The organism is Marivivens donghaensis, from assembly GCF_011806565.1.
In the GTDB taxonomy this organism is placed as follows: domain Bacteria; phylum Pseudomonadota; class Alphaproteobacteria; order Rhodobacterales; family Rhodobacteraceae; genus Marivivens; species Marivivens donghaensis_A.
Window position 1 is genome coordinate 276,117 of sequence record NZ_JAATOP010000001.1, and the last position, 224,821, is coordinate 500,937.

Below are 224,821 nucleotides of genomic sequence, written 5' to 3' on the forward strand. Positions count from 1 at the left end.
AGGATGCGCATGGGTACCGGACTTTGAGTTGCCCGACGATATGCCGCTGCGGCGCCAAGAAACAAGAGCGAAGCCGCAAATGGAAAGGGCGACCCGAAGGCCGCCCTCTAACAATTCAGTGTGCCGGACGAATGAACGTCCCGTTCCGCAATTCCTTGATCGCGCTACGGATCTCGTCCTGCGTGTTCATCACGATCGGGCCGTGCCAAGCGACGGGTTCCTCAATGGGCGCGCCCGAAATCAGCAGAAAACGAACGCCTTCCTCACCGGCTTGGACCACGATCTCGTCGCCTGTGCCGAAGCGAACCAGAGTGCGGTTGCCCGACATGTCGCGGATGTTGACCTCTTCGCCCATGACTTCCTTTTCGAGAAGGACGCCCTCAGGCGCCGACGCATCGACGAACGCACCCGAGCCAGCGAAGACATAGGCAAACGCGCGGCGGTATGTGTCGATCTTGAAGCGTTTTTTCACGCCTGCGGGGATCGAGATATCGAGGTACTGCGGATCGGCGGCGATACCATCGACGGGACCTTTTTTGCCCCAGAACTCGCCCACGATGACTTTCACCTTGGTACCGTCATCGTCGATGATGACAGGGATATCGTTCGACTTTACGTCCTGATAGCGCGGCGCGGTCATTTTCAGGCTCGACGGCAGGTTTGCCCAAAGCTGGAAACCGTGCATCTGGCCCGCGATGTTACCTTTCGGCATCTCTTGGTGCAGAATGCCCGAACCGGCGGTCATCCATTGCACGTCACCTGCGCCAAGCGTGCCTTCGTTGCCGAGACTGTCGCCGTGGTCGACGGTGCCGTTCAGCACGTAGGTGATAGTCTCGATGCCGCGGTGGGGGTGCCACGGAAAACCGCGGCTGTAGTCATTGGGGTGGTCGCCGCGAAAGTCATCGAACAGCAGGAACGGGTCCAGCTCGCTCGGATCGTGGAAACCGAATGCGCGATGCAGTTTGACGCCTGCGCCCTCCATCGTGGGAACAGCGCGCCGTGCTTCGACAGTAGGGCGAATTGACATGGTTTGATCTCCTTTGCGACCGAGATAGGCAGCATCAGCGCACATCGCAACTTGCCGTCAGCGCACAGAACCTCTGCAAAGCCGCGCCCCCTTCCGCTTGAAGGCAGGGCAGGGTATTGCAACCGCCATCGACCGGAGGATCACAATGACCGACATCCCACTCGCTACCCTCAGCGCATCTGCGCCGCGCCGCGCTTTCGGGGTCGCCGTACTCTTTGCGCTGGGCCTTATTCTCATTCTGATCCCGCTGCGTCAGCCGCCGGGTGCGATCTGGTACGGGCTCATGGTTCTTTTCGGGATCGGAGCGATCGTTCTGGGCGAGGCCTTGCGCCGTGCAACTGCCGCCACGCTGATCCTGACGCCGACCGACCTGCGCGAAGACACCGGCCGCGTGCTGGCTGTTCTGGAGGATGTCAGCAAGGTCAACCGCGGCAGCTTTGCCATGAAGCCGTCGAACGGTTTCACACTCGAAATGAAGTCGCACCAGCAACGTATCTGGGCGCCCGGCCTCTGGTGGAGCATCGGGCGCCGTGTTGGTGTGGGCGGTGTTGTGCCGTCCCCGCAGGCGCGGATCATGGCCGAAAAGATCGAGGAACTGATCTCGGCTCAGCAGGTCTGAGTAGAGGTGTCTCCGTTCTCTTGCGAGTTCCAGCAGACCTGCGATGAATTGAAACGCGGACGCACGGCAGCCATCTCGGAGAAAGTCTGCGACGGCAGCCAGTTTCCGTAGGGCGCTTCGTAATACATCATGTTCTCGACCACGATGACGACTTCGTTGCGCGGAATAAGCGGCAGTTGCGCTTTGATGGTCTCAAGGCTCGTTGCGGTCAGCTTTGTATAATCACCGCGGCGGCGCGACCAGCGCACGCGGTAATCGTTGTTGTCGTAGTCATAGTCGACGACTGAGACACGCAGCGATGTCTCATACGGCGACGCGGTCAGCAGTTCATTTAGCGAATAGAGCGAATCCAGGTAATTCGGCGTGATGTAGCCGGTCTCGCGGCCCAGCTGGTCAGCGATAGTGTAAGCCGCCTTGCTCAGCTGTGAAGATGACCGGAAGCCGTCGAAATACACGTAGGTGCCGAAGTACGCGAACAGGAGCGCGGGAAGCACGAACAGCGACTCGATGACCATGCTGCCACCTTCGTCATCGCGGAAACGGCGGAAGAAATTGGTGATCTTACTCATTACAGCGGTTCCATAACAAAGGAAGACACAGCAACCAGGCCGTAGGTGTCATCGCTTTGTGTTGCGAGAGCACGGCTGAGGCTCAGGTGCGGGAAGGTCGGGTCGAAGATGGAGCAGACGCGAACAAGCATCAGCTGGTTGGCGGCGCCTTGCTGGAAGCTGTTGAGCGGCTTGCCACGGTCTTCGCGGTCCACGCATTCGGTGGTGACGGGCGGATCGGACCATGCGAGCAAATCGAGGCGGCGCATCTCGATCCGCATGTCTTCGAGGCAGTTGGGCAGCGCAACGGCGCGTTCGCAAATCGCTTCCTTCAGCTTGTCATGCGTGACCGGAGAGATGTGCGACATGCGCACTTCGCGCACGGCGAGGTCCACGGCGCGGTCCAGAAGAACCTGACGGACCATGAGGATGCCGAGCTCGAAGGACGAGATCATGATAATCACGATAAGCGGGAACATCATCGCAAACTCGATTGTCGAGCTGCCTTTTTCTTCCTTTGCGAAACGCCGGAAGAAGCGCGGGAATCGGAGGAGGCGTTTCATTAGCGTGTCAGTTTCAGGTTGTTGATCTGGGTCGCGATGGCGTGGAAAGCGTCGGAAATCGAAACACCGTCTACGTCGAAGAAGTGGTTGGGCGTGGATGCGCAGTCCGACATCACCTGGTTGCCGTTATAGGTGTCGACTTCGAAGCCGATGGTCCACACAACGATGCCTGCATCCTTGGCGGCGTCGCACATGTCGCTCAACAAGCGGTTGCCGTCGGACTGGGTGTACTTTTCGTAGTAGTAGTACTGCCAGTATCGCTGATCGACATAGCGGCGCAGGTAGTAGTTGAAGTTGTAGTCGTTCCAGTGGGCGTATTCGCTTTCCCCGTCATAGGCCCAGCTCTGGATACGCTGCGTGTTCGAGTTTTCACCGTCCGTCATCAACACGACGAACTTCAGCGTTTCTTCGTCGTCGTAGTTGTTAGGGCGGTTGCGGAATGCGCTGTCAACGAGGCCATGATCGATGAATACGTTCTCCAACCAGCGCAGCGACGGGTCAAGCAGGGCGGTGCCCCACTTCATGCCGAGGTAGATCGCGGTACCGGCGCGGGGTTGCAGCCTGTTGATCTGGTTGATCAGGTCGCTGCGATTGTTGCTCCAAGGTTGGACCCATTCGTAATCGTAGCGCGGGCAGACGGTGTTTGTACGGTCGTTGTTGCGGCCGTCGAAGTTCCACTGGAAGTGCTGCATCTGCTGGTACTGGTAGTCCGAGCGGATGTAGGTTTCGCGGAACTGCGAATCCGGAAATTCCCAGCAGTAAGAGAAGTCATGCACCTGATTGCGGTTCAGACCGTATGACAGGTACGGGCCGATGTTCACCTGCTCCGAATAGGGGACCAGCGAGACTGAAACGAGGTCGCCATTTCCGTCTTCCAGAACGGTGTTCACGAAGTCCGTCGCCGCTGACTTCAGACGCGGTAGACGGTTGTTCAGAGCCATCGAGCCGGAGATGTCGAGTACGAGCGAGATTTCGACCTGCGCGACACGTTCCTGAGCGCGGGCAAGGCTTGGCACCTGCATCAACTCGCGGTCGTCATCATCTACGGCGAACATGTTCGCGACGGTCGAGAAGTAGAGCGGGACGTTCGTCTTCAGGCGCGCTTCGACGGTGCGGTAGTTCAGGCCCTCATCAATGACCGGATCACCGTCGAGTTCATCGAGCATACCCTTTTTCGAAAGGTAATCGCGCACCACGGTTGCCGCAGGCTGCGTCTGGTCAAGGTCAGCGGCTGCCAGCACGGCGGTGTCGAGCACGCCTTGCGCTTCGGCGCGGCGTCCTTCGATCCGGATGAAGTCGATTGCCAGACCGGACAACAGCAACATCGCCGCCAAAGCGACGAGGCCGAAAATCAGCAAGGAGCCGTCCTCATCCCGTCTGAAACGGTTAAAGAACTGCTTTGTTGTGGTCAGGGGCATTGAGCGACTCCGAATCCAAACGGATAAATACCTAAAAAGACTAGGTGATTTATACTTTGGAGAACGGCGGTTTTGCGGCGCGAACTAGGCCCAAAATGCGGCAATGTTGCGGCAACTGTGACAGCCCCAATCTCTCGCGAAAATTGTATCCGAATTGGGAGAAATCGTGTCCGAAAGGTCAGATCGCTAAGATAGAGCAGCATTTGGCCGAGAAGGATTCAAGTGCTGAATCCCGTCCCGATGGAAAATAGCGGTTTTCGGCACCTCATGAGGCAAGGGGAGGAACTGCCATGGGGACTACAAATTCATCTGCGGAACCGTCATTTCGCGAGTCAGTCGACATCATGTTCAACCGCGCTGTCGCGCTGATGGACCTGCCTGCGGGCCTCGAGGAAAAGATCAGGGTCTGTAACTCTACCTACACCGTCCGCTTCGGTGTGCGCCTGCGCGGCTCGATGCACACGTTTGTCGGTTATCGCTCGGTCCACTCCGAACACATGGAGCCGGTGAAGGGCGGTATCCGCTATGCCACTTCGGTCAACCAGGACGAAGTCGAGGCGCTTGCCGCGCTGATGACCTACAAGTGTTCGCTGGTCGAAGCGCCGTTTGGCGGCTCCAAGGGCGGTCTGTGTATCGACCCGCGTGAGTGGGACGAGCACGAGCTGGAACAGATCACCCGCCGCTTTGCTTACGAGCTGATCAAGCGCGACCTTATCAACCCGTCGCAGAACGTGCCTGCGCCCGATATGGGCACCGGTGAGCGCGAGATGGCCTGGATCGCTGACCAGTACAAGCGGATGAATACCACCGACATCAACAGCGCAGCCTGCGTGACGGGTAAGCCGCGCAATGCGGGCGGTATCGCTGGCCGCGTCGAAGCAACGGGGCGCGGCGTCCAGTACGCTTTGCGCGAATTCTTCCGCCACCCCGAAGACATGAAGATCGCCAAGCTGTCAGGCACGCTCGAAGGGAAAAGGGTCATCGTGCAGGGGCTCGGCAACGTGGGCTATCACGCTGCAAAGTTCCTGAGCGAAGAGGACGGCTGCAAGATCACGGGCATCATCGAACGCGACGGTGCGCTCTACTCCGAAGACGGGCTCGACGTGGAAAAGGTTCGCGACTGGCTGGGCAAGCACGGCGGGATCAAGGGTTACCCCGACGGACTCCATCACGCGGACGGCGCATCGGTGCTCGAAGAGGAATGCGACATCCTCATTCCGGCAGCGATGGAAGGGGTCATCAACCTCTCCAACGCGCACAACATCAAAGCCAACCTGATCATCGAAGCTGCGAACGGCCCTGTGACTGCGGGCGCTGACGAGATCCTGCGCGATAAGGGCGTGATCATCATTCCCGACATGTATGCCAACGCAGGCGGTGTGACGGTGTCCTACTTCGAGTGGGTGAAGAACCTCTCGCACATCCGCTTCGGCCGCCTTGGTCGCCGTCAGGAAGAGGCGCGTCACCAGATGCTGATTGACGAACTTGATCGACTGGATCGCTTTCTGGGTGACAAGTGGTCGATGACGCCGAACTTCAAGGAATCGTATCTGCGCGGGGCAGGGGAGCTGGAACTGGTGCGCTCCGGCCTCGATGACACCATGCGTGCGGCCTACGCTTCCATGCGCGAAGTTTGGCATTCCCGCGATGACGTGCCCGATCTGCGAACCGCAGCCTACCTCGTTTCGATTGCCAAGGTCGTGGACAGCTACCGCGCCAAGGGCCTCTGATCAGGATGGGGCCGCCACGCGCGGCCCCGACCCGACGAAAACTGAAAAGTTGATTTGGTGGGTTCTGGACACCGCCTGCCGCAGGGCCAATATTGTCCCCTATGAGTCTGCCCCCCGGATTTCTCGACGAATTGCGCACCCGTTTGTCGCTCGCCCAAGTGGTCGGGCGCAAAGTCATGTGGGATCAGCGCAAGTCCAATCAGGGCAAGGGTGACTGGTGGGCACCGTGCCCCTTCCATCAGGAAAAAAGCGCGTCTTTCCATGTGGATGACCGCAAAGGCTATTACTACTGCTTTGGCTGTCAGGCCAAAGGTGACGCCATTTCCTTCGTTCAGGAAAGCGAGAACGTAGGCTTCATGGAGGCGATCAAGATCCTCGCTGCCGAGGCCGGAATGCCGATGCCCGAGCGTGATCCGCAAGCGCAGGCCAAGACCGACCATCGCACCAAACTGGCCGAGGTGATGGAGGAAGCGGTCAAGTTCTTCCGCCTCCAGCTGAAGACTCAAGCCGCAGGGGAGGCGCGTGCCTATCTCGCGCGCCGGGGCCTCCAACCGCAGGCCCTCGATCGCTGGGAAATCGGATTCGCGCCGCAGGGGTGGCAGAACCTTTACGAGGCGATGACGGCCAAGGGCATTCCCGACGATCTGCTGCTGGCCGCTGGCCTGTGCAAGAAGTCGGACAAGAACGACCGCCGCTATGACATCTTCCGCGACCGCATTATGTTCCCCATCCGCGACGGACGGGGCAGGGCCATTGCGTTCGGCGGGCGAGCGATGGACCCGAACGACAACGCCAAGTACCTGAACAGCCCTGAAACGGACCTCTTCGATAAAGGCCGCAACCTGTTCAACGTCCGCAACGCGCGGGAGGCGGCAGGCAAAGGCCAGCCGCTCATCGTCGCCGAAGGCTACATGGACGTCATCGCGCTGTCCGAGGCTGGATTTGGCGCGGCGGTTGCACCTCTCGGGACCGCTGTGACCGACAACCAGCTTCAGATGATGTGGCGCATCTCGCCCGAGCCTGTGATCGCGCTCGACGGTGATAAGGCCGGTCTGCGCGCTGCGATGCGGGTCATCGACCTTGCGCTGCCAATGCTCGAAGCAGGCAAGTCGCTACGGTTTGCCCTGTTCCCTGACGGCATGGACCCTGACGACCTGATCCGCGCAAAAGGGGCGAGCGCCGTGCAAGAGGTGCTCGACGCCGCGATGCCGACCGTGCGACTGATGTGGCAACGCGAGACCGAAGGCAAAGTCTTCGACAGTCCCGAACGCCGCGCTGCGCTGGACAAGATCCTGCGCGAGAAGATCAAACTGATCCGCGATCCGTCACTGCGCCGTCACTACGGCGATGCGATTGCCGAACTTCGCGCCGACCTGTTCCAGACCCGCCGCAACGACACGCCCCGTTTCGACACAGGCGGCGGTGGTGGCCAACGCCGTCAGTGGCAGCCGCGCGGAAAGTTCGCGCCCAGCATGGCGACGGCGGGCACCAAAGCCTCCGAGCTTGCGACCGGAACGGCCGACGAAAACCTCATGCGCGAAACCGTGATCCTCGCGATTTTTGTCGCGAACCTTGATCAGGTAGAGGCGTTCGAGGAGCGTCTGGAGCGGATGGAGTGCTACAATCCGGAAAACGGACGGCTTCGCGATGCACTACTCAGAACCATTGGAGAGCACGAGCCGAAATCGGTGCTCGAAGAACAAATTGGTGTCCATGCCCTTGAAAACCTTATGGGCCAACGCCACATCGCCATCACTCCTGCCATAAGACGTAACGGCGACCGGGATCTGGTCCGCAATTCCTTGATCGAGGAAATGGACAAACTGTTCGCACGCCGTGGTCACGAAATAGAAATGGCTGAGGCTGTAGAAGAGTTCGCGGCCATCGAAGAGGGTGATGAAGGGGTGACGTGGCGCATCGGCAAAGCCGCACTAGCTGTAGATCCTACGACCCGCCGCGAAGTCGAAGATACGACGGAAGTGGTGATCGCGGACAACGGATTGGCATTAAGCAAGGACGAAAGAGACATGTTCCGGAAGCTGATCGAGACACTCGGCACCGGTTCTGAGGGCAAAAAATCCTCTAACTGACACTTATTCACAGTGATTCTCGCCTCAAGAGGTTGCGAATCGCTCGTTCCCAAAGTTGATTCGACCAGATCGAATCATCGAATCACATGGACCCGTTCCAAGGAGCTTTGAATGGCCGCCAAAGATAACGACGACACCAAGGATACCGATCAGGACGCCGATATCACCATGGATGTCAGTCAAGCTGCCGTCAAAAAGATGATCTCGGAAGCGCGCGAGCGTGGCTATATCACTTATGACCAGCTGAACGCAGTCCTCCCGCCGGATCAGGTGTCTTCGGACCAGATCGAGGACGTCATGTCGATGCTCTCCGAAATGGGCATTCAGGTGACCGAAGAGGAAGAGTCCGAAGAAGTCGAAGAGAACCAGGGTTCGACCCAGCTCGTGACCACCAACAGCGGTGGCCGCGATGTTGCGCTGTCCAGCGGCGATACCGAAAAGCTCGACCGCACGGACGACCCCGTTCGCATGTACCTGCGCGAGATGGGCAGCGTAGAGCTGCTGTCGCGTGAAGGCGAAATTGCGATTGCGAAGCGCATCGAAGCCGGCCGCAACACGATGATCCTCGGTCTCTGCGAGAGCCCGCTGACCTTCCAGGCGATCACCATCTGGCGCGACGAACTTCTGTCCGAAGACATTCTGCTGCGCGACGTGATCGACCTCGAAGCGACGTTCGGCAACAGTCTGGACGGCGAAGACGATGATGCCGAACCTGTCGTCGATCCGTCCGCCGCTTCAGCTCCGTCCGCACAGAAGAAAGAAAACGAGCCCGAACTCGACGCCGATGGTAACCCCATCCAGAGCGACGATGACGATGACGATGACGAGCAGGGCAACATGTCCCTTGCCGCGATGGAAGCCGCGCTGAAGCCGCGCGTCCTCGAAACGCTCGAACTCATCGCCCGCGACTTCTACACGCTGTCCGAAATGCAGGACGCCCGTATGTCGGCGACCCTGAACGAGGACAACACGTTCTCGTCCGACGACGAAGCGACCTACCAGAAGCTGCGTTCGGAAATCGTTGAGATGGTGAACTCGCTTCATCTGCACAACAACCGTATCGAAGCGCTGATCGACCAGCTCTACGGCATCAACCGCCGCATCATGTCGATCGACTCGAGCATGGTGAAGCTGGCCGACCAGGCCCGCATCAACCGCCGCGAGTTCATCGAAGCGTACCGCGGTGCCGAACTCGATCCGACCTGGATGGACCGCATGGCCGAAAAGCCGGGCCGTGGTTGGCAGATGTTCTCGGAGAAATTCGAGGACAAGGTCAGCGAACTTCGTTCCGAGATGGCTCAGGTCGGTCAGTACGTCGGCGTCGACATCAGCGAATTCCGCCGCATCGTGCAGCAGGTCCAGAAGGGCGAAAAAGAAGCCCGTCAGGCCAAGAAAGAGATGGTCGAAGCCAACCTGCGCCTCGTTATCTCGATCGCGAAGAAATACACCAACCGTGGCCTACAGTTCCTCGACCTCATTCAGGAAGGTAACATCGGCCTGATGAAGGCGGTCGATAAGTTCGAATACCGCCGCGGTTACAAGTTCTCGACCTACGCGACGTGGTGGATCCGTCAGGCGATCACCCGTTCGATCGCCGACCAGGCCCGCACGATCCGTATTCCGGTCCACATGATCGAAACGATCAACAAGCTGGTCCGTACCGGACGTCAGATGCTGCACGAAATCGGCCGCGAACCGACTCCGGAAGAACTGGCCGAGAAGCTGCAAATGCCGCTCGATAAGGTTCGCAAGGTCATGAAGATCGCGAAAGAGCCGATCTCGCTCGAAACCCCGATCGGGGACGAGGAAGATTCGCAGCTTGGCGATTTCATCGAGGACAAAAACGCGATCCTGCCGCTGGATTCGGCCATTCAGGAAAACCTGAAAGAGACCACGACCCGCGTTCTCGCATCGCTCACCCCGCGCGAAGAGCGCGTTCTGCGTATGCGTTTCGGCATCGGCATGAACACCGACCACACGCTCGAAGAGGTCGGCCAGCAGTTCTCGGTGACACGCGAACGTATCCGCCAGATCGAAGCCAAGGCATTGCGGAAACTCAAGCATCCGAGCCGCTCGCGCAAACTGCGCAGCTTCCTCGACCAATAACGAAAACGCCCCCGATTTCGGGGGCGTTTCTTTTTGCGCTTACAGCATTTCTGCCAGCTTCGTGGTCGGGCGGCCAATCAGCGACGAAAGCGTCTTGCTGTCATCGAACAGCCAGCCGTCGGCGGCTTTCGCGTCACTATCTGCAAGCATCGCGGCAAGGCCCTCGGGCAGTCCTGCGCCAAGCAGCGCGCCTCTGAAGTCCTCTTCGGGCATATCAATATAGGTGACTTCGGTGCCTTTGGCTTCGGTCACCGCAGCTGCGTAGTCGGCAAGGGTGAAGCCTTCGTCGCCGGCCAGTTCATAGACATGACCCTCGTGACCGGTTCCCGTCAGCACAGCAACCGCAGCCTCGGCAAAGTCCTGACGGCTGGCAGCGGCAAACTTGCCCTCACCGGCTGCGCCGAAGTGTTTACCCATCGACACGTCCTGATCGACGGTCATCACGATGTTTTCGAGATACCAGCCATTGCGGAGCAGGGCGTAAGGAATGCCGCTTTCTTCGAGGTTTTTCTCGGTCGCGAGGTGTTCGACGGCCAGACCCATCGGCGATTTGTCCGCCTGAAGGATGGAGGTGTAGGCGATGAATTTCACACCCGCCTGCTTGGCAGCGTTGATCACGTGAAGGTGCTGTTCGCTCCGCTTGCCGACTTCGGAGCCCGAGATCAGAAGCAGGCGGTCTACGCCTTCGAATGCCTCGAACATGGTTTCCGGCTTGTCGTAGTCGCCGTAACGGGCGTCGAAGCCTTGCTCTTTGAACTCGTTCAGCGCGGCCTCGGAACGGACCATCACGGCGATATCGGCGGCGGGAACTGATTTGGCGAGTTCGGCAACAACCTTGCGGCCGAGTTGGCCCGATGCGCCAGTCACAAGATACTTGGTCATATTAAACTCCGGTTTAGAATCGTGTATAGGTCTCATTTAGAGACCGTTGCTGGCTTCCGTAAGGAGGCAGTATTTCCGCACAAGGTTACACAGAGGTACCCTGCCATGCCCGATACCGCGATTGATCCCGATTTTGGCTTCACGTCCGATGAGCTTGATCCGGAGAAATGTCCGGTGCGTCAGGTGCTCGCTCAGGTCGGAGGCAAGTGGACGGTGCTGATCCTCGAGTTGCTTCAGCATGGACCGCGCAGGTTCAACGCGCTGGGCCGCGCGATCCCTGATATCTCCAAGCGGATGCTGACGCAGACGCTCCGCGATCTCGAACGGGACGGGCTGGTGTCGCGGGAGGTGTTCCCGACCAAGCCCCCATCCGTACAGTACGCGCTGACCCCATTGGGGGTTGATTTGATGAAGGCAATGGGTGGACTGTTGGACTGGGCGTGGACCAACTTCGACAAGGTCAAAACGGCCCGCGATGTTTATGACGCAACCCCGTAGGTGACCCATGCGCATTCTGTTAGCCGCCGTTCTGCTTTTCCCGATGGCCGCAAAGGCGGACACTGCCGAAAGCATGTTCACCTGCACCTTCAGGGGCGGCGACAAGGTCGTACAGGTTTACACCGTCGGCGAACTTGCGGGCTATGCCTACGGCCCGCAGCATGGCAATCCCGAGATGTCGCTTGTCCAACATGCGCTCGACGTCAATTTGCAGCCGTGGACCGGCATCGGGCGGTATGAGAGCGAGAGCGTGACCTTCCTTAATGTGGACACCAGCTACACAGTATGGTGGTCGATCGACAAAATGGACATGTCCGGCGTGGCAGAGGGCGGCATTACGGTCGCGCAGGGCGACAATGTGTTGGCCGACCTGACCTGTGATAAGGGCTCGGTCCTGACCAACACTTTCTATCCATTGATGAATTTGCGCGAAGACCTCGGCCTCCTCTGGTGTATAACGAGCCAGACTTGGGCTGCGAACTGCAAGGGCTGATGCACACAACTTTCCGGATTTCGACGCGGGGCGCGGGCCTCTATGAATTCACGCGCGACGTGACCCGTTGGGCCAGCGGCACCGGAGCAGACGAAGGTCTGCTGACGCTGTTCGTGCAGCACACGTCTTGTTCGCTGCTCATTCAGGAAAACGCCGACCCCGAAGTGCAAGTGGATATGCGCGAATATTTCCACCGCCTCGTGCCGCCGACCACCGATCCGTCGATGTCCTACCTGACCCACACCTACGAGGGGCCGGACGACATGCCTGCGCATATCAAGGCCGCGATGCTCCCCATTTCGCTGAGCATTCCGTTGATCGACGGGCAGCTTGCGCTCGGCACGTGGCAGGGCATCTACCTGTTCGAACATCGGTCGCGTCCGCACAATCGCAACGTCGTCGCGCAGTTGATGGTGAGTCCGTAGAGTCACAACATCATGTGACTTTCAGAATGGCCTATCCAAATCTAGCGAGACGCCATATGGTGCCTGTGGATATCCGGTGCATAACTCCGGACCGTACGGTGAGAGGGACCTAGCCGATGCGTTGCCCGTTCTGCGGAAATGTCGATACGCAAGTCAAAGACTCCAGACCAGCCGAGGACCACGTCGCGATCCGTCGCCGTCGTTTCTGTCCTGCGTGCGGTGGACGTTTCACGACCTACGAGCGTGTTCAGCTCCGCGATCTCGTGGTGATCAAGACCAACGGTCGCCGCGAGGATTTCGACCGCGACAAGCTTGAACGCTCGATCCGCATCGCCGTGCAGAAGCGTCCGATCGAACCCGAACGTCTGGACCAGATGATCTCCGGCATCGTGCGCCGTCTGGAAAGCACAGGCGACACCGACATTCCGTCGCGCAGCATCGGCGAGATCGTGATGGAGAGCCTCGCGCGTATCGACACAGTCGCCTATGTCCGTTTCGCCAGCGTTTATAAGAACTTCCAAGCTGCCGATGACTTCGACAAGTTCATCGACGAGCTGCGACCGTCGAGCAAGACCGACCAGTGAGCCTGACCTCCGACGACCGCTTCATGGCGCTCGCGCTGTCTTTGGGGCGGCGCGGGATGGGGCGTGTCTGGCCGAACCCGGCGGTTGGCTGCGTGATCGTCAAGGATGGCATCATTGTGGGACGCGCACGCACTGCGGACGGCGGGCGCCCTCATGCGGAGCCTCAGGCGCTCGAACAAGCGGGCGAGCGGGCGCGCGGCGCGACGGCCTATGTCAGTCTGGAACCTTGCGCGCACTACGGACAGACGCCGCCCTGTGCGAAGACGTTGGTCGAGGCAGGTGTCGCGCGCGTTGTGATCGCTTGCACCGACCCTGATCCGCGTGTCGCAGGGCAGGGGATAAAAATCCTCCAAGATGCGGGTATCGAAGTTCTCGTCGGTGTCCGCGAAGCCGAGGCGCAGCGTGATCATGCAGGGTTTTTCTCGCGCATTGGGGTCAAGCGTCCTTGGGTGACGCTGAAGCTTGCCTGCACGCTTGATGGCCGTATCGCGACGGCGACCGGCGAGAGCAAATGGATCACCGGACCCGAGGCGCGCCGCCTCGTTCACGCGCAGCGCGCCAAACATGACGCTGTGATGGTGGGCGCCGGAACGGTCCGCGCGGACGATCCGTCATTGACCGTCCGCGATATGGGCGTGACCCGCCAGCCCGTCCGCGTCGTCGTGTCCCGCCGTTTGGACCTGCCTGCGGATTGCATTCTGACACGCACTGCGAACGAAGTTCCTGTCTGGCTATGCCACGGCGAGGACGCGGGCAATCGCCTGAACCCGTGGGCCGAGGCAGGCGTCGTTGGCATCTCCTGCAAGGTCGAGCAGGGCCAGATTTCGGTGGTCTCCGCGCTTGAAGGGTTGGCCGAAAAGGGTCTGACCCGTGTGTTCTGCGAAGGCGGCGGCACGCTCGCCGCGTCGCTGCTGCTGAACGATGTGGTGGACGAGTTGATCGTCTTCTCGGCGGGCATGGGTATCGGCGCGGAAGGCATGCCCGCGCTGGCCGCGATGGGCATCGACGCGCTGAGCGAAGCGCCGCGTTTCAACCTGACCGAAGTCACGCAGGTTGGCCGCGATATCTGTAGCCGCTGGAGCCGCCGCTAACGCCAGAGATAGGCGAAGCTGGCAAAGACGCCCTGCAATTTCGCTAGCGCCTTCAGCGAGCTTTTCTGAGGGCCAAGTTCGCCACTCGTGAGCCGCTCGACGATCACCTCGACAGGGCATGGCTGGCCGGTGACCGGATCGAAATAGCGCGGATAGGCGATCAGGCAGCAATGCGCGAGCGTCTCGATATCCGGCTTTGCGGTGCGGCGAGGATGGGGCGCAGCATCGTTTGTCAGCCCCCAGCCCGCATAGAACGGCTGCCCGAGGCAGGTGACCTTTTTGCCACGTAGCAAAGCCTCGAACCCGATGGTGGAGGTAATGGTCCAGACCTCGTCAACCGCATTTAGCGCCGCGTCAGCACTCACACCCGAAAGCACCGCGTCCGCCCACTGCATCGGGTTCTCGACAGCGCCGATACGCAGGCCCGCTTCGACGTCGGGGTGGGGTTTGTAGAGGATCACCGCATCCGGATTGGCCGCCCGCGTTACCGCCAATAGATCGGCATTTGTGCGAATGTCAGCCGCACCAAGCTGGATCGAGGCATCGTCCTCGACTTGTCCGGGGACAAGAATGCGCCGACCTTCGGGAAGGTCCGGCAGTCCCGCGCCATCGAGGTTATATTTGCTCAGACCACCAGTCGTCAGGCTGCGTATCAGGTCCTCCACGCGGCGGTGCTCGGTCTGCGTGAGGCTCGCGGTATTGATGAGGTGTTCAAGGTCGGACAGGCGCGATGGATCGTAATAAATCCCGCGTGTATCCAGCGCGAGGCTCATCGGCGGCACCAAGTCAGCGCCAAGCCCGCGAGATCGCAGGAAGCCGTCCTCGACCCGTACCGCACCTTCGGGCCCGTCCTTCAGGCCCCACACCATATGGCGGCGATCAGGCGCAGCCTTTCCGAACACCAGCGGTTTGTAGCGGCCAAATGCCTTCTGCATCGAACCGCGTTTCCACAGGCGCATACCATGGGCACTCCACCCGCGATGGTCTTCGCGCCACGCACGGACTTCGGCTTCAAGGATCGAGACGGCGCGCTCGAAGCTGCACAGCTTGTCCTGAAACGGATCGTACCAGACGGGCGCGAGGATCATGGCAGCGGCAAAGAGCTGCGCGCGGGTCAGTTTGCGCTGCCTTCGATCAATCGGCATACGGTCGTCGGTGAGGCCCCAACCCGCATAGAACGGCTGGCCGAAAACCACGGGGCGGTGACCTGCGAGGATCGCGTCAAAGCCCATTTGGGACGACACGGTATAGACCGCCGTCGCGCCTTCCAGAAGATGCCACGGGGACACAGGATCGCTCAGGAATTCGAAATGCCCGTCACCGTCTTGATAGTGCCCTTCGCGGTGGCCTGCGGCAGTTTCGGGGTGGGTTTTGACGATGATGCGTGCGTGGGGGTGCTCCTCTCGCGCGAAAAACAGCATCTCCAGAAAACGGTTACGGTCGGCGCGGCTCGCTTTCACCGATGCATCGCCGGCGGTCTGGTCGATCACCAGCACATAGCCGGGTTCAGGCACTGCGGTGTCTGGGTCGAAGGCGCTGTACTTGGACAGATGCGCGGCCCTGAGGCGCTTGATCCCGTCTTTTGCGCGGGTGAGCAGGGCGGTGTCATCAAGCGGATGTTCGATCAACAGCTCTTCGAGCCGCGACTTCTTCGACGCGTCGAAATGGACGCCGCGGTCGTCGATCAGCAGGCCCAACGGCGGTTCGCCATCGCGGCCGGGCTTTACGGAGCGTAGGAATGCGTCCTCGACGCGGACCACTTCGCTGTTGGTGTAGTTCGCAACGGCCTCGCCGCGCGGCGACGTCGGCGACTGGCCCCAAACACCGACTAGATCACCTTCGGACGGCTTGCCGAGGCTGATGTCATATCCCGACAGTTCCAAGATGCGCCGGATGCGGCGCTGGGTCAGGAAACCGCCGTTGTAAACGTAAAGCCGCCGCGGGGCTGTCCCTGCGGCGGCCGGAATCCACTCTGGTAGATCCATTAGTTGCCAGCGATATCGGTCGCTGCGGTGGCCGCGTTGAGCGAGCCGGTCGCGGCTGCGACAACTTTGTTGAACTGGACGAATGGCGCTTCGGTCACGTAGATTGTGTCGCCGTCACGTACCGCAAAATCACGCGCCATGAACATGCCGTTCGGGCGGGTGAGGTCAAGGATGTAGACGACACGCTGCGTTCCAATGAGGTCGGTGCGGTCCAGAAGCTGGTTCGCGATCTCTGCCGGTTCGTTGCGGAACACAAAGACGCCGGTGGGGTCGGCGACAGCGGACAGAAGGCCGCCAACGGTCGCGAGCGCCTCTATGGCCGAAATCGACTTGGTCTCGAACGGAATGCGGTTCTGGGCACCGGTCGCGCCGAGCGCGGTGAACGTACGGCTGTCCTCTTTGACCATGATGCGGTCGCCCGCGCGGAGGGCGATGTCGCCCTGCGGATTGTCGTAGAGGTCCTCGTACCAGATCGTGCCGGTGGTGTTGCCGCGCACGACGGTCACCTGCGCGATTTCGGGCGGGATCACGACGCCGCCTGCCTGCGCGAGCATCGACGACAGGGTGCGGGTCGGGCGTTCGATTGGGTAGACGCCTTGCGCGCCGACACCGCCCGAGACGCTGACGGTCGAGCCGTCACCTGCGAGGCGGCGCACCTGAACCTGCGGGGCAGGGGTTTGGTCTTCGAGCTTGCTGGTGATGATCTGGCGGAGGCCCTCGGGCGTGTTGCCCGCCGCACGGATGCGGCCTGCGTAAGGCACGAAGATGAAGCCGGAACCGTCGACCTGCACTTCGTTCAGGACGGTCGCGGGCTGGCCGGTCGGGACCAGCAAACCGTCGTCGACGTTTTCCCAAACCGTGAGGCCAAGAATGTCGCCCGGCTGGATGGTGTCAGAGCCGAGGACGCCAGCGTTGTTGAAGGTTGCCGAGAAGCCGAGAGCGGGCGAAACACTTGCGATGCGGTTTACGCGGTCATCGACGATCAGCACGAAAGCGTCGCCTTCGCGCAGAACGGAACCTGCGAAAATCTCGTTCTTGTTCGGACCCGAACGGGGCAGACCACAGGATGCCAACAATGCAACTGCGGCCAGCATTGCCGCGCCTCTGGCCAGGCGCAAACTTAGAGTGGTCACTGCTCGGTCTCCTCGACCTGTTATTATTTGCCTCACATTTTAGTGTGACGGTAACGAAATTCACCTAAAAAATAAAGGACTACCATTCGGTCGCGGCATGAGTGTGCGATTGCGCCGAAAACCTGATCGTTCTCTCGTGTCAGCTGACGATGCGCAGGGCCTGACGGGGCGCGATCTTTCCCGACTTGAGTGCGTCATAGGGATCTTCATCGTCAAGCATCATGTCGACCACCTGCCGAAGAAGCTGACGGCGGCCGCGCGACGAATAGAAACCGCCGGGGATCTGGCTGGTTTCAAGCAGGAAGCGGCGGTAATCGCGGTAGGCGCGGTTATCGGGGCGGCCGGGTTGTTCGAAGAACTTGGGCAGCGGCAGGGTCGAAACGAACTCCGGCTTGTCATAGACCGCGCTGCCGAAAACCTTGAGCGGGATAGAGCGCCACAGGACTTGCTGCGCGGCGGTGGAGTTCACGGTGACAGCCGTCCGCGCATGGTCCAGAAGGCGCGCAAGTTTGCCGCCGCGGATGTAATGAACGCGGCTCGAAACGCCGTGCTCTTTCGCGATGCGGGCAATGTTCGCGCGGGTCGGGGAGCGATCGTTTTCAAGCGGGTGGGCTTTGAAAACGAGGTGATGGTGGGACGCGGCGCCCTTCGCAAAGCCGGAAATGACAAGCTCCAGAAACTCCTCCATCCGCTCGAAAGGCGAATGTTTGAGGAAGCTGGAATCGTGTTCGAGCTGGAGCAGCACGAGGTGATACGGGAAGCCGCCCATCCGCACGCGCATGGTCGCCAGCATACGGTCGAGCGCGATGTAAGGCATCAGCAGCAGACGCTTGGTATAAAGCGTGGCCTCTTTCGCGACCGGCAATTCGCGGTGTGGCTGGAAGTTCTTGAACTGGCGGTTCCGGAACATGACGAACCAGTGGTAAACCGCGCCGTAGAACACGTGCTGACGCATGTCGCCCCAGCGTGCAGGCGGCTCCGGCACGTCGAGGTCGGACAGAGCAAGCGCGGCCCGCATGTCGTCGATACTCATGTCCATAAGGCGGGAGTGCCCGTTGGTGCCGCCGCGCTCATAGGTGACCCAATAGGGGCGCATATAGCCTTCTTCGAAGACGTGTACGGTCAGCCCCTTGGCGCGCGCGATCTCGACCGCGCTGGCGTGGATCGGGCGGGTGTCGCCATAAAGGACGATATCCGTAATGCCCTTTTCCGCGACCAGATCTTCGAAGGTTTCGGGCCATTCTTCGGGCGAGCGGGTGAAGGGGATGAAGCCGCTGTCACGGAACGAAAACGCACGGTCGCCAGCGTTGAAGCCGACGCGCGACACCTTCGCCCCCGCGTTGCGGAGCATCTGCCCCAAGCGGTGGAAGAAAGGCCCGTGCGGCCCTTGCAGAAAAAGGAAGTGGCGTTCGGATTTACTCGGCACGTTTTCGTATAAACTCATTGCAGTTGCCGAAACTTTAACCTGCGAAACGATCGGAAATAAGATCAAAATTGGGCTTTGCCTTGCCCATGTTGCGTAAGGTGGCTACCTGTTTGGACAAATCAGCAGGAGTTTCGCGATGTTCACCGGCATCATCACCGACGTAGGCAAAATTCTCGAAGTCGAGCAGCGCGGTGATCTGCGCGCCCGTATCGGCACGGAATACGATGTGGACGGCATCGATATCGGTGCCTCGATCGCGTGTGACGGCTGCTGCCTGACGGTCATCGCGCTGGGCACAGAGCCGCAGAACTGGTTCGACGTCGAGATCAGTGCCGAGAGCATCTCAAAGACCAATATCGGTCAGAATATGTGGCACGTCGGCAAGCGCCTGAACCTCGAGCGCGCGCTGAAGGTCGGTGACGAGCTTGGCGGTCACATCGTCTCGGGTCACGTCGACGGCGTTGCAGAGCTGATCGAGCTGAGAGACGAGGGCGACAGCACCCGCATGACGTTCCGCGCGCCGGACGAGCTGGCGAAATTCATCGCGCCGAAAGGCTCGGTCGCGCTGAACGGCACCTCGCTGACCGTGAACGAAGTCAACGGCGCGACCTTTGGTATCAATGTCATCCCGCACACCAAAACCGTGACGACTTGGGGCGATGTAAAGGTCGGCGATCCGATCAACCTCGAAATCGACACGATGGCCCGCTACGTGGCCCGCCTGCGTGAGTGGGGCTAATGGCCAGCATCGGGCATAACGGCGGACCTGCCATCGGCTCGACCGGATGGCAGAGGTTCGCATGGCAGAAAGCCCGCACCGACCTGCTGCCGACGCTGCCCATCGAAGTGGTGCGCCTGCGCGTGAACCGCGCGAAGGAGCTGGGCCTGCCGTACAAAACCTACGCCAGCGTCCGCGCTGCGACGGGGCATGACCTAATCGGTTTCCTGTTCTCCAGCAACGCGCTGCGTTTGTTCAAAGAGGCCAAACTGGCCGAAGAGCAGGCGCAGAAGCTCGCGGCGATCAAAGCCGACCGCAATGCGATCGTCCATCGTCCGCTCTCGCCCGAGGTTGTGGCGCAACTGGACGGGATCGACTCGGCCCATGCGGCGCCGCTGTTTACTTCGAAGTGGACCGACATGCGCGACGATCTTCGTGCTATGGTGCAATCGCGCAAGGGTTCTGCCGATCGCTTCATGCTGATCGGTGAGGGCACAATCGAGCGCGAGTGGGTTGCCGCGGGTCAACTGGCCGGTTTCATGAGTGGCGAGGCTTACTTCGCACAGGCTCAGGGCTGAAACTTCGGCGCGACACATAGCCCGAACGTCGCGTCCGTACTTTTATTGCGAGGATGCCTGCCTTATCTGCAAGGCATCTGACTGCGGGGAATACAATGACTGCCGAATTCGAGAACGCCGGACCTGTCGAACGCGAACTGCGTGATGCCATCAGCCCGATCGAGGAGATCATCTCGGAGGCCCGCAACGGCCGCATGTTCATCCTCGTTGACCATGAAGACCGCGAGAACGAAGGCGATTTCGTCATTCCCGCGCAGATGTGTACGCCCGATGCGATCAACTTCATGGCCACCCACGGGCGCGGCTTGATCTGCCTGACCATGAGCGGCCAGCGTATCGACCAGCTTGGCCTGCCGCTGATGGCCTCGACCAACTCCTCCCGCCACGAGACCGCTTTCACCGTGTCCATTGAGGCTCGCGAAGGTGTTTCGACCGGTATCTCCGCTGCCGACCGTGCTCACACCGTTGCTGTAGCTATCGACGGCAACAAGGGTGCGCAGGACATCGCGACGCCCGGTCATATCTTCCCGCTGCGCGCCCGCGATGGCGGCGTTCTGGTTCGCGCCGGCCATACCGAAGCCGCGACCGACATCGCCCGTCTGGCGGGCCTTATCCCCGCAGGTGTGATCTGCGAGATCATGAAGGAAGACGGCGACATGGCCCGTCTGCCGGACCTCGTTGCGATTGCCAAGCAGCATAACCTCAAGATCGGTACCATCAGCGACCTGATCGCCTACCGGCGCCGTCACGATAACCTCGTGCGGATCAAGGAAGAGACCACCATCACCTCCGAATATGGCGGCGAATGGCAGATGCGGATCTATTCCGACGAAACCCACGGCGCAGAGCACATCGCGCTGATCAAGGGCGACGTGACCACCGACAAACCCGCGTTGGTGCGGATGCACTCGTTCGATCCGCTGCTCGACATGGTCGGGACGGGAGAAACGGGGCGCGCCTTTGAATTCTCGCGCTCGATGAAGTTGATCGCGCAAGAGGGCAGCGGTGTGGTAGTCCTGCTTCGCGATACCGACATGCAGATCGCGACCGGAGACAACGTGTCGCCCAAAACGCTCCGCCAATACGGCGTTGGCGCACAAATCCTGTCCTCGCTCGGACTGTCTGAAATCACCCTGCTGACCAACTCGCCCGCGCCGAAAGTGATCGGTCTGGACGCCTACGGGCTCGAGATCGTCGGCACTCGTCCCATTACGGAGTAAACCATGGCCGGTGCATCCCACTACACACTCGAACGTCCGACTTTCGATAAGCCGGTCAAAATCCTGATCGTCGTTGCGCCTTACTACAAGGACATCACCGACGGCATGGTCGCCGGCGCAAAGGCAGAGATCGAGGCCGTTGGCGGCACTTGGGAGCTGGTCGAAGTACCTGGCGCCCTCGAAGTGCCGACCGCTGTCGGCATCGCTGCCCGCATGAAGGATTTCGACGGATATGTCGCGCTGGGCTGTGTCATCCGCGGTGAAACCACCCATTACGATACCGTCTGCAACGATTCGTCCCGCGCGCTGACGCTGCTCGGCCTTCAGGGGCATTGCATCGGCAACGGTATCCTCACGGTCGAAAACTATGAGCAGGCTGCCGTGCGTTCCGATCCCGAAGGCCAGAACAAAGGTGGCGGCGCGGCCGCTGCGGCCTTGCACCTGATCGACTTGGGGCGTAAGTGGGGCCGCGCTGGCTCGATCGGCTTTACCAACGACATCCTTATGGCCCGAGAGGGCTGAGGAAGGACCCGCCCCCATGACTGTTTCGAACAACCAACTTCGCAAGATGAAATCGGCTTCGCGCCTTTTCGCTGTTCAGGCCCTCTTCCAGATGGAAGCGGCGGGTCAGACCGTGGAATCCGTGGTCGAGGAGTTCGAGACGTTCCGCTTCGGAGAGATCTTCGAAGACTGGGAAATGCAGGAGGGCGAGCCCGATGTGTTCCGCAACCTGATCGACGGTGCGGTCGAAAATCAGGCGAAGATCGACCAGATGACCGACCGCGCGCTCGTTGCGAAGTGGCCGCTGGGCCGCATCGACCCGACCCTGCGCGCGCTTTTCCGCGCCGCTGGTTCGGAGTTCATTGCCGCCGAAACCCCGCCCAAGGTGGTCATTGTCGAGTTTGTGCAGGTTGCCGAAGCCTTCTTCCCCGAAGGCAAAGAACCGAAGTTCGTAAACGCCGTTCTCGACCACATGGCACGCGAGGCACGCCCCGACGCCTTCTGATCAGGCATCGGTAGGCGAAAGGTCGCATCGTAACAAATAAACTACATTAATTGCTTGTAGCTGCCGTTATACGACATACATTGTTGTTAACGGAGGTTGCTGACATGCCAGAACTTATCAAGGTCTACATCAAGCAGGTCCTGATTGGCTTCGGTCTCTCGGCAGTATTCGTCGCATCGCTTCTTTATGGAAACGTCGCGAACCTCCGGCATCTTGTTACCCATACCGACGTCGGCACTCTCGCAGTGTTCCTGCTGTGGCTGTTCAACGGCATCGTGCTGGCCGGCGTTCAGTTCGCTGTTCACATCATGACGATGAACGATGATGACGACGATGATGGTCCCGGTGGTGGTCTGCGTGAGCGCTTTGTTCAGCGCGAACTGATTCCCGTGCGCGTCGAAGCGACGAGCCGCCCCACCAACAACACCCGTTACACCCGCCCACGAGGCTGAGATGTCAGTCGGGGGATTCCCTAACGTACGGCGCGATCCGAAGCGCGCGTTTCTCCAGAAGCTCAAGCGCCGCCTCAATGTGATTGGGGTGGCGATGTTGATTCTGGGAGTGCTTGCTCTTGTATTTCCGTTCTACTTTACAGCGCTCGCCAAGGTCGTCGTCGGCTGGTTCTTCCTGCTCATTGGCGCAGTCACGCTCTATAACGCGATCTGGGCCCGCAAGCTGGCGGACGGATTGCTGAGTGGTGCGGTTGCCGCGCTATACCTCGCCGTTGGCGTCTACCTATCCTTCGTCGCGAGCGGCGGATTGGTCGGACTGACCGCGATCGTCGCAGTCGCTTTCTTGATCGACGGGGCGATCGAATACGCTCTCGCCATGCGCCGCAAGCCGCGGGCAGGGTGGAACTGGATCGCGCTCAGCGGGCTGTCGTCAGCCATGCTTGGCGGTGTGCTGCTTGCACTTTTGCCGACCGATGCCGCTTGGGCGCTAGGCGCAGTTTTGGGGCTGAACTCCGTTACGACAGGACTGTCGGTCCTTGCGATGGCGCGCGCTGTGCGCCGTCCGGCGGAGTGAGTGGTGGCGAGAACCACAGCAACCGTACACGCTTAATTCCCGAGGACCTGTTATTACAGGTGGGCGCCAGATAACTAAACCAGAGCTCAGACAGAGCCAGCTCCCTCGGATTTGCTTAAGGCCACTGGAATGTTAGCGCATTCGTACGTGAAGAGCAGAAGCTCGCCGTGGACTGAGGTAGTACTGCGGCTTCTCGCTTTCAAGTCCCAATCGACTTGACGAATGTTCTCTAAATGTTCATTTTTAACCCATGAGCGATCAAGCTGCCCTCGACACACCCGATATAACCGACCTGATGAGACCCGGTCAGTTGCTGGCCCGCGGGGTTTCGCGGTTTCTGCTGAGCCATGACTTCGTCACGGTTGAGGAACTGGTCCCGACGGGCGGTTTGCGCGTCGACGTGATGGCGCTTGGCCCGAAGGGCGAGATCTGGATCGTCGAGTGCAAATCCAGCCGCGCCGACTATCAATCGGACAAAAAGTGGCAGGGTTATCTGGAATGGTGTGACCGTTTTTTCTGGGCGGTCGATGCCGACTTTCCGGTCGAGCTGCTTCCTAACGACTCAGGTCTGATCATCGCCGACAGCTACGGCGGAGAAATCATGCGGATGCCGGATGAGACAAAACTGGCCGCCGCGCGCCGCAAAGTGATGATCCAGAAGTTCGCGCGGCATGCGGCGATCCGCCAACATGCCGCCCGCGACCCTGGAATGAAGCTTAGCGCTTCTTCTTGGACATAGCGCGCGCACCCTGTGCAGCAGCGCGGATTTCTTCTGCAATTTCCTCGGCTTCTTCGGGATCGAAGTCCATCGGGATCTCGATTCCGCCTTCTGCTTCGATAAACAGGCGGACCATGCCGGTGTTGGTCGGTCCGATTTGCAGATTCGCTTCGATTTCGCGTTCGTTGTTAATACCCATGTCATGCTCCTGACTGATTTGGTTTGCAGTATCGCGCCTGAACGGGACGACGCAAGACTGCGGAATTTTTGACTTCGGGCTATTGCATTACCCGATAACCGAATGTAAATCCCCGCGCAGTGCCGCCTTAGCTCAGTTGGTTAGAGCGCCTGATTGTGGATCAGGAGGTCCCCCGTTCGAGCCGGGGAGGTGGTACCATCCCCCATCACTGCTGATAGTTGATCTGAACCCGCTGGGTCATCACGCCCGTTGTCGCGTTGAAAACGAGGATTTCGTCGCCCGCGACCACAGCGTACCATCCGTTGCCGACCGTGTACGACGTCGCCTCGACGCCATCGGGCAGGGTGATGCTGTTAGGCATCGACAGCGACGGGCCGTTCAAGCGGGTGACAAGCGTTACAATTAGCACTACGAAGCCTGCGATCATCACGACCGCCATCGCCAGAACCAGTCTTTTCAGGAAAACGGCAACTGGCGGCAGTTCATCCATTTCATCGGGAGCCTTCGTCATGGCCACGTCCCTTGTCAGCTTTGTGATTGCGGAAGATCCGCCCGCCCGACTTGATAAGGCGCTTTCGCGTGATGTGCCAGCAGAGGCTGACCTGTCCCGCTCGCGACTGGCCAAGCTGATCGAAGAGGGCGCCGTGAAGGTCGCAGGGGAGGTCGTGACCAACCCGCGCTTCAAGGTTGCTGGCGGCGAAGAGATTGAAATCACCGTCGAGGCAGCGGTCGAGACCGACATCGTGGCCGAGGATATTCCGCTGAGCGTAGTCTACGAGGACGATGACCTCATCGTCATCGACAAACCCGCCGGCATGGTCGTCCACCCTGCGCCCGGTACGCCGAACGGAACCGTGGTCAACGCGCTGATGTTCCACTGCGGCGAGAGCCTTTCGGGAATCGGCGGCGAAAAGCGTCCCGGTATCGTGCACCGCATCGACAAGGACACCACGGGCCTGCTGGTCGCGGCGAAGAACGACAAGGCCCACCACGGGCTGGCTGCACAGTTCGAAAAGCACTCGGTCGAGCGTCGCTATCTCGCGGTCTGCTACGGCGCACCCGACCAGAACGACCCGCGCATCCACGGTATTCGCGGCACCAATTTCGAGGCCGGCAATATCCTCAAAATCCAGACGTTCCTTGGCCGCCACAAGACCGACCGCCAGCGTCAGGCTGTCAGCTTCGAGCAGGGCCGTCACGCCGTGACCCGCGCCCGTATCATCGAATCGCTGGGCGAGCCTGCCTCTGCCGCGCTGATCGAATGCTGGCTGGAAACGGGCCGCACGCACCAGATCCGCGTGCACATGTCCCATGTGGGTCACAGCCTCATCGGTGATCCGGTTTACGGTGGTAAGCGTAAACTTAATGCAAAGGCCGTTGGAGAAGCCGGTGTCGAGGCCGCAGGTCGCTTTGACAGGCAAGCCCTCCATGCCGCGACGCTGGGGTTCGATCATCCTGTGACTGGAGAATGGATGGAGTTCGAATCCGAGCTGCCGGACGACATGGCGGAACTTGTCTCTGCTCTTGGCGGTTCTCTTTGAAACAGTGATCCCGTCTGCGTGAAACGCGTGAAAATCGCTCGCGCACCGACGGATCGCAGCTAAAGTTGCGTTCATACCTGTGCACGCCGCCTTGAACGGTTCGTTAGGCGCGCCCATATGGATGTAAAAGATTTAAACATTCCCCAAGGGGGGACGAAAATGAGCACTTATGCAAATCTTCCGGCTCCGTCGCCGGAACAGGGTCTAAACCGGTATCTACAGGAAATCCGTAAGTTTCCGATGCTGGAGCCCGAAGAAGAATACATGCTGGCGAAGCGCTGGGTTGATCACCAGGACTCCGCGTCGGCGCACCGTATGGTCACAAGCCACCTCCGCCTCGCCGCGAAAATCGCGATGGGTTATCGTGGTTATGGCCTGCCGCAGGCCGAGGTAATCTCTGAAGCGAACGTCGGCCTGATGCAGGCGGTGAAGCGTTTCGACCCCGAAAAAGGCTTCCGCCTTGCGACCTACGCGATGTGGTGGATTCGTGCGTCGATTCAGGAATACATCCTGCGTTCGTGGTCGCTCGTGAAGCTCGGTACGACTTCGGCTCAGAAGAAGCTGTTCTTTAACCTCCGCAAAGCGAAGGCCCGTATTGGTGCATTTGAAGACGGCGATCTGCGCCCCGAAAATGTGCAGCGCATCGCGAACGACCTTGGTGTGACCGAAGATGAGGTGGTGCAAATGAACCGCCGGATGAGCGGCGGCGACGCGTCGCTCAACGCGACCATCGGCACCGAGGACGACAGTTCGACCCAATGGCAGGACTGGCTCGAAGACGAGGACGCCGATCAGGCCACCGCGTACGAAGAGCAGGACGAGATGGACAGCCGCCGCGCCATGCTGGCCGAAGCCATGGATGTTCTGAACGACCGAGAGAAAGACATTCTGGTTCAGCGCCGTCTGTCGGACGAAACGGTCACGCTCGAAGACCTGTCGTCGCGCTACGAGGTCAGCCGCGAGCGTATCCGCCAGATCGAGGTCCGTGCATTCGAGAAAATCCAGAAAAGGATGCAGGAACTTGCCAAGGAAAAAGGCATGCTCGAAACCGCATGACCGACAAGGCCCGCCAAGTGCGGGCCTTTTCTTTGTCCGCCTTTACCTCCCGCGCCGCGCGGTCTAGCGTCCTCTCAACGTAATCAGGGAGGAAGTCATGAAGCCGGTTAAATGGGGTGTTTTGGGGGCGGCTAATTTCGCCAAGGAATTCATGGCTCGCGCAATCCACGCTGCCGAAGGCGCAGAATTCGCCGCCATCGCAACGTCGGATGCCAAAAAGGCCGAGCCGTTTCAGGCATTTGCGCCGAACCTCAAGGTCTACACCGACTACGACGCGCTGCTGGCCGATCCCGAAATCGAAGCCGTATACATCCCTCTGCCCAATCACCTGCATGTCGATTGGACGGTGAAGGCGCTCGAAGCGGGCAAGCACGTCCTGTGTGAAAAGCCGATCGCGATGGAAGAGGGCGAGTTCGACCGCCTCATCGCTGCGCGGGATGCCTCGGGCAAGCTCGCTGCCGAAGCCTACATGATCGTTCACCACCCGCAGTTCATTCGTGCCAAGCAATTGGTACAGAGCGGCGTTATCGGTGATCTGACGCTTGTGGATACGGTATTCAGCTACAACAACGCAGCCGACGTCGAGAACATCCGCAATCGTCCTGAAACCGGCGGTGGCGCGTTGCCGGACATTGGCGTTTACATCTTCGGCTCGGCTCGTTTCGTGACGGGGGAAGAGCCAACCGCCATCGCGCATTCGCAGATCACCCGCGAGAACGGCGTCGATGTGTTCACCCAGATGACCGCCGAGTTCCCGTCGTTCGCTTATCGCGGCGTGATCTCCATGCGTATGGCGCCGCGCCAGTACATCACATTCCACGGTACCAAGGGCCACCTGACGCTCACCGCGCCGTTCAATGCAGGCGTCTACGATGTGGCTGAGCTGACACTCGAAACCACTGCTGGCCGACAGATGGAGCGCTGGCCGAGCGCGAACCACTACGTGCTTCAGGTACAGAATTTCTGCCGTTCGGTCCGCGAAGGCACGGCCTATCCGTGTCCGCTCGAATTCAGCCGTGGTACGCAGCGCATGATCGACATGACAATTTCGGCGGCTGATGGCGCCTGAGATCAAGATCCACCTGCCTCGGGCGATGCTGGAAACCGTGTCGCATAATCCGAAGCAGTTCTATCGCCGTCTCGAGCGGGGATTGCAGGAAAAAGGTTACAGGGCGCGGCTGAAAGAACGCCGCGCTCTGAACCTTCCGCCCGATCCGGACGATGGGCATTTCTATTTCATCCACCAAGCGACGCATCAGCAGGCTAATGTCCTGAACACCGGCTTGGCCTATGTTTTTCCGTTCTGGTACGCCGACCCGAAAGGGATTTACGGCGAGAGCTCGGTAATTGATGCTAAGTTTGATCCTTCGGATGTTGAGGACGAAGCGACTATGTTTGCCGCGCGCCTACGCGACCGGCTCGCTGGCGGTCGAATGTCCCGCTACGACCAGCCTAAGGAAGTGACCAGCTTTGACAGCAAGCATGTTGCGGTATTTCTGCAAGGCGATAGCGATATCCTAGCCCGTTCTGCCTACCTTCACGGTCGCCAGATCATGCGCGAGGCTGTCGATTGGGCCGATGGGCGGCCGGTCGTAATCAAGCCGCATCCCAAGGGCATTTCCCGCCCTGACAAGCGCGTGTTGGATGCGCTGGTTGCACGGCACCCGAACGTCACTGTGTCAGACGCCAACGTGCACGACATCTTGGCCTCCGCGATGGTGACGCTATCGATCAGCTCTGCCGTTGCGCTTGAAGGCATGATCCATGGCGTGCCCGCAGTCCTATGCGGTAGGTCGGACCTGCATCATTGCGCGGTTACGGCACAAACGCGCGAAGAAGTCGGACCGGCCATCAACCAAGCGCTCGCCCGCGATTGGCCGTTCGATGCGTTTCTGTACTGGTTCCTGCAAGTGCAGATGATCAACGCAGGCACCGAAGGCATGATCGACCGCGTCCTTGAGCGCATGGTGGCCCAAGGGGCAAACCTCGACCCTTTCCGTTAGTTCAGGCGCGCCCGCAGAACGCGAAGCATGTTCTCGCCCATGACCTTGCGCACCTGATCTTCGGATAGTCCCGCGTCCAGCAGAGCCGAAGTCAGCGCGGGCAGTTCGGACGTATCGAACGCGGTTTCGACCGAACCGTCGAAGTCCGAACCGAGCGATACGTGGTCTTCCCCGACAGTCTCGATCGCCGCGACGATCATGCGCGTGATGCCTGTGGGCGTGATGTCACCGCATGCGACCTCGGCCCAGTAACCCATGCCGATCACGCCGCCCGTTGCAGCGATATCCTTAATCAGGTCGTCCTCGAAATTCCGCTTCACCGCGCAGTGCCCGTGGATGCCGCTGTGACTGACGATAAGTGGCACATCGGTCATCTCCAAAACCTCGCGCGCGGCCTGAGGGCTGACGTGGGCGAGGTCGATGATCCAGCCGTCCGCCTCGGCCTTGGCGACAACCTCGCGCCCGAAATCGGTGAGGCCGTGGTTGGCCTGACCATGCAGCGAACCGGCGACCTCGTTGTCGAAAAAGTGCGTCAGGCCCATGAGGCGATAGCCCGCGTCCCAGAGGCGGTCCATCTTGGCAATGTCGCCTTCCAGCGGATGCGCGCCCTCCATGCCAAGGATGCCTGCGACGAGCGGCGCGCCATTGGCGCGTGCTGCCAGAACCTCATCGAGTTCGGCTTCTGTGGTGACGATCCGCAAATGGTCGGGGTCTTCCAGTTCGAACTTATGGAGCTTTTCGGCCTGATACATCGCACGCTCGTAGATGCTGCCCCACGTCCGCACGGGCCACAGCTGACCGATGGACAACAGCGTGATGTTGTCGAGCGCATCGGCGTCATTCTCGTCGTAGTTCAGACCCATCGGGGATTTGGTGACGGCGGTGAACACCTGCACGGCCACGTTGCCTTCGCCAAGGCGCGGCAGGTCGACCTGCCCATAAGAACCGCGCTTGGTCAGATCCCTGTTCCACAGGAGGCTATCGGCGTGCCAGTCGCCAACCGTTAGCGTAGCGTGCAGCGCGGCGGCCTCGTCTGAGACCTTGTAGGGATCGTGGCCGATGACGTTGTTGCGCATCTTTTCCACGATGCCGGGTGCGAAGGCGAAGAAGCAAATGACGACCAGCAGCGCGAAGCCAAGTACGGTCAGTAGAATACGTTTAATCATGACACGCCTCCCGTTTGGGCAAAGCGTAGCGGGTGTGTCGGCGAATGGGCAAACTATTCCTCGCGTCATGTATGTGTCACGCAATGCGATTGTAACTCGCAGCCGAGCGGGTAAACGTGCCGCTGGGTAACGAGGGCATTATGGCGCGTCAGGCAGTTCGGGACGGTATCGTTGGCGCGTTGGTGCTGACCGAAGTGGTGGTCGTCGGGCTGGGCGCTTTCGCGCGGCTTGTGCCGTCGGAGGTCCACACGAACTCCGTCCTGCGGGTGATGGACAGCCTGTCTTTCCACCTGTTGATTGTCGGGCTGGTGTTGGCAGGCGTGATCGCGGCGCTTGGGGCCATTCGGGTGGCTTTAGCGGCGGGTCTGGTGACGCTGACGGCGCTGGGTTTTCTGGTGGCAGATCAGCGCCAGCATTCGCTGCCGTTCGTCGATGCGGAAAGCTCGGTCCGCGTACTCTGGTTCAACGTTCTCTACGACAACGTCGAGAATTCTGCGGCCATCGTGGACGCTATCATCGAGGCGAACCCCGATCTGGTGGTGCTCGGCGAAGCGGGCGCTCTGGTGGCGGATATGGACCGGCTGGCCGCCAACTACGACTGGATCACGGATTGCCCCGATGACCACTGCGAGGTTGTCATGTTGGGACGCGGAGCAGCTGCCGAAGGGCAACCGTTCGGCATCCTCCGGCCCGGACGGTATTTCACAGCCGAGCTGCCAGTGGGCGGACAGGCGCTGAATGTTGTCGGCGCGCATTTCGTGAAGCCGTGGTTCGATGGCCTCGCGGGGACCGAACAATGGCAACTGCGCAATCGCGTGAGGAAGATCGAAGGGCCGGTTCTGGTCGTCGGTGACTTCAACGCGGCACCGTGGAGCAATCCTGTCCGTTGGATGATGGAGGGCGCGGACCTCTATTCCGCACGGGTGCCGGTGGCAACGTGGCCCGTCGGGGCAGGGGCGCTGGGGGTGCCGATCGACCAAGTACTGGTCGGGCACGGGGCGCGGCTGGTTTCGGTAGAGGCGTTCGGGGATGACCTCGGCTCCAACCATCGCGGGCTGCTTGCCGAGGTCACGATCCCATAAAGAAAGCGCCCCGGATATTGGTCCGGGGCGCTTTGCTTAGTCTTCCATCGCTTCAAGCTCTTCGATGAACTCTTCGATCATCGAAAGACCCTTGTCCCAGAAGGCAGGGTCCGAAGCGTCCAGCCCGAACGGCGCGAGCAGTTCTTTGTGGTGCTTCGAGCCGCCTGCGGAGAGGAGGTCGAAGTACTTGTCCTTGAACTCTTCGCCCTGCTGTTCGTAGGACGCATAGAGCGCGTTCACGAGGCTGTCGCCGAAGGCGTAGGCGTAGACGTAGAACGGCGAGTGGACGAAGTGCGGGATATAGGCCCAGAAGGTCTCGTATCCCGGCATGAATTCGAACACGTCGCCGAGGCTCTCGCCCTGAACCGACATCCATAGCGCGTTGATATCGTCCGGCGTCAGTTCGCCCTGTTTGCGGGCGTCGTGCAGCTTGCACTCGAAGTCGTAGAAGGCGATCTGACGGACAACCGTGTTGATCATGTCCTCGACCTTACCGGCGAGCAGAACCTTGCGCTCGGTGTCGCTCTTCGCGCCAGAGAGCAGTTTGCGGAAGGTCAGCATCTCGCCGAAGACCGAAGCGGTTTCGGCCAGCGTCAGCGGGGTGTCCGATAGGAACTCGCCCTGCTTGGCCGCCAGAACTTGGTGCACGCCGTGGCCCAGTTCGTGCGCCAGCGTCATCACGTCACGCGGTTTGCCGAGGTAGTTCAGCATCACGTAGGGGTGGACGGTCGTGACGGTAGGGTGCGCGAAGGCGCCCGGTGCCTTGCCCGGCTTCACGGCAGCGTCGATCCAGCCCTTGTTGAAGAACGGCTCTGCCAGTTGGGACATGCGCGGATCGAAGGCGCCGTAGGCGTCCATGACGATCTTTTCGGCTTCGTCCCATTTGACGGTGCGGTCGGCTTCCATGGGGAGCGGCGCATTGCGGTCCCAGACTTGCAGCGTGTCGAGGCCAAGCCACTTTGCCTTCAGGCGGTAATAGCGGTGCGACAGGCGCGGGTAGGCGTTGACGACGGCGGTGCGCAGCGCCTCGACCACTTCCGGCTCGACATGGTTGGCAAGGTGGCGGGACATCTGCGGGCTTTCCATGCCGCGCCAGCGATCCTCAATCTCTTTTTCCTTGGCGAGCGTGTTGTGGACGCGGGCGAAGGTCTTGATGTTCGCACCAAAGACGCGGGCCAGTTCGCGCGCACCTTTTTCACGTTCGGCGCGGTCCTGTTCGGACAGCAGATCGAGCGTCGCTTCGATGTTTTTCTCTTCGCCATCTATGTTGAACGTCAGACCGGCGATGGTCTCGTCAAACAGCTTGTTCCATGCGGTCGCGCCAACGACGGAGGTATCGTGCAGGAATTTCTCCAGCTCGTCCGACAGCTGGTAGGGCTTCATCGCGCGCATACGGTCGAGCACGGGCTTGTAGCGCGACAGCTCGATGTTTTCGGACATCAGCTTGTTGTAGTGCTCGTCCTCGATGCGGTTAAATTCAAGGCTCCAGAACACGAGCGGGGTGGTGTAGCCGGTGATCTTGTCCTGACAGTCCGAAATGAACTTCGCACGGCCGGCATCGGTGGTGATCTGGTAGTAGCGCAGACCTGCGAAGGACATGATGCGTCCTGCGATCTCGCTGATCTTTTCGTTGCGCTGGACGGCGGTCAGCAGCTCGGCGGCGGTGAGGGTAGCCAGCTTGCCTTCGTAGTCGGCGGCGAACGAGGCGCATTCCTGCTCCAGCCAGTCCATGTCGCGCTTGAGTTCGGCGCTGTCCTCAGAGGGGTAAAGGTCGGTCAGATCCCATTCCGGCAGATCGCCGAGATCCTTGCCGCCGGTTGCATTCGCATCGAATACGGGGCTCGGGAGCTTCATGCTATGTCCTTCTCAATTCGTTTGTTCAAAGAGATAGTCCTCGAACGGCACGGATGAAAGGCTCAGGCAATCTCGCTCTGCGAACAATCGAACGAATTTTCGGCGTAATGGTCGAAATGCGCGCAAATCCGGTCGATGACCATCATGCGGGTTTCGGGTTTTTCCATCAAGATTTCATGGCGTCCGCCCTGAATGACGGTCAGATCGCCACCCTGCCAGCGCTCCATATAGCGATGGATGCGTGTCGGGCAGACGATCTGTTCGTCGGTGCCGACAAAGGTGACCGTCGGGTAATGCGGCGGGGGGAGGCGGTGCAGGTTCTTCATCTCGACCAGCGCTTCGTTCAGCCATTGCAGCGATGGACCGCCGAGCGACAAATCTGGATGCTCCATCACCTGACGGCGCATGTAGTCGAAGCTGTCACGGTCGGAAGTCAGCGTATTCAGCTCGAACTCAGCACGGGCGAGGTAGGTTTCGATCTGCTGGCCGGGGGCGAGCAGGTGGCTGAGGCCGATGCCGCGAGACAGCGACGATATGCTCCACGCCACAGGGCGCAGCGCAGCCGCCATCTGGATGCCCCACATCGGCGCGGAGAACGCCGCAGCTTTGACGTCCAGCCCTTCATGGAGTGAACGCAAACCAATGCAGCCACCCATTGAGTGACCAAGCAGGAAATACGGGCGGGGGAGGCCGGCTTCCTCGGCGTAGCGGACGGTGGCCGCGACATCGTGTTGATAGTCGCGGAAGCTTTCGACATGACCCAGCGCGGCGTTCGGGATCAGGCGATCCGCGATCCCCTGACCGCGCCAGTCAATCGCAACGGTCGCATAGCCCTTATCCAGAAATACCGCTGCATCGCGGCCGTATTTCTCGATGTATTCGGTGCGACCGGGGAAGATGAGAATCGTGCCCTTCACATCCGCGCCGGTCCAATGTCCGATGCGGATGCGGCAACCATCCGACGTGACGACCCAAGCGGCCTGACCACCGTCAGGCCCTTCGGCGACGTCACTATAGAATGGTGCGGCAGTCATCATTTTAGCCCAGTACGCCTGCGAGCTTCATCGCGGTGCCCATGTCACCGTCGACCGAGAGCTTGCCCGACATGAATGCAGTGGTGGGGTTCAGTTCGCCTTCGAGGATTTCCTGAAAGGTTTCTGCCGAAGCGGTCAGGGTCACATCGGTGTCCTCGTCGCCTTCATGGACGCCAGCGCCGTCGATCACGATATTGCCTTCGTCTTCGATCACGAACTTGGCCGAACCATCGAAGCCTTCGTTACCCAGTTTTTCTCTCAGTGCCACAACAGCAGTATTTACAACGTCGCTCATTCCAAAGTCCTTTCGCCAAAGTGAATATGCCGCCTCTGGTTATCGGCAAACAATAGTCTACACTGACGTTATGGGCGCGATGAAACCTTCAATCAAATGTACCGTTACGGCACTCCTGTTGTCAGTGGGGATTTCCCTACCGGTTTCAGCGCAGACCGTTGTTCTTGATGATCTTTTTTCGCAGCTGCAATCCGCTGATCCGGCGCAGGCCATGCGCCTTGTGGGCCGCATTCAGGAAGAGTGGGGCAAGAGCGGATCGCCGTCCATCGACCTTCTTTTAAAGCGTGGGCAGGATGCGCTGCTGCTCGGGTCGTTTGAATCCGCGATCGATCACTTCACCGCTGCCATCGACCACGACCCCGAATTTGCCGAAGCCTACAACGGACGTGCCACCGCCTATTACATGGCCGACGAAATCGGGCCGTCGATTGCCGATATTCGCAAGACGCTCGAATTAAACCCGCGTCACTTCGGTGCAATGATCGGATTCGCGGCTATCTTGGAAGAAATCGAACGTCCCGAAGCTGCGCTCGAAGTCTACCGCGAGGTTTCCGCACTGGTGCCAGCGGACGGAAACGTGCAAGAGGCTATCGACCGTCTTGAACAGGAACTCGAAGGCCAGTCCCTCTGATTGGCCTTTGTAGGGAAGAAAAATGAATACGTCCGCGCGCATCACGGCCGTTCTGGGCCCGACCAACACAGGTAAGACCCACTACGCTATCGAACGGATGCTGGCCTACCGGACGGGTATCATCGGCCTTCCGCTCCGGCTACTGGCCCGAGAAGTCTACGACCGCATCGTCGCGCTGCGTGGCCCTTCGGTCGTGGCGCTGGTGACCGGCGAAGAGCGTATCGTGCCCGACCGCGTTCAGTACTGGGTCTGCACCGTCGAGGCGATGCCGCCGGGAATGGGTTGCGACTTCCTAGCCATCGACGAAATTCAGCTCTGCGCGGATCCCGAGCGCGGCCACGTTTTTACCGACCGTCTTCTGAACGCGCGCGGCACTAAGGAGACCGTTTTCCTCGGCTCCGAGACGATGCGTCCCGCGATCGCGGCGATGGTGCCCAAAGCGCAGTTCATGAAAAAGGAGCGTTTTTCGACGCTCACCTATTCAGGTTCGAAAAAGATAAGCCGCATGCGCCCGCGCTCGGCAATTGTCAGCTTTTCGGTTGAAAATGTGTATGCCATCGCCGAGCTGCTGCGCCGCACCAAAGGTGGCGCAGCGGTGGTGATGGGTGCTCTTAGCCCGCGTACGCGCAATGCTCAGGTCGAGATGTACCAGAACGGCGACGTGGATTACCTTGTCGCGACCGATGCGATCGGTATGGGCCTGAACCTCGACATCGATCACGTCTCATTCTCTGCGCTCACCAAATTCGACGGCCAGCGTGTCCGGTATTTGGAGCCCGACGAGCTGGCGCAGATCGCCGGACGGGCAGGGCGCCACATGACCCACGGCACCTTCGGCGTGACCGGCGAGGCGCATGAACTTGACGAAGATGTCGTCGAAGCCATCGAGAACCACACCTTCCGGCCCGTAAAAAAGTTGCAATGGCGCAACAGCCGTCTGCAATTCGGCAGTATCGAAAGATTGCTCCAGACGCTGCAAGAGCGCACCGATGACCCGTGGTTGACCCGCGTTCGCGAGTCCGATGACCTCGCCGCGCTTCGGAATCTGTCTCAGGATGCGGAGGTTGTCGCACGTGCAAGCGACGGAAAATCCGTGCAACTTCTGTGGGATGTGTGCCGAATACCGGACTTTCGTGGCATTTCGCGCAATGAACACGCCAATTTGCTGCGGGATATGTATAATTTCCTGCATCAGCACGGCCACGTTCCCGAGGACTGGTTTGCCCGTCAGGTCAAACGCATCGACAGGACCGACGGTAATATCGATACTCTGTCGCGTCGCCTCGCTTTTGTGCGGACGTGGACCTATGTGGCCCAAAGACGCGGGTGGCTGAAAGACGAAACCCATTGGCGTGAAGCGACTCGCGCTGTAGAAGACCGACTGTCAGACGCTCTTCACGATGCGTTGACCCAGAGATTTGTGGACCGGCGGACCAGCGTTCTGCTTCGCCGGCTCAAGCAGAAGGAGGGCCTTGTGGCCGAAGTAAACGAACAAGGTGAAGTAACTGTCGGCGGCGAATTCGTCGGCAAGTTGGAAGGCTTCCGTTTTCGTATGGATAAGACCGCAAGCGCGGACGAGGCAAAAACACTGCGTCAGGCGTCCGTTCAGGCGCTGGCTCCGCAGTTCCATCTGCGTGCAGACCGCTTCTACAACGCGCCGGACACCGAGATCGATTTCACCGATCAAGGCGGCCTGATGTGGGGTGAGCACGCTGTCGGCAAGCTCGTCGCCAGCCAGGATGCTCTGAAGCCGGAAGTCGTCGCATTTGTCGACGATGAGGCAGGCGAGGATGTCGCCCAGAAGGTCCAGCGCCGTCTGCAACACTTCATCGACCGCAAGATCGCCGCTCTGTTCGAGCCGCTGCTCGCTATGTCGCGTGACGAGGCGATGGCAGGTCTGGCACGCGGCTTCGCGTTCCGTCTGCTCGAAAACTTCGGCATCATCCCGCGTGGTGAAGTCGCTGACGAAGTGAAGCAGCTCGATCAGGATAGCCGCGGCGCACTGCGCAAGCACGGCGTCCGTTTCGGTCAGTTCACCATTTTCATGCCGCTTCTGCTCAAGCCCGCGCCGACCCGTCTGCGTCTGGTGCTGTGGTCGCTGCATAAGAACCTCGACGATTTCCCTGACGCTCCGCCGCCGGGTCTCGTGACCATTCCGGCTGCTCGTGGTGTACCGCAGGGCTTCTATGCTATGGCCGGCTACCGCGCTGCTGGCGAACGTGCGATCCGTATCGACATGCTCGAGCGCCTCGCGGACATGCTGCGCGACAAGGATAGCAGGAACGGCTTCGAAGCGAATGCCGATATGCTGTCGATCACCGGCATGACCCTCGAGCAGTTCGCTGACCTGATGCAGGGCCTCGGCTACAAGGCCGACAAAGGCGAACGTGCGAAGGTCAAAGCGGCCGCTCCGGAAGTTCAGCCGGCTGAGACGCCGACCGAAGAGCCGGTAGAGCAGCCCTCCGAGCAGCCTGCACCCGAAGGCCCGAATGAGACGCCCGCCGAAACTCCGGCAGAGCAGCCCGCGCCCGAAAGCCCCGAAGAGATGGAGACGTTCTTCACCTTCACTTGGGGTGGCCGTGCACAGCGCGCCGCTGGCGGCAACCGTCCGCAGCAGGGTCAGCGTCGTGGTGGCGGTGATCGCGAAGGCGGCAAGGGTGGTGAACAGCGCGGCAAAGGCCGTGGACCCAAGGGCAAGGGCGGCAAAGGCCCGCGTCAGGATAAGGGTGCCAAGACCTTTGAAGCCAAACCCAAGAAAGAGAAGCAGATCGATCCGGATAACCCGTTCGCTGCGGCTCTGGCAGGTTTCAAGGCCAAGTGACGGACGCGCCGCGCCCGACCATCCGTGTCGACAAATGGCTCTGGCATGCGCGTTTCTTCAAGACGCGCACGCTTGCAGCTTCGGTCGTTTCGGCAGGGAAGGTGCGGGTGGACGGACAGCCCATCAGTAAACCGGCCCGCGCTGTCGGGCCGGACAACGTTCTGACCTTCCCCCAAGGTAAAGAGATTCGCGTCGTCCGCATTATTGCATGCGGTGAAAGACGTGGACCCGCGCCCGAAGCGCAAAGTTTGTACGAAGATAAAACCGTGTGGTCGGAAAAATCTCCCTCTAACCCGAGTTTTGACGGGAAAGGTCGCCCTGGAAAGCGCGAGAGGCGGAACATGGCGTCGCACGGACAATTGGACGACCCATTCTCGCTTGAATGACGGTCGAAGGCGGTCTAGCTAGACCCCCGAACATGAATAGGACCAACCAATGACCTATGTCGTTACGGAAAACTGCATTGCCTGCAAGTACACCGACTGCGTTGAAGTCTGTCCGGTAGACTGCTTCTACGAAGGTGAAAACACGCTCGTCATCCACCCCGACGAGTGCATCGACTGCGGCGTTTGCGAACCCGAATGCCCCGCCGACGCGATCCGTCCGGACACCGAGCCGGATATGGAAAAGTGGGTCGAGTTCAACCGCAAGTACTCGGAAATGTGGCCGGTCATCACCGCCAAGAAAGATCCGCTTCCGACCGCCGAGGAGATGGACGGTAAGCCGGGCAAGATGGACATCTTCTCGGAAAAGCCGGGCGAAGGCGACTAAGCGAATCATCTGTGGGTGCAAGAAAAAGCTTTGCGCCCGCAAATCCTTTGATACATTGAGATTAAAGGTTTCATGACGCAGTGCGGCATGGCCCTTTTTTTGGCGCTATTTTTGTGATATATAAGTTACAAATGCTGCCGGAAACCTGACCCGACCCAGTTCTGAACCTAATCCGACGGAGGCTTGTTTTAGTCCGCCGCCGGATTTTGCGTCGTCAGACGGGCGAGGTCGTCTAGGAAGGACGATCATGACCAAAGCAAAGAAGCCTGAATTCAGCCCCGAAGAATACGTTGTCTACCCCGCTCACGGTGTGGGGCAGATCGTATCGATCGAGAAGCAGGAAGTCGCAGGCTTTGAACTCGAACTGTTCGTAGTCTCGTTCGAGAAAGACAAGATGACCCTTCGCGTTCCGACCCACAAGGCGACCGAAGTGGGCATGCGCTCGCTGTCCTCGCCGGACGTCGTCGCTCACGCGATGAAGACTCTTAAAGGCAAAGCCAAGGTCAAGAAGGCCATGTGGTCGCGCCGCGCTCAGGAATACGAGCAGAAGATCAACTCGGGCGACCTGATCGCGATTGCCGAAGTGGTCCGCGACCTGCACCGCGCCGACGACCAGCGCGAACAGTCGTACTCGGAGCGTCAGCTGTATGAAGCTGCTCTCGAGCGTCTGACCCGCGAGATCGCAGCTGTCGGCGGCAACGACGAGCAATCGGCTGCCAAAGAGATTGACGACGTTCTGATGGGTCGCGCTGCTTAATCAGACGCGAACGTTCGGAAATTGAAAAAGCCGCCCTTCGGGGCGGCTTTTGCTTTTCTAGGGGAAGGGGGCCTAGCCTGACCGATAGTTGTCGACCCGATGGCCGTGCCGCTCGGCATCAATAGCGCGAAAAGGGCGCGGCATGTGCCGCGCCTTTTCTATCGTTTAATCATGTCTAGGATTATCGCCTGTGTCGCGACAGTACGGCCGCCGTAGGCGATACGAGGCTTCACTTGCGGCCCGATTTACTCTCTTCGATCCGCTGCTGAATTTCGTCTCCTACGATTTTCGGGCAGTCGGGATGCGCGGCGATCTTTTTAGCGTTGGCGAGCGTTGCGTACTTGCTGAAGAGGCGGAAGAATTCGACCATTTCGGGCTTATCCGCAAGCTCGTCCAGCACGCTCTCCAGGCTGTCGAAGAGAGCCTTATTCGCATCGACATAGGTTTGATGCTGATCTAGCGCGATTTGCGCTGTGAACCTTTTCCGCATTCTCTTTCAAACGCTGCTGCTTGTCGGTCAAGCGAGTGTAGTCGAGGACCGGGTGCCTTTTCTTTCTGGGCATCGTTGGGACTCCTGCTCTCAGAGTAATCACAGTCTCCACCCCGCGCTCATCGCAGGGTTTCTCTGTGCCTGCTGAAGACATGTTGCCAGCGCGGAGGACGCGGAAATCGCGTGGGCGATTTTTTTCAACTTTTTTCGTCGGGTCCCCGATCGCGCTTTCGAGACTGTGCCATGGACCGGAGCGCGTTCAGCGGTCCGATCAGAGATCTGCGAGCTTGAGCGAGGTGTTGGCGTGCCTGTTGTGGCAGCGTTTTGGCAATTTCCAGCAATGCGGCATCTGCAGCCTCAATCTGCGAAAGCTCTTTTTCCAGCTCAGCACGCGCCTCTCTGCGTGCGCGCTGCCGAAGGAGCGTGTCAATCGGCACCGAATATTGTCCCCTTATCGGCGCCCAAAAGTGACCCCCCTTGGCGGGACGCGGTGTAGCCTCCACACCGCGCAGCCGCGTCGGGCCGGCGTGGTCCTGGCTACTCCCGGGTTTTGAAGCGTCAGCTCTCGTTGCCGGTTTCGACGATGTCGCAATGATGGGTCAGTCGGTCGAGGAGCGCGGTCGTCATCTTGGGGTCTCCGAAGGCCGAGGGCCACTCTCCGAAATCGAGGTTTGTCGTCACGATGATCGCGGTGCGCTCGTAGAGGCGGCTGATCAGGTGAAACAGGAGTTGGCCGCCGGTTTGTGCGAACGGCAGGTAGCCAAGCTCGTCGAGGATCAGGAAGTCGAGGCGGCAGAGCAGATCGGCCGTGCGTCCCTGACGATTGGCGCGGGCCTTGGCGTCAAGCTTGTTCACGAGATCGAGGACATTGAAGAACCGGCCGCGCTTACCCCGCCTAATGCAGGACCGCGCGATGCTGACGGCGAGATGTGACTTGCCGGTTCCGGTCCCGCCAATCAGGACGACATTGCGCTGCTGGTCCAGGAAGTCACCTGTGGCGAGGTCGCGCACGAGGGTCTCGTTCACGGGCGTGTCTTCGAAGCTAAACTCGTCGACTTCCTTGGCCAGTGGCAGCCGTGCGACTGTCATCTGGTATTTGATCGAGCGCGCCTGCTTCTCGCTGATCTCGGCGCTGAGGAGATCTCCGACGATCTGCTGAGGCTCATGCTGCCCATCGTAAGCGGCCTTAATGCCGTAGAGCTTCAGCCGGCTCATTGCGTCCAGCACTTGCGATCTTTCCATTGTCGGGCCTACTCAGGCTGTCGTAGCGTCTGCAGTCAGCGACCGGTTCACAGGTCAGTCGCAACGCGTCGGGCGTGGTGATCGTCAGCGGTGGTGCCGGTTCGCGACGGCGGGCCAGGATGTTCAGGACGACAGCCGCCGCCGGTGCTCCTTCGCCCAGGCCACACAGCGATCCTCGAGCCAGGCATTGAGCTCGGCATAGCTCTTGAACTTGGGGCGCAGCACGAAGAACCGTCGCCGCACGACACCGACCTGGTTCTCGACCTGGCCCTTCTCCCAGCCGGACGCCGGAATACAGGCCAACGGGTCGACCAGATAATGACCGCACATCTGCTGGAAGCGCCGGTTATAGGCACGGTCGCGGCTCACGAAGATCGTGTCGACCGCTGTCTTCGCGTCCATTGTCCTCGGACCAATGGCGGACAATTCCCGCTGTCGTAGATCCCGCGCGTGCAGGTGCCCCCCGAAGAAGGCGAAGGCCTTGTCATGGGCGGCGAAGACCATCTCCTGCGTCTCACGCGGATAGGCCCGAACGAACAGCATCCGACTATGGCACAGGCGAACCTGCGCGACCTTCACGGTCGTGGTCGCGCCGTCGATCACCACGATCTCGTGGCTCCAGTCGAACTGGTAGGCCTCGCCCGGAGCGAAGGTTAGCGGGACATAGGCGGCCGCAGATGCCACCGCTTCCTCTCTGTTCCACGACGCGGCATATCGCCGAACTGCATCATAACCGCCGTCGTATCCGCGAGCCCGCAGTTCCTCAAAGACCCGGATGAGGGTTAGCCTCTCACGCTTCGCTTTCCGGGCATTTGCCGCAAGCATGTCATCGAGCTCACCCGTCCAGGGACCGATCTTCGGCAGCGGCTGGATCGTGCGCTCGTAGGTCAGTTCGATCGCCCCGGACCGGATCACCTTGCGCACCGTGTTCCGCGAGACCCGAAGTTCGCGGCAGATCTGCTTGATCGACTTCTTGTCCTGAAAATACGCTCGCCGGATCTTCGCAATCGTCTCCACAACCAACATCCCACACTGTGCTCCCCGATGATCTCGGGGCATGATCCACATCAGTGTAAGGGGGGTCATTTTTGGATGCTGATCACCCCGCTACAGGGTCAAAATTGTATGCCTGTTCACAGTTTCCGGAAAAACGGCAGCGCATACGTGCTGCAGGCGTTAGACGAGCCACCTTCCGGATCGGTCACTGCGACCTTTTCCAACTGGCCGCAAAGGATTGCGAGGGAGAAAGACGCCGACCCACAGAAGACCGTTCAGGACGATCCTGCGTCCTGCGACTACTAATCTTAGCAAATGGCAGGCGCCTATGCCCCTGCCTCAAATTGACAACGCCATTTCTACAGCCGCCTCGCAATGCAGTTTCGCGGTGTTGAACATGGGGAAATCCGGCATGTCCGGTTGGTCGATAAGAAGGAAAATCTCGGTGCAGCCGAGGATCAGTCCTTCGGCACCCTCGTCCCGGCGCATCCGAGCGGCGATCTCGAGATACCTCTGTCGGGAAGTCTCCTGAAACACGCCCTTCACAAGCTCATCGAAGATGATGCGGTCGATGTCGACCTGCTCCTCTTCGGTGGGACTCACGACAGTGATGCCGAAGTCGGCCAACCAGCGGTCCCTCATGTAGTCCATCTCCATCACCGGTTACGTGCCAAAAAGGGCGGCCCGCTTGATGCCCGCCTGTTGCATCGCCTCCCCCGTCGGCGTCGCGATATGCAAGAGCGGGATCGACTTCCCGGTCATAATCGGCTCCAGTGGCTTGTGCAGCGTGTTCGATACGCCGAGGATCATGTCGGCGCCGCCTGCGATCAAGGCCTCGACCTTGCCCGTCATGTATCGTGTCAGGCCATCCCAGTCGCCCTCGCGGACCATGGCTTCGATATTGCCAAAGTTCATCCCGACGATTAGCGTTTCGGCAATCTCCCAGCCTCCAAGTCGGGCATTCACGCCATCGTTGAGAAAGCGGTAGTACTCCATCGTGGCGACATTGGAGCTTCCGCCCAAAATGCCGATGGTCTTTAGGGAAATTGGGCGATGCGTCATCTCGGTGTCCTCTGGAAAGATCGGTTTGAGACCGGGATAGAGGCGCATGTCAGCGGCGTCTTGAACGGGTTTGATCTCGCTCTGAGCGGCTCGCGGCAAACATGCCGGGCGTGATCCCGTAGCTGCGTTTGAACCAGCGCGTCATGTGGCTCTGATCGGCGAAACCTGCAGCCAGCGCGGCCTCGGCCAGCCCGCTACCACCCGCGATCCTTTCGCGTGCCGCACGGACGCGCAGGCTTGTCAGGTACTGAAAGGGCGAAAGACCGGTTTCGGCGCGGAACCGCCGCGAAAGGTGTTCAGGGGAAATGTCCGCAAGCCGGGCAAGATCGACGAGGGTGACTGGCATGGTGGGATCATCGTTGAGGCGTTCGCGAACCCTTCCAATGGCTGGGGACGGCTCGCGCTCCTGTCGTGTTTCATCGTGTGTTTGATGGGCGCACAGGTTCGCCAAGAACTCTCCTAGGGCAAGCGGATCTCCTATCGCGATAGGCAAGTCGGACACCGAAGAGGGGCGGCGATGCACGCGGTGCCCTGCCAGGCATCTCTCGATTTCGGCGGCCTCCAATCCGGTGGCCTCCGCGATCTGATCGATGCTCAGGTAGATCGAGAGATATCGCCAGCCTGGCCCATCAACCGTCGAACCGCTGTGCAAGGTCTCGGGACCAATGACCAGCAGGTCCCCACACTGAACTTCGAAGGTGTGGCGGTCGCAACACGCGCGCTTGAACCCGCCTTCATAGGCGGCGATGACCACCTCGGCGTGGCGATGAGGCGTGTACTCGAACCGATGAACACGGCTTTCGAGAACGTCGAAGCCACCAAAAAGGGTGGCGCGGCTAAGTTTCATTCCGGCAAGGCCTGTATATTGATGCCGCCGCACGGAGGCGGCGCGACGTCGTTGACCTGCAGCATAAGGGAGCAAGTGGATTTTGAAGAGATAGCGGATTGGCGATCGATTGATCGCTCCAAGCATGCTGTACAATACCGCAAAGCACCGTTTGACGGATGCTGAGCCGCAGCGGCAACCAAGTGCATTAAGGGCAAGTCTGGGCTGGAATGAGATGAATGCTCGCGCAGCGAAGTTTCAGCACGATCTCTGGCAGTTTGGGCTCGAACCGGACCTCCGGTGCGATGCAGCATCATGTGCTATGACGTCATGTCAACGTCGGGTTGTCGATGTGGGTGGGCGTGGTGGGTGGAGGACCCATCATGGAAACACGAAACTTACCCGCCATCCGCGCGCTACGTCCTGCCGGAACAAAGGCAGCATCGTCGGCCAGAAACGGCCGCTCAAGCTCAAACACGTCTGGGCCATCAGGGTGCGGCTAGAGCTGGCTGAAAACCATCGTGATCTGGCGCTGTTCAATCTTGCCATCGATAGCAAGCTGCGCGGCTGCGATTTAGTGAAAATGAAGGTGGTCGATGTCATGGCATCAGGCCAAATCAAGGAACGCGCGTCGGTTCTGCAGAGCAAGACGCAGACGCCTGTCCGTTTCGAAATCTCCGAAGGCACTCGTGCATCGCTGGCAAGGTGGATGCGGGAGCCGTTGATGGCCGGGTCAGAATACCTCTGGCCTGGACGTTTTCATGAACGGCTTCACATTTCGACCCGCCAATATGCACGCATTGTGCGTGACTAGTTGATGTCCATCGGTCTGGATTCCAATGCCTAGGGCAAGCATTCGATGAGGCGAACGAAGGTGACGCCGATCTACAAGAAAACGGGCAACCTTCGGGTAGTCCAGCTGCTGTTGGGCCACACCAAGATGGACAGCACCGTCAGATATCTTGGCGTTGAACTAGAAGATGCATTGGTGATCTCTGAATCTATCGAGATCTAAAGGCATGGGCCGTCTTCACGGACGGCCCAATCCAAGCCGTCCCATCCCCATCCGATCGCCGCGGCGTAGCTTCTACTGACCAGTCTTTCATGCACTGCCCGGCCTTTTTATGCGGTCAAGATCTGCTTGGAATAGACGGCGGCCTCCTCAATCTCACCGACGGCCACGTAGATCTGTGCGAGGATGCCCTGGAGCAAACAGCGGGCGTTCCTGCGAAACCCTTGCCGCGAGAGACCCTCGGATGTGATCGGAACGGCCGTGTCAAAGGTCACATGGGGCCACATACCGACGACGATGCCGGTTAGAAGCGGCGCCCCAAGGATGGCTTCTCGAATTGCGCTGTGCAAGGCCATCTCTTTGGTCTCATTCGATGTAGGTCTGCCATCGCCGAACGCAAGCCGGTACGTGCGGCCTCCGCATCAGACAGGGATGCGGAGGCTCAGTTTCAAAGCAGGCTCAGGACAGGGCGGCCTTGAGGCGCGGCACGTTCGAGAGTATCAGCAGGTCGACGGCGATCACCGCCAGCAGCGCGAGACCCGCCATCGGGAAGGCCATTGCAAGTACCAACGCCACAAGTACAGCGCTTTTCCACATGGGCATGTCTGTGGGCGCTGGCGGCGCGGCAAGGCGCAGCGCGCCGGATGGGCGGCGCTTCCACCACATGATGATGCCGGTCACATTGATCATCAAAATCAGCGCCAGCAGCACGAGGTTCAGCACCCAATTCCACAGACCGGCAAGGCCCTTGTGCAGAGCGATGCCCTGCGCCATCGCCTTCGCCATCAGCGAATAGTCGTCATAGCCGATATCGGCCAGCAGGTTGCCAGTGTAACGATCGAAATGCAGCGTGCGGTCATCGCTAGGCGCGATGGTATCCTCGGACTGTGAAGCCCGCATCAGCGACCAGACGCCCTTTTCCCCCGCAGGCAGGGATACGCGGTACTGGCCGGAGAAGCCATTCGCCTCGGCCCAAAGCACGACACTGTCCAGCGTGGCGGGCTGGGGCAAGGCCTGTGTCCCGGCGGCGGTGCCGGATTCAGGCATCGGCGTCAGTTCCAGCCCCCATGGCACCTCGTCGAGCGGGCCGTGATTCAAAGACGCATGTGTGAGGTCTGACGACCAGAAGCCCGCATCTTTTTCAGCCGGGAAAGACGACCATGGCTGTACCAGCTTGCCGCCCCAGACCCCGGCCCATGCCAGACCGGACAGCAAGAAAAGCACAAGGAAGCCGGATACCCAGACGCCGCCCACGACGTGAAGCTCCTTGAAGAAGCTCCGCCGCTTCTTCGACAGATCGGGCAGCAGGGCGCGGCCGAGGCTGCGGTCGCGCGGCCACCACATGTAGATACCCGTCGCGATCAACAGCAGCGTAAGCGAGGCCGCAGCCTCGATCAGCCGGTCGCCAGTGTCGCCGATCAACAGCGTCCCGTGAATGTCATTGGCCCATGCATAGAGCGTCCCGGTCTTGGAATTCACCTGCGTGACCTCGCCGGTATAGGGATCGACGGCGACGGATTTGGCGGGAACGTCCCAAGGCTCCATCCCCGGCAGGGCATCGGCAGGGTTGCGGATGACGAAGTAAGCCGGGCGGTCGGCGGCTTCGGGTGAGGTGTACTGGATCAGTTGGCCGGGCACGGCCTCCAGCGCGGCCTTGGCCTGAGTCGACGGTGGCAGAGGCGTGCCGGTGGCAGTGACGCGAGGTGCGCCGCCGAGCTGGTTCGATAGCCCGTTGTCGAGCAGCATGATGAAGCCGGTAATAGTCAGCATCAGCAGAAAGGGGATCACGAAGATCCCGGCGTAGAAGTGCCAGCGCCAGGCGGCAAAGTAGAAGGCCCGATCGCGTTTCTTCGTATCGGCCATGGGGGTGGTGGTCATAAGAAAGTGTCCTTGTCTGAGAATGTATTGCGAAGCGGTCAGACAGGAACAGGGGGCGCTCGCGGCGTGGCTGCGCGATGCGGCGGGGTGCGGGCACTGACTTGGTGGCGTTGGGGCCAAGGGCGGACCATGTGGGCCGCGCCTTCAGTTCGTGTCAAAGCCATCGTAGGCACTAAGATCGGGACGACGCCGGACAGCACACAAGCGGCGGCGGCGTCTTCGGAACCTGTATCAGGGACTTGATTTCCCGAGGGATCAAGCACGATCTCCTGCGGGCCCTCTGCTGTGCAGAGGACGAGGACCATGCCGTCGGGGCCGGACGCGCGCATAAAGCCGTTCGGAACGCTCATCGTTCCGAGCAGCGACAGAAGCAGCAACGCGCGTAGTATCAGCCCCCAGATAGTCATAGGTCAACTCACGGGGTCAGTGACCGGAATGGTCCATGCTGCCGTGGTCGATCGTCGATTGATCGACGCCCCCAGCAGGATCGACCATAAACTCGATCGATACTTCACCCGCGTTGCGGAAAATTAGCGTGGCCGGGATCATGTCGCCTTCCTTCGCCTCTCCGGTCAGGCCCATAAACATGAAGTGCATTCCATTTGGTTCGAGGTTCACCGTATCTCCCGGTGCTATCAATAGTTCGACCAGCGGGCGCATCTTGGCGATGCCGTCCTCGTGGAGCGTGGTGTGAAGGGTCGAGGATTGTGCGAAGGGCGTGCGCACGCCGATCAGCGCCTCTGGCGTCTCGCCCTCGTTCGAGATGGTGATGTAGCCCGCCGCCGAAGTTGCCGTCATTGGCGGCTGCGGGATCGAGGGGTGAATGATATGCAGGTCGCCCGACATCTTGTCATGGGCGAAGGCAGGCGATGCCAGCAGCAAGGCAACAAGGACACGTTTCATGACAAATCCTTTCAGGGGTCAGGACATAGCCCGCGTGATGCGGGCGGGATGGTCTTCGGGCCACGGGTCAGCGTGGTCCGAGTTTGTGACAAAGCTCTCGTCGGTGAGGCCTTCGAGGAAGGCGATGATGTCGGCAATCTCTTGATCCGAGGCGGTGAAGCCCACGATCATCCCGTCCTGATTGGCGTGGCCTTCGCGCCCGCCCTTGGCGTAATGCGCCAGCACGCCGTGGAGGTCGGGGATGGACCCGTCGTGCATGTAGGGCCCTGTCACGGCCACATTGCGCAGCGACGGCGTGCGGAACAGCCCCGCATCACTCGGCGCGCCGGTGATCTCGATCCGCCCCGGAGCGCTATCAGGGTAGTCGGCATACAGCCCGGTGTTATGAAAGCCGGTCTCCTTCCAAGGGCTGTCAGCGCGCTGGAAATTGTCGGTGAACAGCACGCCCTGATGACAGTGGTAACATTCGAACCGATGGTCGAAGAACAGCTGCTCGCCACGCTGCGCAGCGTCGGACAACGCCGTCAGATCGCCGCCGTACTTGAACCGGTCATAGGGGCTGTCAAAGGACATCAGGCTGCGCTGAAAGGCCGCCAGCGCCCGCGTGACGGTGAACAGGTCAGGCGCTGGCCGGTCTGGGAACACCTCTGCGAAGGCATTCGCGTAATACGGATCGGACGCCAGATCGATAAAGATCCGCGCCTCCTGTCCGGTCGCGCCCATCTCGTCCGGGGCTTCGCCGAACAGCGGCACCAGCGCCTGAAATGCGAGCGAGGTCATATGCGGGTTCGCCCAGGCATTCACCGGAAGGTAGGCGACATTCGCCAATGAGGGCGCGCTCAGATTACCTGTCGTGCCATGAATGCCCACCGCCGTCTCGCGCCCGTCGGTGAAGGCGTGCACCGGGTCGTGGCAGGAGGCACATGCCACGCTGCCATCCCCAGACAGGCGGGCATCGTAAAACAGGTGCCGGCCAAGATCGACCTTGGCGGCGCTCATAGGATTGTCCTGCGGCACGGGCGGGCGTGGCATCCAGTCGGGCAGCGGCCAGTCATAGCCGCCTTCGGAGATGTCGAAAGCAAAAGCTGCCCCCGACACCAGAACTGCCAGCACCGCCGCGCCAAGCGCGACGAGCCGCATCAGCGCACCGCGATCAGCTGTTGTTCGCCGGCGGCGACCTCGTTGAAGGGCAGACCCAGCTTCGGCAGCACGGTGTTGCAGTCGGAATCGTTCGGGAAGGACATGCAGCCGGGCGACGTCTCAGGCGTGTTGGTGCGCAGGTCGACCTCTGCCACCACCGGCGCCGGGTCGATCACCAGAACCTGCGTGGCCGGGTCGAACCCGTCGAAGGTGACCTCCATCAGGTTGGGGTTCTTGCAAGGCGCAGCAGGTGCATCCGTCTTGCCATCCGAGGCGCACATGGTAGAGCCGAGATGCAGAAACCAGCCCTTCGGGCCATCGGCACTGCGGTCGGTGGGCACCATGTCGATGCGCACGAACTTGTAGCCGCCGCGCCAGTTCCAGAACATCGACGTCAGGTTGAGCGGCGTGGGCGCCACGGTGGGATCGCCGTGATTCACTTCGAAGGGCACGCCGATCTTGAAGGAGACGCCGGTGTAGTCGCCCTCCGGCACGGTGCCGGTCAGCACGGTGTTCACAGGGGCGGTGCCATTGGCGCGGGCCGCGCTACCGTCTTCGAAATCGAGAAGCGCGGTGCCGTCATGCTGGAACGCGCTTTCCGTCAGGGTCACCGGCACGCGGCTCCCGTCAGTGGCGATCATCGCCACGTCGCTGGCATAGAGCCGGAAGTCAGTGCCGTTCACCTCGGCGTTAGACATGCCTAAGCCGTTGAATGTCGCGTCAGAGGCGAAGGGCTGGCCACCAATTTCGGCGGCGAAGTTGATAGTGACAGGCTGGTCGGCCAGCACTGCGGTCACGGGAAGCAGGGCGGCAAGCGCCGCAGAACAAGCGAGTTTCATAGAGGTCTCCAATGTCTGACAAATCGGCCAGAGGCCGAGGTTCACTAAGGTGAAGGGTGTCAGACGGTCGGAGGGGCACGGGCCGTGTGTGTGGTTTGGCTCCGCAGGCCATGCAGAACAGGCGGTGTAATGGTCCAGTCTGCCGTATCGAGCGACAGTTCCGCCAGAATGACCGCCACGGCAGGTTGCGGCAGGTCCATGGATGCCTGCAGGCGGCAAGCTTCACAGCCGGTCTGAGTGCCATCCTCGCCCACGTCGCCACAAATCTCAGACAGATCCAGCCCGTAGGTGGCGGCAAAGATGCGCACGGCCTGATCCTCGGGCGTGGCGAAGCGATGCGCAAAGCCCGACGTGGCCAAGGCCACGACCAGCAGCACGATCAACGTGCGCAAGTGGGTTATCCGCATCAGTACTCGCATCCTGTCTGGATAGCAGGCTGCCGCTAATGCGCAAGTTACCAGAGGGTCGCAGCCGCACGCTTTTCGCCGCGAAGCTGTGCGCCGTCAGATCAGCGGCTCCTTGGCAAACCCCTTGCCGAGGATCGGACCGGTGGGCAGATTGGTCGGCGATCCGCCTTCCGGTTCCGACGTGATCTCGTACAGCTGTTGCGCATTGGGCGAGGGCAGACCGTCGATGGTCAGTGTGCGCGACCGCCCGGTGTCAAGCAGTCCCAGCGACACGGGCGGGCCGTCGTCCTCTGGCTTGGTCCAGACCTGCATAACCTTATCCTGCGGCACGTTCTGCGTTTCCAGAAGCGTCACGCGCGTTGTGTTGTCGGGCATCCCTTCGACCAATGCGATGGCCTCGCCCCGGTCGTTCAGCAGCACCGCCACCACCGCCTGTTCCTGCGGTAGCATAAAGGACCACGCGAGCACCATTGTCATGACCAGCGCCGCCGCGATGCCCCCCAGCGCCGAGACGCGCCAACGCGCCGCCTGCGTGCGCACCGCATTGAGATCGACTACCTCGGCCCGGTCAGCAGTGGCGACGGGGGCATCCATATCGCTTTGCCCATCAAGTCGCGCGTCGATCCGAACCCAGAAGTCGTCTGGCAGGGGCATGTCGTCCGCCGTCGCATCCAGCGGTGCGAATTTCTGCCGCGCAATATCCAGCCGCGCCGCAATCATCGGATCACTGGCGGCCATCGCCTCCAGACGCGCAATATCGTCATCCCCGGCAAGGCCGAGCACGCATTCATCGATCAGGATGTCGAGCGGCCGATCGGTCACGACAGGCACTCCCTCAGTTTGCTCAATCCCCGCCGCACCCAGGATTTCACTGAGCCAAGCGGAGCTTTCATGCGGCCTGCGATCTCGCCGTGGCTGTGGCCCAGCACGTAGGACGACAGGATCGCGCGGCGTGTGCCATCGTCCAACCCTTCGAGACAGCGCTTCAGGTCCGACGCCGTATCCAGCCGGTCCCACGCCGTGTCGAGCACACCACTTTCCAGTGTCTCGTCGATCATTTCGGGCGCGGTTGGCGTTTCGCGGGCCTCGTTGCGCAGCATGGTCAGGCAGCGATTGCGCAGGATGGTATAGACCCAGCCGCTGGCGCTGCCCCGGTCGGGATCATACTGGGCAGCCCGCCGCCAGACCAGAACCATGGCGTCCTGCACGGCATCTTCGGCAAGGTCACTGCGACGCAGCATCCGCGTCGCCACGCCGAGCATCCGCCCGCCTTCGGCGTCCATCAGCCGCTTCAGCGCGGCGCGGTCACCTGCGGCACAAGCCTTTATCAATCGCGCGTGGTCCGTCACCGCCTGCCTCACCCCTTATGCACGATCCTTTCCGCCTGCGCGGCGGGATCGCCTTCCCTGTTGCATGGCTATGGTCACGGCTGGCGACTGTCAATTCACGGTTGAGGCTGAACACGGCATCCATCCCCCCCCGCCAAAGGGCAGGAACACCCGGCGCGACGCAAGACGCCGCGCCGGATATGTCCTGTCGGCCAGAGATTACTCGGCGGTCATGAAGGTGATGTCGCGCAGGGTCGCGCCATCCGCGCCGGAGATGTCCCAGCTCTCGGTGATCGAGCCGTCTTTGAGCGACACGGTGTGCAGCTTGTCCATCGCCACCAGCCACGCGGTGTTGGTGCCCTCGGCGTCGGTCGCAATGTCAAAAGCGTAGCTGTCCGAGCCTTCGATGCCCAGCTTGCCGATCGCGCCCAGCGTGCCGTCGTTCGGCGAGGTCTGCTGGATCAGCGCCACGATGGTGCTGTCAATGTCATACATCGCGGTGCTGTCGGGCTGACCGTAGGAATTGATATAGGCGGCGGCCACGATGGCCGGGGCTTCGCCTGCGTGCATGTCCTGCTCTTCGAACGCGAGCGAGCCATCGACCGTCACGGCACCGGTTTCGATGTCTACACGGTGGTTGGTGGTGCCCGACATGAAGCGCAGCTTGTTTGCCATCGGGTTGAAGTCAACGATCACCGGCGCATCGCCTTCGATCGGCAGTTCGGTGTCCATGGTGGAAATGACGGTGGCCGCGCCGGTCATCGGGTCGATCTCGACGATCTCAAAGGCATCGGTAACGCCGATCAGCTGGCCGGTGGCAGGGCGCAGGTCGATGCCGAGCAGCTTGTCCACGCCGGTGACCTCCATCGATGCGGTGACGGTGGCGGTGCTAGCGTCGATCTGGTGCAGCATCTTGTCGCCGGACAGGCCGATGGCCATCATGCCCGCCATCTTGTCGGAATGCGCTTCGGCGTAAGCGCCGGTTGCGGTCACGAGGGTGGCGAGGGTCAGAGCGGTCATCGTCTTCATAACAGTGTCCTTTCGGGACGCTTGGCTGCGGTTCCTCCGCAGCCTTCTACTCTCATGACTCGCGGGGTTGCCTGTTTGGATGCAGGCCACCCAAAATTTTTTAGTTCTTTCCCAAAGAGTGTTTGGCATAGGTGGCTGCCGGGACAAGACAACAATAAACGTCAGCAGTTGATGGTCCGCTCCTTGCGCATTGCTGACTTTAGTCGCTGGTGTGGATTTGCGGGGCTTTGAACTTCTGTTCAAATGGCTGCTTTCGCCTCTTTGACTGCGTGCCTTCGCAAGCACAGCGAACTCCCGCTTCCCGCCCTTTTTTGCTCGTTCCACGTGACACGGAGTGTGCGTGGAATGTCTTGACTGGTTCGACCTTCCTGACGGGTACCAGCCGCGACCACCCCCTATATGAACTGCTATTTTTCTTCCCCCCGAGCAAATTTTGCGAGGGGGATTGCTCACTAATCAGTAGGCTCAAAGCATTTGAAGCGAAGCTTGAACAGTATCGTCAGAAGGAGGCGGTTCTGCCGAAGCTGCCGACAGATAGTGCAGAGCTCTTCGCAAAGGCTGTGGAGAGGTTGGAGAGCCTACTCGGCGACCCTGACCTGGTTCATCAAGCGAACGAGTATATGACCGAGTTCATACAGCACATCGAGTTGAGACCCGACACTAAATCACTGAACGGCCTTGCTGCCGAGATCTACATCGATCTCGGCAGTTTGCTTATGGCAGGAGGTGTTGAACCGGCCATCGCCGACCTCTTCAACGACAAAGCGCAACTATCGGTCAGGCAGGGGGCGCTGCCCCCTCGGCCTTGCGGCCTCACCCCCGAGGTATTTTCGTCAGCGTGAAATCAGAGGGCGCGCCAGCCGATATCACGGCGGCAGAAGCCTTCAGGCCAATCGATCTGGTCGATCATCGCATAGGCTCTGTCTGCGGCTTCCTTGAGGGTTGCGCCGCGTGCGGTGACGTTCAGGACGCGGCCGCCGGTGGCGACGATGTTGCCGTCCTTTTCAGCAGTGCCAGCGTGGAAGGTATATTCGCTGCTGGTTTCAGGCAGAGCGCCGAGGCCGTTGATCACGGTGCCCTTTTCGTAGCTACCCGGATAACCGTTCGCTGCCATGACGACGGTCATCGCATGGTCGTCGGCCCAATTGGCCGAGACATCCGAGAGGCGGCCTTCTGCGCAGGCCAGCAAGAGGTCGAGGGCCTGACCGCCGAGGCGCATCATCAGGACCTGACATTCAGGATCGCCGAAGCGGCAATTGTATTCGACAAGCCGCGGCTGGCCGTCTTTGATCATCAGGCCGGCATAGAGGACGCCCTGATACGGCATGCCCTGCTTGGCCATTTCCTTCATCGTCGGGATGACGATTTCGTTCAGCGCTTTCTGCGCGATGTCGTCCGACAGGACCGGAGCGGGCGAGTAGGCGCCCATGCCGCCGGTGTTCGGGCCGGTGTCGCCTTCGCCGACGCGCTTGTGGTCTTGTGCGGTGCCGATGGGCAGGACGCTCTCGCCGTCGACGAGGATGAAGTAAGAGGCTTCTTCGCCTTCCATGAATTCCTCGATCACGACCTCGGCGCCTGCGCTGCCGAATTCGCCGCCGAACATGTCGTCAATAGCGTCGAGCGCGTCCTGTTCGTTCATCGCGACGATGACGCCTTTACCAGCGGCGAGGCCGTCTGCCTTGACGACGATGGGCGCGCCTTGCTGGCGAATGTAATCCTTGGCCGGAGCGGCCTCGGTGAAGCGGGCATAGGCTGCGGTCGGCGCGTTGGCCGAGTCGCAGATGGCTTTGGTGAAGGCTTTGGATGCTTCGAGCTGGGCGGCAGCCTGCGAGGGGCCGAAGACCTTCAGGCCCGCATCGCGGCAACGATCGGCAACGCCGGCGGCCAGGGGCGCTTCGGGGCCGATGATCAGGAAGTCGATCGCGTTCTCTTCGGCGAAAGTCACAACCGCGTCGGCGTCGAGGATATCGAGCGAAGCGCATTCGGCCACGGTTGCGATGCCCGCATTGCCGGGAGCGACGATCAGGCGGTCACATTTCGGGTTCTGTTTGACGGCCCACGCCAGCGCGTGTTCACGCCCGCCGCTACCGAGGATGAGGATGTTCATGGCGACCTCCGCTTGGCCTTTGGTTTGAGGCGTTCTAGAGTCAGGTCCGAAATATAACAAGGGCGGGCAGATGGACCTTTTCGAAGAGCCGAACGACAACGCACATGAATTTTCGGTTTCCGAGATCTCGGGGGCGGTGAAGAAAGCCATCGAGGGCGAATTCGGGCATGTGCGTGTGCGGGGCGAAGTGGGTCGCGTAGTGCTCGCGCGGACCGGCCATCTGTACTTCGACCTCAAGGATGACCGGAACGTTCTGGCCTCTGTCAGCTGGAAAGGGCAGGTGGCGCGCCTCGCGCATCGGCCCGAGGAAGGGATGGAGGTCATCGCGACCGGCCGCCTGACCACGTTCGGGCCGCAGTCGAAATATCAACTCAACGTCGAGGATGTGCGCCCTGCCGGTGCTGGCGCGCTCATGGCTATGCTGGAAAAGCGCAAAGCAGCGCTGGCCGCCGAGGGTCTGTTTGCGGCAGAGCGCAAGCAGCAAATCCCGTATCTGCCGGAGATCATCGGCGTCGTAACCTCGCCCACTGGCGCGGTCATCCGCGATATCCTGCACCGCCTGCGGGACCGTTTCCCGCGCAAGGTGCTGGTCTGGCCGGTTGCTGTGCAGGGGCAGGGCTGTGCGCAGCAGGTCGCGAATGCGATTGAAGGCTTCAACAACCTGACCCCAGGCGGTGCGCTACCGCGTCCCGATCTGATCATCGTTGCGCGTGGTGGCGGCTCGATCGAGGACCTCTGGGGTTTCAACGAAGAGATCGTGGTTCGTGCCGCTGCCGCCTCCCAGATCCCGCTGATTTCGGCGGTCGGGCACGAGACCGACACCACGTTGATCGACTTTGCCTCTGACATTCGGGCGCCAACGCCGACGGCTGCGGCTGAGCTTGCAGTGCCTGTCCGGCTGGAACTGCTGAACTGGCTCGACAATCAGAACGCCCGCCTTTCGCGGTCGCTGGTCCAGACCATTGATCTGCGCCGCCAGCGGCTTCGGGATATGGCGCGTGCGCTGCCGCAGAAGGACCACCTGCTGGATGGACCTCGTCAGCGGCTGGACGTGCTGTCCGATAAACTGGAGGCAGGTCTGAAAAACGCCGCAGCGCGCAAGCGCCTCGCGTTGACCGAGGCATCAGGACACCTGCGCCCCTCGGTTCTCAAGCGACTGATGACGGATTCGCAGCGTAGCCTGAATGCGTGGGATGTGCGCCTTGCCCCTGCTTTGGGACGTGTTGCCGAACGCCGCCGCGAAGCGCTTGATGCTCGCGTTGCTCGTCTGCGGCCGCAGGCTTTGGCGCAGCAACTTGCCCGCACGGAAGAGAAATACGACGGGCTAACCGTGAGGCTGTCTGACGTTGCCACTCGCGCCCAGCAGGCGCGCATGGACCGCCTGCAATCGCTCGACCGCCTGCGTGAGACGCTGTCCTACCGCGCGACGCTTGAACGCGGTTACGCGGTCGTTCGCAGCGATGGCGATGTAATCACCACGGCGAAAGAGGCCGGCAAGGCGGGCGCTCTCGAAATCGAATTTGCTGATGGCTGCTTCGAAGTCGGTCAGGCGGCGAGCAAGCCAGCGCCCAAGAAAAAGGATACGCCGCCGACGCAAGGCTCGCTGTTCTGATCAGAAACCGAAGTTGTTGCAGACCAGATCGCGCTTTACGGGTTCGAGTTCGTAAATCTCGCCTCCGACGATCCCGTCGAGGCCAACGAAACTCGCCAGCAGGCGGCCACCGTCGAGGTGATAGTACCAGCATTGCGGGTCGGGATTGTTCTCGTAGGCAAAGCAGATTTGCTCGCCGTTCGTGTACCATTCACCGATCTCGCAAACGCCGTCGCCCCAGCTCCAGTAAACTTGGCGGTCCGGCATGTATTTTTCGAGCCCGTAGGGTTCAATGCCGACATAGCCGAAATCGAAGGTGCGACCCAAGACATAGGCTTCGAACTGACTGGCGGTCAGGCTGTCCTGCTGTGCCGTCGCAGGAAGCGCCAAAGCGCAGAGTGCTAAGCAAAGTTTTCGCATAGTTGCAGCCTGCGTCCTTCTTAACGCTTTGAAAAGCTACTCTTTCGCCATTTTTTCAGGCGCGGATGCATCACCTTGCGCCACAACGGAGGGAGCAGCGCGATGCAGGCCATCACAGGAATGGACCGCGGCAGGGTCGGCGCGTGCGGTAACTCCAACGCGGGGTAAGGACGCATGGGGTGGGCGTGGTGGTCGGAATGGCGCGGCGCATTGAGCATCAACGCCGACGAATACCAATGCGGGCTGTTCCAGCTATGACGAGGGGAGATCGGCTCCGGCTTGCCATCGGCGAACTTCCGCTCCAGCCCGTAATGCTGGACGTAATCGGACATGAGTAACTGCACCTGCGCGAAGATCGCAAGCGCGATGTACCACAGCAGGCCGTTCGTTCCACCGATCAGCCTTGCGATCAGCAGCATAAGCGCCGCGCCCAGCAGATAGATGATATACGGATTACGCCAGCGCGAACGCTTGCGCCGAGCCAGGCGGTCTTTTTCGGCTTCCAGACCCTTGCGGAACTCCCCGCGCCACGCACGGCCCGCGAACCTGTAGAAACTCTCGCTATAACGCGCCGAGTTTGGGTCACTGCGCGTGGCGACCAGCGGATGATGGACCAGCACATGCGCCGAGGCGTGTTGGCCATATAGCACGGAGATATAGGCCCATACACCAAGCTTCCTCAGCAGACGGGACTGGCGGTGGATCAGTTCATGCGCGTTGGAGTTGGCGACCTGCCCGAGGTAAAGCCCCGCCGCGACGAAGACGCCGAACGCCTCCGCCCACGACAGCGCGCCGATCCCGTAGATCACAGCGCCGAGCATCGCGAACTGCCCGATGACAACGACGATTGACAAGCGGTCGGGAGTAGGAAACTCGCTCTCGGGCGTCGGCGGGGTGATCACGCGCACCACTTCGTCCAGCACCGCCACCATCACCGTCATCGCCAGCGGCGCGAGCACTGCCCAGATGCCGCCATAGAGCGCCGCCGCGATGATCAGCGGCAGCGGCAACAGCGTGGCGACAGTGAAAAGACGCATTGCAGACATACGAACTTCCATAGCACATTGCCTGAATTGAGCCAGTCACATTGCCCGCGGGCCTTTCCAATCCTAGCTATTGCCTTTAGTTGGAAAGAAACTGCGCATCGGATTTCACATGTCCTTTTTCAAAAAGCTCCGCGACCGCCTGACGAAGTCGTCTTCCCAGCTCGATGAAGGGCTCGAAGCCATCGTCGACGAAGGCGCTGACGACGTCGCAGATGAAGGTCCCGTCGAGCCCGCCGCGCCCGTGGTTGCGCCTGCCGAAGCGCCGGTCATCCAGCCGACCATCGATCACGAGCAGCCCAAGAAAGCAGGCATTGTCGACCGCCTGATGGGCCGCGCCGACAACTCGCCGCGCCGCACGCTCGATGACGAGATGCTCGAACAGCTCGAAGAACTGCTTATCGCATCGGACATGGGTGTCGATACCGCGCTGCGCGTCACGGCCAACATCGCCGAAGGCCGCATGGGTCGCAAAGTCTCTGTTAACGAGATCAAGACGCTGCTTGCCGAAGAAGTCACCCGCATCATGGAGCCGGTCGCGCGCCCGCTGCCGCTTTATACGAAGAAGCCGCAAGTCGTGCTGGTTGTTGGCGTGAACGGCTCGGGAAAAACCACGACCATCGGTAAACTCGCCAGCCAATTCCGCGCTGCCGGCAAAAAGGTCGTTATCGCTGCGGGTGACACTTTCCGCGCTGCCGCCGTCGAGCAGCTTCAGGTCTGGGGCGACCGCGCAGGCGTGCCCGTCATGACCGCGCCCGAAGGCTCGGACCCCGCTAGCCTCGCGTTCGATGCGATGACCAAGGCGCAGGAAGACGGCGCCGACCTTCTGATGATCGATACAGCTGGCCGCCTCCAGAACCGCCAGGATCTGATGGAGGAATTGGCCAAGATCGTCCGCGTCATCCGCAAGAAAGACCCCGACGCGCCGCACAACACCCTGCTGGTGCTCGACGCGACGACCGGTCAGAACGCTCTCGTGCAGACCGAAGCCTTCCAGAAACTCGCCGACGTGTCCGGCCTTGTGATGACCAAACTCGACGGCACGGCCAAAGGCGGTGTCCTGGTCGCGCTAGCTGACAAATTCGCGCTGCCGATTCATGCCATCGGCGTGGGCGAGCAGATCGACGATCTCGCGCCTTTCGATCCCGAAGACTTCGCCAAGGCGCTGGTCGGCGCGCACGAATGACCCTTCATTCACTCTGGCACAAATACCTCGGGGGGCTAGGGGGCAGAGCCCCCTTCGACGTTTCATATGGGTGATTGGCTCGTCTCGATAGCGGGCACGCCGCAGGGCGCTCAGCTCGCAACCCTGCTCGCTCTGATGTCGGCCATTGCGCACGCATCCTTCGGCGCTCTGCAAAAAGGCAACGTCGATCCGTGGACGTCGCGCGGCGTCATCGACGGTTGGCTGGCGATCATCTCGGCACCTGTCGCGTTGTTTCTCGTACCCTGGCCCGATGGCCGTATGTGGATCATCCTGCTCGGCGCGGTCATCATCCACCTCGGCTATAAACTCGCGATGGCGCTGGCTTACGAGCGCGCGGCTTACACGGTTGTCTACCCTATCGTCAGAGGCAGCGGGCCAGTTGTCACCGTGGCCGCAGCGACCGTTATTTTCCACGAGCACTTCGCCCTGATCCAGTGGCTCGGCGTGGTCTGCCTGTCGGGCGGTATCCTGCTCGTTGCGGTACGCAACATGCTCGACGAAAAGCTGGACCCCAAGGGCCTGCGCATCGGTCTGATCTGGGCCGCGATTGGCGGGGCGACGGTCGCGCTCTACACCGTTTATGACGCTTGGGGCATCCGCCAGTCGGCCGACCCGTTCACATTCCTTGCGTGGTGGTTCTTCCTCGCGGCCTTCGACATGCCCGTCATCGCTGCGATCCGCTGGCGCAACCTGCCCGTCAAACCCGCCGTGGGGCCGCTCATGGTGCGCGGCATCTGCGGTGCGTTCATTGGTTGGATCAGTTTCGGCGGCGTGATGCTCGCCACGCGCATCGACAAGGTTGGCGAGGCTGCTGTCCTCCGCGAAACCTCGCCCGTTTTTGCCGCGCTGATCGGCTGGCTGTTCCTCGGTGAAAAGGTCGGCTGGCAGCGGTCCATGTTTATCGCGCTGATCGCCGTCGGCGCAGTCATCGTCGAATTTGGAGCCTAAGGAGCTGTCATGTCCGCAAAGCCCATCAATCCAATCCTGAAACAGGTGCTCGAGCTTGGCCCGACCGTGGTCTTTTTCCTGATCTACCTGCGGATAAAGGACGAGAACTACATCATCGGCGGCACCGAATATTCGGGCTTCATCGTCTCCGCGATCGTCTTCATTCCGATCCTGCTGGTCTCGATGGGCATCCTGTGGGCGCTCACCCGCAAGCTCAGCCGGATGCAGGTTTTCACCGCGTTCATGGTGATCTTCTTCGGCGGGCTGACAGCCTATTTTAACAACAAAGCGTTCTTCATGATGAAGACGACGATTGTTTACGGACTGTTCTTTGTACTGCTTGGCATCGGCCTGCTGCGCCGAGAAAGCTGGCTGCAATACGTGCTCGGGGAGTTCCTGCCGATGGAGCGCGAAGGCTGGATGATCTTCACCAAGCGCCTCGCGGTCTTCTTCCTCGTCCTTGCGCTGGCAAACGAAGTGATCTGGCGCACCCAGAGCGAGGAGCTCTGGGTCACGCTCGAGACATTCGCGTTTCCGGCTGTCACCTTCATATTCCTGTGGGTGAACATCGTCGCCCTCCAGAAATATCTGATCGAAGACCCTAAGAAATAAAGTCTGCCGCTGTGCGCGTGTCGCGCAGCGGACGCACCAGCTCGATGGACTTGGTGTAGAGCGGATGCGCCTTGTAGGCGGCGAGCTGCGCTTCATCCTCGAATTCCCCGTAGACGACGAAATCAGGCCCCTCGGGGCTGATCGGATCGCTGTTCAGGTTCGGTCTGATTTCCAGACGGATCGAGTCGGGGATGGTTTCGAGGAGCTTCAACCCCTCGAAAACGGCGTCACGGTTTTCGGGCCGCTTGACCGTGAAAAATACGATGTGCCGGATCATTTCTGTTTGAAAAGCCGTTCCATTTGTTCCTTGGAGTAGCCTTTCTGGCGCACTTCAGCGGCGAGTTCCATGCCCTTTTTAACCGCAGGGCGGGCGGCCATGCGGTCCATCCAGGCTTTCATATTCGGCTTGTCATCGAGCGTCTGCTGCTGGCCTTCCCAGCTTGCCGCCCACGGGTAGATCGCCATGTCGGCGATGGAGTAGTCGCCGCAGATGTAATCCTTGCCGTCCAGCTGCGTGTCGAGCACGCGGTAAAGGCGGGATACTTCGTTGCGATAGCGTTCCTGCGCGTAGGGCAGAACCTGCGGCGGGTCCATGTCGGGGGCGTAGCGCAGGAAGTGGTGCGCTTGGCCAGCCATCGGGCCAACGCCGCCCATTTGCCACATCAGCCATTGATCGACGTTGATGCGGTCCCGCTCGGTCGCGCCGCAGAACGTGCCGGTCTTGCGAGCGAGGTATTGCAGGATCGCGCCCGACTCGAAGAGCGAAATCGGCTCGCCATCGGGGCCTTCGGGGTCGACGATGGCGGGCATACGGTTGTTGGGGGCGATCTTCAGAAACTCCGGATCGAACTGGTCGCCAGCGCCGATGTCGACCAGATGCAGGTCGTATGGCAGGCCCATCTCCTCCAGTGCGATCGAGATTTTCTTGCCGTTCGGTGTCGGCCAATAATGCAATGCAATGGGGGCGGTCATCGGGAACTCCTAAAATTATAGGGGTACAATGCGCCTTTGCGCAGAGGCTGCAAGGTGTTTTCCTTGACCGCGTGGAACGTGAGGCGTATCCCGCCCACGTGGCGATTTGAACCGGATTGCGGGCCACGTTAAACAAACCGCTAAAAAGGAACAGGCCAGCCCCTGCTACCTTTCCGGTGTCAGGGGTTTTGTTTTAAGGCCAAAAGGAAAGCACATGGACAAATTTTCCAAGCGCACACGCGCGGTTCATAGCGGTGTCCGCCGCAGCAAATACAACGAACTGAGCGAAGCCATCTTCCTCACTCAAGGCTTCGTTTACGACACTGCCGAGCAGGCCGAGCAGCGCTTCGTCCAACTGGGCGACGACGAGTTCATTTACGCGCGCTACGGCAATCCGACCGTTGCAATGCTCGAAGACCGCATGGCCGACCTTGAAGGCGTTGAAGCTGGTTTCGCGACCGCCTCGGGTATGGCTGCCGTCAACGGCGCGCTGATGTCGCTGCTCAAAGCAGGCGACCACGTTGTATCGAGCCGCGCGCTGTTTGGTTCGTGCCTCTACATCCTCGAAGAAGTGCTGGCCCGCTTCGGCGTCGAGGTCACCCTCGTTGATGGCCGCGATATGGACGCATGGAAAGCCGCGATCCGTCCGGACACCAAGGTCGTGTTCTTCGAGTCGATCTCGAACCCGACCCTCGAAGTCATCGACATGAAGGCCGTCATCGACCTCGCTCACGCCAATGACGCGCTAGTCGTTGTCGACAACGCCATGGCGACGCCGGTCTACTCGATCGCGGGCGAGCTGGGCGCTGATCTTATCGTTTACTCGACCACCAAGCACGTGGACGGTCAGGGTCGCTGCCTCGGCGGTATTGTTCTGGGCAAAAAAGAGCTCGTGCGTGGTCCGGTTGAAGCCTACCTCAAGCACACCGGCGGCGCGATGAGCCCGTTCAACGCTTGGGTCATGCTCAAGTCGCTCGATACGCTGATGCTGCGTGTGAACCATCAGGCGGAAACCGCGATGAAGCTTGCGGAGGCGCTGGACGGTCATGCAAAGCTGAACTCGGTCAGCTTCCCGCTGCACCCGAGCCATCCGCAGTACGAGATGACCAAGGCGCAATACGACGGCGTGGGCACCGTGCTTGCGATCGATGTGAAGGGCGGCAAGGACGAATGCTTCCGCTTCCTCAACGCGCTCAACATCTTCACCATCACCAACAACTTTGCTGACAGCAAATCGCTGGTGACGCACCCCGCGACGACGACGCACCAGCGTCTGCCGCAGGAGCTGAAAGACACGCTCGGCATCACGCCCGGTCTCGTCCGTGTGTCGTGCGGCCTTGAAGATACGGACGATCTGATCGCTGACGTTCTTCAGGCGCTGGACGCAATCTGATGAGTGATCCGCGCGACGGTTCCAAGCGTATTCCCTTCGCATCTGGTAGCAAACTGTCGCGCGCTTCCCATATAAAAGAGCGTGCTGCCACTTCGGGAGACCCCGACATGAATATCCATAGTCACGACATGGAACGTGAACCTTCGCGTGATGAAGCCGAAGCTGCGCTTGCGCTCCTGCGCAAGTGGGCGAATGGCGTCACGCCCGAAGAGGTCGCAACTCTTGACCCGTTGGTTTCGCGGCTCATTCCGGGCAGCGAAGTCAGCAATTATCCCGCTTTGGCCCGCGCCTACCCCGAAGATTTTGTGGTCGACGAGGACTACAAGGCGTCGATGCCCGACCTCCAGAATGGTCCGTCCAGCCTGATCCGCGGCGCGAAGCAGACGATCCAGCACGTCGGGATTTCGAACTTCCGCCTGCCGATCCGCTTCTACGCCCGCGAGGGCGGCGAGGTGACGCTGGAAACCTCTGTGACCGGCACCGTTTCGCTTGAGGCCGAGAAGAAGGGCATCAACATGTCCCGCATCATGCGGACATTCTACAAACATGCCGAAAAGACCTTCTCGTTCGATGTGATCTCGGATGCTCTGGACGCCTACAAGGAAGACCTCGAGAGCTTCGACGCGCGCATCCAGATGCGGTTCCGTTACCCGATGAAGGTAAAATCACTTCGTTCGGGCCTCGACGGCTACCAGTACTACGACATCGCTCTCGAACTGATCGAGAAGGCGGGCGTTCGTAAAAAGATCATCCACCTCGACTACGTTTATTCGTCGACTTGTCCGTGCTCGCTCGAACTGTCCGAACATGCGCGCCAATTCCGCGGCCAGCTCGCAACCCCGCACTCGCAGCGTTCGGTGGCTCGCATTTCGGCAGTGCTCGACGAGAATTCGAAGACGCTGTGGTTCGAAGACCTGATCGAGATGGCTCGCGCTGCCGTGCCGACCGAAACGCAAGTGATGGTAAAGCGCGAAGACGAGCAGGCGTTTGCAGAACTGAACGCCGCCAACCCGATCTTTGTCGAGGACGCGGCCCGTCTGTTCTGTGAACAGCTTCAAAAGGATCCGCGTATCGGTGATTTCCAGATCGTCGCGAGCCATCAGGAAAGCCTGCACAGCCACGATGCGGTTTCGGTGCTGACCGAAGGCAAGACCTTCAACACCGACAGCCTTGATCCGAAGCTGTTCAGCACGCTCTATCACGTTGGATAATTCTGCATTGCAGCGAAATTATGCCGCATCGCAGAAGTAAGAATGGGCGCCGCTGGTCGGCGCCCTATTTCGTTGGTTTCACAAGCACGCCATCTACGGAGGTTTCCGCCATGGCAAATGCAATGATTGACGTACGTTTCCTGAAATCTGGCCTTCACCAACAAGTCGATGACTACTTCGCCGCGCTGGGGCAGGGGACCAATGCCTATCTCGAACGCCGTATGCGGATGGCAGAAATCCTCCGCCTCAACGCGAAATCGGATGCAGAGCTTGTACGGATGGGGCTTGAGCGCGAAGAAATCCCGTCATACGTTTTTCGTGACCTGTTCGGTGCTTAGCTGACCGAACCCACAGCGACTTGACTCCGGCTGGGGGGACAGCCAAGCCACTGCTCATGACTGATCTTCGCCCTGTCGGATATGTAATCGGACTGCTGACCGCAGTTCTCGGCCTCGCAATGGTCGCCCCGCTGCTGTTCGATCTGTTCGACGGCAACGGTGAATGGAAGACGTTCCTCCAGGCCGGAGTGATCACTGTCATCTTCGGCGGCACAATGGCTGTGGCCTGCACGAACCGCGAAACGCGCGGCCTGACGATCCGCCAGAGCTTTATCCTCACCACTGGTGTCTGGGTGACTCTTCCGCTGTTCGGCGCGATCCCGTTTCTAATGGGAGAGCCGAACCTGCGCCTTGTCGATGCGGTGTTCGAAGCGATGTCCGGCATGACGACCACGGGCGCCACGGTGATCGAAGGGCTGGAGTTCCACTCCTACGGCATGTTGCTCTGGCGCGGTATTCTGCAATGGCTCGGCGGGCTCGGTATCGTCATCGTTGCGATGATCTTCCTGCCGGTGATGCGCGTCGGTGGTATGCAGTTCTTCCAGTCCGAAGGCTTCGATACCTTGGGCAAGGCCCTGCCGCGCGCGCTGGACATCGCGAAGGGCTTGCTGAACATCTACGTCGGCCTGACGATCCTGTGCGGCTTTGCCTACATGATCACTGGCATGGACGGCCGCAACGCGCTGGTCCATGCGTTTACCACGATGGCGACGGGCGGCTTTTCGACCTCGGACGCGTCCTTCGCGGCCTTTGCTGGACCGCCGCAGTACGTGGCGGTGGTCTTCATGATCCTCGCATCGATCCCGTTCATTCGGATGCTCCAGTTTTTCCAGGGCGACCCCGAGCCGATCTGGAAGGACCAGCAGGTCCGCGGCTACCTCCTCTGGATCTCGATCGCCACGGCACTGGTGGTCGTCTACCGCATGATCCGCCTTGACCATTACGGCGAGTATGCGTTCCGCGAGACACTGTTCAACATCGTCTCGATCTTCTCGGGCACGGGCTTCGGGGACGGCGATATCCTTGCCTACGGCCCGTTCGCATTCGCAGTATTTTTCTGCGTTGGTGCGATCGGTGGGTGTTCGGGGTCGACGGGTTGTTCGATCAAGATCTTCCGCTATCAGATCATGCTGCGCGCCATTTCGGCCCAGATCCGCAGGTTGCTGAGCCCTCACCGCGTGGTGCCTGTCCGTTACGAAGGACGTCCGGTCAGCGAGGGCGTCATGAACTCGATCATGCTGCTGTTCACCTGCTTTATCCTGACCTTCGGCCTGATGATCGTGGCGCTGAGCCTGACGGGCCTAAGCTTCTTTGCCTCTGTGACCGGCGCGTGGACGGCGGTGTTCAATATCGGCCCGGCCTTTGGTCCAGAGGTTGCGGCATCCGGTGCGCTGTCGAATTTTCCTGATGCAGCCAAGTGGCTCATGTCGCTGGGCATGTTGCTGGGACGACTGGAAATCGTGTCCTGCCTCGTCCTTCTCGTCCCGCGTTTCTGGGCTGACTGACGAAAAAGGGCCGGAGCAATGCTCCGGCCCTTTTCAATTCTAGCGTCGCTCTTACCAGCAGCTCACCAATGCGGTGACATCCGCCGCGAGGCCGGTCAGTGTTTCCGGCGGCATGTAGCCGACCATATCGGTGGTTTTGGCCGTGATGCCCGCAGCGCCCAGAGCGTTCGTCAGCGCGGCAGCATTGCCCGCGAAATTCACGCTCTCAGGCAGGACCGTGTTGGTCTCCGCTTTCGGCATCAGCATGCCGATGACAGCACCACCCTGATCGAACACGGGACCGCCGACGTCGCCGTCGTGCGCTTCGATTTCGAGGCGCAGCACATCGGCTTCGCCATTCAGGCCAGTGAGGTCATTGAGGCCACCGAAGGTCACGGCGGGCAGACGCAGAACGCCGCCGTAGGGGTAGCCAGCCACGGCCACTGTGTCAGCGGGGCGGGGCTGCGACAGCTGGAATTCGGCCTGACCGATGGGCGCGAGCGCGGTGTCCGGCTGGAGGACGGCAAAACGGTCGTCCGACCACACGACGCTGGCGCGATGGCTATCGTCGAGCGTGACGTATTCGCAGCTACCGACGTTGGCAGCGGCAGTCAGAACAGCGCCTTGGGCGTTGACGAACATGCCCGCGCCGTTGCTCTGTGGTTTGCGGATCGCCAGTCCGGCGAGCAGGTCGGTCGACGGCAGTGCCTCATCCGGCACCATCGCAGCGTCCAGCACACCATCGATACGTTTGAAGCTTTCCTGCATCTTGGCAAGGACGCGGGTTCGGCGCTCTTCATCGCCAGCGGGCCAGACCAGACCGAAGCCCTTGATCACGCCGCGGTCGTTGGTCGATGCGGAAATGTAGGTGTGAATGTTGTCGTTCGATCCGTTGATTTCGAAGCGGTCGCCGTTTTTGCCGCGCTGACCTTCGGTCGGCACGATCTGAAGCGTCTGCAAAATCTCGTAAAGACCGTAGAGGCGCTGGCGGTCGCCCTGACCGGAAATCAGCAGAACCTGAACGCCGGAGCCGTCTTTCGCCTCATAGCGGACGAACGGGGCCTCATAGGTCGGCTCGCCGACCATTGCGGTCGGGATCATGATCGACACGCCCGCGCGCTCGTTGCGGACACGCTCAAGGCCGGTGCCTTCGAGGACAGCGTTATAGTCGCCCAGAAGTTCGGCGCGTTGGCGGGTCGTCAGGACGCCCGTGCCTTCGTAGCCCTTGCTCACCTGCCAGTCGGCCATCGAACTACGGGTGCCACGGCCGAATGCGCCGTCGATGCCGCTGTTGTAGAAACCGGCCCATGCCAGCGCGATCTGGAGTTCCTTGCGCTCGTCGCCCGACAGCTGGCTTTCGCTGGCGCGTGCTTCGGCAGGGGTTTCGTCGATGACGACGGGCTCGGGTTCCGGTTCGATCACCGGATCAATGACGATTGTCGGTTCTTCTTCGACCACCGGTTCTTCAGCCACAGGCTCTTCCAGCGGTTCGAGGTCGAGCGACGAGATGTCGACTTCGACATCATCGACGCCTTGAACATTGCTGCGGTCGGTCGCCGAGGGCAGCGGCAGCGGGCTGGTCGGTGCGCCGACGCCGATTGGCCAGTACTGCTGGCCGAAGCGGCTGCCGTCGCTGACGAAAGCATCGCGCGGAATGGTGCCGGCGCGGCGAAGCTCGCGGCGATAGGCGTCCGCATCGTCGGCCGCATAAGGGCCAAGCGCGACGACGTACCAGCCGTTACCAAGGTAGAAACCGTTCACATCCGGCAGTTCGGCAGCAAAGCGGCGCGCGCTTTCCTGACCACCGGACAGAGTGGGGCGTGCTTCGAGTTGAATCCATGACAGCTCTTGGGCTGCGGCTTGAAGTGCGGATCCGATCAAAAGCACGAATGCGAGGATATGCCTGATCATACCTGTCCCGTTTTATTCGTGTTGTTGTTAGGTACTTATGTCATCTAGAACGCTTTGCGTAAAAGCCATCTGCAAATAATTTTATCAGTGTACTTCTTATGCCTCAAAAGCCCTGCGATTGACCCCGCGCGGCGAGCGGCCTATTGAAGCGGCGAACCGAAAAGAGGGCGACAATGGCCGACAAACCCCGTTCCTTCCAAGAAATCATCCTGCGCCTCCAGAACTACTGGGCGGGCAAGGGCTGTGCTGTGCTCCAGCCTTACGACATGGAAGTCGGTGCAGGTACATTCCACCCTGCGACAACGCTGCGCAGCCTCGGCTCCAAGTCGTGGGCCGCTGCCTATGTGCAGCCGTCGCGTCGTCCGACCGATGGCCGCTATGGTGAGAACCCGAACCGCCTTCAGCACTACTACCAGTATCAGGTGATCATCAAACCGTCGCCGCCGGACCTTCAGGACCTGTACCTCGGTTCGCTGCAAGCGATTGGTATCGACGTGCATCTGCATGACATCCGTTTTGTCGAGGATGACTGGGAATCCCCGACCCTCGGCGCTTGGGGCCTTGGTTGGGAAGTCTGGTGTGACGGCATGGAAGTGTCGCAGTTCACCTATTTCCAACAGGTTGGCGGTCACGACTGCAAACCGGTTTCGGGCGAGCTTACCTACGGCCTCGAACGTCTGGCGATGTATGTGCTTGGCGTGGATCACGTCATGGACATGCCGTTCAATGATCCCGACGCACCGATTGCGCTGAAATACGGCGACATCTTCCGTCAGACCGAAGAAGAATACTCGCGCCACAACTTCGATCTCGCGGACACCGACAAGCTATTCCGCAACTTCGAAGAGGCGGAGAAAGAATGCCAGCGCCTGCTGGACTTCGATCACGACGACGAAAAGACCGGCAAACGCATCCTCATGGCGCACCCCGCCTATGACCAGTGCATCAAAGCGTCCCACGTCTTTAACCTGCTGGACGCGCGCGGCGTGATTTCGGTCACCGAACGCCAAGCCTACATCGGCCGCGTTCGTGCGTTGGCCAAGCTTTGCGCCGATGCGTTCGTCCAGACCGAAGCCGGCGGCCACGTCGTTTAAGGAAGTATCATGCGCTCTGCACGCCTTGCCGTTCTGGCGATTGTACTGACTGCTCTCGTTGCGGGCGCGGGTCTCTATTATTCGCTGGTCTACGCTTATTACGACGTTCTGGCCGGTGACGACCTGCCCGAGATTTCGCTGATCTCTGCCACTACGGGCGAGGCCGAAGGCATCGCGGTTTCGGAAGTTCAGGCGATCGACAGCGACAGCTCGCCGATCCGGCTGCGCGCTTGTTTCGAGACACCGACCCCGCTGGACGAACTCGCTGCGACCTACGAGGTTTACGAGAACGCCGTGCCGCTCAACGCACCTGGCTGGTTCTCGTGCTTCGACGCCAAACAGCTTGGTGCCGAGCTTGAGGACGGCGACGCCGTCGCGTTCCTTGGCACGCCGAATATCAACTACGGGATCGACCGGATCGTCGCCATCACCCCTGCGGGCAATGGCTATGTCTGGAACCAGATCAACGCCTGTGGCGACGCCAAATTCAACGGCGATCCGCTGCCCGAAGGCTGCCCGACACCCCCCGAAGGGATGAACTGATGCCCAATCTTCTGATCGAACTTTTCTCCGAAGAAATTCCGGCCCGTATGCAGGCCAAAGCTGCCGATGATCTGAAAAAGTTGATCACCGACGGTCTGGTTGATGCAGGTCTGACCTACGCCCACGCCGCTGCCTTCTGGACACCGCGCCGCCTGACCCTGTCGATCGAGGATCTGACGGGCGAGAGCAAAGCCGTCAAAGAAGAGCGCAAGGGTCCGTCCACGTCCGCTCCGGAAAAGGCTATCGAAGGCTTCCTGCGCTCGACCGGTCTGACCATGGACCAGCTCGAAGTACGCGACGACAAGAAGGGTCAGGTCTACTTCGCCGTCTTTGAAAAGCCGGGCCGCCTGGCTGGCGAGATCATTGCCGAAGTGCTCGACAAGACCATCCGCAACTTCCCGTGGCCCAAATCCATGCGCTGGGGCGCTGGCCCGATGCGTTGGGTGCGTCCGCTGCACTCGATCATCTGTCTGCTGTCTGACGCGGACGGTAATGAGGTCGTCCCGTTCGAAATCGAAGGTATCAAGTCCGGGAACACCACCAAGGGTCACCGCTTCATGGCGCCCGACGTGATCACTGTGTCGGACTTCGAGGACTACGAGGCCAAGCTCAAGCGCGCCAAGGTCGTCCTGCGCGCCGACGAGCGTGCCGAAACCATCGAGCACGAGGCCAGCAACATGGCCTTTGCTGCCGGTATGGAAATCGTTGAAGACAAGGGCCTTCTGGCCGAAGTCGGTAACCTCGTCGAATTCCCTGTGCCGCTGATGGGCCCGATCGCTGACGAATTCCTTGGCCTCCCGCCGGAGGTTCTCCAGACCTCGATGAAAGAGCACCAGAAGTTCTTCTCGGTCCGCAACCCCAAGACCGGCCGCATCGAAAAATTCGTCACCGTCGCCAACATCGAGACCGCCGACCACGGCGCTACGATCCTTGCGGGTAACCTCAAGGTTCTGTCGGCACGTCTGTCGGACGCGAAGTTCTTCTACGAAAACGACCTGCGCGTTGCGAAGGCGGGCATGGGCGACTGGCTCGATGGCCTCGCCAACGTGACTTTCCACAACAAACTGGGCAGCCAGAAAGACCGGATCGAACGCATCGCCGCTTTGGCACGCACGCTGGCACCGTCCGTTGATGCTGACGCCGAAAAGGCAGGCGAGGCGGCTCTGATCGCCAAGGCCGACCTGCGTTCGGATATGGTTGGTGAGTTCCCCGAACTTCAGGGCCTGATGGGCCGCTACTACGCACTTGCCGCGGGCCGCACCGATGATGTCGCCGACGCTTGCCGCGATCACTATTCGCCGCTCGGCCCGTCGGACGTTGTCCCGACCGCACCTGTTTCGGTCGCCGTCGCGCTGGCCGACAAGATCGACACGCTCACCGGTTTCTGGGCCATCGACGAAAAGCCGACCGGCTCCAAAGACCCGTTCGCACTGCGCCGCGCTGCGCTGGGCGTGATCCGTCTGGTGCTGGAGAACAACCTGACGCTCAAGCTCAAGGACGTCTTTGCATCGGCCAATGAAGGTGCGGATGCCGACGAACTTCTGTCGTTCTTCCACGACCGTCTGAAGGTATTCCTGCGCGATCAGGGCATCCGCCACGACGTGATTGACGCTGTTCTGGCTATGCCGGGTAACGACGATCTGACACTGCTGGTCAAGCGCGCCCGGGCGCTTCAGGACTTCCTGTCGACCGACGATGGCGGCAACTTGATCCAAGGTTACAAGCGTGCGTCCAACATCCTTGCTCAGGCAGAGGAAAAGGATGGCGTCGAGTACTCCTTCGGTGCCGATCCCAAGTTCGCCGAAGCCGATGCGGAGCGTGACCTCTTCACCGCGCTCGACAAGGCCGATGCAGAGATCAAGCCCGCGATGGAAAACGAAGATTTCGCCGCCGCTATGTCCGCGATGGCGGGCCTGCGTGCGCCGATCGACGCGTTCTTCGAGGCTGTGCAGATCAACAGCGATAACCAGATCGTCCGTCGCAACCGCCTGAACCTGCTGTCGCGCATCCGGACCAGCTGTCTTTCGGTTGCCGATCTTTCGCGCATCGAAGGCTAAGAAAACGGCACGTTACCCTTGCTGCAAACTGCACTTTGCATAAAGTGCAATGCAGCAAGGAGACGCCGCAGTGCAGCACAACATCGAGTTCGAGCCGTTCACCCTGATCACCCCCAACGCGCGTATGTCGCCGTCGGTCCATGGTGGTCGGGCCAAGTGTTTGCAGCGTCTGATCCGCCTCGACATGCCTGTGCCGACCACCGTCGCGCTGTCGTTCGACACGGTGCGCGAGATTGCGCGCGGGCAGATGCCGGAGATGTCGTCGCTGCTCGAACCGTTTGGTGACGCGCCGCTGTTGTCCGTGCGACCGTCCAGTGCCGACTCCGATTGGGGCGGGCCGGGTGCGATCCTGAACATCGGCTTCAACAACGCCCGCCACCGCGAACTGACTGAAAAGATTGGACTTGAGGCGGCGACAGCGCTCTATCTGCGCTTCGTTCAGTCCTATTCGGTCGTCGTTGCCCGTCTTGACCCCGAACAGTTCCACCTTCCCGATGCGCCTACCGAAGCGGCTCTGCGGTCGATGCTGGAAGCCTACGAATACGAAACTGACGAGTTGTTCCCGCAAGACCCCGCCCAACAGCTTGCCGAGGTGTTGCGGTCGATGGCTCGCGCATGGGACGGCACGACGGCGCGTCTGCTCCGTCAGGCCAAGGGCGCGCCCGCTGACGCCGGTCTCGGCCTTGTCGTGCAGGCAATGGCGATGGGCGTCGGACGCGGTAAGTCGGGCTCTGGCGTCATCCAGTTCGTGGATGACAAAACGGGTGAGCAGCGGATCACTGGTCGCTACCTCAGCCAAAGCCAAGGTCGCGAGGCGCTGACGAAGACCAAAGAGGCGCTGTTCATCACCAAGGATGATCGCGGCCTTTCGGTGGAGGAGGAGCTTCCGGAGGTATTTGCGCAGCTCGCCGGCTACCGCGATCTGTGCCGGATCCGTCTGCGTGAAGAAATGCAGATAGAATTCACGGTCGAGGACGGCGAGTTGCATGTCCTCGACGCGATCCGCGTACAGCGCTCGAACCGCGCGTCGGTGAAAATTGCCGTCGATCTAGCGCTGGATGGCATCATTCCCACTGACGAAGCGGTAATGCGCGTCGATCCCGCGATCCTGTCTGAATTGCTCCACCGTCAGGTCGATCCGTCGGCCACGCCCGACGTAATCGTTGCGGGTATCGCGGCCAGCCCCGGTGCGGCTTGCGGGCGGATCGTTTTCACCGCGAACGAGGCGCAGGCCAGCGCCGCCCGTTCGGAAGCCTGCATCCTCGTGCGGCGCGAAACCACGCCCGAGGATATCCGCGGAATGCACGCCGCAAGCGCCGTCATCACCGTGCGCGGCGGCATCACGAGCCACGCCGCAGTGATCGGTCGCGGCCTCGGTCTGCCCTGCGTAGTAGGTGCCTCAGACCTCGTGATCGACCGCAAACGCAAGGTCATGATCGCCCCCGACGGCCGCGAATTCCGTGAAGGTGACGTCATTACGGTGAACGGAACGTCAGGCCGCGTGCTTGCTGGGATGGTGCCATTGATGGAGCCCGCGCTGGATGGCGCATTCCGTCAACTCCTTGATTGGGCAGATGAATTTCGTGACATCGGCATTCGCGCAAACGCCGATACGCCCGCCGATGCGCAGATAGCCCGCAACTTTGCTGCCCAAGGGATCGGCCTCTGCCGGACCGAACACATGTTCTTTGAAGGCGACCGTCTTGGCGTGATGCGCGAGATGATCTTTGCCCATACCGCAGAGGATCGCCGCGCCGTTTTGGACCGTCTTCTGCCGATGCAGCGGGGCGATTTCATCGCGCTGTTCCAGATCATGCACGGCACGCCTGTGTGCATTCGTCTGTTCGATCCGCCGCTCCACGAATTCCTGCCTGCGGACAAATCCGGTCACCGCGAACTTGCCGAACAACTGTCGCTGCCGCTGTCCGAAGTCACCTCCCGCGTCGAAGCGTTGACAGAATATAACCCGATGCTCGGGATGCGCGGCGTGCGCCTTGGTCTGTCGTATCCGGAAATTTACGACATGCAGGCCCGTGCGATTTTCGAGGCTACGGTCGAGGCAAGCCGCTCGGGCGACCCTGTGGTGCCCGAAATCATGATCCCGCTCGTCAGCGCCATGCGCGAGGTCGAGCTGGTCAAAAGCCGCATTGATGCCGTCGCTGCCGCTGTTCGCGCCGAAACAGGCGTCGACTTCCGCTTCCGCTATGGCGTGATGGTCGAAACCCCGCGTGCAGCTCTTCGTGCCGAGGAAATCGCGATGCACGCGCAATTCCTATCATTTGGTACGAACGACCTGACGCAGATGACCTATGGCCTTAGTCGGGACGACGCTGGCCGCTTCATGTCCGCCTATGTGCAGGCCGGCGTCTACGCCGAGGACCCGTTCCACACGCTCGATGTCGAAGGCGTGGGCGAGCTGCTTTCGATGGGGGCAGAGCGGGGCAGGAAGGGCCGCGAGGACGTCGTTCTGTCCATATGCGGCGAACACGGCGGTAGTCGGAGTGCCATTTCTTTTTGCAGATCGCAGAAGTTTGACTACGTTTCATGCTCCCCCTTCCGGGTGCCCGCAGCGCGTTTGTCAGCAGCGCAATTAGCTATTTCAGACCGCAAAATTTCTGCTAGTGTCTAAGGTGTAAGGGACACTTACGCACATGGCGAATACGGAACTATGAGTCCGTTCAAAGGTTTACCCAAATAGTCGGGTGGACCTTTCCGGTGTTTTTTTGTACGCAGCTCGGGCCGGCGTGGGGCAAACCACGTTGAACCGAGGAAGTCCGATGCGTTTTGCTGTGTCGAAAATTCTGAATCTACTGGCCGTCACAATTGCAATTTCGGCTATGGGCAACAGCGTTTTCGCCCAAGATGTATTGGCTGTAAGGCTCGGAGCCTTGCTCGGTCAGGAGCGTGAAGCGATCGCGGAGATCCCGTCTTCTCAGCTTTCCGCTCTTGCGAATCCCCCCGCACCTGATTCCCGGAACATCGAGACCGTTCCGGTCGTCGAACGCTTCGACGATGCCACTTTGGCCGCTCTTCCCGAGGCTGATGGTGGTGAGCAGTGGCATTGTCTTGCCGAAGCGCTCTATTTCGAAGCGCGCGGCGAGAGCGTCGAGGGGCTGTTCGCGGTTGGCGAAGTCATTCTGAACCGCGTCGATAGCGCCGATTACCCGACCACCGTTTGCGGCGTGGTCAATCAGGGCACCGGCGGTCGCTATCGCTGCCAGTTCACCTACACTTGTGATGGTCTGGCCGAGACGATTTCCGAACCTGCCGCTTGGGAAAAGGTCGGCAAGGTCGCCCGCCTGCTCATCGACGGCACCCCGCGTGTTCTGACCGCTGGCGCGACGCACTATCACACCCGCGCGGTGAGCCCGTCGTGGGCCAAGCGTTTCCCCAAAACCGCGATGATCGGCAGCCATATCTTCTACCGTCAACCGACACGCACCGCGATGAACTAAGTCGCGTTTGGCAGGCGATCTGGCGTTGCAGGTCGCTTGCTCCAACGGCGATGGGCTAGTATGCCCAGACCAACGTCGTCGATGGAAAGATGCTATGAACAACGACATCCGCATGGCCTTCGCCCACCCGTCCGAGCGTGCCGAGGCCAGCGCTACCCAACCCTGCGACCGTATTTCGCTGCGTGATTACACCGTCGAGGTGGAGATCGGCGCATTCCAGCAGGAGCGGGGCCATCTCCAGCGCGTTCGTTTCAATGTCGTTGTCGAGGTCAAACCCCAGACCGGCGAAATTGACGACGATGTTGATCGCATTCTATCCTACGACCGCATCACCGAAGCCATTGACGGCGAGCTTGGCGCCGAGCGGATCAACCTGCTCGAAACATTGGCTGCACGTGTGGCCGAACGTATCCTGCGCGAACCGCAGGCGCTTCGCGTGTTTGTGCGGATCGAGAAGCTGGACCGCGGCCCGTTCTCGCTTGGCGTCGAAATCGTGCGCGGCAAGGGCGAGGTTGCCCGTTCGGGGCAGGACCACGTTGCCGTCCCGCATCCCCGCGTCCTGTTCCTGACGAACGAGGCGATCATGTCGAACCGTCTCGGTGTCTGGCTTGATGAGCTCGCGGCTGATGAAGCGCCGTTGATTATTGCCGTCGGTGCTGCGGATGTTTCCGCGCCTCAGTCGTCGGCGGCCCTTGCGCAGCGGCGTATCGACCTCTTGGCCATCGAACAGAACGCTTGGGTTCTGGCTGGCCGTGATAAGCGCTGCGTTGTCGTCGGCACGCGTACCGAGCTCGACTGGGCCATGAAGCATAACCAGATTTGCGTCTGGGCACCGTCGAAGATCGTCCTTGATGCCGTCGAAAGCCCGAGCGCCGATCCGCGCGACGCTCTCCAGTTGGTGTCTTGGTTCGCGGAGCACTACGAAGCCGCTGAGCTGCTGGTCGTCGGTGCGGACGCTCCGACCTCTGCCGTTAAGGTGCGTGCGGTGCCTGTGGACGCGGGCCAACTGCTTTGATGCGCTATTACCGACCGATCCCGATGATGGACGCCGCGCGCCCCGAAGGAGCGCGGCAACTCGCAGGCGGTTGGTGCTGGTTCGACCGCGTCGAAGTGCTGGAACGTGGGCAGGCTCCGCGCGTGGTGCCGCTGTCCGAGGTTCCAGATGACCAGATCACAGCGATGGTCGCGCCTCGCCCTGATATCGCTGCCCTGACGATGAGCACGCCTCAGATTATGGGCATCCTCAACGTCACTCCCGACAGTTTCAGCGACGGCGGCAAGTTCGACACTGCCTCTGCGGCGCTCGCGCAGGGGCGGGCAATGATGGCGGACGGTGCGACGATCATCGACATCGGCGGCGAAAGCACGCGCCCCGGCGCTGCCGAAGTCGAAATGAATGAGGAAGCCGCACGTATCGCGCCCTCCGTAGAGGCTCTGGCGCCGCATGCGGTTGTCTCCATCGACACCCGCAAGACGCTGGTCGCGCAGAAGGCTGCCGACCTTGGTGCTGCGATCCTGAACGACGTCTCCGCGATGGAGTTTGATCCGGACATGGTGAACGTCGCTGCCAAAACGGGGCTGCCGATCTGCCTGATGCACTCGCAAGGTACGCCCGAAACCATGCAGAAGGACCCCAGCTACACGGACGTCCTCCTCGATATCTACGACTATCTGGAGGCCCGCATTCAGGTCGCCGAGGCCGCAGGCATCCCGCGCAGCCGTATTATCACAGACCCAGGTATCGGTTTCGGAAAGACGCAGGCGCATAACCTCGCTCTCTTACGGCGGATTTCACTGTTCCACACGCTCGGTTGCCCTATCTTGCTCGGTGCGAGCCGCAAACGTTTCATCGGTGAAATATCAGGTGCGCAGGATGCTGCCCAAAGGGTGGCCGGATCGGTCTCTGTGGCGCTTGATGGCATTCGTCACGGGGTGCAGATCGTCCGCGTGCATGATACTTTGCCCACGAAACAGGCTCTTAGCCTGATGATGGCAATCAACGAGGAATAGAATGAGCCGTAAACTGTTCGGAACCGACGGTGTCCGTGGCAAAGCCAACCAGTACCCGATGACCGCCGACATGGCGCTGAAAATCGGAGCTGCCGCAGGACGCTATTTCCGCAACGACGGCTCGAACGGCCACCGCGTCGTCATCGGCAAGGACACCCGACTGTCGGGTTACATGTTCGAAAACGCGCTGACGGCGGGTCTGACTTCGACCGGCATGAACGTGCTGCTTTTCGGCCCGATCCCGACGCCTGCCGTGGGGATGCTCACGACCTCCATGCGTGCCGACGTCGGCATCATGATTTCGGCCAGTCACAACCCGCACCACGACAACGGTATCAAATTCTTTGGCCCCGACGGTTTTAAACTGTCCGACGTGGCCGAGGCCGAGATCGAAGAGCTGGTGTTCAACGAAATTACCCCTGCGAAGGCTGAAAACATCGGCCGCGCCAAGCGTATCGACGATGGCCGTTTCCGTTATGCGGAGCGTATCAAATCCACGCTGCCCGCAGGTCGTCACCTGACCGGCCTCAAGGTCGTGGTCGATTGCGCGAACGGTGCCGCGTACCGCGTTGCGCCCGAAGTGCTTTGGGAGCTCGGCGCCGAGGTCATCCAGATCGGCACCACGCCGAACGGTAAGAACATTAACGACAACTGCGGCTCGACCTCGACCCGCACCGCGTCCGAGGCGATCGTCGCGCATGGCGCTGATGTGGGCATCTGCCTCGACGGTGATGCCGACCGCATCATGATCATTGATGAGAACGGCAACGTAGCTGACGGCGATCAACTCATGGCGCTGATGGCGACCCAGTGGGCTGCCGAAGACCGCCTACGCGGCGGTGCACTAGTTGCAACCGTGATGTCGAACCTCGGACTTGAGCGCTATCTGGAGGGGCAGGGCCTGCGCCTCGAACGCACTGCTGTCGGTGACCGCTATGTGGTCGAGCGGATGCGTCAGGGGGGCTTTAACCTTGGCGGCGAACAGTCCGGCCACATCGTGATGACCGACTATGCGACCACTGGCGACGGCTTGCTGGCCGGTCTCCAGTTCCTGTCGGCTATGGTACAGACGGGCAAGCGTGCGAGCGAGTTGGCAAAGACGTTCGAGACAGTGCCGCAGATGCTGAAAAATGTTCGCTATGCGGCCGGCTCTGATCCGCTGAACGCTGCGACCGTGAAGGCCGCGATTTCAGATGCCGAAGGCCGCCTCGAAGGCAAAGGCCGTCTGCTCATCCGCAAATCGGGCACCGAGCCGCTGGTGCGTGTCATGGCCGAATGCGAAGATCCACACCTGCTAGAACAGGTCGTGGATGCGATCGTTGCCGAGGTTCAGGCGGCCGCCTGACCAAAGCCGAACAGGCGGCGCAGGCTACGCCACTGGCTGACGCACAGTCCGGTCAGGATGAGAGCCAGCGCCGCGAAAAAGCGGAGCGGGAGTTCTTCGTTGAGAAGGAACGCTCCGCACAGGACCGACCACACGGGTACCTGATAGTTCACCAGCGTCATGAAGACCGCCCCTGCGCTGCGGATCACGAGCGTCCGCAGCAGCGCGGCGAGCGCGGTCGGGAAAAACCCGAGGAAGATGATGGCGAGGCCCGCGCGGTCCGGTTGCCATGTGGGTACGCCCTCGACGGCAAGCATGGCGGGGATCAGCAGTGCCGATCCGACAACGAGTGTCAGCGCAGTCATCATGATCGGATCAATGGGCGGACAGCGGCGCGTCATGACCGATGAACCCGCATAGGATACCGTTGCCGCGAGGCAGGCGATCTGGCCCAGCGGCTCCATCCCTGATCCGATGCGCAGCGCCGACGGACCGATGAGGACCAAAGCGCCCGCAAATCCGATGATGACGCCGAGTGTGCGGCGCAAGTCCATCCGCTCATCAGAGAAGAAATGCGCAAGCGGCAGGACAAAGAGCGGCAGCGCCGCCATCGAAATGCCTGCGAAGGCCGACGGCACGTACTGCTGGCCCCAAGACAACAGAACGAATGGCAGCGCGGTGTTCGTCGCGCCGATGATCGCCAGATGGGGGAAGGTGTTCCGCTTGGGCAGGGGGGCTTTCAACGCCAGCGCCAGTGACAACATCGCAATCGCGCCGAGCGTCGTGCGGGCGCAAGCCACAGTGATTGGCCCGTAGCCTTCGAGGGCGATGGACACCACCATAAAGGTGCCGCCCCAGATCAGACCGAGGGCGAAAATCGAGAACCAGTTGGCGGGTGTGGGCTGCGAAGTCATGCGGTTCTTTGACCACTTCGCAGAGGGACTGTCTACTCGGCGCTATGCGCATTTGTGAATGTTGAAATCTATCAATTTGCGCTCGCCAGCTATCCTGTTGGGATAAGGCAGCGATTTCGCGGCGCGACTATCTTCGGGATACAGGCAAAGGAGTTCGTAATGATTCGTATCCTCAAATCTCTGATCAGCATCTCGGACTCAAGCACCGATCGCTATTCTCCCAGCGCTCTAAAAGTGCCCATGTCGGCGCGCCGTCGCCGCTGATCCGCTCCGGTAGCTGAAATTTCCAAAGCGTCCTTCGGGGCGCTTTTTTGTTGCCTATCCATCAGCCCAAGCAAAAAAGGCCCCGCAAATGCGAGGCCCTTTCCGTAATCTGGAAGCGATTAGTTCTTCGCTTTGTCGACCATTTTGCCCTTGGAGATCCACGGCATCATTTCGCGCAGCTTGGCGCCGGTCGCTTCGATCAGGTGCTCGTCGTTTGCACGGCGCGACGCTTTGATGGTCGGCTGGCCAACAGCGTTTTCGAGCATGAAGTCGCGAACGAACTTGCCCTGCTGGATGTCGGTGAGGACGTCCTTCATGGCTTTCTTGGTCTGCTCGTACGGCAGGATGCGCGGGCCGGTGACGTACTGGCCGTATTCTGCGGTGTTCGAGATCGAGTAGTCCATGTTGGCGATGCCGCCTTCATAGATCAGGTCAACGATCAGCTTCACTTCGTGCAGACATTCGAAATAGGCCATTTCCGGTGCGTAACCGGCTTCAACCAGAGTTTCGAAGCCGCAACGGATCAGCTCGACGAGGCCGCCGCAGAGAACTGCCTGTTCGCCGAAGAGATCGGTTTCGCACTCTTCACGGAAGTTGGTTTCGATGATGCCCGAACGGCCGCCACCGATAGCCGAGCAGTACGACAGACCGATGTCCAGCGCCTTGCCGGTTGCGTCTTGGTGAACTGCTACGAGGCAGGGAACGCCACCGCCTTTGACGTATTCGCCGCGAACGGTGTGGCCCGGACCCTTCGGCGCCATCATGATGACGTCAACGCCTTCCGGCGCTTCGATCAGGCCGAAGTGAACATTCAGGCCGTGAGCGAAAGCGATAGCAGCGCCCGGCTTGAGGTTGTCTTTGACATACTTCTTGTAGGTTTCAGCCTGAAGTTCGTCGGGCATGGTGAACATGATGACGTCGCACCATGCAGCAGCTTCGGCGATACCCATGACCTGAAGGCCCTCACCTTCGGCTTTCTTGGCCGACGGCGAACCTTCACGCAGAGCGATGACGAGGTTCTTGGCGCCCGAGTCGCGGAGGTTCAGCGCGTGGGCGTGGCCCTGCGAACCGTAGCCGAGGATGGCGACTTTTTTGTCCTTGATCAGGTTAACATCGCAATCGCGATCGTAATAAACGCGCATTGGGGCGCTCCTTGTCATGTCGTTTCGATTGAGGGGCACCCTACGCCCCGTGATTGATGAACGCGAGACTGTTGCGAGTGAAAAATGTGGTCAAAAGCGATGTTGTTATTCGCCGGTTGGCTGATTATTGATAAATCTATGCTTGATGATGTCGATCGCCGTATTCTGCGCCTGATGCAGTCCGACCCGTCCCTGACCGTCCCGGAACTGGCCGAGTCGTGCGGCCTCACCGCGAACCGTGCCACCCGCCGAATCGAGAAGATGCGCGAAGCCGGTATTCTCATCGGGCAGGAGGCGGTCATTGACTGGAAGGCACTCGGCTTCGATGTGGCGGTGTCACTTCGCATCACGCTCGATAAGGCTGCCCCGCGCGCGTTCGACGATTTTCTTGATGCCGCGCGTCTGGTGCCCGAGGTGATCGAGATCCAGACCTTCCTTGGCCGTGTGGACGTGCGCCTTCACATTTTAGCTCGCGATCTCGCGCACTGGCAGGCGATCTACCGCGATCAGGTTCTGAACCTGCCGCATATCGCAGAGATCGAAGCGCTAATGACCGTGGCGTCCGTCAAGCGCGAAGACGTACTGCCGCTATGATCGACCTCGACGACCTCGACCGCAAAATCCTCCGCAGTCTTCAGCAGGATGCGACGCAGTCCGCTAGTGTTCTGGGGCGTAGGCTTGGCCTGTCGCAGCCCGCGACGTGGCGCAGGATTAAACGGCTGGAGCAGGCGGGCGCGATTGCGGGGCGTCGGCTGGTATTGAACCGCGAACAACTCGGGTTCGGCGTGACCGTTTTCCTAGGCGTCAAACTGGTCGCGAAGGGGCGTGTCAGCCTTGAGGACTTCGAACGCGCAGTGTCCGCCATCCGCGAAGTGCAGACGGTGGAGCATGTGCTCGGCCTTTATGACTACCGTTTGCGGGTGGTGGCGACCGACCTTGCAGACTTCGAACGTATTCTGCGGCGGCGGATCATGACGCTTCCGGGCGTCGGGACAGTCGAAGCGAACGTGCTACTGTCCGAAGAAAGGCGCCCCGGTCCGCTGTAGGGCAGGGCGCCTTTGATTTTACAGGTCGCGCAGGAACCGGCGCAGGACCTTTTCCAGCTTTGCGGCGCCGAGCGGAGCCATCGCTTTGGTGTGCTCGTGGCTGATCGCTTCGTCGCTCATGCCAGCAGCCATGTTGGTGATCGTGGAGATCGCCGCAGCGCGTAGGCCCATGAAACGGGCGAGGATGACCTCGGGAACCGTCGACATACCAACCGCATCAGCGCCCAGCGTCTTGATCGCGCGGATTTCGGCGGGCGTCTCGAACGACGGGCCGGAGTACCAAGCGTAGATACCCTTGTGCATCTCGACCTCTTCGGCCTCGGCAGCGGCGAGCAGCTTGTTACGCAGCTCGGGCTCGTAGGCGTCCATCATCGGCACGAAGCGTTTGTCGGTCGGCTCGCCGATCAGCGGGTTCAGGCCGCTGAAATTGATGTGGTCGGTCAGCGCCATGATTGAACCCGTCGGCATGTCCGCCTGAAGCGAACCCGCAGCGTTGGTCGCGATCACGGTATCCGCGCCCAGTTCGCACAGAACCTCGAGCGGAACGCGCATCTCGTCCGGCTTGCCGCGTTCATAGTAGTGCGCGCGGCCACCGAAGACGGCCACGCGGACGCCTTCGAGTGTCCCGATGACGAGGTTCGGGTTGTGACCCGACACGCCAGCATGCGGAAAGCCCGGCAGTTCCGAGTAGGGGATCGCGACGCCTTCGACAGCACCGGCAAGGTGGCCGAGGCCCGATCCGAGGATCAGGCCCAGTTTGACCGGTGCGTCGCCCGCGTGTTCGCGGATGGTCTCGATGAGTTTAGCGTTCTTTGACATAGGCCTCTCCACCCGCACGCGGCGGGATCGCTTTACCGACGAAACCGGCAAGCACAATAACAGTCAGCACGTAGGGCAGGGCGTCCAGAACCTGTGTCTGGACCTTGATGCCGATAGCGCGCTCAAGGATGTCGGGGCGGATCGCCAGTGCTTGGAGGTAGCCAAACAGCAGCGTCGCACCCAGCGCGTACCACGGACGCCATTTCGCAAAGATCAGCGCGGCGAGGGCGATATAGCCACGGCCCGCAGTCATTTCGCGCACAAAGCCCGCTTGGATGCCGGTCGACAGATATGCACCTGCGATACCGGTCAGCACGCCGCAAATGATGACGGCCGAATAGCGCATCCGCTGGACCGAAATCCCTGCGGTGTCGACAGCACCGGGATTTTCACCGACAGCACGCAGACGCAGTCCGAAGCGGGTGCGGTAGAGAACCCACCATACCAGCGGCACGATGAAAATCGCGGCGTAGGCGATGATGGTGTGACCGGACAGAAGCTCCGAATAGACCTTCATGCCCCAGTCGGCTTTCATGATCTCGCGGATCTTGGTCAGCGCACCGGGAAAAACGATGGGGTCGAAACGTGCATCGCCCGAGAGCGAAGGCGTACGGCCACCCTGACCGAACCACGCCTGCGCGGCGATGACCGTGATGCCCGAGGCGAAAAAGTTGATCGCAACGCCAGAGATCAGCTGGTTGCCGCGGAAGGTGATCGACGCAAGGCCGTGCAGCAGCGACAGCACGACCGATGACGCGATACCCGCAAACAGGCCGATCCAGACGTTGCCGGTTTCGAACGAAACCGCAGCGGCAAAGAAGGCCGAGATCAGCATCTTGCCTTCAAGTCCGATGTCGAACACGCCCGCACGTTCCGAGAACAGACCCGCGAGACAGGCAAGGAGCAGCGGCACAGCGAGGCGGACAGTGCCGTCAAGAACCGCAATGTCGAATAGAGCCAAGAGATCCATCAGTTGGCCTCCTTATTGTTGCGGATCATCAAGAAGATCTTCTCGATCGGCATCCGCACCATGTTGTCCAGAGCGCCGGTGAACAGGATGACAAGCGCCTGAATGACGGTGACCATTTCGCGGGGGATGCGCATCTCTGCCGACAGTTCCGCGCCGCCCTGATAGAGCGCACCGAAGAGGAGCGCGGCGAGCAGGATGCCGAACGGGTGGTTGCGGCCCATAAGCGCCACGGCGATACCGATGAAGCCAGCGCCTTCGACAGCATTGAGAACGAGGCGTTCGGCTTCCCCCATGACGTTGTTGATCGCCATCATGCCAGCAAGGCCGCCGGATATCAGCATGGCGACCATGATGATCTTGGTCGGGTTGATGCCTGCGTATTTCGCCGCCGGTTCGCTTTCACCGTAGGCGCGCGTCTCGTAGCCGAGCTTGGTGCGCCAGATCAGCGCCCAGACGCCCACACAAGCGATCAGCGCCACGATCAGCGCCACGTTGGCGGGGCCGGTGCGGGCGAACTCGATACCGAAAAAGCCGAGGACTTCGGACAGGTTCGGCAGGTGCGTGTTGGAGGCGAAAGAGGGCGTCGCGGCTTCCATGCCTTCGGCCTTGATCGGGCCGTTCAGCAGGTAGTTCAGCAGCGGATAGGAGATGTAGTTGAACATGATCGTGGTAATCACGATGTGGCTGCCGCGCTTGGCTTGCAGGTAGGCGGGGATCGCTGCCCACGCTGCGCCGAAAATGGCAGCGGTCGCGCCAGCGCCAATCAGTGCGATGGTCCAGTGCGGCCACGGCACATAAAGACATGCAAGCGCCGCGCCCAGTCCGCCGATATAAGCCTGACCTTCTGCGCCGATGTTGAACAGGCGCGCATGATAGGCGACCGCAACGGCGAGGCCGGTGAAGATGAAGTTGGTCGTGTAGTACAGCGTGTACGACAGGTTCGTGGACGTGCCGAGCGCGCCAGTGATCAGGATGCCGAGCGCCTCGATTGGGTTCTGGCCGATAATCAGCAGAACGATGGCCGAGATGATCGCCGCTAGCAATAGCGAGATTAGCGGGACGAGGACCACATCGGCCCAGTTTGGGATCTTTTGCATCAGGCAGTTTCCCTCTGCATACCGGCCATCAGAAGGCCGAGTTCGTTGACGTCTGTTTCATGCGGAAGGCGTTCGCCCATGATCTTGCCGTCGAACATCACGGCGATCCTGTCCGAAAGGGACATGATCTCGTCGAGTTCGACCGACACGAGCAGGATGGCTTTGCCCTGATCGCGCAGCGCGACGATCTGCTTGTGAATGAATTCGATCGCGCCGATGTCGACACCGCGTGTCGGCTGGCCGATCAGCAGGATGTCCGGATTGCGCTCGATTTCGCGGGCCACGACGATCTTCTGCTGGTTGCCGCCCGAGAAGTTCTTGGCGGCGAGCATCGGGTTGGGCGGGCGAACGTCGAACCGTTCCATCTTTTCGGCGGTGTCGCGGATGATGGCCGCGTTATCCATGATGAGGCCGTTTTTCTGGTAGCGCTCGTCCATGTGGTAGCCGAAGGCGGTGTTTTCCCAAGCCGAGAAGTTCAGGATCAGACCTTCGCGGTGGCGGTCTTCGGGGACGTGCGAAATGCCTGCGCGGCGGCGGTCCTGTCCGTCGGCCTTGGAGGACAGGTCAATCTCCTGACCGTTCACCAGAACCTTGCCGTCCGCCTTGCGATAGCCGCCGAGGACTTCGAGCAGTTCCGATTGACCGTTACCTGCAACGCCCGCGATGCCTAGGATCTCGCCCGCGCGGATGTTGAAGGACACGTCCTTGACGCGGTGGACACCCTGATTGTCGGTCACATCCAGATGCTGCACGTCGAGCACGACGTCACCCGGTTTGGCGGGGATCTTGTCGACTTGCAGGAGTACCTTACGACCGACCATCAGCTCCGCCAGTTCCTGCGGATTGGTCTCGGCTGTCTTGACAGTCGCGGTCATCTCGCCGCGGCGCATGACCGACACCGTGTCGGTGATGTCCATGATTTCACGCAGTTTATGCGTGATCAGGATGATCGTCTTACCCTCTTCGCGCAGACGGTCGAGGATGCGGAACAGCTGGTCCGCCTCCGCAGGCGTCAGAACGCCCGTCGGCTCGTCGAGGATGAGGATGTTGGCGCGGCGGTACAGCGCCTTCAGGATTTCTACACGCTGCTGCATGCCGACGCCGATCTCTTCGATGACGGCATCGGGATCGACGTTGAGCCCGTATTCGTCAGCGAGAGATTTCAGCTCGCGGCGCGCTTTGCTCAGCGAGGGGCGGAGGAGGAAGCCATCCTCGACGCCGAGAATGATGTTTTCGAGAACTGTGAAATTCTCGACCAGTTTGAAATGCTGGAAGACCATCCCGATACCGGCTGCAATTGCCGCTTCACTGTCGGGGATTTCGGTCTGTTTGCCGTTAACCCAGATTTCTCCGGAGTCGGCTTTGTAGAACCCGTAGAGGATCGACATGAGCGTTGATTTGCCCGCGCCGTTCTCACCGATAATGCCGTGGATGGTACCGGGCCTAACCCGGATGGAAATGTCCTTGTTCGCCTGAACGGGGCCGAAAGCTTTGGAAATGCCCTTAAGTTCAATGGCGGGAGCGATGTCGTTCATGCTTGTCCCTCGGGTCGGAAAGCGAAAGCCGCGCCGAACAATGCGGCGCGGCCCCGTGATGTGCTAGCGCTGGAATTAGAAGTCCAGAGCCGGGCAGGTTTCGTCCGACATATAGTCGTGAACCATCAGCTCGCCCGAAGCGATCTGTGCGGTTGCTTCTTCGACAGCTGCCTTCATTTCGTCAGTGATCAGCTCTTCGTTGTACTCGTCGAGAGCGTAGCCAACACCGTCGTTGTCGAGTCCCATGACCTGCAGGCCGACTTCAACGTCGGTACCAGCCGAGAAGGCATCGTAGACTGCGTTGTCGACGCGCTTGAGCATCGAGGTCAGAACCGAACCCGGCTGCATGTAGTTCTGGTTCGAGTCGACGCCGATCGAGTAAACGCCCTGGTCGGCTGCAGTCTGGAGAACACCAACGCCGGTGCCGCCGGCAGCTGCGTAGATCACGTCAGCGCCCTGGCTGATCTGACCGAGGGTCAGTTCCGAACCTTTAACCGGATCGTTCCAAGCTGCCGGAGTGGTGCCGGTCATGTTGGCGATGACGGTCGCATCGGGGTTCACAGCCAGAACGCCCTGTGCGTAGCCACAAGCGAACTTGCGGATGAGCGGGATGTCCATGCCGCCGATGAAGCCGACAGTGCCGTCTTCCGAAGCCATAGCAGCCAGCATACCTACGAGGTACGAACCTTCGTGCTCGTTGAAGACGACCGAACGGACGTTCGGAGCATCGGTGACCGAGTCGATGATGGTGAACTTGATATCCGGATAGTCAGCAGCAACGGTTGCCAGCGGGGTGCCCCACGAGAAGCCGGCCATGACGATCGGGTTGTAGCCGTCTTCGGCGAAGCGGCGGATCGCCTGCTCGCGCTGCGCGTCCGAGGTGATCTCGGTTTCGGCGAAGCTGCCGCCGGTTTCTTCGGCCCAACGCTGCGCGCCGGTGAAGGCAGCTTCGTTGAACGATTTGTCGAACTTACCACCGAGGTCGAAGATCACGGCGGGGTCGGCCATCGCGGCGCCTGCGGTCAGGGCCAGCGCGGTCGATGCGCCGAGGAATTTGGTGAAGAGGCTCATGAGTATTCTCCCAACTGGATTGTGGGACCGTCCTAACTGGTCGGTCCTCGACATCTTCGTGTCTGCCTTAATTAGAGGCGCGGGTAAGCGACAGGGTCAACCTGAATCTCGCGTCATTTGATAGAGATTTGATCGCGTGATCAAAGTTTACGCCGCCTTTAGCGTAACCTGCATGAGTAATGCATCATGTGACGTTCCGTCACCCACTGCGTAGTAGCCACGGCGCAATCCCGAATCGGAGAATCCGAAAGTGCGGTAAAGCGCGATCGCGGCAGAGTTGTTGACGTTCACTTCCAGAAAAACCCGCGTCACGCCACGGGCTTGCACCGCCGCGAGGAGGTCCGTCATTAGTTGGCGACCCTCGCCAGAACGGCGGGCATCGGGATCGACGGCGACTGTCAGAACCTCTGCTTCGTCCAGTATGACCTGTCCCATCGCGAACCCGTTTTCGGATGTGATCGTGATGACCTTCGGGTCCATTCTGAAACTGTCCAACTCCGTGGCCGACCACGAGCGCGGCACAGTGAAGCTCCGCGCGTGGATGTCCGCCATCCGGTCCGTATTCATGTCAGGATTTTCGGTGCCGCATCGCGCGGCGGGGCGGCATCTGCGGCACGCACATAGAGCGGAGCAGGGCGCGGTTGGTCGGTCGTCGCACGCTCGACGGCGATAAGGGCGACATTCTCGATCAACTGATGCGCGGTCGGCTCAGGCACGACGGGGTAGGGCGAAGGGTCTTCGGCGCTGCGCATTTCGGGCGCACCATTGTCATCGCGGGCATAAACCTGACCGCGCGGCGCGGCGATCACTGTGGTGACGGGGGCGCTGTGGCCAAAGGCGCGTGCGTCAAACCCGTCGACGCCGATAGCCGGAATGCCGAGGCCGAGCGCGATACCGCGAGCTGCGGACACCGAAATCCGAATGCCTGTGAAGTTGCCCGGCCCGATGCCAACGCCAATCGCGCCGAGGTCGGACATTTTCAGCCCGTGTTCCGCCAGCAGTTCTTCGACCAAGGGCATCAGGCGCTCGGCCTGTCCCTTGGACATCTCTTCGACCCGCGTGTGCACGGTGCCGTCGGTCAATAACAAAGCGGCGGCGCAATGCGCCGCCGATGTATCAAACGCCAGTACTGGTCGATCAAACCGCAACGGGGCGGACCTCGAGCACTTCAGGAACGTAGTGGCGCAGCAGGTTTTCGATGCCCATCTTCAGCGTCAGGGTCGACGAGGGGCAACCGGCGCAAGCGCCCTGCATGTGCAGATAGACAACGCCGCGATCAAAACCGTGGAACGTGATATCGCCGCCATCCTGCGCAACGGCCGGACGCACGCGGGTATCGAGGAGCTCTTTGATCTGTTCGACCACAGCCACGTCTTCTTCCGCAACGTGTTCGGAGTTGTGGCCGCCGCTCGCGTCGGTGCCTTCGATGGCCGAGGCGCCGGACTGGAAGTGCTCCATAATCGCGCCGAGGATTGCCGGCTTGATATGGTCCCACTCGACCGAGTCTTCTTTGGTGACGGTTACGAAATCGTTGCCGAAGAACACACCGGCAATGCCGCCGGTCGCGAAAATGCGGCTGGCGAGCGGGGACTTCTCAGCGGCGGTCGCGTTCGGGAAATCGGCGGTGCCTGCTTCGAGTACGGTCTGGCCCGGAAGGAATTTCAGCGTCGCCGGGTTCGGCGTGGATTCGGTCTGGATAAACATGATGGCCAACCCTTTCTGTCAGGGTTGTAAAATGGTGAGAGCCATCGGGAATGTCAATGTTTAGAACAATTCTAAAAAGAAAAAGGGCCGCCAATGGCGACCCTCTTCCGGAGTAATCCGAAAAACGAATTACATGTCGGTGGTGTACATGGTCTTCGAAGCAACAACTTCGCCGTCCACGGTCAGGGTGACGAGGATCTGGTCAGTGGTTGCATAGTCGTCGATGTCGACAACAACGTTCGAAGTCAGGCCACCGTCGATCAGGTCGGTACCCAGCAGAGCGCCTTGCTCGTTACCCGAGTAGTCGTAGATCGAGATGACGCCATCAGCCGGAGCCATTACGGTTTCCAGAGTGATTTCCGAACCGAGAACAACGTTGTCGGTTTCGTCGAAGTAAGCGTCAGCGCTGCTCAGTGCAAAAGCGCTCGAAGCGATCATGGTAGCAGCGGCGGCGGCGGCAAGAGTGAACTTTTTCATAATATATCTCCAGTTATCTTAAGGGCGACGCGGTGTGTTGCGCCGTTTGTGCTATTCGATATGTGCCTGATTTTCGGAGTGTGAAGGGCCGGAAAGCTGAAAAGATTTTTGCGATTTTGGCCATAAAAAATTGAACTTTTAGGGGTGTCCGGAGTTGTGAAGGGGTTCCCGATATTATTAGTCACCGCAGTGTGCATCAGCGCGCAGAAGTGGATGGAACCAGCAAAAAAGCGCGCAAAATATTGCGCGCTTGACCCGGAAAAAAAACGGAATTTTTTCGAAGTTTTTTGCCCTCAGGTAATCATCTCGAGCTTTTCTTTGCTCAGATCGCCCGGAACGATAGTAATCGGGATGGGCAAACTACCCGATTGCCGCGTCAATTGGCTGACGAGAGGGCCAGGACCCTTCTTATCGTCGCCCGCGCCAAGCACTAACACACCGATGTCGGGATCCGTACTCACAACATCGAGAATCTGCGGCACCGGCTCGCCTTCGCGTATCACCAGTTCGGGGTCGATGTTCTGGCGGTCGCGCATCCACTTTGCGAAAACCTCGTAATGGGCCACGATCCGTTCGCGCGCTTCTTCGCGCATGATCTCGCCCACACCGATCCAGTGATTGAACTCGTCGGGAGTGATGACCGACAGGATGGTGACACCGCCGCCGGTGTTGTGCGCGCGCATCGCGGCAAAGCGCATCGCGTTCAGACATTCGCGGCTATCGTCGAGCACGACTAGGAATTTACGCATGAAGGTCCCCTTTGTTCGGGGATATTGTCGGAACCGCCCCTCACTTGCAATGATCGTTGTCGGCGGCGCTTTCACCTCTGGGATGAGCCCGAAAACAAAAGCGCGCCCACGCTGGGGCAAGCGTGGACGCGGAGTATTCTGCCAGCGGGGACACGCTAGACTTGGACCGGCGACGGACAGGAACACCGGTAATGACAGCGTTCCTTGATTCCGTTTCAGTTGTGTGACGCTTCGATGTCAGCCGCGAAGAAGGCCGACGATATCGTATGTTTGCTTCAGGATCGGCTGCGCGATCTCGCGGGCGCGTTCGGCGCCGCGGGTCAGCAGGCGATCGATTTCAGCCGGATCGTCCATCAGGCGCTTCATCTCGGTGGAGATCGGCGCGAGCTTTTCGACAGCGAGATCCGCCAGAGCCGGTTTGAACTTGCCCCAACCCGCGCCCGCGTACTCGGTGATGACCTGTTCGTTGGTCATATCGTTGAGCGCGGCGTAGATGTTGACGAGGTTACGCGCCTCGGGACGGTCAGTCAGACCTTCCAGTGTTTCCGGCAGCGGCTCGGCGTCCGACTTGGCTTTCTTAAACTTCTTGGCGATCTGGTCGGCATCATCGGTCATGTTGATGCGTTCCATGTCGCTCTCGCCCGACTTCGACATCTTCTTGGAGCCGTCACGCAGGTTCATCACGCGCATGGCAGGGCCCTCGATGACCGGAGTGGTCTCGGGGAAGAAGTCGACTTTGAAGTCGTGGTTGAACTTCTTGGCGATGTCGCGGGTCAGTTCGACGTGCTGCTTCTGGTCCTCGCCCACCGGAACGTGGGTTGCGTGGTACAGAAGAATGTCGGCGGCCATCAGCGACGGATAGGCATAAAGACCGAGCGAGGCCTTCTCGGCGTCCTTCCCCGAACCGGCCTTGTCTTTGAACTGCGTCATGCGGTTCATCCAGCCCACGCGGGCGACGCAGTTGAAAATCCAGCCCAGTTCGGCGTGTTCCGCGACCTGTGCCTGATTGAACAGGATCGACTTCTCGGGATCGATACCCGAGGCAAGGTATCCGGCCGCAACCTCGCGGGTCGCGTTCGCCAGTTCCTTGGGATCCTGCCAGACGGTGATCGCGTGAAGGTCCACCACGCAATAGATCGTCTCGAACTGGCCGCCCTGCATATCCACGAAGCGTTTGATCGCGCCGAGATAGTTGCCAAGGGTCAGCCCGCCCGAGGGTTTGATGCCAGAGAACACGCGGGGCGTGAAATTGTTATCGGTCATCTGAAACCTTCCGGGTCTGGATTTACAGTGCGCGAAGGCTTACCGAGGGGGAAAAGTCGCGTCAATGCGATGTGTCCACGGAGGCGAGACAATGGAGCAGGAACGAGTCATTAATCCCATTCCGCCCGCAGTTCTGGTGCTGGCGCTGTTGATGGTCGGGATCGAACTGGTCATGCAACTGGCCACGGCCGGTCTGGCTGGCGGTGCGCAGGGCGTCGGCTGGCGTGCGGATACGATCAACGATTTTGCGTTTTTCCCCGCCATCCAGCACGAGATGTTTGCGCGGGGGGCGTTCCCGTTCGACTATCTCTACCGCTATGTCACGTACCCGTTCGTCCACAGCAGCCTGATGCACGCCGGCTTTGCTGCCGTCATCACTCTGGCGGTTGGCAAATTTGTCGGAGACCGCTGGCACTGGGCCTCGGTCGTGACGGTGTTCTTTTCCTCGGCCATCGTCGCGGCGGTGATCTTCGGACTGATCGCGCCTGAAAACTGGCCGTACTACGGCGGCTACCCAGCGGTTTACGGTCTGATCGGCGCGTTTTCCCACATCATGTGGGTGCGCCTCGGCCAGCAGGGCGCGAACCGTTGGAAGGCGTTCAGTATGATCGGCATCCTTCTCGTGATCCAGATCATCTGGGGCCTGTTCGTAAAGTTGATCTACCTGATGGGATACGGCGGTGATGCGACCCCGATGATGCTCTATCTGGGCATATCGGAGTTCGCAGGCTTTGGCGTCGGTCTGATCCTCTCGCCGCTCGTCGGACCCGGCGGATGGCAAGGCTTCCTCGCACGGATCCGTCAGCGCTGATCAGCGGCTGCGGCGGAACGCTCCGGCAAATTCCCGAATGCGGAAAGCGCCGATAAGCTGGCCGATGAGGAAGTAGCTGACCATCCCGATCATCACGAGGATGAAGAGCGCCAGATAGCGGATGTGCGGCAGGCCAAAGAAGAACGCCGCGCTGCCGTAGCTGAACCAGAGCACCGCACCCATCGCCAACGATGCAAGGACGATCCGCCAGATGCGGCGCTTGAAACGGTTGTCGAACTGCGCGGCCTCGCCCATCGGGCGCGACATGATCCAGAGGATCAACACAGCCACCCAAGCCGAAAGCGTGGTCGCAATCGCAGAGGCAATGAAGCCTATGAACGGTGCAAGCCCGATGGCCATCGTTGCGGTAATCGCCAGCGAGGCGAGTGCGATATAGAACGGGCGGCGGGTATCTTCGCGGGCGAAGAACAGCGGTTGCAGCGTTTTCTGCATCACGAACGCAGGCAGACCGAGGCCATAGACAGCAACCGCAATCGCGGTGTTCATGGTGTCGTCACTGCCGAACGCGCCGCGCTCAAACAGCACCTGCACCAGCGGCACCGGAATGACCATCAGCGCAACGGCAGCGGGAATGGTCAGCGCGAGCGACATCTCGCAAGCGCGGTTGAACGCATCGCGGCTGCCGTCGATATCACCGCCACGCAAACGGCGGGACAGGTCTGGGAGCAGAACTACGCCAATCGCGATGCCAACAACGCCGAGCGGCAGTTGATAAAGGCGGTCGGCATAGGACAGCCACGCGACCGCTCCGTCAAAGAAACTGGCGATCTGGCGACCAATCAGCAGGTTGACCTGAACAACACCGCCCGAAAGGGCAGCGGGAGCTGCGATAATCGCGAGGCGCTTGAGCTCCGGCGTGAATTTCGGACGGGTAAAGCGCAGCGTGAAGCCCGCCTTGTGCGCCGCGTACCAGACCAGCGCCATTTGCGCGAAGCCGGCGAGCGGCACGGTCCAGACCAGGGTGTCACCGACTGGCCAACCGAGCGCGTGCCCCAGAACCATGCCCGCAATAAACAGGACGTTCAGCAGGACAGGCGCAGCAGCGGCAGCGGTGAAGCGACCGATGGAATTCAGCACGCCCGACAGCAATGCGGCGAGAGAGATGAACAGAATATAGGGGAAAGCGATGCGGCCGTAATCGACGGCGAGGTCAAACCGCTCGTCGCCGGCAAAGCCCGAGGCCATCGCCAGCACGAGCCAAGGCATTGCGGCCATCGCAATGACGGTGAAGGCAATCAGGACCGTCGCAAGGCCGGTGAAAGCGTCGTTCGCGAACTTTTCCGCATCCTCTCCCGCCTCGAATTTCTTCGAAAACATCGGCACGAACGCCATGTTGAACGCGCCCTCGGCAAAGAAGCGGCGGAACATGTTGGGCAGGGAGAAGGCGATCAGGAACGCTTCGGCGACAGGGCCGGTACCGAGGTAGGCGGCGATCATGATGTCGCGCACAAAACCCATCAAGCGGGACACAAGCGTCCACAGACCGACAGTGAGAAAGCCGGAGACAAGTCGAATGGGTTTCATAGGTTTTGAAGGTCCTGCGTTGAATAATGTGGCCTGTCTACTGGCAGGGCCATGTAATGACTATGGAGAATTCGTGCAGCTTATATAGGGCGTTTCATGACCAAGACAGACGTCCATGCCCCAGGCCCTGACGGATTGAGGCGCATAAGAAAAATCCCCCAGCGATCCGGCTGCCCATAGGTGCCCGCCACCCAGACGCGCGATAGATCGACGGTTTCCAACCGGCCATCGGGGTCATCCTGCATCTCGGGGAAATGCGCGGCGACCCACGCGGTGGCTTTTTCCAGTAGCCGAGCTTGCTCGTCGGCCTCGAAATACGGCTCGGCCTCGGTGACCTCGCATCCTCTGTCCGAGAGCGAGACCATCAATCGGTCCTGCGCCGAGACATACGATACAGTTTCATCCTGCTGTTGGCGCACCTCAAAGCCAGCGAGGTTCGGGTCCTCATGGTTGGCGAACGGCAGACAGACTTGGCTTAACAGGTCGACATACGCATCTACGCGGTCGAACCGTCCGAAATGCAAGCGGGCGGCCAAACCTATGGCCACCCCGAGAACGACGATGATGACGAAAGCCAGAGCTTTCTTCATCAGACCGTTGCCCGTTCCACACCCATGCGGATTGCTTCGCGCAGTTTCTTCTCCAGCGCGGCGCGGCGGTTTTCCTGATGGAATTTCAGGCCAAACATGTCTTTGACATAGAAGGTGTCGACGACCTGCTCACCGAACGTCGCGATCATTGCCGACGCGATATAGACGTTGTCGGCCGCCAGAACGCGGGTCAGGTCATGCAAAAGTCCCGGCCGGTCGCGCGTGTCAACTTCGATGATGGTGTAGATATCCGAACCCTCGTTGTCGAAGAGGATGTTGGTCTTCACCTTGAACGCCTGCTCGCGTTTCTTGAGCTTGTCGCGATCCTTCAGTGCCTCGCGGGTAATCACCTCACCGCGCAGCGTGCGGTAGATCATCTGCTGCAAGCGGGGCAGGCGGCTCGCCTCGTAGGGATGGCCGTCGGCGTCCTGTACCCAGAAGATCGCGGTCGCATAGCCATCCTTCGACGTGTCCGTCCGGGCATCGACCACGTTCGCACCGACAAGCGCCAGCGCGCCGGTGAGGCGGTTGAACAGACCAGGGTGGTCGGCCATGGCAAAGCACGCACGGGTTGCATCGCGGTCAGGGTCCAGCTTGAGGTCGATCTTGATCTCGGCGTCGGTGATGTTGCGCAGTAGCTCCGCAAATACCATGTGGACCGAATTGGGCAGGCCCTGCCAATAGGGACCATAATGGCGGCCCATCTCGGTGCGAAGGTCCTTCGCGTCCCAATCGCTCAGAGCCGCGCGAAGAGCCTTCTTCGCCTCGTTCTCGCGGGTTTCGCGGTTGATCTCTTCCAGACCGTTTTCAAGCGCCAGCCGGGTTTCATTATAGAGACCGCGTAGCAGCATGGCTTTCCAGTTGTTCCACGTGCCGGGGCCAACGCCATTGATATCGCAGACCGTCAGAACCGTGAGCAGATCAAGCCGCTCGACCGACTTCACCGCTTTGGCAAAATCGCGAACTGTACGCGGGTCGCTGATGTCCCGTTTCTGCGCCATGTCCGACATCAGCAGGTGATAGCGGACCAGCCATTCGACGGTCTCGACCTCTTTCTTATTGAGGCCAAGACGCGGTGCAACCTTGCGGGCAATCTGGGCGCCGACGACGCTATGGTCTTCGGGGCGGCCCTTACCGATGTCGTGCAACAGGATCGCGATATAGAGGATCTTGCGGTTCACCCCGCCGCCCAGAATGCTGGAGGCTACGGGAAGTTCCTCGACCAGCTCGCCGCGTTCGATCCGTGCCAGGTGGCTGATGCATTGGATGGTGTGCTCGTCCACGGTGAAGTGGTGATACATGTTGAACTGCATCATCGCGACGATGGGGGCGAATTCGGGCATGAATGCCGATAGCACGCCAAGCTCGTTCATGCGGCGCAGCGCACGTTCGGGGTTGCCGTGCTTCAGGAGCAGATCAAGGAAGATGCGGTTCGCTTCCTTGCTGGTGCGCACGTTGTCGTCGATCAGATCAAGGTGCGAAGCCAGCAGACGCATGGCGTCCGAGTGTAGCAGCGTGCCTGTGCGGAGCGCTTCTTCGAAAATCCGCAGCATGTTGACGTGGTCCGAGAAGAACGCGGTCTCGTCGGCAATCGTCAGGCGGTTCTGCTTGATCGCGTAGGGCGGGCGGGCACGGCGGCGGCGCGACAGAAGGCGCGTGAGCATGGGCTCGGCCTTGGTGTGCGTTGCTTCGAGCGAGGTGAGGAAAATGCGGGTCAACTCGCCCACGCGGGTCGCGTGGCGGAAATAGTCCTGCATAAAGTGCTCGACCGCGCGGCGACCGCTGTTGTCGTTGTAGCCCATGCGCTCGGCGACCTCGACCTGAAGGTCGAACGTCAGCTGATCCATGGCGCGTCCGGTAATCAGGTGTAGGTGACAACGCACGGCCCAGAGGAATTCCTGCGCCTGTTCGAACGTCGCGAATTCCTCGGCGGTGAAAACGCCGCGATCAACCAGCTCGGACGGGTCTTCGACCTGATTGACGTACTTCGCGATCCAGTAAAGCGACTGGAGGTCACGCAGACCGCCTTTGCCTTCTTTCACGTTGGGCTCGACGACGTAGCGCTGGCCACCTTGCTTGCGGTGACGTTCGGAACGCTCGGTTAGCTTGGCTTCGATGAAGTCGGCAGCGGAGTTGCTGAACAGATCGCTCCAGAGTTTTTCCTGAAGCGACTTCGCGAGCTTCTTGTCGCCGTCGAGGAAACGTAGCTCAACAAGGCTCGTGCGGATCGTGTAATCTTCGCGCGCGAGTTTCAGGCAGTCTTTGATCGTGCGGCTGGCGTGGCCGACCTTCAGGCGCAAATCCCAAAGGATATAGAGCATCGACTCGATCAGGCTCTCGGCCCACGGCGTGATCTTGTATGGGGTCAGGAACAACAGATCGACGTCGGAATGCGCGGCCATCTCGCCGCGGCCGTAGCCACCGATCGCCACAAGCGCGAGGCGTTCGCCGTCGGTCGGATTGTGCAGAGGATGCAGCTTTGTACGGGCGACGTAAAGGGTCGCGCGGACCAGACCGTCGGTCAGGAAGGTATAGCTGCGGGTCACAGGGCTGGCATCGAAGGGACGCGCGGCAAAGGAGGCGGCGATGGCGGCGAGACCGCGTTTGCGAGCCGCCATCAGAATCTTGACCGTCTCTTTGCGGATGTCCATCGCATCCGTCAGATCCGCGATTGCGGTATCGATTTCAGCAATGACAGCATCTTTGTCAAAGATATCGGCGGCCGTGCAAATCAGGCCTTCGGCCGCCGTTTCGTTCGGGGCTTGCGTGAGGAGTGTCGGCTCAGAAGCCGAATCCCGCAAAGCTTCTTGGGGCAGGTTCAAGGATTACCACCTGATTGTTCTGGATCTGTGCGATAGCGAGTGCTCGCTCGTTTGTACCATTAGGAAGCAGACGGAACACCCCTTGCGTGCCCTCAAAGCCCTGAGTTTTCGTCAGGCTGTTGCGGGTGAGGGCACTAGCGTCACCACCGGCAGCCAGAGCGCCGATTGCAGCGATGCCGTCAAACGCCAGACCTGCAAGCGGATGCGGAGCGGAGCCGTAGGCTTGCGTGTAACGGCTTTCGAAGAGGTTCATCATGTTGGTGTCCGGCACGGCGAAGATACCGTTCTGAAGACCCGGCAGCGAAATCGCTTGGCCAGCGGCGTCCCAACGGGTCAGACCAACGAAGCTCGACGAGTCGACACCCTGCTCCGACAGGCCGGTCGCGATGATCGGAAGGTCGGCGTTGATACCGCCTGTCAGGACAACTGCGTCAGCGCCGCTCGATTTGATGGCGTTGGCAATCGGTCCTGCTGCGCTGATGATCGCCTGCTGCGACATGCCGTAGCTTTGCACGGTCGACAGCGCGACACCTGCGTTGCGCGCGGCATTTGCAGTTGCGTCACGGCCAACGGCACCCTGAAGATCTTCACCGTAGACAACAGCTACGTTGCGGCGACCCTGACGGGCGGCATAGCTGACAAGGCGGTTTGCAGTGTTCTGGAAGGTTGCGCCCAGAATGAACACGTTGTTGCCCGCAATGCTCGCATTGTTCGAGAACGCCAGCACGTTCACATTACGGCCTGCAACGGCAACGCCGGCAGCGTTTGCCGCTTCGGCATAAAGCGGTCCGAGGATGACTTTAGCACCATCGTTGACCGCTTGGGTCGCGACGGCAGCAGCCTGCGCAGGGCTACCTGCGGTGTTGTAGACACGCAGATCGACGGTCACACCGCTCAGATCGGCCATGGCCAGACGCGCAGCGTTTTCGAGGTTCTGGGCGAGAATGTTGTCGGATTCTTTCGCCGAGCCGCCCGGAACGAGAAGGGCCACCTGAACAGGCTGGCTCGGATCAATGCGTGCGCCGGTGTTTCCGCCGGTGCTGCTGACCGGCACGTCACATGCCGCGACCCATATCAGCGATAGTAAAGCAAAAATTCGTGCGGCCCACGACCGGACGGTGCTGGAAAAATTCATCATGAAATATACGCTCCCTACTTGCATGGCCGTTGCCTTCGCGGCATCCCCCAGCAAACGTTAGTTTAACGGGATAATAGACTTGGCAGACGAGGGGTCCAGAAATGAATCATGAAATACGTCCTCTTGCGCCTGGTCTTTACATGGTCGCAACGCCGATCGGGTCTGCGCGGGACATGACCCTGCGGGGCCTCGATATTCTCGCCTCAGCCGATATCATCGCTGCCGAGGATACCCGTACCGCCCGAAAACTCATGGATATTCACGGTGTTCCGCTCAACCACCGCAAGATGGTCGCGTTCCACGACCACTCCGGTCAGGGCGAGGTCAACGGACTGGTCAAAGAGATCGCAGCGGGCAAATCCATCGCCTACGTTTCCGAAGCAGGTACGCCGCTAATCGCCGATCCGGGGTATGAACTGGGGCGCGCCGTGGCCGCCGCCGGTCTGTTCGTCACCGCCGCGCCGGGGGCATCTGCCGCGCTTGCTGCGATGACCGTTTCGGGGCTGCCTTCCGACCGTTTCATGTTCATTGGCTTCCTTCCCGCGGGCAAAGTCCAGCGCGAGACCGAGATCGCAAGCCTCCGCGATACGCCCGCCACGATGATTTTCTATGAAAGCCCGAAGCGCATTCAGGAAATGTTAGTGAGTTTGCGCGATATTCTTGGTGACGAGCGCGAAGTGGCCGTGTGCCGCGAATTGACCAAGAAATTTGAGGAAGTCACCCGTGGCACCCTCGCCGAAGTCACCGAGGCTTACGCCGATCGCTCTGTCAAAGGTGAACTGGTTGTCGTCGTTGGCCGTGCTGGCGCGACAGAGGTGGAGGATGTCGACGTGGAAAGCGCACTGCGCGAGGCAATGAAGACCATGCGGGTCAAAGATGCCGCAACGGCTGTCGCTGGCGCGCTGGGTTTGCCGAAACGGCAGGTCTATCAGATAGCTTTGTCACTCGATAAGGGCGAATGACCGCAAAGGCGCTGCGAGGGTCGCTCGCTTACCACTCCGGTATTGCTGCCGAAGGGATTGTCGAACGCGCTTACGAGGAACGCGGAGCGGAGATTATCGAACGCCGCTGGCGCGGACGCGCGGGTGAAATTGACCTGATCGCGCAGCTCTCCGATGTGACCGTCTTTATCGAGGTCAAAGCCTCGTCGCGGCATGACACCGCAGCCACGCACCTCAGGCGGCGCCAGCTCGAGCGGATCTGCATCAGCGCAAGCGACTACATGGCCAAGCATGCGAAGGGCAAAGCCATGCGTATCGACCTCGCAACCGTCGATGGCGCAGGGCAGGTGCGCATCTACGAAAACATCAGTTTCGATCTGTGAGGGTTGCACCGGTGGGTATGCTGCGCCATCTATTCGGCAACAGCAAAGGAAAGACCCATGTCCCTCAAGGTCGCAATCCAGATGGACCCGATCGGTCCGATCAACATCGACGCCGACAGCACGTTCCGCATCGCCGAAGAAGCGCAGAAGCGCGGACACTCTCTGTTTTATTACACGCCCGACCGCCTCGCATTTCAGGAAGGCCGGATCACCGCACGCGGCTGGCCGCTCGAGGTGCGCCGCGAGAAGGGTAATCACTACACACTCGGCGAAGAGCAGGAAGTCGATCTTGCAGACTACGATGTCGTCTGGCTTCGTCAGGACCCGCCGTTCGACATGGGCTACATCACGACCACTCACCTTCTGGACATGATCCATCCCGAAACACTGGTCGTGAACGATCCGTTCTGGGTCCGCAATTACCCTGAAAAGCTGCTAGTCCTCCAGTTCCCCGACCTGACCCCACCGACAGCGATTGCACGTGATCTGCAAACACTGCGCAATTTCCGTGAAAAGCACGGTGATATCATCCTCAAGCCGCTCTACGGCAATGGCGGTGCAGGCGTGTTCAAGCTGACATCGGGCGACGGCAACCTTGCTTCGCTGTGGGAAATGTTCAGCGGTATCAATAACGAGCCGCTGATCGTGCAGAAATTCCTGCCGGACGTGTCGGCTGGCGATAAACGCGTGATCCTTGTTGATGGCGAGCCCGTCGGTGCGATCAACCGCGTGCCTGCTCAGGGCGAAACCCGCTCGAACATGCACGTCGGTGGCCGCCCCGAAAAGGTCGAACTGACCGCCCGCGACCGCGAGATTTGCGCCGCGATCGGCCCGCTCCTGAAGGAAAAAGGCCAAGTGTTCGTCGGCATCGATGTCATTGGCAACTACCTGACCGAGATCAACGTGACCTCTCCGACCGGCATTCAGGAACTCGAACGTTTCGACGGCATCAACGTCGCCGAGAAAATCTGGAAAGCCATCGAGGCCCGCAAAGCATGATGCGGTCGCTGCGCCTCAGGCTCTACGCTCTGGGTGCGCGGCTGACCATTCGTCCGCTTTTCAGCCTGACTGACGATGCAAAGCGGGATGGTGACCGGCTCGACCGGCTCGCCTCCCGCTTTACCCATTTCATGCCCTACACGTTACGTTTGCCGCGTGAATTGGGCGGACGTCCCGCGCTTTGGCTGGCGGGGAAGGGCGCCGATCCGTCCAAAGTGATCCTCTACTTCCATGGCGGTGCGTATTTTGCGGGTTCACCCGACACCCATGCTGCGATGCTGGCGCGGCTATCGCGCTACGCCGGCTATCCTGTCTTTGCTCAGGCTTACCGCCTCGCGCCAAAATATCCATTTCCGGCCGCTTTCGACGACGCGCTTGCCGCTTGGGACGACCTGATTTCGCGGGGTTATCACCCCGAAGACATCATCATTGGCGGCGACAGCGCGGGCGGTGGGTTGGCGTTGGCGCTTTTGGCAACGCTGTGCGCCCGCCGCGAATGTCCCGCCGCGCTGTTTGCGATGTCGCCGTGGACCGACCTGACAATGTCGGGCCGCTCGGTTGAAGAGGTCGGAAAAAGTGACGACGTTATCCCCTCTGACCGCATGACAGAAGCCGCGCGGGCCTATGTGGGCCAGGCTGATCCCTCCGATCCGCGGGTGTCACCGCTATTCGCAGAGTTCGATCACCCGCCGCCGGTTTATTTGCAGATCGGTAGCCCCGAAGTGCTGGAAGACGATACCTATCGTATGGCTGAAAGGTTGCGCAAAAGCGGCGGCAAGGTACTGGTCCAGACGTGGGACGGCGCGCCGCATGTCTGGCACTTGGGCGAGCTCTGGGTGCCGGAAGCGCGCGATGCTCTCAGGCAAATTGCGCATTTCGTTCAGACTTCTTTTGACAAAGTCAGCCGGTAGCTCACCGCTTCGGCCAAGTGCGGGTAGCGGATATCTGGCGATCCATCGAGGTCTGCAATCGTCCGCGCCACGCGTAAAATGCGGTGATATCCGCGCGCGGTAAGGCCGAATTTCTCGGCCACACGAAGGATCAGATTGCGGCCTTCGGCATCGGGCTCGGCAATCTGCTCCAACACGGCACCTTCGGCTTCTGAGTTTGTGCGGATGTTTTCCAGATCGGCAAAGCGCTTAGTTTGAACGGCACGCGCGGTACTGACCCGCTGGGCAATCTGGTGCGAATGCTCACCGTTCGCGGGCAGGTCTAGATCGTTGAAGGACACGGGCGGCACCTCGATTCTTAGATCGAAGCGGTCCATGAGCGGGCCGGAAATGCGCCCGAGGTAATCTGTACCGCAATTGGGGGCGCGACTGCACGCGCGAGCGGAATCGGCCAAGTGACCGCAGCGGCAAGGGTTTGCGGCGGCAACCAGCATGAACCGGCACGGATAACGGATGTGGGCGTTGGCGCGGGCGACGTGTACTTCGCCGCTCTCGATGGGTTGGCGCAGCGTGTCGAGGACGGTGCGCGGAAATTCTGGGAATTCGTCGAGGAACAGAACGCCGTTGTGGGCCAGGCTGACTTCACCCGGTTTAGCACCTTGCCCGCCTCCGATCAGCGCGGCGCGGGACGCGGTGTGGTGCGGACTGCGGAAGGGACGCGTCAGGCAAATGCCGCCGTCATCCAACGCTCCGGCGACAGAGTGAATCATCGAGGTTTCGAGCGCTTCGGTCGGCGAAAGCTCGGGCATGATGCCCGTGATGCGGCTGGCGAGCATGGATTTGCCTGACCCAGGCGGGCCGAGCAGGAATAGATGGTGCCGACCTGCGGCCGCGATTTCCAAAGCACGTTTCGCGCGTTCCTGACCTTTGACATCTCTCAGGTCGTCGAACTTCGGGCCTGACCGGTTCGCCTTTGGCGCGGCCGGAGGTAGGGGCGATTTTCCATTCAGGTGCTGCACGACCTCGTACAAGGTCGCCGCGCCGAACACCGCCGTGCTGCCGACCCACGCGGCTTCGGTCGCGGCGACGGGTGGGCAAATGAGCATTCGATCTTCTTCGGAGGCGGCGAGCGCGGCCGGGAGGGCGCCTGTCACATGCACCAGTTTGCCGTCGAGCGACATCTCTCCCATAGCGACCGTTTCGGAGGATTTGTCGCGCGGGATCACATCCAATTCTGCCAGCAGCGCGATGGCGATGGGCAGGTCAAAATGCGAACCTTCCTTGGGCAGGTCGGCGGGCGAGAGGTTGATCGTGATGCGCTGGCTGGGGAGCGCGATGGCCATGGCTTCGAGCGCCGCCCTGATCCTGTCGCGCGCTTCGGACACGGCCTTGTCAGGCAGGCCGACGATGGAGAATGACGGTAAGCCAGCGGTAGCCGCACATTGCACTTCCACAAGGCGCGCCTCGACACCTTCAAACGCCACGGAATACGCCGTCGAAACCATTCTGCCTCTCATGACTATTGCGGCATGGTTAACCGAGGCGTGGTTTCAGAAGTCTTAACGGTATTACGGAAGGTGGCTAATTTCTCGCGCCGTGAAGCCGCCAGCCGTTTCGATGACCGTCACCGACAAATTGCTGATCCGATGCCCGAAAGTGTCGTAGGCGGGTATTCCGAGCGCCCGCTGCACCTGCGTCAGGATCTGGCCGAAATGGCCGACGACGATCAGGTCTGGGTGCTGCTGGGCAATCAGGCGGTCAATCGAGCGATCCACACGGGCTTTGACGGTGTTCCAGCTTTCGCCGTTGGGCGGCGCGATATCACCTGGGGTTTCCCAGTAAGCGCGCATGAGAGGATCGTCCTTGAATTCGGACATCTCCCAATCGCCGAAGTTAATTTCGCGTAGATCGGGATCGTGGGGCAGGCGCAAGCGGACGCCTTGGATTGCATCGGCGGTCGCAACAGCGCGGCTGAGGTCAGAGGACACGACGGGCGCGTCGGGCAGATAGGAAGAAAGCCGCGCAATCGCGGCCGTATCGCTCAGATCAGCGGGCAGGTCGGTCCAGCCGACCATAGCCTTCGCGTGGGTCGGGCCGTGGCGCACGAGCCAGAGGCGGGTCATGGTAATTCGCCCTTCAGAACGAGCGGAAGGCCAGCGGCGACGAAGAACACGTTATCGGCTGCCTCGGCGATCATGGCATTGAGCCGCCCCTGTGCCTCGCGGAATTGTCGCGAAATGGCGTGTTCAGGGACGATCCCCATGCCGACTTCGTTCGAAACCACGACCACTTCCGCCTCGCACGAGCGGAGTTCTGCCACCAATTTTGCGCTCTCCTGAGCGATTTCCCGCTCGGCCATCAGCACGTTTGTGAGCCATAATGTAGCGCAGTCGAGCAAAATTATTTGATCGGGAACCGCAGCTTCCAGCGTCGGACCCAGATCGAGCGGCTCCTCGATCGTCTCCCAACCGTCGCCGCGCTGAACGAGATGTCGGTCAACCTTCGCCTGCATCTCGGCGTCGAAAATCTGTGATGTAGCAAGGTACTTACGGGATTTTCCGGTCCCGATGACGAGCTTTTCCGCGAACTCGGATTTTCCCGATGCGGCGCCTCCTAGTACGAGCGTCAGCTTTTTCACGTTATTCGATGCAACCATTTGTGAGCCTGCGCGTTTGTTCATCGAAGCACTGGTAACGACACCGGTTGATCCAGACAACGCACAAGGAGGCACAAGCATGGCGCTTGATGACACCAAACAGTTCGATCTCTCCCGCCGTGCCATGAAGGCAGAACTGCTTGATGCGGAGACCGAAGCCAACCTTGCTCGTGCATGGCGCGATCATCACGATGAACGCGCACTCCACCGCCTTATCAACGCATATATGCGCCTCGCTATTTCGATGGCCAGCAAATTCCGCCGCTACGGCGCTCCGATGAGCGATCTGGTGCAGGAAGCTAGCCTCGGACTGATGAAGGCCGCAGACAAGTTCGACCCCGACCGCGGCGTCCGTTTCTCGACCTACGCAGTCTGGTGGATCAAGGCCAGCATCCAGGATTATGTGATGCGCAACTGGTCGATGGTTCGCACCGGTTCGACCAGCAGTCAGAAAGCTCTCTTCTTCAACATGCGCCGCATACAGGCCCGTATCGAACGCGAAGCAGATGCCGCAGGTATCGTTCTTGAGCGTCACGAACTGCACCGCATGATCTCTGAAGAGCTCGGTGTGCCGGTCCACGATGTACAGATGATGGAAGGCCGCCTGTCGGGTTCCGATTTCTCGCTCGACGCTACCCAGTCGACCGAAGATGAAGGCCGCACATGGGTCGAAAGCCTTGCTGACGAAGGCGAGCAAGCCGAAGAGAGCGTCTCTGTCGCCCATGACGCCGAATTGATCCGCAGCTGGCTCCTGACCGCGATGATGGAACTGAATGACCGTGAGCGTTTCATTGTCCGCGAACGCAAACTCCGCGATGATCCGCGCACTCTCGAAAGCCTCGGCGGCGAGCTGGGCCTTTCCAAAGAGCGCGTTCGCCAGCTCGAAGTCGCAGCGTTCAGCAAAATGCGCCGCACCCTTTCCTCGCGTTCCCCGGAGGTGCTAAACTTCATCGTATGAAGTGGCTCGCATCCCTGATTTTTCTTTGCGCTGCCCCTGTGGCGGCGCAAAACGTTTTTGTGCTTGGCGAAACGCACGATAATCCGTTGCACCACGCCGAGCAGGCGAATTTGATCGCTGAAATTGCCCCGACAGCATTGATTTTCGAAATGCTCTCGCCTGAACAGGCGAAGGTGCTGAATGCATCCGAGCGTGACGCCGCGCTAGGCGACCTCATTGGTTGGCAAGAGTCTGGCTGGCCTGATTTTGCGATGTACCTGCCGGTTTTCACGGCGAGCGACGCTCCGGTCTATGGCGCAAGTGTCCCGCGCGATGATCTGATGGCTGCCATCGGCACTGACGCAGCTTCGGTTTTCGGGGACGATGCGGAGCAGTTCGGCCTGCTGGAACCCGCGCCGAAAGACATGCGCCAAGAGCAAGCCGACGCCCATTGCGGAGCGCTGCCCGACGAAATGTTGGACGGCATGGTCGAAGCGCAGCGCCTTCGTGATGCTTCATTTGCGCGAACGACCCTTCAGGCGCTGGACGAAACCGGCGGCCCTGTCGTGCTCATCTCAGGTTCTGGCCACGCGCGCATCGATCGTGGTGTTCCGGCATACATCGCCAACGCGCGCCCCGATGTGGAGGTCTATAGCATCGGCATCGTCGAGCTCGAGACAGTTCTGCCGTTCGATGAGATCATCACCACCGAAGCCGCCGAACGCGAGGACCCTTGTAACGCTTTCAGGTGATTGTCCTTTCTCTCTGCGCCTCATAGACTTTGCCGCAAAACGGGGAGGGCAGACATGCTCGCAGGCAAGCGGATTCTCTTAATCATCGGCGGCGGCATCGCGGCTTACAAATCGCTGGACCTGATCCGCCGCCTCAAGGAACGCGGCGCGGCTGTTGTGCCTGTGCTGACCAAGGGCGGATCGGAGTTCGTCACCCCGCTTTCGGTGTCCGCCTTGGCTGGCCACAAGGTCTATCAAGACCTCTTTGACCTCACCGAAGAGGCAGAGATGGGTCATATCCAGCTTTCCCGTTCCGCAGCCCTCGTCGTCGTCGCGCCTGCCACGGCGGACCTTATGGCGAAGATGGCGAACGGGCACGCAGACGACCTCGCTTCGACGCTCCTTATGGCCACGGACAAACGCGTTCTGGTTGCGCCTGCCATGAACGTCCGGATGTGGGATCACCCTGCAACCCAGCGCAATATTGCGACCCTCGCAGGCGACGGTGTTCTGTTTTCCGGCCCGAACGAAGGCGACATGGCCTGCGGAGAATACGGTCCGGGCCGCATGTCCGAACCGCTAGAGATCGTCGCGGCTGTCGAACGCGCGTTCGGGAACGGGCCGCTGAAAGGCAAGCGGATCATCGTGACCTCCGGCCCGACGCACGAGCCGATTGATCCCGTGCGATACATCGCAAATCGCTCCTCCGGTGCTCAAGGAACTGCCATCGCCGCCGCCCTCGCCAATTTGGGCGCGGATGTTGAATTTGTGACAGGACCAGCGGATATTCCACCGCCGAGCGGCGTGAATGTTGTAAAAGTGCAATCGGCTGCTGAGATGCATCAGGCGGTGATGAATGCTCTGCCCGCGGATGCAGGTGTCTTTGCTGCCGCCGTCGCCGACTGGCGAGTGGTCTCCGCATCGTCGTCGAAAATCAAGAAAGACAACGGCAAGCTTCCCACGCTCACGTTTGCCGAAAACGCCGACATATTGGCCGAAGTTAGCCAGCTGACGGACAATCGCCCCCCGCTGGTAGTGGGCTTCGCGGCTGAAACCGAAGATGTTATCGCCCATGCAACGGCAAAGCGCGAGCGCAAGGGCTGCGACTGGATTGTGGCCAATGATGTTTCGCCCGAAACCGGTATCATGGGAGGCAAGGAAAACGCTGTGACGTTGATCTCCGCCGATGGCGCGGAGGAGTGGCCGCGCATGTCCAAGACCGAGGTTGCCCGCCGCCTTGCCGAACGAATTGCTGCGGCGCTTGCTCCCGAGAAAGGATAAACTGTGATCGGAATTACTATCGAGTGGCTCGAAGGTGCCGACCAATCCGTGCCGCTGCCTGCCTACGCCACCGCGGGCGCTGCCGGTGCTGATGTGCGCGCCAATTTCGGGCCCGACAAGCGTGACGGTGTAACGCTCGAACCTGGCGCACGGACACTTGTGCCGTGTGGTTTCAAAATGGAAATTCCCGAGAATTACGAGGTGCAGGTCCGTCCCCGTTCCGGTCTGGCGCTGAAGCACGGTATCACGCTACCCAACACGCCTGGCACCATCGACGCCGATTATCGCGGTCCAGTTGGCGTCATCGTCATGAACGCGGGGCAGGAGCCGTTCCACATCGCGCACGGTGAACGCATCGCGCAATTCGTCGTCGCGCCGGTCGTCCAAGGGCGCTTTATCGTGGGCGAAAGCCTTAGCGAAACGGCCCGCGGCGAAGGCGGGTTTGGATCGACGGGGCGCGAATGATCCTTGTTCTCGTCATGGCTGCCGCCCTTTGGGGCATCGGATGGGCGATGAAAGCGCCCGTTCGCGCTCGCGCGGTCATGATCGGCATTCTTATGATTGCCGTGCTGCTGATCCAGTTCACGCTGCCTTTCGGCCATCCGCTCCGCCAAGCGACGGGCGGCGATCCGCGGTTGTGGCTGCTGTTTCTCGGTTTCGGCTTTGTGGTGGCGGGCTACACGTTCGGACTGCGTAAGGTCCGCACGCTCGCCAAGGCGAAATCCGAGCCCCCAAAGCAGGCCGGCACGTTCAACGACAGCGAGCTCGACCGTTACGCGCGCCACATGATGCTCCGCGAAATCGGCGGGCCGGGTCAGAAAAAGCTGAAGAACGCCAGAGTGTTGGTCATTGGGGCAGGGGGGCTTGGTTCGCCTGCGCTGCTTTATCTCGCTGCTGCTGGTGTCGGCCAGATCGGTATCATCGACGAAGATACGGTCGATAACTCGAACCTTCAACGGCAGGTGATCCACACCGACGCGGCCATCGGCCAGCCCAAGGCGCTTTCGGCGGCCTCTGCTATGACCGCGCTCAATCCGTGGATCACGGTGAAGCCCTACACCCGCAAACTGACGGAAGAAAACGCGGCAGCGCTGATCGGCGAATACGACCTTGTGCTCGACGGGACGGACAATTTCAACACACGCTATCTGGTGAACCGTGTCGCCGTTCAGGCTCGTAAGCCCCTGATTTCAGCGGCAATGACCCAATGGGAGGGGCAAATATCGCTCTATGATCCCGCAAATGGTGGCCCATGCTATCAGTGCGTTTTCCCCGAAGCGCCCGCCGCTGGCCTTGTTCCATCCTGTGCAGAGGCAGGGGTTCTCGGACCGTTGCCGGGCATCATTGGTTCCATGATGGCCGCCGAGGCTGTTAAGTACATCACCGGTGCCGGAGAAAACCTGCGCGGACGGCTCATGATGTACGACGCGCTTTATGCCGACACACGGATCATGAAAACCAAGCGCCGTGATGACTGTCCCGTCTGCGGCGGTATGCATTCCTGACTTGGTTTCTGCTTCGCTAAACCTATGTCGTGCAATGGCCATCCGGCGCTAGGAACAGGAGACATCGCTTCGTGAGTTTTGACGACCGCGCCCAGATTTTTCGACGCATTATCCGTGACAGGCTGGCCGAGCAGGAGAACGGTTTCGTCCAGTTTTTCCGCCTCCTCGCCGCGACTCCGGTGCCGGAGGGAACCGCACGTATTGTCATCGCGATCTACGAAGACGACCTGACCGAAAAATTTCCTGCGCTGCTGGCCTATGTGTCCGGCAACAACCAAAGCGTCGAGAATGACGAGGCCGCGCGGCGGCTCCATGCGCGGCTGTCGTCTTTCCAGCCGGTGATCGACATCCAGCAACTGGCGGAACTGTCGGACTGGGAAATGCATGGTGATGAGCAGGTTCCGGCCCTTCGCCAGCCCTATGATCACGTGGACCATGTGGGCGAATTGGTGATCCCCGCGCTCTGCGATGCCGCGACCAAGGCGGATATGTCGGCGCTGCCCGTGCCCGTCCACCTTGGTTCGGCACAGCGGTACGAGGACGTCAAAGTCATCTACGAACCCTCGGCGCCGCCCGAGCCGGGGTTCTGGAGCCGCGTCTTACGCAAGGGCTAGTGATTTCGGGCTGGCAGGTCACCCTTGAGCGTCCTACCTTGCGTTCAAACAGGAGTATTTCCATGACCAACCCGCTTCTTGCAAACTGGGACACGCCGTTCGGGCTGCCGCCTTTCGAAAACATCAGTGACGACGATTTCGCGCCTGCCGTTGATGCCGCGCTGGTTGATGCGCAGGCAAATATCGACGCGATTACTCAGCAGGAAGAGGTCACCTTCGCCGGCACGATCGAGGCAATGGAGCGTGCTACCGAAAAACTGGATCGTGTGCTCGGCGCGTTCTATGCGGTCGCCGGCGCGGACTCGAACCCAGCCCGTGAGGCGCTGATGCGGGACTTCTCGCCTAAGCTGTCGGCTTTCTGGTCGGACATCACGGCGAACGCAGCTCTGTTCGAGCGGATCGACCAACTTTGGCAGCAAAAGGACGAGTTGGACCTGAATGATGAGCAGCAGCGCTTGCTCTATCTCACCCACCGCTCGTTCGTCCGTTCGGGCGCGCAGCTGAAAGGTCCGGACGCTGATCGCCTGAAGGAAGTTAAAGGCCGCCTGTCGGTTCTCGGTACCGAATTTACCCAGAACCTGCTCGCAGACGAACGGGACTGGTACCACGAGGTTGACGAAAATCTGCTCACCGACCTGCCCGAGTTTGTTGCCGACGCTCTGAGGGCCGCAGGTCAGGAAAAGGAAAAAGAGGGGCCCGTAGTGACCCTCTCGCGGTCCGTAATTGTTCCATTTCTGCAATTCTGTCCTGACCGTTCTTTGCGCAAAATCGCATATGAAGCATGGACCTCCCGCGGTGCGAACGGCGGTAAAACGGACAACCGCGCGATTGCCGCGGAAATCCTCGCGCTGCGTTACGAGCGGGCCAACCTGCTCGGTTATGATGACTTTGCGCACTACAAGCTGGAAACCGAAATGGCGGGCACGCCCGAGGCTGTCCGCGATTTGCTGATGAACGTCTGGCAACCTGCGCGCGCCAAGGCGGTCTCGGCTGCGGCGACGCTGGAAGAGATGCTGAAAGCTGATGGGCACGCCGCGCCGCTCGAGGCGTGGGACTGGCATTACTATTCGGAAAAGCGCCGTCAGGCCGAGCATGATCTCGATGAGGGTCAGGTAAAGCCATATTTCCAACTGGACAACATGATCGAGGCGGCCTTCGACTGCGCAAACCGTCTGTTCGGCCTTGAGTTCAAGCCGGTCGACGGCCCGAAGTACCACCCCGACGTCCGTCTGTTCGAAGTGTCGCGGAACGGCGAGCATATCGCTCTATTCGTCGGCGACTATTTCGCGCGCGGTTCGAAACGGTCGGGCGCGTGGTGTTCGGCCATGCGCAGCCAGCAAAAGCTCGCGGGCGACATCCGCCCGATCGTGGTGAACGTTTGCAACTTCGCCAAGCCTGTCGCCGGAAAGCCTGCGCTGCTGTCCTATGACGACGCGCGCACGCTATTCCACGAATTCGGCCATGCGCTGCACCAGATGCTGTCCGACGTGACCTACGAGTCGATGTCCGGCACCTCCGTTGCGCGCGATTTCGTCGAACTTCCGAGCCAGTTGTTCGAACACTGGCTGGAAGTGCCCGAAGTCCTTTCCAAGTTCGCCATCAATCCGGCGGGTGAGGCTATGCCGCAGGAATTGCTGAACAAAGTGCTCGGCGCGGCGACCTATGACATGGGCTATCAGACTGTGGAATACGTGGCCTCGGCCATCGTGGACCTTGAATTCCCCCTCGGCACGCCGCCCGCCGATCCGATGCAGAAGCAGGCCGAAGTCCTCGAAGATATCGGGATGCCCCACGCGATCCGTATGCGCCACGCGACGCCGCACTTTGCGCACGTCTTTGCAGGCGATGGCTACTCGTGCGGCTACTACAGCTACATGTGGTCCGAAGTCATGGACGCCGACGCTTTCGAAGCCTTCGAGGAAGCCGGCGGCGCGTTCGATCCCGAAACGGCGAAATCGCTCGAAGACAACATTCTGTCCATGGGCGGCACGGTTGAAGCGGCAGAGCTCTACACCCGCTTCCGTGGCCGCTTGCCCGGTGTGGAGGCGTTGCTTAAAGGCCGCGACCTGCTGGACGTTGCATAATTCGGGGCGCCCATCGGGCGCTCCTTTCATTTGATTGGTGAAGTCACTCCGATGCGCAGCATTCTGGTTTTCATTGCACTTCTGTTCGTCACCGCCTGTTCGCAACGACCGGGTGACAACGTGCTGGTGCCGTATGTCGACATCGGTGACGACGCCGAGATCATCCGCCTTTTCGTGGTCTCGTCGCGGACCCCGACCGAGTATGGCTACAACGCGTCGTTCGATTTCGCGACCGGCTTCCGCTACTACGATATTTCTGTTCCGCCGGAGCGGACCGAAGGCAGCATTAAGTGGCCGAACCTCGACCCCGATCCTGTGACGGACTTCCTCGTGGTCGATACCGGCACGCTGACCCGCGAAGAATTCATCCGCCAAGTCCATCGCGATAACCTTGGCGATGGAGAGGTCGGTGTGTTCGTTCATGGCTTCAATCAGCGCTTCCAAGAGGCGCTGTTCCGTGTGGCGCAGCTGAATGCGGACTCGGATTCCGACACCGTCGCGTCCGTGCTGTTTTCGTGGCCGTCAGAGGGCAATCCCCTCGGCTACGAGACTGACGCGCAAGGCGTTCTGTTCTCCCGCGACCCTTTGGCCGATCTGCTGACGGACCTGCACGACACTGGGCTGAGGACCGTCGTTTTTGCGCACAGCATGGGCGGCTGGCTGACGGTCGAGGCGCTGCGGATACTCAAGCTCGCAGGCCGTCAGGATGTGCTTGACGGGTTGGAGGTGATCCTTGCCGCACCGGATGTGGACACGTTTGTGTTTGGGCGGGCGATGGACTTGATCGGGCCGATGAAGACACCCATCGCGGTGCTGGTGTCACGCAAAGACCGTGCGCTCGACCTCGCCGCGCGATTGGCGGGAGGCAGGCCGAAGCTGGGATCGGTCGATGTGACAGACCCAGCGGTCGCGGAGGCGGCGCAGTTGGCGCATGTCCAGCTGATCGACATCTCGTCCGTGGACTTCGACCCGCTCGGCCATAGCGGCTACATCGGCGTCGCGCAGCACTATTCGGAACTGCAACAGGCGGACTCGGGCAGGGGCGACTTCGCGTCGACAGGCGCGTTCGTGTTCAACGCATTTGAGAACGCGGTCATCCAGCCTGTGAGCGGCGCGTTCTACCGTTAAGCGTTGCGCGGATCGTCGGGGTGACGTTCCACGCCGATCGGGTCTTTGTGGATCAGAACGTCTGCCTCGGGACGGGCGGCAACGATTGCACGGCGAAGGGCGGCACCAATCGAATGGGCTTCGTCGAGGGTCTGGCTGCCGTCGAGTTCGATGTGGATGTTCAGGAACACACGGCTCCCAGCCCGGCGGGTTTTCAGATCGTGGAAGCCGTGCACGCCGGGAAACTCGCCAACAATCTTTTCGACGTCAGCAATAAAATCGTTGCTGGCCGCGCGGTCCATCAGCGCATCAAACGCTTGCTTGCCGATGCGGATCGCACCCACGGCCATGAGCAGGGCGGCGAGAAGCGCTACGATGCTGTCGACTGAGCCCAGCCCGAACTGCGCGTTTAGCCAAAGCGCAATCAGCGCACCCATGTTGGGGATCAGGTCTCCGACGTAGTGAAGCGAGTCTGCCTCGACCACCTTGTTGCCAGTGCGTTTGCTGACGTACCGCTGCCACGCGACGAGGATCAGCGTCACCACAATCGAAAACACCATGACCACCATGCCCGCCCCTTCGCGGGCGACCGGCGACACGGCATCAGACGTCAGGCGCAGGTAAGCCGCGATGGCGATGGCGCAGGCCGACACCATAATGAAAACGGATTGGGCCAAAGCTGCGAGGTCTTCTGCCGACGTGTGACCGAAGGCGTGGTCATCGTCTGCGGGTTTCGACGCATAGATAATCGCGGCCAGACCGCCAAGCGACATGAGCAGATCAAGCGCGCTATCGGCGAGGGTCGCAGCGATGGATAGAGAGTTCGTGGCGGCAAGTGCCCAGAGTTTCGCGCCAACGAGCAACAGCGCGACCGTTACGGAGAGGACACCGGCGGAGATTGAGAGTTTTGTTCTTTCTCTGTCCGGCATGGTCAGGTCTCCTGAGTCTGGGAGGGACTATCTAGTCTATGAGTTCGGTCTCGCCCACCCCCCAAAGGTTGGTTTTCGGACTCCAACCCGTGAAACCGCCAGCGGAGAGCTTGCACCAGTCGACGTTGCATTCGCGGATGCGGGCAACCACGCCGCTTTCAAGCTGCGCTTCTTGCGTGGCGTCCTCGTCGGGCATGGAAAACAGGGGGGTCATCTCGTCGATGATCACGGTGCGGCTGCCCGAGAGCATGATGTAATGCACCCAGCCGCCCATGCCGTCGCGGTCAATCACGCGGCGCCAGTGGCCATGCTCTGCGGTAACTTGGAGCGGCATGTCGCGGCGCGTGAAGACCCAGTCGATCCGGTAGTCGGTCGAGGGGCCACGGCGCACGTTTGCCTCTTGCGCTTTGAGCGAGACAAAACGGGGAAGGGGGAGGTTCGTCACTTCGCCCAGTTCTTGGGTATCAGGCACGCTTGAAGGCGCGTCTTCGGCGTGAACCGAAACGGCGAGCATCAACGCAATCAGAGTTGCGATCGGACGCATCATGGGGCGCATCGTGTCACCTGTAAGCCTGTTGCCGCGCGGGGCATATGCTGCTCTTGTATCATGCGCGAGGTGCAGGCAATCTGCATTGTAAGAAAGCAAATGAAAAGTTGCGTAGAGGGTAGCATGCCGGGAAAACAATTGAGTGTTGTTGTAACGCGACGGTTGCCCGACCAGATCGAAACGCGGATGAAAGAGCTTTTCGATGTGCGTCTACGTGACGATGACACCGTCATGAGCAAGGCGGAGCTGACTGCAGCACTTCAGGATGCGGATGTTCTGGTGCCCTCGATCACAGACCGTATCGACGCCGAGGTGATCAAGTCCGCCGGTGAGCGATTGAAACTGATAGCGAACTTCGGTGCAGGGACGGACCACATTGACGTGGATGCCGCGCGTGATGCGGGTATCGAGGTGTCGAATACGCCGGGCGTGATGACCGAAGACACCGCCGACATGACGATGGCGCTGATCCTCGCCGTGGTGCGCCGTATTCCCGAGGGTCTTGCAATGATGCAGGCCGGTGACTGGGAAGGCTGGTCGCCGACAGGGATGTTGGGTGGCCGTATTGCAGGGCGCCGTCTGGGTATCCTCGGCATGGGCCGCATCGGTCAGGCTGTCGCCCGCCGTGCTGCCGCATTCGGGATGTCGGTCCATTACCATAACCGTCGTCGCCTGCGGCCCGAGACGGAGCAGGAGCTGGGCGCGACCTATTGGGACAGCCTCGATCAGATGGTTGCGCGGATGGATATCATCTCCATCAATTGTCCGCACACGCCTGCGACGTTCCACCTGATGAACGCGCGGCGACTGAAGCTGATGAAACCTGATGCGGTGATCGTTAACACCAGCCGCGGAGAGGTGATCGACGAGAACGCTTTGACCCGAATGCTGCGTGCGGGAGAGGTCGCGGGTGCGGGCCTCGACGTGTTCGAACAGGGCGCGCAGTTCAATCCGCGTCTGCGAGAGTTGAGTAACGTTGTGTTGTTGCCGCATATGGGCTCGGCGACGCGGGAGGGGCGCGTCGAGATGGGTGAACGGGTGATCCTGAATATCCACACCTTTGCGGACGGTCACAAGCCACCTGATCTGGTAGTGCCCGAGTTCCTTTGATCCGGCTTCGCTGCGCGAAACCGGCGCCTCCGGCGGAGGTATTTGGGTCAGAATGAAGGGGAGGGGAAATGTTTACAGACGAAGTGCGCCGTGCCATCGACCAATCGGTTTTGTGCTGGCTGGCGACTGTTGACGGCGAGGGGCAGCCGAACGTCAGCCCGAAAGAGATGTTCTACGCGGTTGGTGATCGCGAGATCCACATTGCCGAAATCGCCAGCCCTGTGTCGCGCCGCAATATCCAAGGCAATCACAAGGTCTGCGTGAGCTTCGTCGATGTGTTCCGGCAGAAGGGCTACAAGATCCACGGCGATGCGCGGATGGTTTGCGAGGATGCAGGCGACTTCGACGCGCTTGCCGCGCCTTTGCAGAAGTTGGCCGGACCAGGGTTCAAGGTGCGCGGCGTTGTTGTCGTCGAGGCAATCAGGGCGACGCCGATTGTTGCGCCGAGTTACCGGCTGTATCCCGACCGCACGGAGGCGGAGCAGATCCGGAATGCTTTCCGGACCTACGGTGTCCGCGCGGTCGAGTAGCGTTTAGAGCGTCAGGATCGTGCAGCCTGTGGTCTTGCGCGCTTCGAGCGTGCGGTGAGCCTCGGCAATGTCTTCGAGTGGGAAGCTCTGGTCGATGCGGATTTTGACGTCGCCAGAGGTGACCTTTTCGAAAAGCTCGGCTGCCATCTGCTGGCAGGTAGCGTGATCGGCGATGTGGGTAAACAGCGTCGGGCGCGTAATCTGGAGCGAACCTTTGGCCGCCAGCGTTTGTAGGCTGAACGGCGGTACGGCGCCCGAGGCGTTCCCGAACGAGATCATCATGCCGAGCGGGCGCAGACAGTTCAGCGAGCCTTCGAAGGTCGACGCGCCGACCGAGTCCATCACCACATCGACGCCCTTGCCGCCGGTGATTTCCTTCACGCGTTCGGCGAAGTCTTCGGTGTTGTAATTGATCGTGTGGGTCGCGCCATGTTCCGCAGCGAGCGCGCATTTTTTATCGGAACCCGCCGTTCCGATGAGGGTGATGCCTTCGCTCTTGGCCCATTGGCAGGCGATGAGGCCGACACCGCCAGCAGCAGCGTGGAATAGCACGGTGTCGCCCGATTTGATCGGCACTGTGCGGCGGAAAAGGTAGTGCGTTGTCAGGCCCTTCAGCATCATAGCTGCGCCTTCTTCGAAGCTGATCGCATCGGGAAGCGGGCAGACTTGAGCGGCGGGCATGACGCGGGCTTCGCAGTAGGACCCCGGCGGGTTAGCGGCATAGGCGGCGCGGTCGCCGACCTTGAGGTGCGTGACGCCTTCGCCGACGGCTTCGATCACACCGGCGGCTTCCATTCCCAGAGCGGCAGGCAGTTGCATCGGGTAAAGGCCCGAGCGCTGGTAGCAGTCGATGAAGTTCAGACCGACGGCGTGATGGCGGATGCGAACCTGACCTGCTGCGGGTTCGCCGACATCGCGGGTCGCGATCTTCAGGGCCTCGGGGCCGCCGTGTTCTTCGATGATGACAGTTTTGGACTGCATGGTTTTCTCCCTATCTTGGGAGAATTGCTAGGCGAGGCCGGAAGTCATGTCCAGCTTCGCCTAGCGCACAGTCAGTTGGTGATTTGGCGCAGCAGGCGCTCGCCAGGCAGGTCGGCACCGATGATCTGTTCACGGGCCGAGCGGGCGAATTTGTCGAGCAGGGTGCGGTAGTAGCCATCGCCCGACTGGACGGCGGAGCTGATCAGCGCGCCGGTTGTGGTGGTCGACGCATCACCAGCGGTGACTTGCAATGTGTAGGTACCGATGGTCGCACCATTGCGGACGATACGGGCGGAGCCTTGGAGCGTGGACAGGTCACGGCCGAATGCGGTCGTCGTTGCACCCGCAACGTTCAGACGCGAGACATCGACGATCATCTGGACGCCGGTGCCGGTGGTCATGCGGTCGCGGAATTCACGCTCGAGCTGGCCTTTGAGTTCGGGCGCCAGCGAGCTGGTGTAATCACGCGCACGGGTGCTGTCGAAAGCCGTACCAGCGGTGTTCACCTCAATCGAAGCAATCCGCAGCGTCGCGCGCATGTCGCGGCTGATCGGGTTGGTTTCATAGAGGATGGGGGTACAGGCAGTCAGAGCTGCGCCTGCGAAAAGTGCGAAAAGGGCGCGACGGTGCATACGGTATCTCGAATCCGGAATAGGTCAGAATATGCGAGATACATAGCGTGACGGGCGGTGCCGTCACGCTGTTTTTTGCTTCAGGGCTTAGCGGTAGACCTGATCTTCACCCGGAAACGCGCGGGTTTTGACCTCGTCCGCGTAATCGGAGACAGCCTGTTCGATCATCGCGCCGAGCTTGCCGTATTCTTTGACGAACTTCGGGGTCCACGGGTTGAGGCCGAGCATGTCTTCGAGCACGAGGATCTGGCCGTCACACTGGGCGGATGCGCCGATGCCGATGGTCGGGACGGCGACCTGCTTGGTGATCTTCGCCGCGAGGGGTTCGACCATGCCTTCAAGCACGATGGCAAACGCGCCTGCTTCGGTGACGACTTTGGCGTCCTCCTCGTGGAGCTGCCAGCTGTCTTCGTCGCGGCCTTGGGTCTTGAAGCCGCCCATGACGTGGCTCGACTGTGGAGTGAGGCCAATGTGCGCCATGACGGGAATGCCGCGTTCGGTCAGGAAGCGGATGGTCTCTGCCATGCGCTTGCCGCCTTCCAGCTTGACCGCGCCGCAGCCGGTTTCCTTCATGATCTTGGCCGCGTTGCGGAACGCGATGTTCGGGCTTTCCTCGTAGGTGCCAAATGGCATGTCGACGACGATGAGCGCCTGCTGGGTGCCGCGGACCACGGCCTTGCCGTGCATGATCATCAGATCGAGCGGCACGCCCACGGTCGATTCCATGCCATGCATCACCATGCCGAGGCTGTCACCCACGAGGATGAAGTCGGCGTATTTGTCGACGATGGCAGCGGTGTGCGCGTGGTACGAGGTCAGCGAAACAATCGGCTCGCCGCCTTTGCGGGCTGCGATCTGGGGGACGGTCGTCCGGCGGATTGTCTTCGTTTGGGTGCTCATAGGGTAATCTCCCTCTGGTCAATGAGGAGGACGGTGTTGTCCTCGGGGCCGAATTCGGCCGAAATCATAATGCCGATGGTGCCGCTGGGGCGGCCTGTCACCGGCTGGAGTGTGAATGCCTGCACAATGTCGACGCCAGTCAGGCGTGCGCGCGGCTCTGCGTTGATGGTATCACGGATCGCGGCGTCGATCTGCTCGATGGTGCCGCCGCCTGCCGCGACCTCTTCGGCGCGCGTGAGCGAGGCGTTCAGAACGATCGATGCAGCGCGGTCTTCGGGCGAAAGGCGCACGTTGCGGGAGGACATGGCCAGCCCGTCAGCTTCCCTCACGGTCGGCACACCGTGGACAGCGGTCGGCACATTCAGATCGAGCGCCATACGGCGGATGACCTGAAGCTGCTGGTAGTCCTTTTCACCGAAGTAGGCGTTGTCGGCCATGACGATGTTGAAGAGCTTGGTCACGATTGTGCAGACGCCGCGATAGTGACCTGGACGGACGAGGCCGTGCAGCATGTTGGCAAGCTGTGTTGTCTCGACAATCGTCTCCGCGCCTTCGGGGTACATCTCGTGGACGGGCGGCATGAAAACCGCAGCGACGCCCGCGGCTTCCAGCTTGGCGAGGTCTTCTTGTTCGGTGCGGGGGTATTTCAGCAGATCGTCAGGATTGCCGAACTGTGTCGGGTTCACGAAAATCGTGGCGACAACAGCGTCTTTCGCGGCCTTGGCGGCTGCAACCAGCGACAGGTGGCCGTCATGCAGAGCGCCCATCGTCGGCACCAGTCCGACGGTTTGACCAGCGGCGCGGAAGTCCCGCACAGCGGACCGGATTTCAGCGATTGAACGGCAGACCAGCATAGCCCCTCCACTTTTGCGCAAGGTGTAGCGGTCAGGGGCGGGGGCGGCAAGCAAACACGGGCGCGGGGTGGCGCTAACAATGTGTGCGGAAACGAAAAACGCCGCGTCCTTGGCGGGACGCGGCGACTCGGTGATGGTTAGTCAGATCAGTTCGTCAGGACGAAGCGACGGTTTACCGGCTGGAGCGAGCGCGCGTTCATCGCATAGCGCTTGGTAAATGCCGCAACGGATTCGTCCGAAACGGCGACCGGCTGCTGCATGACGGTCCAGAGCACTGTTTCCGAGCACGGCGGCGTGGTGAGCGAGCCTTGGTAGCGATAGACGCTGGTGTTCTCTGGCAGCAGGTCAGTGAGGTCGTAGTGGCCGACGAGCTCAAAGCCGCTCGATGCCTCGACGCTGGCACCGGTCATGATGGTGTTGAACAGCGCGTTGGTGCCGCCGCCGATCATCAGCACACCAATCACGGCGAGCTGGCCGTCGGCTGCTTTGTGAACGTAGTGGACTTCCATCGGTGCGCGGGTGCCGTTGATGGCGTGCTCGGACGGAGCGTGGAAGTGGAATTGCAGTAGTTCGAAGTACTTACCGCCGATCGTCATGCCGCCGCCGTTCGCGACGTTGACCTGAATGGTGTGACCATTGTCGACGACCGTCAGGTCAGCCGAGGTGTCCCACGACAGCTGCGGCTGGGGCAGGTCGGCGTTGATGCCGCCGGTCAGGTCGATCGGGGACTGCTCCGCACCGTTGTCGCAGACTGCGAATGTGTCGGACAGGATGCCCCAGTTTTCGTTTCCGCTGTTGGGATAGGACCAGTGCAGAGTGGACAGTCGCGAATGGCTCGCCGAAGAGGAGCTATTGCTGGAATGATCTTGGGCAACGGCAGCCGAAGCGAGGGCGGCCGAGGCAAGAAGGGAACAGATTGCATGCAGCTTCATGGATATACTCCAGTTTTGTCTAGAGCGTCCAACGGCAGGGCAAATGGAACTGTTACTGTTCGTTCGCACAGCCGGAATGAAATGCTGTCGGTTTTCGACACTTTCTGGTCGGCTGTTTCCATTGCCGTTTTGCGCAATCAGGCAAAAGTGCCTGCAAGTCCAAACGGGAGTCGCCCTAATGAAATCGCACGTTCGCGCCCTTGTTGTCGGTGGTGGCGCCATCGGCACCTCCATTGCCTACCACCTTGCCCGCGCCGGCTGGGAAGACGTCATGCTCCTTGAGCGTGACGAGCTGACCTCCGGCTCGACATGGCACGCAGCCGGTCTTCTGCCGCTGTTCAACATGTCGTACGCGACGACCCACATCCACAAGTACTCGGTCGACTTCTACAAGACGCTCGAGGAAGAGACCGGCCTGAACGCCGGCTTCTCGATCTGCGGTAACCTGCGTATGGCGCAGACCGACGAGCGTATGGATGAATACAAACTGTATTCGTCGGTTGCAGAAACCGCCGACGTCTACCACGAATTCCTGACCCCCGCGCAGATCAAGGAACGCTGGCCGCTGGTCCGCACCGACGACCTCAAGGGCGCGCTGTTCCACCCGCAGGACGGCTACATCAACCCCGCCGACGTCACCATGGCGATGGCCAAGGGTGCACGACAGCGCGGCGTGATCATCGAGCGCAAGTGGCAGGTCGATGGCTACAAGTGGACCGGCGATCACTGGGAAGTCACCGTCACTAAGATGGGCGAAAAGGGCGGCAACCTCGTTCCGACCGACGAACAGACCGTGATCCACGCAGAACACGTCGTCACCGCCACCGGTAACCACGCGCAGCGCACCGCAAAGATGCTCGGCATCAAGATCCCCGCGATCCCGGTCGAACACCAGTTCATCGTCACCGAGCCCGATCCGGCGCTTGTCGCCTACCGCGAGGCAGGCAACCCCGAGCACCCCGTTCTGCGCGACGCAGATTCCCTCTGGTACGTCCGCGAAGAGCGTGGCGGCTGGATCCTCGGCCCGTACGAGCGCGGCGCTCCGGCACGTTTCGAATACGGTGTACCCGATAGCTTCCGTGCCGACCTCTTCCCGCTCGACCTCGACCGTATCGAGGAAGAGTATGTCTCCATGATCCACCGTCTTCCGTCGTCGGAAGTCGCTGGCCTCAAGGACGATTTCAACGGCCCGATCTGCTACACCCCCGACGGCAACCCGCTCGTCGGTCCGGCGCCGGGTCTGCGCAACATGTGGCTGGCCGAAGGCTTCTCGTTCGGTATCACCGCTGCTGGCGGCACCGGCTACTACCTCGCCCAGATGATGACGCAAGGCGAAGCCGAGATCGACATGGCCTCGCTCGACCCCAAGCGTTACGGCTCGTGGATGACCACCGAATACGGTGCCCGCAAGAACGAGGAGTGCTACGAGCACGTCTTCATCTTGCACCACCCCGACGAAGAGCGCGAAGCCTGCCGTCCGCTGCGGACCGCTCCGGCATACGACCGCCAGAAAGCCCGCGGTGCTCAGTTCGGTCAGGTCAACGGTTGGGAACGTCCGAACTACTACGGTCCGCTCGACGCTGCCGACAACTTCGACCACGACAGCCGCAGCTTCCGCCGCGGCGGTTGGTGGGAATACGCGATGGAAGAGGCGAAGGCCGTCCGCGAGACCGCCGGTCTCATCGACGCGACCGCCTTCACCAAACACATCGTCAAAGGACCGGGCGCGACCCAGTTCCTCGATTGGTTCACCTGTAACAAGCTGCCCAAGGTCGGTCGCATCAACCTGACCTACGCGCTGACCGAAGCAGGCACCACCCGCACCGAATACACCATCGTCCGTCTGGGCGAGGACGAGTACTACCTCGTTTCGGCAGGTGCATGGACCGACTACGACGGTGACTTCCTGCGCAAAGCCGCCGAGGACAAGGCGCCCGAGTTCGGCTACATCGAGATCCAGAACGTCACCACCCAGTGGGGCGTCTTCGCACTGGCCGGTCCGCGTTCGCGCGACATCCTGAAAGAAGTCTTGAAGGATGCCGACGTCGAAACCGCGCTGTCCAATAAGCGCTTCCCGTGGCTGTCGGCCCGTCAGATCGAACTGGGCATGTGCCCCGTCAACGCAATCCGCGTGGCTTACACCGGTGAGCTTGGCTGGGAACTCCACCACCCGATCGAAATGCAGAACTACCTCTGGGATCTGCTCGTTCCGGCACTGGAAAAGCACGGCGGCAAGCTCGTCGGTGCCCGCGCACAGAACTGGCTGCGTCAGGAGAAGTCCTACCGCGCATTCGGCAACGAACTGGGCCGCGACGCGACCCCGCTCGAAGCGGATCTGCCGCGCTTCGTCGACCTGTCCAAAGATTTCCAGGGCAAAGAGAAGATGGAAGCCATCGGCGTGCGTTCGAAGTGCGTCACCATCCTCATCGACGGTCCGGCAGATGCCGATCCGTGGGGCAAGGAAGCGCTGCGCGATCTGGACGGAAACTATGCGGGTCGTCTGACCTCGGGTGGCTATTCGGTCCACTTCGGCAAGCAGATCGGCATGGGCTATGTCAAACCGGCGCTGGCCGAGGTCGGCACCAAGCTCAAGGTCAAGATCATGGGCGAGCTGTATGACGCGGAGATCGTCGAGGACAGCCCCTACGATCCGACCAACGCGAACATCCGTGTGGATGGCTAAGTACAAAAGGGCGCCTTCGGGCGCCTTTTTCGTTTCGGGGCTCTGCCCCTCTTGGCCTGCGGCCAATTCACCCCGGGATATTGGGGGCACAAAGGCAATCAGCGGTAGCGATCCGGCAGGACAGCGGCTGCGTGTTCTGCGTCGATGGGGAGTTCGTTGCCTGCTATGATGGCGCGGAGGAAGTCTTTGACGGCTGGTGCCGTAGTGAAGCCGTAACCGCCTTGGCCCGCGCACCAGATAAACGAGGGATCGAGCGGATCGGGGCCGAGCACGAGCGTTTTGTCGGGCGAAAAGGTTCTGAGGCCCGCCCAGTTCGCGATCATGCGGTCGACCTCTACCGTGGTGTGGTCCTCGAAGCTGGCGATGCCTTCGGCGAGGTCCATATCATCGGCCCATGCATCCATCGGTTCCGACGGGGTTGCGTCGGCGGGGGAGACGATGAGCGCGCCTGCGTCGGGCTTCATGTACCAGCTTTCCCCTACACCGAAGACCATCGGCCAAGCGGCGGGATTCATACCGTCGGGGGCGGGGACACGCGCCATGGAGCGGCGTTTGGGCTGGAAGCCGATCTCTGCAATGCCTGCGAGTGCGGCGACCTTGTCGACCCAAGAGCCTGCGGCGTTGGCGATGTTCTTTGCTTCGAAAGTGCGATTGGCTGTTGTGACGGTCCAGATCTCGTCTGTTTTCGACATGGATTGGACGCGCTGGGCGGTGAGGACTTCGCCGCCGCCTGCACGGATTTCCTTGGCGTAGGTCTGCATCAAGAGTTCTGTGTCGATGTCATAGGATGCCTCGTTATAGGCGGCAAAGGCGACCTGTTCCGGATCGAGTATGGGGCAGAGGTCTAAGGCTTCGGTCATGTCGATTTCGGTCATGCCCATGCCTATGGTGTCTGCGTCGAACTCAGCGCGCTGATCGGCTTTGGCGACAAGCATCACGCCGCGCGGGGACAGGACGCCAGCCGCTTGATGCCCAGCGAGGGACGCATGGCCCAGCGCCTCGACCGCTTTGCTGCCGTAGCTCGGTTCATAAAGCGCCGCGGAGCGGCCGGAGGTGTGGTAGCCCAGCGTGTCTTCGGCTTCGAGCACGGTGACTTTTCCCAAGGGTGAGAGGCCAGCGCCCGCTGCAAGTCCGGCAATGCCGCCGCCGATAACCAGAAAGTCGATCATGATAGGTATCCGTTGTCAGTTGGCCTGACCCTGACACAGGCGCGCGCCATGAAAAAGGGGCGCCAAAGCGCCCCTTTGAAACATAGCCGAAAGAGACCGATCAGGACGGGATGTCGCCATCGATGCCTTCGACGTAGAAGCTCAGACCGGCGAGGGTGCCGTCATCCGCGACTTCGCCCTCGGCTAGCCAGACCGAGCCGTCCTGCTTATTGATCGGGCCGGTGAACGGGTGGTATTCGCCAGCTGCAATCTGGTCGCGCAGGGCTTCTGCTTCGGCTTTGACGTCGTCCGGAACAGCCGACGAGATCTCGCCGATGCCGACCATGCCAGCGCCGATGCCGTCCCAGGTGTTCGTCGACGACCAGGTGCCGTCCATGACAGCCTGTACGCGGTCGATGTAGTAGGGGGCCCATTCGTCGATGATCGACGAGATGCGCGGCTTCGGACCGAATTCGGCCATGTCCGCAGCCTGACCGAAGGTGTAGACGTCGCCTTCGGCATCCTTCGCAGCCTGCTGCGGCGCGGTCGAGTCGGTGTGCTGGAGGATGACGTCGCAGCCTTGTTCGATCAGAGCCTTGGCAGCGTCGGCTTCCTTCGCGGGGTTCAGCCATTCGAAGATCCAGATGATCTTGAATTCGACATCGGGGTTCACCTTCTTGGCGTGGAGGTAAGCCGAGTTGATGCCGCGCACGACTTCCGGAATCGGAACCGATGCGATGTAGCCGATCTTGTTGCTCTGGGTCATGCGGCCCGCGAGGGTGCCCTGAACGGCGCGGCCTTCGTAGAAGCGTGCCGAGTAAACCGAGACGTTGTCAGCCATCTTGTAGCCGGTTGCGTGCTCGAATTTCACATCGGGGAACTTGGCAGCGACGTTGATGGTCGGGTCCATGTAGCCGAACGACGTGGTGAAGATGATGTCGGCACCGCCGAGTGCCATCTGGGTGATCGCGCGTTCGGCGTCGGGGCCTTCCGGAACCGATTCCTGATAGACGAAATCTACCGCGTCGCCGAAGTGCTCTACCATTTCCATGGCGGAGTGGTGGTGGTGCTGGGTCCAACCGCCATCGTTGATCGGACCGACGTAGATGAAGCCGACCTTGGTCTTGTCCTGCGCGCGGGCGGGGACGCCCAGTGCGGCTGCAATCGCGGCGCTGGCACCGGTGGCAAGTAGCGTTCTGCGTTTCATTTTTTGTTCTCCCAATTGGACCAGAGCAGATCTGGCTGTTTGCAGCGCCTCAGGTCGAGGCGTGAAAGGTTTTGCCCAGCGATGCGGGCGCATTGGAGGCGCGCAGCCCGACCAGAACGGCAATCGTCGCGAGGTAGGGTAGCATCGAAAGGTATTCGATCGGAATGGTCTGCATGCCCGCGAGCCGCAGCAGTCCGTAAACCACTGACAGAACGAGGATGATGACCGAGAGCAGGTTGTCCATCGGTGCGGCTGCCTTCTTCGTGATCGAGCGGGTAAGCCATACCACAGCGGCAGCGACCGCAAGAAGCCCAATTGCGATATCGAGAAGCGCAAGCGTGCCGTCGGCTTGCAGGTTTAGCTGCAACACGGTGACGCCGCCGAAAAGATAGGCACCGATCAGAAGGCGGAAGGGTTTCCAGCTCGCAAAGACGACGATGGCGAGCGCGATCCAGCCCGCACCGGCGGTGATGCCGTCGGTCCATTGGGGTACGCGCACGAGGCTGATGTAGGCACCTGCGAGACCCGCGCAGCCGCCGCCGAAGAAGATCGCTAGCATCCGCACGAGGCGGACAGGATAGCCGAGCGCGTGGGCTGCGTCGTGGTTTTCACCCGTCGCGCGCAGGATCAGGCCCGCGCGGGTGCGGAACATGATGAACCAGACGAGCACTATCAGAAGGATCGACAGGTAGACGACCGCATCGTGGTTAAACAGGATCGGCCCGAGCGACGGAATGTCCGACAGCAGCGGGATCGGCAGGCGCGGTACGGTGACGGGATAGGTGGCCGTCGCGCCTTGGCCGACGAGCGACGACAGGCCCAGCCCGAAGAGCGTCAGGCCAAGCCCCGTGGCGGTCTGGTTAGTCAACAGGAACTGCGTGAGGAAGCCGAAAATCAGGCTCAGACAAGCACCCGCAAGCGCCGCCGCGGCAAAGCCTCCGATGGCACTGCCGCTGCCGTGACCGATGATGTAGCCGAACACGGCTCCGGTGATCATCATGCCCTCGACACCGAGGTTCAGAACGCCGGAGCGCTCGACGACCAGCTCTCCGATCGCGGCGAGCAGGACAGGCGTGGATGCGACCATAACAGCCGCAAGAAGGAGGATCGGGTTGATATCCATCAGCGCACCTCGTTCTTTCCAAAGCGGAGACGATAATTGGTCAGCACATCGACCCCGAGGATCGAGAACAGCAGCATCCCTTGGAACACCATGATTGCCGCAGCGGGCAGCTGCTGGCGGTCCTGTGCAACCTCGCCGCCGATATACGTCAGCGCCATCAATGCGCCCGCCATCAGAATGCCGACCGGATGGAGCCGGCCCAGATATGCGACGATGATAGCCGTGAAACCGTAAAATTTCGGGAAAGATCCGAGGATTTGTCCCGCAGGGCCCGTGACCTCGAAAACGCCCGCCAGACCGGCGAGGCCGCCCGAGAGCAGCAGCGATAGGATCACCAGCTTGTTCGGGTTCACGCCCGAGAAGGACGCGGCCTTCGGGCTCTGTCCTGCAAGGCGCACGTCAAAACCGAACTGGTGGCGGGTCAGGATTACATATGCAACCGCGACCGCGATCAATGCCGCGATGACGCCCCAGTGGATGCCGGTACCGGCGAAAAGCTCGCTGTTCGCGGCGGCGGGGTACTGGCTCAGGTTCCGGCTACCAGGGAAGCCATGGCCATCGGGGTTGCGCATCAGGCCGGATGAGAACGCGGTGATCAGCACCTGCGCGACATAGACCAGCATGAGCGACACAAGGATTTCATTCGTCTTGAATTTTACCTTGAGCAGCGCGGGGATCAGGCCCCAGACAGCGCCGCCGATGGTGCCCGCGATGATGGCGAGCGGGAAGACAAGCCAGCGGGACTCGCTTGGATAGAACGCCAGCGCGACGCCCGCGCCGCAGATGGCGCCCATGATATACTGGCCCTCGGCGCCAATATTCCACACGCCTGCGCGAAACCCGAATGCAAGGCCGGTCGCGATCAGGATGAGCGGAGCGGCTTTCTTGATGACCTCGGGGCGGTAGTAGAACGAGAACTCACCGAACAGCGGCTCGTAGAAAATTGCGCGGATCGCGCCCACGGGGTCTTTGCCGAGGCTCGCGAAGAGCGCCATGCCCAGCAGGATTGTCACGACCACTGCGACGAGAGGCGCGGCGTAGGTCCAGAATGTCGACGGCTGGGGTCGTTTCTCAAGCCTGAGCATGCGCGGCCTCCATATCGTGGGCGCCGCCCAGCATCAGACCGATTTCCTCGATACTCAGCCCCTTCGTCGAGACGGGCTTAGACAGCCGCCCTTCGTTCAGGGCCGCGAAACGGTCTGCAATTTCCAGAATTTCATCAAGGTCCTGGCTGATCACCACAACGGCCGATCCGCCTGCGGCCAGGTCAAGCAGCGCCTGACGGATCGAAGCCGCCGCAGCAGCGTCCACGCCCCATGTGGGCTGGTTCACGACCAGAACCTTGGGCTTTTGCAGGATCTCGCGGCCGATGACAAACTTCTGCAAGTTGCCGCCCGACAGTGCGCGGGCCGTTGTCTCGGTCCCCGGAGTGCGGACGTCGAAGGCGTTGATGATACTGTCGGCAAAGTCGCGCGCTTTCGCCCAATCGAGCATACCGTTCTTCGACAGGACCATCCGCGTGTTGCCGGTTAGCAGCGCGTTTTCTGTCAGCGTCATGTCGGGCGCGGCGGCGTGACCGTTCCGTTCTTCGGGGGCTGCACAAACGCCGATTTTTCGGCGCGCATTCGGTGTCAGTCCGCCAATTGAGGCTCCATCGACGACAACCATGCCTTCGCCGGTTCGCATCTCGCCCGAGAGGGCCGCGACCAGTTCGTCCTGACCGTTGCCTGCAACGCCGCCGATGCCGACGACTTCGCCAGCGCGGACGGTGAGTTCGATGTTCTTCAGGGCGGTCCCGAACTGATGCGGGGCAGGGGCGGAGAGGTTTTTGAGGCAGAGAATTTCGGCGCCCGCTTCCGCATAGTCGCGCTGCGGCGCTTGCAGAACGGTGCCGACCATCATCTCGGCCATCTCGCGGCTCGTCGTGGCGCGCGGATCGCATTCGCCGACGACCTTGCCGAGCCTCAGGATCGTGGCCCTGTGGCAAAGCGCGCGAATTTCGTCGAGCTTGTGGGAAATATAGAGGATCGAGGTACCTTGCTCGGACAGCAGGCGGAGCGTCTCGAACAGGATATTGACCTCTTGCGGGGTCAGAACGGACGTCGGCTCGTCCATGATGAGCAGGCGCGGCGACTGGAGCAGGCAGCGGATAATCTCGACGCGCTGGCGCTCACCTGCGGACAGATCGCCGACGATCATATCGGGATCGAGCGGCAGGCCGTATTTCTCTGACACCTCACGAATACGGCCCGCGATCTGCTTACGCGGCGGCGGGTTGTCCATACCGAGGGCAATATTTTCGGCCACGGTCAGCGCGTCAAACAGCGAGAAATGCTGGAACACCATCGCAATACCAGACCCACGCGCGGCGCGCGGATCGCTCGGGCTAAAAGGCTGCCCTGCGAGCGTCATGTCCCCCGCATCGGGCCGCACCAGACCATAGATCGTCTTGACCAAGGTCGATTTGCCCGCGCCGTTTTCACCCAGCAGCGCGTGGATTTCTCCCTCGCCGATGGAGAAGCTGACATCGCTGTTGGCAACCACGCCCGGATAGGCTTTGGTCAACCCTCTCAGATCAAGCAGTGTCACTGTTGCCCTGTCCCGTTCCCTGTCCGATGTGCGCCCGTTGTAGCACATCTGTTGCGACCCCCAAGGCTATTGCCTGAGGATGTTTGCCGAGCGACGGATCCCCGATTGGACAGACGATACGCGCGATCTGTTCCTGCCGATGTCCCAGATCGGCAAGCCGCTTGAAAAAGCGGGCGCGTTTGGTCTGCGAGCCGATGAGGCCGAGGCCGGAAAATCCATGTGCCAGAAGAGCATGGCAGAGCGCAAGGTCGAGTTCATGACTATGCGTCAAGATGACATGCTCGGCAGTTTTTGGTGCGTGTTTGACCATCTGCACGGGGTCCACGGCGACCAGATCGGTGACGCCGAAAGGGATGTCCGACGGGAAACGGTCCTGCGCGATGTCGACCCATTTGATGTCCGCCAATGGGGCGAGAACCGCGACCAGCGCGCGGCCGACGTGACCGGAGCCCCAGACCCAGATCTCGCGGCCCCTAGGCGGCGCGGTCTCGATCAGCCAGCCGTGGACGATGACCGGAGCGGGGAGCTTGCCGATGTGCGCCAGCTTGCGCTCGACGCTCGTCGGCATCGGATTGGGTTTCAGCGGACGCGCATAGGGGAGGGTCGGCAGTGTTTCGGCGGTGAAAACCTCGGTCACCAAAGTTACCGACCCGCCGCAGCACTGACCAAGGCCCGGCCCGAGCGGATAGGTGCGTTCGGACAGCGCGTCGGTTTGCGTGCGAGCGGCGACAACCGCCTCCCATTCGAGCCGTCCGCCACCAATCGTGCCGTCCTGACCATCTTCCCAGACATACATCACCGTTCCCGCCTCACGCGGAACAGAACCTGCGGTGCGGGTCACGACGATCCGTGCCACAGGTCCGCGCGCGGTCAGGGCCGCGAGGTGTTCGAGGTCGAAGCTCACCCGCGCACCCTCTTGATGGCTTCCAGTAGGCGTTCGGGCGTCACGGGCGCGTCGAGCGCAGGGTAGGCCGTGCCGCAAGCAGCGACCGCGTCCGACAACGCGAGGAACGCAGAGATGCCCAGCATGAACGGCGGCTCGCCTACGGCTTTGGAGCGATAGATCGTGGCCTCTGGGTTCTCTGCGTCGACGAGTTCGACGTTGAAGACAGGCGGACGATCCGAACACGCAGGGATCTTGTAGGTCGACGGCGCGTGGGTGCGCAGACGGCCCTGATCGTCCCAGACAAGTTCTTCGGTCGTCAGCCATCCGGCACCTTGAACATAGCCGCCTTCGACCTGACCCTTGTCGATCGCGGGGTTTAGCGACTTGCCCGCGTCGTGCAGAATGTCTGTACGCAGGATGCGGTTCTCGCCCGTGAGCGTGTCGATCACGACCTCGGTTACGGCAGCGCCGTGGGCAAAATAGAAAAACGGTCGGCCTTGGCCCTTCTGGCGGTCCCACGACAGGTCGGGCGTCTTGTAGAAACCCGTGGCCGACAGGCTCACGCGGGCCTCGTAGCACTTTAGCGCAGCTTCGGCGAAGGTCAGCTCCTGATCCGCCCAGCGCACCATGCCGCCGGCGAATTCGACAGGCTGACCACCGCCGAGGTTCGCTGCCATGCGCTCCTTGATCGCATCACAGGCGGCCAGCACGGCCATACCATTAAGGTCCGACCCCGAAGATGCAGCGGTCGCCGATGTGTTCGGCACCTTCGCAGTATCGGTCGCGGTGATGCGCACTTTGTCGACGCCGACACCAAAGCGGGCAGAGGCGACCTGAGCGACCTTCTGGAACAGACCCTGACCCATCTCCGTCCCGCCGTGGTTCATCATGATCGAACCGTCGGCGTAGACGTGGACCAGCGCGCCTGCTTGATTGAGGTGGGTGAGGGTGAATGAAATGCCGAACTTCACCGGGGAGAACGCGATGCCGCGCTTCAGGATCGGAGAGTTTGCGTTCCAATCGGCGATGGCTTTGCGGCGCGCCTCGTACTCACAGCTTTGCAGCAGCTTTTCCGTCATCCCATGGAGCAGGAAGTCCTTCACCTCCATCCCGTAGGGCGTGGTGTTCGGCTCCGGCTTGTGGCTGGGGGGCGAGTACTTGCCGCCGAAGGGGGTGCCGCCGCCTTTGACGCGCGAGAATGTGCCGTCCGGCGCGGTCTGCGAGGCTTCGTCGATCTTGGCTTCGGCGTAGTAGTTCACTTTGCGCACTTGGACCGGATCAAGACCCAGATCATGCGCGATATGATCCATGACACGTTCGATGCCGACCACACCCTGCGGGCCGCCGAAACCGCGATAGGCGGTGGCGGACTGCATGTTGGTCTTGAGGCGGTAGGACGTGATCTTGGCCGTCGGCAGCAGGTACGCATTGTCCGCGTGGAGCATGGCGCGGTCCGCGACCGCTCCGGTTAGATCCTGCGCCCAGCCGGCGCGGGTGATCTGCTCGAACACGACACCCTGAACCCGCCCGCGGTCGTCGAAACCGACCTCGTAGTCGATGCGGAAATCGTGGCGCTTGCCTGTGATGACCATGTCGTCATCGCGGTCGTAGCGCATCTTGCAGCTTTTGCCGGTGAGTCGCGCGGCGACAGCACAGGACACGGCGAGCGCGTTGCCTTGGGATTCCTTACCGCCGAAGCCGCCACCCATGCGGCGACATTCGACGCGAATGGCATGCATCGGAGTGCCGATCGCCTCGGCCACCTTGTGCTGGATTTCGGTCGGGTGCTGGGTGGAGCTGTGCACCACCATATCCCCGTTTTCCTGCGGCGCGGCCATCGCGGCCTGACCTTCGAGGTAAAAGTGCTCTTGGCCTCCCATCTCGATCCGGCCCGACAAGCGATACGGGGCCTTTGCGACGGCCTCATCGGCGTCACCCTTCTGCCAGACGCGCGGGCCGCCTTCGAACCAGCTTTCGGCAGCGAGGGCGGCGTCATAGGTGAGCAGCGGCTCCTCTTCGTCGATGACCATTTTGCCGAGGCGCGCGGCCTTGCGGGCGTTCAGGTGTGTATCCGCGACGACAAGAAACACGGGCTGACCGACGTGGTGCACGCGGTCCGTGGCGAGCAGCGGCTCGTCATGGATCGAGGCGCTGACGTCGTTCGCAAAGGGCAGATCGTCGGCGGTGAGAACCGCGACGACACCTTCGGCGGCGCGGACGGCTGAGACATCCAGTTCGCGCAGCGTCCCGCGCGCTTTCGGAGACAGACCGAACGCGAGGTGCAGCGTGCCTTTGGGCGTCGGGATATCATCGACGTAGCGGGCTTTGCCGGTGACGTGAAGCGCGGCGCTATCGTGCGGATTTGAGGTGCCGACGGTCATGCGCGGACCTCCATCAGGTCGATGGAGATGCCTTGGCTCTCCGCGAAGTAGCGGCGAAGCATCCCTTGCGCGGCCTCGGTGCGGTAGGCGGCAGAGGCGCGCATGTCGGACATCGGGTTGAAGTCGTTGCCTAGCGCGGCGCAGGCGCTGTCGATGGTCGTGTCGTTCCACGGCTGGCCGATAAGAGCCTCCATCGCGCCCTTGGCCAGTTGCGGTGTCCCCGCCATGCCGCCGAACGCGATGCGGGCATCGCTGACGGTGCCGTCGGCAATGGTCATATTGAAGCAGCCGCAAACGGCAGAGATGTCCTGATCGAAGCGTTTGGACAGCTTGTAGCAGCGCAAACCCTCGGCCGATTTGGGGATGGTCACGGCCTCGACGAACTCGCCCGCTTGGCGGTCCTGTTTGCCGTATTCGATAAAGAAATCCTCGATCGGCAATGAACGACGTTCGTCCCCGCGGCGCAGGTGCAGCGTGGCGCCCAGCGCGATGAGGGCGGGCGGGTTGTCCCCGATGGGGGAGCCGTTGGCGATATTCCCGCCGATCGTCGCCGAATTACGCACCTGCTCGGAGCCGTAACGGCGCACCATTGCGGCGTAGCTCGGGTGGTGTCTGGTCAGCACGGGCAGCAGTTCGGCCATCGTCACCGCTGCACCGATACGGAGTGTATCGCCCTCGTCATCAATGCCGCGCATGTCTTCGCAACCACTGACAAATGCCACTTCGGGCAGATCGCGCAGTTGCTTTGTCACCCATAGGCCGACATCGGTCGCACCGGCAACCAGCGTGCCTTCGGGATGCTCCAGATACCACGCGGCCAGTTCGTCCGAGGATATCGGCTGGGCGGGCGAGGCGCTCGCCTCAACCGCCTTGTCCTTCACCCACTCCGGAGCCGCCTGATGCGCGGCCTTTTCGGCGGCGCGTACAATCGGCGCGTATCCGGTGCAGCGGCACAGGTTGCCAGCCAGAACGCGGTCGGTATCGGTCTCTCCGGTCAACTGGGCGGTGGCCATCGACACCACGAAACCCGGAGTGCAAAAACCGCACTGGCTTCCGTGTTCTTCGACCATCGCGTGCTGGACGGGGTGCATTTCACCGTTCGGACCCGAAAGACCTTCGACCGTGCGGAGCGCTTTGCCGTTGATCTGCGGCATGAGCATGATGCAGGCGTTGTGGGCACGCGGGCCGCGTTCGTCGGTGATCATGACGGTGCACGCACCGCAGTCCCCTTCGTTGCAGCCTTCTTTCGTGCCGGTAAGTCCTTGCTCTTCGCGTAGCCAGTCGAGCACCGTCCGCGTCAGCGGAACGTCTACCGAAACAGTCTCTCCGTTCAGAAGAAACGTGATCTCCATGTGAAAACCCGCCGCGTTACTCTTCCTTGGGGAATGGCGCATCGTCGATGCGGCGTAGACCCGCGCCCCCTTTTACCGATCATTCAAATCTATGAAGGCCCTTCTGCGCAAGGTGTATTGCCGAATGATTTGCACGCTAAGCAAGCGACGCTAGGGCATTTGCCTTAAATTTATGCAATCGGGTTCGGCCGGAATGTGATCGCGATGATGTTCCACTTATCAAAGGCTTGGGGTAGCTTGGGCGCATGACCGACTCTCCCCGTTTTATCCATCTGCGCGTCCACACCGAATATTCGCTGCTCGAAGGGGCAATGCGGGTCAAAAAGCTGTCAGGCATCGCCTCGGGCATGGGAATGCCTGCTGTCGCGGTGACGGACACGAACAGCATGTTCTGCGCGCTGGAGTTTTCCGAATATGCGAGCGGGGCGGGGCTCCAGCCGATTATCGGCTGTCAGGTGAGTTTCGGCTACGTCAAACCCGAACCTGGAAAGAGGCCCGAACCGCCTGCGCCGTTGGTGTTCCTTGCTCAGACCGAAGAGGGCTACGAGAACCTCATGCGGATGTCGAGCATCCTGTATGTGGACAATAACGAGGGTCAGTTGCCGCAAATCCAGATGTCCGACCTGCGCGAGCACAACACGGGTCTGATCTGTCTGACGGGCGGCCCTGACGGTCCGATGGGGCGTCTTTTGCGCTCGGGTCAGGCGGCCAAGGCGCAAGCGATGATGCAGGAACTGAAGGACATCTTCGGCGACCGCCTCTACGTCGAATTGCAGCGCCACCCCGAAGAGGGCGGTCTTCCGGAGGCCGAGAAGCTTAGCGAGCGCGGCTTTGTCGAGATGGCATACGCGATGGACATTCCGCTGGTCGCGACGAACGACGTCTACTTCCCGAATGCCGAGATGTACGAAGCCCACGACGCGATGATCTGTATCGCGGAGGGCGCTTACGTCGACCAGCAGCAGGACCGCCGCCGCCTCACGCGTCAGCACTATTTCAAGTCGCAGGAAGAGATGATCACGCTCTTCGCCGACCTGCCCGAAGCTATCGAAAACACTGTCGAGATCGCCAAGCGTTGTGCGTTCAAAGCCTACAAACGCGCGCCGATCCTTCCGAAGTTCGCCGATGACGAGATCGAGGAACTGCGCCGTCAGGCGTGGAAAGGTCTCGAAGACCGCCTTGCTGTCATTCCGCACGCCGCGCCGGTCGAGGAATACAACAAGCGCCTCCAGTTCGAGCTCGACATCATCGAAGGTATGGGCTTCCCCGGTTACTTCCTGATCGTTGCCGACTTCATCAAGTGGGCCAAGGATCAGGGCATTCCCGTCGGGCCGGGCCGTGGTTCGGGTGCGGGCTCGCTGGTGGCTTACGTTCTGACGATTACCGACCTTGATCCGCTGCGTTATTCGCTGCTGTTCGAACGCTTCCTGAATCCCGAACGTGTGTCGATGCCCGACTTCGACATCGACTTCTGCATGGATCGCCGTGAAGAGGTCATCAAATACGTTCAGGAAAAATACGGCCGCGATAAGGTTGCGCAGATCATCACCTTCGGTGCGCTTTTGTCCAAGGCGGCAGTGCGCGACGTGGGCCGTGTGCTACAGCTGCCGTTCGGTCAGGTGGACCGTCTGTCGAAGCTGATCCCCGTCGAGGGTGTGAAACCTGTGTCCATCGAACAGGCGCTCAAGCAGGAAGACCGCCTGCGCCAGATGGCCAGTGAAGAAGAGGTGATCGACCGCCTTCTGAAATACGGAATGCAGGTCGAGGGGCTGCTGCGGAACGCATCCACCCACGCTGCGGGTGTCGTGATCGCGGACCGCCCGACGGATCGGCTCGTGCCGCTTTATCAAGATCCGCGTTCGGACATGCCTGCGACCCAATTCAACATGAAATGGGTGGAACAGGCGGGTCTGGTGAAGTTCGACTTCCTCGGTCTGAAGACGCTGACCGTGATCCAATCGGCGATGAACCTGATCTTCAAATCGGGTCGCTCTCTGCACGTCGCCGCCGATGGCACGCAGCTCTACGAGCCTGCCGCCGGCGCGGAAAACCACATCAACGCGATCCCGCTAGACGACAAAAAAACCTACGACCTTTATTCCGATGCGAAAACGGTCGCCGTGTTCCAGGTGGAAAGCTCGGGCATGATGTCCGCGCTTCGCCAGATGAAGCCGACCTGTATCGAGGACATCGTTGCGCTCGTGGCGCTCTACCGTCCGGGTCCGATGGAGAACATTCCGACCTATTGTGACGTAAAGCATGGCCGCAAGGAGTTGGAATCCGTCCACCCAACCATCGACCACATCCTCGCCGAAACGCAGGGCATCATCGTTTATCAGGAACAGGTGATGCAGATCGCGCAGGTCATGGCGGGTTACTCGCTCGGCGGCGCTGACCTTCTGCGCCGCGCGATGGGTAAGAAGATCAAAGAGGCGATGGACGCCGAACGTCCGAAATTCGAGGCGGGCGCCGCAGAGAATGGCGTCGACAAAAAGAAAGCGTCAGAAGTCTTCGACCTTCTGGAAAAATTCGCGAACTACGGCTTCAACAAATCCCACGCTGCGGCCTACGCCGTCGTGTCTTACCAGACGGGCTGGCTCAAGGCGAACCATCCGGTGGAGTTCATGGCAGGCGTCATGAACTGCGATATCCACCTGACGGAAAAGCTGGCGATCTACGCCGAAGAAGTCCGCCGCGGCATGAACATCGAAATCGTGCCGCCATGCGTGAACCGCTCGCTGGCGACCTTCGATGTGGTCGATCAGAAACTGGTCTACGCGCTGGGCGCGCTGAAGAACGTCGGCTCCGAAGCGATGAACCTGATCGTCCGTGCCCGCGAGGAAACGGGCCGCCCGTTCGCGACGCTCTACGACTTCGCCCGCCGCGTCGATCTCAAGAAAGTCGGTAAGCGCCCGCTGGAAATGCTGGCGCGGGCAGGGGCGTTCGATCAGCTCGACAGCAACCGCCGCCGCGTCTTGGAAAGCCTCGACCCGCTGGTCGCCTATTCCGCCGCGATCCACGAACAGAGCGCGTCCGCGCAGGTATCGCTCTTCGGTGACGCGGGCGAGGATCTGCCCGAGCCGCGTCTGGCTGCCGTCACCGATTGGGCACCGTCCGACCGCCTCATGGAAGAGCAGAAAGCCATCGGCTTCTTCCTCTCGGGCCACCCGCTCGACGATTATGCGAGCGCGTTGAAGCGCAAGAAGATCTTCACGATCGCCGACGCGCAGAAAAAGGCAGAGGCCGAGGGCGCCGTTGCCGTTCGCGTGGGCGTCATGGTTTCGGGTTTCCGCGAGATGAAGTCGTCCAAGGGCACCCGCTATTTCAGGATGAACATCTCGGATTCGTCGGGCCAGCTTTCAGGCATCGCGATGTTCATGCGCAAGGATGACGAGCTGTTCGCCGCGCGCACCGTGTTCGAGGAAACCGACAAGGTGGTCGTCACGCTCGAAGGGCGATTCAACGACGGCCAGTTCGATCCCACAATCCGCGCGGTCTCTCCGATGGAATCGGTTGTGGCGGACGCAGGCGGGGCAGGGCTTCAGGTCTACATTCAGGATGAAGAGGCCGTGGTCTCCATAGCGTCCGTTCTGGAAACCGCGCGCCGCGACAGGGTGAAGGGCAGTATCGGCCCGATCCGCCTCACGGTCATGACCAATGCCGATCCGGCAGAGGTCGATATCGATCTTGCGGACAACTTCCCCGTTTCGCCGCAGATCCGTGGGGCGCTGCGGTCAATCGAAGGCGTCGTGGACGTGATCGAGATGTAATTACCAGTGCGGCGGGCGCTGGTCGGCGAGCGGGATGTCGTTGCTGCTCGCATATTCGCGCTCTGCCTCACGCTCCATCAGCATGGCGAGGCGGCGCTTGGCCAATAGCAGATCGGTCTCCTGCCGCGCGACAATGTCGGACAGTTCCTCGACGGTGCGGGTGAGGTGAGCGATGCGCTCTTCAAGTGCGGTGGTGTCTGTCATGTGCAACATCTTATGCCGTGGCGGAGGAAAGGCCAAGATCGCGTTGCTCTTGTGCGGTCCTGTCTATAAAGGATGCGGCGAAAACCGACCGAGGACGGACCATGGCAAAGCAAAAGAAGCAGCCCCGCCCCAAGGCAGTCACGCCGAAGGGGTTCCGCGATTATTTCGGCACCGAAGTGACCGAACGCACCCATATGCTGTCGCAGATTGCCGAGGTCTACCATCGTTACGGCTTCGAAGCACTCGAGACATCCGGTGTCGAAACCGTCGAAGCTTTGGGTAAATTCCTCCCCGATGTCGACCGCCCTAACGAGGGTGTGTTCGCATGGCAGGAAGATGAAAAAGACTGGGTCGCCCTGCGCTACGACTTGACCGCGCCGCTGGCGCGTGTGGCTGCGCAATACCGCAATGACCTGCCGTCGCCCTACCGCCGTTACGCGATGGGTCCGGTATGGCGCAACGAAAAGCCCGGACCGGGCCGTTTCCGCCAGTTCTATCAGTGCGATGCGGATACCGTTGGTGCGCCGACCGTTGCCGCCGATGCAGAGATTTGCGCGATGCTGTCCGACACGCTGGAAACTGTCGGCATCCCGCGCGGCGATTACATCGTGCGCGTCAACAACCGCAAAGTCCTGAACGGCGTGATGGAAGTCGCAGGCGTGCTCGACCCGAACGATCCCGAGGCAATGGCCGAAGAGCGCGGCACCGTGCTCCGCGCCATCGACAAGTTCGACAAGTTCGGCGAGGAGGGCGTCCGCCTTCTGATTGGCAAGGGCCGCATGGACGAGTCCGGCGACTTCACCAAAGGCGCTGGGCTGTCGGACGAACAAGCCGACATCGTCATGGGCTTCATGTCCGCCCGACGCGATACCGGCGCTGCGACCGCCGCGCGTCTTCGCGAACTGGTCGGCGGTTCGGTCGTCGGCAATGACGGCGTCAACGAGCTGGAATACATCGCCGAGCTTCTGGACGCTCAAGGCTACGGCCCCGACCGCATCCTGATCGACCCGTCGGTCGTGCGCGGCCTCGGCTATTACACAGGCCCTGTGTTCGAAGCAGAACTGACCTTCGAAATCCTCGATGAAAAAGGCCGTCCGCGCCAGTTCGGCTCGGTATCGGGCGGTGGTCGCTATGATGACCTCGTGAAGCGTTTCACCGGTCAGGAAGTCCCCGCGACGGGCGTGTCCATCGGTGTCGACCGTCTGCTCGCCGCTCTCCGCGCCAAGGGTCGCATGGGCGGAACCCCGACCGGTCCGGTCGTCGTGACCGTCATGGATAAGGATCGCATGGCCGACTATCAGGCCATGGTTTCCGAGCTGCGCAACGCGGGCATCCGCGCCGAGGTCTACCTCGGCAACCCCAAGAACTTCGGCAACCAGCTGAAGTACGCGGATAAGCGCAACAGCCCGATTGCCGTCATCGAAGGTGGCAGCGAAAAGGAAAATGGCGTCGTACAGATCAAGGACCTGATCCTCGGTGCCCAGATCGCGCAGAACGCCACGCTCGATGAATGGAAAGAACGCCCGTCGCAGTACGAAGTACCGCGTTCGGAACTGGTCGCCAAAGTCCGCGAAATCCTTGAAAGCCAGAAGCAATGACGGGACTTCGCCAGACGAACGAAGAAGCGCGCCGCATCCGCGCTCTCTTCGAAGCGCAGGGCGCGCAGCTTGTCGAAACGGACATCCTGCAACCCGCCGAAACGCTTCTCGACCTCTATGGCGAGGACATCCGCGGCCGCGCCTATGTCACGACCGATGGCGTCCGCGGCGAGATGATGCTCCGTCCGGACTTCACCGTTCCGGTCGTACAGTGGCACATGGAATCCAACGCCGATCCGGCCCGCTACACCTACTCGGGCAAGGTCTTCCGTATGCAGGAAGAGGACCTCAGCCGCCCGAACGAATACGTGCAAGTCGGCTACGAAGTGTTCGACGGCAAAGCACCGGTTCAGGCCGACGCAGAGGTCTTCGCGATCATCGCCAAGGCTCTGGACGGTCTGCCTGTCCGTGCTGCGACCGGCGACTACGGTATCCTGACCGCCGCTGTTCGCGGGCTCGACACATCCGATGCGCGCAAGGCAGCTCTGCTCCGCCACATCTGGCGTCCCCGCCGTTTTCGCGCACTTCTGGAACGTTTCGGCGGCAAGTCCGACGTACCCGCTACGCGCGCGGCGCTTCTGGCCAAAGCCGACCCGATGGCTGACGCGCAGGTCGTCGGCCTCCGCTCTGCGAAAGAGGTCGAAGAGCGCATCGCCGCCCTCCGCGAGGACGCGCAAACGGCGCCGATCGACAGCGAACAGATCGCGATGCTCGAAGAGCTGGTAAGCTTGCGCGAAACCTGCCCGAACGTCCTCGGCAACCTGCGTGACATCGCAGTCGACATGCCGTCGATTTCCAAAGCCGTCACCCGCTTCTCCCAGCGTCTCGACGCGCTGTCTGAAGCCGGTATCGACGTCGATGCGCTCGAATTCGAAGGTAACTTCGGCCGCACATCGCTTGAATATTATGACGGCTTCGTCTTCGGCTTCTATTCGGAAACCCGCGCGGGGATGCCCGCCGTGGCAACGGGCGGCCGTTATGACGCGCTGACCCGTGTTCTGGGCCGCGGCCGCGAAGTGCCCGCCGTGGGCGCCGTCATCCGTCCGGAACTCGTCGTCGCACTCAGGGGGCAGGCATGACCGTGAAACTTGGTGTGCCGTCCAAAGGGCGGTTGATGGAAAAGACGTTCGAGTGGTTCGCTGATCGCGGCCTCAAGCTGGTGAAAACCGGCTCCGAGCGCGAATACTCCGGCGCTGTCGAAGGCATTGACGGCATCGAACTCGTGCTCCTCTCCGCGGGTGAAATCCCGCGTGAGCTTTCGGCAGGCCGCATCCACCTTGGCGTTACAGGCTCCGACCTCGTTCGCGAAAAGGTGCCCGATTGGGAAAACCGCATCCGCGAACTGGCTCCGATGGGCTTCGGTGGCGCCGACCTCATTATCGCCGTTCCGAACGGCTGGGTCGATGTGGACACGCTCGACGACCTCGATGCCGCCGCTGCGCAATTCCGCCGCAACCACGGCTTCCGCTTGCGCATCGCGACGAAATATCACCGTCTCGTTCGTGAATTCCTGCGCGACAACGGTGTGGCTGACTACCAACTGGTGGATAGCCAAGGCGCGACCGAAGGCACTGTCCGCAATGAGACCGCAGAAGCGGTGGCAGACATCACTTCGACCGGTGAAACGCTGCGTGCGAACGGTCTGAAAATCCTCGACGACGCACTCATCCACGCAAGTCAGGCAACTCTCTTCAAATCGCGCAACGCGGACTGGAGCAACGAAGACCGCAACGTCCTAAATCAACTCGAAGACCTGCTCCGTATCTGAGCCTGCCTTTGTGCGAAAAATATCCCGGGGGTGAGGCCGTCGGGCCGAGGGGGCAGCGCCCCCTCACATGATCCCGATTTCAGCGAGCGCCGCCGACAGGGCAGCCGGAAGCTCCGGCTCTTCTTCACGCTTGGCGCCCAGATCGACAGGGGCGTCCGAGGGCGCGAGATACCGCCAGCCTTGGAACGGACGCTTCTGCGTCGGCGCCACGCGCACCATTTCGGGGACGAGAACGATGGCGCATCGGCTAATCCCGTCACCGCCCAAAACTTCATCGAGTCGGACGATCTTTTGGCGACACTGGATCAGGCCCTTGATCACCCAATAAATTGATCCGCCGTTCAGAACTTCGTCCTGACGTTTGGGCCACATCCTAGTAACATGGCAGGGCAGACCGTCCGCGGTTTTGGCGGCACCGGATTTTTGCCAACGTTCTAAACCGGATACGTCTTCCGTGCCGACCGACAGCTTGATCAGATGTGTGAATTTGCTCATACGGTCTCTCCTTGTCGCTTACTAATTATCTGTTCACAACCTGTGGACAAGCCCGTATTTTGCGTTGATACGGGAAAGTGACCGCAATATGTATGCGCACCTCACCTAAACCCACTCTGGAGGATTCGAGCCCATGTCCCGCTTTGCAGCCCCTATCGCCGAACAAATTTGGGATATGAAATACCGTTTCAAAGACGCTGACGGTAAGGCTCTGGACGGCACGGTAGAGGATACCTGGCGCCGTATTGCCCGCGCTCTGGCGTCGGTCGAAAAGGACTCGGCCAAGTGGGAAGACAAATTCTACCACGCGCTCGAAGATTTCAAATACCTGCCCGCCGGCCGCATCACCGCAGGTGCGGGTACTGCGCGTTCGGTTACGCTCTTCAACTGCTTCGTCATGGGCACCGTTCCGGACTCGATGGCAGGCATTTTCGACATGCTGAAAGAAGCCGCGCTGACCATGCAGCAGGGCGGCGGCATCGGCTATGACTTCTCGACCATCCGCCCCAAGGGCGCGCTGGTTCACGGCGTCGCTGCCGACGCGTCGGGCCCGCTGTCGTTCATGGATGTCTGGGATGCGATGTGCCGCACCATCATGTCCGCAGGTTCGCGCCGCGGCGCGATGATGGCCACCATGCGCTGTGACCACCCCGATATCGAAGCCTTCATCACTGCCAAGTCGGACCCCGCCCGCCTGCGCATGTTCAACATGTCGGTGCTCGTCACCGATCCGTTCATGGAAGCCGTGAAGGCCGACAAGTCGTGGGAGCTCACCTACGGCGACAAGGTCTACAAGACCGTTCAGGCCCGCGATCTGTGGAACCGGATTATGCAGTCGACCTACGATTACGCCGAGCCGGGCGTGATCTTCATCGACCGCATCAACAAGATGAACAACCTGAACTACTGCGAGACCATCTCGGCGACCAACCCGTGTGGTGAACAGCCGCTGCCGCCGTATGGCGCGTGTCTGCTGGGTTCGATCAACCTCGCTCGTCTGGTCGAGAACGCGTTCGAAAAGAACGCACGCATGGACGTCGAAGCTCTCGACGACCTCGTTGCGACCGCTGTCCGCATGATGGACAACGTGGTCGACGCATCGAACTTCCCGCTCGACGCTCAGGCTCAGGAAGCCCGCAACAAGCGTCGCATCGGTCTTGGCGTGACCGGCCTTGCCGACGCTCTGCTGATGCTCGGTCTCAAGTACGGCACCGAAGAGGCCGCCGCCCAGACTGACGCATGGATGAAGCAGATCGCCCGCTCGTCCTACCTCGCATCGGTCGAGCTGGCCAAAGAGAAGGGCGCGTTCCCGCTCTTCGACAAGGACAAGTTCCTCGCTTCGGGCAATATGAAGCAGATGGACAAGGACGTCCGCGATGCGATTGCAAAGCACGGCATCCGCAACGCTCTGCTGACCTCGATCGCACCGACCGGCACCATCTCGCTCTATGCTGGTAACGTGTCCTCGGGCATCGAGCCGGTGTTTGCCTACGCCTACACCCGCAAGGTTCTCCAGAAAGACGGCTCGCGCACCGAAGAAGAAGTCGTCGACTACGCCGTGAAGATGTACCGCGACAAATTCGGCGCCGATGCCGAGTTGCCCGATTACTTCGTGAACGCCCAGACGCTGGAGCCGCTGGCCCACGTCCGTATGCAGTCCGCTGCGCAGAAGTGGATCGACTCGTCGATCTCCAAGACCATCAATTGCCCCGAAGACATCAGCTTTGAATCATTCAAAGAGGTGTACATGGAGGCGTACGACACCGGCTGTAAGGGCTGCACCACCTACCGTCCGAACGACGTGACCGGTTCGGTTCTGTCGGTTTCGGAGTCCTCGGAAAAGACCCCCGCCGAAGCACCGGCAACCGTCACCGAAGACGCCGAAGTCATCTACATGTCGGAGCCGCTGGACCGTCCGGCAGCACTCGAAGGCAACACCTACAAGGTCAAGTGGCCGGACAGCGAGCACGCGATCTACATCACCGTCAATGACGTCGTGATCGCAGGCCACCGCCGTCCGTTCGAGGTGTTCATCAACTCCAAAAACATGGAGCACTTCGCCTGGACCGTTGCGCTGACCCGCATGATCTCGGCCGTGTTCCGCCGCGGTGGTGACGTGTCGTTCGTCGTCGAAGAACTGAAGGCCGTGTTCGATCCGCGCGGCGGTGCATGGATGAAGGGCAAATACGTCCCGTCGATCCTCGCTGCTATCGGCGGTGTCCTCGAACAGCACATGGTCGCAACGGGCTTCATCAAGGGCGAGGGCCTCGGCCTCAAAGCCGACCCGCAAGCCGAGGTCATGGTCGTCGGCGAAAAGCCCAAGGGCAAATCCTGCCCGAGCTGCGGCGAGTACGGCATGAAGATGGAAAGCGGTTGTGAGTCGTGCTTGTCTTGCGGATATAGCAAGTGTGGATAAGGCTAACGCTTTGATTTATAAAGAAAACGCCGCCCAATCGGGCGGCGTTTTTCGTTAGCCCCACTTGGCGAGCGACGCTGCCAATTCGGGGTGGTCCTTTGCGTAGTCGGCCAATTCGACGTCCGCGGCTGCTGCGTCCCATGCTTGACGGATCGCTTTGACGCCCGCCGCGAGGCCCATCGGATGACCATGAATGCCGCCTCCGCCAAGGTACATCAGGTCCAGCGTTCGGCCTGTCTGGCGATAGGTGTCGACCGCTTGGCCGCCCCATTGGCCGGAGCACACCACCGGAAGCGGGCGGTCGGCGTCCGAGAAGATTGGCGTCATCACGTCCTTGAACGACTGGACGAAGCTTTCGTCCGGCTCCCAATATTTCGCGCGGATGCCGTTGATCTGGAACTGGTCGACGCCGAGCAGCCGCCAGATTTTCTGGTAAGCGGTGAAATCCATGCCCAGACCCGGATGGCGGGTCAGGATGTCCCAGCCGTTCCGATGCGCGTGGAGGCATAGCCCCGAGCGTTTGCGCAGGAACGACATCCCGCCGTAGCCGATGGAGTTGATGTTGAGGACCGCCGCGTTGCCGCCATAGGCGACGACCGTGTCATGGTTGCGCATCATCGTATCGGGGTCGGCCGAGGAAATGCCGAAGGCGTACATCACCTTCTTGCCGGTTTTCTGTTCGTGATCCTTGATGACCGGCATGATCGCCTTCACGCGGTCCTCAAGCGACGAATATCCGGGGCTCATCAGCTTTTCGTCGTCCTTGATGAAGTCGACACCGGCATCGCAGAGCGTTTTGACCACTGCGGCCGTCTCGTCGGGCAGGAGGCCCAGCGAGGGTTTGATGATCGAAGCAATCATCGGTCCGTCTGTGACCCCCATCAGTTTGCGAGACCCTGAGATACCGAACTGCGGGCCGGGGTGGCAGGACCACTCGGACGGCAGGTCGATGTCCTTCACCCGCACACCCGTGAGCCCGCGTACGGCGTAAACCCCGCCGATGGTGATGGTCATCAAAGCAGCGATATCGGTGCCGACAGCCTCGAGCGGATAGGCGATGGTGACGTCCGCGCGGTGGTAGGGGCCGGTGCCATCAGGGTCGGGAAATGACGGGGTGACCGACGATTCCAGCGGCACAATTTTCACGACTGTCGCCGCGCAGCGAGCGCGCACTTCATCGGTTTCGTTCGGAAGGGCAGTAAACGTTCCCGTGGACTGGTCAGAGGCGATCTTGGCCGCCAGCGCCTCGATTTCGCCTGATGTTTCAATCCGGTACGCGACCTGAATAGTGCTGCGCGACATTAAATCCGTCCTCCAAAATCTGGGCAAAGAGTAGTAGTGATTATACCAGTTGACAACACGATAATTATCTCACACCCTGACCGTCGACCGAGGAGGAAGCGCCCGCAACGCGCAGTTTCGGTCGACAGGAGGAGAGGAACCCCATGAAACTTAACCGTCGTCATTTTATGACCGGCGTCGCGGCTGCTGCTATCCTGCCGCTCGCTCGTCCCGCCTTTGCCCAAGACAAGGGCCTGATCGCAATCATCACCCCGAGCCACGATAACCCGTTCTTCAAAGCCGAGGCTGTCGGTGCCGAAGCCCGTGCGATCGAGCTGGGCTATGAAACCATTATTATGGTCCACGATGATGATCCTAATAAGCAGTCGGAGCTCTTCGATAGTGCGATTGCCCGCGGCGCGAACGCAATCATTCTCGACAACGCTGGTGCCGATGCGACCGTTGCCGCTGTCCAGCGCGCAAAGGATGCAGGCATCCCGTCGTTCCTGATCGACCGCGAAATCAAAGAGTCCGGCATCGCCGTCAGCCAGATCGTGTCAAACAACTATCAGGGCGCCCAGCTTGGTGCCGAAGAGTTCGTGCGTCTGATGGGCGAGGCAGGCAACTACGTCGAACTCGTTGGCCGCGAGGCGGACACCAACGCCGGTATCCGTTCGTCGGGCTATCATGACATCATCGACCAGTACCCCTATCTGGTGATGGCCGCCCAGCAGTCCGCGAACTGGTCGCAAACCGAGGGCTACGAGAAGATGGAAACCATTCTTCAGGCCAACCCCGATATCAAGGGCGTCATCTGCGGCAACGACACCATGGCAATGGGCGCTTGGGCTGCTCTCGAAGCTGCTGGCCGTACCGACGTGATCGTCGTGGGCTTCGACGGCTCGAACGACGTGCGCGACTCGATCCTCGCGGGCGGTATCAAGGCGACGGTTCTCCAGCCGGCCTACCGTCAGGCGCAGATCGCCGTCGAACAGGCAGATGCGTATCTGACCGACGGCTCGACTGGTCAGGATGAAAAGCAGCTGATGGATTGCGTTCTGATTAACGCCGACAACGCTGCGAACCTCGAGACCTTCGCGCTCTCGTCCTGAGAACTCCCTATGCGGGTCGCCGGTTAACGCCGGCGCCCGCTTTTTATTTAAGGACACAGAATGCGCGACCTATTCACGCCGCTCGCGATCCTGTCTTGCATGGCGCTGCCGCTCGCAGGCTGCAAGATCGTTAAAAATCCCGACCCGAACGATGCCTCCGTGCAGGCTGCCGAGATGACCGACGAGGCCCGCATGGCCGCCTACGCGGATGAAATTTGGACGGACAAAGTCCTTCCGACCGTTTCCCAAAATGCGGTGAGCCTGACCGATCTCCATGCGCAGATCGACGCAGAGGGCCTCGACGCTGCCGGTGCCGCGCATGGGCTGCGACCCGAAGGAGAGGCGAACCCGTGGAATTTTGCCGCCAATGGTGAGGGCACGATTGTCGAAGCCAATACCGAAAGTCGCGCTGCCAAGCTCATGGTGGATGTCGATGCTGACGGCGCAGCGGACCTGACCCTGCAACTCGGCCCCGTTATCCGCGGCACGGCCTTGCGTGATGCGATGCCGTTCATCGTCTTCACCGATTTCCGCGACCAGATCGAATTTGCGAAACTGGCGCGCGCGCTCAATGACCTTGCGAATGCGGGCCTCAGCGTCCCCGAAGGCGACCTCGTCGGACGGACCGTGACGTTCGAGGGCGTCTACACGCTCCGCAATAAAAGCGACGCGATCGAACTGGTTCCGACTACGCTTCAGGTGCAGTGATGGAGCAGGAAAAGCATCCCATCGGCCTGAAAATCCGTGGCGGGACCAAGGTCTATCCGGGGACGGTCGCCCTGAAGAACGCCGATTTCGATCTGCGCATGGGCGCGGTCAACGTGCTCGTCGGTGAAAATGGCGCGGGCAAGTCCACCATGATGAAGGTGATCGCAGGGGTGGAGCAACTCACCTCCGGTTCGATCTTCGTCGGCGGGAAGGAGGTCATTCTGACCTCCACCGAGGAGGCCGCTCGCCACGGCATCGGCATCGTGTTTCAGGAACTGAACCTGTTCCCGAACATGACCGTGGCCGACAACATCTTCATCAACCGCGAGCGCACCCGCTACGGCGTCGACATCGACCGCGCCAAACAGCGCGAGGCAACGCGCAAGCTGATGAAGCGGCTCGAACATGACATCGACCCCGATGCGCTGGTCGGTGACCTAAAGGTCGGGCAGCAGCAGATTGTCGAGATCGCGAAGAGCCTCGCCCAGAACGCCCGCATTCTGATCCTTGACGAGCCGACCTCTGCGCTGTCGGCGGCCGAGGTGGAAATCCTGTTCCGCGTGATCGAAGAGTTGAAACGCGACGGGGTGGGGATCGTCTATATCTCCCACCGCCTCGAAGAGCTGATCCGCGTTGGCGATTACATCACGGTCCTGCGGGACGGTGTGATCACCGGTGCCCGCTCGATGGAGGGCGTCGACATCCCGTGGATCGTCCTCAACATGATCGGCGACGCCAGCAAGGACTTTCCCAAGACGCTGGATCATCCATTCGGTGACGAGATATTCCGCGCCGAAGACGTCTATCTGCCGAACTCGTCGGGCGGCTTCACCGTCAACGGCGTGTCTATGTCACTGAAGGCTGGCGAGATCCTCGGCGTCTATGGTCTCATGGGGGCAGGACGGACGGAGTTTGTCGAGACCGCGATGGGCCGTTACCCCCACGCGCGCGGCACGTTCTACGTGGACGGCAAGGAGGCCAAATCGCCCCATGTGTCCGACCGGATCAAGATGGGACTCGCGATAATTCCCGAGGACCGCAAACAGGACGGCCTCGTTCAGATCTTGTCGATCCGCGAGAATATGACGCTGTCGTCGCTGGGTGATCTTTCGACCGCTGGTCACCTCGACCTCGCCAAGGAAAAGAAGACCGTCGGCGACTACGTCAAACAGTTGCTGATCAAGATCGCATCGCCCGAAAACCCTGTCTCATCGCTGTCCGGCGGCAACCAGCAGAAGGTCGTCATCGGCAAGGCGCTGATGACCAAGCCCAAGGTTCTGCTGATGGACGAGCCCTCGCGCGGCATCGACATAGGCGCCAAGGCCGAAGTGTTCCGCGTCATGCGGCAACTCGCGGCCGAAGGGCTGGGCATCATATTCGTCACCTCCGACCTCGAAGAAGTGCTCGGCCTGTCCGACCGCATCGTCGTCATGTCGAACGGTAAGATCACTGGCGAATTCACCCAAGAAACCGCGACCGAGACCGCGCTCATTACTGCATCTGCGGTCGGTCACGCTGCTTCGCACGAACATAAGGAAACCGTATCATGACGGCCATGACGTCTTCGACCGTCCCTTCGGGCAACTCCAGCGCGCTGCTCGTGCTGCTCAAGGCGCGGACATTCATCGCGCTGATCCTTGTGGTGGCGTTCTTCTCTGCCGCTGCGCCGAACTTCCTGTCGACCGCGAACCTTGTCATCATGTCCAAGCACGTGGCGCTGAACGCCTTCCTTGCCATCGGCATGACGTTCGTCATCATCTCGGGCGGCATTGACTTGTCCGTAGGCTCCATCGTGGGCCTCTGCGGGATGGTCGCGGGTTACCTCGTGCTGAACGGGATTGACGTGGGCCTCGGCTGGTCGGTGCAGTTCAACACGCTGGAGATCTGCCTGATCGTCATCGCGGTCGGCATTTTCATCGGCGCCATCAATGCGTTCCTGATCACCAAGCTCAACGTGGCCCCGTTCATCGCGACGCTCGGCACGCTCTACGTGGCGCGCGGAACGGCGATGCTGTCCTCGGACGGTCGTACATTCCCGAACCTGAACGGCAATGCCGAGTACGGTTCGGACACGTTCCGCTGGATCGGTGCGGGCGACATCTTCGGCATTCCCGCGTCGATCCTGATGCTGATCGTGGTTGGTGTCCTCGCCACCTACATCGCCAGCCGCACCCCGCTGGGACGCTTCATCTATGCTGTCGGCGGCAACGAGCGCGCGGCGGGTCTGTCGGGCGTGAAGGTCAACCGCGTCAAATACTTCGTCTACATGTTCTCTGGCTTCTGCGGCGCGCTTGTCGGGATCATCATCTCTTCGCAACTGGTGGCATCCCATCCCGCGACGGGTGATACTTTCGAACTCAACGCCATTGCGGCAGCGGTTCTGGGCGGCACTTCAATGGCGGGCGGACGTGGCAAAATCGGCGGCACAATCGTGGGTGCTTTCGTCATCGGCGTGCTATCGGACGGCCTCGTGATGATGGGTGTCTCGTCGTTTTGGCAGACAGTCATCAAAGGCCTCGTTATCATCGCCGCAGTAGTCATTGACCAGGCCCAGCAACGCGTACAAGCGCGCGTTGCATTGCAGGCGCAGGCCGCAATCGGCTAGTAAAGGAGCGTATTTATGAAGGTTGCACTGATCGGCTGCGGTTTCTTCGCGATGAACCAGCTTCACGGCTGGAAGGACATCGACGGCGTCGAAGTCGTAGCCCTCTGTGATCGCGACGAAGAGCGTTTGTCCGTCGCCTCGGCGCTGTTCGACAACGTGCGGACCTACAAGGATGCAGCGGCGATGTTCGCGGATGGCGGCTTCGATACGGTGGACATCGCAACGACAGTTTCATCGCACCGCCCGCTGGTTGAAATGGCCGCCGCTCACAATGTGCACGTCATCTGCCAGAAGCCCTTTGCGCTGAACCTCGAAGATGCGCGGGCTATGGTGAAGGCGGTCGAGGCCACGGGCAAGACGCTCATGATCCACGAGAATTTCCGCTGGCAATCCGCTGTTCGCGCCGTGATCGAAGAGGTCCGCAGCGGGGTGATCGGCACGCCATTCTTTGGCAGAGTGTCATTCCGCTCGGGCTACGATGTGTTCTCCGGCCAGCCCTATCTGGCCGAGGGCGAGCGGTTCATCATCGAAGACCTTGGCATCCACATCCTCGATATCTCGCGGGCGCTGTTCGGTGACGCAACCCGCATCGCCGCCACGACCCGCCGCATCAATCCCAAGATCAAAGGCGAGGATGTCGCGACCATGCTGCTCGAACACGAGGGCGGCGTGACCTCTGTCGTCGACTGTTCCTACGCCACTCACCGTTCGCCCGAGACGTTCCCTGAAAGCCTGTTGGAGATCGATGGCGAGAAGGGCACTATCCGACTCGACGCGGGCTATAAGATGTCCGTGCAGCTGGGCGACGATGTGACCGAACGGGATGTCGCACCGCCGGTGCTCGATTGGGCGTCGAGGCCGTGGCACAATATTCAGGAAAGCGTGCGGATCATCCAGCAGCACTTCGTCGATTGCATCGCGGCGGGGGCGGAGCCCGAAACCAGTGGCCGCGATAACCTGCAAACCTTCGCGCTGGTCGAGGCGGCGTATCTGTCTGCCAAGGAACACCGGACCGTCGAACTGGCTGACCTATGACCACAGCGCTGGAGCTCTACGGTACCGAAAAGCCGCCCGCCAAGATCGAGAAGATCAGCGTTGGTAAGCTAACGTTTTCGCTCCAAGGCGGCGCGCTGCGGCACATCACCTATGACGGCGTAGAGCTGCTGCGCGGCATCGCCTTTCTGGTCCGCGACCGCGACTGGGGCACCCTTGCGCCGCTTCTGACGGAGATTTCGCGGGATACCACGCATGGCTTCGCGCTGTCGCAACGGATGGAATACGAAAGCTACGGGGCAAAGCTGGACGTGACCGTCGACGTGTGCGCCGACGAAAACGGTCTGATCGTGTCAGCCTGCGGCGCTGCCGATGCCTTGTTCGAGACCAACCGCACCGGTTTCACGATCCTCCACCCTGCGGGCGTTTCGGGCTGCCCTGCGGTGGTCGGCCATTCCGACGGCTCAGCCGAAGAGGCATCGTTCCCCGTCCTCATCGACCCTTGGCAACCGTTCATGGACATCGTCTCGCTGGTGCACGAGCGGGACGGATACCGTGTCCGCTGCGAGCTGTCAGGCGATACGTTCGAGATGGAAGACCAGCGCCAATGGGGCGACGCATCGTTCAAGACCTACAATCGCCCGCTCGCGTTGCCATGGCCGTACGAACTTCAGGCGGGTGAAACTGTTGAGCAGTCCGTGCGGCTGACGTGGGAAGCCTGTGAAACCTGCGCGCCTGAAGTCACTGATCGAGCTGAAAGCGCCACTTTCCCCGAAATGGCCTTGGTCATCACAGCCGAGGACGCATCTCGCTTGGCGAGTTCGCCGCAGGACATCGCCAAAGTCGCACCGCAGCGATTGCTCTGCCACATCGACGCCGCGCTCGGTGACATCGAAGGCCAGGTCGCGGCCTTCGCAGCGCTACAAAATGCCCTTCCATCGCTCGTTTACGATGCCGAATTGATCGGTATCTACGAGCCTTCGGTGGCGGACGAACTCACCGCCATGAAGGCCGCGATGGACACTTCGGGCTTCACGCCAGATAGTGTTCTGGTCTGCCCCTCGGTTGATCGTCAGTCCACGCCGCCAGGGTCGGAATGGCCCGAGTGCCCGCCGCTGGATCTGATCCACAGTACTGCTGCCGATGTGTTCTCGGACACAACCCGCGGCGGCGGCATGGTCAGCTTTTTCCCTGAACTGAACCGCAAGCGACCGCCGCTCGGACACCTGTCATTTGTCTCGCACGGGCTCTGCCCGATCGTGCACGCTGCTGACGACGTGTCGGTCATGGAGACGCTTGAAGCGATCCCGCATATCACGCGCTCTGCGCGGGCGATTATCGGCGACCTCGATTACCGGATTGGCCCCGCGACTATTGCCATGCGCCAGAACCCTTACGGCAATCGCACGATCCCGAACCCCGACAGTGACCGTGTTTGCATGGCGCACGACGACCCGCGCCACCGCGCGAAGTTCGGTGCGGCCTACCTCGTCGGACTGGCCGCGTCGTTGGCGCCCGCTCACGTCACCGTCTGGACACCGTCGGGCGTCTACGGACCCCGCGGTTTGGAGGGGCCGATCGTCGATGCGCTGGCCGCTTTGGCGCGCTGCGCTGGGCAAGAGGTCCATCGCGCAGAGGTCGCGAACGGCATCGCAACGCTCGAAGTCGGAGGCACGAAATTCACGGCCAACCTGACGCCCAATACGATCGGCGACCTCGGCCCCTACGACTGGGCGCAATCCAACCTTGCTGACGTGGGCGGTAACGACTTATAAACTAATGACCTTCAAGACAAATATGGAGCACGGGCATGATCCCGACGGCAAACAAGAAAGCGGACGCGGACAAAATCGTTCGCCGCAAGCTGTCGGATCAGGTGCTGGATAAGCTGCGGGAAATGATCCTGTCGCGCGAAATCCGCCCCGGTGATTTCATGCCGTCCGAGCGTGCCCTGATGGAGCGTTTCGGCGTTGGCCGTCCTGCCGTTCGGGAGGCGCTACAGTCGCTCCACAACAGCGGTCTGATCAGCATCAACCACGGCGAGCGTTCGCGCGTGAACGCTATCGACGCGGGCACGGTTCTGAGCCAGTCCGACGAGGTGGCGCGTATGGTGCTGAGTGCTGCGCCGGCGAACCTCGAACATCTCAAGCATGCGCGCCAGATGTTCGAACTGGGCATGGTGCGTGTCGCGGCGCAAAAAGCGAGCGCCGAAGATATTGCCGATTTGCGGGCGATCCTTGAAGAACAAAAGGCCCTCCGCGATGATCCGACGGCGTTCATCGAAGCCGACATGCGCTTTCACACCCGCCTCGCCGAGATGACCGAAAATCCGATTATCGTCTCGGTCTCGCAAGCGATGCTGAGCTGGCTCTTCGAATATCACGTCAATCTGCTCCACTGGTCGGGCAAAGAAGACGTGACGCTGGCCGAGCATGAAGAGCTGATCAACCAGATCGAAAAGCATGACGTGACCACCGCCGTCGAAACCATGGCGCGGCACCTTGAGCGGTCCGCCAACGTGTTCGAACCGAAGCCCTAACGCGGCCCCCCGCCGTCACGGATCCAGCCGAAGAAATCCATACTTCCCATCTGGCCGCCCTTCAGGGCGATCTCCAACCCGTCGTGATGCTCCCCCCCGTAGCCGGTGCAAAGCGACGCGCCGGGAATGGTCGGCGCGATGGCCTTGATCGCTTTGAGGCCGAGTGCGCGCATCCCGTGGCCGGAGGTGTCACCGCCGGAAATCACCGCGCGGCGGATGTCTGATTTACGGAGAACTTCGTCTAGGATGCGCCCGAGAGTGATGCCGATGTTGCGGTTGATGTCGTCCATCGACGTGCCGGTCTTTGCGGACGCCTCGCGCACGGCGGCGACCGCAGGATCGCGCGGGCCGGTGGCGGAGCAGACGAGCGGGCTTTGTCCGTTCGAGATGGCCGCGAGAGATTGCATGACAGCTTTAGCAATGAGGTTTTCGGTCTCCGCAGGGCGTTCGACCATCGCGGCGGCGTCGAAACGGATGACCTCGAACCCGTTCGCAGCGGCCCAGTCGATCTGTTGCGCGGTGCTGGGCGAGACTGAGCCCGACACCACGGCGATCTGATCCACTTTCCCTGCGGAGGTCAGGGGGGCAGGGGGCGGAATGATGCCTTCGTTCAGCCAGTGACGGACGAGCGCGAATTCGATGCCCTGCGAGCCGACCACGAAAGACATCTCATCGCGATTGTCCCAGATCAGTTTGCCTGCAGCGGCTTCCGAGCGTTCCTCCATGCTGTCGATCGAAATGACGCGGGCGCCGTCCTCCAGCAGCGCAGCCAGCCGCGGCGCGGGGTCGGACCAGAGAGCCTCAAGGTCGATAAGGCCCGAGCGGAGGTCCGTTTGCGCGGAAAGGTGCGTCAGCAGATCGGCCTCGGCCATCGGCGTGACGGGGTGCTGGGACATCACCGGATGGCGGTCGAGCCGGAACACGCCGTCGAACGTCCCTGCGAACAGGTTGCCGAAGGCTTGGTAACGGCGCATCTGCGGAGCGGCGGTGACCATCAGCGCTGCTTTGGCGCCCATCACGCGCAGGCCGATCTCGGTCGCGCGGCCGATGCTGCCGGTGCTGGGCGATGAGTCGAAGGTCGAACAGACCTTGTAGTGCAGGATCGGCGCGCCGGTGGCTTTGAGGAACGCGAAAGCGGCGGGCAGATTGGCGTCCATCCACTCCGGCCCTTCGGTGCGCGCGGTGGAGGCGATGCCGATGGCGTCACAACCCGCGAACCTCTCCATCAGGGCAGGATCGGGCATATCCGCAAACAGGATTGTGTCTATACCGGCGAACGCGAGAACTTCCATAACTGCGGCTGCGCCGGTGAAATCGTCACCGAACCACGTCAACTTTGGGGCCACAATCATCCTCCTGCGGTGTTTTGGCCGTTCGGCCAGCATTGACAATCTAATGCGGATATTATCTGATCATACCAGTTACGCAAGATGTCCGAACAACGGGGCATGGAGGAGATGTATCATATGACTAATGTGGCTGTATTCGGCGCCGGCGGGAAAATGGGGGTGCGGTGCTCACTCAATCTGGCCAAGACGTCCTTCAATGTGTCCCATGTCGAGGTCAGCGAAGCCGGTCGCGCGCGTCTGAAAGATGCTGTCGGTGTCGACTGCGTTGACGTCGACTTCGCGATCAGAGACGCCGACGTCGTACTGCTCGCTGTTCCGGATACCGCGATTGGTGTCGTTGCCAAGGGTATCGTCGACAAGCTGAACTCCGGCACCATGGTCGTGATACTCGACGCCGCTGCACCCTTCGCCGGTCACCTGCCGGAGCGCGAGGATATCACCTATTTCGTCACGCACCCGTGCCACCCGATGATCTTCCATAATGAAGAAACCGAAGCCGCGCGCCTCGACCGTTTCGGCGGCGTTGCTCACCCGCAGGGCGTTGTGAACGCGCTGATGCAGGGGCCTGAAGAGCACTATGCAGTCGGCGACGAAATCGCCAAAGCGATCTATGCGCCCGTCCGCACGACCTACCGCGTGACCGTTGAACAGATGGCCTATCTGGAACCGGGTCTTTCGGAGACCGTCTGTGCCTCGCTGCTCGTCGTGATGAAGCAGGCGATGAACGAAGTGGTGAAGACCGGCGTGTCCGAAGAATGTGCGCGGGATTTCCTCCTCGGCCACATGAATATCCTCGGTGCGGTCATCTTCGGCGTTCAGGAAGGGCAGTTCTCGGACGCTTGTAATAAGGCGATCGAATTCGGCATTCCGGCACTGATGAAAGACGACTGGAAGAGCGTCTTCGAGAGGGACGAAATCATGGCCAGCATCAAGCGCATCACCTGATACGAAAAAGGCGGAGCCAAAAGCTCCGCCTTTTGTTTTATGCGGTAGCGACCGCTGCGGCGCTTCGCTTGAAGCCGAGAACCGCCGCGACCCAGAAGAACCACACGATGAAGCCGAGGCCAAAGATCGCGCCCGCTGCATCGCCAAGAGCGGGGACGAAGGTCAGCAGACCCGCCAGACCGACTGCCGCGCCGAAACCGGCGAGGGCTTTGGAAAAGCGCAGGCTGGATGCGGCAGCGGCCGAGACGATCAGCACCCAGACGCCGCCTGCGATTTCATTGCCGCCACCAAGGCCGTTTTCCACGATGGAGACGACCTGCCAGAGACTACGCGCGCCCTCGGGGTCTTCGGCGTAGATGCGGGTGACTTCGGCAAGGCCGACGTTGGCCACCATGCCCGCACCGACGACCAGCGTCGCCCAGAGCGCGCCGAACGTCTTGATCATCGGCGCGGCATGGGGCGCCTCGTACCGCAGGACTTCGGACAGGCAGACCGCCAGCGCGGCCAGCGCCAATCCGTTCAGCACGTAGATCGACATGTTCCAGATCGTCATCAGACCCGCGTGGCTCGTCACAAACGCAAGGATCTGGTCCACATCGGCGCCATCAGTGCCGTAACCGCTTTCGGCCAGTACTCCGATCATGAGCGCGAAGCCGAACACATAGGTCGCTCCGCAGACGAAGGCAGCCCAAGCGCCCCATTTTGCAAACTGTTTCATTGGTTGTCCCCACAATAAATGTCTTCGATTGCCTGTGTTCTATCGGTTTTCTGCGCCCCACCGTATGACCGCACGTACCAAGCTATTGCTTGCTCGTGACACTTCCGTCTACACCCAGAGCATGAAACAGCTCACTGTCGCCACAGGTTTGGCGCGAACTTATGTGGATTATGCGCATAAACAGGGCGCAGACCGCGCGGCGTTGGTGGCCGAGGCGGGCCTCGTTGGCGTGGATCTGGACGATCAGGATCGGCGTATCCCGTTGGAGACGTACAAGAACCTGATCCGCACGGCGCAGCGTATGACTGGCGATCCTGCATTTGTGCTCCATCACGCCATGGATACCGAGATCGAGGAGATTTCGGTCGTCGGTCTTATCGTCCATTCCTGCCGCACGATGGGCGAGTCGCTCATGCAGCTGAACCGCTACGGCAAGCTGATGGTCGAAGTGGACGTGATGGACGGGGGCGAGCGTTTTTCGACTGAGTTTGCGCCCGAAGGCGTCTGGATCATCGATAATCGGCCCGATCCGAACAGTTACATCGAGCTGACCGAAGGCAGCTTTGCCCGCTTCGTCAGTGAATTCACCCGCGAGTTTCCGGACAAGCCTTTCGCCAAGGCGATGGAGTTCACCTACGCACCGCCGAGCTACGCCGAAGAATACGCGCTGATGCGGTGTCCCGTGACCTTTAACGCGGCGCGCAACGCGATGCTGATCGACGCCGCGTGGCTGGGGCAGGAATTTGACGAACACATCGGCTATGTCTTCGGCCTCTTTACCGAACGCGCGGACGCGTTGATGGCCGAACTGGAACGCCGCACCACCCTGCGGGCCAAGATCGAAGCGGCGCTGATGCCGGTCCTCCACAAAGGCGACATCTCGGTCGAAGCGGTGGCGAGCGACATGGGCATGAGCCGCCAGACGCTTTACCGCCGTTTGCGGGACGAAGGGGTGACGTTTGCCGAGCTGCTCGACGGGCTGCGGTGCCGCATGGCGTCGGATTATCTGACGGCGCGCAAGGTCTCCATCAACGAAACGGCTTACCTCGTCGGTTTCTCGGAGGCATCGTCTTTCGTCAGGGCGTTCAAGCGATGGACGGGCCAGACGCCCGCCGACTACCGAAAAGGTGCGACGCTCGGACACAGCTAAACCCGCATCTTAAATGCCGGATTACGTTGCAATAGCGGCCCATAGGCATAGTTTGACGAACAACGCCGCTTCTTGGCGGTTCATTCGAAAAATCAGCTAGAGGGCAGAGACGAATGCTCGGTTCCTTCGATGCGGTGCTGCTGGCACGCCTGCAATTCGCCTTTACGGTATCATTCCACTTCCTGTTCCCCGCCTTTACCATCGGATTGGCGAGCTATCTGGCGGTGCTGAACGGGCTGTGGCTTTACACGAAAAAGCAGCACTACCTCGACCTGTTCCGCTACTGGATCAAGATCTTCGCACTCGCCTTTGCGATGGGCGTCGTGTCGGGCATCGTGATGTCCTATCAGTTCGGCACCAACTGGTCGGTCTTTGCCGACAGGGCAGGGCCGGTGATCGGTGCGCCGATGGCCTACGAGGTATTGTCCGCGTTCTTCCTCGAAGCGGGCTTCCTCGGCATCATGCTGTTCGGACGCGACCGCGTCGGCTCGACGCTGCATATGGTAGCCTGCCTCGCAGTTGCGTTCGGCACGTTCTTTTCGGCCTTCTGGATTTTGTCGGTGAACTCCTGGATGCAGACACCGGCGGGTTTCAGCATCGATCCCGAGACCAACCAGTTCATGCCGGAGGATTTCTGGCAGATCGTCTTCAACCCGTCCTTCCCTTACCGTCTGGCCCATACCGTCACGGCGGCCTACCTGACCACGGCGTTCATCGTCGGCGGGGTCGGCGCATGGCATTTGCTGCGCTACAAACGCCGCGGCGATAAACCCAGCCAAGCCACGAAGACCATGTTCTCGATGGCGATGTGGATGGCGACGATCGTCGCGCCGGTTCAGATTTTCCTCGGCGATGCGCATGGCCTCAACACGATGGAGCACCAGCCGCAGAAGGTCATGGCGATGGAGGGGCACTTCGAAAGCCATCCCGAAGGCTGGGCGCCGCTGTACCTCTTCGGCATCCCGAACGAAGAAACTCAGACGCTGGACTACGCTGTCGGCATTCCGGGTTTGTCTTCGCTGATCCTCGGCCATAGCTTTGACGCGCCGATCATGGGCCTCGACAGCATTCCGGACGATGAACAGCCGCCCGTCGCGATCGTCTTCTGGTCTTTCCGCATCATGGTCGCGCTGGGCTTTGCGATGCTGGGCGTGGGCATGTGGTCGCTGTGGGCGCGTTATCGCAAGAGGCTGTACGAGGCGCCGTGGCTCCACCGCGCAGCCGTTCTGATGACGCCATCCGGCCTTGTCGCTGTGCTGGCAGGCTGGGTCACGACAGAGGTCGGTCGCCAGCCCTATACGGTCTACGGATTGCTGCGCACGTCGGACTCTGCGGCTCCGCTTGAAGCGGCTGCGGTGGGCGCGACGCTGGTTGCATTCATCGTCATCTACACGGCGGTCTTCGGGGCAGGCACGTACTATATCCTGCGCCTGATGGGCCACCCGCCGCACACCGCCGAAGCCCGCTACAAAGACGTCGTCGATGGTCCGACACGGACGGCGGGCATCACTCCTGCGACCGAAGAACTCATGCGCCGCCACACGAAAGAGGAGGAGTAAGCCATGCCGATTGCAGAAGGTGTATCTTTCGACCTGACCCTCGCGTGGGCGATGCTGATCGCGCTGTCCGTGCTGATCTACGTGATCCTCGACGGCTTTGACCTCGGCCTTGGGATGCTGTTCGCGGTCGAAAAGGACCGCAAGAACCGCGATGTGATGATGAACTCCGTCGCGCCTGTGTGGGACGGGAACGAGACGTGGCTGATCCTCGGCGGCGGGGGGCTTTTTGCAGCCTTCCCTTTGGCCTACGCGACGATCCTGCCGGCGACGTATATCCCCGTGATTATCATGTTGCTCGCATTGATTTTCAGAGGCGTCGCCTTCGAATTCCGGTGGCGGACCGAACGGTGGAAGCCTGTCTGGGACGCGGCTTTCATCGGCGGCTCGACCTTAGCTGCCTTCGCGCAGGGGATGATCCTCGGCGCGCTGCTTCAGGGACTGGATATTGACAAGGCGACCCGTTCCTACGTCGGCGGAGGGTGGGGCTGGCTGACGCCGTTCAGCCTGTTCGTCGGCCTCGCGGTTGTTTTCGGCTACGCGCTGCTCGGCGCAACGTGGCTGGTGATGAAAACCGAAGGCCCGCTGCAAGAAAGGATGCGCAAGCGCGCGCGAGTGCTTTCGGTCATCACGGTCATCTTCATCGGCCTCGTCAGCATTTGGACCCCGTTCCTGCAAGACGGATATTTCAGCCGCTGGTTCACCGGATTTGGCATCGGCCTTGCGGTTCTGGTCGCGCTCGTGACCCTACTGATGCTGGCGCTTCTCCAACTCACGCTCCGTAGCGGAGGCGAGGAGGTCTGGCCGTTCATCCTCTCGCTTGCGCTGTTCGCGCTGTGCTTTGTCGGCATGGGTGTGTCGATGTTCCCCTACATCGTGCCGACCGAAATCACGATCTATGAAGCCGCAGCCCCGCGCGCGAGCCAGCTCTTCATGATCGTCGGAGCCAGTGTTTTGATCCCGATCATCCTGATCTACACGGGCCTTGCCTATTGGGTGTTCCGCGGAAAAGTCGATCCGGAAAAAGGATATCACTGATGTTCGGCAAGGTCGCTTGGTTCGTCGGACTGTGGCTCGCGAGCGTCTCGGCGCTCGGCGTCATTGCCTTTGTCATCCGGCTCTGGATTGCGTGAAAGTGCAGCGCCTCAGGCGCGCTGCACTTTGCAATAGACCGCATCGTGGTCGGACAATGGACGGCCCGTGTCGTCCAGCGATGACACCACCCGTTTTTCCAGACAATCGAAGCCGCGCGTGGCGAACCAGTCCAGTTTCATCTGGCGGTCGGGGTGGCGCGTGATGAGGCTCGGGCGCGTTGTCGGGCCTTCCGCCGTAGCGGTCCACGTATAGCCGTGCTCCTCGGCCAGTCCGAACAGCGTTTCCTTCTGCCAGTCGAAGTCCGGCGGCATGTGATTGCCGGTGTTCAAATCGCCGCCAATGATAACCGGCATGTCGGGCGCGAATGCATCGACCGCGTCGATGATCTTCTGCATCTGCACATGGCGATGCGGCGCTTGGGCGTTGCTCTCCAAGTGGGTTGAGACCACGCAAATCGGACCGTTTTCAGTTTGTACTTCGGCCAAGAGTGGCATCCGGCCACCGATGCGCGGCTGGTCGGGGTCGGCACCGCAAGCAGGGTCGAACCATTGACCGTGATCGTCAAGGCGCAGGAGTTCAACGCGGGTCAGGGGCGCCTTGCTCATGATGCCGTTGCCGTGGAAGCCGAGCGTGTTGAAGTCGTCGGTGAAGAACTCCTTCTCCGCGTTGCTGCCGAGGCTCATTTCGAAGAACTCGACCCCGTAAATCCACTCCATCCCCAACGCGTCCGCCATGTCCTTGGTTGTATTGCGCTGCGCCGTGCGGGACATGCCGTTGTCGACCTCCGACAGCAGGACTACTTCCGCGCCTAGCGAAGCGAGGGTCGCCGCCGTTGCCTCGGGAAAGAGGCACCTTTCGACGTTCCAAGCGACGACATTCAACTGTTCCGGCAGCGTTTGCACGGACGCTGTGCCGCCTTTCTGAACATCCTGCATCGCGTCCAGCGAGGACATGAATTCGCGGTGGGCATCAGCCGTGCGCGGGCTCGCGAGGATTGCCGATTTCTCCGCCTCGGTGATCGGTGTCAGGTTCTCTACGCAGCGTGTCACAGGCGGTTTCCGGTCTGGTGGTCGAACAGCGAGACGGCGTTGTTCTTGATCGCAACGGGGATCGGGCCGTCGCCGATGGCGGTGTCCTTGCCAATCTGCATGGTCAGCGCCTGACCCGCAATGTGACCGTGCACGAGGCGATGCGCGCCAAGCTCTTCGATGATGGACACATCAATGCGAAGCTGGCCGCCGACGCTTGGCTCAAGATCCTCGGGGCGGATGCCCACGGTGACGGGGCCCGTAACCGCGAGCGTAGTGTTGCCGACGACAGTATCACCGACGCGGATCATCCCACCGTCCACGCGGCCCTCGAGCAGGTTCATCGGCGGAGCACCCATGAAAGACGCCACGAAGGTCGACGCCGGGGAGTGGTAGACTTCCGCCGGAGTGCCGATCTGTTCGATGATGCCGCCGTTCATGACGATGATGCGGTCGGCCATCGTCATCGCTTCGATCTGGTCGTGGGTCACGTAGATCGAGGTCACGCCGAGGCGGCGCTGAAGGGCTTTGATCTCGATCCGCATCTGGTTGCGCAACTTGGCGTCGAGGTTCGACAGCGGCTCGTCAAACAGGAACAGCGATGGGTCACGCACAATCGCGCGGCCCATGGCGACGCGCTGGCGCTGACCACCCGAGAGCTGCGACGGTTTGCGGTCAAGGTACTCGGTCAGGTTTAGCATAGTCGCCGCTTCCTGCACCTTCGCCTCGATCGTGGATTTGTCGATCTTGCGGTTCTTGAGGCCGTAACCGATGTTCTTGCGCACCGTCATATGGGGGTAGAGCGCGTAGTTCTGAAAGACCATCGCGATGTCGCGGTCGGCGGGATCGACCTTGTTCACCTGACGGTCGCCGATTTTCAGCGCGCCGTCGCTGATGTCCTCAAGACCTGCGATCATGCGCAGCATGGTGGATTTGCCGCAGCCCGAAGGTCCGACCAGCACCACGAACTCGCCATCGGCGATGTTGTAGGAGGCGGGCTTCACGGCTTCGAAGCCGTTGGGATAGACCTTGCGGACGTTGTCGAGTGTAACCTGAGCCATTCTGTCAGCTCCTTATTTATCGGATTCCGTCAGGCCCTTCACGAACCAGGACTGGAAGAAAATGACGATGAGGACGGGCGGCAGGATCGCGATGATCGCAAGCAGGTTCGCGCGGCCGTACTCGGGGACGTTGGTGTTGTCGATCGACTGGGTGATCTGCTTGATGCCGCGTACGAGGGTGAACATGTCCTCCTCGGTCGTGATCATTGTCGGCCAGAGGTACTGGTTCCAGCCGTAGACGAACATGATGATGAACATCGCCGCGATCATCGTGCGCGACAACGGCACGAGGATGTCGATGAAGAACTTGATCGGGCCGGCACCGTCGATACGCGCGGCCTCGACCAGTTCTTCGGGCACAGAACGGAAGAACTGGCGGAAAAAGAACGTCGCGGTGGCGGATGCGATCAGCGGGATAATCAGGCCCTGATAGGTGTTCAGCATCCCCAGCTTCTGCACGATCTCGTAGGACGGCAGGATGCGCACTTCGAGCGGCAGCAGAAGCGTGGTGAAGATGATCCAGAACGCCATCGTTGCGAAGGGCAGGCGAAAATAGACGATGGCATAGGCGGCCATCATGCCGACGATGATCTTGCCGAAGGCAAAGCCGAAGCCGAGGATCATTGAGTTATACAGCATCCGCACGCCGGTATTGGCACCGCTGAAGCCGTCCGCTTGGAACATCGCCTTTTCGAAATTCACCGGAATCTGGTCGCCGAAGACGAGGCCGGGGCCGTTCTTGATCGTTTCGATATCGGGCGTCGATGCCATCTGGAGCAGCATGACGATCGGCAAGATCATGATCAGCGACCCGATGATGAGCACCGTATGGTCGAGGATCGTCTCTAATTTGATACGTTTCATGACTGTCCTCAGGTGTAGTGGATGCGGCGTTCGACCATGCGGAACTGAAACACGGTCATCGCAAGGACGAGGACCATCAGCACCACAGACTGCGCCGACGACCCGCCAAGGTCATTGCCGCGGAAGCCGTCGACGTAGACCTTGTAGACCAGCGTGAGCGGGTTGTTTCCAGGCTCGCCGCGGACCAGCACGTCGATCACGCCGAAGGTGTCGAACATCGCGTAGGTGATGTTGGTGATCAGAAGGAAGAAACCGGTCGGGGCCAACAGCGGGAAGGTGATGTCCCAGAAGCGGCTCGATGCCGAACGGTTGTCGATCAGGGCGGCTTCGCGAACCGAGCGGGGGATCGATTGGAGGCCGGAGAGGAAGAAGATGAAGTTGACCGGAAGCTGTTTCCAGACCGACACGACGACCATCGCAAAGGCGGTGTCGTAGTAGTTCACGCCAAGGCGGAAGTCGTAGCCGAGGAGGGCAAAGAACTCGGTCGCGGGGCCCCAGCTCTGGTCGAACATGATGACGCCGAGCACGCCAGCGACGGGCGGCGCGACAGCGTAGACCCACATCAGCAGCGTGCGGTAGGTTTTCGCGCCGCGCAGAACCTTGTCGGCTTTGACAGCGAACAGCAGTGCGATGGCGAGCGAGAAGAACGTCACGAGCACTACGAAGAACAGCGTGAACCACGCGGAGCGCATGTAGGCGGAGGACTTGAACAGCGAGGCGTAGTTCTTGAGGCCGACGAAGGTTTCCCCAAACCCGAAGGGGTCCTGAAGGAAGAACGACGACCGAACCGCGTGCCACGCAGGCCAGTAGAAAAAGATAACGATGATCAGCAGCTGCGGCAAAAGCAGCATGATCGGCAACCACCGTGTGGAGAAACCGGCGCGCTTCATGAGGCCCCCTTGGTCGTAATGGATAGCGGCCGCCTGATGGCGACCGCTGGACACTCTCGGAGATGGAGAGAGTTACTGCTGGGTCATCGCAAAGCGCGACAGCAGATCGTTGGCTTCGGTTTCGATGGTCGCGAATGCGTCTTCGACCGAGGTCTCGTCGGTGAGGATACGGCCGAATTCACGGTTCATCACGTCACGGATCTGAACGTAGAAGCCCATACGGTAACCGGCGGTGTTCTCACCAGCAGGCAGCGAAAGTTGCTGGATGCCAACTTCGGCAGCGGGGAAGCGGTCGTAGTGGCCGTCTTCTTTTGCCATCTCGTAGGCGGCTTCGGTGATCGGCACGTAGCCGGTTTCGCGGTGCCACATGTACTGGACTTCCGGCGAGGTCAGGTACTGGAAGAAGGCTGCGGTCGCAGCATTTTCTTCGTCCGACTTGCCCGACATTGCGAACAGCGATGCGCCGCCGATAAAGGTCTGGGTCGGCTCGGTGGTGATAGCTTCCCAGTAGGGCAGGTAGGTTGCCGAGAATTCGAACGGCAGGTCTTTGGCCATCAGGCCGCCAAACGAACCCGACGAGCCGAGCCAGATGGCGACTTTGCCTTCTTCGAACGGGGTCTGGTTGTCGTCCCAGCTTGCGCCGTACCAGTTGTAGTAACCTTCATCGAGCCACTCTTTGACGTTCGACCAGTGCATCTTGATCTCGTCCGAGTTCACGAGGATCTCGGTGTCCGCACCGTCGTAGCCGTTGTTGTTGGTCGCAAACGGCAGGTTGTGGCGCGAGAAGAAGTTCTCGACGAAGATCCACGGGGAGTGCGACTGCGAGAGCGGGATGTAACCTGCTTCGACGAGTGCCGGAGCGGTGGTGTTTTCGAACTCTTCCCAAGTCTTCGGAGCTTCGACGCCGGCTTCTTCGAGGGCGTTCTCGTTGAAGTACATGATCGGCGAGGACGAGTTGAACGGCATACCGATCATCTTGCCTTCGCTGTCGGCGTAGAAGTAGCGAACGCCGGAGATGTAGTCTTCGATGTCGAAGTCGACGCCATTGTCGATCAGCAGGTCCTGAACCGGAACGGTTGCGCCCTTGGCGCCGATGACGGTGGCGGCGCCAGCGTCGAAGACCTGAAGGATGTTCGGCTGTTCACCGGCGCGGAATGCTGCGATGCCAGCGGTCAGGGCTTCCTCATAGGTGCCTTTGAAAACCGGAGTGATCTGGTAGTCGTCCTGGCTTGCGTTGAAGTCGGTCGCAATCTGGTTGACCGTGTCACCCAGTGCGCCGCCCATAGCGTGCCAGAAAGTGATTTCGGTTTGAGCGAAAGAAGCATTGGCCGCGAGCGACAGTGCGAGGGCCGAAACGAAAGAAATGCGCTTCATAGTCCTGTTCCAATCATGAGCGCCTGAATAGGCGTTTGGGTTGGTTTGCCCTCCGGACCTCCGCAGGGCGCGAAACTCGTATGTCGGCGGGTGGGCCGACGCTTTGCACTTCGGGCATCGCCTCTTCGCGAATCTTGCCAGAATGTGCACACGTGTTCATATAGATGATGCACGTAACGAGTATGTGTCGGTAATTTTGACTAAGCAATAAAATTGCACTTATAGCGGGAATTCGCGATGTATGGCCCCAGCAAGAGAACGCGCCGCGCAACGGCGGCGGATGTCGCCAGATTGGCTGGAGTGTCCCGCTCCGCAGTCTCGCGGGCCTTTACAAAAGGGACTTACCTCGATGCGGAGAAGCGGGAGCGTATCCTGCTTGCAGCCGAGGAGATCGGCTATCGCCCAAACGCTCTCGCTGCTGGGTTGCAGGGGCAGCAATCCAACCTTGTCGCGATCTTCGTGGGGGACATGCCGAACCAGTACGATAAGGAAGCCGCTGCAAGTCTCGCCACAGGCCTGAACGCTGCTGGCAAGTGGCCCATCATGATCGGGGGGAGCGATGCCGTCGCGCGCGCAGCCGCCTCGCGCGTTCTCAGTTTTCCCTTGGAAGCCATGATCTTACGGTCGGGCAGCCTTGGAGCGGATGTCGCGGCGACCTGCATCAAGATGGGAGTGCCCGTGATCTCGTCCGGCCGGATCATCGAGCAGGATGGTGTCGACAACATCTGCGTCCGTAACCGTGAGGGGATGCGGGAGGGGGTGGCGCACCTCATCAAAGGCGGCTGTCAGCGCATCGCCTACATCGGCGGACCGTCGTCGTTCTCGTCTGCACCTGAACGCAGGGCAGGGTGCCTCGATGCGCTGGGCGGTCTGGAACTGATTGCCGAATGCGAGGGGCTCTACACGATGGAGAGCGGATACGACGCGGCCCGCGCTCTATTGAAAGAGCGCAGGCCGGACGCATTCGTTTGTGCGAATGATGCCATGGCCCTGGGCGCGATGACTTACTTGCGTGAAGCGGGTGTCTGTATCCCCGATGACATCGCTCTTCTCGGCTTTGATGACATCGAAATGTCAGGCTGGCCTGCATTCGACCTGACAACGATCCGGAACCCGATCGACGATATGGTCGCGGCGATAACAGAGCTTCTGCACCGCCGCGCCATGGACCCCGCCAAGGAAGGCGAGGTCATACTGCTCGACACAAAACTGGTTAAGCGATCGTCGAGTCGTAGGCTGCTGCCTGATCGGTGAACTGGAACATATCCGAAGTGAGCTCATTGCTCTGGATACCCCAGATGATCACGCGGTCGTCGCCGACGTTGACGATGACACGGTTGTTCGTCGTGTCGTCCTGTAGCGTCGCGTTGGCCATCAGGGTGTCGTAGTCATCGATACCGTCGAATAGCACAACGACGTTGTCGCCCTCGGCAGCCGCGAAATCGCGGATCTGGTTGGTTTCGTCACCATCGGCAAACACGAACATGTCCGCGCCCGCATCACCGTAGGCTTGGTCATTGCCAGACCCGAAGATGATGTAGTCGTCACCCGCGCCGCCGAACAGACGGTCGATATCGGCGCCGCCGTCCAGCATGTCGTTACCGCCTTCGCCGTAGAGCCAGTCGATACCTTCGTAGCCGCGGATGATGTTGTCGCCGTCGTTGCCCTCGATGTTGTTGTTGAGGTCATTGCCGTTCGCGTCAAAGTCCGCCTCGCCATCAAAGTAGATGCGCAGGATGTCGTCGGCCATGTTGAAGGTCAGGCCCATGCTGCTGTCACCCTTGATGTGCAGCGAGTCCGTGTCGATGTAGACGCCACCCATCTGCTCCCACATGTTCAAGCTCAGAATCTCCATGCCGCGGTGCGAGGACGCGTCATCCAGTGCGGAACGCAGGTCGATGTATTCACCGCGAAGGCTGCTGTAGGTGCTGTCGTCATAGATGACGACGGTCGGCTCGGATTCCTCGACCGTGAGGTTGTAGACAACGGTTTCGCTGTCCAGCTCGCCGTCCGAAGCGAAGATGTGAACCTCGTACTCGCCCGCATCCGCGAGGGTCGGGTCGATCGTCAGTTTGTCGCCGTCGATTTCACCGAAGTAATGACCGCGCGAGCCGTTCGCACCGTAGATGTGGACGTAGTAGCTGAGCGCGTCGCCTTCGGCATCGGAGAAGCCATCACTCAAGTAGATGCTGTCCGAGTAGCCTTCGCCGATGGTCCAGTACTGGTTGTCGAGCGCCATGGTCTGACCCGGGCTCGGATCGGGATCACCCCACGCGTAGACGTCCTCGCTGTTGTCTTCCGGCGTGATGTCGAACACGGGAGCCGTGTCGCCGGTCGCGGTGCTGCCCGGATTTTCGCGCTCTGCCAGAATGTCCATGTAGGCGTCGAAATAGCGGTGGCCGAATTCGACCAGACCTTCGCCGTCAAAGTGGATGTTGTTCGTGCCGAAGGTGCTGATACCGACCGAGGACACAAAACCGAGGTTCGGGTCCGTCTCGGTCGTCTCGATGTTCTGGAGGGCTTCGTTCATGTGATAGTTGTCGCCCTTGCGCGACAGTTCACCGGCGAGAAACGCGAGGTCTTCGCCGCCCCATTGGGTGCCGCGGACCTGTGCGACGAACTCCATGAATTCCTGTTCGTATTGCGCGGGGTCCATGGTGAAATCGGACTCGCCCTGATGCCAGATGAAGAGGTCGGCCTTGTCCTGATCGATGGCGGTCAGCGCGTTCTCGACCTCGGTGTTCAGGTCACGCCACAGCGCACCTGCTTCGGGATCGGCCTCGTCTTCGTTCCACATGGACATCGTGGTGCCCGGAACGGCGTGGGTCACGACGAGAACGGGGCGGTCGAGCTCTGCCGCCAGATCGTTGGCGAGCGGGAAGTAGAGGTTATTGTAGGTGGTGCCTTCGGGCTTGATGCCCGTGCCGCCCGCAGGCGCCGCGTCGTAGTCGGCCACAACGATTTCGCCGTTGATGTAGTCGTATGCCATCACGTTCGGGTCGATGGTCGTGTCGCCGCCTTGGCCCGAGCCGAACATGTTCGACTGTCCGCCAGCCACGAGCACGAAGTAGTCGGGCGACCACCATTGACCGTTGCTGTCCTGATATTTGTAGTCGGCGTGGAGCGGTTCGTCGTCGCGCAGAATGTATGTCGTGCCTGCGATGTCGACCTCGGTCGCGCTGGTGTCGAGGCCGGTGTCGAGGAACTCTGCAAAGGTGACGAAGCTGCCGCCGTTGATCGCAGTGTCAGCTTCGGTCACGAAGGTCGTCGACGCTTGGACATCGGCGAGCGACGTGTTCTGCACGATGATCTGCGCCGTGCCGTCCTTGATGGTGACATGGCCGCTGGCCTCCGTCACGGCGCCTGCGGCCATCAGATCGTCGAACGAGGTGTAGGTGCCTTCCAGTTCGATGCTGTCGCCTTCGGTTGCGTCGAAATCCTTAATGTAGGACTTGCCGTTGGCATCCAGCGCGAAGTGGAACGTGTCAGCACCATTTTCGCCGTAGAGGAAATCGGTGCCGTCACCTGCAAAGAGATGGTCGTCGCCGTCGCCGCCGTTCAGAATGTCCGAGCCTGCACCGCCGAAGAGGCTGTCGTTATCCTGATTGCCGAACAGGCGGTCGTTGCCGTCACCGCCCACAAGAACGTCATCACCGCTGCGACCGACGAGACTGATGCCGCCATCCCCTGCGGTCATCGTGTTGTCGCCGTTGCTGCCGTAGAATTTGCCGTTCGTATCGCCACCGATGATGGTGGAGTTGCCGTCGCCTTCGAGACGGAAATCGGTGATGCCTTCGGCGAGGCGGAAAATGTCGCCTTCCTGGCTATTGATGAACATCAAATCGTCATATTCGATGTCCACGATGCCCAGAGGTTCGTAGTCTGCCGGGAAGCGGAGCGCGTAACCGGTCTGGAGGGCGGCCTTCGCTTCGTCGTATGTTTCATAAACGCCTACGACTGTCTGCGAGGCAAAGTCCGAGTAGACGACAAAATTGTCGTGGGTGGCTGGAAGCAAAATGTTCTCCGAGATGTAAAAAGCGTGCGGGAAAATCGCGTTTAAAAATCAACCGTAAAGAATGTCGGTTCGCTAACTTTAGGTTGTATCGACCCGCTGGCAACGTCTTCAAGGGTGCGCCTTCAAACTTCCCGATGTGCGCATTTGTTGTTCGGACTTAGCCAATCTGCACGAAGGCCCGACATATCAACGCTTTGCTGGCATTCCATTCACACGTGTATTAGGTGCGAAAATATTCTCGCGAGATAGAGATGCTATCCGGACTTTCCATATTTGGTTGTCATGCTAAAAGTTTACGCGAGATGCGAGTTTACCCAGAGGTTAGCCGTGGGCTAATTTGATTTGAGGTAAAGCGTTATTCCCTCCCACATGCTGAAATGACATCGCATCTGTTGGTGCGCGTGGCCATTAGTCATTCGAGGGTTTGATATGAAACATAAACGAATTCGTCCTTTCAATACGAAGGACACCTATCCGGAGCAAAACCTCGATAACGACCTTGCGCAGGCTGTCGTCACGCACGGAGGGCAAACCGTCTGGATGCGTGGGCAATGTCCGCAGAACCTCGACGATGCCAAGAATATCGACAGCCACGATCCGGTCGTGCAGACCCACAAGGTCATGCAGAATATCCGCCAGCTAATCGAAGAGGCGGGCGGAGAGATGGAGCATCTCGTGAAAGTGGTCGTCTATATTACCGACGTCCGTCACCGCGAGGCCGTGTACCGGACGATGGGCGAGTATATCAAAGGCGTGCATCCTGTCTCGACCGGGCTGGTTGTGTCCGCTCTGGCGCGGCCCGAATGGCTGGTCGAGATCGATGCGACCGCAGTGATCCCGGATCCGCTATGACATTCTCGATCGTCGCCCGCTGCGCAGAAACAGGGATGTTTGGTGTCGGCATCTCGTCGTCCTCTCCGGCTGTTGCAGCCCGCTGTGCCTTCGCGCGGGCGGGGGTTGGGGCAGTCGCGACCCAGAACATCACCGATCCGCGTCTGGGACCGCTCGCGCTGAGCCACATGCAGCGCGGATTGGGCGCTGAAGCGGCTATCGAGGAAGTCCGCAAGTTCGGTCGTAATATCGAGTACCGTCAGGTACTCGCCATCGGCGCTGATGGCAGCGCATTTGTTCATTCCGGCGAGGAAGCATTGGGCATCTTCGGCCATGCCATTGGCAATGATGTCGCCGCTGGTGGCAATCTGCTGGACAACGCTGGTATTCCTGCCGCGATGGTTTCGGCGTTCGAACAGTCCGAGGGCCACTTGGGCGACCGCATCCTCACTGCGCTTTGTGCGGGGCGCGATGCAGGTGGCGAGGCCGGACCCATCCATTCTGCTGGCATCCTTCTGGTCGACAAACAAAGCTGGCCCTATGCCGAACTGCGTTGTGATTGGACCGAGGGGTGTCCAATCGACGACGTGAGCGCGGCGTGGAATGTCTACAAGCCGCAAGCTGATGATTACGTCACCCGCGCCCTCGATCCGACCGTTGCGCCGTCTTATGGCGTGCCGGGCGACGAATAGTTGTAGTTGATTTATTTACGATTTTCGCTCAACTGTTAGTAAGGTTGGGACTCTTGATTGGGAAATTTTAAATGCTGCGATTTACAATGCGGCAGCTTGAGTACTTTGTCGCGGTTGGCGATTGCGGAAGCGTTACGCTGGCTGCTGAAAAAGTAAACGTTTCAGCACCTTCGGTCAGTTCGGCAATCTCACAGCTTGAGGCGGAATTGGGTCTGCCTCTGTTTGTGCGCAGACACGCGCAAGGGTTGTCACTGACCACCGGCGGAAAAGCGCTTTTTGCGCAAGCACAGGTGGTGCTGCGCGAGGCAGACAAGATGGTGCACATCGCTGGCGACATCAGCGGGGAAATGCGCGGGCCGCTCACCGTGGGCGGTATGGTCAGCTTTGCACAGGTGGTGCTGCCTGCGATGCGCCGTGCCTATGAGGCCGTCGCGCCGGAGGTGAAGTTCTCCCAGATCGAGCTGGATCAGAACGGGATATTTTCGGCCCTGCGCCGTGCAGAGATCGACATCGCGCTGAGCTACGACCTTGGCATTCCGCCGGACATGGACTTCATCCCGCTCATCGGAATGCCTGCGTACGTCATGGTTTCCGGTGGCAGCCCGCTTGCCTCGCGCAGCAGCGTCGCGCCCGAAGAGCTCGTGTCGCTGCCGATGGTGCTGCTCGATCTGCCCTATAGCGCCGACTATTTTCTGTCATTCTTCGAACATCTTCCCGAGCGCCCGACCATTGTCGAGCGCACCCGCGATATCGCAGTTCTGCGCAGCCTTGTGGGGCACGACTTCGGCTTTGGTCTCGTCAATATGCGGCCGCTGAACGATCTGTCGCCCGATGGAAAGCCGCTGGCATTCGTGCCGCTGGAAACGGATCTGCCCACTTTGCAGATGGGTCTTTCGATGATGAAAGGCGCGGACAGCACGCAGGTGGTCAAGCACTTCGTCAACTTCGCCAAGGAATGGACGACCGAAGGCCGTATGCCGCGCGTGATGCCGGAGAAGAAGTAATGGACACCATCGCGCTGCTCGAAAAACTCATCGCGTTCGAGACGGTCAGTGCGAAGTCCAACTTGCCTCTGATCGACTTTGTGGACGAATTCCTGAGGTCGCGTGGATGGACGGTCGACCGGATCGAAGATGGCGAAAAGGCGGGACTGTTCTGCACCCTCGGACCTATCGCATCGGGCGGCATCATCCTGTCCGCCCATTCCGACGTCGTGCCGACAGATGGCCAGAACTGGACCAAAGAGGCGTTCCAAGCGACGCGGCAGGACGGCCGGATTTACGGACGCGGCGCAACGGATATGAAGGGCTTTCTCGCCGCCATGCTCGCGCTCGCTGGCCGCGTGAAAGCCGAATACCTGCAGGCGCCGCTGATGCTCTCTATTTCCTATGACGAAGAAGTTGGCTGCGTCGGGATGCAGAACATGATTGCCCACCTGCCGGATCATTTCAAAAGTGCTGCGCTTTGCATTGTTGGCGAGCCGACCGAGATGAAAGTGGCCATCGGTCATAAAGGTAAATCGGCGATGAAGGCGGTTTGTACGGGGCAGGCGGGGCATAGCTCGCTCGCGCCGAAGTTCGTCAACGCGGTGCAAGTCGCGGCTGCCTTTGCGCGTGAGCTGGATGTGCTCCAAACCCGCATGGCCGACAGGGGCGCTCACGACGAAGCCTACGACATTCCCTATTCGACCTTTCACGTTGGCAGCATTACCGGCGGCTCTGCGTTGAATATCGTGCCTGATCGTGCGGAGGTTCTTTTCGAATTCCGCCATCTCGCTGCTGACAAGCCCGAAGACCTGCTGTCATCGATAGACGCCGCGGCTGCCAAGGCGCTTGCCGGTTTCAAGAACGGCGCGGGGATCGAGATCGAGGTTTTCAACAGCTACCCCGGATTTGACGCGGCCCCCGAAAGCGTTGGAGTCCAGCGCGCCTTTGCGCTCGCGGAGAATGCCAACCCCGTCAAAGTCGCATTCGGCACAGAGGCGGGCTTCTTTGCCCAGCTCGGCATTCCGACCGTGGTTTGCGGTCCGGGGTCGATGAGCGCGCAGGGCCACAAACCGGACGAGTACATCGAGGAAAGCCAGCTCGCCGCCTGCGATGACATGTTGGGCCGCGTCTTGGAAGCGTTGCAGCTTAGCTAGTTGCGATGTGGTCTGCGACGAATTTCGCGTCGTGCCAGACACCCCAGATGAATGACGATCCCCGACGCGAAAGCCACGGCAGTCCGAGGTAGTAAAGGCCATCGACGGCCCCGATCCCGCGGTGGTGCAGCGGCTTTCCATCGGCAAGCGCACCATCGACTTGGAGCCAGCTGAAATCCTGCGTGTATCCGGTCGCCCAGATGACCGTTCCGATATTCTCTTCGCTAAGCGACAGCGTACGGATCGGATTGGTCGCCGCATCAGGCAGCGGGCCGATATCGTGCGCTTCGGGTTCCGGCGGCAAATTCAGACTGTGATCGGCGACATAGGCGTCGGCTTCACGCAATACCGAAAGGTAGTTTGCATCGCCGTTTCGAATATTCGCGGCGAGGTCATCGGCAAATCGCACCTCGTCACCTTCGCATCCGTCGGTACGTCCGACGAGGGTGATACCCAGCTCCGCCAGTTTGCGGAAATCGACCGTGTGACCGCCGTTCGCACCGCTGACAGCGATGGTCACATGCTCGCGGCCCGCACCTGGTGTGGTCATATCCCACTTGCCAAGCACGCCCAGCCACCAGACGAAATCCTTTCCGCGATAGCTGCGGGGCGGGCGATCATGCGGGCCAACCGACAGGAATACTTTCCGGCCCGCGCGGGCCAGTTCTTCGGCAATCTGCACGCCAGAAGAGCCTGCGCCGATTACCATGACCGCCCCTTCGGCTAGCTCGGCGGGATTGCGGTAGGCGGCGGAGTGAATCTGATGAGCCGCTCCGGACGGGATGAGGTCAGGAAAGACAGGCTTCTGGAACGGTCCGGTGGCCGCGATCACATGGCGCGCTTGGTAGGTGTTCTTGGAGGTTTCAACAATGAAATGCTCGCCGTCTTTCGTAACGCGCTGCACCTCGACACCAGAGCGGATCGGGGCATCAAAACGCGCGGCATACTCTTCGAAATACCGCACGACTTCGTCCTTGCCGGGGAAACCGTTCGCGGATGTTTCGGGGAAGATCATATTCGGAAAGCGATCATGCCAAGCAGGACCGTTGGCGACCAGCGAGTCCCAGCGGCCAGTGCGCCACTTCTCCGCGATGCGGTCCTTTTCCAGCACGATGTGCGGGATGTCGTGGGCCGTCAGGTGTTCGGACGCGGCGATGCCCGCCTGTCCGGCGCCAATGACAACGGTATCAATAGTGCACGTATTCATAGTCGCTCCAGTCCCCTCAACTTGGGGGTCACTCATCCTATACGACCAGCAAAAAACTACGGGAACAACGGTTTGGCTAACCCGAGGTTGGGGCGAAGCTAAATTTTCTGCCCGACCGGCGCTTCTGGCGGGCGCGGCGCACCAAGCAAAAGTTCAATCGCGGATGAGAATCTTGGTTGTGCGGTTTGGTTTTTTGGGGTCGGAACTTTCGTTCTCGCGTCCAATTTCAGCCTTAATAACGAGCTAACTTCGCGTCACCTTCGCGTAAAAAGTTAACCGTTTGTTAAAATTCTCGTCAGTGTAAGCGGAGTGTTAAGCGCAAGTTACAAACTTCCTTAACGTGTGCTGATGACCAAGCTCATTTTGGAGACAGCTATGTTCGCATTTCCGGCCTTTGGTGCTCTTTCATCGTTCAATCGTTACAAGAATTTCCTCCCGACTCTCGAAATCGGCTCGCGCGGTGATGACACCTTCTACAGCAATGGCGGAACACAGTTCTTTATCGGCCAAAGGGGTGACGACACGCTGGTGATTGATGGATCGATGGAGGACTACAACTTCCTGTCGACCTTCCGCCCCCACAAATGGGCCGGCTCGCCGCTCGCGCTGCTGTCGGGTACCAATGCGCTGGGTCAGAGCGAGACGATCACCATCGTTGGCGTCGAGCAGATTTTCTTTGCGGGCGATGATTACACTCTTTACCTCGACGGTCGGAACAACGAAGTGCTGGCTGCTGACGATAGCGTAGTTGCTGTCGAAGACGTTGCGCTCCAGATCGATGTTGCGGACCTGCTGGCGAACGATTTCGACGCCGACGGTGATGCGCTGAGCGTATCGTCGGTTGCCGCGACCAGCGAGCTTGGCGCATCGGTCACCATTGAAAACGGCGTGATTACCTACCTTACCGGCGACGCGATGAACGCGCTGGCAGAGGGCGAGGTTGTCACCGATACCTTCGTTTATAACGTTGCTGACGGCTACGGCAGCGAAGTCACCGCCACCGTTTCGGTCGAAGTCACCGGCACCAACGACGCGCCGGTTGTGACTGTTGCCCCGTCCGTTGACATTGCCGAGAACCAGACTGCGGTTGCAACAGCTTCGGCTACCGATGTCGATGGTGAAACCGTCACTTGGAGCCTTTCGGGTAATGACGCGGCCAGCTTCGCGATCAATGCGGATGGCGAGATTTCGTTCATTGATGCGCCGGATTACGAGACCGACCCGACGAGCTATAACCTGACTGTCACCGCGACAGACGAAGCAGGCGGCGCGTCCAGTGAGGAGCTGACGGTCAACGTGACTGACGTTATCGAGGCCGACCCGACGCCGCGCCTCAATGAAATCCACTACGACAACGTCGGCGGCGATGTTGGAGAGTTCTATGAAGTACGCGTGGGCGCGGGGGCGGATGTTTCGAACCTCTACGTCGAGCTGTATAATGGCAGCAACGGATCGCTTTACGATACCAAGGTCATGTCAAATGCGACCAAGACGAGCGACGGCACCTATGACTACTATGTCGTGGAAGTCAGCCGCATCCAGAACGGTTCGCCCGATGGTATCGCTCTCGCTCAAGATGGTGAGCTGATCGAGTTCTTCTCTTACGAAGGTACGTTTACGGCTGCCTCCGTCTTCGGCTACGCCGACGGCGCCACTTCGACCGATATGGGAGTCGAGGAAGGCAGCTCGACCCCGATCGGCTATTCGCTCCAGCGTCTCGACGACGGGACTTGGGCCGAAGCCGCCCCTGAAACCAAGGGCTACGCCACCGGCGGCGTCGAGCCCGAAGAACCGCCCGTCGAGAAAGAGATCGTGCTGATCTCGACCATTCAGGGCGAAGGCTATTCGACCGGCATGTCCGGCCAGACCGTGACCGTGTCGGCTGTTGTGACCCAGATCACCAACACCGGCTTCTTTGTGCAGGAAGAGGACATCGACGCGGACGGCAATGCGCTGACCTCCGAAGGCATCTTCGTCTATACCGGCGGCGGCGAAGCTGTCGAACTCGGCAACCTTGTCGAAGTCATCGGCGAAGTCGAGGAGTACTACGGCCTCACCCAGATCGACGCGGATGCTGTCGTCGTGATCGAACAGGCCGCGATGGCACCGGACTATGTCGACCTCTACCTGACGCCGACCGAAGCGCTCTCGCTCGAACAGTACGAAGGCATGCTTGTCGAGGTCCACTCGGGCACCGAAGACGCGCTGACCATCATCGAGAACTACAACCTTGCCCGCTACGGCGAGATTGTTGTTTCGGCAGGCACCCAGATGCAGCCGACGCAGCTTTACGATGCGCAGACCCAGCAGGCCGAGATCGAGGCGCTGAACGAAGCCAACGGCAACAACCGCCTGATCTTTGAGGACAACACTTCCTCGCAGAACCCCGACCAGTTCACCTATCTGCCTGGCGGAGCAGGGGACAACGGTAACGGTTACCTTGATAAGGGCGACGATTTTGGCGACGACGGCTCGACCATTCGCCTTGGCGCTGAAATGGACAGCGCCAAGGGCGTTATCAACTACGCCTATGGCGATTACCGCCTGAACGTCACCGAAACGCTGGAGCTTGATCCGGCAACCAACGAAGGCGCCCGTGAGGATGTGCCGTCGGATGTTGGCGGTACGCTTCAGGTGGCGTCGTACAACGTGCTCAACTACTTCACCACGATCGACGTTTCGGGTGCGGGCACCGGTCCTGACGGCACGCTCGATCCGCGCGGCGCGGACTCTGCGTCGGAATTCGAACGCCAGTCGAGCAAGATCGTCGAAGGTATCCTTGGCACCGGCGCTGAAGTTCTGGCGCTGCAAGAGATCGAGAACAACGGCTTCGGCGAAGGGTCTGCCATCGGCACACTGGTCGGCCAGATCAATGCTGAAGGCGGCACCAACTTTGCCTATGTGAACCCGCTGTCCGAAGGTGAGACCCACGTCGGCACCGATGCCATCATGACCGGCATTATCTACAACGCCGATGAGGTCACGCTCGTCCACGCAGAGTACCTTGTTTACGAGGAAAGCTCTGCCGACACGACCTATGCCATCGCGGGCGAGATCGCGGACACGCTGGGCGTCAATTTCGACGACTACGACCGCAACCGTCCGTCCACGGCGGCGACGTTCATCGACAACGCGACCGGCGAAGAGTTCACCGTCGTCTCCTCGCACTTCAAATCGAAGGGCGACAGTGGGCTGGCCGATGTGGTCGATGCAGCCAAGGCGCATATCGCCAGCGGCGGCACTGACATCACGCAGGAACAGCTGGACACACTGCTCGCCGATCCGAACGTCGATCAGGGCGACGGTCAGGGCTACTGGAACGCGGTACGTACCGATGCGGCGATCGAACTGGGTAACTGGATCACCACCGACTACAACGGCACCGGCGCAACCAACGTCATCATGATGGGTGATATGAACGCCTACGCGCAGGAAGATCCGGTGCAGGCGCTGGGCGCTGACTTCAACGACCTCGTCGATGAGTTCATCGGTCAGGATCAGGCGTACTCCTACGTCTTCGACGGTATGCAGGGCTCGCTCGATCAGGGCCTCGCAGATGACGAACTGATGGCGCATGTCACCGGCGTTACCGAATGGCACATCAACGCGGACGAGCCGGGCCTCATCGGCTACGACGATACCTACACTGACTCGGCGTTCTATAACGACGGCGTCTACGGCAGCTCCGACCATGATCCGCTGATCGTCGGTCTGGACTTCAGCACTGCGGACACCTTCCTGTTCTAAGCTGATCGAAATCTCATAAAAACAGGCCCGCCGGAATGTCGAATTCCGGCGGGCCTTATCGTTTTCAGGGTCATTTTGAATACGAATGCAAAAATCACTTGCGAGACTCGCATTCTCCACATAACGCTATTGCAATCGTATTCAAAACATTCAGACGACGGGAGAGACGGCTTTGGCCATTACCTACCTGAAAAAGGGCAAACCGGAGGCCGAGCGCCAGTCGGACGACGCAGCGGTCCGCAACACGGTCGAAACCACGCTGGCCGAAATCGAAAAGCACGGCGACGCCGCCGTTCGCGAACTGGCCGCCAAGTTCGACAATTACACCCCTAAAAGCTTCCGCCTGTCCCAAGAGCAGATCGATGCACTGATCGCGACCCTGACAGAGCAGGAAATTGCGGACATCAAATTCGCTCAGGAGCAGGTTGTCACCTTTGCCAAGGCGCAGCGCGCGTCCATGACCGATATCGAGGTCGAAACGCTTCCGGGCGTGATCCTTGGTCACAAGAACATCCCCGTGCATTCGGTCGGTTGCTACGTGCCGGGCGGCAAGTTCCCGATGGTCGCTTCGGCGCATATGTCCGTTGCCACCGCCAAGGTCGCTGGCGTTCCACGCATCGTGGCCTGCACACCGCCGTTCAAAGGCGAGCCGAACGCAGCCGTCATCGCAGCCATGCATTTCGGCGGTGCGGATGAAATCTACGTACTCGGCGGTATTCAGGCGATCGGCGCAATGGCGCTGGGCACCGAAACGATCGAGCCGGTCCACATGCTGGTCGGTCCTGGCAACGCGTTCGTTGCCGAAGCCAAGCGCCAGCTGTTCGGCCGCGTCGGCATCGACCTCTTTGCCGGTCCGACCGAAACCATGGTCATTGCCGACGACACGGTCGATGCAGAACTGTGCGCGACCGACCTTCTGGGTCAGGCAGAGCACGGCTACAACTCACCTGCCGTTCTGCTGACCAACAGCAAGACGCTGGCCGAAGACACGCTGGCAGAGATCGAGCGCCTGCTCGCCATCCTGCCGACCGCCGACACCGCCAGCAAAAGCTGGGAAGATTACGGTGAGGTTATCGTTTGCGACAGCTACGACGAGATGCTTCAGGTCGCTGACGACATCGCTTCCGAGCACGTTCAGGTCATGACCGACCGCGACGACTGGTTCCTGGAGAACATGACCTGCTACGGCGCGCTGTTCCTCGGGCCGCGCACCAACGTTGCCAACGGCGACAAGGTGATCGGCACCAACCACACGTTGCCGACCAAGAAAGCCGGTCGCTACACAGGTGGTCTCTGGGTTGGTAAGTTCCTGAAAACCCACAGTTACCAGAAGGTCACGACCGACGAGGCTGCCGCACGTATCGGCGCATACGGCTCGCGCCTCTGCATGCTCGAAGGTTTCGCGGGTCACGCTGAGCAGTGCAACGTCCGCGTCCGTCGCTACGGCGGCGTGAATGTGCCCTACGCCGAGGCGGCTCCGGTTCTGCAAGAGGCCGCCGAATGAACTTGCCGCAAACACCATCGTTCCGACTGGACGGAAAGCGCGCTCTCGTGACGGGAGCGTCATCGGGCATCGGTCTGGCCTGTGCGGTGGCGCTTGCGGAGGCCGGAGCGGAGGTGACTTGCGTCGCCCGCCGCGAAGGCCCGCTCGAGGAGGCGGTATCGCAGATCCGCGCACACGGATGGGATGCATACTCCCGCGTCTGCGATATCGCCGACCTCGACGCTCAGGCAGAACTCTTTGACGTTCCTTTCGATGTCGTTGTGAACGCCGCGGGCATGGCCCGCCACACTCCCGCGCTTGCGACCACGGCGGCTGACTATGATGCCGTGATGAACGTCAACGTGCGGGCCGCCTATTTCCTTTCGACCAACGCAGCCAGGGCGTTGGAGGCAGCAGGGAAGGGCGGCTCGATCATTCACATCTCCAGCCAGATGGGCCATGTCGGCGGGCCGGACCGCGCGGTTTACTGCTCGTCCAAGCACGCCATCGAAGGCATGACCAAGGCTATGGCGCTTGAATTCGGCCCGTCCGGCATTCGCGTGAACACGGTCTGTCCGACGTTCATCCGCACGCCCCTGACCGAAGCCACATTCGCCGATCCCGAACGGTTCGCATGGATCACCGAGAACATCGCTCTCGGCCGTGTGGGCGAGCTGTCGGACATGATGGGCGCCGTTCTTTTCCTCGCTACGCCTGCATCGGCGCTGGTGACGGGTACCTCACTCAAGGTCGACGGCGGCTGGACCGCACGCTGACCGCATAACAAAGAAAGACTCGCAATGACTCCGCAGGAAATGGAAAGCCGCATCGTTCGCTACGGCGAACTCGTGCCTTGCAAAACCGCATTCATCGACGCCCACACGCCGGGTTCGGACCAGAAGGAAAACTTCACCATCATCGGTGGCGGCGTTTCCGAAAGCCCCGACCAGCACGTCCACATTAAGGACACGCCGGGCTTCAACATCGGTGCAGCGGGTCAGCCGCCGAAGTGCCGCAACTCGCTCCACTCGCACCGCACCGCCGAAGTGTTCTTCGTGCTGAAGGGCCGCTGGCGCTTCTTCTGGGGTCGTTGGGGTGATGCGGGTGAGGTCGTGCTCGAAGAAGGCGATATCATCAACATTCCGACCGGTATCTTCCGCGGTTTCGAGAACATCGGTATCGACTACGGTATGATCATGGCGATCCTCGGCGGCGACGATGCCGGTGGCGGTGTCCAGTGGGCGCCGCAGGTAATCGAAGACGCAAAGGACCACGGTCTGGTGCTGGGCGAGAACGGCAAGCTCTACGACAGCAAGAAGGGCCAGTTCCTGCCCGAAGGCGTGAAGCCGATGCCGCTGCTCACCGAAGAGCAGTTGAAAGCCTACCCCGAGCCGACCACCGCAGACGTCATTCCGGGCTATGTCGCGCGTTACTGGGATCTCATGGCTCTGGCCGACAAGACCCCTGCAAAGGTGATTGGCGAGAACGCCGCACTTAAGGACAAGCCGGGTTTCGAGGTCGACTTCATCTCGCACAAGTCTGCCAGCGACACGCAAGTCACCAGCGGCCGCAACGACGTGCTGATGGTCATGCGCGGTCACTGGAAGCTGACTTGGGAAGGCGGCGAGTCCGTTCTGGCTCCGGGTGATACCTGCGCCGTTCCGCCGTCGCTTACCTACTCGCTGGTGCCGTCGATGTCGGGCGAGGCCAGTCTCTATCGCGTTCGCGATACCGACGACGCCGCCGGCGCGACCTGGAAGCCGTAAATGGGATCGCGTGATCTGTCTCTGGTCCTGCTGCCCGGCATGATGTGCGATGCGAGGCTCTTTGCCCCGCAAGTCGAGGAAATCGGCGCATACATTCCGGTCAGCGTGGCCGACTTCACGACGCAGAGCACCATCGCCAACATGGCGAAAAGCGTTCTGGACAACGCACCGGAGACCTTTGCGCTGGCCGGTCTTTCCATGGGCGGCATCGTCGCGATGGAAGTCTTGCGTCAGGCACCGGAACGGATCACGCACCTCGCGCTTTTGGACACCAACCCGCTGGCCGAGACCGATAAGGTCAAAGCCGGGCGCGCACCGCAGATCGCCCGCGCCAAAGGGCGCGAGCTGGCTGCGATGATGGCCGACACCTTCATCCCACGCTACCACGGGGCAGAGGAATGCCATCTCGTCAGCTCGGTCGCGATGGACATGGCGCTGGACCTCGGCCCGCTGGTGTTCGCCCAGCAATCCGTCGCCCTGCGCGACCGTCCCGATCAGACGGAAACTTTGAAGGCGCACAAGCCACGCACGCTGATCCTATACGGGTCCGAAGATAAACTATGCCCGCCGTCACGTCATGAATTTATGGCGGATTTGATGCCCCACGCAACGGTCGTCCGCATCGACGGGGCAGGGCACATCCCGACACTCGAAACACCCGAAGTCGTCAATGCAGCGCTTCGCAACTGGCTGGAGATATGATGACGCCGACACTCCTCGAACTGCTGCGCTCGGTCGATACACCGACGGTCTGCAATGCCATCGAAGTGGCGCAGGGCAAGCGCGGGTTCAACGACTTCACGCGCGGCACCGTCCAGATCAGCGATCCGTCGGGCGTTGTCGTCGGCAAAGCGCGCACCGCCAAGATCGCCGCTAAGGTACCCAGCACCGAAGATCCCGCTTTGATCCGCGAACGCCGCATGGCTTATTACAAATACATGTCCGAAGGGACCGAACCGTCGATCGTCGTGATCGAGGACGAAGACGGCGCCGATGCAGTTGGCGCGTTCTGGGGCGAATTGAACACTACCGTTCACAAGGCATTCGGCCTCGCAGGCGTGCTGACCAATGGCGTCATGCGCGACCTCGGCGATATGGCTCCCGATTTTCCGGTTGTCGCAGGTCGGGTCGGCCCGAGCCACGCATTCGTGCGCGTGACCGAGCTGGACACGCCCGTCACCGTATTCGGCATGACCGTCCGCGCCGACGATTGGGTTCACGCCGACCGTCACGGCGCGGTGGTGATCCCCGCCGATGTGATCCCGCAATTGGAGGATGCGATCCGCAAGACGCAGGCCACCGAACGTATCGTTCTCGATGCCACCAAGGCTGAAGATTTCGATTTCTCCTCATTCGAAGCCGCTTGGTCGGCCTTCGAAAATGCCCGTACCTGACCACTCCATTTGGAATTAACGCATGACTTCTCCGCGCCTTCCCATTCCGTCCTCCATTGAATTCGTCAAATCGCCGAACCGCGACGCCATCGCGGACAACTCTTCGGTCGAGAGCATCGTTGCCGAAGTCATCGACCGTGTTGCCAAAGAAGGCGACGCTGCGGTGCGTGACTATTCCAAGCGTTTCGACAAAGCCGACCTCGAAGTTTTCGAAGTCACCGTTGAAGAGCGCGAAGCCGCTCTGTCGCGCATGGATCCGCAGACCCGCGCCGATACCGAATTCGCCATCGAAAACGTTCGCGCTTTCGCCAAGGCGCAGCTCGGCACTCTGTCGGAACTCGAGGTCGAAATCCGCCCCGGTGTTCATCTCGGCCACCGCAACATCCCGCTGGAACGCGTGGGTTGCTACGTTCCCGGCGGTCGTTACCCTCTGCTGTCGGCACCGATCATGACCATCGTTCCGGCTAAGGTCGCTGGCGTCGAAGAGATCGTCGCCTGCCTTCCGCCGAACGCTCATGAAGCCATGATCGCGGGCTGCCACCTGTCGGGCGCTGACCGCATCTTCCGCATCGGCGGCGCACAGGCGATTGCCGCTATGGCGCTCGGCACCGAAAGCGTCCCGCCGGTCGACAAGATCGTCGGTCCGGGCAATGCCTTCGTCAACGAAGCCAAGCGTCAGGTTTTCGGCCCGGTAGGTATCGACCAGCTGGCCGGCCCGTCGGAAATCTTCATCCTCGCCGACCAGACCGGCGATGCAGAGATGATCGCGACCGACCTTCTCGCACAGGCAGAGCACGACACCCGCACCCGCGTTGGTCTGATCACCACCGATAAAGCGCTGGCCGAGGCTGTTCTGGTCGAAGTCGACAAGCAGCTCGAAACCCTCTCGACCGCCGAAACCGCCGGTCAGGCATGGCGCGACTACGGCGAGATCGTTTTTTGCCCCGACGAAGAGTCCATGATCGCCTATTCCGACATCGTTGCCGCTGAGCACCTTCAGGTTCACACGCTCGACGCCAAAGCGTTTGCGAAGAAGCTCAAGCACTATGGCTCGCTGTTCATCGGCACCAATTCGAGCGTCGTCTATTCGGACAAGTGCTGCGGCACCAATCACACCCTGCCGACCATGGGCGCGGGTCGCTACACGGGCGGTCTGTGGGTTGGCACCTACATCAAAACCTGTACCCACCAGTGGCTCAGCGAAGAGGGCGTCCGTCAGGTGGCTCCGCCGGCAGCGCGTCAGTCGGCCAGCGAAACGCTCGAAGGTCACCGCCGTGCGGCCCAGCTGCGACTGGACCGCATGCAGGACTGATGTCCTCAGTCAGTGATTTCCAGCGGCCCGTCCTGCAATGCAGGGCGGGCTGTGTGGTTTGTGGCTTGCTCGAACGCGTGAGCGATGCGGCAGATCATGCCTTCTTCGCCGAAACGCCCGACGAGCTGCATCCCGAGCGGAAGCCCATGCGCGAAACCGCAAGGGACAGAGCTCGCCGGGTGGCCCGTCATGTTGAAGGGCAGGGTGCGCATGGCCGTCCAGACAGGCCCGTCCTCGAAGTCCGCGAAGGCAGGCGCGGTCGACAGCGTTGTCGGCGTGAGCAGCGCCGCGAAGGGTTCGAGCGCTTCGTCGAAGGTCGTCCGCAGGTCGGCGGCAAAGTCGAACGCCGCTTTGATTGTCGCCTCGTCCAGCATCGCGCCCGACAGAAGGTTGCGGCGCGCATCGAGGCCGTAGCCGTCATAGGACTTGGCAAGGCCCGCTTTGTGGTTCTCCCACGCCTCGGCCTGGATCTGGACGCAGCCCATGACCTCCATCGGGGCGTAGTCGGGCAGGGTGATCAGTTCGATCACCGCTCCAAGTTGCGAGAGCATTCCCGCCGCATCATCCATCGCGTCGATGACATATTGCTCGCAGGCGGGATCATTGACGAACCAGTCGCGGGCATAGCCGATGCGGAGCCCCTTGATGTCCTTGCCGACCTCGGCAGAGATGTCCCGTCCCGTCATCGCATCAAATACGAACGCCGCGTCGTCGACAGACGCAGCCAGCGGGCCGACCACGTCGAGGCTTTGCGACAACGGGAAAACGCCGTCGTTCGGCACGGCGCCGTGGGTCGGCTTGAGGCCGACGCAGCCGCTGTAGGACGCCGGAGAACGAACGGAACCACCCGTGTCGGTGCCTAAAGCTGCGCGGACCAGACCGCCAGCGACGGCAGCGGCGGAACCCGAGGACGAGCCGCCCGTGATGTGCGCCTCGCTCCACGGATTGCGGGCAGTCTGGTTGGGCTGGTCGTAAGCGGGGCCGGTCAGCGCGTATTCATAGGTCGCGACTTTGCCGACGGGCGCCATGCCGAGCGCACGCAGAGTTGCGACGACGGACGCGTCCTTTTCGGCAGGCGCGCCCTCATGCGCGTGAGAGCCGCAACGTGTCGGCATTCCGGCCACATCAATGATATCCTTGACCGCGATCGGAAGGCCGGAGAGCGGCCCCTCAGCAGGCGTTTCGCCGTCCGAAAGATGCACGAAGGACCGCAGTTTGCCATCGCGCGCCTTGATGCGGTCCATGGTGAGGGTCCACAGTTCTGCCGCCGTAAGCTCACCGGATTGTAACAGCGCGGCCTGCTCGCGGAGCGGGAAGTCAAGAACGGACATCGGCGTCACCTTTTCCAATGATGCGATTCGCATTCTCGCGGAGCGCTTTGCCTGCTTCATAGGCGGCCCTCAGGTCGTCAGCAGGGGGGACTATGCCCGAACTTTTAAGTCGTTGCCGGAACTGGTCAAATGTCATGTTGTCAGAGGTCATCGCCGCACTATTTCGCTGTTTTTCTTCACTTTTGCATACCTATTCACCAAGTCAACCTGACAACCGGAGTGCTTTGTTTTAGCATGGCGAACAGGAGTTCTTCAGTCAGTTTTGCATAAGTATGCATTTTCTTGTTGATCGATTCCGAGTTTCAGTCAACGATGCTGTGAATAGGTATGCAAAATACATTTTTGCGACGTCTTTAAGAAGATTGGAACAAACAAATGGGAAATCAGGACACCACCCCGGTGGCCGATAAGAAAGTCACGGCTTCGGCGAAAGCGCCGCAGGTCATGCAGGTCGAAACCAACGACTTTGTAGACCTCGTGCCGGAGACCCGCCAGCGAGCTCACTCGATGGAAGGTTTCGACGACTGTTACTCGGATATTGTCGATTACATTATCCGCTGCACGCACAAGATTTGGGACGAGCGTGACGTTGGTCTGATCTACACCCATTACACTCATAACTGCGTTCTCTACGGGACCATGGGTACGATGTACAACCGCGAGGATGTTGTCCGCGACACCATCCAGCGCCTCGTCAGCCTGCCGGAACGTCGCGGTCTCGCGACTTCGGTTATCTGGAACGGCGACGACAAGAACGGTTTCTACACTTCGCACCTCGTCACCGGCACCGGCCGCTACACCCAGAACGGTCACTTCGGCAAAGCGAACGGCCGTCCGTTCGTGTCGCGCACCGTCGCCGACTGCATGATCCTGCGTAACAAGATCTACCGCGAGTGGGTTGTTTCGGACCAGATGGCGATCATCCTGCAACTCGGCATCGACCCGCACGGCTATGCCGAAAAGATTGCCGCATCGAAGCTGTCGCAGGGCCTCAAGAGCCTCGACATCGGTGAAAACGGTCTGATGCTCGGTCAGTATCCGGTCGCCGAAGGCGTCGACACCTCGATCGCGAACAACGATCTGGAACGTAAGACGCTGGAAATGCTCCACGCGATCTACAACCGCAAAATGTTCGGAGAAATCCGCCGCAACTATGCGCCGACCTGCATGTATCACGGTCCGCTGATGAAAGAGCTTTACGGCATCAACGCTGTAACGCATCAGATCATCGGCCTCGTTGGTGCCCTGCCTGACGCCGTCTACTCGCCGCAGCACATCTGCTCGGTTCCCGACATCGAAGGCGGCACCAAGGTTGCGGTGCGTTGGGTGATGGAAGGTCATCACCTTGGCTTCGGCGGGCTGGAGAGCTTCGGCGATCCGACCGGCAAGCGGGTTCAGGTTATGGGCATGTCCCACTTCCACTTCAAAGACGGCAAGATCGTTGACGAGTGGACGGTCTACGACGAGCTGTCGATGCTCGTTCAGATCAAACTGGCACAACTGGCAGACAAGCCTTCGGCAGAAGAGGCACTTGCCTGATCGAATGACCGGAGCGGGGTTGTCCCGCTCCGTCACACCTACGATCCGCGCGCAAAACAACGCGGGCGTAATAACGGAGAGGAAAGACATGATGATGATGAAAACGACTGCGGCCAGCATCGCCGCTCTCGTCCTCGGCACCGGCGCTGCATTCGCTGACTGCGGCATCGAAAGCGGTTCGGTCCGCATTCTTGCCAACGACTTCGACGCGCTCGGTATCGTAATCGACGAAGCCAAAACCTGCGCTTCGGACACCGTTTCGGTCGAAGCGAACATGACCTCGGAGCACAAGTCGCTTCAGGTTCCGGCTCTGACCATCAATCCGGCCCAGTACACCGTTGCTCTGGTCGCCAACAACTCGATCGTTCCGCTGCTGAACGACGACCTGATCCGTCCGCTGGACGATCTTGTCGCTGAATACGGTGACAGTCTTCAGGAAAGCCAGCTGATCCGCGTCGACGGCGAAGTCGTTGCCATCGCGTTCATGGGCAACGCCCAGCACCTGTTCATGCGTTCGGACATCCTCGAAGAAGCTGGCATCGAGACGCCGACTTCCTATGAAGAGATCCTCGAAGCTGCCAAGGTTCTGCGCGAAAAGGGCATCATGGAATACCCGCTCGCGGCTGCCGACCTTCCGGGTTGGAACCTCGCTGCGGAATTCGTGAACATGTACCTCGGCATGGGCGGCGACTTCTTTGAGGCCGGTTCGGCAGAGCCGTCGATCAACAACGAAACCGGCATGAAGACGCTGGAAATGATGAAGGCGCTGACCGAGTACATGTCGCCGGAATACATGACCTATGACGCCAACGAAATGAAGGCGCTGTATCTTGCTGACGAAGTTGCCATCATGAACCAGTGGGGTTCGATGGTGAACGGTCACATCGACCCCGAAGGTCCGGCTCCGGAGATCGGCGAAGCAACTATGCTCGCTCCGGCACCTTTCGTCGGTGGTGGTGCGACCCCGGCTGCTGCTCTTTGGTGGGATGGTTTCACCATCGCCAAGAACATCTCGGATGAAGACGCAGCTGCTTCGTTCCAGGCTATGGTCTACGGCGCACGTCCGGAAGTCGCTCAGGCGAACCCGACTGGCGCTACCTGGCTGATGAAGGACTTCGACGCTCCGGAAAGCGCGAACGGCGTTCTCGGCACGGCTGCCGAAGGTGCTCGCGCTTACCCGATGACCCCCTACATGGGCCTTCTGCACACCGCACTGGGTGCCGAACTGGCTGAGTTCATGCAGGGTTCCGAAGGCGCAGAGCAGGCACTGTCTGACGTAGAAGCCGCCTACCGTGCAGCCGCGACCGAGGCTGGTTTTCTGAACTAAGCCTGTCGCACCTCCCGTGTCCCCGACATTGTCGGGGACACCTCTATTTCGGAAGCACTCCATGCGACATCGCGATTTTATCGCCTTTATTTTCCCGTCCGTGGTCGCGATGATCCTGTTCATCGCCATTCCCATCGTGTCGGTGGTCGTCCAGTCCCTTTATGTGGAGCACGACCGCGTCCTGATCGAAGTTGAGAACTGTGGTCCATTCGGTTGTACGACCGAAACCCGTGTCGATGCCGAAGCCACTGCCGAAATGAAGGCAGAACAACCGCTCGGCAAATTCAACGGCCTCGGGACCTATTTCAACCGCGCCCACCTCGCTGTGGACGAGCTCAAGGCGATCTTTGCCGACAACGACGGATTTGGTGACATCGTCGCCCAGATATACAACCTCCCGTTCTACAAGGCGCTGAGCTTCACGCTGGTCTATACGTTTCTCGTGACACCGCTCTGTATGATATTCGGTTTCCTCATCGCGCTGGGGGTCAATGCGATCCCGAAAGTGGTCAAAGGGCCGGTGATCTTCCTGTCGCTGCTGCCCTATATCGTGACCCCGCTAATCGGCTCGCTCATCCTGTTCTGGATGATCAACTCCGACGGCGTGATCGGCGCGAGCCTCCAGTACATCTTCAACGATCCCGAGCTGTCGCTCAAAGCGTCGCCGGTTCTGATGTGGATGGTCCTCATCATCTACGGCACGTGGCACATGGCACCGTTCTGCTTCGTCGTGTTCTACGCGGGTCTTCAGACCCTGCCGACCGACACGCTGGAAAGCGCGATGATCGATGGCGCGAACCGTTGGGAACGTATCCGCTATGTTGTGATCCCGCACCTTGTTCCGCTCGCGACCTTCGTTGGCCTCGTGCTGCTCATGGATAACTTCCGCGTCTTCGAACCGATCGTCGGTTTCTCTTCCGAAGCGCACGCAACGTCGCTGTCCTGGGCGATCTACAACGACCTCAGCGGTCAGGTAGACCAGCTTTATGGTTCGGCTGCGGCAACTTCGGTGCTGACAATGATCGGCGTACTTATCATCCTGACGCCCGTGCTGATCCGCACATGGCGTGACTTCTCGCGGAGGGCCCGCTGATGCACGACACTAACGCACTCCGCCAGAGCAAAGGACTGATGATCGTTACGACGGTGATCCTGATCCTCTGGCTCATCCTTGCGGCCTTCCCGTTCTTCTGGACCGTTTGGGGCTCGTTCAAAGTGCAGGCCGATTTTTTCAGCCGCGAGAACTTCCTCAACGCGATCTTCGGACCGGCAACCGAACGCCAGACAGGCGGCGCCTTCACGCTGGACGGCTACCGCGGTGCGTGGATCGAGCGCGAATTCTGGCGCTCGGTCATCAACACGGCCATCGTCACTGTCTGCGTGACCACGATCAGCCTCGTGTTCGGCACGCTGGGCGGCTACGCGCTGTCCCGTTCGACCCGCAAGTACACGTTCTGGATCCTGATGGCCGCGCTGTTCTTCCGCGCAATGCCGCACATCACGCTGGTGTCGGGCTACCTGCTGCCGTTCTTCGAGATGAACATCTGGGGCTATCTGCCGACCGCGATCATCGTGCTCGTGGCGATCAACCAGCCGTTCACCATCTGGATGCTGCACAGCTTCTTCATGTCGATCCCGAAAGACCTCGACGAGTCCGCCATGGTCGACGGTTGCACCCGTTTCCAGGCGTTCCGCTGGGTGATCATGCCGGTCATGTGGCCGGGTGTGATCACGACGGGTCTGTTCAGCTTCCTGCTGGCTTACAACGACTTTGCTGTCACAGGTATGCTCCTCAATCAGGACAACCAGACCATGGTCCCCAAAATCAACTCCTTCATGGGCACAATCCAGAGCGAAGGCATGATCATGTATGCGGTTGCCGCCGTGGTTTCGGCTACCGTTCCGCTCTTCATCCTCGTGATGTTCTTCCAACGCCAGATCGTCAGCGGCCTAACCGCCGGCGCAGTCAAAGGGTAATCCCATGGCAGAAATCCATCTCAAGAACGTCTGCAAACGCTGGGGCGATGTTGTCGGTGTCGACAATTTCGACCTCGAGATCGCAGACAAGGAATTCCTCGTTCTCCTCGGGCCGTCGGGCTGCGGTAAGTCCACTACCATGCGCATGATCGCTGGCCTCGAAGACGTCACCGACGGCGAGATCATCATCGGCGGAAAGGTTGTGAACAACCTCGAACCGAAGGACCGCGACATCTCCATGGTGTTCCAGTCCTACGGCCTCTACCCGAACATGACCGTCTACGAGAACATCCGCTTCCCGCTGAAGGTCCGTAAGATCCCGAAGGCCGAACACCACGACCGCGTTATGCGCGCAGCCGACATGGTGAACCTCGGCAACCTTCTGGATCGTCGTCCGGCAGAGCTTTCCGGCGGTCAGCGTCAACGTGTGGCTCTGGCCCGTTCGCTGGTCCGCGAGCCGAACGTGTTTCTCATGGACGAGCCGCTGTCGAACCTCGATGCCAAGCTGCGCGTTTCGACCCGTGCGGAGATCAAGAACCTCCAGCACAAGCTGCAAGTCACCACGATCTACGTCACGCATGACCAGATCGAAGCCATGACGCTCGCTGACCGCGTGGTCGTCATGAGCGACGGTGTCGTCCAGCAGGTCGCCACCCCGACCGAGATTTACGACAATCCGGCGAACACCTTTGTGGCCAGCTTCATCGGCTCGCCCGCGATGAACCTCGTCGAAGGCCAGATCAATGGCGGTGTCTTCACGGCCGAAAACCTGACCCTCGCCGGTCTGCCGACGCATCAGTCGGGCAAGATCATCCTCGGCTTCCGCGCAGAGGACGTGACGCTCTCGGATCAGCCTGCGCACCTCAACGCTCCGGCCTTCGCGCTGGAACTGTTGGGCGAGGCTTCGATGGTCGCTGTCCACGTTGGCGAGACGCTGGTTAACCTCAAGGCTGCAAAAGATTTCCGCGCCGAGATCGGCGAGATGATCCATGCAACAATTCCGGTAGAAACTTGCCACCTGTTTGATAGTAAAACGGGTAAACGTATCATTCTGGATTAATGACATCGGCCGTTCACGCCGATAAATACCACCTGACACAAAGGCGAGTAAGTGAATGGCTAGCGCGAAATCAGTGACATCCGTAGATGTGGCCCGCAAAGCTGGCGTCAGCCAGTCGGCCGTTTCGCGCTATTTCACTCCAGGGGCGTCGGTCTCTGCAAAAATGGCCGAGAAAATCCGCGTAGCCGCTGACGAATTGGGCTACCGCCCGAATGTTCTGGCCAGATCGCTGATCACCGGCAAAAGCCGCATCATCGGTCTGGTCGTCTATTATCTCGAAAACAGCTTCTATCCGGAAGCGGTCGAAAAACTGTCGATCGCTTTGCAGGAAAACGGCTACCACGTCCTGCTCTTCATGGCGTCCAACACCGTTGGCGATGTCGAGCCGGTCGTGCAGCAGATCCTCGACTACCGCGTTGACGGCATCATCATGGTGTCTGTCTCGGTGTCCTCGGTTCTGGCCGAGCGTTGCCGCGATCTGTCCATCCCCGTGATGCTGTTCAACCGCGACCAAAAGCGTGATGACCTGCGCTCTGTCACCAGCGAAAACTACCGTGGCGGCCAGATGGCGGCGGAGATCTTCCTGAAATCCGACCACAAGAAGATCGCACACCTCGCCGGTTTCGACGACGCGAAAACCCAGATCGACCGTGAAAAAGGGTTTGTCGATGCTTTGAATGCGGCGGGGCAGGAACTGCATTCGCGGGCATCCGGCAACTACGATTATGCAGAAGCGGTCGAAGCAGCGCGCACTTTGTTCGATGTCGAGGACAAGCCCGACGCTCTGTTCGTGGCAGACGATCACATGGCCTTTGCAGCGATGGATGTGATCCGCCACGAACTGGGCCTGCGCATTCCCGAAGACGTCGCGGTTATCGGTTTCGACGACACGCAGCAGTCGCGTTGGCCAAGCTACAACCTGACCACCATTCGCCAGCCGCTGAACCAGATGGTGTCGGCTGCGGTGAACGAGCTGATCAGCGCGATCGAAGACCCGACCACGCCGATCCGTAGCATCAAGATCGAGCCGGTGCCGCAGATCCGCGGCACCACCCGAAATTAAGCGTATTCTCTCATTGTGAGTTTTGCAGCGGCGGCTTCGTCCACGATGACCGTGACCTGAGCGTGCATTTGCAGGATCGAACCGGGACACATGCTGGTGACCGGACCTTCGATCATGGCTGCAACCGCGTCCGCTTTGCCGTCGCCGACCGCAAGGACGATGATGCGCTTGGCATCCATGATCGACGCGATGCCCATTGTGATCGCGGTCGTCGGTTGGCGTTCGCCCGCGTTGAAAAAGCGGCTGTTGGCGTCGAGTGTGCTTTTGGTGAGGGACTTCTCGCGGGTGCGGGACGCCAGAGAGCTCAGCGGTTCGTTGAAGCCGATATGACCGTTCCGACCAAGGCCCAGCAGTTGCAGGTCGATCGGGCCGAATTTCTGCAAAAGCGTTTCGTACTCTTCGGAGGCTTCTTCGGGCGGGATATCCCCACGCGGCAGGTAAGCAGAGCTTTGGCAGATGTCGACGTGTTTAAAGAAATGGTGCTGCATGTAGCGGCGATAGCTTTGCGGGTGATCGCCGCTCAGCCCGACGTATTCATCGAGGTTGAACGTCACCGCGTCCGCGAAACTCAGGCCGCTTTCGTGTTTATCGCGCAACAGCGCATAGACCGGCTCCATCGTGCCGCCGGTCGCCAGCCCGAGGACCGATGACGGTTTGTCCGTGACCTGCGCTGCGATGAGGTTGGCGGCCTCGGTCGCGGCGTCTTCGGGCGTGGGGTGAACGTGCAGGCGCATATCAGGCCGTCAATTCCAACTCGTTAAGATTTACATTTCGCTCGAAGGCGCTGCCGTCCGCGCGGAACAGGTGCGCGTTCTGACCTTCGAAGCCGACCGCGATTTCCTTGCCGCCCGCCATCGTGACCATACCGCCGGTGACGATGCAAATCGGCGCGCCGGAGAGCGTGTTCGCATATACAACGGTTTCGTTGCCGAGCCGTTCGACCACATCGGGAATGACCTTGATGTTGCCGCCCGAATGGAAGTCGGCAGGGCGGACGCCGACGCTGACTTCGTCGCCGATCTTGCAGTCGCCAGAGACGGGGAGGGTGCATTCGTTGCCGTCGTTCAGCTTGACCGTCACGCTCGCGGGAGAGATCGCAGTGATCGTGGCAGGCAGGAAGTTCATGTTGGGGTTCCCGATGAACCCGGCAACGAATTTGTTCTGCGGCTTGTGGTAAAGCTCCAACGGGCTGCCGCATTGTTCGATGACGCCATCGCGCAGCACGACGATCTTGTCGGCCATGGTCATGGCTTCGATCTGGTCGTGGGTGACGTAGATCATGGTGTTCTTGAGCTGGCCGTGCAGACGCTTGAGCTCGACGCGCATCTCGGCGCGGAGCGCGGCGTCGAGGTTCGACAGCGGCTCGTCAAAAAGGAAAACCTTGGGTTCGCGCACAATCGCGCGGCCGATGGCAACGCGCTGGCGCTGACCACCGGACAACTCGCCGGGTTTGTGCTTCAGGCGCTCGTTCAGCTTCAACACGTCGGCTGCGCGGCTCACCAGACGGTCGACGTCGGCTTGGGGCGTGCGGGCTACGCGGAGCGGGAAGGCGATGTTCTCGTAAACCGACATATGCGGATACAGAGCGTATGACTGGAACACCATCGAGATGCCGCGTTTGACGGGCGCGAGGTTGTTAACCACCTTGTCGTCGATGACGATCTCGCCGCTTGTGATCTCTTCCAGACCCGCGATCATGCGCAGCATCGTCGATTTGCCGCAGCCCGAAGGTCCGACAAAGACAACGAACTCGCCTTCGTTGATGTCCAGATTGGTCGGTTTGATGACTTCGGCCTTGTCGAAGCTCTTCGTCACCGCACGCAGCGAAAGTTGGCCCATATCGCAGTCCTGTAGATGGGGTGGGGGAGGCGGCGTGGTGCCGCCTCCGATAGTGGCTTACTCGTTCAGATCTTCGAGTTCCGACTGGGCCTCGGCAGCGGCTTCTTCTGCCGATACTTCACCGGTCAGGACCGACTGGATGGCTTCGTTGATCACGTCTTGCATAGCAACGTAGTCATAGAGAAGCGGCTCGGGGCCACCGGTCGGAACGGAGATGACGAACGGCTCCCACGACGGATCTTCGGCAACGAGGTTCTCGGTATCCATGGTCTGACGGATCGGGGTCCAACCACCGGCGATGTCGAATGCCGACTGCTGTTCCGGAGCGGTCATGTAGGTGATCAGGTCGAGGGTCGCTTCTTCGACGCCCGAACCTTTGAACACGACAAGGCTGTCGGTGATCAGCAGGGTACCGTGGTCGCCCGACGGACCCGACGGTATCAGGGTAATACCATAGTCGATGTCGCCTGCGGTGTTACGACCCCAACCACCGTTGGTGTACATGCCGATAGCTTCTTCAGCGAAGAGCGGCTCGAGCTTGCCGCGGTCATATGCCAGCGGACCTTCTTCGGTGTAGTCGGCCAGATCACCATAGAGCTGGAGGGTTTCGACGACCTCGGGAGAGTCGAACACGATCTCGCCGTCCGCGTTGATGACTTCACCGCCGTTCGAGTAGAGCCAGTTCAGCCACTCGTGCATGGTGTTGTCAAAGTCGGCAGCGGGGAGGCCGATACCGGCAGCGTCGGTGTTTTCGGTGATCGCTTTGGCAGCGGTCACAACATCTTCCCAAGTCTGCGGGCCGTCCGGCATGTCGAGGCCGGCTTCTTCGAAGAGACCCTTGTTCCAGTACAGTGCCTTGGTCGAGAAGGCGCGCGGCAGACCCCAGACTTCGCCGTCGAACATGACGGTCGACAGAACGGAGTCTTCATAGGTGCCGAGTTCTTCTTCGGTCAGGTCGAACGGAATGATCAGATCGCTTTCAGCGAGCTGCTTGAGCACGCGCGAACCCATGTAGGACGCAGCAACCGGATCACCTGCCGAAGCGAGGGTGATAGCGCGTTCCTGGCACGAACCCCACGGAACATACTCGAACACGACCGAGTAATCGGGGTTTTCGGCTTCCCATGCTTTCGCATGTTCTTCCTGAAGCGGGTTCTGCGGGTCGGCAGCAGCACCACAGTTGATCAGGTGGATTTCAGTCTGTGCGGCAGCAGCGGAGGCAAACCCCAGAACCGCAGTCGTAGCAAGAAATAGTGCCTTGGCTTTCATTGTTATATTCCCTTGTTGGACCATGATTTTTCGTCACTCCTTCACCGCGCCGGAGGTCAACCCGGCGACGATGTAGCGTTGTAGGAAGACGTAAAGGATCAACACCGGAGAGATGCCGACCAGACTTGCAGCCATCAGTTCGTTCCAGTGAACGGTTTGGTGGCCGAAGAAATCGTAAAGTCCCACGGGCAGCGGCTTGTAGGCGTCCTTCGAGTTGAAGGTGAGGGCGAACAGGAACTGCTGCGCATAGGCGGTAATGAAAGTGGCAATGGTCACAACCATGATGCCGGGAAGCGCGACCGGGAGGATGACGCGCCACAGAGTGTAGAGACGCGAAGCACCGTCGACGTAGGCGGCCTCTTCAAGCTCTTTGGGGATACGCAGGAAATAGCTGCGCATCAGGAAGATACCGGTCGGCACGCAGAACGCTGCACCAGGGATAATCATCGACCAGTAGGTATTCAGAAGTCCGAGCGTCAACATCAGCTTGTAGAGCGGAATGATGAGCACGGCGGCACCGACCATGTTGATGCCGAGGAACATCGCCAGCAGCCCGTCGCGTCCACGATAGGTGAAACGACCGAAGGAGTAGGCGGCAGGGATGATGCAGATCAGGGCGAGGATCGTCACGCAGCACGCGATGAAGAAACTGTTCCAGATATAGAGCGCGAGGTTCGGCACGGATTTCCACATGATCGAGTAGTTCTCGAACGTCATGTCATCGGTGATGAACTCGTAAGGAATGTTGAACAGACCATCGAGCGGGCGGAGCGAGACCGCGAAGGCTTCGGCGAACGGCGCGAGGACGAACATCAGGAAAACAGCGACGCCGAGGTAAAGCAGGACCAGTTCCCACCAAGTGTATTTGTTCAGCATCAGGCAGTCCCCCGCTTGCTCAGTCGCGACAGCAGCGCGAGGTAAACTCCGGCAAAGGCCGAGAGGCAGATGAGGATCATCACGGCGCGGGCGGCACCTTCGCCGTAGCGGAAGCGGCTGATCGCGGTCTTATATGTGTCGATGATCATCGTGGTGGTCGAGCCGCGCGGGCCGCCTTCGGTCAGGATCCAGATGATGTCGAAGCTGTTGAAGGTCCAGATCGCGGACAGCAGCGCCATCGTCGCCATCGCAGGTGCGATCAGCGGCAGGGTAATGCGGCGGAAACGGTAGAAGCGCGATGCGCCATCGGTCCAAGCGGCTTCATGCAGTTCCGTCGGAATGGATTGCATCGCGGCCAGCAGGTAGAGCGCCACCATTGGCGTGCCGATCCATACGTCGGTGATGACCGTGGCGAGGAATGCGGTGTTGCCGAAGGCGAGGAATTCCAGCGGTCCGTCAATCAGGCCGAGGCGCTGCATCACGCCCGAAATCATGCCGAACTGGCCGTTGTACATCCAAGCCCAGATGAACACGCCCACAGCAATCGGCACGATCCACGGCGGCATGATGAGTACACGGAACAGCGCGCGGCCCGGAATGGCGGCATTCAGGAGTACCGCGCCGAATGTGCCGCAAATGATCTTGAGCGCGACCGAGCAGGTCATCCAGAGGAAGGTGAGGCGGATCACCTCCCAGAAGTCGTCCTCGAAAATCTCGACGTAGTTGTCGATGCCAACGTATTTCCACGATGGTCTCATCGAGGCGTTGGTGAACGACAGGCGGAAGGTCTCGAACAGCGGCCAAGCCACGATCGTCACCGTCAGCGCGAACGCCGGTATCAGGAGGAGGTAGGGAAAGTAGTCGATCTTTTTCATGCGTTGCCCGCCAGAGCCTTGTCGAAATCGTCCCAGACAGGAGCCAGATCGATCATTCGTTTTTCATTACGCGACAGGTCCATCGCCATCGCGGTGACGCCTGCTTCCAGCGCGTCGATGACGCTGAGCGGAAGCTGGTCCAATGTGCCGTTGATGTGGGCGACGATATCCACCGCCATAGCGTCATCCGCGCCGTAGTGTCCGTCGTTCGTCGCATCCCCCGGAGTGCTGTCGATGATCCGCTCGCCGGTATCGGAGAGGGTGACGTGCAGGTAATTGCGGAGGAAATCACCTTCCGCCTGACCGTCAACTCCTGCCACCATGAAACGGCGGTATTCGTCGGGCACGTTCAGGTTGGTGTGGAACGCCAGCGTCGCGCCGTTTGCGTAGTTCACGATCGCGGTCTGGTAATCGATGATGTCGCCGGTGCCTCCGAATGCGTCATTCACGCCGCCCCAACGCGGGCTCATCTTCGACAGGTAGTCAGCATCGACGCGGCGCTCGGGCAGGTATTTCTTGCGGCCACCGAACGAGGCGACCTCCATCGGACGCGCACCGACGAGACCTTGATAGAGGTCGAGGTCGTGGCAGCATTTTTCCAGCATGAAGCCACCCGACATCGCGGTATCGCGGCGCCAGTCGCGCATGAAAAAGCTGCCGTGGTAGGGAGCGATGTGCTCGGCGGCCTCTATGGACATGATCTCGCCAAGGTGCTGTCGGTTCGCATCGGTCAGCGCGCGATAGAGCGGTGAATAACGGAGCACCATGCCGACGAGGATACGGCGAACGCCATCATGCTCCGCCATCAGCTTGGCCAGCGACATGGTCTCTTCGATGTTCGTGACGACCGGCTTTTCGGCAAAGATGAACTTGGCCTTCGATTTCAGCGCCAGTTCGAGGTGTTCGAGGTGCAGGTGGTTGGGCGATCCGATCATGATCACATCCAGATCATGCTCCGCCAGCATTTGTGCTGGACTATCATAGCGGATCGGAGCGGCATCGAGCGGCTCGAATACTGGCATTCGCACATCATCGGGGTCTGTAACGGCCACCCATTCAATGCTCTGATCGGCTGCGGCAAAGCAGCGAACCAGATGGGCGAGCCTGTCGCCAAGGCCGATAATGCCGTACTTCATGCTGTCACTTTCTGGTGGATTGCAGCCTTCAGAGCCGCGACTTTTCCGGCATCGGTCATGCGCTGTGTAGCGTTGATGCCGATGCGTGAGACCGCGCCCTTCGCCGCGATATCGGTGCCGCAGGAGGAGTGGATCGCGTGGATGCCCGCGTCGATCAGCGGCTCAATGTCAGCGATGGTAAGGCCGCCGCCAGCCATGATCTCCACGCCTTCGGAGGCGGTGATCATTTGTTTGATGATGGGCAGTCCTTCGCGGACGCTGGATGTGCCGCCAGATGTCAGGATGCGCTTTATTTTGTTGCGCTTTGCCACTTCGACACACGCAACCGGATCGGGCGAAATATCGACAACGCGGTGAAGCGTGACATCGAGGTTGCCAGCTTCCGCGACCATCTCCGCAATGGCTGTTTCGTTGATAGTGCCGTCTTCATTCGCCGCGCCGATGACGATGCCTTTTACGCCTGCGGTGCGCAGGAACGCGATGTCGGCAAGGCAAGCGTCGATGTCAGCCGTGCTGAACACGAAGTCGCCCGCACGGGGACGCACCATCGCATGAACCTCGGCGCCTTGGGCAATCGCGCTGGCGACGAGGCCGACGCCGGGAGTGAGACCTCCAAGCGCCAGCGAGGAGCAGAGTTCGATACGATCAGCACCCATCGCGGCAGCAATGCCGTCGGGCGTGTCGATACAAACTTCCAGTGCAACGCGGTACATGGTGACTCCGATTGGTTGCACAACTACGAGCAAGTTTTGCGACTCGTTTCAAGAATTATTTTCGTTGAACTAAAATTTTGGCGCCGACTTATTGGTTTGACATAAACAATGGTTTCAGCAATTCTAAATCCGCATCTTGGCTATAGGGCGGCTTAATGAGCGAAAAACGTGACCTCATGTCGGAGATCAGGGCGGAGCTGCCCTCGCTCACGACGAAGCTGCGTGCCATCGGCGATCTGGCGCTCTCCGATACGGAGCGTTTCATTCGCAATACCTCCAAGGATATCTGCGCAGAGATCGGCACTTCCGAGCCGACGCTCATCCGATTTTGTCGCCATTTCGGCTTTGCTGGCCTCTCCGATTTCCGGATCGAGCTGGCGCTGTCCCTCGCGCGTCAGCCGCGTGGATCGGGCTTTGTCGAGCCACTCGCTGTCGACCGTCGCCGCACGAATCTAACCCAGAAACAAAAGATTGCCGAACGGGCCGTTCCGCTGATCGAAGGGGACTCTGCGATCCTGATCGACAACGGCTCTACCGCCGAATTCTTTGCCGGTGCGCTGGGCGAACTGGAGCCGCTGACCATCATGACGACCGGTTTAGTGGTGGCGCAAAACGCGATGCAGCATCGGCAGCACACCGTGATGCTGACCGGCGGGCGTATCCGTCCGAATGCGCTGTCGCTCACGGGGCGCCTCGTCGAAGACTCGCTCAAGGAATACCGCTTCGACACCTTCGTTATGGGCGCCGACTCTGTCGATGCGCAGTTGGGCCTATCGACGTTCCGCGAGGACGAAGCCGCCCACAACCGCGCGATGGTCGATGCCGCCGCCCGTGTTATCGTGCTCGCCGACAGCACCAAGTTTTCAAAGCCCGCACTTCACAAGATTTGCGACATTCCGTGCGTTTCGACCCTCGTAACCGACCTGCCTGACGACGATCCGAACGTCGCAGCACTGCGTCAGCGCGGGCTCGAAGTTATCCTCGTTTCCTGAATACAAAGTTGACGTCATGACCGATTACAAAACTTCGGCCACTTGGGGCGAAATTGCAGCCCAGCCAGCGATCTGGCGCGCGTGGGCCGAGCCTCTGTCCGAGAAATCCGCTGAAGTGCAGGCTTGGATCGCTACCGAGAATTTCGATGAAATCTGGGTGTCGGGCGCGGGGACTTCCGCGTTCATCGGCGATATCATCGCGCGCGGCAGCGCCAAAGTCCGCGCTGTCGCGACGACCGATTTTGTCGGCTGCCCGCAGGATTATCTGTCGGCAACTGGCAAAATCCTCGCGATCCAGTTCGGGCGTTCCGGCAATAGCTCGGAGACCATCGGGATGCTCGATCTGCTCGACGCGCATCGTCCCGATATTGCCCGCCTCAACATCACTTGTAACGGCGAAAGCGCCCTTGCGACCCGTCCAGCTGAGAACCAGCGTGTGATCGTATTGCCCGAAGCGACGCACGACAGCGGCTTTGCCATGACGTCGAGCTTTACGACGATGACGATGACGGCGCTCGCGTGTCTTGGCGTTCTTAATTGCGGCGATATCGAGAAACTGGCCAATGAGGCCGAACAACTGATCTTCAAAGCCGACGCGATGTCCGTTGCCCGCCCCGAGCGGGCCGTGTTCCTCGGCGCTGGTGCGCTAACGGGCGTGGCACGTGAAAGCGCGCTCAAGGTGCTGGAATTGACCGCGGGCAAAACGATGACCCAGTGGGACAGCACACTCGGCTATCGTCATGGTCCCAAAGCGGGTGTGGACGGCGCGACGCAGGTCTACGTGATGTTGCACCCCGAGGCATACGTTCGCCAGTACGACACTGATATCGCAGACGAAATTCGCCGGCAGTTTCCAAATATCCCTGTCAAAACACTCGGGCAAGGTGGCGATTTCGACATCAGAGGCAATGGCGATCCACGTATTGACAGCGTGCTTTTCGTGCTGCTCGCGCAGGTGCTGGCGGTGAAGTGGTCGGCGGACTTGGGCCTTCCCATCGACGACCCTTTCCAAGGGCAAAACCTGTCCCGCGTCGTATCGGGCGTAAAGCTGTACCCGCTATGATTTGCGGCGGTATCGACCTTGGCGGGACGAAGATCGAGGCCCGTTTTTTCGACGGGCCCGATACGGCGACCATAGAAAAACGGCGCGTGCCGACGCCCTTGTTCAGCTTTGACGAGATGATCGACGCGCTCGTCGACCAGATCGAATGGCTGCGCGCGCAGGGGGGCAACGATCTGCCCATTGGTGTCTGCGTGCCTGGCGTCATCGACCGCGAAACAGGCATCTGCTACGCGTCGAACATCCCGTCCACGGGCCACTCTATCGAAGCGGCGGTCAAGGCGCGGATCGGCGTTGCGATCCCCGTCATCAATGATTGCATGGCCTTCGCATTTTCCGAAGCGATGAATGGCGCGGGGCAGGGCGAGGCGTCCGTAATGGGCCTGATCCTTGGCACTGGCGTCGGCGGCGGCTACGTTTTGAACGGAGAGCTGCCTTACCGCGAAAACGGCCTTGCGGTTGAAATCGGCCACGTCGGGATGCCACTTCGCGCTGCGACACGTCACAACCTGCCGGTCTTTACCTGCGGCTGCGGCAAGGTCGCCTGCATGGAAAACTACATGTCCGGAACGGGCTTCGCTAACATCGCACAGCATGTAACGGGCCAGCGGATCGGTGCGCATGAACTCCATGTCGTAGACACCAATCTGGCCGAGCGCCTTCTGAACATCTGGACGGATATCGTGGCGGAGTGCCTCTATACCATTCAGGTGATGCTTGATCCGGGCTGCATTGTACTCGGTGGCGGGGCGTCGCAAATTCCGAACCTTACGGACAGGTTGGAGGTCGCGCTGGAGCGTCACCGCCTCGGCCATGTTGCTGCACCACAAGTCCGGCTCGCCCTGCATGGCGACAGTTCCGGCGCGCGCGGGGCGGGGCTGGCTGCACTCGAATTCGCGGGGGCGAAGTGATGTTGATTACACCAGAGTTCACCTATCTCGACGGCCGCCTGAAAACGGGCCTCGGGATTGAGGCCGCCGATGGCAGGGTCAAGCGCATCTTTGAAACGCAGAGTAGCGGTGATCACTCACCATTTCTTTTTATGCCGGGTTGCCACGATCTTCAGGTCAACGGTGGGGGCGGCGTGATGCTGAACGGCTCGCCAACGTCTGATGCGCTGCGCACCATGCAAAAGGCGCACGCCTCGCTCGGTACGACCGCGATCCTCCCGACGGTAATTACCGATACCGCTGACGTCATCGACGCAGCCGCCGACGCCGCGATTGAGGTGAAGGGCGAAGCTGGTCAGCTTGGTCTGCATATCGAAGGCCCACACCTCGCGATTGAACGGCGCGGCACCCACAAGCCCGATTTCATCCGTCCGTTGGACGAGACCACCGTCCGTACGGTCGAGCGTCTTCGCGACGCTGGCGTCACTGTCATGCTGACGCTTGCGCCGGAATTGGCCGACCGCGATCTGATGGGGCGGATGGTTGCAGCGGGCGCGATCCTCGCCGCGGGGCACTCTGCCGCGACTGCCGCTGAAGCTCGCGAGGGCCTCGACAACGGCGTCTCCTGCTTCACTCACATCTACAACGCGATGCCGCCGATGCTGTCCCGCGCTCCGGGAATTCTGGCCGCCGCGCTATTGTCCGAGGGCTACTGCGGCCTGATCGCCGACGGCATCCACGTCGACTGGGACATGGTCCGCATCGCGCTCGCCGCGCGTCCGAAGGCGGGTCTGACCTACCTCGTCTCCGATGCGATGGCGACGGTCGGCGGGCCGGATCATTTCGAACTCTACGGTCAAAAAATCTTTGTGCGTGATGGTGCGCTGGTGAATGCCGAAGGCTCGCTGGCCGGCGCGCATATCGACATGGTCACCAGTATCGCTAACCTCCATCGCAAGGCGGAGGTGCCGCTCGAAACTGCCATTGCAATGGCAACCGATGTGCCGCGCGCCGCTATCGGTTTGAAGCCGCAGCGCGTTGGCGCGGGCGCGGCATTGGCCGACTTCATCATTCTCGACGAACATCTCAAATACGCCCCACTGGAGGCCGCATGACGCTCTTTCTTGCGCAACGTTACCTGAACGACACCGGCACCGAGCACGGCGCTTTCGAATTCCGGCTGATGAACACCGGCACCGAGCCACTGGCGCTGGCCAAGCTCTGTTATAGCTCCATGACCCGCATTCGCGATGATGTTGCGGTGACGGGCGCCAAGTTCAAGCGCAAGTTCGCGAACCACGTTGAACTAACCCCCGACGCTAAGGAAATCGGTGCGGGCGAAGTGCTGACCTTCCGCGTCGACGGCCTGACCCACCCGCCCAAGAACCGCTCGCAAGGTGTGCTGGCGTCGTGGATCGAGGACGCGAAGGGCAATGCGACCTCCGCTTCCATCGGCGATCTGGAGGCTCCCGCCGGAACGCAGCTTTCGCCGCTGAAGGACTGGCCCGAAGGCAAGGTCACCAGCCAACTCGGCCTGCTGCCTTGGCCCAATACGGTTGCTGTCGGCTCGTTCGGCGACGCCGCTGTGGCCTATCCTGCGGATAGCAAAGACGCCGCGCTTTTCGCTTCGGTTGCCAAGCTCCACCGCCGTCTGTTTCCGTCCGCGAAGGCTCCGGTCTCTGCCATGCCTGTCGCGGGAGTGGTCGTCGCGATCAAGCAAGGCGACGTGCCCGCGCAAGGCTACAAACTGACTTTCGCGGCCGACGAAATCACGCTTGAACATAGCGATGAGCAAGGCCGCATCTACGGCGTGATCGCCATCGCGCAGATCCTGCACCATGCCTATGCTGACGACCGATTTGCCCGTCCGACGTCGGGCACGATTGAAGATGTTCCGCGTTTTGACTGGCGTGGTGCGCATCTTGATGTGGCGCGCAATTTCCGCGGTGCGGACAAGGTTTTGCGCTTCGTAGATATCCTCGCGTGGCACCGTTTCAGCCACTTGCATTGGCACCTCACCGACGACGAAGGCTGGCGCCTGCCGTCCCGCAAATTCCAAGGGTTGGCCGAGCACGCCGCCAAACGTGGTCGCGGCAATGCACTTGCGCCGCAATACGCCGATGGTCCGAACGGTCAGCAGGGTGATTACAGCTTCGATGAGGTCGCCGAGGTCGTGGATCGTGCCGCCGAATTCGGCATCACCGTCATGCCCGAAATCGACATCCCTGGTCACGTCACAGCGCTCCTCTCGGCCATTCCGGGGCTCAAGGATGCCGATGAGACGCCCGACAGCTACCGGTCGATCCAAGGCTACCCGAACAACGCGCTGAACCCCGCGCTGCCCCGCACCTACGAAGTGCTGGAGCAAATCCTCGAAGAGATCTGCGAGATGTTCCCGTCCCCGATCATCCACGTTGGCGGTGACGAAGTGGACAAGAAAACATGGTCGCAATCGCCCGCCGCGCAGGAGCTGGCGTCGCGCGAGGGGCTCTCGGGCACGATGGAGCTGCAAGCCTATTTCATGCGCAAAATCCACGAGATGCTGAAGGCGCGCGGTCGCCAGCTTGGTGGCTGGGATGAATGCGGCGAAGGCGGCGGGGTGGACCGCGACGGCAGCCTGTTGTTCGCTTGGCAAAAAGTCGAAACCACCGCTGCGCTGATGAAGGAAGGCTACGATGTCGTCGCCACTCCGGGTCAGGCATATTACCTCGATATGGTGCAGGCGGACGGCTGGAATGAGCCGGGCGCCGCTTGGGCCGGTGTTTGCACGCCTGCGTTCTGCTACGACTTCGAACCCAGCCGTGGTCTGCCGGACGGTCCGGGGAAACTGGTCGGTGTTCAGGCCGGTATCTGGACGGAAACCATCGTCGGCGACCGCCACTTTAATCACATGGTGTTCCCGCGCCTTTCAGCTATCGCCGAGGCCGGCTGGACCCAGCCCGACAACAAAGACCGCGACCGGTTCTTTGCCCTCTCGCACGTAATGCCGCAGCTATGAAGCGCGTCGCGATCGGCGGCCTCCACACCGAATGTTCGAGCTATTCGCCGCTCGAACAGGTGAGGGAGGATTTCACCCGCTCCGAAGGCGACGACTTGATCAGTCGCGCGAATTTCGACTTTGCAGCTAGGGGCATCACGCCCGTCCCGCTGTTCCACGAACGCTCGGTGCCGGGCGGTCCGGTCTCCAGCGCGTGTTTCGCCGCGCAACGGAACGAGTTCATGGCCATGCTCCGCGATGCGCTTCCCCTCGACGGGGTGCTGTTGTTGATGCACGGGGCGATGTTTGTGCCGGATGTCTCCGACCCCGAAGGCGAATTCATCGCCGAGGTCCGGCGGATCGTCGGGCCCGACTGCATCATCTCGGCGTCGTTCGATCTGCATGGGCAGATCACCGACCAGATCACGATGAACCTTGATGGCTTCGCCGCCTATCGCACCGCTCCGCACATCGACGTGCCTGAAACCTACGCACGCGCCGCCAAGATCCTCGCCGATGCGCTGGACGGGCCGCGTCCTTGCGTGCGCTGGGCCGCTGTGCCCGTGCTGGTGTCGGGAGAGATGTCGTCCACCTTTGTCGAGCCGTGTCAGTCTCTCTATGCTCAATTGCCGTCTGACGACCAAGACACTGGTATCATCGATAGTAATTTGATGATCGGCTACGTGTGGGCAGACAGCCCGCGCGCCACGGCCGCCGCTGTTGTTACCGCGACTAACCCCGAAGCAGGCCAGGCTAAGGCGGACGAAATCGCCGCGCGCTACCGCGCCGTGCGGCATGAGCTGACATACGACATGAACTCCATGCCTCTCGACGAAGCATTGGCCGCGCTCGAACTGCCGACCGTTCTGGCCGATAGCGGCGACAACCCGACGGCTGGCGGCGTAGGGGATCGCGCTGACGTTCTGGCGGCAATCCAGGCGGCAGGGATGCCTGCATTGTTCGCAGGGATTTGCTCGCCCTCGGCCCATGAAGCGCTCCTGAACGGCGCGGCAGCGGTCACGGTAGGCGGAGCGCTGGGCGGCGGCGGTCCGGAGGTTACGTTGATCGTCGATCAGGTGACCTTCGCGATGGATTGCGCCGTGGTCGCCAGCGGTGCGCTAACCGTGGTCATTTCCAAGAAGCGTCGCCCGTTCCACAACTTCGAAGACTTCGAAGCGCTCGGGCTCGTGCTGAGCGCACATCCGCTGCTCGTGGTGAAGTCAGGTTATCTGTCGCCGGACCTCCGCACTTTGCCGCGCCAGCAGATCATGCTGCTGACCGATGGGGCCGTGTGTCAGGACCTGCTCGCGCAAGCCAATGAACACCGGCCGCGTCCGACGTTTCCGTTCCAATCGATCGACTAGGACTACTGAAGTGGCGCCTGTAAATGGCGCTACATCCGGCTCATCAGGTTGAAGATCACCCAGATCGTGCCGAGGCCCATGACCCCGATGACAAGGGTGGTGAAGAGAATGAGTTGAAGGTCTTCCTTTGTCTGGCCCTTGAGCCGGATGTGAAGGAAGAACCGGAAATGCACGACGATCTGGAGGATGGCCGCAACCCCTGTGATCCAGAGCAGCGTGCTGCGGTCGAGCCAGTCGAAGGCGACCGACGCGAAGAGCGGCACCGTCAGCAGCAGCGCGTAGCCGAACCCGAGAGCGTAGCTGAGTTGTTCTTTGCGTTTCTCGGCTGCTTTGTCGGTCATGCCAGCCCTCCGATGTAGACGATGGAAAAGATGCCGATCCACACAATGTCGAGGAAATGCCAGAGGATGCCGAGCCTCAGCATCCCCGTTTTGACCTCGTCATCCAGCCCGTAGACCGCGATCTGGCCGAGGATCGCAAGCGCCCAGATGCAGGCAGCCGTGACATGTATGCCGTGCAGCGGGACGAGGGCGTAGAACGACGAAAGGAACCCGCTTGCCTGCGGGATGCCGCCTTTGCCAGCCATCGTGATGAAATCGTTCACTTCCATCCCGACAAAGATTAGCGCGAGGGCGACGGACACCAGAAGCCAAATGATCATTCGGGCAGGGTGGGGGTGATACTTCATCCCGATCTGTGCAAATCCGAAGGTGAGCGAGCTGAACAGCAGCAACATCGTCTCGATGAACACGGGCCGCAGTTCAAACAGCTCTCGCGGCCCGGGTCCGCCGTTCAGATTGCCGGACATGACCACATAGGTCGCCATCAGGAGGCCGAAGATGATCGCGTCCGACATCATGAAAACCCAAAACCCGAAGACCTCGACCTCTGCGGTGTCGTCAGCCTCTCCATGGTGCGGGCCGAGGTTAAGGCCGGGGTGGCGGGTGGTGCTCATGAGGTGATCTCCTCGCTCGCGGGACTGGCGTGGCCCATGTTCTGCGTCGTCTGTTCAAGCGAGCGCGGGATGCGCGGTGTCGTGTCGGCGAGGGCGCAAAACGCCTCCCATTCGGCTTTGACGTCTTCCGCTTTGACGATGCGGTGGGTGTTGCGGCGGAACCCACAAGCCACGGTCGCGGCGAAACACACCATCGCGCCAAGCGCAGCGAGCCACCACATGTACCACACCAGCCCGAAAGCCATTGCGGTCGAGCCAACCATCAACACGGGGCCAAGTGCCGAATTCCGCGGCATCTCGATATCGTGGTAGCCATCGTCGGGCGCGCGCAGGTCGTAGCCACCTTCCTTGAGAGTGGCGAAGGCATCGCGCCCTTCGACTTCGGGCGTTGCGGGAAAGTTCCACTCGGGCGCGGGGGCGGGCACGGCCCATTCAAGCGTCCTGCTATCCCACGGGTCGCCCATCGGCACGGCAAGCGCTTCGCGGTTTTTGATCGACACATAAAGCTGGATGCAGAGACATGCGAAGGCCGCGATAATCATCACCGCGCCCAGCAGCGCCACCAGCGTCAGCGGGAACCACGCGCCGTTGAAATACTCGGCCATGCGGCGCGGCATTCCGAGGATGCCGAGGCCGTAAAGCGGGAAGAACGCGAACACGAACCCCGCGATCCAGAGGTAGGCCGCGCGGTAGCCCCACTTGGGATCGAGGATGAAGCCGAACGCCTTGGGGAACCAGAGCGTGTAGCCCGCCAGCATCCCGAACAGTAGTCCGGGGATCAGCATGTTGTGGAAATGCGCCACGAGGAACAGCGTGTTGTGCATCACGTAATCGAGTGACGGGTTGGCCAGCAGGATGCCCGACAGACCGCCGATCGTGAACAGGATCAGGAACGCCACTGCGTAGACCATCGGCACCGCCATGCGGACGCGGCCACGGTACATCGTCAGCATCCAGTCGTAGATTTTCACGCCTGTCGGAATGCCGATCAGCATCGTGGCAATGCCGAATATGGCGTTGAGGTTGGCGCTTTGCCCCATGGTAAAGAAGTGGTGCACCCAGACGGTGAAGCTCAGTACCGCGATGCACATCGTGGCGATGACCAGCGCGGTGTAGCCGTAGAGAGTCTTGCTGGAGAAGGTCGAGAAGACCTCTGAATAGACGCCGAATGCTGGCAGGATGAGGATGTAGACTTCGGGGTGGCCGAACAGCCAGAACAGGTTGGCGAAGTTCATCATGTTCCCGCCGCCGTCGTTCGTGAACATGTGGAAGCCGAGGTAACGGTCGAGCGCCAGTAGCCCCGTCGCGACCGTGAGCGGGGGCAGCGCGAAAATCATCAGGATCGACGTGCAGAGTGACGTCCAGCAGAACAGCGGCATGTCCATCAGTTTCATCCCGTCACAGCGAAATTTGTAGATCGTCACGACAAAATTGATGCCCGACAGGGTGGTTCCGATGCCCGAGAGCGTGACCGCCCAGATCCAGTAGTCGGGGCCGGGGCCGGGGTTGAATGCGGCCTCGGTGAATGGCGGATAGCCGGTCCAGCCACCGGTCGAAAACGGCTGCAAGACGAGCGAGATCATCAGAAGGACAGCGCCCGCTGCTGTAAACCCTAGACTGACGGAGTTCATGGTCGGAAACGCCACATCCCGCGATCCGATCTGGAGCGGCATGACGTAGTTGATAAGGCCCGTCAGGAACGGCATTGCCATGAAGAAGATCATGATCGTGCCGTGGGTCGAAAACAGCTGCGCGAAGTGTTCGTTGGACACCAGCCCTCCGCCGCCATCACCAAGCGCCTGCTGGGTGCGCATCACAAATGCTTCGGCCAGAGCGCGGGCGAGCATGACGAGAGCGAGGACGACGTACATGATCCCGATTTTCTTGTGATCGACAGACGTCAGCCAGTCGCGCCAGAGAGGCCCCCAGAGGTGATATTTTGTCAGAGCATAGACCAGATAGAGCGCGCCCAGAACAGCCAACCCCGCAGCAGTGGTCCCGACGATCCCGCTGGCAAGTTCGCGCCCGTTGGTGGCGTGGATGATCTCCAACACGGGGAGGGCGTCGAGCGTCAGGCGCCCGAAAACCAGAGACCAGAGATCGCTCATTGCATTGCCCCCATCCGGCTTGGATCAGTCGCAACCGAAGTGAATAAATCAGGCGGCGCATCGGTGAAAACGACACTTTCGCCACTGACACCGAGGGTATCCAGAAGCTCGCTGCGGGTGCTCTGCGCCTGCAACGCTTCCAGCGCGGTGCGATCAAACGGCATTCCATCAGCTTTGCCGCTTTCGGCCCAAGTGGCGAAGTCTTCCTCACTCACCGCATGGACCGCGAAACTCTGCGTTGCGAAACCGTCTCCGCTATATTGTGAATTCTCGCCGAGGAATTCTCCCACGCCAGTTGCGGCGAGGTTCAGGCGCGTCTCCATCCCCTTCATTGCATAGATCTGACTGCCCAATGCGGGGATGAAGAAACTCTGCATCACGGTGTCCGAGGTGATGCGGAAACTGACGGGCCGATCAGCGGGAAACACGAGGTCACCCACCGTGGCGATACCTTGCTCGGGGTAGATGAACAGCCATTTCCAGTCGTAGCCGATGACTTGGATCTCAACAGCATCGCCCGCCAACGGTTTATACGGATCGAGCGTCATGGTCGCATGCGCCAGTTTGATCCCGAGCGCGATGACGACCAGCACAGGCACGCCCCAGACCAGAATTTCGAGCGGCTTGGAGAAATGCCAGCGCGGGCTGTAATCACCGCGCCCATGTTTGTAGCGATACCGCAGGATGATCCACGGCACTCCGATGAACACGGGCAGGCACACGACCATCATCACGGTGACAACGTACCAGAAATGTTGGCTCTGCGCGGCGGCAATGGGGCCTTGGGGCGACAGGAAGCTGCTCCTCCCCTCGCATCCGCCAAACAGCAGGACGAGCAGGAACAGAGGCAATAAGCGTTTCATTCAAAGATGCCGATATCAGTCGCAGAAAATGACCTGCCGTGCCGCGTAGGTTTACGTGCCGGTCACGCCACGAGCTAGGCCGACCGGATCGATCATCAAGGACTAAGCCGTAATCAGGATCGCGCGGAAGTCGTTGACGTTGGTGAGCGTCGGTCCCGTCACGACCTGATCGCCGAGCGCGGCAAAGAAGCTATGCGCATCGTTGTTGTCCAGCATCGCCTGCGGATCGAGGCTCAGTGCCTTCGCGCGCTGCAACGTGTCCGGCGAGATGATCGCGCCCGCAACCTCGGCCCCGCCATCGACGCCGTCCGTATCGCAGGCGAGGGCATGGATGTTTGCGGCTCCGTCCAGTGCGATAGCCAGCGCGAGGAGGTATTCGACGTTCGGGCCGCCGACGCCGGTCCCGCGACAGGTGACCGTCAACTCTCCGCCAGACAGCAGCAGACAGGGTTTGGACGACAGCGCGAGGGCGGCATGTACAGCGGCGACCTCGCGCGCCTCACCCTCGATGGCATCGCCGAGGATTTGCACCGGCATCGTCGCTAACTCGGCAGCCGCTTCGAGTGACTGGGCAGGGGCTGCGTAGATCACATTCTCGGTCGTCCTCAGGCGCTCGTCATCGGGCGCGATGACGCCGGTCGGGTGGCTCAAGGCAGTGATGACCGAGGGCGGGACTAACATCTTCCAATTGTCGATGACCGCCAAAGCGTCGGCGCTGGTCGACGGATCGCCGACGGTAGGGCCGGAGCCGATGAACGCAGGATTGTCCCCTGGCACGTCGGAAATCATCAGCGTGAGCATCTTCGCCGGATGCGCTGCTGCCGCGAGCTGCCCGCCCTTCACGCGGGAAATATGCTTGCGAACCGTATTCATGCGGTCAATCGGCGCGCCGGATGCCAGTAGGGCAGCGTTGAGCGCTTTCAGGTCGCCCAGCGAAATGCTCTCCGCCGGAGCCTCAAGCAATGCCGATGCGCCTCCCGAAATCAATGCCAACACAAAATCGTCCGGTCCACAGCCATCCAGCAGGTCCAGCATCCGCGCCGTTGCATCCGGTCCTGCCTGATCGGGGACAGGGTGGGCGGCTTCGACGATCTCGATCCCTTGGGTCGGGCGGGCATAGCCGTAGCGCGTGATGACCAGCCCTTCGCACGGTCCCCATTCCGCCTCCACCGCCTCTGCCATTCGTGCCGATGCCTTGCCAGCGCCGATGACGATCACGCGTCCGGCGGGCTTGGGTGGCAGGTGGTCTGCCAGAGACTGCATCGGATTCGCGACCTCGACGGCTTTGTCGAAAAGGCTGCGCAGAAATTGTGCTTCGGTCATGATCGGCATGTCTCACGTTGATACGGTTTCAATCTTAACCGCTTATTCCCAAAAGACTATTGTGCAGATTCTTGCGCGAGCTGGGCGCGAGCGCAGGTTTATCGCTATCAGTGGCCTCACAAATACTTGAACTCCTCGTGTTCGGTGGTTTAGCTCACCCTACAGGAGGATTGCCGATGCGATTTTTTGTAACCGAAGACGGAACGAAGCTTGCCTATAAGGACGAGGGCGAGGGCCTTCCGGTACTCGCGCTTGCTGGACTGACCAGAGACGGTCGGGATTTCGACTATGTTGCACCGCATCTTGAAGGTATCCGCCTGATCCGGCTCGACAGCCGTGGACGTGGCCAATCGGGGTGGAGCGGGGCCGACACCTACTCCGTTCCGCAGGAAGCCGACGATGCAATCGCGCTTCTGGATCACCTCAAAATTGACAAAGCCGCGATCCTCGGCACCTCGCGTGGCGGCCTGATTGCGATGCTGCTCGGCGCAGTCGCCAAGGGCCGTCTGCACGGCATCTGCCTCAACGACGTCGGCCCTGTGCTGGAACCGCCTGCGCTTACGCGGATCGGCGACTATATTGGCAAACGCCCTGTCGCGAAGACGATTGAAGGTATGGCCGAAAAACTGTCCCACGATCCCGCATTCCCGAATGTGCCGATGTCGCGCTGGATCGAGGAGGCGGAGCGTCACTATGTTCAGGAAGGCACCGGCCTCGGCCTGCCTTATGATCCCGAATTGCGCACGTCGTTCATGAAGGCACTCGATGCGCCGGCAGTGGACGCTTGGCCGCTGTTCGACGCGATGAAAGGCATTCCGCTGATGCTCGTTCGCGGTCACAACACCGACCTGCTGTCCGAGGAAACCGCGAACGAGATGCGCAAGCGTATCCCCGAGATGATCTTCGTCGATGTGGCTGACCGTGGACACGTGCCGTTCCTCGACGAGCCGCTTGTCGTCTCGGCCCTCCAGAGATGGATCGGCGAGATGAAAGATCGCGCCTCAAAGGCCGAGTAGAATTTCCTGAAGCAACCTGTCGGCGGCACGGCTAAGCTGCCGCGTTCTGTCTTGAATGATGAAGAACGGCGTCACGGTAATCGTGGTGTCGATGTCGAGCGTCGTCAGGCGGCTACTGATCTGCGAGCTTGTCAGCAGTTCCGCCACTTCGCGCGATTGGGGCGAGATTGAATTGCTGTCAGCGAGCATTGCGAGCACCACGAGCAAAGAAGAGCTATGCACGACACGCGTCGGCGTGGGAATGCGCGCGGCGTAGTAAGCGTTCTCAACCGATTGGCGAATGGGCGAGCCGCGTTCCTGAATGATCCAGTCGTAATCGAGCAGCTCATCAAGGCTCACGTTCTTCTTGCTTGCAAGGGGGTGCGTGTCCTTTACGACGAGAGAGACAACCTCGTTGCGGGCAGGGTGAACGCGAAGGGCGCGGCTATCGTATTCGGACGGCAGGCGGGCCAGCACGAAGTCCAGCGCGCCTTCGTCCAGAGCGCGGACCAACTGGTTGGACGGGCCGACCTCGATAGAGATTTCGATGTCCGGTGCTTCCTTGCGAACGGCCTGCACAGCAGGGACGAGAGAGCTTACCGCAGGGCCAGTGACCGACCCGACCCGGACGTTGCCCATCTGGCCGTCTTTCAGGTTCCGCACTTCCTGACCCAGCGAGTCGAGTTCCGACAGCACCACACGCGCGTGCCGGATGAACGCTTCGCCAACGGGGGTCGGGATCATGCCCTTGGGGTGCCGCTCGAACAGGGGGGCACCCGCAGCCGATTCCAGATCGGCCAATGTGCGCGACGCCGCAGGTTGCGACAGGAAAAGGCTTTCAGCCGCGACCTGCAATTTGCCCGTTTCTGCCACGCGGACAACCAGACGTAGGTGGGCAGGTTTGATCCTATGAATAAGGTCCATCGGCACCATCATAACATAAATGATATGAAGATGGTCGATATTGGAATTTTACAGTTATGTAAACGTCTGCCTATGACGATAGCGGGGATCGACCCCGCAACATTGATGTGAAGCCGCAGAGGAGCGGCGGCACTTCTGGGAGGACATTATGAAATTCAAGTATCTCGTGGCCACTGCTGCCGCGGCCATTACCCTTGCGGGCGGCGCATTCGCTGACGGTCTTGTTGGCATCGCTATGCCGACCAAATCTTCGTCCCGCTGGATCTCGGACGGCAACTCGATGGTAGAGCAGTTCCAGGCTGCCGGCTACGAGACCGACCTGCAGTACGCGGAAGACGATATCCCGAACCAGCTCGCCCAGATCGAGAACATGATCACCAAGGGCGTGGACGTTCTGGTCATCGCGGCGATTGACGGCACCACGCTGTCGAACGCTCTGGAAAACGCTGCTGCTTCGGGCATCCACGTCATCGCGTATGACCGTCTGATCCGTGACAGCGAAAACGTCGACTACTACGCGACCTTCGACAACTTCAAAGTCGGGGTGCAGCAGGCTTCGTCGCTGGTCAGCGGCCTCGAAGAGCGTTTCGGCGAAGGCCCGTATAATGTTGAACTCTTCGGCGGCTCGCCGGATGATAACAATGCGTATTTCTTCTACAACGGCGCGATGTCGGTTCTCCAGCCGCTCATCGACGACGGCACCGTGAACATCGGGTCCGGCCAGATGGGCATGGACACTGTCGGTACCCTGCGTTGGGACGGTGCAGTCGCCCAGTCGCGCATGGATAACCTGCTGTCGGCTTACTACACCGATCAGGACGTCCACGGCGTTCTGTCGCCCTACGATGGTCTCTCCATCGGTATTCTGTCGTCGCTCAAAGGCGTTGGCTACGGTTCGGGCGATATGGAAATGCCGATCGTCACCGGTCAGGACGCCGAACTTCCGTCGGTGAAGTCGATCCTTGCAGGCGAGCAGTACTCGACCGTGTTCAAGGACACCCGCGAACTCGCTCGCGTCACCGTTGGCATGGTTGAAGCCGTTCTCGAAGGCGGCGAGCCGGAGATCAACGACACCGAGACCTACGACAACGGCAAGAAGGTCGTTCCGTCCTACCTGCTGGAGCCGGTTTCGGTCGACGCATCCAACTGGGAAGAGATCCTCGTTGGTTCGGGCTACTACACCGCCGACCAAGTCGAATAATCGTCCATCCTTCCCGACCCGTCCGCGCGCAAACGCGGGCGGGTCCCCAAAAGACTAAGGGGCGAATATGACTCCGCTGCTGCAAATGCAGTCCATCACCAAGGAATTCCCCGGCGTTAAGGCGCTCGATCAGGTGAACTTGAAGGTGATGGAGGGCGAAATACACGCGATTTGTGGTGAGAACGGCGCCGGCAAATCCACTCTCATGAAAGTTCTGTCAGGGGTTTATCCCGCCGGTAGCTACGACGGCGAAATCCACTACGACGGTCAACTTGCAGAATTCCGCGATATCTCCGACAGCGAAAAGCGCGGCATCATCATCATTCACCAAGAGCTGGCTCTGGTTCCGCTCCTGTCGATTGCCGAGAATATCTTCCTCGGTAACGAGCGTGCCTCCAAGGGCGTCATCGACTGGCGCAGCACCTTTGCCAAGACCGAGGACCTGCTGAAAAAAGTCGGTCTGCGCGAAAGCCCCGGTACGCTGATTGAAAAGCTCGGCGTCGGTAAACAGCAGCTGGTCGAGATCGCTAAGGCACTGTCGAAAGAAGTGCGCCTACTGATCCTCGACGAGCCGACCGCGGCGTTGTCCGAAGCCGACAGCCAAGCACTGCTCGACCTGATGCTGGAACTGAAGGCGCAGGGCGTCACGCAGATCATCATCAGCCACAAGCTGAACGAGGTCCGCCGCGTCGCCGACACCGTCACCGTCATCCGCGACGGCACCACCGTCTCGACCATCGACGCGCGTACCGAAGCCGTCACCGAAGACCGCATCGTCCGCGACATGGTCGGCCGCGACATGGCGAACCGCTATCCGGAACGTGACCGCCGCGCGGGCGAGATGCTCATGGAGGTCAGTGACTGGAACGTCTGGCATCCCGAACATAACGACCGCCAGATCATCAAGAACATCAATCTCAACGTCCGTGCGGGCGAGGTTGTCGGTATTGCAGGTCTTATGGGCTCTGGCCGGACCGAGCTAGCTATGTCCATTTTCGGGCGCAGCTACGGCCAGAACATCTCTGGCGAGGTGAAACTCAAGGGGCAGGTCGCCAACGTCAAGGAAATCGACAAGGCTATCGACGCGGGCCTTGCTTACGTCACCGAAGACCGCAAATCGCTCGGTCTCGTGCTGGACGAGAACATCCGCACCAACGTGACGCTGGCGAACCTCGAAGGCGTGTCGCGCAGCGGCGTGATCAACGAGAACGCGGAAACCACCGTGGCCGAAAAATACCGCGCCGCGATGAACATCCGCACACCGTCGGTGTTCCAGAAAGTCGGCAACCTGTCGGGCGGCAACCAGCAGAAGGTTGTTCTGTCCAAGTGGCTCTTTGCCGAGCCCGAGGTGCTGATCCTCGACGAGCCGACACGCGGTATCGACGTCGGTGCGAAATACGAAATCTACAACATTATCAACGATCTGTCCGCACAAGGGAAAGGCGTTCTGATGATCTCGTCTGAGATGCCGGAACTGCTGGGGATGTGTGACCGGATCTACGTCATGAACGAAGGCGCTTTCGTGGGCGAACTGACCGCCGCCGAGGCCAGCCAAGAGCGCATCATGTCGCTCATCGTAACGGAATAGGGAGACCATCGAAGATGGAACAGGCAACCAACAATTCGGGCGGTCTGGGCGCTTATCTCAAGCACCACATTCGCGAATACGGTCTACTTTTCGCGCTGATCGCTATCATGCTGATCTTCCAGATCTGGACGAACGGCACGCTTCTGAAGCCGGTGAACATCACCAACCTTTTCTTGCAGAACAGCTACATCATCATCATGGCGCTGGGCATGTTGGTGGTCATCGTGTCGGGCAATATCGACCTCTCGGTCGGCTCGGTCATGGGCTTTATCGGCGCTTTCGCTGCGGTGATGGTGGTCGAATGGGACATGCCGGTGGCAGTCACCATGCTGGCCTCGCTCGGCGTGGGTATTCTGATCGGCGCGGCACAGGGCTACTTTGTCGCGTACTGGAAAATTCCGTCGTTCATCGTGACGCTGGCAGGGATGCTCGTATTCCGCGGTCTGTCGCTCTGGCTGCTCGAAGGCCAGTCGATCGGTCCGTTCCCGCAGTCGTTCCAGCAGATTTCAACCGGTTTTATTCCGGATATCGTTCCGACAGGTTTCTCGAAGTCGCTCGCTGAAATCGCAGGTTCGCGCAACTTCAACGTCCTCGCCGTGCTGCTTGGTCTCGTGGCCGTGCTCGCGATTATCTACGTCGGTATGCGCGAACGTGCCCGCAATGCGCGCTACGGTGTGGTCGGTGAGCCCTTTGCGTTCTTCGTTGTCCGCAACGCCATCGTCGCCGGTGCGCTGCTGTTCGTCAGCTTCAAGCTCGCTACCTTCCGCGGTCTGCCGAACGTGCTGATCTCGATGGTCGTGCTGACCGTGATCTACGCCTTCCTCACCGCCAACACGACCATCGGTCGCCGCGTCTATGCGCTGGGCGGCAACGAAAAAGCGGCAAAGCTATCGGGCATCAAGACCGAGCGTCTGACCTTCCTCGCCTTCGTCAACATGGGGATGCTCGCGGCGCTTGGTGGCCTGATCTTCGCGGCCCGCCTCAACACCGCAACGCCCAAAGCAGGCTTCGCGGTCGAGCTTGACGTCATTGCGGCGGTCTTCATCGGCGGCGCGTCCATGTCGGGCGGTTCGGGCAAGATCGTCGGCGCGGTTGTCGGCGCGTTCATCATGGGCGTCATGAACAACGGCATGTCGATCGTCGGTATCGGCATCGACTTCCAGCAGGTCATCAAGGGCCTCGTGCTGCTCGCCGCTGTGTTCTTCGACGTCTACAATAAAAGCAAGTAAGGGTTAATCATGTCGTTCAAACCTGCGCCCTGGCCGCGCAAACTGAGATCAACCCACTGGTACAGCGGCAACTCCCGCGACACGATTTACCATCGTGGTTGGCTCAAGAACCAAGGCTACCCTTCCGACCTGTTCGACGGGCGCCCGATCATTGGCATCCTCAACACTTGGTCCGAACTGACGCCGTGCAACGGCCACCTTCGCGAGCTGGCGGAGAAGGTCAAAGCGGGCATCTGGGAAGCTGGTGGTTTCCCTGTCGAAGTGCCGGTGTTTTCGGCGTCGGAGAACACCTTCCGCCCCACGGCGATGATGTTCCGCAACCTCGCGGCCATGTCGATCGAAGAGCAGATGCGGGGTCAGCCGATTGACGGCGCTGTGCTCTTGGTCGGCTGTGACAAAACCACACCGTCTCTCATGATGGCTGCGGCATCGACCGACATTCCGTCCATTGTCGTAACCGGCGGCCCAATGCTGAACGGCCATTTCCGCGGCGAGCAGATCGGGTCCGGTACCGCGCTATGGCGTTTCTCTGAAGCCGTTAAGGCAGGGGAGATGACGCAGGAAGATTTCCTCGAAGCAGAGCAGGCCATGTCCCGCTCGTCGGGCACCTGCAACACGATGGGCACTGCGTCCTCAATGGCTTCGATGGCCGAGGCGCTCGGCATGGCGTTGTCGGGTAACGCGGCAATTCCCGCCGTCGACAGCCGCCGCCGCGTGATGGCGCAGCTTTCGGGCCGCCGCATCGTGCAGATGGTGAAGGACGACCTCAAGCCGTCCGACATCATGACCAAGCAAGCGTTCGAGAACGCGATCCGCACGAATGCGGCCATCGGCGGCTCGACCAACGCGGTCATTCACCTGCTGGCCATCGCAGGCCGCGTCGGGGTCGATCTGACGCTGGACGACTGGGACCGTTGCGGGCGCGATATCCCGACCATCGTGAACCTCATGCCTTCGGGCAAATACCTGATGGAAGAATTCTTCTACGCCGGCGGTCTGCCCGTGGTGCTCAAGCGCCTCGCCGAAAGCGGTCACCTGCACAAGGACGCGCTGACCGTTTCGGGCGAGGGCATCTGGGAAGAGGTCAAGGACGTCGTCAATTACAACGAGGACGTCATTCTCCCCGCCGACAAGGCGCTGACTCAATCGGGCGGCATCGTTGTGCTCAAGGGCAACCTTGCCCCGAATGGCGCGGTGCTGAAACCGTCGGCCGCTTCGCCCCATCTGCTCAAACACCGTGGCCGCGCCGTCGTGTTCGAAGACATCGACGACTACAAAGCCAAGATCAATGATGACGCCCTCGATATCGACGAGACTTGCATCATGGTCCTGAAGAACTGCGGTCCCAAGGGCTATCCGGGCATGGCCGAGGTCGGCAACATGGGCTTGCCGCCCAAGGTGCTGAAGAAGGGTATCACCGATATGGTCCGTATCTCGGACGCGCGCATGTCGGGTACCGCCTACGGCACGGTGATCCTGCACACATCCCCCGAAGCCGCAGCCAAAGGTCCGCTCGCGATTGTACGCAATGGCGACTTCATCGAAGTGGATGTCGAGGCGCGGAAAATGCACCTCGAAATTTCGGACGAAGAGATGGCAGTGCGTCTGGCGGAGTGGCAACCTATCCACAATCATCCGGAGAGTGGATATGCTTGGTTGCATCAGCAGCATGTACTTGGCGCCGACACTGGTGCCGACTTCGATTTCTTGAAAGGCTGCCGAGGCAACGAAGTTGGAAAGGAAGCCCATTGATGGAAATCGCACTTGTTGGCGTTGGTAAAATTGCAATCGACCAGCACATCCCGTCTATCTCCGCCTCGCCCGATTGGGAACTGTCCGCGACGGTATCGCGTCATGGTTCGGTCGACGGTGTGGAAGCCTTCACCGACTTCGACGAGATGCTGGAGAAGCGCCGCGATATCCGTGTGATTTCGCTCTGCCTGCCGCCTGTGCCGCGCTTCGACTATGCCGCGAAAGCCATCCGCGCAGGGCGTCATGTGATGTTGGAAAAGCCGCCGGGCGCTACGCTGGCCGAATGCCACGCACTCGAAGCGCTGGCCCGCGAACACCGCGTGTCGATCTATGCGACGTGGCACAGCCGCGAGGCGGACAAAGTTGCTGCGGCAAAGGCTTGGCTTGCGGACAAGACGCTTCGCAAGCTGCATGTCACTTGGAAGGAAGACGTGCGCCGTTGGCATCCCGGTCAGGAATGGATCTGGGAGCCGGGCGGGATGGGTGTCTTCGATCCGGGCATCAACGCGTTGTCTATCTTGACCGAGATCCTGCCTGTGAATGTCCACCTGAAGTCGGCGGACCTCGACGTGCCTGAAAATCGCCAGACGCCTATCGGGGCGCGGCTCGATTTCTTCCACCCGAACGGCGCGGAAGTCATTGCCGATTTCGACTGGCGTCAGACAGGCGACCAGATCTGGCAGATCGAAGCCGTCACGGACGAAGGCACGCTGACGCTGCTCGAGGGCGGTGCGCGCATCCAGATCGACGGTGTCGAGGATGCGCTAGTTTCGGACAATCCTCTCGCGGGTGAATATCCGCGCCTCTATGCAAATATGGCCAAGCTGCTGTCGACCGGCGGCATCGATATGGACCTGCGCCCGATGGTGCATGTGTCCGACGCTCTGGCTCTGGGCAGGCGGAATGCCGTCGAGCCTTTCCACGAATAGGAAACAACTATGAAAGACGTACTCACCGGCATTCTGCCCGTTGCTCCGACGCCGTTCTTCGATGATGGCCGCGTCGACGAAGAGGGCATGCGCCGCGTTCTGGACTGCATGATCGATCAGGGTGTCGACGCGATCTGCATCCTCGCCAACTACTCGGAGCAGTTCCTTCTGTCCGACGAAGAGCGGGCGACCCTGACCCGCGTGTCGCTCGAACATGTCAACGGACGCGTGCCGGTGATCGTTACGATTAGCCACTTCGCGACCGAGATCGTGGTGAAGCGCGCGAAGGAAGCCCAAGCGCTCGGCGCATCGATGGTCATGATGATGCCGCCGTATCACGGTGTCGGCCTCGTGCCCGCCGAAGCCGGTATCTACGAGCATTTCGCTGCCGTGTCCGACGCGATCTCTATCCCGATCATGGTGCAGGACGCGCCGCTGTCGGGCTGCACGCTGACGGTACCGCTGCTGGTGCGCATGGCGAAAGAGCTGGAGAATGTCAGCTACTTTAAAATGGAAACACCGTTTGCAGCCGACAAACTGGCTGCACTGATCGAGCAGGGTGGCGAGCACATCGTCGGCCCGTTCGACGGCGAGGAAGCCGTGACGCTGCTGGCCGACCTTGACGCGGGCTGCACGGGTACGATGACCTCGGCGCTCCAGCCCGAGAAAATCCGCCCGATCGTGGTCGACTACCGCGCTGGCAATATCGACGCCGCGCTCGACCAGTGGCGCCTTTGCCTGCCGCTGATTAACCATGAGAACCGCCAATGCGGTCTGCGGGCAGCCAAAACCGTGATGCAGGCGGGCGGCGTGATCCGTTCGGACTACGTGCGCCACCCTCTCAAGCCGATGAGCCAGCGGACCAAGGACCGTCTGTTGCAACTCTCCAAGGAACTCGATGTGATTGCCCTGAAGTGGGGCAAGTAAGGACGACTTATGACCTATGTACCAAGCGGTAAGCACCTGATTGCAGGCGAATGGGTCGCGGGCGACGCGACCTTCACCTCCAGCCCCGCCCACGGCGAAGCGCGTGAATATAGCGAGGGCTCGCCTGCCCATGTGGACCGCGCCTGTCAGGCGGCGGAAGAAGCGTTCTGGACCTTCGGCTATTCGCCCCGCGAGGAACGTGCCGCGTTCCTGAACGCCATCGCCGACGAAATCGAAGCCCGCGCGGATGCAATCACCGAGATCGGCACGCAGGAAAGCGGTCTGCCCGAAGCGCGCCTGATGGGCGAGCGTGGTCGTACTGTTGGTCAGATCCGTCTTTTTGCGCAGCACATCCTTGATGGTGCGTATCTCGACCGCCGCCATGACGAGGCGCTGCCGGATCGCCAGCCGCTGCCGCGTCCCGATCTGCGCATGATGCAGCGTCCCATCGGCCCTGTAGCTGTGTTCGGTGCGTCGAACTTCCCCCTCGCATTCTCGACCGCTGGTGGTGACACCGCTGCGGCGCTTGCAGCGGGTTGCCCTGTTGTCGTTAAAGGCCACGATGCGCACCCCGGCACTGGCGAGATCATGGCTGAGGCCATCGCCGCCGCCGCCAAGAAATGTGGCATCCATCCCGGTGTGTTCAGCCTCGTCCAAGGCAGCACACGCGAGGTTGGCGCGGCGCTGGTTCAGCACCCGCTCATCAACGCGGTTGGTTTCACCGGCTCGCTCGGTGGTGGCCGTGCGCTGTTCGACCTCTGCGCCCAGCGTGAGGTTCCGATCCCGTTCTACGGCGAGCTCGGTAGCGTGAACCCGATGTTTGTTCTCCCCGAAGCGGGCGACACTCGCGGCGCTGCAATTGCCGCCGGTTGGGCCGGATCGCTCACCATGGGGGCAGGGCAGTTCTGCACCAATCCGGGGATCGTCGTAGTCCTAGCAGATCAGGCCGAAGCCTTCGCCAAAGCCGCTGCCGAGGCACTGAAAGATGCGGCCCCGCAGATCATGCTGACCGACGGCATTGCGAACGCCTACCGTAAGGGCCGCGACCGCGTTGCCGCTGGAACCAACGTTAAAGAAGTGCTGACCTCGGTCTGCGATATGCGCAACGCAACGCCCTACGTCTATGAGGTGAGCGCCGAGGACTGGCTGGCGAACGAAGTGCTGGCAGAGGAGGTCTTTGGCCCGCTCGGCATCATCGTGACAGCGCAGTCGGTCGACGAGATGGACAAGCTGGCTCGTAGTCTGCAGGGCCAGCTGACCTGCACGCTCCACATGGACGACGGCGACGCGGCAACTGCCCGCCGCCTGCTGCCGATCCTCGAACGCAAAGCGGGACGTGTGCTTGCCAACGGGTTCCCGACCGGCGTTGAAGTGGCTGACGCCATGGTTCACGGTGGTCCGTACCCTGCCTCGACCAACTTCGGCGCGACTTCGGTCGGCACCCTCGCGATCCGCCGCTTCCTGCGCCCCGTATGCTATCAGAACATCCCCGTAGGAGTTCTGCCCGAGGATCTTGCATGAGCCAAGTCGCGTGGATTGCAGCCGACTGGGGCACGTCCAACCTGCGTGTTTGGGGTTTGGGCGCCAACGGCAAAGTCATCGAAACAGCGCGTTCAGATCAGGGGATGGGGAAGCTCACTCCTGATCAGTACGAAGGTGTTCTGAACGGTCTGGTTGCCGGTTGGACCGACGGCCCGACCGACGTCCTGATTTGCGGAATGGCCGGCGCGAAGCAGGGCTGGAAAGAAGCGCCGTACCTCTCGGTACCCTGTGCCCCGGCTGGGGCTGACGCGGTTTCGGTGCAGACAAGTGGTGCGCTCAACGTGCGCATTCTGCCCGGCCTTTGCCAGATCGACCCGCCGGACGTCATGCGCGGGGAGGAAACGCAGATTGCGGGGTTCCTCGCTTCGCGTCCTGACTTCGCGGGCACGATCTGCTTGCCGGGAACTCACTCCAAATGGGTGCAGATCGCGGACGGGCAGGTAAGGTCTTTCCGCACAAAGATGACCGGTGAGCTGTTTAATCTGCTCTCAGAACAGTCCGTCTTGCGCCACGGGATGTCGGACGACTGGGATGATGGCGCTTTTACCGACGGGCTGAAGCAATCGCACGACGCGCTAAACGCCCTCTTCACCGTCCGCTCCACCGGTCTGCTGGACCCGAGCAAAGCAGCGGGCGCGCGGTCCTACCTCTCCGGCCTCCTCATCGGCGCGGAGCTTCAGGGCGTCGACACTGCCGTTCCCGTTGTCCTGATCGGCGACGGAAAGCTTTCCGCGCTCTATGCCACCGTGCTCGAACAGTTCGGCGCAACCTCGGAAATCGTTGACGGCGAGGGGCTGGTTCTCGAAGGTCTCAAAGCCGCTTATGCAGAGTTGAAGGGTTAACATGACACGCAATATCGTAGCCATCATTCGCGGCGTCACGCCGGACGAAGCCCTTTCGGTCACGGGGGCTTTGATCGACGCAGGCATCACGAAAATCGAGGTGCCGCTGAATTCCCCCGACCCTCTGAATTCCATTGAAGCAATGGCCAAGGCGTTCGGCGAAACGGCCCTCATCGGCGCAGGTACAGTCCTGTCGAAGGGCGATGTGGAGGATGTAGCCAACGCGGGCGGTAAGCTGATCGTCTCGCCCGACTGCAACCCCGAAGTCATCGGCGCGGCCAAATACAAGGGCCTGCTGTCCTATCCGGGCGTCATGACCCCGACCGAATGCTTCGCGGCCCTTCGCGCAGGGGCGGACGGGCTCAAGTTCTTCCCCGGATCGCTCATCGGTCCCGCTGGCCTCAAAGCGATGAACGCGGTTCTGCCCAAAGGCACTGATCTGCTGGCGGTCGGCGGCGCGAGCGCCGACAACTTCGGTGAGTGGGCCGCCGCCGGTGCGACGGGCTTCGGCATTGGCACGGCACTCTACAAACCGGGTGACAACGCCGCCGTGGTGGCCGAAAAGGCAACCCATATTGTGACTGCTTACGACCAGGTATTTTCTTGATGACTGCTTCTGTTTTCGACGACCGCGCTTGCGAACTGGGCGAAGGCCCCCTTTGGCACCCCGAGCGCAAGCAACTGTTCTGGTTCGACATTATGGCGAACACGCTGCACACGCGCTCCGACGCTGGCCCGCAAAGCTGGGATTTTGGAGAGCGCGTATCTGCCGCCGGCTGGGTGGATCAGACCACGCTGCTGGTCGCGTCGGAAACCAAGCTCCAGAAGTTCGATATCGAGACGGGCACCACTGGCCACGTCATCGACCTTGAGGCCGACAACTCTGTCACCCGTTCGAACGACGGCCGCGCTGATCCGTTCGGTGGTTTCTGGATCGGCACGATGGGCAAGAACGCCGAGAAAGTGGCCGGATCGATCTATCGCTACTACCGCGGCGAACTGCGGAAACTGTTCGGCGGTATCACCATTCCGAACTCCATCTGCTTTGCCCCTGATGGCCGCACGGGGTATTTCACCGACACGCCGACACGCATCGTTAAAAAGGTCTCTCTCGCGTCCGACGGTTGGCCCGATGCCGAGCCCGAGGTGTTCGTCGACTTGAACGACAGCGAAATGAACCCCGACGGCGCGGTCACGGACTCCGAAGGTGCGGTCTGGTGCGCGCATTGGGGCGCCCACCGCGTCACACGCTATCTGCCCGACGGCACCAAGGATATCAGCGTCGAAGTCGGAGGCGCCCACGCATCGTGCCCCGCATTCGGCGGCGACGGCTACAAAACGCTGTTCGTCACGACCGCCTGCGAAGGGATCGACACCCCATCCGAAGCCGAAGGCAAGGTCTATAGCGCGCCAGTCGACGTCGCCGGTCTACCGGAGCCGCGCGTCATCCTCTAGCGCTATTCGCAGGCTTGGATGTCCAGTGCGTTGAAAATCGGATAGGACGTCGGGACCCATTCCCTAGCTGGTGCTGACCCGATGACAGACGCTACCGCCACGCTCGCCTTCGTCGACTTTTTGGCAACGGCGATCTTTGCCATGACCGGTGCGCTTGTAGCGTCTCGTAAGCAGCTGGATATGCTCGCTTTTGTCTGGTTCGCAGCAGCGACCGGCATCGGCGGAGGAACCCTGCGTGACCTGCTGCTCGATGTGCCCGTGTTCTGGATCATCAATCCGGTCTACCTATCGATCTGTATCGTCGTAGCGGTGGTAATGCATTTCGCCGCCTCGCTTGTGGCCTCGCGGCAAACCTGGATCTTGTGGGCGGACGCCTTCGGCATGGCCTTCGCGGCGGTCGTCGGCACGGCTAAAGCGCTTGAATTGGGTGCGTCAGCCCTCGTTGCGGTCGCGATGGGACTGTTCAGCGCCACCGCGGGCGGGATCATCCGCGATACGCTTGGTCAGGAGCCGAGCATCATCTTGCGCCCCGAAATCTACATGTCAGCCACGGTTTTGGGTGCAGTAACAGTCGTCGGAGGCCATTGGTTTGGCCAGCCGATGACTTTATCGATGCTTGCGGGCTTTTGCGTCGCGCTAACCGTCCGCTTGGCAGCAATCCAGTTCGATTTGAAGCTTCCGGTCTACAAGCCGCGCAAGGGCAGGCCGTGGGGACGCAAAAGCTGAGGCAATTCCCGACACCGCCAAGGTGCGAAGTCATTCAATAAATTGGGGAAAATAGAGGTGGAGGCGAGTACCGGACCCGCTACCATTTTTCTAAGCCACTGGAAGGCTTCAACAATCGAGTGCGAGGTTGAGTTGTGTGTCGCACTTCGTGTCACACTTATGCTGCTAGAGTTGCGTTTCTGTCAACCGCCGAGTGTTCTCTCAGGTGGCCTTCTATTCTCCTATAGGTGGCC

Annotated in this window: 212 protein-coding genes, 1 tRNA gene, 2 pseudogenes and 1 riboswitch (1 of these 216 running past the window's edge); of the genes and pseudogenes, 117 read left to right on the top strand and 98 right to left on the bottom strand. The window is 60.6% G+C overall.

All coding sequences use genetic code 11. From position 1 onward, the window contains the following. Both HCZ30_RS01425 and HCZ30_RS01430 read right to left on the bottom strand, forming a co-directional pair. Window positions 1–11 carry the beginning of a hypothetical protein gene (locus HCZ30_RS01425; RefSeq protein ID WP_167635978.1) on the bottom strand. The gene continues 244 nt to the left of window position 1, outside the view, so 11 of the gene's 255 nt are visible here — the first part of the coding sequence; it begins with the start codon at window positions 9–11; its stop codon lies beyond the left edge, outside the window. Window positions 12–115: 104 nt separating this feature from the next. Further along, entirely contained in the window at window positions 116–1,027 is a 912-nt protein-coding gene (locus HCZ30_RS01430) for a pirin family protein (RefSeq protein ID WP_167635979.1), read from the bottom strand. Between the two features lie 145 nt (window positions 1,028–1,172). Here HCZ30_RS01430 and HCZ30_RS01435 point away from each other — a divergent pair, with 145 nt between their 5' ends. Further along, window positions 1,173–1,646, top strand: a complete 474-nt coding sequence (locus tag HCZ30_RS01435) for a hypothetical protein (RefSeq protein ID WP_167635980.1) — start codon at window positions 1,173–1,175, stop codon at window positions 1,644–1,646. On the opposite strand, the gene HCZ30_RS01440 is transcribed toward HCZ30_RS01435, so the two are convergent. The 3 genes from HCZ30_RS01440 to HCZ30_RS01450 are packed head-to-tail and all read right to left on the bottom strand — an operon-like array spanning window position 1,634 to window position 4,175. Next, window positions 1,634–2,215: a TadE/TadG family type IV pilus assembly protein gene (locus HCZ30_RS01440; RefSeq protein ID WP_167635981.1), complete on the bottom strand. Its 582-nt coding sequence runs from the start codon at window positions 2,213–2,215 to the stop codon at window positions 1,634–1,636. The genes HCZ30_RS01435 and HCZ30_RS01440 overlap by 13 nt on opposite strands. Then, window positions 2,215–2,757 carry a TadE/TadG family type IV pilus assembly protein gene (locus HCZ30_RS01445; protein ID WP_167635982.1) on the bottom strand — a complete coding sequence of 181 codons (543 nt, stop codon included), beginning with the start codon at window positions 2,755–2,757 and terminating at the stop codon, window positions 2,215–2,217. Before HCZ30_RS01445 ends, HCZ30_RS01440 begins: the two co-directional genes overlap by 1 nt. Beyond that, window positions 2,757–4,175, bottom strand: coding sequence for a TadE/TadG family type IV pilus assembly protein (locus tag HCZ30_RS01450; RefSeq protein ID WP_167635983.1), 1,419 nt, complete (start codon window positions 4,173–4,175; stop codon window positions 2,757–2,759). Before HCZ30_RS01450 ends, HCZ30_RS01445 begins: the two co-directional genes overlap by 1 nt. 290 nt (window positions 4,176–4,465) lie before the next feature. On the opposite strand from HCZ30_RS01450, the gene HCZ30_RS01455 reads away from it, so the two are divergent. The 3 genes from HCZ30_RS01455 (at window position 4,466) to rpoD (ending at window position 10,101) form a co-directional block, all read left to right on the top strand. Continuing rightward, window positions 4,466–5,905 (top strand): Glu/Leu/Phe/Val family dehydrogenase, encoded by a 1,440-nt coding sequence (locus HCZ30_RS01455; RefSeq protein WP_167635984.1) that lies wholly within the window; start codon window positions 4,466–4,468, stop codon window positions 5,903–5,905. 101 nt (window positions 5,906–6,006) lie between these two features. Beyond that, on the top strand, window positions 6,007–7,995 hold the full coding sequence (gene dnaG / locus HCZ30_RS01460; protein WP_167635985.1) for a DNA primase: 1,989 nt from the start codon (window positions 6,007–6,009) through the stop codon (window positions 7,993–7,995). Window positions 7,996–8,106: 111 nt separating this feature from the next. After that, window positions 8,107–10,101 carry an RNA polymerase sigma factor RpoD gene (gene rpoD, locus HCZ30_RS01465; protein WP_167635986.1) on the top strand — a complete coding sequence of 665 codons (1,995 nt, stop codon included), beginning with the start codon at window positions 8,107–8,109 and terminating at the stop codon, window positions 10,099–10,101. Between the two features lie 39 nt (window positions 10,102–10,140). Here rpoD and HCZ30_RS01470 read toward each other — a convergent pair whose 3' ends face one another. Next, the gene (locus HCZ30_RS01470; protein WP_167635987.1) at window positions 10,141–10,983 is read right to left on the bottom strand and encodes an SDR family oxidoreductase; all 843 of its coding nucleotides are present in this window, start codon (window positions 10,981–10,983) and stop codon (window positions 10,141–10,143) included. A gap of 105 nt (window positions 10,984–11,088) precedes the next feature. Here HCZ30_RS01470 and HCZ30_RS01475 point away from each other — a divergent pair, with 105 nt between their 5' ends. The 5 genes from HCZ30_RS01475 (at window position 11,089) to ribD (ending at window position 14,074) form a co-directional block, all read left to right on the top strand. Then, window positions 11,089–11,481, top strand: coding sequence for a winged helix-turn-helix transcriptional regulator (locus HCZ30_RS01475; RefSeq protein WP_167635988.1), 393 nt, complete (start codon window positions 11,089–11,091; stop codon window positions 11,479–11,481). A 7-nt stretch (window positions 11,482–11,488) separates the two neighbouring features. Then, window positions 11,489–11,974: a hypothetical protein gene (locus HCZ30_RS01480; RefSeq protein ID WP_167635989.1), complete on the top strand. Its 486-nt coding sequence runs from the start codon at window positions 11,489–11,491 to the stop codon at window positions 11,972–11,974. Next, window positions 11,974–12,399: a secondary thiamine-phosphate synthase enzyme YjbQ gene (locus HCZ30_RS01485; protein WP_167635990.1), complete on the top strand. Its 426-nt coding sequence runs from the start codon at window positions 11,974–11,976 to the stop codon at window positions 12,397–12,399. Before HCZ30_RS01480 ends, HCZ30_RS01485 begins: the two co-directional genes overlap by 1 nt. A gap of 116 nt (window positions 12,400–12,515) precedes the next feature. Beyond that, entirely contained in the window at window positions 12,516–12,983 is a 468-nt protein-coding gene (nrdR, locus tag HCZ30_RS01490; protein ID WP_167635991.1) for a transcriptional regulator NrdR, read from the top strand. A 23-nt stretch (window positions 12,984–13,006) separates the two neighbouring features. Further along, window positions 13,007–14,074 carry a bifunctional diaminohydroxyphosphoribosylaminopyrimidine deaminase/5-amino-6-(5-phosphoribosylamino)uracil reductase RibD gene (gene ribD / locus HCZ30_RS01495; protein ID WP_167636253.1) on the top strand — a complete coding sequence of 356 codons (1,068 nt, stop codon included), beginning with the start codon at window positions 13,007–13,009 and terminating at the stop codon, window positions 14,072–14,074. Here ribD and HCZ30_RS01500 read toward each other — a convergent pair. From HCZ30_RS01500 to HCZ30_RS01510, 3 genes are all read right to left on the bottom strand, one after another. Next, complete coding sequence (locus HCZ30_RS01500; protein ID WP_167635992.1) at window positions 14,071–16,059, bottom strand: capsular polysaccharide biosynthesis protein; 1,989 nt, start codon at window positions 16,057–16,059, stop codon at window positions 14,071–14,073. The two genes, ribD and HCZ30_RS01500, sit on opposite strands and share 4 nt — an antisense overlap. After that, complete coding sequence (locus HCZ30_RS01505) at window positions 16,059–17,153, bottom strand: polysaccharide biosynthesis/export family protein (RefSeq protein ID WP_167635993.1); 1,095 nt, start codon at window positions 17,151–17,153, stop codon at window positions 16,059–16,061. Before HCZ30_RS01505 ends, HCZ30_RS01500 begins: the two co-directional genes overlap by 1 nt. Window positions 17,154–17,331: 178 nt before the next feature. Then, window positions 17,332–18,636: a capsule biosynthesis protein gene (locus HCZ30_RS01510; RefSeq protein ID WP_167635994.1), complete on the bottom strand. Its 1,305-nt coding sequence runs from the start codon at window positions 18,634–18,636 to the stop codon at window positions 17,332–17,334. A gap of 118 nt (window positions 18,637–18,754) precedes the next feature. Between HCZ30_RS01510 and HCZ30_RS01515 the strand changes: the two genes are divergently transcribed. The 8 genes from HCZ30_RS01515 to HCZ30_RS01550 all read left to right on the top strand — a co-directional run bounded on the left by HCZ30_RS01515 (window position 18,755) and on the right by HCZ30_RS01550 (window position 23,905). Then, window positions 18,755–19,357, top strand: a complete 603-nt coding sequence (locus tag HCZ30_RS01515) for a riboflavin synthase (protein WP_167635995.1) — start codon at window positions 18,755–18,757, stop codon at window positions 19,355–19,357. Continuing rightward, window positions 19,357–19,914, top strand: a complete 558-nt coding sequence (locus tag HCZ30_RS01520) for a hypothetical protein (protein WP_167635996.1) — start codon at window positions 19,357–19,359, stop codon at window positions 19,912–19,914. The genes HCZ30_RS01515 and HCZ30_RS01520 overlap by 1 nt, the downstream gene beginning before the upstream one ends. A gap of 95 nt (window positions 19,915–20,009) precedes the next feature. Next, a complete protein-coding gene (gene ribB / locus HCZ30_RS01525) occupies window positions 20,010–21,134 on the top strand; it encodes a 3,4-dihydroxy-2-butanone-4-phosphate synthase (protein WP_167635997.1) in 1,125 nt (374 codons plus the stop codon). A 3-nt stretch (window positions 21,135–21,137) separates the two neighbouring features. Next, the gene (locus HCZ30_RS01530) at window positions 21,138–21,656 is read left to right on the top strand and encodes a 6,7-dimethyl-8-ribityllumazine synthase (protein ID WP_167635998.1); all 519 of its coding nucleotides are present in this window, start codon (window positions 21,138–21,140) and stop codon (window positions 21,654–21,656) included. A 16-nt stretch (window positions 21,657–21,672) separates the two neighbouring features. Beyond that, window positions 21,673–22,140 (top strand): transcription antitermination factor NusB, encoded by a 468-nt coding sequence (nusB, locus tag HCZ30_RS01535; RefSeq protein ID WP_167635999.1) that lies wholly within the window; start codon window positions 21,673–21,675, stop codon window positions 22,138–22,140. A gap of 104 nt (window positions 22,141–22,244) precedes the next feature. Further along, on the top strand, window positions 22,245–22,592 hold the full coding sequence (locus HCZ30_RS01540; protein ID WP_167636000.1) for a hypothetical protein: 348 nt from the start codon (window positions 22,245–22,247) through the stop codon (window positions 22,590–22,592). 1 nt (window position 22,593) lies between these two features. After that, on the top strand, window positions 22,594–23,166 hold the full coding sequence (locus HCZ30_RS01545) for an HdeD family acid-resistance protein (RefSeq protein WP_281352588.1): 573 nt from the start codon (window positions 22,594–22,596) through the stop codon (window positions 23,164–23,166). A 250-nt stretch (window positions 23,167–23,416) separates the two neighbouring features. Beyond that, window positions 23,417–23,905, top strand: a complete 489-nt coding sequence (locus HCZ30_RS01550) for an MmcB family DNA repair protein (protein ID WP_167636002.1) — start codon at window positions 23,417–23,419, stop codon at window positions 23,903–23,905. Here HCZ30_RS01550 and HCZ30_RS01555 read toward each other — a convergent pair. Next, entirely contained in the window at window positions 23,883–24,083 is a 201-nt protein-coding gene (locus HCZ30_RS01555) for a DUF6324 family protein (protein ID WP_167636003.1), read from the bottom strand. The genes HCZ30_RS01550 and HCZ30_RS01555 overlap by 23 nt on opposite strands. 121 nt (window positions 24,084–24,204) lie before the next feature. Here HCZ30_RS01555 and HCZ30_RS01560 point away from each other — a divergent pair. After that, a tRNA-His gene (locus tag HCZ30_RS01560) sits at window positions 24,205–24,281 on the top strand. 7 nt (window positions 24,282–24,288) lie between these two features. On the opposite strand, the gene HCZ30_RS01565 is transcribed toward HCZ30_RS01560, so the two are convergent. After that, window positions 24,289–24,594, bottom strand: a complete 306-nt coding sequence (locus HCZ30_RS01565; RefSeq protein WP_246212513.1) for a DUF6476 family protein — start codon at window positions 24,592–24,594, stop codon at window positions 24,289–24,291. Between HCZ30_RS01565 and HCZ30_RS01570 the strand changes: the two genes are divergently transcribed. From HCZ30_RS01570 to HCZ30_RS01585, 4 genes are all read left to right on the top strand, one after another. Beyond that, window positions 24,593–25,624, top strand: a complete 1,032-nt coding sequence (locus HCZ30_RS01570) for an RluA family pseudouridine synthase (protein WP_167636004.1) — start codon at window positions 24,593–24,595, stop codon at window positions 25,622–25,624. The genes HCZ30_RS01565 and HCZ30_RS01570 overlap by 2 nt on opposite strands. Before the next feature lie 159 nt (window positions 25,625–25,783). Next, the gene (rpoH, locus tag HCZ30_RS01575) at window positions 25,784–26,680 is read left to right on the top strand and encodes an RNA polymerase sigma factor RpoH (protein ID WP_167636005.1); all 897 of its coding nucleotides are present in this window, start codon (window positions 25,784–25,786) and stop codon (window positions 26,678–26,680) included. 97 nt (window positions 26,681–26,777) lie between these two features. Continuing rightward, complete coding sequence (locus tag HCZ30_RS01580) at window positions 26,778–27,749, top strand: Gfo/Idh/MocA family protein (protein ID WP_167636006.1); 972 nt, start codon at window positions 26,778–26,780, stop codon at window positions 27,747–27,749. Then, window positions 27,739–28,683, top strand: a complete 945-nt coding sequence (locus tag HCZ30_RS01585; RefSeq protein WP_167636007.1) for a hypothetical protein — start codon at window positions 27,739–27,741, stop codon at window positions 28,681–28,683. The genes HCZ30_RS01580 and HCZ30_RS01585 overlap by 11 nt, the downstream gene beginning before the upstream one ends. Here HCZ30_RS01585 and HCZ30_RS01590 read toward each other — a convergent pair. Then, window positions 28,680–29,849: a dipeptidase gene (locus HCZ30_RS01590; protein WP_167636008.1), complete on the bottom strand. Its 1,170-nt coding sequence runs from the start codon at window positions 29,847–29,849 to the stop codon at window positions 28,680–28,682. The two genes, HCZ30_RS01585 and HCZ30_RS01590, sit on opposite strands and share 4 nt — an antisense overlap. A gap of 140 nt (window positions 29,850–29,989) precedes the next feature. Here HCZ30_RS01590 and HCZ30_RS01595 point away from each other — a divergent pair, with 140 nt between their 5' ends. After that, window positions 29,990–30,931 (top strand): endonuclease/exonuclease/phosphatase family protein, encoded by a 942-nt coding sequence (locus HCZ30_RS01595; RefSeq protein ID WP_167636009.1) that lies wholly within the window; start codon window positions 29,990–29,992, stop codon window positions 30,929–30,931. A 36-nt stretch (window positions 30,932–30,967) separates the two neighbouring features. On the opposite strand, the gene HCZ30_RS01600 is transcribed toward HCZ30_RS01595, so the two are convergent. The 3 genes from HCZ30_RS01600 to HCZ30_RS01610 all read right to left on the bottom strand — a co-directional run bounded on the left by HCZ30_RS01600 (window position 30,968) and on the right by HCZ30_RS01610 (window position 34,114). Beyond that, the gene (locus HCZ30_RS01600) at window positions 30,968–32,785 is read right to left on the bottom strand and encodes a M3 family oligoendopeptidase (RefSeq protein WP_167636010.1); all 1,818 of its coding nucleotides are present in this window, start codon (window positions 32,783–32,785) and stop codon (window positions 30,968–30,970) included. A 62-nt stretch (window positions 32,786–32,847) separates the two neighbouring features. Then, window positions 32,848–33,819 carry an alpha/beta hydrolase gene (locus HCZ30_RS01605; RefSeq protein WP_348640341.1) on the bottom strand — a complete coding sequence of 324 codons (972 nt, stop codon included), beginning with the start codon at window positions 33,817–33,819 and terminating at the stop codon, window positions 32,848–32,850. A 4-nt stretch (window positions 33,820–33,823) separates the two neighbouring features. After that, complete coding sequence (locus tag HCZ30_RS01610) at window positions 33,824–34,114, bottom strand: SCP2 sterol-binding domain-containing protein (protein ID WP_167636012.1); 291 nt, start codon at window positions 34,112–34,114, stop codon at window positions 33,824–33,826. Between the two features lie 211 nt (window positions 34,115–34,325). On the opposite strand from HCZ30_RS01610, the gene HCZ30_RS01615 reads away from it, so the two are divergent. The 5 genes from HCZ30_RS01615 to HCZ30_RS01635 all read left to right on the top strand — a co-directional run bounded on the left by HCZ30_RS01615 (window position 34,326) and on the right by HCZ30_RS01635 (window position 39,094). Further along, window positions 34,326–34,745, top strand: coding sequence for a tetratricopeptide repeat protein (locus HCZ30_RS01615; protein ID WP_348640342.1), 420 nt, complete (start codon window positions 34,326–34,328; stop codon window positions 34,743–34,745). 22 nt (window positions 34,746–34,767) lie between these two features. Further along, complete coding sequence (locus HCZ30_RS01620; RefSeq protein ID WP_167636014.1) at window positions 34,768–37,566, top strand: helicase-related protein; 2,799 nt, start codon at window positions 34,768–34,770, stop codon at window positions 37,564–37,566. Continuing rightward, window positions 37,563–37,952 carry a S4 domain-containing protein gene (locus HCZ30_RS01625; protein ID WP_167636015.1) on the top strand — a complete coding sequence of 130 codons (390 nt, stop codon included), beginning with the start codon at window positions 37,563–37,565 and terminating at the stop codon, window positions 37,950–37,952. The genes HCZ30_RS01620 and HCZ30_RS01625 overlap by 4 nt, the downstream gene beginning before the upstream one ends. 49 nt (window positions 37,953–38,001) lie before the next feature. Further along, entirely contained in the window at window positions 38,002–38,337 is a 336-nt protein-coding gene (gene fdxA, locus HCZ30_RS01630) for a ferredoxin FdxA (RefSeq protein WP_167636016.1), read from the top strand. A gap of 247 nt (window positions 38,338–38,584) precedes the next feature. Beyond that, entirely contained in the window at window positions 38,585–39,094 is a 510-nt protein-coding gene (locus HCZ30_RS01635; RefSeq protein WP_167636017.1) for a CarD family transcriptional regulator, read from the top strand. Between the two features lie 229 nt (window positions 39,095–39,323). Here HCZ30_RS01635 and HCZ30_RS01640 read toward each other — a convergent pair whose 3' ends face one another. The 6 genes and pseudogenes from HCZ30_RS01640 to HCZ30_RS01660 form a co-directional block, all read right to left on the bottom strand. Then, window positions 39,324–39,584: a hypothetical protein gene (locus HCZ30_RS01640; protein ID WP_167636018.1), complete on the bottom strand. Its 261-nt coding sequence runs from the start codon at window positions 39,582–39,584 to the stop codon at window positions 39,324–39,326. Window positions 39,585–40,142: 558 nt separating this feature from the next. Further along, window positions 40,143–40,826 (bottom strand): IS21-like element helper ATPase IstB, encoded by a 684-nt coding sequence (gene istB, locus HCZ30_RS01645; protein ID WP_167636019.1) that lies wholly within the window; start codon window positions 40,824–40,826, stop codon window positions 40,143–40,145. Further along, window positions 40,771–41,852, bottom strand: a pseudogene (gene istA, locus HCZ30_RS01650) (IS21 family transposase). The gene istB and the pseudogene istA overlap by 56 nt, the downstream one beginning before the upstream one ends. A gap of 309 nt (window positions 41,853–42,161) precedes the next feature. After that, the gene (locus HCZ30_RS16575; protein WP_246212515.1) at window positions 42,162–42,473 is read right to left on the bottom strand and encodes an aspartate/glutamate racemase family protein; all 312 of its coding nucleotides are present in this window, start codon (window positions 42,471–42,473) and stop codon (window positions 42,162–42,164) included. Window positions 42,474–42,485: 12 nt separating this feature from the next. Further along, entirely contained in the window at window positions 42,486–42,932 is a 447-nt protein-coding gene (locus HCZ30_RS16580) for an aspartate/glutamate racemase family protein (RefSeq protein WP_246212517.1), read from the bottom strand. Window position 42,933: 1 nt separating this feature from the next. Further along, the gene (locus HCZ30_RS01660) at window positions 42,934–43,857 is read right to left on the bottom strand and encodes a helix-turn-helix domain-containing protein (protein WP_246212519.1); all 924 of its coding nucleotides are present in this window, start codon (window positions 43,855–43,857) and stop codon (window positions 42,934–42,936) included. Window positions 43,858–44,093: 236 nt separating this feature from the next. Between HCZ30_RS01660 and HCZ30_RS01665 the strand changes: the two are divergent. Further along, window positions 44,094–44,725 (top strand): annotated as a pseudogene (locus HCZ30_RS01665) (tyrosine-type recombinase/integrase). Between the two features lie 107 nt (window positions 44,726–44,832). Here HCZ30_RS01665 and HCZ30_RS01670 read toward each other — a convergent pair. From HCZ30_RS01670 to HCZ30_RS01715, 10 genes are all read right to left on the bottom strand, one after another. Beyond that, the gene (locus HCZ30_RS01670) at window positions 44,833–45,072 is read right to left on the bottom strand and encodes a hypothetical protein (protein ID WP_167636020.1); all 240 of its coding nucleotides are present in this window, start codon (window positions 45,070–45,072) and stop codon (window positions 44,833–44,835) included. 109 nt (window positions 45,073–45,181) lie between these two features. Beyond that, on the bottom strand, window positions 45,182–46,600 hold the full coding sequence (locus HCZ30_RS01675) for a PepSY-associated TM helix domain-containing protein (protein WP_167636021.1): 1,419 nt from the start codon (window positions 46,598–46,600) through the stop codon (window positions 45,182–45,184). Window positions 46,601–46,638: 38 nt separating this feature from the next. Continuing rightward, on the bottom strand, window positions 46,639–47,007 hold the full coding sequence (locus HCZ30_RS01680; protein ID WP_167636022.1) for a hypothetical protein: 369 nt from the start codon (window positions 47,005–47,007) through the stop codon (window positions 46,639–46,641). Between the two features lie 16 nt (window positions 47,008–47,023). Beyond that, window positions 47,024–47,503 carry a copper chaperone PCu(A)C gene (locus HCZ30_RS01685; RefSeq protein WP_167636023.1) on the bottom strand — a complete coding sequence of 160 codons (480 nt, stop codon included), beginning with the start codon at window positions 47,501–47,503 and terminating at the stop codon, window positions 47,024–47,026. Between the two features lie 18 nt (window positions 47,504–47,521). After that, window positions 47,522–48,643 carry a methanobactin export MATE transporter MbnM gene (locus tag HCZ30_RS01690; RefSeq protein ID WP_167636024.1) on the bottom strand — a complete coding sequence of 374 codons (1,122 nt, stop codon included), beginning with the start codon at window positions 48,641–48,643 and terminating at the stop codon, window positions 47,522–47,524. After that, a complete protein-coding gene (locus HCZ30_RS01695) occupies window positions 48,643–49,482 on the bottom strand; it encodes an MbnP family copper-binding protein (protein WP_167636025.1) in 840 nt (279 codons plus the stop codon). Before HCZ30_RS01695 ends, HCZ30_RS01690 begins: the two co-directional genes overlap by 1 nt. A 59-nt stretch (window positions 49,483–49,541) precedes the next feature. After that, window positions 49,542–49,874: a polyketide synthase gene (locus tag HCZ30_RS01700; protein ID WP_246212521.1), complete on the bottom strand. Its 333-nt coding sequence runs from the start codon at window positions 49,872–49,874 to the stop codon at window positions 49,542–49,544. A 111-nt stretch (window positions 49,875–49,985) separates the two neighbouring features. After that, the gene (locus HCZ30_RS01705; RefSeq protein ID WP_167636027.1) at window positions 49,986–50,711 is read right to left on the bottom strand and encodes an anti-sigma factor domain-containing protein; all 726 of its coding nucleotides are present in this window, start codon (window positions 50,709–50,711) and stop codon (window positions 49,986–49,988) included. Beyond that, on the bottom strand, window positions 50,708–51,172 hold the full coding sequence (locus HCZ30_RS01710; RefSeq protein ID WP_175580945.1) for a sigma-70 family RNA polymerase sigma factor: 465 nt from the start codon (window positions 51,170–51,172) through the stop codon (window positions 50,708–50,710). The genes HCZ30_RS01705 and HCZ30_RS01710 overlap by 4 nt, the downstream gene beginning before the upstream one ends. Before the next feature lie 264 nt (window positions 51,173–51,436). Next, complete coding sequence (locus HCZ30_RS01715; protein ID WP_167636256.1) at window positions 51,437–52,237, bottom strand: DUF4394 domain-containing protein; 801 nt, start codon at window positions 52,235–52,237, stop codon at window positions 51,437–51,439. 359 nt (window positions 52,238–52,596) lie between these two features. Here HCZ30_RS01715 and HCZ30_RS01720 point away from each other — a divergent pair, with 359 nt between their 5' ends. After that, a complete protein-coding gene (locus HCZ30_RS01720) occupies window positions 52,597–53,088 on the top strand; it encodes a hypothetical protein (RefSeq protein WP_167636029.1) in 492 nt (163 codons plus the stop codon). Between the two features lie 2 nt (window positions 53,089–53,090). Here HCZ30_RS01720 and purD read toward each other — a convergent pair whose 3' ends face one another. Further along, window positions 53,091–54,353, bottom strand: coding sequence for a phosphoribosylamine--glycine ligase (purD, locus tag HCZ30_RS01725; protein ID WP_167636030.1), 1,263 nt, complete (start codon window positions 54,351–54,353; stop codon window positions 53,091–53,093). Window positions 54,354–54,423: 70 nt separating this feature from the next. Between purD and xseA the strand changes: the two genes are divergently transcribed. Next, complete coding sequence (gene xseA, locus HCZ30_RS01730; protein WP_167636031.1) at window positions 54,424–55,965, top strand: exodeoxyribonuclease VII large subunit; 1,542 nt, start codon at window positions 54,424–54,426, stop codon at window positions 55,963–55,965. Here the strand turns inward: xseA and HCZ30_RS01735 are convergent, their stop codons facing one another. Together HCZ30_RS01735 and HCZ30_RS01740 are read right to left on the bottom strand one after the other, a co-directional pair. Next, window positions 55,966–56,364 carry a hypothetical protein gene (locus HCZ30_RS01735; RefSeq protein ID WP_167636032.1) on the bottom strand — a complete coding sequence of 133 codons (399 nt, stop codon included), beginning with the start codon at window positions 56,362–56,364 and terminating at the stop codon, window positions 55,966–55,968. 20 nt (window positions 56,365–56,384) lie between these two features. After that, complete coding sequence (locus tag HCZ30_RS01740; RefSeq protein ID WP_246212525.1) at window positions 56,385–57,422, bottom strand: alkane 1-monooxygenase; 1,038 nt, start codon at window positions 57,420–57,422, stop codon at window positions 56,385–56,387. 97 nt (window positions 57,423–57,519) lie between these two features. On the opposite strand from HCZ30_RS01740, the gene ftsY reads away from it, so the two are divergent. The 3 genes from ftsY to HCZ30_RS01755 all read left to right on the top strand — a co-directional run bounded on the left by ftsY (window position 57,520) and on the right by HCZ30_RS01755 (window position 60,174). Beyond that, a complete protein-coding gene (ftsY, locus tag HCZ30_RS01745; protein WP_167636033.1) occupies window positions 57,520–58,593 on the top strand; it encodes a signal recognition particle-docking protein FtsY in 1,074 nt (357 codons plus the stop codon). 66 nt (window positions 58,594–58,659) lie between these two features. Then, entirely contained in the window at window positions 58,660–59,562 is a 903-nt protein-coding gene (locus HCZ30_RS01750; RefSeq protein WP_167636034.1) for a DMT family transporter, read from the top strand. Between the two features lie 9 nt (window positions 59,563–59,571). Next, a complete protein-coding gene (locus HCZ30_RS01755; protein WP_167636035.1) occupies window positions 59,572–60,174 on the top strand; it encodes an inner membrane-spanning protein YciB in 603 nt (200 codons plus the stop codon). Here HCZ30_RS01755 and HCZ30_RS01760 read toward each other — a convergent pair. Both HCZ30_RS01760 and HCZ30_RS01765 read right to left on the bottom strand, forming a co-directional pair. Next, window positions 60,164–60,451 carry a Dabb family protein gene (locus HCZ30_RS01760; protein WP_167636036.1) on the bottom strand — a complete coding sequence of 96 codons (288 nt, stop codon included), beginning with the start codon at window positions 60,449–60,451 and terminating at the stop codon, window positions 60,164–60,166. The genes HCZ30_RS01755 and HCZ30_RS01760 overlap by 11 nt on opposite strands. Further along, window positions 60,448–61,146, bottom strand: a complete 699-nt coding sequence (locus HCZ30_RS01765; protein WP_167636037.1) for a glutathione S-transferase N-terminal domain-containing protein — start codon at window positions 61,144–61,146, stop codon at window positions 60,448–60,450. The genes HCZ30_RS01760 and HCZ30_RS01765 overlap by 4 nt, the downstream gene beginning before the upstream one ends. 88 nt (window positions 61,147–61,234) lie before the next feature. Next, window positions 61,235–61,311: riboswitch (SAM riboswitch) on the top strand. Window positions 61,312–61,360: 49 nt separating this feature from the next. On the opposite strand from HCZ30_RS01765, the gene metZ reads away from it, so the two are divergent. The 4 genes from metZ (at window position 61,361) to HCZ30_RS01785 (ending at window position 65,593) form a co-directional block, all read left to right on the top strand. Continuing rightward, window positions 61,361–62,539 carry an O-succinylhomoserine sulfhydrylase gene (gene metZ, locus HCZ30_RS01770; protein ID WP_167636038.1) on the top strand — a complete coding sequence of 393 codons (1,179 nt, stop codon included), beginning with the start codon at window positions 61,361–61,363 and terminating at the stop codon, window positions 62,537–62,539. Between the two features lie 107 nt (window positions 62,540–62,646). Continuing rightward, window positions 62,647–63,750: a GTP cyclohydrolase FolE2 gene (folE2, locus tag HCZ30_RS01775; protein WP_175580929.1), complete on the top strand. Its 1,104-nt coding sequence runs from the start codon at window positions 62,647–62,649 to the stop codon at window positions 63,748–63,750. Window positions 63,751–63,860: 110 nt separating this feature from the next. Further along, a complete protein-coding gene (locus tag HCZ30_RS01780) occupies window positions 63,861–64,088 on the top strand; it encodes a hypothetical protein (protein ID WP_246212527.1) in 228 nt (75 codons plus the stop codon). A 56-nt stretch (window positions 64,089–64,144) separates the two neighbouring features. Continuing rightward, window positions 64,145–65,593, top strand: coding sequence for a TrkH family potassium uptake protein (locus HCZ30_RS01785; protein WP_167636040.1), 1,449 nt, complete (start codon window positions 64,145–64,147; stop codon window positions 65,591–65,593). Between the two features lie 51 nt (window positions 65,594–65,644). Here HCZ30_RS01785 and HCZ30_RS01790 read toward each other — a convergent pair whose 3' ends face one another. Then, window positions 65,645–67,483: a trypsin-like peptidase domain-containing protein gene (locus HCZ30_RS01790; protein ID WP_167636041.1), complete on the bottom strand. Its 1,839-nt coding sequence runs from the start codon at window positions 67,481–67,483 to the stop codon at window positions 65,645–65,647. Window positions 67,484–67,656: 173 nt separating this feature from the next. Here HCZ30_RS01790 and HCZ30_RS01795 point away from each other — a divergent pair, with 173 nt between their 5' ends. From HCZ30_RS01795 to glmM, 8 genes are all read left to right on the top strand, one after another. Beyond that, entirely contained in the window at window positions 67,657–68,577 is a 921-nt protein-coding gene (locus HCZ30_RS01795) for a glycine--tRNA ligase subunit alpha (protein ID WP_167636042.1), read from the top strand. Window positions 68,578–68,586: 9 nt separating this feature from the next. Continuing rightward, entirely contained in the window at window positions 68,587–69,120 is a 534-nt protein-coding gene (locus HCZ30_RS01800; RefSeq protein ID WP_167636043.1) for a DUF6446 family protein, read from the top strand. After that, window positions 69,120–71,177 (top strand): glycine--tRNA ligase subunit beta, encoded by a 2,058-nt coding sequence (gene glyS / locus HCZ30_RS01805; protein WP_167636044.1) that lies wholly within the window; start codon window positions 69,120–69,122, stop codon window positions 71,175–71,177. The genes HCZ30_RS01800 and glyS overlap by 1 nt, the downstream gene beginning before the upstream one ends. 70 nt (window positions 71,178–71,247) lie before the next feature. Beyond that, the gene (locus HCZ30_RS01810) at window positions 71,248–73,806 is read left to right on the top strand and encodes a putative PEP-binding protein (RefSeq protein ID WP_432442749.1); all 2,559 of its coding nucleotides are present in this window, start codon (window positions 71,248–71,250) and stop codon (window positions 73,804–73,806) included. 148 nt (window positions 73,807–73,954) lie between these two features. Then, window positions 73,955–74,632, top strand: a complete 678-nt coding sequence (locus tag HCZ30_RS01815; protein ID WP_167636046.1) for a cell wall hydrolase — start codon at window positions 73,955–73,957, stop codon at window positions 74,630–74,632. 94 nt (window positions 74,633–74,726) lie between these two features. Further along, window positions 74,727–75,647, top strand: coding sequence for a dihydroneopterin aldolase (locus HCZ30_RS01820; protein WP_167636047.1), 921 nt, complete (start codon window positions 74,727–74,729; stop codon window positions 75,645–75,647). Further along, on the top strand, window positions 75,647–76,642 hold the full coding sequence (gene folP / locus HCZ30_RS01825; RefSeq protein ID WP_167636048.1) for a dihydropteroate synthase: 996 nt from the start codon (window positions 75,647–75,649) through the stop codon (window positions 76,640–76,642). The genes HCZ30_RS01820 and folP overlap by 1 nt, the downstream gene beginning before the upstream one ends. A 1-nt stretch (window position 76,643) precedes the next feature. Next, complete coding sequence (gene glmM, locus HCZ30_RS01830) at window positions 76,644–77,987, top strand: phosphoglucosamine mutase (RefSeq protein ID WP_167636049.1); 1,344 nt, start codon at window positions 76,644–76,646, stop codon at window positions 77,985–77,987. Here glmM and HCZ30_RS01835 read toward each other — a convergent pair. Both HCZ30_RS01835 and ilvC read right to left on the bottom strand, forming a co-directional pair. Then, window positions 77,972–78,880: a DMT family transporter gene (locus HCZ30_RS01835; RefSeq protein WP_167636050.1), complete on the bottom strand. Its 909-nt coding sequence runs from the start codon at window positions 78,878–78,880 to the stop codon at window positions 77,972–77,974. The genes glmM and HCZ30_RS01835 overlap by 16 nt on opposite strands. Window positions 78,881–79,263: 383 nt before the next feature. Next, entirely contained in the window at window positions 79,264–80,286 is a 1,023-nt protein-coding gene (ilvC, locus tag HCZ30_RS01840) for a ketol-acid reductoisomerase (protein WP_167636051.1), read from the bottom strand. 138 nt (window positions 80,287–80,424) lie between these two features. Between ilvC and HCZ30_RS01845 the strand changes: the two genes are divergently transcribed. Both HCZ30_RS01845 and HCZ30_RS01850 read left to right on the top strand, forming a co-directional pair. Beyond that, window positions 80,425–80,880 carry an Lrp/AsnC family transcriptional regulator gene (locus HCZ30_RS01845; RefSeq protein WP_167636052.1) on the top strand — a complete coding sequence of 152 codons (456 nt, stop codon included), beginning with the start codon at window positions 80,425–80,427 and terminating at the stop codon, window positions 80,878–80,880. Then, on the top strand, window positions 80,877–81,332 hold the full coding sequence (locus HCZ30_RS01850; RefSeq protein WP_167636053.1) for an Lrp/AsnC family transcriptional regulator: 456 nt from the start codon (window positions 80,877–80,879) through the stop codon (window positions 81,330–81,332). The genes HCZ30_RS01845 and HCZ30_RS01850 overlap by 4 nt, the downstream gene beginning before the upstream one ends. Window positions 81,333–81,350: 18 nt before the next feature. Here the strand turns inward: HCZ30_RS01850 and HCZ30_RS01855 are convergent, their stop codons facing one another. From HCZ30_RS01855 to trpS, 11 genes are all read right to left on the bottom strand, one after another. After that, on the bottom strand, window positions 81,351–82,151 hold the full coding sequence (locus tag HCZ30_RS01855) for a purine-nucleoside phosphorylase (RefSeq protein ID WP_167636054.1): 801 nt from the start codon (window positions 82,149–82,151) through the stop codon (window positions 81,351–81,353). Next, window positions 82,135–83,121: an ABC transporter permease gene (locus HCZ30_RS01860; RefSeq protein ID WP_167636055.1), complete on the bottom strand. Its 987-nt coding sequence runs from the start codon at window positions 83,119–83,121 to the stop codon at window positions 82,135–82,137. The genes HCZ30_RS01855 and HCZ30_RS01860 overlap by 17 nt, the downstream gene beginning before the upstream one ends. Beyond that, a complete protein-coding gene (locus HCZ30_RS01865) occupies window positions 83,121–84,218 on the bottom strand; it encodes an ABC transporter permease (protein WP_167636056.1) in 1,098 nt (365 codons plus the stop codon). Before HCZ30_RS01865 ends, HCZ30_RS01860 begins: the two co-directional genes overlap by 1 nt. Continuing rightward, the gene (locus HCZ30_RS01870; RefSeq protein ID WP_167636057.1) at window positions 84,218–85,753 is read right to left on the bottom strand and encodes an ABC transporter ATP-binding protein; all 1,536 of its coding nucleotides are present in this window, start codon (window positions 85,751–85,753) and stop codon (window positions 84,218–84,220) included. Before HCZ30_RS01870 ends, HCZ30_RS01865 begins: the two co-directional genes overlap by 1 nt. Before the next feature lie 75 nt (window positions 85,754–85,828). Then, window positions 85,829–86,824: a BMP family lipoprotein gene (locus tag HCZ30_RS01875; protein WP_167636058.1), complete on the bottom strand. Its 996-nt coding sequence runs from the start codon at window positions 86,822–86,824 to the stop codon at window positions 85,829–85,831. 147 nt (window positions 86,825–86,971) lie between these two features. Continuing rightward, window positions 86,972–87,391, bottom strand: a complete 420-nt coding sequence (gene rimI, locus HCZ30_RS01880; protein ID WP_167636059.1) for a ribosomal protein S18-alanine N-acetyltransferase — start codon at window positions 87,389–87,391, stop codon at window positions 86,972–86,974. Beyond that, a complete protein-coding gene (gene tsaB, locus HCZ30_RS01885; RefSeq protein ID WP_167636060.1) occupies window positions 87,388–87,972 on the bottom strand; it encodes a tRNA (adenosine(37)-N6)-threonylcarbamoyltransferase complex dimerization subunit type 1 TsaB in 585 nt (194 codons plus the stop codon). Before tsaB ends, rimI begins: the two co-directional genes overlap by 4 nt. Beyond that, entirely contained in the window at window positions 87,962–88,528 is a 567-nt protein-coding gene (locus HCZ30_RS01890) for a NifU family protein (protein WP_167636061.1), read from the bottom strand. The genes tsaB and HCZ30_RS01890 overlap by 11 nt, the downstream gene beginning before the upstream one ends. 129 nt (window positions 88,529–88,657) lie before the next feature. Beyond that, window positions 88,658–89,005 (bottom strand): hypothetical protein, encoded by a 348-nt coding sequence (locus HCZ30_RS01895; protein WP_167636062.1) that lies wholly within the window; start codon window positions 89,003–89,005, stop codon window positions 88,658–88,660. 293 nt (window positions 89,006–89,298) lie between these two features. Continuing rightward, window positions 89,299–89,754 carry a universal stress protein gene (locus HCZ30_RS01900; protein WP_167636063.1) on the bottom strand — a complete coding sequence of 152 codons (456 nt, stop codon included), beginning with the start codon at window positions 89,752–89,754 and terminating at the stop codon, window positions 89,299–89,301. Between the two features lie 237 nt (window positions 89,755–89,991). After that, window positions 89,992–91,017: a tryptophan--tRNA ligase gene (trpS, locus tag HCZ30_RS01905; RefSeq protein ID WP_167636064.1), complete on the bottom strand. Its 1,026-nt coding sequence runs from the start codon at window positions 91,015–91,017 to the stop codon at window positions 89,992–89,994. A gap of 91 nt (window positions 91,018–91,108) precedes the next feature. Here trpS and HCZ30_RS01910 point away from each other — a divergent pair, with 91 nt between their 5' ends. Further along, complete coding sequence (locus HCZ30_RS01910; RefSeq protein WP_167636065.1) at window positions 91,109–91,828, top strand: rhomboid family intramembrane serine protease; 720 nt, start codon at window positions 91,109–91,111, stop codon at window positions 91,826–91,828. Here the strand turns inward: HCZ30_RS01910 and murJ are convergent, their stop codons facing one another. The 4 genes from murJ to HCZ30_RS01930 form a co-directional block, all read right to left on the bottom strand. Next, a complete protein-coding gene (gene murJ / locus HCZ30_RS01915; protein ID WP_167636066.1) occupies window positions 91,829–93,373 on the bottom strand; it encodes a murein biosynthesis integral membrane protein MurJ in 1,545 nt (514 codons plus the stop codon). An 80-nt stretch (window positions 93,374–93,453) separates the two neighbouring features. Next, window positions 93,454–93,963: a hypothetical protein gene (locus HCZ30_RS01920; RefSeq protein ID WP_167636067.1), complete on the bottom strand. Its 510-nt coding sequence runs from the start codon at window positions 93,961–93,963 to the stop codon at window positions 93,454–93,456. Then, on the bottom strand, window positions 93,963–96,785 hold the full coding sequence (locus HCZ30_RS01925) for a [protein-PII] uridylyltransferase (RefSeq protein ID WP_432442750.1): 2,823 nt from the start codon (window positions 96,783–96,785) through the stop codon (window positions 93,963–93,965). The genes HCZ30_RS01920 and HCZ30_RS01925 overlap by 1 nt, the downstream gene beginning before the upstream one ends. Then, a complete protein-coding gene (locus HCZ30_RS01930; protein ID WP_167636068.1) occupies window positions 96,745–97,923 on the bottom strand; it encodes a penicillin-binding protein activator in 1,179 nt (392 codons plus the stop codon). The genes HCZ30_RS01925 and HCZ30_RS01930 overlap by 41 nt, the downstream gene beginning before the upstream one ends. A 101-nt stretch (window positions 97,924–98,024) precedes the next feature. On the opposite strand from HCZ30_RS01930, the gene rsmI reads away from it, so the two are divergent. From rsmI to HCZ30_RS01950, 4 genes are read left to right on the top strand one after another with little or no spacing between them, the layout of a single operon-like run. Continuing rightward, window positions 98,025–98,885: a 16S rRNA (cytidine(1402)-2'-O)-methyltransferase gene (gene rsmI / locus HCZ30_RS01935; RefSeq protein ID WP_167636069.1), complete on the top strand. Its 861-nt coding sequence runs from the start codon at window positions 98,025–98,027 to the stop codon at window positions 98,883–98,885. Beyond that, window positions 98,882–99,247, top strand: a complete 366-nt coding sequence (locus HCZ30_RS01940) for a YraN family protein (protein ID WP_167636070.1) — start codon at window positions 98,882–98,884, stop codon at window positions 99,245–99,247. Before rsmI ends, HCZ30_RS01940 begins: the two co-directional genes overlap by 4 nt. Before the next feature lie 57 nt (window positions 99,248–99,304). Next, window positions 99,305–100,246, top strand: coding sequence for a glutathione synthase (gene gshB / locus HCZ30_RS01945; RefSeq protein WP_167636071.1), 942 nt, complete (start codon window positions 99,305–99,307; stop codon window positions 100,244–100,246). Then, entirely contained in the window at window positions 100,243–101,157 is a 915-nt protein-coding gene (locus tag HCZ30_RS01950) for an alpha/beta hydrolase fold domain-containing protein (RefSeq protein WP_167636072.1), read from the top strand. The genes gshB and HCZ30_RS01950 overlap by 4 nt, the downstream gene beginning before the upstream one ends. On the opposite strand, the gene HCZ30_RS01955 is transcribed toward HCZ30_RS01950, so the two are convergent. From HCZ30_RS01955 to cobU, 3 genes are all read right to left on the bottom strand, one after another. Continuing rightward, the gene (locus tag HCZ30_RS01955; protein ID WP_167636073.1) at window positions 101,127–102,641 is read right to left on the bottom strand and encodes a YifB family Mg chelatase-like AAA ATPase; all 1,515 of its coding nucleotides are present in this window, start codon (window positions 102,639–102,641) and stop codon (window positions 101,127–101,129) included. The two genes, HCZ30_RS01950 and HCZ30_RS01955, sit on opposite strands and share 31 nt — an antisense overlap. Before the next feature lie 63 nt (window positions 102,642–102,704). Next, complete coding sequence (locus HCZ30_RS01960) at window positions 102,705–103,259, bottom strand: histidine phosphatase family protein (RefSeq protein WP_167636074.1); 555 nt, start codon at window positions 103,257–103,259, stop codon at window positions 102,705–102,707. Beyond that, complete coding sequence (gene cobU / locus HCZ30_RS01965) at window positions 103,256–103,792, bottom strand: bifunctional adenosylcobinamide kinase/adenosylcobinamide-phosphate guanylyltransferase (RefSeq protein WP_167636075.1); 537 nt, start codon at window positions 103,790–103,792, stop codon at window positions 103,256–103,258. The genes HCZ30_RS01960 and cobU overlap by 4 nt, the downstream gene beginning before the upstream one ends. A gap of 79 nt (window positions 103,793–103,871) precedes the next feature. Between cobU and HCZ30_RS01970 the strand changes: the two genes are divergently transcribed. The 8 genes from HCZ30_RS01970 (at window position 103,872) to HCZ30_RS02005 (ending at window position 112,072) form a co-directional block, all read left to right on the top strand. After that, on the top strand, window positions 103,872–104,750 hold the full coding sequence (locus HCZ30_RS01970; RefSeq protein WP_167636076.1) for an RNA polymerase factor sigma-32: 879 nt from the start codon (window positions 103,872–103,874) through the stop codon (window positions 104,748–104,750). Beyond that, window positions 104,747–105,481: a ChaN family lipoprotein gene (locus HCZ30_RS01975; RefSeq protein ID WP_167636077.1), complete on the top strand. Its 735-nt coding sequence runs from the start codon at window positions 104,747–104,749 to the stop codon at window positions 105,479–105,481. Before HCZ30_RS01970 ends, HCZ30_RS01975 begins: the two co-directional genes overlap by 4 nt. Before the next feature lie 54 nt (window positions 105,482–105,535). Next, window positions 105,536–106,741 (top strand): bifunctional phosphopantothenoylcysteine decarboxylase/phosphopantothenate--cysteine ligase CoaBC, encoded by a 1,206-nt coding sequence (gene coaBC, locus HCZ30_RS01980; RefSeq protein WP_167636078.1) that lies wholly within the window; start codon window positions 105,536–105,538, stop codon window positions 106,739–106,741. Window positions 106,742–106,744: 3 nt separating this feature from the next. Continuing rightward, window positions 106,745–107,206, top strand: coding sequence for a dUTP diphosphatase (dut, locus tag HCZ30_RS01985; RefSeq protein WP_167636079.1), 462 nt, complete (start codon window positions 106,745–106,747; stop codon window positions 107,204–107,206). Then, the gene (locus HCZ30_RS01990) at window positions 107,203–108,246 is read left to right on the top strand and encodes a HesA/MoeB/ThiF family protein (RefSeq protein ID WP_167636080.1); all 1,044 of its coding nucleotides are present in this window, start codon (window positions 107,203–107,205) and stop codon (window positions 108,244–108,246) included. Before dut ends, HCZ30_RS01990 begins: the two co-directional genes overlap by 4 nt. A 71-nt stretch (window positions 108,247–108,317) precedes the next feature. Beyond that, entirely contained in the window at window positions 108,318–108,860 is a 543-nt protein-coding gene (locus HCZ30_RS01995) for a hypothetical protein (protein ID WP_167636081.1), read from the top strand. Window positions 108,861–108,922: 62 nt separating this feature from the next. Then, window positions 108,923–110,944, top strand: coding sequence for a M3 family metallopeptidase (locus tag HCZ30_RS02000; protein ID WP_167636082.1), 2,022 nt, complete (start codon window positions 108,923–108,925; stop codon window positions 110,942–110,944). A gap of 51 nt (window positions 110,945–110,995) precedes the next feature. Next, window positions 110,996–112,072, top strand: coding sequence for an alpha/beta hydrolase (locus tag HCZ30_RS02005; RefSeq protein WP_167636083.1), 1,077 nt, complete (start codon window positions 110,996–110,998; stop codon window positions 112,070–112,072). On the opposite strand, the gene HCZ30_RS02010 is transcribed toward HCZ30_RS02005, so the two are convergent. Together HCZ30_RS02010 and HCZ30_RS02015 are read right to left on the bottom strand one after the other, a co-directional pair. Further along, entirely contained in the window at window positions 112,069–112,980 is a 912-nt protein-coding gene (locus HCZ30_RS02010; protein ID WP_167636084.1) for a cation diffusion facilitator family transporter, read from the bottom strand. The genes HCZ30_RS02005 and HCZ30_RS02010 overlap by 4 nt on opposite strands. A 31-nt stretch (window positions 112,981–113,011) precedes the next feature. Beyond that, window positions 113,012–113,536, bottom strand: a complete 525-nt coding sequence (locus tag HCZ30_RS02015) for an SH3 domain-containing protein (RefSeq protein WP_167636085.1) — start codon at window positions 113,534–113,536, stop codon at window positions 113,012–113,014. Window positions 113,537–113,650: 114 nt separating this feature from the next. Between HCZ30_RS02015 and HCZ30_RS02020 the strand changes: the two genes are divergently transcribed. Together HCZ30_RS02020 and HCZ30_RS02025 are read left to right on the top strand one after the other, a co-directional pair. Beyond that, the gene (locus HCZ30_RS02020; RefSeq protein WP_167636086.1) at window positions 113,651–114,637 is read left to right on the top strand and encodes a 2-hydroxyacid dehydrogenase; all 987 of its coding nucleotides are present in this window, start codon (window positions 113,651–113,653) and stop codon (window positions 114,635–114,637) included. A gap of 68 nt (window positions 114,638–114,705) precedes the next feature. Then, on the top strand, window positions 114,706–115,167 hold the full coding sequence (locus tag HCZ30_RS02025; protein WP_167636087.1) for a pyridoxamine 5'-phosphate oxidase family protein: 462 nt from the start codon (window positions 114,706–114,708) through the stop codon (window positions 115,165–115,167). Window positions 115,168–115,170: 3 nt separating this feature from the next. On the opposite strand, the gene HCZ30_RS02030 is transcribed toward HCZ30_RS02025, so the two are convergent. The 5 genes from HCZ30_RS02030 to HCZ30_RS02050 form a co-directional block, all read right to left on the bottom strand. Continuing rightward, window positions 115,171–116,148 carry a quinone oxidoreductase family protein gene (locus HCZ30_RS02030; protein ID WP_167636088.1) on the bottom strand — a complete coding sequence of 326 codons (978 nt, stop codon included), beginning with the start codon at window positions 116,146–116,148 and terminating at the stop codon, window positions 115,171–115,173. A gap of 71 nt (window positions 116,149–116,219) precedes the next feature. Beyond that, a complete protein-coding gene (locus HCZ30_RS02035; RefSeq protein ID WP_167636089.1) occupies window positions 116,220–116,780 on the bottom strand; it encodes a hypothetical protein in 561 nt (186 codons plus the stop codon). Between the two features lie 87 nt (window positions 116,781–116,867). Beyond that, on the bottom strand, window positions 116,868–117,680 hold the full coding sequence (gene panB, locus HCZ30_RS02040; protein WP_167636090.1) for a 3-methyl-2-oxobutanoate hydroxymethyltransferase: 813 nt from the start codon (window positions 117,678–117,680) through the stop codon (window positions 116,868–116,870). Next, on the bottom strand, window positions 117,677–118,534 hold the full coding sequence (panC, locus tag HCZ30_RS02045) for a pantoate--beta-alanine ligase (protein WP_167636091.1): 858 nt from the start codon (window positions 118,532–118,534) through the stop codon (window positions 117,677–117,679). The genes panB and panC overlap by 4 nt, the downstream gene beginning before the upstream one ends. 146 nt (window positions 118,535–118,680) lie before the next feature. Then, window positions 118,681–119,466 carry a carbonic anhydrase gene (locus tag HCZ30_RS02050; RefSeq protein ID WP_167636092.1) on the bottom strand — a complete coding sequence of 262 codons (786 nt, stop codon included), beginning with the start codon at window positions 119,464–119,466 and terminating at the stop codon, window positions 118,681–118,683. A gap of 178 nt (window positions 119,467–119,644) precedes the next feature. Between HCZ30_RS02050 and HCZ30_RS02055 the strand changes: the two genes are divergently transcribed. Continuing rightward, a complete protein-coding gene (locus HCZ30_RS02055; protein WP_167636093.1) occupies window positions 119,645–122,149 on the top strand; it encodes a GcvT family protein in 2,505 nt (834 codons plus the stop codon). 98 nt (window positions 122,150–122,247) lie between these two features. On the opposite strand, the gene HCZ30_RS02060 is transcribed toward HCZ30_RS02055, so the two are convergent. The 8 genes from HCZ30_RS02060 to xdhA all read right to left on the bottom strand — a co-directional run bounded on the left by HCZ30_RS02060 (window position 122,248) and on the right by xdhA (window position 132,835). Continuing rightward, window positions 122,248–123,318: an NAD(P)/FAD-dependent oxidoreductase gene (locus HCZ30_RS02060; protein WP_167636094.1), complete on the bottom strand. Its 1,071-nt coding sequence runs from the start codon at window positions 123,316–123,318 to the stop codon at window positions 122,248–122,250. Window positions 123,319–123,418: 100 nt separating this feature from the next. After that, window positions 123,419–124,504, bottom strand: a complete 1,086-nt coding sequence (locus HCZ30_RS02065) for a BMP family ABC transporter substrate-binding protein (RefSeq protein WP_167636095.1) — start codon at window positions 124,502–124,504, stop codon at window positions 123,419–123,421. Window positions 124,505–124,553: 49 nt separating this feature from the next. Further along, window positions 124,554–125,627 carry an ABC transporter permease gene (locus tag HCZ30_RS02070; RefSeq protein ID WP_167636096.1) on the bottom strand — a complete coding sequence of 358 codons (1,074 nt, stop codon included), beginning with the start codon at window positions 125,625–125,627 and terminating at the stop codon, window positions 124,554–124,556. Beyond that, window positions 125,627–126,712, bottom strand: coding sequence for an ABC transporter permease (locus HCZ30_RS02075; RefSeq protein WP_167636097.1), 1,086 nt, complete (start codon window positions 126,710–126,712; stop codon window positions 125,627–125,629). Before HCZ30_RS02075 ends, HCZ30_RS02070 begins: the two co-directional genes overlap by 1 nt. Next, window positions 126,699–128,264, bottom strand: coding sequence for an ABC transporter ATP-binding protein (locus HCZ30_RS02080; RefSeq protein WP_167636098.1), 1,566 nt, complete (start codon window positions 128,262–128,264; stop codon window positions 126,699–126,701). The genes HCZ30_RS02075 and HCZ30_RS02080 overlap by 14 nt, the downstream gene beginning before the upstream one ends. Beyond that, window positions 128,203–129,120, bottom strand: a complete 918-nt coding sequence (xdhC, locus tag HCZ30_RS02085; RefSeq protein ID WP_167636099.1) for a xanthine dehydrogenase accessory protein XdhC — start codon at window positions 129,118–129,120, stop codon at window positions 128,203–128,205. The genes HCZ30_RS02080 and xdhC overlap by 62 nt, the downstream gene beginning before the upstream one ends. Further along, entirely contained in the window at window positions 129,117–131,483 is a 2,367-nt protein-coding gene (gene xdhB / locus HCZ30_RS02090) for a xanthine dehydrogenase molybdopterin binding subunit (RefSeq protein ID WP_167636100.1), read from the bottom strand. Before xdhB ends, xdhC begins: the two co-directional genes overlap by 4 nt. Beyond that, window positions 131,480–132,835 carry a xanthine dehydrogenase small subunit gene (xdhA, locus tag HCZ30_RS02095; protein ID WP_167636101.1) on the bottom strand — a complete coding sequence of 452 codons (1,356 nt, stop codon included), beginning with the start codon at window positions 132,833–132,835 and terminating at the stop codon, window positions 131,480–131,482. Before xdhA ends, xdhB begins: the two co-directional genes overlap by 4 nt. A 245-nt stretch (window positions 132,836–133,080) precedes the next feature. Here xdhA and dnaE point away from each other — a divergent pair, with 245 nt between their 5' ends. Further along, on the top strand, window positions 133,081–136,605 hold the full coding sequence (gene dnaE, locus HCZ30_RS02100) for a DNA polymerase III subunit alpha (RefSeq protein WP_167636102.1): 3,525 nt from the start codon (window positions 133,081–133,083) through the stop codon (window positions 136,603–136,605). Here dnaE and HCZ30_RS02105 read toward each other — a convergent pair whose 3' ends face one another. Next, a complete protein-coding gene (locus tag HCZ30_RS02105; RefSeq protein WP_167636103.1) occupies window positions 136,606–136,809 on the bottom strand; it encodes a SlyX family protein in 204 nt (67 codons plus the stop codon). A 101-nt stretch (window positions 136,810–136,910) separates the two neighbouring features. Between HCZ30_RS02105 and hisS the strand changes: the two genes are divergently transcribed. Genes hisS through hisG form a run of 3 tightly spaced genes read left to right on the top strand, consistent with a single transcriptional unit; the run spans window position 136,911 to window position 140,175 of the window. Beyond that, entirely contained in the window at window positions 136,911–138,407 is a 1,497-nt protein-coding gene (hisS, locus tag HCZ30_RS02110; protein ID WP_167636104.1) for a histidine--tRNA ligase, read from the top strand. Beyond that, complete coding sequence (locus HCZ30_RS02115) at window positions 138,404–139,486, top strand: ATP phosphoribosyltransferase regulatory subunit (protein ID WP_167636105.1); 1,083 nt, start codon at window positions 138,404–138,406, stop codon at window positions 139,484–139,486. Before hisS ends, HCZ30_RS02115 begins: the two co-directional genes overlap by 4 nt. Continuing rightward, the gene (gene hisG, locus HCZ30_RS02120) at window positions 139,483–140,175 is read left to right on the top strand and encodes an ATP phosphoribosyltransferase (protein WP_167636106.1); all 693 of its coding nucleotides are present in this window, start codon (window positions 139,483–139,485) and stop codon (window positions 140,173–140,175) included. Before HCZ30_RS02115 ends, hisG begins: the two co-directional genes overlap by 4 nt. 63 nt (window positions 140,176–140,238) lie before the next feature. On the opposite strand, the gene HCZ30_RS02125 is transcribed toward hisG, so the two are convergent. Continuing rightward, the gene (locus HCZ30_RS02125; protein WP_167636107.1) at window positions 140,239–140,670 is read right to left on the bottom strand and encodes a DUF1489 family protein; all 432 of its coding nucleotides are present in this window, start codon (window positions 140,668–140,670) and stop codon (window positions 140,239–140,241) included. Window positions 140,671–140,803: 133 nt separating this feature from the next. Here HCZ30_RS02125 and HCZ30_RS02130 point away from each other — a divergent pair, with 133 nt between their 5' ends. Continuing rightward, on the top strand, window positions 140,804–143,086 hold the full coding sequence (locus HCZ30_RS02130; protein WP_167636108.1) for an adenosylcobalamin-dependent ribonucleoside-diphosphate reductase: 2,283 nt from the start codon (window positions 140,804–140,806) through the stop codon (window positions 143,084–143,086). 54 nt (window positions 143,087–143,140) lie between these two features. Here HCZ30_RS02130 and oiaX read toward each other — a convergent pair whose 3' ends face one another. Continuing rightward, the gene (oiaX, locus tag HCZ30_RS02135; protein WP_167636109.1) at window positions 143,141–144,388 is read right to left on the bottom strand and encodes a 3-oxo-isoapionate-4-phosphate decarboxylase OiaX; all 1,248 of its coding nucleotides are present in this window, start codon (window positions 144,386–144,388) and stop codon (window positions 143,141–143,143) included. A 143-nt stretch (window positions 144,389–144,531) separates the two neighbouring features. Between oiaX and HCZ30_RS02140 the strand changes: the two genes are divergently transcribed. From HCZ30_RS02140 to nanR, 7 genes are read left to right on the top strand one after another with little or no spacing between them, the layout of a single operon-like run. Next, window positions 144,532–145,479, top strand: coding sequence for a D-ribose ABC transporter substrate-binding protein (locus HCZ30_RS02140; protein ID WP_167636110.1), 948 nt, complete (start codon window positions 144,532–144,534; stop codon window positions 145,477–145,479). A 60-nt stretch (window positions 145,480–145,539) separates the two neighbouring features. Further along, a complete protein-coding gene (locus HCZ30_RS02145) occupies window positions 145,540–146,187 on the top strand; it encodes a DUF2291 family protein (protein ID WP_167636111.1) in 648 nt (215 codons plus the stop codon). After that, window positions 146,187–147,737, top strand: a complete 1,551-nt coding sequence (locus HCZ30_RS02150; RefSeq protein ID WP_167636112.1) for a sugar ABC transporter ATP-binding protein — start codon at window positions 146,187–146,189, stop codon at window positions 147,735–147,737. The genes HCZ30_RS02145 and HCZ30_RS02150 overlap by 1 nt, the downstream gene beginning before the upstream one ends. After that, window positions 147,734–148,792 carry an ABC transporter permease gene (locus HCZ30_RS02155; protein ID WP_167636113.1) on the top strand — a complete coding sequence of 353 codons (1,059 nt, stop codon included), beginning with the start codon at window positions 147,734–147,736 and terminating at the stop codon, window positions 148,790–148,792. The genes HCZ30_RS02150 and HCZ30_RS02155 overlap by 4 nt, the downstream gene beginning before the upstream one ends. 15 nt (window positions 148,793–148,807) lie before the next feature. Continuing rightward, a complete protein-coding gene (locus tag HCZ30_RS02160) occupies window positions 148,808–149,827 on the top strand; it encodes a Gfo/Idh/MocA family protein (RefSeq protein ID WP_167636114.1) in 1,020 nt (339 codons plus the stop codon). Then, window positions 149,824–151,560: a hypothetical protein gene (locus tag HCZ30_RS02165; protein ID WP_167636115.1), complete on the top strand. Its 1,737-nt coding sequence runs from the start codon at window positions 149,824–149,826 to the stop codon at window positions 151,558–151,560. The genes HCZ30_RS02160 and HCZ30_RS02165 overlap by 4 nt, the downstream gene beginning before the upstream one ends. Before the next feature lie 35 nt (window positions 151,561–151,595). Next, window positions 151,596–152,324 (top strand): transcriptional regulator NanR, encoded by a 729-nt coding sequence (nanR, locus tag HCZ30_RS02170; RefSeq protein WP_167636116.1) that lies wholly within the window; start codon window positions 151,596–151,598, stop codon window positions 152,322–152,324. On the opposite strand, the gene HCZ30_RS02175 is transcribed toward nanR, so the two are convergent. After that, window positions 152,321–153,670 (bottom strand): four-carbon acid sugar kinase family protein, encoded by a 1,350-nt coding sequence (locus HCZ30_RS02175; protein ID WP_348640343.1) that lies wholly within the window; start codon window positions 153,668–153,670, stop codon window positions 152,321–152,323. The two genes, nanR and HCZ30_RS02175, sit on opposite strands and share 4 nt — an antisense overlap. 120 nt (window positions 153,671–153,790) lie before the next feature. On the opposite strand from HCZ30_RS02175, the gene HCZ30_RS02180 reads away from it, so the two are divergent. After that, window positions 153,791–154,618 (top strand): phosphogluconate dehydrogenase C-terminal domain-containing protein, encoded by an 828-nt coding sequence (locus HCZ30_RS02180; protein WP_167636118.1) that lies wholly within the window; start codon window positions 153,791–153,793, stop codon window positions 154,616–154,618. Window positions 154,619–154,655: 37 nt separating this feature from the next. Here HCZ30_RS02180 and HCZ30_RS02185 read toward each other — a convergent pair whose 3' ends face one another. After that, window positions 154,656–155,336, bottom strand: a complete 681-nt coding sequence (locus HCZ30_RS02185; protein ID WP_167636119.1) for a hypothetical protein — start codon at window positions 155,334–155,336, stop codon at window positions 154,656–154,658. A gap of 64 nt (window positions 155,337–155,400) precedes the next feature. On the opposite strand from HCZ30_RS02185, the gene HCZ30_RS02190 reads away from it, so the two are divergent. From HCZ30_RS02190 to HCZ30_RS02205, 4 genes are all read left to right on the top strand, one after another. Next, window positions 155,401–156,486: an AraC family transcriptional regulator gene (locus HCZ30_RS02190; RefSeq protein WP_246212532.1), complete on the top strand. Its 1,086-nt coding sequence runs from the start codon at window positions 155,401–155,403 to the stop codon at window positions 156,484–156,486. A gap of 113 nt (window positions 156,487–156,599) precedes the next feature. Beyond that, window positions 156,600–158,045: a cytochrome ubiquinol oxidase subunit I gene (locus HCZ30_RS02195; RefSeq protein ID WP_167636120.1), complete on the top strand. Its 1,446-nt coding sequence runs from the start codon at window positions 156,600–156,602 to the stop codon at window positions 158,043–158,045. Window positions 158,046–158,048: 3 nt separating this feature from the next. Beyond that, window positions 158,049–159,080, top strand: a complete 1,032-nt coding sequence (cydB, locus tag HCZ30_RS02200) for a cytochrome d ubiquinol oxidase subunit II (RefSeq protein WP_167636121.1) — start codon at window positions 158,049–158,051, stop codon at window positions 159,078–159,080. Further along, complete coding sequence (locus HCZ30_RS02205) at window positions 159,080–159,175, top strand: DUF2474 family protein (RefSeq protein WP_167636122.1); 96 nt, start codon at window positions 159,080–159,082, stop codon at window positions 159,173–159,175. Before cydB ends, HCZ30_RS02205 begins: the two co-directional genes overlap by 1 nt. 12 nt (window positions 159,176–159,187) lie before the next feature. Here the strand turns inward: HCZ30_RS02205 and HCZ30_RS02210 are convergent, their stop codons facing one another. The 5 genes from HCZ30_RS02210 to HCZ30_RS02230 form a co-directional block, all read right to left on the bottom strand. Next, window positions 159,188–160,186: an endonuclease/exonuclease/phosphatase family protein gene (locus tag HCZ30_RS02210; RefSeq protein WP_167636123.1), complete on the bottom strand. Its 999-nt coding sequence runs from the start codon at window positions 160,184–160,186 to the stop codon at window positions 159,188–159,190. Next, the gene (locus HCZ30_RS02215; protein WP_167636124.1) at window positions 160,183–161,226 is read right to left on the bottom strand and encodes an ABC transporter ATP-binding protein; all 1,044 of its coding nucleotides are present in this window, start codon (window positions 161,224–161,226) and stop codon (window positions 160,183–160,185) included. Before HCZ30_RS02215 ends, HCZ30_RS02210 begins: the two co-directional genes overlap by 4 nt. Window positions 161,227–161,238: 12 nt before the next feature. Continuing rightward, on the bottom strand, window positions 161,239–162,090 hold the full coding sequence (locus tag HCZ30_RS02220) for an ABC transporter permease subunit (protein ID WP_167636125.1): 852 nt from the start codon (window positions 162,088–162,090) through the stop codon (window positions 161,239–161,241). An 8-nt stretch (window positions 162,091–162,098) separates the two neighbouring features. After that, window positions 162,099–162,980 (bottom strand): ABC transporter permease subunit, encoded by an 882-nt coding sequence (locus HCZ30_RS02225; RefSeq protein WP_167636126.1) that lies wholly within the window; start codon window positions 162,978–162,980, stop codon window positions 162,099–162,101. A 72-nt stretch (window positions 162,981–163,052) separates the two neighbouring features. After that, entirely contained in the window at window positions 163,053–164,354 is a 1,302-nt protein-coding gene (locus HCZ30_RS02230; protein WP_167636127.1) for an extracellular solute-binding protein, read from the bottom strand. A gap of 237 nt (window positions 164,355–164,591) precedes the next feature. On the opposite strand from HCZ30_RS02230, the gene HCZ30_RS02235 reads away from it, so the two are divergent. Next, the gene (locus HCZ30_RS02235) at window positions 164,592–165,608 is read left to right on the top strand and encodes a LacI family DNA-binding transcriptional regulator (RefSeq protein ID WP_167636128.1); all 1,017 of its coding nucleotides are present in this window, start codon (window positions 164,592–164,594) and stop codon (window positions 165,606–165,608) included. On the opposite strand, the gene HCZ30_RS02240 is transcribed toward HCZ30_RS02235, so the two are convergent. Beyond that, entirely contained in the window at window positions 165,568–168,369 is a 2,802-nt protein-coding gene (locus tag HCZ30_RS02240) for a sialate O-acetylesterase (protein ID WP_167636129.1), read from the bottom strand. The genes HCZ30_RS02235 and HCZ30_RS02240 overlap by 41 nt on opposite strands. Before the next feature lie 429 nt (window positions 168,370–168,798). On the opposite strand from HCZ30_RS02240, the gene HCZ30_RS02245 reads away from it, so the two are divergent. From HCZ30_RS02245 to argE, 4 genes are all read left to right on the top strand, one after another. Next, a complete protein-coding gene (locus HCZ30_RS02245) occupies window positions 168,799–169,221 on the top strand; it encodes a RidA family protein (RefSeq protein ID WP_167636130.1) in 423 nt (140 codons plus the stop codon). Next, a complete protein-coding gene (locus HCZ30_RS02250) occupies window positions 169,218–169,892 on the top strand; it encodes a DUF1028 domain-containing protein (protein WP_167636131.1) in 675 nt (224 codons plus the stop codon). The genes HCZ30_RS02245 and HCZ30_RS02250 overlap by 4 nt, the downstream gene beginning before the upstream one ends. A gap of 71 nt (window positions 169,893–169,963) precedes the next feature. After that, window positions 169,964–170,896, top strand: a complete 933-nt coding sequence (locus HCZ30_RS02255; RefSeq protein WP_167636132.1) for a LysR family transcriptional regulator — start codon at window positions 169,964–169,966, stop codon at window positions 170,894–170,896. After that, window positions 170,896–172,032: an acetylornithine deacetylase gene (argE, locus tag HCZ30_RS02260; RefSeq protein WP_167636133.1), complete on the top strand. Its 1,137-nt coding sequence runs from the start codon at window positions 170,896–170,898 to the stop codon at window positions 172,030–172,032. The genes HCZ30_RS02255 and argE overlap by 1 nt, the downstream gene beginning before the upstream one ends. On the opposite strand, the gene HCZ30_RS02265 is transcribed toward argE, so the two are convergent. Next, the gene (locus HCZ30_RS02265; protein WP_167636134.1) at window positions 172,025–173,239 is read right to left on the bottom strand and encodes a flavin-containing monooxygenase; all 1,215 of its coding nucleotides are present in this window, start codon (window positions 173,237–173,239) and stop codon (window positions 172,025–172,027) included. The two genes, argE and HCZ30_RS02265, sit on opposite strands and share 8 nt — an antisense overlap. A 375-nt stretch (window positions 173,240–173,614) precedes the next feature. Between HCZ30_RS02265 and HCZ30_RS02270 the strand changes: the two genes are divergently transcribed. The 7 genes from HCZ30_RS02270 (at window position 173,615) to hisD (HCZ30_RS02300) (ending at window position 182,941) form a co-directional block, all read left to right on the top strand. Further along, on the top strand, window positions 173,615–176,986 hold the full coding sequence (locus tag HCZ30_RS02270; RefSeq protein WP_167636135.1) for an ExeM/NucH family extracellular endonuclease: 3,372 nt from the start codon (window positions 173,615–173,617) through the stop codon (window positions 176,984–176,986). Window positions 176,987–177,158: 172 nt separating this feature from the next. Further along, window positions 177,159–178,490 (top strand): histidinol dehydrogenase, encoded by a 1,332-nt coding sequence (hisD, locus tag HCZ30_RS02275; protein ID WP_167636136.1) that lies wholly within the window; start codon window positions 177,159–177,161, stop codon window positions 178,488–178,490. Then, window positions 178,487–179,245 carry an SDR family NAD(P)-dependent oxidoreductase gene (locus HCZ30_RS02280; protein ID WP_167636137.1) on the top strand — a complete coding sequence of 253 codons (759 nt, stop codon included), beginning with the start codon at window positions 178,487–178,489 and terminating at the stop codon, window positions 179,243–179,245. The genes hisD (HCZ30_RS02275) and HCZ30_RS02280 overlap by 4 nt, the downstream gene beginning before the upstream one ends. 24 nt (window positions 179,246–179,269) lie before the next feature. Further along, complete coding sequence (locus HCZ30_RS02285) at window positions 179,270–180,235, top strand: cupin domain-containing protein (RefSeq protein WP_167636138.1); 966 nt, start codon at window positions 179,270–179,272, stop codon at window positions 180,233–180,235. Beyond that, the gene (locus HCZ30_RS02290; RefSeq protein WP_167636139.1) at window positions 180,236–180,937 is read left to right on the top strand and encodes an alpha/beta fold hydrolase; all 702 of its coding nucleotides are present in this window, start codon (window positions 180,236–180,238) and stop codon (window positions 180,935–180,937) included. After that, window positions 180,937–181,629 carry an RraA family protein gene (locus HCZ30_RS02295; protein ID WP_167636140.1) on the top strand — a complete coding sequence of 231 codons (693 nt, stop codon included), beginning with the start codon at window positions 180,937–180,939 and terminating at the stop codon, window positions 181,627–181,629. Before HCZ30_RS02290 ends, HCZ30_RS02295 begins: the two co-directional genes overlap by 1 nt. 22 nt (window positions 181,630–181,651) lie before the next feature. After that, complete coding sequence (hisD, locus tag HCZ30_RS02300) at window positions 181,652–182,941, top strand: histidinol dehydrogenase (RefSeq protein WP_167636141.1); 1,290 nt, start codon at window positions 181,652–181,654, stop codon at window positions 182,939–182,941. A gap of 5 nt (window positions 182,942–182,946) precedes the next feature. Here hisD (HCZ30_RS02300) and HCZ30_RS02305 read toward each other — a convergent pair whose 3' ends face one another. Beyond that, window positions 182,947–184,272: an amidase gene (locus tag HCZ30_RS02305; protein WP_167636142.1), complete on the bottom strand. Its 1,326-nt coding sequence runs from the start codon at window positions 184,270–184,272 to the stop codon at window positions 182,947–182,949. Between the two features lie 399 nt (window positions 184,273–184,671). On the opposite strand from HCZ30_RS02305, the gene HCZ30_RS02310 reads away from it, so the two are divergent. The 6 genes from HCZ30_RS02310 to HCZ30_RS02335 all read left to right on the top strand — a co-directional run bounded on the left by HCZ30_RS02310 (window position 184,672) and on the right by HCZ30_RS02335 (window position 191,238). Beyond that, on the top strand, window positions 184,672–185,811 hold the full coding sequence (locus HCZ30_RS02310) for an ester cyclase (RefSeq protein ID WP_348640344.1): 1,140 nt from the start codon (window positions 184,672–184,674) through the stop codon (window positions 185,809–185,811). 88 nt (window positions 185,812–185,899) lie between these two features. Next, window positions 185,900–187,138 (top strand): ABC transporter substrate-binding protein, encoded by a 1,239-nt coding sequence (locus HCZ30_RS02315; protein ID WP_246212534.1) that lies wholly within the window; start codon window positions 185,900–185,902, stop codon window positions 187,136–187,138. 61 nt (window positions 187,139–187,199) lie between these two features. Next, on the top strand, window positions 187,200–188,231 hold the full coding sequence (locus tag HCZ30_RS02320; RefSeq protein ID WP_167636144.1) for a carbohydrate ABC transporter permease: 1,032 nt from the start codon (window positions 187,200–187,202) through the stop codon (window positions 188,229–188,231). Continuing rightward, window positions 188,231–189,115 carry a carbohydrate ABC transporter permease gene (locus tag HCZ30_RS02325; RefSeq protein WP_167636145.1) on the top strand — a complete coding sequence of 295 codons (885 nt, stop codon included), beginning with the start codon at window positions 188,231–188,233 and terminating at the stop codon, window positions 189,113–189,115. The genes HCZ30_RS02320 and HCZ30_RS02325 overlap by 1 nt, the downstream gene beginning before the upstream one ends. Before the next feature lie 4 nt (window positions 189,116–189,119). Continuing rightward, on the top strand, window positions 189,120–190,175 hold the full coding sequence (locus HCZ30_RS02330) for an ABC transporter ATP-binding protein (protein WP_167636146.1): 1,056 nt from the start codon (window positions 189,120–189,122) through the stop codon (window positions 190,173–190,175). A gap of 55 nt (window positions 190,176–190,230) precedes the next feature. Further along, on the top strand, window positions 190,231–191,238 hold the full coding sequence (locus tag HCZ30_RS02335; RefSeq protein WP_167636147.1) for a LacI family DNA-binding transcriptional regulator: 1,008 nt from the start codon (window positions 190,231–190,233) through the stop codon (window positions 191,236–191,238). Here HCZ30_RS02335 and nagB read toward each other — a convergent pair. Genes nagB through HCZ30_RS02370 form a run of 7 tightly spaced genes read right to left on the bottom strand, consistent with a single transcriptional unit; the run spans window position 191,235 to window position 197,946 of the window. Beyond that, a complete protein-coding gene (gene nagB, locus HCZ30_RS02340) occupies window positions 191,235–191,972 on the bottom strand; it encodes a glucosamine-6-phosphate deaminase (RefSeq protein WP_167636148.1) in 738 nt (245 codons plus the stop codon). The two genes, HCZ30_RS02335 and nagB, sit on opposite strands and share 4 nt — an antisense overlap. Before the next feature lies 1 nt (window position 191,973). After that, window positions 191,974–193,077, bottom strand: coding sequence for an ABC transporter ATP-binding protein (locus HCZ30_RS02345; protein WP_167636149.1), 1,104 nt, complete (start codon window positions 193,075–193,077; stop codon window positions 191,974–191,976). A 57-nt stretch (window positions 193,078–193,134) separates the two neighbouring features. Then, entirely contained in the window at window positions 193,135–194,346 is a 1,212-nt protein-coding gene (locus HCZ30_RS02350) for an ABC transporter substrate-binding protein (RefSeq protein ID WP_167636150.1), read from the bottom strand. A 33-nt stretch (window positions 194,347–194,379) separates the two neighbouring features. Then, window positions 194,380–195,222: a carbohydrate ABC transporter permease gene (locus HCZ30_RS02355; protein ID WP_167636151.1), complete on the bottom strand. Its 843-nt coding sequence runs from the start codon at window positions 195,220–195,222 to the stop codon at window positions 194,380–194,382. Then, complete coding sequence (locus HCZ30_RS02360) at window positions 195,222–196,097, bottom strand: carbohydrate ABC transporter permease (protein ID WP_167636152.1); 876 nt, start codon at window positions 196,095–196,097, stop codon at window positions 195,222–195,224. Before HCZ30_RS02360 ends, HCZ30_RS02355 begins: the two co-directional genes overlap by 1 nt. Continuing rightward, complete coding sequence (locus HCZ30_RS02365; protein WP_167636153.1) at window positions 196,094–197,233, bottom strand: Gfo/Idh/MocA family protein; 1,140 nt, start codon at window positions 197,231–197,233, stop codon at window positions 196,094–196,096. The genes HCZ30_RS02360 and HCZ30_RS02365 overlap by 4 nt, the downstream gene beginning before the upstream one ends. Beyond that, window positions 197,230–197,946, bottom strand: coding sequence for a copper homeostasis protein CutC (locus tag HCZ30_RS02370; RefSeq protein ID WP_167636154.1), 717 nt, complete (start codon window positions 197,944–197,946; stop codon window positions 197,230–197,232). The genes HCZ30_RS02365 and HCZ30_RS02370 overlap by 4 nt, the downstream gene beginning before the upstream one ends. A gap of 155 nt (window positions 197,947–198,101) precedes the next feature. Between HCZ30_RS02370 and HCZ30_RS02375 the strand changes: the two genes are divergently transcribed. From HCZ30_RS02375 to HCZ30_RS02400, 6 genes are read left to right on the top strand one after another with little or no spacing between them, the layout of a single operon-like run. Further along, window positions 198,102–198,938 (top strand): DeoR/GlpR family DNA-binding transcription regulator, encoded by an 837-nt coding sequence (locus tag HCZ30_RS02375; RefSeq protein WP_167636155.1) that lies wholly within the window; start codon window positions 198,102–198,104, stop codon window positions 198,936–198,938. Window positions 198,939–198,954: 16 nt separating this feature from the next. Next, window positions 198,955–200,001, top strand: coding sequence for an SIS domain-containing protein (locus HCZ30_RS02380; RefSeq protein ID WP_167636156.1), 1,047 nt, complete (start codon window positions 198,955–198,957; stop codon window positions 199,999–200,001). Continuing rightward, on the top strand, window positions 199,998–200,909 hold the full coding sequence (locus HCZ30_RS02385; protein WP_167636157.1) for an ROK family protein: 912 nt from the start codon (window positions 199,998–200,000) through the stop codon (window positions 200,907–200,909). The genes HCZ30_RS02380 and HCZ30_RS02385 overlap by 4 nt, the downstream gene beginning before the upstream one ends. Next, entirely contained in the window at window positions 200,909–202,003 is a 1,095-nt protein-coding gene (locus HCZ30_RS02390) for an N-acetylglucosamine-6-phosphate deacetylase (protein ID WP_167636158.1), read from the top strand. The genes HCZ30_RS02385 and HCZ30_RS02390 overlap by 1 nt, the downstream gene beginning before the upstream one ends. Beyond that, window positions 202,000–203,886 carry a beta-N-acetylhexosaminidase gene (locus HCZ30_RS02395; RefSeq protein ID WP_167636159.1) on the top strand — a complete coding sequence of 629 codons (1,887 nt, stop codon included), beginning with the start codon at window positions 202,000–202,002 and terminating at the stop codon, window positions 203,884–203,886. The genes HCZ30_RS02390 and HCZ30_RS02395 overlap by 4 nt, the downstream gene beginning before the upstream one ends. Then, complete coding sequence (locus tag HCZ30_RS02400; RefSeq protein WP_167636160.1) at window positions 203,883–205,229, top strand: M81 family metallopeptidase; 1,347 nt, start codon at window positions 203,883–203,885, stop codon at window positions 205,227–205,229. The genes HCZ30_RS02395 and HCZ30_RS02400 overlap by 4 nt, the downstream gene beginning before the upstream one ends. Window positions 205,230–205,258: 29 nt before the next feature. Here HCZ30_RS02400 and HCZ30_RS02405 read toward each other — a convergent pair whose 3' ends face one another. The 5 genes from HCZ30_RS02405 to HCZ30_RS02425 all read right to left on the bottom strand — a co-directional run bounded on the left by HCZ30_RS02405 (window position 205,259) and on the right by HCZ30_RS02425 (window position 210,478). Beyond that, complete coding sequence (locus HCZ30_RS02405) at window positions 205,259–205,570, bottom strand: cytochrome o ubiquinol oxidase subunit IV (protein ID WP_167636161.1); 312 nt, start codon at window positions 205,568–205,570, stop codon at window positions 205,259–205,261. Further along, window positions 205,567–206,184, bottom strand: a complete 618-nt coding sequence (locus tag HCZ30_RS02410; protein ID WP_167636162.1) for a cytochrome c oxidase subunit 3 — start codon at window positions 206,182–206,184, stop codon at window positions 205,567–205,569. The genes HCZ30_RS02405 and HCZ30_RS02410 overlap by 4 nt, the downstream gene beginning before the upstream one ends. Further along, entirely contained in the window at window positions 206,181–208,292 is a 2,112-nt protein-coding gene (locus HCZ30_RS02415; RefSeq protein WP_167636163.1) for a cbb3-type cytochrome c oxidase subunit I, read from the bottom strand. The genes HCZ30_RS02410 and HCZ30_RS02415 overlap by 4 nt, the downstream gene beginning before the upstream one ends. Next, on the bottom strand, window positions 208,289–209,155 hold the full coding sequence (locus HCZ30_RS02420) for a cytochrome c oxidase subunit II (RefSeq protein WP_167636164.1): 867 nt from the start codon (window positions 209,153–209,155) through the stop codon (window positions 208,289–208,291). Before HCZ30_RS02420 ends, HCZ30_RS02415 begins: the two co-directional genes overlap by 4 nt. Before the next feature lie 102 nt (window positions 209,156–209,257). After that, window positions 209,258–210,478 (bottom strand): glycerate kinase type-2 family protein, encoded by a 1,221-nt coding sequence (locus HCZ30_RS02425; protein WP_167636165.1) that lies wholly within the window; start codon window positions 210,476–210,478, stop codon window positions 209,258–209,260. Between the two features lie 176 nt (window positions 210,479–210,654). Between HCZ30_RS02425 and HCZ30_RS02430 the strand changes: the two genes are divergently transcribed. After that, window positions 210,655–211,494, top strand: a complete 840-nt coding sequence (locus HCZ30_RS02430) for an alpha/beta fold hydrolase (RefSeq protein WP_167636166.1) — start codon at window positions 210,655–210,657, stop codon at window positions 211,492–211,494. Here HCZ30_RS02430 and HCZ30_RS02435 read toward each other — a convergent pair. After that, window positions 211,480–212,397, bottom strand: coding sequence for a LysR family transcriptional regulator (locus HCZ30_RS02435; protein WP_167636167.1), 918 nt, complete (start codon window positions 212,395–212,397; stop codon window positions 211,480–211,482). The two genes, HCZ30_RS02430 and HCZ30_RS02435, sit on opposite strands and share 15 nt — an antisense overlap. Before the next feature lie 148 nt (window positions 212,398–212,545). Between HCZ30_RS02435 and chvE the strand changes: the two genes are divergently transcribed. From chvE to HCZ30_RS02490, 11 genes are all read left to right on the top strand, one after another. Then, window positions 212,546–213,598, top strand: a complete 1,053-nt coding sequence (gene chvE, locus HCZ30_RS02440; protein ID WP_167636168.1) for a multiple monosaccharide ABC transporter substrate-binding protein — start codon at window positions 212,546–212,548, stop codon at window positions 213,596–213,598. 67 nt (window positions 213,599–213,665) lie between these two features. Next, window positions 213,666–215,186: a multiple monosaccharide ABC transporter ATP-binding protein gene (gene mmsA, locus HCZ30_RS02445; RefSeq protein ID WP_167636169.1), complete on the top strand. Its 1,521-nt coding sequence runs from the start codon at window positions 213,666–213,668 to the stop codon at window positions 215,184–215,186. A 14-nt stretch (window positions 215,187–215,200) separates the two neighbouring features. Beyond that, complete coding sequence (gene mmsB, locus HCZ30_RS02450) at window positions 215,201–216,415, top strand: multiple monosaccharide ABC transporter permease (protein ID WP_167636170.1); 1,215 nt, start codon at window positions 215,201–215,203, stop codon at window positions 216,413–216,415. Between the two features lie 9 nt (window positions 216,416–216,424). Further along, entirely contained in the window at window positions 216,425–218,167 is a 1,743-nt protein-coding gene (gene araD / locus HCZ30_RS02455; RefSeq protein ID WP_167636171.1) for an L-arabinonate dehydratase, read from the top strand. Further along, on the top strand, window positions 218,167–219,096 hold the full coding sequence (locus HCZ30_RS02460) for a Gfo/Idh/MocA family protein (protein WP_167636172.1): 930 nt from the start codon (window positions 218,167–218,169) through the stop codon (window positions 219,094–219,096). Before araD ends, HCZ30_RS02460 begins: the two co-directional genes overlap by 1 nt. A gap of 9 nt (window positions 219,097–219,105) precedes the next feature. Next, window positions 219,106–220,023, top strand: a complete 918-nt coding sequence (locus HCZ30_RS02465; protein ID WP_167636173.1) for a dihydrodipicolinate synthase family protein — start codon at window positions 219,106–219,108, stop codon at window positions 220,021–220,023. A gap of 9 nt (window positions 220,024–220,032) precedes the next feature. Next, window positions 220,033–221,544 carry an aldehyde dehydrogenase (NADP(+)) gene (locus HCZ30_RS02470; RefSeq protein WP_167636174.1) on the top strand — a complete coding sequence of 504 codons (1,512 nt, stop codon included), beginning with the start codon at window positions 220,033–220,035 and terminating at the stop codon, window positions 221,542–221,544. Continuing rightward, entirely contained in the window at window positions 221,541–222,407 is an 867-nt protein-coding gene (locus tag HCZ30_RS02475; RefSeq protein WP_167636175.1) for a 2-dehydro-3-deoxygalactonokinase, read from the top strand. The genes HCZ30_RS02470 and HCZ30_RS02475 overlap by 4 nt, the downstream gene beginning before the upstream one ends. A gap of 1 nt (window position 222,408) precedes the next feature. Further along, window positions 222,409–223,014 carry a 2-dehydro-3-deoxy-6-phosphogalactonate aldolase gene (locus tag HCZ30_RS02480; protein WP_167636176.1) on the top strand — a complete coding sequence of 202 codons (606 nt, stop codon included), beginning with the start codon at window positions 222,409–222,411 and terminating at the stop codon, window positions 223,012–223,014. Beyond that, window positions 223,014–223,862 (top strand): SMP-30/gluconolactonase/LRE family protein, encoded by an 849-nt coding sequence (locus HCZ30_RS02485; protein WP_167636177.1) that lies wholly within the window; start codon window positions 223,014–223,016, stop codon window positions 223,860–223,862. Before HCZ30_RS02480 ends, HCZ30_RS02485 begins: the two co-directional genes overlap by 1 nt. Before the next feature lie 81 nt (window positions 223,863–223,943). After that, window positions 223,944–224,588: a trimeric intracellular cation channel family protein gene (locus tag HCZ30_RS02490; RefSeq protein ID WP_167636178.1), complete on the top strand. Its 645-nt coding sequence runs from the start codon at window positions 223,944–223,946 to the stop codon at window positions 224,586–224,588. Window positions 224,589–224,821: the final 233 nt, after the last annotated feature.

What these genes read in the sequence shown, in the direction of transcription:
- HCZ30_RS01430 (WP_167635979.1), bottom strand. Translation starts at nt 1,027, where the DNA reads ATGTCAATTCGCCCTACTGTCGAAGCACGGCGCGCTGTTCCCACGATG.
- HCZ30_RS01435 (WP_167635980.1), top strand. Translation starts at nt 1,173, where the DNA reads ATGACCGACATCCCACTCGCTACCCTCAGCGCATCTGCGCCGCGCCGC.
- HCZ30_RS01440 (WP_167635981.1), bottom strand. Translation starts at nt 2,215, where the DNA reads ATGAGTAAGATCACCAATTTCTTCCGCCGTTTCCGCGATGACGAAGGT.
- HCZ30_RS01445 (WP_167635982.1), bottom strand. Translation starts at nt 2,757, where the DNA reads ATGAAACGCCTCCTCCGATTCCCGCGCTTCTTCCGGCGTTTCGCAAAG.
- HCZ30_RS01450 (WP_167635983.1), bottom strand. Translation starts at nt 4,175, where the DNA reads ATGCCCCTGACCACAACAAAGCAGTTCTTTAACCGTTTCAGACGGGAT.
- HCZ30_RS01455 (WP_167635984.1), top strand. Translation starts at nt 4,466, where the DNA reads ATGGGGACTACAAATTCATCTGCGGAACCGTCATTTCGCGAGTCAGTC.
- dnaG (WP_167635985.1), top strand. Translation starts at nt 6,007, where the DNA reads ATGAGTCTGCCCCCCGGATTTCTCGACGAATTGCGCACCCGTTTGTCG.
- rpoD (WP_167635986.1), top strand. Translation starts at nt 8,107, where the DNA reads ATGGCCGCCAAAGATAACGACGACACCAAGGATACCGATCAGGACGCC.
- HCZ30_RS01470 (WP_167635987.1), bottom strand. Translation starts at nt 10,983, where the DNA reads ATGACCAAGTATCTTGTGACTGGCGCATCGGGCCAACTCGGCCGCAAG.
- HCZ30_RS01475 (WP_167635988.1), top strand. Translation starts at nt 11,089, where the DNA reads ATGCCCGATACCGCGATTGATCCCGATTTTGGCTTCACGTCCGATGAG.
- HCZ30_RS01480 (WP_167635989.1), top strand. Translation starts at nt 11,489, where the DNA reads ATGCGCATTCTGTTAGCCGCCGTTCTGCTTTTCCCGATGGCCGCAAAG.
- HCZ30_RS01485 (WP_167635990.1), top strand. Translation starts at nt 11,974, where the DNA reads ATGCACACAACTTTCCGGATTTCGACGCGGGGCGCGGGCCTCTATGAA.
- nrdR (WP_167635991.1), top strand. Translation starts at nt 12,516, where the DNA reads ATGCGTTGCCCGTTCTGCGGAAATGTCGATACGCAAGTCAAAGACTCC.
- ribD (WP_167636253.1), top strand. Translation starts at nt 13,007, where the DNA reads ATGGCGCTCGCGCTGTCTTTGGGGCGGCGCGGGATGGGGCGTGTCTGG.
- HCZ30_RS01500 (WP_167635992.1), bottom strand. Translation starts at nt 16,059, where the DNA reads ATGGATCTACCAGAGTGGATTCCGGCCGCCGCAGGGACAGCCCCGCGG.
- HCZ30_RS01505 (WP_167635993.1), bottom strand. Translation starts at nt 17,153, where the DNA reads ATGCTGGCCGCAGTTGCATTGTTGGCATCCTGTGGTCTGCCCCGTTCG.
- HCZ30_RS01510 (WP_167635994.1), bottom strand. Translation starts at nt 18,636, where the DNA reads ATGAGTTTATACGAAAACGTGCCGAGTAAATCCGAACGCCACTTCCTT.
- HCZ30_RS01515 (WP_167635995.1), top strand. Translation starts at nt 18,755, where the DNA reads ATGTTCACCGGCATCATCACCGACGTAGGCAAAATTCTCGAAGTCGAG.
- HCZ30_RS01520 (WP_167635996.1), top strand. Translation starts at nt 19,357, where the DNA reads ATGGCCAGCATCGGGCATAACGGCGGACCTGCCATCGGCTCGACCGGA.
- ribB (WP_167635997.1), top strand. Translation starts at nt 20,010, where the DNA reads ATGACTGCCGAATTCGAGAACGCCGGACCTGTCGAACGCGAACTGCGT.
- HCZ30_RS01530 (WP_167635998.1), top strand. Translation starts at nt 21,138, where the DNA reads ATGGCCGGTGCATCCCACTACACACTCGAACGTCCGACTTTCGATAAG.
- nusB (WP_167635999.1), top strand. Translation starts at nt 21,673, where the DNA reads ATGACTGTTTCGAACAACCAACTTCGCAAGATGAAATCGGCTTCGCGC.
- HCZ30_RS01540 (WP_167636000.1), top strand. Translation starts at nt 22,245, where the DNA reads ATGCCAGAACTTATCAAGGTCTACATCAAGCAGGTCCTGATTGGCTTC.
- HCZ30_RS01545 (WP_281352588.1), top strand. Translation starts at nt 22,594, where the DNA reads ATGTCAGTCGGGGGATTCCCTAACGTACGGCGCGATCCGAAGCGCGCG.
- HCZ30_RS01550 (WP_167636002.1), top strand. Translation starts at nt 23,417, where the DNA reads ATGAGCGATCAAGCTGCCCTCGACACACCCGATATAACCGACCTGATG.
- HCZ30_RS01555 (WP_167636003.1), bottom strand. Translation starts at nt 24,083, where the DNA reads ATGGGTATTAACAACGAACGCGAAATCGAAGCGAATCTGCAAATCGGA.
- HCZ30_RS01570 (WP_167636004.1), top strand. Translation starts at nt 24,593, where the DNA reads ATGGCCACGTCCCTTGTCAGCTTTGTGATTGCGGAAGATCCGCCCGCC.
- HCZ30_RS01565 (WP_246212513.1), bottom strand. Translation starts at nt 24,594, where the DNA reads ATGACGAAGGCTCCCGATGAAATGGATGAACTGCCGCCAGTTGCCGTT.
- rpoH (WP_167636005.1), top strand. Translation starts at nt 25,784, where the DNA reads ATGAGCACTTATGCAAATCTTCCGGCTCCGTCGCCGGAACAGGGTCTA.
- HCZ30_RS01580 (WP_167636006.1), top strand. Translation starts at nt 26,778, where the DNA reads ATGAAGCCGGTTAAATGGGGTGTTTTGGGGGCGGCTAATTTCGCCAAG.
- HCZ30_RS01585 (WP_167636007.1), top strand. Translation starts at nt 27,739, where the DNA reads ATGGCGCCTGAGATCAAGATCCACCTGCCTCGGGCGATGCTGGAAACC.
- HCZ30_RS01590 (WP_167636008.1), bottom strand. Translation starts at nt 29,849, where the DNA reads ATGATTAAACGTATTCTACTGACCGTACTTGGCTTCGCGCTGCTGGTC.
- HCZ30_RS01595 (WP_167636009.1), top strand. Translation starts at nt 29,990, where the DNA reads ATGGCGCGTCAGGCAGTTCGGGACGGTATCGTTGGCGCGTTGGTGCTG.
- HCZ30_RS01600 (WP_167636010.1), bottom strand. Translation starts at nt 32,785, where the DNA reads ATGAAGCTCCCGAGCCCCGTATTCGATGCGAATGCAACCGGCGGCAAG.
- HCZ30_RS01605 (WP_348640341.1), bottom strand. Translation starts at nt 33,819, where the DNA reads ATGACTGCCGCACCATTCTATAGTGACGTCGCCGAAGGGCCTGACGGT.
- HCZ30_RS01610 (WP_167636012.1), bottom strand. Translation starts at nt 34,114, where the DNA reads ATGAGCGACGTTGTAAATACTGCTGTTGTGGCACTGAGAGAAAAACTG.
- HCZ30_RS01615 (WP_348640342.1), top strand. Translation starts at nt 34,326, where the DNA reads ATGCGCCTTGTGGGCCGCATTCAGGAAGAGTGGGGCAAGAGCGGATCG.
- HCZ30_RS01620 (WP_167636014.1), top strand. Translation starts at nt 34,768, where the DNA reads ATGAATACGTCCGCGCGCATCACGGCCGTTCTGGGCCCGACCAACACA.
- fdxA (WP_167636016.1), top strand. Translation starts at nt 38,002, where the DNA reads ATGACCTATGTCGTTACGGAAAACTGCATTGCCTGCAAGTACACCGAC.
- HCZ30_RS01635 (WP_167636017.1), top strand. Translation starts at nt 38,585, where the DNA reads ATGACCAAAGCAAAGAAGCCTGAATTCAGCCCCGAAGAATACGTTGTC.
- HCZ30_RS01640 (WP_167636018.1), bottom strand. Translation starts at nt 39,584, where the DNA reads ATGCGGAAAAGGTTCACAGCGCAAATCGCGCTAGATCAGCATCAAACC.
- istB (WP_167636019.1), bottom strand. Translation starts at nt 40,826, where the DNA reads ATGGAAAGATCGCAAGTGCTGGACGCAATGAGCCGGCTGAAGCTCTAC.
- HCZ30_RS16575 (WP_246212515.1), bottom strand. Translation starts at nt 42,473, where the DNA reads ATGGACTACATGAGGGACCGCTGGTTGGCCGACTTCGGCATCACTGTC.
- HCZ30_RS16580 (WP_246212517.1), bottom strand. Translation starts at nt 42,932, where the DNA reads ATGCGCCTCTATCCCGGTCTCAAACCGATCTTTCCAGAGGACACCGAG.
- HCZ30_RS01660 (WP_246212519.1), bottom strand. Translation starts at nt 43,857, where the DNA reads ATGCTTGGAGCGATCAATCGATCGCCAATCCGCTATCTCTTCAAAATC.
- HCZ30_RS01675 (WP_167636021.1), bottom strand. Translation starts at nt 46,600, where the DNA reads ATGACCACCACCCCCATGGCCGATACGAAGAAACGCGATCGGGCCTTC.
- HCZ30_RS01680 (WP_167636022.1), bottom strand. Translation starts at nt 47,007, where the DNA reads ATGACTATCTGGGGGCTGATACTACGCGCGTTGCTGCTTCTGTCGCTG.
- HCZ30_RS01685 (WP_167636023.1), bottom strand. Translation starts at nt 47,503, where the DNA reads ATGAAACGTGTCCTTGTTGCCTTGCTGCTGGCATCGCCTGCCTTCGCC.
- HCZ30_RS01690 (WP_167636024.1), bottom strand. Translation starts at nt 48,643, where the DNA reads ATGCGGCTCGTCGCGCTTGGCGCGGCGGTGCTGGCAGTTCTGGTGTCG.
- HCZ30_RS01695 (WP_167636025.1), bottom strand. Translation starts at nt 49,482, where the DNA reads ATGAAACTCGCTTGTTCTGCGGCGCTTGCCGCCCTGCTTCCCGTGACC.
- HCZ30_RS01710 (WP_175580945.1), bottom strand. Translation starts at nt 51,172, where the DNA reads ATGGACGCCGAAGGCGGGCGGATGCTCGGCGTGGCGACGCGGATGCTG.
- HCZ30_RS01715 (WP_167636256.1), bottom strand. Translation starts at nt 52,237, where the DNA reads ATGACCGCTCTGACCCTCGCCACCCTCGTGACCGCAACCGGCGCTTAC.
- purD (WP_167636030.1), bottom strand. Translation starts at nt 54,353, where the DNA reads ATGAACATCCTCATCCTCGGTAGCGGCGGGCGTGAACACGCGCTGGCG.
- xseA (WP_167636031.1), top strand. Translation starts at nt 54,424, where the DNA reads ATGGACCTTTTCGAAGAGCCGAACGACAACGCACATGAATTTTCGGTT.
- HCZ30_RS01735 (WP_167636032.1), bottom strand. Translation starts at nt 56,364, where the DNA reads ATGCGAAAACTTTGCTTAGCACTCTGCGCTTTGGCGCTTCCTGCGACG.
- HCZ30_RS01740 (WP_246212525.1), bottom strand. Translation starts at nt 57,422, where the DNA reads ATGGAAGTTCGTATGTCTGCAATGCGTCTTTTCACTGTCGCCACGCTG.
- ftsY (WP_167636033.1), top strand. Translation starts at nt 57,520, where the DNA reads ATGTCCTTTTTCAAAAAGCTCCGCGACCGCCTGACGAAGTCGTCTTCC.
- HCZ30_RS01750 (WP_167636034.1), top strand. Translation starts at nt 58,660, where the DNA reads ATGGGTGATTGGCTCGTCTCGATAGCGGGCACGCCGCAGGGCGCTCAG.
- HCZ30_RS01755 (WP_167636035.1), top strand. Translation starts at nt 59,572, where the DNA reads ATGTCCGCAAAGCCCATCAATCCAATCCTGAAACAGGTGCTCGAGCTT.
- HCZ30_RS01760 (WP_167636036.1), bottom strand. Translation starts at nt 60,451, where the DNA reads ATGATCCGGCACATCGTATTTTTCACGGTCAAGCGGCCCGAAAACCGT.
- HCZ30_RS01765 (WP_167636037.1), bottom strand. Translation starts at nt 61,146, where the DNA reads ATGACCGCCCCCATTGCATTGCATTATTGGCCGACACCGAACGGCAAG.
- metZ (WP_167636038.1), top strand. Translation starts at nt 61,361, where the DNA reads ATGGACAAATTTTCCAAGCGCACACGCGCGGTTCATAGCGGTGTCCGC.
- folE2 (WP_175580929.1), top strand. Translation starts at nt 62,647, where the DNA reads ATGAATATCCATAGTCACGACATGGAACGTGAACCTTCGCGTGATGAA.
- HCZ30_RS01780 (WP_246212527.1), top strand. Translation starts at nt 63,861, where the DNA reads ATGGCAAATGCAATGATTGACGTACGTTTCCTGAAATCTGGCCTTCAC.
- HCZ30_RS01785 (WP_167636040.1), top strand. Translation starts at nt 64,145, where the DNA reads ATGACTGATCTTCGCCCTGTCGGATATGTAATCGGACTGCTGACCGCA.
- HCZ30_RS01790 (WP_167636041.1), bottom strand. Translation starts at nt 67,483, where the DNA reads ATGATCAGGCATATCCTCGCATTCGTGCTTTTGATCGGATCCGCACTT.
- HCZ30_RS01795 (WP_167636042.1), top strand. Translation starts at nt 67,657, where the DNA reads ATGGCCGACAAACCCCGTTCCTTCCAAGAAATCATCCTGCGCCTCCAG.
- HCZ30_RS01800 (WP_167636043.1), top strand. Translation starts at nt 68,587, where the DNA reads ATGCGCTCTGCACGCCTTGCCGTTCTGGCGATTGTACTGACTGCTCTC.
- glyS (WP_167636044.1), top strand. Translation starts at nt 69,120, where the DNA reads ATGCCCAATCTTCTGATCGAACTTTTCTCCGAAGAAATTCCGGCCCGT.
- HCZ30_RS01815 (WP_167636046.1), top strand. Translation starts at nt 73,955, where the DNA reads ATGCGTTTTGCTGTGTCGAAAATTCTGAATCTACTGGCCGTCACAATT.
- HCZ30_RS01820 (WP_167636047.1), top strand. Translation starts at nt 74,727, where the DNA reads ATGAACAACGACATCCGCATGGCCTTCGCCCACCCGTCCGAGCGTGCC.
- folP (WP_167636048.1), top strand. Translation starts at nt 75,647, where the DNA reads ATGCGCTATTACCGACCGATCCCGATGATGGACGCCGCGCGCCCCGAA.
- glmM (WP_167636049.1), top strand. Translation starts at nt 76,644, where the DNA reads ATGAGCCGTAAACTGTTCGGAACCGACGGTGTCCGTGGCAAAGCCAAC.
- HCZ30_RS01835 (WP_167636050.1), bottom strand. Translation starts at nt 78,880, where the DNA reads ATGACTTCGCAGCCCACACCCGCCAACTGGTTCTCGATTTTCGCCCTC.
- ilvC (WP_167636051.1), bottom strand. Translation starts at nt 80,286, where the DNA reads ATGCGCGTTTATTACGATCGCGATTGCGATGTTAACCTGATCAAGGAC.
- HCZ30_RS01845 (WP_167636052.1), top strand. Translation starts at nt 80,425, where the DNA reads ATGCTTGATGATGTCGATCGCCGTATTCTGCGCCTGATGCAGTCCGAC.
- HCZ30_RS01850 (WP_167636053.1), top strand. Translation starts at nt 80,877, where the DNA reads ATGATCGACCTCGACGACCTCGACCGCAAAATCCTCCGCAGTCTTCAG.
- HCZ30_RS01855 (WP_167636054.1), bottom strand. Translation starts at nt 82,151, where the DNA reads ATGTCAAAGAACGCTAAACTCATCGAGACCATCCGCGAACACGCGGGC.
- HCZ30_RS01860 (WP_167636055.1), bottom strand. Translation starts at nt 83,121, where the DNA reads ATGGATCTCTTGGCTCTATTCGACATTGCGGTTCTTGACGGCACTGTC.
- HCZ30_RS01865 (WP_167636056.1), bottom strand. Translation starts at nt 84,218, where the DNA reads ATGCAAAAGATCCCAAACTGGGCCGATGTGGTCCTCGTCCCGCTAATC.
- HCZ30_RS01870 (WP_167636057.1), bottom strand. Translation starts at nt 85,753, where the DNA reads ATGAACGACATCGCTCCCGCCATTGAACTTAAGGGCATTTCCAAAGCT.
- HCZ30_RS01875 (WP_167636058.1), bottom strand. Translation starts at nt 86,824, where the DNA reads ATGAGCCTCTTCACCAAATTCCTCGGCGCATCGACCGCGCTGGCCCTG.
- rimI (WP_167636059.1), bottom strand. Translation starts at nt 87,391, where the DNA reads ATGAATACGGACCGGATGGCGGACATCCACGCGCGGAGCTTCACTGTG.
- HCZ30_RS01890 (WP_167636061.1), bottom strand. Translation starts at nt 88,528, where the DNA reads ATGTTTATCCAGACCGAATCCACGCCGAACCCGGCGACGCTGAAATTC.
- HCZ30_RS01895 (WP_167636062.1), bottom strand. Translation starts at nt 89,005, where the DNA reads ATGAAAAAGTTCACTCTTGCCGCCGCCGCCGCTGCTACCATGATCGCT.
- HCZ30_RS01900 (WP_167636063.1), bottom strand. Translation starts at nt 89,754, where the DNA reads ATGCGTAAATTCCTAGTCGTGCTCGACGATAGCCGCGAATGTCTGAAC.
- trpS (WP_167636064.1), bottom strand. Translation starts at nt 91,017, where the DNA reads ATGACCGATAACAATTTCACGCCCCGCGTGTTCTCTGGCATCAAACCC.
- HCZ30_RS01910 (WP_167636065.1), top strand. Translation starts at nt 91,109, where the DNA reads ATGGAGCAGGAACGAGTCATTAATCCCATTCCGCCCGCAGTTCTGGTG.
- murJ (WP_167636066.1), bottom strand. Translation starts at nt 93,373, where the DNA reads ATGAAACCCATTCGACTTGTCTCCGGCTTTCTCACTGTCGGTCTGTGG.
- HCZ30_RS01920 (WP_167636067.1), bottom strand. Translation starts at nt 93,963, where the DNA reads ATGAAGAAAGCTCTGGCTTTCGTCATCATCGTCGTTCTCGGGGTGGCC.
- HCZ30_RS01930 (WP_167636068.1), bottom strand. Translation starts at nt 97,923, where the DNA reads ATGATGAATTTTTCCAGCACCGTCCGGTCGTGGGCCGCACGAATTTTT.
- rsmI (WP_167636069.1), top strand. Translation starts at nt 98,025, where the DNA reads ATGAATCATGAAATACGTCCTCTTGCGCCTGGTCTTTACATGGTCGCA.
- HCZ30_RS01940 (WP_167636070.1), top strand. Translation starts at nt 98,882, where the DNA reads ATGACCGCAAAGGCGCTGCGAGGGTCGCTCGCTTACCACTCCGGTATT.
- gshB (WP_167636071.1), top strand. Translation starts at nt 99,305, where the DNA reads ATGTCCCTCAAGGTCGCAATCCAGATGGACCCGATCGGTCCGATCAAC.
- HCZ30_RS01950 (WP_167636072.1), top strand. Translation starts at nt 100,243, where the DNA reads ATGATGCGGTCGCTGCGCCTCAGGCTCTACGCTCTGGGTGCGCGGCTG.
- HCZ30_RS01955 (WP_167636073.1), bottom strand. Translation starts at nt 102,641, where the DNA reads ATGGTTTCGACGGCGTATTCCGTGGCGTTTGAAGGTGTCGAGGCGCGC.
- HCZ30_RS01960 (WP_167636074.1), bottom strand. Translation starts at nt 103,259, where the DNA reads ATGACCCGCCTCTGGCTCGTGCGCCACGGCCCGACCCACGCGAAGGCT.
- cobU (WP_167636075.1), bottom strand. Translation starts at nt 103,792, where the DNA reads ATGGTTGCATCGAATAACGTGAAAAAGCTGACGCTCGTACTAGGAGGC.
- HCZ30_RS01970 (WP_167636076.1), top strand. Translation starts at nt 103,872, where the DNA reads ATGGCGCTTGATGACACCAAACAGTTCGATCTCTCCCGCCGTGCCATG.
- HCZ30_RS01975 (WP_167636077.1), top strand. Translation starts at nt 104,747, where the DNA reads ATGAAGTGGCTCGCATCCCTGATTTTTCTTTGCGCTGCCCCTGTGGCG.
- coaBC (WP_167636078.1), top strand. Translation starts at nt 105,536, where the DNA reads ATGCTCGCAGGCAAGCGGATTCTCTTAATCATCGGCGGCGGCATCGCG.
- HCZ30_RS01990 (WP_167636080.1), top strand. Translation starts at nt 107,203, where the DNA reads ATGATCCTTGTTCTCGTCATGGCTGCCGCCCTTTGGGGCATCGGATGG.
- HCZ30_RS02000 (WP_167636082.1), top strand. Translation starts at nt 108,923, where the DNA reads ATGACCAACCCGCTTCTTGCAAACTGGGACACGCCGTTCGGGCTGCCG.
- HCZ30_RS02005 (WP_167636083.1), top strand. Translation starts at nt 110,996, where the DNA reads ATGCGCAGCATTCTGGTTTTCATTGCACTTCTGTTCGTCACCGCCTGT.
- HCZ30_RS02010 (WP_167636084.1), bottom strand. Translation starts at nt 112,980, where the DNA reads ATGCCGGACAGAGAAAGAACAAAACTCTCAATCTCCGCCGGTGTCCTC.
- HCZ30_RS02015 (WP_167636085.1), bottom strand. Translation starts at nt 113,536, where the DNA reads ATGCGCCCCATGATGCGTCCGATCGCAACTCTGATTGCGTTGATGCTC.
- HCZ30_RS02020 (WP_167636086.1), top strand. Translation starts at nt 113,651, where the DNA reads ATGCCGGGAAAACAATTGAGTGTTGTTGTAACGCGACGGTTGCCCGAC.
- HCZ30_RS02025 (WP_167636087.1), top strand. Translation starts at nt 114,706, where the DNA reads ATGTTTACAGACGAAGTGCGCCGTGCCATCGACCAATCGGTTTTGTGC.
- HCZ30_RS02030 (WP_167636088.1), bottom strand. Translation starts at nt 116,148, where the DNA reads ATGCAGTCCAAAACTGTCATCATCGAAGAACACGGCGGCCCCGAGGCC.
- HCZ30_RS02035 (WP_167636089.1), bottom strand. Translation starts at nt 116,780, where the DNA reads ATGCACCGTCGCGCCCTTTTCGCACTTTTCGCAGGCGCAGCTCTGACT.
- panB (WP_167636090.1), bottom strand. Translation starts at nt 117,680, where the DNA reads ATGAGCACCCAAACGAAGACAATCCGCCGGACGACCGTCCCCCAGATC.
- panC (WP_167636091.1), bottom strand. Translation starts at nt 118,534, where the DNA reads ATGCTGGTCTGCCGTTCAATCGCTGAAATCCGGTCCGCTGTGCGGGAC.
- HCZ30_RS02050 (WP_167636092.1), bottom strand. Translation starts at nt 119,466, where the DNA reads ATGAAGCTGCATGCAATCTGTTCCCTTCTTGCCTCGGCCGCCCTCGCT.
- HCZ30_RS02055 (WP_167636093.1), top strand. Translation starts at nt 119,645, where the DNA reads ATGAAATCGCACGTTCGCGCCCTTGTTGTCGGTGGTGGCGCCATCGGC.
- HCZ30_RS02060 (WP_167636094.1), bottom strand. Translation starts at nt 123,318, where the DNA reads ATGATCGACTTTCTGGTTATCGGCGGCGGCATTGCCGGACTTGCAGCG.
- HCZ30_RS02065 (WP_167636095.1), bottom strand. Translation starts at nt 124,504, where the DNA reads ATGAAACGCAGAACGCTACTTGCCACCGGTGCCAGCGCCGCGATTGCA.
- HCZ30_RS02070 (WP_167636096.1), bottom strand. Translation starts at nt 125,627, where the DNA reads ATGGATATCAACCCGATCCTCCTTCTTGCGGCTGTTATGGTCGCATCC.
- HCZ30_RS02075 (WP_167636097.1), bottom strand. Translation starts at nt 126,712, where the DNA reads ATGCTCAGGCTTGAGAAACGACCCCAGCCGTCGACATTCTGGACCTAC.
- HCZ30_RS02080 (WP_167636098.1), bottom strand. Translation starts at nt 128,264, where the DNA reads ATGTGCTACAACGGGCGCACATCGGACAGGGAACGGGACAGGGCAACA.
- xdhB (WP_167636100.1), bottom strand. Translation starts at nt 131,483, where the DNA reads ATGACCGTCGGCACCTCAAATCCGCACGATAGCGCCGCGCTTCACGTC.
- xdhA (WP_167636101.1), bottom strand. Translation starts at nt 132,835, where the DNA reads ATGGAGATCACGTTTCTTCTGAACGGAGAGACTGTTTCGGTAGACGTT.
- dnaE (WP_167636102.1), top strand. Translation starts at nt 133,081, where the DNA reads ATGACCGACTCTCCCCGTTTTATCCATCTGCGCGTCCACACCGAATAT.
- HCZ30_RS02105 (WP_167636103.1), bottom strand. Translation starts at nt 136,809, where the DNA reads ATGACAGACACCACCGCACTTGAAGAGCGCATCGCTCACCTCACCCGC.
- hisS (WP_167636104.1), top strand. Translation starts at nt 136,911, where the DNA reads ATGGCAAAGCAAAAGAAGCAGCCCCGCCCCAAGGCAGTCACGCCGAAG.
- HCZ30_RS02115 (WP_167636105.1), top strand. Translation starts at nt 138,404, where the DNA reads ATGACGGGACTTCGCCAGACGAACGAAGAAGCGCGCCGCATCCGCGCT.
- hisG (WP_167636106.1), top strand. Translation starts at nt 139,483, where the DNA reads ATGACCGTGAAACTTGGTGTGCCGTCCAAAGGGCGGTTGATGGAAAAG.
- HCZ30_RS02125 (WP_167636107.1), bottom strand. Translation starts at nt 140,670, where the DNA reads ATGAGCAAATTCACACATCTGATCAAGCTGTCGGTCGGCACGGAAGAC.
- HCZ30_RS02130 (WP_167636108.1), top strand. Translation starts at nt 140,804, where the DNA reads ATGTCCCGCTTTGCAGCCCCTATCGCCGAACAAATTTGGGATATGAAA.
- oiaX (WP_167636109.1), bottom strand. Translation starts at nt 144,388, where the DNA reads ATGTCGCGCAGCACTATTCAGGTCGCGTACCGGATTGAAACATCAGGC.
- HCZ30_RS02140 (WP_167636110.1), top strand. Translation starts at nt 144,532, where the DNA reads ATGAAACTTAACCGTCGTCATTTTATGACCGGCGTCGCGGCTGCTGCT.
- HCZ30_RS02145 (WP_167636111.1), top strand. Translation starts at nt 145,540, where the DNA reads ATGCGCGACCTATTCACGCCGCTCGCGATCCTGTCTTGCATGGCGCTG.
- HCZ30_RS02150 (WP_167636112.1), top strand. Translation starts at nt 146,187, where the DNA reads ATGGAGCAGGAAAAGCATCCCATCGGCCTGAAAATCCGTGGCGGGACC.
- HCZ30_RS02155 (WP_167636113.1), top strand. Translation starts at nt 147,734, where the DNA reads ATGACGGCCATGACGTCTTCGACCGTCCCTTCGGGCAACTCCAGCGCG.
- HCZ30_RS02160 (WP_167636114.1), top strand. Translation starts at nt 148,808, where the DNA reads ATGAAGGTTGCACTGATCGGCTGCGGTTTCTTCGCGATGAACCAGCTT.
- HCZ30_RS02165 (WP_167636115.1), top strand. Translation starts at nt 149,824, where the DNA reads ATGACCACAGCGCTGGAGCTCTACGGTACCGAAAAGCCGCCCGCCAAG.
- nanR (WP_167636116.1), top strand. Translation starts at nt 151,596, where the DNA reads ATGATCCCGACGGCAAACAAGAAAGCGGACGCGGACAAAATCGTTCGC.
- HCZ30_RS02180 (WP_167636118.1), top strand. Translation starts at nt 153,791, where the DNA reads ATGACTAATGTGGCTGTATTCGGCGCCGGCGGGAAAATGGGGGTGCGG.
- HCZ30_RS02185 (WP_167636119.1), bottom strand. Translation starts at nt 155,336, where the DNA reads ATGAAACAGTTTGCAAAATGGGGCGCTTGGGCTGCCTTCGTCTGCGGA.
- HCZ30_RS02190 (WP_246212532.1), top strand. Translation starts at nt 155,401, where the DNA reads ATGACCGCACGTACCAAGCTATTGCTTGCTCGTGACACTTCCGTCTAC.
- HCZ30_RS02195 (WP_167636120.1), top strand. Translation starts at nt 156,600, where the DNA reads ATGCTCGGTTCCTTCGATGCGGTGCTGCTGGCACGCCTGCAATTCGCC.
- cydB (WP_167636121.1), top strand. Translation starts at nt 158,049, where the DNA reads ATGCCGATTGCAGAAGGTGTATCTTTCGACCTGACCCTCGCGTGGGCG.
- HCZ30_RS02205 (WP_167636122.1), top strand. Translation starts at nt 159,080, where the DNA reads ATGTTCGGCAAGGTCGCTTGGTTCGTCGGACTGTGGCTCGCGAGCGTC.
- HCZ30_RS02215 (WP_167636124.1), bottom strand. Translation starts at nt 161,226, where the DNA reads ATGGCTCAGGTTACACTCGACAACGTCCGCAAGGTCTATCCCAACGGC.
- HCZ30_RS02220 (WP_167636125.1), bottom strand. Translation starts at nt 162,090, where the DNA reads ATGAAACGTATCAAATTAGAGACGATCCTCGACCATACGGTGCTCATC.
- HCZ30_RS02225 (WP_167636126.1), bottom strand. Translation starts at nt 162,980, where the DNA reads ATGAAGCGCGCCGGTTTCTCCACACGGTGGTTGCCGATCATGCTGCTT.
- HCZ30_RS02230 (WP_167636127.1), bottom strand. Translation starts at nt 164,354, where the DNA reads ATGAAGCGCATTTCTTTCGTTTCGGCCCTCGCACTGTCGCTCGCGGCC.
- HCZ30_RS02235 (WP_167636128.1), top strand. Translation starts at nt 164,592, where the DNA reads ATGTATGGCCCCAGCAAGAGAACGCGCCGCGCAACGGCGGCGGATGTC.
- HCZ30_RS02245 (WP_167636130.1), top strand. Translation starts at nt 168,799, where the DNA reads ATGAAACATAAACGAATTCGTCCTTTCAATACGAAGGACACCTATCCG.
- HCZ30_RS02250 (WP_167636131.1), top strand. Translation starts at nt 169,218, where the DNA reads ATGACATTCTCGATCGTCGCCCGCTGCGCAGAAACAGGGATGTTTGGT.
- HCZ30_RS02255 (WP_167636132.1), top strand. Translation starts at nt 169,964, where the DNA reads ATGCTGCGATTTACAATGCGGCAGCTTGAGTACTTTGTCGCGGTTGGC.
- argE (WP_167636133.1), top strand. Translation starts at nt 170,896, where the DNA reads ATGGACACCATCGCGCTGCTCGAAAAACTCATCGCGTTCGAGACGGTC.
- HCZ30_RS02265 (WP_167636134.1), bottom strand. Translation starts at nt 173,239, where the DNA reads ATGAATACGTGCACTATTGATACCGTTGTCATTGGCGCCGGACAGGCG.
- HCZ30_RS02270 (WP_167636135.1), top strand. Translation starts at nt 173,615, where the DNA reads ATGTTCGCATTTCCGGCCTTTGGTGCTCTTTCATCGTTCAATCGTTAC.
- HCZ30_RS02280 (WP_167636137.1), top strand. Translation starts at nt 178,487, where the DNA reads ATGAACTTGCCGCAAACACCATCGTTCCGACTGGACGGAAAGCGCGCT.
- HCZ30_RS02285 (WP_167636138.1), top strand. Translation starts at nt 179,270, where the DNA reads ATGACTCCGCAGGAAATGGAAAGCCGCATCGTTCGCTACGGCGAACTC.
- HCZ30_RS02290 (WP_167636139.1), top strand. Translation starts at nt 180,236, where the DNA reads ATGGGATCGCGTGATCTGTCTCTGGTCCTGCTGCCCGGCATGATGTGC.
- HCZ30_RS02295 (WP_167636140.1), top strand. Translation starts at nt 180,937, where the DNA reads ATGACGCCGACACTCCTCGAACTGCTGCGCTCGGTCGATACACCGACG.
- hisD (WP_167636141.1), top strand. Translation starts at nt 181,652, where the DNA reads ATGACTTCTCCGCGCCTTCCCATTCCGTCCTCCATTGAATTCGTCAAA.
- HCZ30_RS02305 (WP_167636142.1), bottom strand. Translation starts at nt 184,272, where the DNA reads ATGTCCGTTCTTGACTTCCCGCTCCGCGAGCAGGCCGCGCTGTTACAA.
- HCZ30_RS02315 (WP_246212534.1), top strand. Translation starts at nt 185,900, where the DNA reads ATGATGATGATGAAAACGACTGCGGCCAGCATCGCCGCTCTCGTCCTC.
- HCZ30_RS02320 (WP_167636144.1), top strand. Translation starts at nt 187,200, where the DNA reads ATGCGACATCGCGATTTTATCGCCTTTATTTTCCCGTCCGTGGTCGCG.
- HCZ30_RS02325 (WP_167636145.1), top strand. Translation starts at nt 188,231, where the DNA reads ATGCACGACACTAACGCACTCCGCCAGAGCAAAGGACTGATGATCGTT.
- HCZ30_RS02330 (WP_167636146.1), top strand. Translation starts at nt 189,120, where the DNA reads ATGGCAGAAATCCATCTCAAGAACGTCTGCAAACGCTGGGGCGATGTT.
- HCZ30_RS02335 (WP_167636147.1), top strand. Translation starts at nt 190,231, where the DNA reads ATGGCTAGCGCGAAATCAGTGACATCCGTAGATGTGGCCCGCAAAGCT.
- nagB (WP_167636148.1), bottom strand. Translation starts at nt 191,972, where the DNA reads ATGCGCCTGCACGTTCACCCCACGCCCGAAGACGCCGCGACCGAGGCC.
- HCZ30_RS02345 (WP_167636149.1), bottom strand. Translation starts at nt 193,077, where the DNA reads ATGGGCCAACTTTCGCTGCGTGCGGTGACGAAGAGCTTCGACAAGGCC.
- HCZ30_RS02350 (WP_167636150.1), bottom strand. Translation starts at nt 194,346, where the DNA reads ATGAAAGCCAAGGCACTATTTCTTGCTACGACTGCGGTTCTGGGGTTT.
- HCZ30_RS02355 (WP_167636151.1), bottom strand. Translation starts at nt 195,222, where the DNA reads ATGCTGAACAAATACACTTGGTGGGAACTGGTCCTGCTTTACCTCGGC.
- HCZ30_RS02360 (WP_167636152.1), bottom strand. Translation starts at nt 196,097, where the DNA reads ATGAAAAAGATCGACTACTTTCCCTACCTCCTCCTGATACCGGCGTTC.
- HCZ30_RS02365 (WP_167636153.1), bottom strand. Translation starts at nt 197,233, where the DNA reads ATGAAGTACGGCATTATCGGCCTTGGCGACAGGCTCGCCCATCTGGTT.
- HCZ30_RS02370 (WP_167636154.1), bottom strand. Translation starts at nt 197,946, where the DNA reads ATGTACCGCGTTGCACTGGAAGTTTGTATCGACACGCCCGACGGCATT.
- HCZ30_RS02375 (WP_167636155.1), top strand. Translation starts at nt 198,102, where the DNA reads ATGAGCGAAAAACGTGACCTCATGTCGGAGATCAGGGCGGAGCTGCCC.
- HCZ30_RS02380 (WP_167636156.1), top strand. Translation starts at nt 198,955, where the DNA reads ATGACCGATTACAAAACTTCGGCCACTTGGGGCGAAATTGCAGCCCAG.
- HCZ30_RS02385 (WP_167636157.1), top strand. Translation starts at nt 199,998, where the DNA reads ATGATTTGCGGCGGTATCGACCTTGGCGGGACGAAGATCGAGGCCCGT.
- HCZ30_RS02390 (WP_167636158.1), top strand. Translation starts at nt 200,909, where the DNA reads ATGTTGATTACACCAGAGTTCACCTATCTCGACGGCCGCCTGAAAACG.
- HCZ30_RS02395 (WP_167636159.1), top strand. Translation starts at nt 202,000, where the DNA reads ATGACGCTCTTTCTTGCGCAACGTTACCTGAACGACACCGGCACCGAG.
- HCZ30_RS02400 (WP_167636160.1), top strand. Translation starts at nt 203,883, where the DNA reads ATGAAGCGCGTCGCGATCGGCGGCCTCCACACCGAATGTTCGAGCTAT.
- HCZ30_RS02405 (WP_167636161.1), bottom strand. Translation starts at nt 205,570, where the DNA reads ATGACCGACAAAGCAGCCGAGAAACGCAAAGAACAACTCAGCTACGCT.
- HCZ30_RS02410 (WP_167636162.1), bottom strand. Translation starts at nt 206,184, where the DNA reads ATGAGCACCACCCGCCACCCCGGCCTTAACCTCGGCCCGCACCATGGA.
- HCZ30_RS02415 (WP_167636163.1), bottom strand. Translation starts at nt 208,292, where the DNA reads ATGAGCGATCTCTGGTCTCTGGTTTTCGGGCGCCTGACGCTCGACGCC.
- HCZ30_RS02420 (WP_167636164.1), bottom strand. Translation starts at nt 209,155, where the DNA reads ATGAAACGCTTATTGCCTCTGTTCCTGCTCGTCCTGCTGTTTGGCGGA.
- HCZ30_RS02425 (WP_167636165.1), bottom strand. Translation starts at nt 210,478, where the DNA reads ATGACCGAAGCACAATTTCTGCGCAGCCTTTTCGACAAAGCCGTCGAG.
- HCZ30_RS02430 (WP_167636166.1), top strand. Translation starts at nt 210,655, where the DNA reads ATGCGATTTTTTGTAACCGAAGACGGAACGAAGCTTGCCTATAAGGAC.
- HCZ30_RS02435 (WP_167636167.1), bottom strand. Translation starts at nt 212,397, where the DNA reads ATGGACCTTATTCATAGGATCAAACCTGCCCACCTACGTCTGGTTGTC.
- chvE (WP_167636168.1), top strand. Translation starts at nt 212,546, where the DNA reads ATGAAATTCAAGTATCTCGTGGCCACTGCTGCCGCGGCCATTACCCTT.
- mmsA (WP_167636169.1), top strand. Translation starts at nt 213,666, where the DNA reads ATGACTCCGCTGCTGCAAATGCAGTCCATCACCAAGGAATTCCCCGGC.
- mmsB (WP_167636170.1), top strand. Translation starts at nt 215,201, where the DNA reads ATGGAACAGGCAACCAACAATTCGGGCGGTCTGGGCGCTTATCTCAAG.
- araD (WP_167636171.1), top strand. Translation starts at nt 216,425, where the DNA reads ATGTCGTTCAAACCTGCGCCCTGGCCGCGCAAACTGAGATCAACCCAC.
- HCZ30_RS02460 (WP_167636172.1), top strand. Translation starts at nt 218,167, where the DNA reads ATGGAAATCGCACTTGTTGGCGTTGGTAAAATTGCAATCGACCAGCAC.
- HCZ30_RS02465 (WP_167636173.1), top strand. Translation starts at nt 219,106, where the DNA reads ATGAAAGACGTACTCACCGGCATTCTGCCCGTTGCTCCGACGCCGTTC.
- HCZ30_RS02470 (WP_167636174.1), top strand. Translation starts at nt 220,033, where the DNA reads ATGACCTATGTACCAAGCGGTAAGCACCTGATTGCAGGCGAATGGGTC.
- HCZ30_RS02475 (WP_167636175.1), top strand. Translation starts at nt 221,541, where the DNA reads ATGAGCCAAGTCGCGTGGATTGCAGCCGACTGGGGCACGTCCAACCTG.
- HCZ30_RS02480 (WP_167636176.1), top strand. Translation starts at nt 222,409, where the DNA reads ATGACACGCAATATCGTAGCCATCATTCGCGGCGTCACGCCGGACGAA.
- HCZ30_RS02485 (WP_167636177.1), top strand. Translation starts at nt 223,014, where the DNA reads ATGACTGCTTCTGTTTTCGACGACCGCGCTTGCGAACTGGGCGAAGGC.
- HCZ30_RS02490 (WP_167636178.1), top strand. Translation starts at nt 223,944, where the DNA reads ATGACAGACGCTACCGCCACGCTCGCCTTCGTCGACTTTTTGGCAACG.